The following is a 227,074-nucleotide window of genomic DNA, read 5'->3' on the forward strand; positions in this document are numbered from 1 at the left end:
TCTACGAGTATTTCACCGAGGACTGGGCGCTGGATCCTGTCACAGGCCGCATCCTCGAACCGGGGCATTTCGAGGAATGGGCCTGGCTGCTGAGCCAGGCCAAGGTCGCTGGACTGGATACGGCGGAGGCGGCCGAAGGGCTACACCGCCGCGCCGTCGCGCAGGGCCTCAAGGACGGTTTCATGATCCGCGAGATGGACGCTTCGGGCGCGCCGATCGACGCAGGGCGGCGTCTGTGGTGCCAGACCGAGGCGATCCGTTCGGCCCTGTTGTTCGGCGATGCGGGCGCCGTCGATCTTATCGACGCGACGTTCGACACCCATCTGGCGACTGCCGTTCCTGGTCTGTGGGTGGACAGCTACGATGCGGAGGGTCGCTCGCACGACCAGGCTGTGCCGGCGTCCAGCCTGTATCATCTGATGACGGCCTTCATCGAACTGCTGGCGCGCAAGGCATGACGGGCGTTCCTGCAGCCTTTCTGGACCGGGACGGAGTGCTGATCGAGGACAGCGGCTATCCGCATCGGCCTGAGGATTTGAAGCTGATCCCCGGCGCGGGGGCAGCCGTGCGGCGAATGAACCAGGGCGGTTATCGCACCGTCATCGTCACCAATCAGTCGGGCGTGGCGCGGGGTCTGTTCAGCGAAGCGCAGATGGAGGCCTTCAACGCCCTGCTGGTCGAGAGACTGGGCGAAGATGGAGCGATCATCGATGCCGTCTATGCCGCCCCCTTTCACCCCGAGGCGGTCGAGGCGCGTTATCGCCATCCCGATCATCCTGATCGCAAGCCCAACCCCGGCATGTTGCTGCGGGCGATCGCCGAGCACGATCTCGATCCGGCGCGCTCCTTCATCATCGGCGACCAGAAGCGCGATCTGCAGGCCGGCGAGCGGGCGGGCGTGGCGGGGTTTCTGTTCGAGGGCGGCGACCTGGACGCCTTTGTGCGCGACGTGGTCGGTCTCTGAAACCAGGTCGTCGCATTTCCTCGCTTGGTGAATTACTCTGGTGGAAAATCGGAGGAGATCGCCAATGAGCGCGCACTATCCATTCGTCGAACGCCGCTGGACCTCGCCGGACGGTCTCAATCTGTTCGCGCGTGATTATGCGCCAGGTCCCGGCATCGCGCGTCCGCCGGTCATCGCCATCCACGGCCTGACCCGCAACAGCGCCGATTTCGAAGCCATCGCGCCCTTGCTGGCCCAGAGCGGGCGGCGGGTGCTGGCGGTGGATGTGCGCGGGCGTGGGATGTCGGATCGGGCGTCCGATCCCATGACCTATGTGCCCGCTGTCTATGCGCGCGACGTTTTGGCCCTGATCGACCAGGCGGGGATCGACCGCGCCGTCTTTCTCGGCACCTCGATGGGCGGGCTGATCACCATGGCGCTGACGGCGATGAAGCCCAAGGCGGTGGTCGCGGCGATCCTGAACGACATCGGGCCGGAGGTGGCGCCCGAGGGGCTGGCGCGCATCGCAGCCTATAGCGGGCAGCCGGTCGAAATCGGCTCTTGGGCCGATGCGGCGGCCTATGCCCGGCGGATCAACGCCGTCGCCTTTCCCCATTATTCGGATGCCGATTGGGGCGCCTTCGCGCGGCGCATCTTCCGTCAGCAGCCGGACGGGGAGATCGGGCTGGACTATGACCCGGGCATCGCCGTCCCAATCCGGGCGGCGGGAGCCAAGGCGCTGGTTCCGAACCTGTGGCCCTTCTTCCGGCGACTGGCGCGGAAGAAGCCGACCCTGCTGGTGCGCGGCGCGAACTCGGACCTGCTGAACGCCGACATCGCCGGGCGGATGAAGAAGGCCGCACCCGCCATGGCCTATGTCGAGGTTCCCGGCATCGGCCACGCCCCCATGCTGGACGAACCGGAGGCCAAGGCGGCGATCTTCGAGTTCCTGTCCGAGGTCGATTAGTCCTTGGTCGGATCGACACGCGACGCATCCCCGTAGGTCAGGGCCAGGAAGACGTCTTCCAGGTCGGGGTCTTCGGTGGTGATGTCGGCGATGGTGACGCCGGCGGCGCGGACGGCGTTGATGACCTGTTCCACCGACGACTGCCCCTTCTTGTAGGTCACGGCGAAGGCGCCGCCCGGACGGGGCGTGACCTGGAAACCGTCAAGGACAGGCGGCGTCGCTTGCGGCGTTTCCGGCGTCACCACCACATTGCGGCTGTCCAGACGACGCAGAAGCTGCGGCGTCGGTTCGCATGCCACGACCTCGCCCCGGTTGACGATGGCGATGGTGTCGCAGAGCTCCTGCGCCTCTTCGAGGTAATGGGTGGTCAGGACGATGGTCACGCCCTCTTCGTTGATGCGTCGCACATAGGCCCACAGCTGGCGGCGCAGTTCGACGTCCACGCCGGCGGTCGGTTCGTCCAGGATCAGGATCGGCGGATTGTGGACCAGGGCCTTGGCCACCATCAGGCGGCGTTTCATGCCGCCGGACAGGGCGCGGACATAGGCGTTGGCCTTGTCGGACAGACCGAGCGCCGCCAGCAGTTCGTCGGACCGGCGCTCATTCTTGGGCACGCCATAAAAACCGGCCTGGACCTCCAGCGATTCGCGCGGGGTGAAGAAGACGTCGGCGACGATCTCCTGCGGCACGACGCCCAGGGCGGCTGCGGCGTCGCGCGGCTCCTTGTCGATGTCGCGGCCCCAGATTTTCACCGAGCCTTCGGACTTCTTCACCACCCCGGCCAGGATGTTGATCAGGGTCGACTTGCCGGCGCCGTTCGGTCCCAGAAGTCCGAACACCGAACCGCGGGGAATGACCAGATCGACACCGCGCAGGGCCGTTTTGGGTGCGGCTTTCTTGGATCCGGCATAGGTCTTCTTCAGCCCGTGCACCTCGATGGCGTTGTCGGGCAGGGCGGGGGTCTCTGACATGATCGGCTATTCACTCGGGCGGGACGGCGAGCGGCATAGGTAGGGCGCGGGGCCGCATTCGCCAACCTGTCCAACATAGAAGTTGCGACAAGTGTGCCTGTCCTTGTGTCAATGGTGCTTGACTAATGTGATTCTTGTGTCTAGCTTGCTTGTCATAAAGACAACCCAGCTTGATGGAGATCGCCGTGACCACCGTTCAGAAATCCAAGACGCCCCTGACCCGCACCCGCCTGATTGGCTTCGTCGCCATGGGCGTCTGCGCCATCGGCTATATCGGTGGTGGGCTGGCGTTATTGGCGGGCAAGACCGATCAGATCGAAATGACGCATGCGGCCATCGCGGGCGCTGCCTTGCTGCTCATCGGCGAAATCGGCCTGTGGGTCGGCGCCGCCTGTCTGGGTCTGACACTGTTCAAGAAGCGCAAGGCGATGCTGAACCGTCTTCTGGGCCGTCGTCCGGCGGCGCCCACCGAGGTTTGACCTTCGGGGCAGGTCCGCCTAGGAAGCGCGCAAGCCTTTCAGACGGACCGGACCATGCCCCCCCGCCATTCCGACGCCATCATCCCGCCGCCCGAAGAGGTCGTCGTCTCCACCAAGCGCGTGGCCTGCGACGGCGGCGGCGGCGCGCTCGGTCACCCGCTGGTCTATATGGACATGGGCGAGGACGACTTCATCGAGTGCGGCTATTGCGACCGGCGTTTCGTCCTGTCGGCCCATCCGCACGACGAGAACGAATACCTGAGCCCGGCGGCCCGCGCGCCCGAGGCCCACTGAGCCCGAGTCCCACTGAGTTCGTAACCTCAGTTCAGTCGCGGTGTCACGGCGCCTGGGTCTATACACCGCTGACACCCCGTTCGGACGGAGACGAGCCTTGCGCTACCTGCACACCATGGTCCGGGTAAAGGACATCGACGCCTCGCTGCATTTCTACTGCGACCTTCTGGGTTTGCAGGAGGTACGGCGCACCGAGAACGAGGCTGGGCGTTTCACCCTGGTCTTCCTTGCGGCCCCCAAGAACCTGGCGCAGTCGGCGGCGGAACGCTGTCCCGAGGTGGAGCTGACCTTCAACTGGGACCCGGAAGAGTATCAGGGCGGCCGCAACTTCGGCCATCTGGCCTACAAGGTCGATGACATCTACGCCGCCTGCCAGACGCTGATGGACGGCGGGGTGATGATCAATCGTCCGCCGCGCGACGGCAACATGGCCTTCGTGCGCTCGCCCGACGGCATCTCCATCGAACTGCTGCAGGAAGGCGCACCTCTGGCGCCGGCCGAGCCCTGGGCCTCGATGCCCAATACCGGAGCATGGTGATGCGTGCGGGGCAGGGGCTGTCGCTGGCCTTGGCGGCGCTGGCCCTGACCCTGTCGGCCTGTGCCTCGACCACCGAGAGCAATACAGGCCGCACGGCGACGGAGCAGCTTCTTCTGGCGCGGGCGTCGGACAAGGCGATCGAGGGCATGGTCCTGCCCCTGCCGCTGGGCGCCTCGGTCTTCGTCGACGACGCCTATTTCCAGGGTGAAGGCACGCGTTACGCCGTCAGCGCCATTCGCGGCGCGATCTCGGACGCCGGCTTCAGCCTGGCCCGCAGCAAGGACGAGGCGAACGCGGTGTTCGAGATCCGCGCCGGCGCCCTGTCGCTGGAACAGATGCGGCGCGTCTTCGGCATTCCCGAGATGCGCATCCCGATCAACGAGACCTTCAACGTCGTCTCCCTGCCGGAACTGTCGGTCTACAGCCACCGCGACCGCGTCGGCGTCGCTGAGTTTTCGGGCTTCCTCTACGAGGCCAAGACCGGCGCGCCGCTGGGCGCCGTCGTGCCGATGATCGGCACCTATCGCATTCGCAGCCACAAGGCCTTCATGGTGGTGTCCTGGGGCCAACAGCAGGCCCAGCCGGGCCGGCGCGACCCCGGATCGAGCTGGACCGAATTCTGACGCTGACGCGGGGGCTTCCGACCCCTATGTTCCGGCCATGACCGAGACGACCGCGCCCGAAACGCCAGATACCCAACGTCCCCTGACGCAGGACGGCCCCGCGCTGCGGCTGTGGATGATCGACGCGTCGGCCTACATCTTCCGCGCCTATCACGCCCTGCCGCCGCTGACGCGCAAGTCGGACGGCCTGCCGGTCGGGGCGGTTCAGGGCTACTGCAACATGTTGTGGAAGCTGTTGCAGGACATGAAGGGGGCGGATGGCCCGACCCACCTGGTTGCGATCTTCGACCATTCGGAGAAGACGTTCCGCAACACCCTGTACGACCAGTACAAGGCCCACCGCCCGCCGCCGCCCGAGGATCTGATCCCGCAGTTCCCGCTGGTGCGCGAGGCGACGGCGGCGTTCGGCGTCCATTGCGTGGAACTGCCTGGCTATGAGGCCGACGACCTGATCGCCACATACGCCTGCAAGGCGCGCGACGCGGGCGGAGAGGCGGTGATCGTCTCCTCCGACAAGGACCTGATGCAGCTGATCGGCGGCGGCGTCGTGATGTGGGATCCGATGAAGGACCGGCGTCTGGCCGAGGCCGAGGTGTTCGAGAAGTTCGGGGTAGGTCCCGAGAAGATGGTCGATCTGCAGGCCCTGATCGGCGACAGCGTCGACAATGTGCCCGGCGCCCCTGGCATCGGGCCGAAGACGGCGGCCCAGCTGCTGGACGAATACGGCGATCTGGACACGCTGCTGGCCCGTGCGGGCGAGATCAAACAGCCCAAGCGGCGCGAGACCCTGATCGCCTTCGCCGATCAGATCCGGTTGTCGCGTGAGCTGGTGCGCCTGACCTGCGATGCGCCGGCGCCCGAGGCGATCGACGACTTCGCCGTGCGCGATCCCGATCCCGCGACCCTGTCGGCCTTCCTGGAGACGATGGAGTTTCGCTCGCTTCAGCGCCGTGTCGGCGACGGCAAGGCCGGCCCCAGCGACGTCTCGGCCTTTGCGCCCAAGCGTGCGCCGAACCTGAACGCCCCCGTCGCCACGCCGCGTTACGGACAAGTCGTTGAAGGCCCGGCCGAGGTCCAGACCTTCGATCACGCCGTCTATGAATGCGTCCAGACCGAAGAAGCGCTGGACCGTTGGATCGCGCGCGCGACCGAGGTCGGCGTCGTCGGCTTCGACACCGAGACCGACGCCCTGTCGGCGACCCATGCGGGCCTGTGCGGCGTGTCGCTGGCTGTGGGGCCGAACGAGGCCTGCTACATCCCCCTGACGCACGAGCACGAGCCGCAGGCGAACGACGGCGGCCTGTTCGGCGAGCCGGGCGAGGCGCGCGAACCGATCCATCAGCTGGACAAGCCCACGACACTGACCAAGCTGAAGACGCTGCTGGAAAACCCGTCGGTCCTGAAGGTGTTGCAGAACGCCAAATACGACATCGCCGTCATGGCGCGCCGCGGCATTCGCGTCGCGCCTTATGACGACACCATGCTGATCTCGTACGTTTTGGAGGGCGGACTGCACGGGCATGGCATGGACGAGCTGTCGCGCCTGCACCTGGGCCACGAGCCGATCCCGTTCAAGCGGGTGGCGGGGACCGGCAAGAGCCAGAAATCCTTCAAGCATGTCGCCCTGAAACCGGCGGCGGAGTATGCGGCCGAGGATGCGGACGTGACGCTGCGGCTCTGGCGTATCCTCAAGCCCCGACTGGCGCGCGAGGGGATGTCCACCGTCTATGAGACGCTGGAACGCGGCATGCCGACGGTGCTGGCGGACATGGAGCTGAACGGCGTCCGTATCGATCCCGACCGCCTCAAACGCCTGTCCAGCGAGTTCGGCCTGCGCATGGCCGAGCTGGAGGCCCAGGCCCACGAGATCGCCGGCCGCCCCTTCAACATCGGCTCGCCGCGCCAGATCGGCGAGATCCTGTTCGGCGAACTGAACCTGCCGGGCGGCAAGAAGACCGCCTCGGGCCAATGGGGCACCGACGCCAGCGTGCTGGAGGAACTGGCGCTCAGCCACGACCTGCCGCGCGTCCTGCTGGACTGGCGCCAGCTGTCCAAGTTGAAGGGCACCTATACCGACGCCCTGACCGCCGCCGCCGACTCCAAGACCGACCGCGTCCACACCAGCTACCAACTGGCGGCCGCCACCACCGGCCGTCTGGCGTCCAGCGATCCCAATCTTCAAAACATCCCAATCCGCACTGAGACCGGCCGCGAGATCCGCCAGGCCTTCATCGCCGCGCCCGGTAATGTCCTGATCAGCGCCGACTACAGCCAGATCGAGCTGCGCCTGCTGGCCCATATCGGCGACATTCCCGAGCTGAAGCGCGCCTTCAAGGCCGGGCTGGACATTCACGCCGCCACGGCCAGCGAAATGTTCGGCGTCCCTGTCGAGGGCATGCCGTCCGAGACGCGGCGCCGCGCCAAGGCGATCAACTTCGGTATCGTCTACGGCATCTCGGCCTTCGGCCTGGCCAACCAGCTGGGCATCGATCAGGGCGAGGCCGGGGCCTATATCAAGACCTACTTCGAACGCTTCCCCGGCATCCGCGCCTATATGGACAAGACCAAGGCCGAGGTGCGTCAGACGGGCTTCGTCTCGACGGTCTTCGGCCGCCGTATCCACATCCCCGCTATCCATTCCAAGTCCGGCGCCGAACGCCAGTTCGGCGAGCGCGCCGCCATCAACGCCCCGATCCAGGGCGCCGCCGCCGACATCATCCGCCGCGCCATGATCCGCATGCCCGCCGCCCTGACCGAGGCCGGCCTGAGCACTCGCATGCTGCTCCAGGTCCACGACGAACTGGTCTTCGAAGCCCCCGAGGCCGAAGCCGACCGCGCCATCGCCGTCATCAAGCAGGTGATGGAAAACGCGTCGGACCCGGCCGTGGCCCTGACCGTGCCGTTGGTGGTCGATGCGCGCGCGGCGTCGAACTGGGACGCGGCGCACTGACAATCGCAGTTGCTCATAAGCGCATCGACACTGCGTAAGAGTTGTGCTGGATTCCCCGGCGATTTTCGGGGATTTTCGTCTTGTTCGCTTCAACCCTTCTGCTTCTCTCCGCCATAATGTTGGACCCGGGCACGTCACGCCTGTGGGAGCGGCCAGGCACCGACATCAGTTGGGCAGCCACTCCAGATCCCGAGGTGACCGTTGAACTGATGCCAGGATTTGCAGCGCGGCTGGGCGTCAACGGCTGGGCGCGCATTCGCTGTTACCAGCGGGAAGACGGACACCCCTACAACTGTCGCGTCGTGGATGAACGTCCTTACGGGCTGGGTTTTGGCGCTGCAGCGCGCGTTATCGTGGCCAGCGGCGAACTGAAGCTGGGTCGCGATGGAGGCGTTCCGGTGCCCGGCGAGATGCAGACAACCGTTCGCTTTTCCGTTCAGGATGCGCCCGTCTGGAAGGGGCGTGAACCGACGAAAACGCAGTTGCAACTGGCGCGTCAACTTGTCGAGCGCGCCTTGGAGCGTGAAGAGCCAGAGGAAGATGACGTTCTGGACGGGCTCGATTACGACCGCAGACTTGTCGTTCAGCCATGGGTTGACGAACTGTTCGTCGAAGTCCGCGCGCAACGCCCAGAGATGATGGCGATCCAGTTGGCAAGGGTCGCCAGTGAGGACGACTTACGCCGCCTTCTCACAGGCCAATACGTTGTCCTGCCTGACGAAGATCTTTTCGAATCAGCAGCGCCAGTATCGGAAGCGATAGAAGACGCATTCGAAGAGCTGAAGCGTCGCTATTGTACGCAATACAGCTGTGACAGCAGCGAAGGTGCGAACCAGACGCGCTGATCCGCAGGATAGCTTAAGCCGCGATCATGCCGATGTCGTCGGGGACTTCGCCGCGGCCCAGAAGGCCAGTTTCGAAGTCCATGAAGATGTCCATCAGTTCTTCGACGTTCACCGGCGCGGCGCCGGGGCCGAAGCGGAAGCGCCAGTAGCTGACGATGTGCTGGACGGCGCCCAGCTGGTCGCCCAGCTTGGCGAACATCGAGGGGGCGTCCAGCAGGAAGTCGCGGAAGGCGGTGGGGCGGCCCTCCTGCGTCAGCTTGGCGTAGGCGTCGTCATAGATGCGAAGCGTGCGGCTGACTTCGTCGCAGGTCTTGATGATACGACTGCGCAGGACGTCGCGGCTGCGGGCCAGATACTCCTTTGCGGCGCGGTCGATCTTGCCGACGGGCTTGATGGTGCGGACCGCCTCGGCGACGCCGGCGACCTCGCCCAGCAGGGCGGCCAGCGTCCACTTGTAATAGAGGAAGCCCTTCCAGCAGAAGACGCCCTCCTGATACTGCTCCGGCGCCAAACGCAGGGTCAGGCGCAGGGCGTCCAGTTGGTCACCTGGCGTGTTGGACAGGATCTTGGACGCCATCCGCCCGGCCGAATCGGAGTTCACAGCGACCGTGTCAGGGCCCAGGCTGAGCGTCACCAACGGCTCTATCTCGCTGCGGACGAAAGCCAGCATGCGCTGAAGATCACTGTCGCTGATCGAGAAATAGCAGGGCGAGGGGTCCAGGCCGCCGCGTCGCAATTGCTCACGCAGCAGGAAGGGGTCCAGCGACGGAAGCTTGTCGATCAGACGCAGGGTCTCGATGTCGGGATGGGTCGCGGCGATGCCGAACGCCTCCATCATCATCCGCTCGAAGCCGATCTGATTGACGAAGACATAGCGGCCGCCGGTTTTCAGATCCTCGTCGTCGATCGGGATGACGACCTTGGTGGCGACCTGGCGGCGGCCGGTGAACAGGTCGGTCTCGTTGCGACGCAGTCGATGCTTGATGATCAGGGCGCGGTTCAGGGCCGAGGTGCGAAAGATCGGACGCGCGGCCCAGTCGGGATTGCGCACGGCGCCGTCGGCGGAGCTGTCGCCGTTTTCCTCCCACACGCGCAGCAGGTTCAGCACACGGGCGGTGGAGGCCGAGCTCTTGAGATGTTCGAGATTGCGGACGGCGCGATCAGTCATGTCGCGCAGATTGCACCGGCAATCGTGACCAAATGGCTTAGCTCGGCGCAAAAAGAACGAGGGTCGCCGAAGCGACCCCCGCCTGATGGTTTTCTGCCCGAAGGATCAGAAGGCGGCCGTCACCGAGATCCAGAGGCGGCGCGGTTCCTGATTGTTGGCGAACTCGGGCGCATAGACGACCGGACTGCCGTAGGGCAGCAGGCTGACGAAGTCCTTGTCGAACAGATTATAGACGACCGCATTGACCGTCAGATTGTCGTCGATGCGATAGGCGCCGCCGAGGTGGAACAGGCTGTAGGCGTCATAGTCGCCCAGCGCCGTCTGGGCGTCGCCGGTCCCGCGATAGCGCGCCGAACGGTATTCGCCACGCAGCCACAGGTTCATCCGGTTGGTGGCGTTCCAGCGCAGATTGGCGTTGACCATATGCTCGGGCGTGTCGGTCAGGGGCTGGCCCGCGCTGGCGCCCGACTTCTGCTCGCTGTCGGTGAAGGTGTAGTTGCCCTGAAGCGTCCAGGCGTCGTTGAAGCGGTAGCGCGCCGTCGCCTCGACGCCCTGGGTGGTCGCCTCGTCGATGTTGATGCTTTGGCCGAAGGTGGCGAAGGTTGGCCAGAAGCCGACGTCTGCGCAGCCCGTCTTGTTGTATGTGCCGGCGGCGAACTGAGCCTGGGTCAGGCCAAAGGTGCAGTTGGCGATGGGCACGCCGGTGGCGATCTTGTCGTCGAACTGATTGTGGAAGACGGTGATGCCGGCGCGCAGGCGCTCATGATCGTCATAGAGGACGGCGAATTCGGTCGAGGTGGAGGTCTCCGGCATCAGGGTCGGCGTGCCGAGCAGCGGCAGACGGCCCTGCTGGCCGAAGCCGTTGATGCCTGAGGCCAGCTGTTCCAGGCGCGGGGTCTTGAAGCCCTGGCTGACGCCGCCCTTGACCGTCCAGACATCGGTCGGGTTCCAGACCAGATAGGCGCGGGGGCTGAATTGCGAGCCGAAGACCGAATGATTGTCGTGGCGCGCCCCGACCGTCAGGGCCAGGTTGTCTGTAAAGCGCCATTCGTCCTCGGCGAAGACGGCCCACTGAGTGTGTTCGAAGCGGGTCGGGGCCACGCCGTCGACCATCTCGGCTTCCCAATACTGGCCGCCGACGGTGAAGGTGTGGTTGCGCCACTGCGAGAACAGTTTGGTGTCGAAGATGCGGTTCTCGCTCTCCAGATCGCGCGGGCCGCCGGCGCCGGCGACGCCGTTGGGGATGATCCGGCCCTTGGTCTCGGTCCTGGCGATCGAATAGTTGGATTCCAGCGTCCCGAAAGGCAGGCGCCAGTTGTGGGCGATGGCGACCTGGTCGCGGTTGAACTCCAGGAACTTGTCGTAGCCGCCGGCGGTGGTGGCGGTCCCCATCTGGCCCTTGGAGTTGTCGTACCACTGGCGACCGACGTCGGCGTCGATCCACAGGTCGTGGTCGGCATGCAGGTTTAAGGCCAGACGGGCGCCGGCCGACCAGATTTCGTTGGCGGTGGAACTGCGGCCGAAGCCGGTGACAGGGGTTTCCGCGCCGGCGACGTTTTCGAACGTCAGGCGCGACTGTTCGCGTTCCGACCGCGAGCCGCGGATCGACAGACCGACGCGGTCCTTGATCAATGGGCCGGCCAGATAGACGTCGCCGCCGCGGATCGGGCCGAACTCGTCATCGCCCTGGATCGTGTAATGGGCGCTGGCCGAGCCGTGCCATTCGTCGCCGATCTTGCGGGTGATGATGTTGACCACGCCGCCCATGGCGTCGGAGCCGTACAGGGTGGAGACGGGACCGCGTACGACCTCGACCCGCTCGATGGCCGAGACGGGCGGCAGGAAGCTGTTCGAGGTTTCGCCAAAGCCGTTCGGCGTCACGCTGCCGGCCGTGTTCTGGCGACGGCCGTCGATCAGGATCAGGGTGTAGTCCGAGCCCATGCCCCGGATATTGATGGTCTGGCCGCCCGTCTTGCCGACGGCGGCGCCAGTGTCGACGCCTTCGACATTGTTCAAAATCTCGGCGAGGGAGACGGCGCGGACTTCCTCGATCTCGGCGCGGGGAATGACGCTGATCGAGGCGGGCGCCTGGTTGATCCGCTGTTCGAAGCCCGAGGCGGTGACGACGATCTCGCCCAGCTCGGCCGTCTGCGTCGCCTGTCCGGCCATGACCGGTTGAACGGTCTCCGCCAGGGCGGCGCCCGAGGTCAGGCCGAAAGCACAGGAAGCGCCGGCCAACAGGCGAGCGCGGGTCGAGAAGGTCATGATCGAAATAGCCCCTGATATTTGCGAGCGCCTCTCAACAGCATTCGCAACCTTACTCCAAGGGGGGTGCGCCCATCGGTCGCAAGCGGCGCCGCATCGTAACGGGCGTCAGGCGAGCGCCGCTGGCGTGTTGCGGCGATCCGGGTCTAGAACGACGGCATGCAGATCTTCGACATCCTGATCATCGTCGCCATCGCCGCCGTGACGATCACTTTGGGCTTTGGCCTCTATTCCCTGTTTCGGGGCGGGGACTATGCGCGGACCAACTCCAACAAGCTGATGCGGCTGAGGGTCGGGCTTCAGGCGCTGGCCGTCATCCTGCTGGTCGTCGGCATGATGTGGAAGGCGGCGAAGGGGGCCTGATCATGGTGACGCTGAACAAGATTTACACCCGCACCGGTGACGAGGGCCGCACGCGGTTAGCGTCGGGCGCGCCGGTGTCCAAGACAAACATCCGCGTCGAGGCTTATGGCGCCGTCGATGAATTGAACGCTGTGATCGGCGTCGCGCGGCTGAACAGCGGCCAGAATGACCGCATCGACGCCATGCTGGGCCGCATCCAAAACGAGCTGTTCGATCTGGGCGCCGATCTGGCCACGCCGCTGGATCCGCCGCCGGCTTGGGAGGCCTTGAGGATCATCGAGACGCAGGTGGCCCGGCTGGAGCAGGAAATCGACTGGATGAACGAGAGCCTCAAGGCTCTCGACAGCTTTATCCTGCCGGGCGGCGCCCCGCTGTCGGCGCATCTGCATGTGGCGCGCACCGTCTGTCGCCGGGCGGAACGTGAGGCCGTGCGCCTGGTCGAAAGCGGCGAGGCGGTGAATGTCGAGGCGGTCAAATATCTGAACCGCCTGTCGGACCATCTGTTCGTCGCGGCGCGCCGCGCCAATGCCAACGGCGCCAGCGATGTGAAATGGAAGCCGGGCGCGACCCGCTAGCCGTTACGCGGCGGGTCGTGCCGCAGCCAGCGCCGCCTTCTGGCGTTGGACTTCGGCGGCGCGGGCGCGGTCCTCGGCGGCGAGTTGCTGTTCGATGCGGACCAGTTCGCGGTTCTTTTCGGCCGAGGCTTCAGCGCGCGACACGCCGATCGGGCGCTTGGTGATCTCAGCGATGGAGATGGGCTGGGCGCAATAACGAGTTTCCATGTCGTACCATTTGCCGGCCGCTTCGCATCGTTTGCCCGGCGCGACCCAGTAATCCTGCAGGATGAAAATCCCGACGATGGCGATGCCGAACAGGCCGAAGAAAATCATCGCCAGGCGGGGAAAGGTCAGGAAACGCTTCATCTCGTAGTCCGTTGGGTGAGGGTCGCAGCCACAGCTTGACCCCGCGTTACGTTGACAGGCCTTCGCGACCGCTCCATGTCCTGCCCACACATTCAGGCGATTTCACGGATAGACCCATGAAGGTACTCGTCCCCGTCAAACGGGTGATCGACTATAACGTCAAGGCCCGCGTGAAAGCGGACCAGTCAGGCGTCGATCTGGCCAACGTCAAGATGAGCATGAATCCCTTCGACGAGATCGCCGTCGAAGAGGCTGTTCGTCTGAAAGAAGGCAAGGAGCATCATGCCGCCGGCACCGTGACCGAGATCGTCGTGGTCTCCATCGGCGTGACCCAAGCGCAGGAAACCATCCGCACCGCCCTGGCCATGGGTGCGGATAGGGGGCTGCTGATCCAGTCGGATATGGACCTGGAGCCGCTGGCGGTCGCCAAGCTGCTGAAGGCGGTGGTCGAGGAAGAAAAGCCCGATCTGGTCCTGATGGGCAAACAGTCCATCGACGGCGACAACAACGCGGTGGGCCAGATGCTTGCCGCCCTGCTGGACTGGCCCCAGGCGACTTTCGCCGGCAAACTGGTCATCGAGGGCGGCAAGGCCACGGTCACGCGCGAGGTCGATGGCGGCCTGCAGACCGTGGCGGCCGAACTGCCGGCGGTGGTGACGGTGGACCTGCGTCTGAATACGCCGCGCTATGCGTCGCTGCCCAACATCATGAAGGCCAAGAAGAAGGAGATCGCCGTCAAGGCGGTCGCCGACTACGGCGTCGATGTCGCCGACCGTCTGAAGGTCATCAAGGTCACCGAGCCGCCCAAGCGGTCGGCCGGCGTCAAGGTCGCCGATGCGGCCGAACTGGTTTCCAAGCTCAAGTCTGCGGGAGCGCTGTAATATGGCTGTCCTCGTCATTGCCGATCACGACGGTTCGACCGTTCGCGACACCACCAACAAGACCGTGACCGCTGCGCTGGGCCTGTCGCCCGACGTGGACGTTCTGGTCGTCGGGCAGGGCTCGCAAGCGGCCGCCGACGCCGCGTCCAGGATCGCCGGCGTCCGCAAGGTGCTGCTGGCCGAAAGCGCCGGTCTGGGCCACGGCCTGGCCGAAGCGGTCGAGGCGACCGTGGTGCCGCTGGCCGCCGGCTACGACGCCATCCTGACGCCCGCATCGACGGACGGGAAGAACTTCGCCCCCCGTATCGCCGCCAAGCTGGATGTCGCCCCGATCTCCGACATCGTCGAAGTGGTTTCGGCCGACACCTTCGTGCGCCCGATCTACGCCGGCAACGCGTTGGAGACGGTCCAGTCGTCCGACGCCAAGAAGGTCATCACCGTGCGTCCGACGGCCTTCGCCGCTGCTGCTGAGGGTGGATCCGCCCTGGTCGAGAGCGTCGCCGGCGCCGATGCGCCCAAGACGACCTTCGTATCGGAAGAAATGGTCAAGTCGGACCGCCCGGAACTTGGCGCCGCCAAGATCATCGTCTCGGGCGGTCGCGCTCTGGGCTCGGCGGACGAGTTCCACGCGGTGATGGAGCCGCTGGCCGACAAGCTGGGCGCCGCCATCGGCGCCTCGCGTGCAGCGGTCGATGCCGGCTATGCGCCCAACGACTACCAGGTCGGCCAGACCGGCAAGGTGGTGGCGCCGGCGCTCTATATCGCCATCGGCATCTCGGGCGCGATCCAGCACCTGGCGGGGATGAAGGACTCCAAGACCATCGTCGCCATCAACAAGGACCCGGACGCCCCGATCTTCCAGGTCGCGGACTATGGTCTGGTCGGCGACTACAAGACCATCGTGCCGGAACTGATGACGGCCCTGGGCTAAGTCTGGGCTAGACCAATCTGCAGAGGGCGCGGCTTCGAAAGGAGCCGTGCCCTTTTTCTTGCTCGCAGAGGACGCATGGCGAACCTGCCCATAAGGCTGCAGCCCGGCGCGGCTGTGGATCGCATTGATGGCTGGGAAGCGGACGCAGAGGGACGGCGCGTGCTCAAGGTGCGTGTGCGCGCCCGTCCCATAGACGGAGAGGCCAATGACGCCCTGATCCGTCTGTTGGCGAAGAGCCTTGGCGTGTCGAAGTCTTCAGTGACCGTGACGCGCGGCGGCCAGTCGCGGTCGAAGATGATTCTCGTCGACGGCCTGGATGACGAAATGCTGAGCGCGCGAATAGCTGAAATCCTGTGCGGCGACTGAGAGCGACCCGTTTCGGCGATTGGCGCGTTCTCCATCCAAGCCGGAGAACAGACCCATGACCACGGACACCCGTATCCTTCACGCCCGCAGCGGCGTCGTTCTCGAACAGAGGGGCGAAGACTACGCCGTCTCAAGCCTGCGTCTGTCGGAGCCGTTGCTTTTCACGGATATGTCCGAGGCGCATCTGGCGTTCGACAGCGAGGTAACGGCTTGCGAGCAGGATCCGGAGCTGATGTCCCGCTTGGGCGGGGCCTGAGACAGCCCAGCCGTCCCGAATCTTCGTACATACATCGCGAGCTAACGCGGGTTCTTTCGCTCGTCGATCATGAGTCTTTGAGAAACTTTCCCCTTGGCGTCAGAATCCGCTTGCTGACAAATCGGGGTCTACGTATAGAGCCGCCTCGCTCGGAAACGGGCCGGCCGACGGGGCTGCGGGGGTTCAAATCTCCAACGTCCCACGGAAGGAGAGGTTGAAAAACTTCTTGCTTTCATCGGTTGGTTTCACTAGGTTCCGCGCTCCGATCGAATCGCCGACGTGTTTTAAGAGGTAAGCCTCGCTTTCCTCCGGTGGTTTCTTGCGGTCTGAAGGGTTCGCTCTTCTCTCCGAAAGATCTCTGAAAAGAGCGGTTGACACGAGGTTCGGCGGTCTCTAAATCCCCGCCTCCGCCGACGACAACGGCGCTAAACAAGTCGGGCCGCCGAGGCGGTTTTGGTCTTTGACATTGTTGATTTGGAAAGAGAAACGCAGGCGGCGGTGTTCTTGCGATGACCCTAGAAGGTCATCATACGACACTGACTATCTGCGGTCTTTTTGAAAAGATACCATGCGTCGGTCTTCGGATCGATGAATGGGAACTCGTCAATAAAATACGTAGAACTAATGCCAAGACGTCCTTCGGGATGTTCTTAAGCTTAGGTCAGAAGTCAACTCAACCTGAGAGTTTGATCCTGGCTCAGAGCGAACGCTGGCGGCAGGCCTAACACATGCAAGTCGAACGAACTCTTCGGAGTTAGTGGCGGACGGGTGAGTAACACGTGGGAACGTGCCTTTTGGTTCGGAATAACTCAGGGAAACTTGTGCTAATACCGAATGTGCCCTTCGGGGGAAAGATTTATCGCCATTAGAGCGGCCCGCGTCTGATTAGCTAGTTGGTGAGGTAAAGGCTCACCAAGGCGACGATCAGTAGCTGGTCTGAGAGGATGATCAGCCACATTGGGACTGAGACACGGCCCAAACTCCTACGGGAGGCAGCAGTGGGGAATCTTGCGCAATGGGCGAAAGCCTGACGCAGCCATGCCGCGTGAATGATGAAGGTCTTAGGATTGTAAAATTCTTTCACCGGGGACGATAATGACGGTACCCGGAGAAGAAGCCCCGGCTAACTTCGTGCCAGCAGCCGCGGTAATACGAAGGGGGCTAGCGTTGCTCGGAATTACTGGGCGTAAAGGGAGCGTAGGCGGACATTTAAGTCAGGGGTGAAATCCCGGGGCTCAACCTCGGAATTGCCTTTGATACTGGGTGTCTTGAGTATGAGAGAGGTATGTGGAACTCCGAGTGTAGAGGTGAAATTCGTAGATATTCGGAAGAACACCAGTGGCGAAGGCGACATACTGGCTCATTACTGACGCTGAGGCTCGAAAGCGTGGGGAGCAAACAGGATTAGATACCCTGGTAGTCCACGCCGTAAACGATGATTGCTAGTTGTCGGGATGCATGCATTTCGGTGACGCAGCTAACGCATTAAGCAATCCGCCTGGGGAGTACGGTCGCAAGATTAAAACTCAAAGGAATTGACGGGGGCCCGCACAAGCGGTGGAGCATGTGGTTTAATTCGAAGCAACGCGCAGAACCTTACCACCTTTTGACATGCCTGGACCGCCAGAGAGATCTGGCTTTCTCTTCGGAGACTAGGACACAGGTGCTGCATGGCTGTCGTCAGCTCGTGTCGTGAGATGTTGGGTTAAGTCCCGCAACGAGCGCAACCCTCGCCATTAGTTGCCATCATTTAGTTGGGAACTCTAATGGGACTGCCGGTGCTAAGCCGGAGGAAGGTGGGGATGACGTCAAGTCCTCATGGCCCTTACAGGGTGGGCTACACACGTGCTACAATGGCGACTACAGAGGGTTAATCCTTAAAAGTCGTCTCAGTTCGGATTGTCCTCTGCAACTCGAGGGCATGAAGTTGGAATCGCTAGTAATCGCGGATCAGCATGCCGCGGTGAATACGTTCCCGGGCCTTGTACACACCGCCCGTCACACCATGGGAGTTGGTTCTACCCGAAGGCGCTGCGCTGACCGCAAGGGGGCAGGCGACCACGGTAGGGTCAGCGACTGGGGTGAAGTCGTAACAAGGTAGCCGTAGGGGAACCTGCGGCTGGATCACCTCCTTTCTAAGGATGCTTCTCCAGGCCGTCTCTCACGAGGCTGTCTATTGAGGCTCCAATAGCGAAGCGCTTCACAGCGCCGAGCACAAACGGCGGAACGCCGCCGTCTCCGTTTCTCTTTCCACTTTCGTCATCGACGCATCGGCCATTCGGGTCGTTGTATTGGTGACGCGATCGCGAGCCTGGGTCTTATGCCCGGCTGTCGCTGCCATAGGCCCGTAGCTCAGGTGGTTAGAGCGTACGCCTGATAAGCGTAAGGTCGGCAGTTCGAGTCTGCCCGGGCCTACCAGGACTTCTGGTTCGCTGGGGGTTCTCAGCCTCAAGACGGCATCGCCGACAGCTCTCCTGGGCTTCGCACTATTCCTGTTGGAATGGGGCCATAGCTCAGTTGGTAGAGCGCCTGCTTTGCAAGCAGGATGTCGTCGGTTCGACTCCGTCTGGCTCCACCAGGATCTTGTGATCGCATTCAAGTTTGCCGTCGACCTCAGGGTTGGCGTGCATTGAAATCGTAAAGGAAGAACGTGACCGGCTCCCCTGAGCTTGTAGGTCTAGTTCGAGAAGAAGACATTGTCTGACAAATATCAGGCTTGGTCCCCCGGCAACTTTCCAGTCGGGCGGAATAAACCAAGCATGAGTTTTGCTGAGAAACGATCAAACGTTGAAGGGCTTCTGACGGATGCCTTGGCGTAGAGAGGCGATGAAGGACGTGGCAAGCTGCGATAAGAACCGGGGAGGCGCTAGCACCCTTTGATCCGGTTATTTCCGAATGGGGAAACCCACCTTTACAGTCTTCCAACTTCGTTCTGGTTTCGGCCAGGACGGCGATTGGCGGATTGTTGAAAGGTATAATGAACTGAATACATAGGTTCATTAAGCGAACCCGGGGAACTGAAACATCTCAGTACCCGGAGGAAAGGACATCAACCGAGACTCCCGTAGTAGTGGCGAGCGAACCGGGACCAGGCCAGTGCTCTTGTGAAATAAAGACGAACGATCTGGAAAGGTCGGCCATAGTGGGTGAAAGCCCCGTAGTCATCAAATAGCAAGAGACTCGAGTAGGGCGGGACACGTGAAATCCTGTCTGAACATGGGGGGACCACCCTCCAAGCCTAAGTACTCCTCTACGACCGATAGTGAACAAGTACCGTGAGGGAAAGGTGAAAAGCACCCCGACAAGGGGAGTGAAACAGATCCTGAAATCGGAAGCCTACAAGCAGTCGGAGCCCCCAAGCGGGGTGACGGCGTACCTTTTGTATAATGGGTCAGCGACTTCATGTGTCGAGCAAGCTTAAGCCGTTAGGTGTAGGCGCAGCGAAAGCGAGTCTGAATAGGGCGCTAAGTTCGACGTATGACGACCCGAAACCAGGTGATCTATCCATGAGCAGGTTGAAGGTTGGGTAACACCAACTGGAGGACCGAACCCGTGAATGTTGAAAAATTCTGGGATGACTTGTGGATAGGGGTGAAAGGCCAATCAAACCTGGACATAGCTGGTTCTCCGCGAAATCTATTTAGGTAGAGCGTCCGACGAATTCCTTGGGGGGTAGAGCACTGGATGGTTGCGGGCTGCGCGAGCGGTACCAATACTAACCAAACTCCGAATACCCAAGAGAACTATCGGGCAGACACACGGCGGGTGCTAACGTCCGTCGTGAAAAGGGAAACAACCCTAACCATCATCTAAGGCCCCCAAGTCACGGCTAAGTGGGAAACGATGTGGGATTGCTTTGACAATCAGGAGGTTGGCTTAGAAGCAGCCATCCTTTAAAGAAAGCGTAACAGCTCACTGATCAAGCGATCCTGCGCGGAAAATGTAACGGGGCTCAAGCCGTGCGCCGAAGATATGGGTTTGCAGTTTACTGCAAGCGGTAGCGGAGCGTTCCGTAGGCCGGTGAAGGTCAGGCGTGAGCCTGGCTGGAGGTATCGGAAGTGAGAATGCTGACATGAGTAACGATAGGAGTGTGAGAGACACTCCCGCCGAAAGACCAAGGGTTCCTGCGTAAAGCTAATCTGCGCAGGGTTAGTCGGCCCCTAAGGCGAGGCTGAAAAGCGTAGTCGATGGGAAGCAGGTAAATATTCCTGCACCAGCTGGAAGTGACGGATGGCTTAACTCGTACCCACTTATTGGATTGTGTGTGCGGGGGCGTTGTCCCAGGAAATAACTCCAGCAGAGACCGTACCCGAAACCGACACAGGTGGTCAGGTAGAGCATACCAAGGCGTTTGAGAGAACTATGCTGAAGGAACTCGGCAAATTGCACGCGTAACTTCGGAATAAGCGTGACTCACCCTGCGCAAGCAGGACTGAGTGGCACAAGCCAGGGGGTAGCGACTGTTTAGCAAAAACACAGGGCTCTGCGAAGCAGCAATGCGACGTATAGGGTCTGACGCCTGCCCGGTGCCTGAAGGTTAAAGGGAGTTGTGAAAGCGACGAACTGAAGCCCAGGTAAACGGCGGCCGTAACTATAACGGTCCTAAGGTAGCGAAATTCCTTGTCGGGTAAGTTCCGACCTGCACGAATGGCGTAACGACTTCCCCACTGTCTCCAGCATAGGCTCAGTGAAATTGAATTCCCCGTGAAGATGCGGGGTTCCCGCGGTCAGACGGAAAGACCCTATGAACCTTTACTATAGCTTCGCCTTGGCGTTAGCGACCGTATGTGTAGGATAGGTGGGAGACTATGAAACCGGGGCGCCAGCTCTGGTGGAGTCGTCCTTGAAATACCACCCTTACTGTCGTTGACGTCTAACCGAGGGCCGTTATCCGGTCCCGGGACATGGCGTGGTGGGTAGTTTGACTGGGGCGGTCGCCTCCTAAAGTGTAACGGAGGCGCGCGATGGTGGGCTCAGACCGGTCGGAAATCGGTCGTCGAGTGCAATGGCATAAGCCCGCCTGACTGCGAGACTGACAAGTCGAGCAGAGACGAAAGTCGGCCATAGTGATCCGGTGGTCCCGAGTGGAAGGGCCATCGCTCAACGGATAAAAGGTACTCTAGGGATAACAGGCTGATTTTGCCCAAGAGTCCATATCGACGGCAAAGTTTGGCACCTCGATGTCGGCTCATCACATCCTGGGGCTGGAGCAGGTCCCAAGGGTATGGCTGTTCGCCATTTAAAGTGGTACGTGAGCTGGGTTCAGAACGTCGTGAGACAGTTTGGTCCCTATCTGCCGTGGGTGTTCGAAGCTTGAGAGGATCTGTCCCTAGTACGAGAGGACCGGGATGGACATACCTCTGGTGTACCTGTCATGGCGCCAGCTGTGCAGCAGGGTAGCTAAGTATGGAATAGATAACCGCTGAAAGCATCTAAGCGGGAAACTAACCTCAAAACAAGGCTTCGCTGAGGATCGTGGAAGACTACCACGTTGATAGGCCAGGTGTGGAAGTGGGGCGACCCATGAAGCTTACTGGTACTAATAATCCGATCGGTTTGATCGTTTCTCAGCAAAACTCATTCGATGATTGCTCCTTGACCGAAGCAATCTCAGACAATGTCTTCTTCTCATCCTTGTTCAAGATAGCGCGCTAGCGCGACTTGAGCTTGGATGTCTTCTTGCTCGCTCTATCGGCCTTCGGCCTATTTGAGAGCGGTCGGCCTCATGTCGCGCGCAAGCGCGATAGGCCCAGCAAGACGTTCATGTGTGTTTGGTTGACCTGGTGACTATGTCGGAGGTTCCCCACCCGATCCCATTCCGAACTCGGTCGTTAAGCCCTCCAGAGCCAATGGTACTTCGTCTCAAGGCGCGGGAGAGTAGGTCGTCGCCGGGTCTACCAAGCACACATGATTTACGCGCTAACGGCCTTCGGCCTATTTGAGCGCGCTTCTCGAACCGTTCTTCCTTCACGACACTACCGTTTGCCGCGGGATGGAGCAGCCCGGTAGCTCGTCAGGCTCATAACCTGAAGGTCGTAGGTTCAAATCCTACTCCCGCACCCAAACTTCAACAAAGCCCCACAGTCCCCGACTGTGGGGCTTTGTGTGTTCTGAAACTCGCTGATGACCCACAAAGGCACGGCCGGCTGCCGTGGACCTGATGGTCGAACCTGCCGAGCCCTCCAGCGAATAGAATTCGACGTGGGCGATCCGCTTGCATCCAAAGCAGTTGCGGCCCCGCCAACGCAGGCGGTTATGCAGGCAAATAAGGCCTCGATCCGATCTCCAAGGCGCCTTCAATATACATCAGCTGAGCGCGTTCGATCTAGCGTTGGATGGAGGCCAGCTCCTTCTCAACCCGGCCCCGCACCGCCAGCGTCGTTTGCCGGCCGGCTGCGTTGGCTTGGCGCAGCATCTCAACGGCGTCGGCCATGGCCTGCGGCGTGAGCAGCTTGGCGCGAATCCCAGACAAGACGCGCACTTCGATGATCTTGGCGGCAGACGTTCACGCTTGCGACTGTAAAACGAGGTTGATCCGCAAACGACGATTGCCTGGCCTGGTGCCATTTGCGGCCCATCTTACTCGCCGGAAAGGCGGGGTGCGACGGGCGGCGTGGTCACGTCAGGCGTGCTGTGCGGCATTGCAGAGCGCCCTCGTTTCGAACCAGCAGGTCGTCTACGCCCTGCGGCCGGAGGCGCGTAGCCGGATCAACACCCTGTTCATGGGCTCAGTGCTGCTGGGCGGCGCGGCGGGTTCGGCGCTCGCCACGGTCGCCTGGTCGCGGTTCGGCTGGGCGCCGTTGCGGCGACGATGGCTGTCGCGCTTCAGGTCCGTAGCCTGAGGTCGAGGCGTTGAGCCGTCGATCCGACTTGGCCCTTGGTCGAGAGCCCGCTGGATTGATCTGACGGCCCAGCTTCCGTAGTCAGGAATAGGAATCATCCGGGAGGGGCGATTGACCGGAACTGAACTGGACGCGCCAGACACCCGCCTCAAATTCAATCGCAGCTTCGCTACACGATATGACAAGCTGGCACCGAACTACCTTTCTGACGTGCTCATCGCCACGATCGCCTGCCACTGGGTCGAATGAGTCCGGACCCTACGCCTCAGCAGTCGCAGGCGCATAAGAAGTCGGCGATCCAGAGGGCATCGACGATTCCGACATGCAGGCTTTTATCGACGACCGAAGTGGTATCCAGCCGCATTCGGTGGGTCCCGACCGGATGACACATTGGGCCCGGCTGTCGCCCTCGGTCACCCAACAGAGAGCGTCTTTTGGCAAAGCGTTGCGAAGACGGCCCAAATGAAACTGGTGAGGCCGTACCTCAGCTTCTACAATCGTATTAGGATCTATGTGGGGAGGCGAGTTTGCGGGGTGAGGTTCTGACGTTCGACGAGGCGACCGGACTGGGGTTCATCCTCGGCGACGACGGCGCGCGGTATTCGTTCACGAAGGAGGACGTTCAGCCGCCTTCGGTTCTGGAACGCAGCCAGAGGGTCGATTTCATCGCCGAGAAAGACTGGCGCGCCCAGCAGATCATCGCCATGCGGCCCCCGCTGATCACGAGCGCGATGTCCGGCGGCGGGCAAGGCGCCGGCGTGTTCGACCTGGGCCGCGTGATCCAGCGGACGTTCGCCGCAATCAAGCAGAACGCGGCGATCTTCTTCGGCGCGGCCGCGATCCTGGTGGGCTTGCCCAATGTCCTCGCCGCCTTCGGTCAGAGCTCCATGCTGACCGGCGGCAGCGAGATGTCCGGCCTGGCCCTGATCATGATCGGCGCTGTTCTGAACCTGATCGGCCTGTACCTTTTGCAGGGCATGGTGGTGAAGGCGGCGGTGAACGGCTTCAACGGCAAGAAGACCACCTTCGCCGACGCCTTTAGTGTGGGGATCAATAAATTCCTGCCGCTGCTGGGCACGGCCATCATCGCCACCCTTGGAATGACGCTGGGCTTCGTCCTGTTGGTCGTGCCGGGCATAATCTTGACGGTGATGTGGTCGGTCTGTTCGCCGGCCATCGTGGTCGAGAAGCGTGGCGTGTTCGCCAGCCTGCAGCGCAGCCGCGAACTGACCAAGGGTTATCGCTGGCACGTGTTCGGCCTGCTGGTGATCTATGTGATCCTGTCGTGGATCATCGGCGCCGCGATCGGGGGGCTCAGCCTGGCGACCGGCGGAACCCTGACCGGCGGCACGCCGAACCTGATGGTCAGTCTGATCACCGAACCCCTGGTCAGCATCCTGTCCGGCGTCGTCGCCTCGGCGGGCGTGGCGTCGCTGTATTACGAATTGCGCTCGGCCAAGGAAGGCGTCGGATCCGAGGAACTGGCCTCGATCTTCGACTGATCGTATGCGCCGTCAGACGTCGTGCTTGTCGCGACGCCTGACGCCAATCAGCAGCTTCTGCTCCAACCTGCCGCGCAGGGCGGCGTAATAGGCGCTGAGGAAGTCGCGGTCCGCCTCCTGGGGGCTGCGCGTCCAGCCGATCTTCTTGGCGATCCGGTCGGCGACGTCGCGCTGGGTCTTTCGATCGCCCTGACGCAGCAGCGTCTCCAGCACGTGCAGTTCCTTGGCGCCATAGGCGTCCACCTGGGCCGGCGTGAAGTCGTAGGCCGCCATCCGTCCCGCGCCGTCGTCGGCCATGTCGCGGATCAGCTTGCGACGCGGCGTACGCACCACCCAAGTCCCCCCGATAAGGTCGCCGACGCGCAGCCGATCCTTGTTGAACAGGGGGAAGAAAACGAAGATCGCCGCCCAGACGAAGGCCAGCAGATACATCCAGCCCTCGACCCCGCCCTCCTGACTGCGGGCGACCAGGATGGACAGGGGCAGGAAGACCTCCAGCTCGCGCATGGCGTTGCGGGCGAAGACGGCTTCGGCCTTCAGCCGTCCGCCGTCGCGCGACGCGACCCGCAGGCCCATGACCCGCTTGCCCGGCGTCGCCGCCGCAGCCGACAGCTCGAAAGCGGTGAAATAGAAGTTCCGCAGCAGAAAGAAGACGATCAGCCAGATGACGGCGATCATCTCGGCGCCGGTCGGGCCGCCGACCATGGATGCCCCTGCGCCGAAGGCGAAGGCCGAGACGATGGTGAAGACGATCAGCACGCCGATGATTATGGCGGCGTCCAGCAGGAAGGCGCCCGCCCTCTGACCCGCATCGCCGATGTTCAGGCGCAGGTCCACGCCCTCCGGCGTGACGAAGGCGCGTTCGGTGCGGGGCGCGACGGGTTCAGCGGACATGGGCGACCCCCGGTCTCGGCGCGTAGAAATAGAGGCCCCAGATCACGGCGGTCGCCGCCGCCACGCCGTAGCGCAGGCCGGTATCGACGATCAGTTGACGGCCGAAACCCTCCAGCAGGCCGGCGAACATCAGCATCACCACCACCCCGCCCATGGCGATGGCTGCGGTGCGTCCCGCCTCGACTGCGGCGTCCATCCGTCGTCTCTGACCGGGGAAGGCGACGGCCCAGCCGATCCGCAATCCCGCCGCCCCCGCCAGAACGACGGCGAATAGTTCAGTCACGCCGTGGATCAGCAGCCAGCCGCCCAGCTCGAACCCCAGCCCCCGGCTGGCGAAAAGGGCGAAGAAGGCTCCCAGGGTCGCGCCGTTGTAGAGGATCAAAAGGCCCGTCGGCAGGCACAGGGCGAAACCCAGGGCGAAGGCCAGCAAGGCGACCTGGGCGTTGTGGGTAAAGAGATAGGCCGCAAAGGCCGACAGGCCCTGGGCGTCGTCCGCGCCGTCCAGCGTGGCGCGCAGGGTCTCGGTCGAGGCGGCGGGATCGCGTCCGCCGCTGAGATCGGCGGGGACGAAGGCGTAGAACCACTCCGGCTCGTGCATAACCAGCCAGGCGCCGACCAAGGCGCCCAGCAGCATCAGGGCGGCCGAGATCAGGGTCTCGCGCCACAGGCCGCGCACCGCAGCGGGCCAGTCGGTGCGGAAGAAGGCGATCAGACGATCCTGGATCGTCGCCCGCGAGCCATAGACGAAGAAATAGGCCCGCGCCGACAGGGTCTCCAGATAGTCGATCAGTCCCTGATCCAGCGAGGTCTCGCGCGCCACCGACAGGGCCGACAGGGTCGAACGGTACAGCACCGGCACGGCCAGGATCTCTGCGTCGGTCAGTCTGGATGCCGAGCCTTTCTCGGCCTTGTCCATCAGACGTTCCAGACGACGCCATTCGTCCTCGCGCGCCTGGCGAAAACGCTGGCTCTTGAGCAGGCCGGAGGGGCGCACGTCGGTCACAGCAGGTCCCTCCGCTTCAGGTCCAGATAGGCGTTGACGACCTCGGTCCCGACGCGCTCGGCGGAGGCGTCGACGATGTGCGCCCCCATGCGCCGCAGCCGTCCGATCACCGTCTCGCGCTCGCGCAGCAGGGTTCCGGCGACGACGGCGCGCGAGACATCCTCGGGCGTCCGGGGATCGGCGGCGGTCAGCCCCTCCAGCTCGTCGTCTCGCAGAACGACGAACAGGACAAGGTGGCGGCGCAGCAGCCGGCCCAGCGACTCGATCATCAGCTCGGCAGCTGTGGAATCGGTGAAGTCGGTGAAGACCACGATCAGCGAGCGGCGCTGAAGCTGGCCCGACAGGGTCGCCAGGGCCAGGGTGTAGTTGGTCTCGTGCGTCGAATAGTCGATGCGGCCCACCACGGTCTGAAGGGTGCGAAAGGCGTCCAGCCCCCCCACGGCGCCGGTGGTCACGCGTGGCTGGGAATCGAAGGCGAAGATGCCCGTCCGGTCGCCCGACCGCAGGCAGGCGTAGGACAAAAGCAGCGCGGCATGGATGAAGCGGTCGATGCGCGGCATGCCGCCGACCGGCTCGCTGGCCGCTCGACCGCAGTCCAGCGCCATGATGACATTGTGGTTTCGCTCGGTGCGGAACTCCTTGGCCAGCAGGGTGGCGTGGCGGGCCGACTGTTTCCAGTCGATGGAGCGGCGGTCCATCCCGGCCTGAAAGTCGCGCAGGGCCTGAAACTCTGACCCTTCGCCGATCTCCAGCTGGGTCTTGGCGCCGAACAGGGCGTCGCGGGCGAACAGACGCACCGCCTGATCGCGCACCCATTTCAGGTCGGTCAGGACCGGGGCGGCGATGTCCAGGGCGAAGGTCTTCTGCTTCCACACCAGTCCCATCGGCCCGCGCCAACGCACCCACAGAGCGTCCAGACTGGCGGCGCCCCGGCGGTTGGGGGTGAAGGGAAAGGCCAGGGCCGCACCGCGATCCGACACCGTCGCCTGGCGCGTCGCATCGTCGAGCCCCAGCCGGGCCTCGCCCGACAGCGCGGCCTCTACGGTCTTGGGAACAGGGCCTTTCGCGCCGAACCGCACCGTCAGCCCGGCCATGTCCGACCGACCGACCGCCGCGCGCATGGGCCTGGGCTCGTCAAGCTCAAGCCCGCGTCTGGATCCGCCCGACAGAGCATCAACGGCGACGAGCAGCAGCAGGCCCGCGATCCAGACCGGGCCTGCGACCCAGCCCAAAGGCGTCAGGACGCCGGCCAGCAGGGCCACGGGAACGCCCGCCGCCATCGCCGTCACCGCGCGTCGGGTGGGATAGATCACCGGGGCGCCGCCACCTGATCCACCAGGCCGGCAAGCACCTGTTCGACGCGCCGTCCCTCGATCTCGGCCGCCGGCGACAGGACCAGGCGGTGACGCAGGGCCGGGATGGCCAGGGCCTTCACGTCGTCGGGAATGACATAGTCGCGACCGTCCAGCGCCGCCCGCGCCCGCGCCGCCACGGCCAGCATGGCCCCGGCGCGAGGAGATGCGCCGGTCTCGACGTCGGCCGAGGTTCGGGTGGCCCGCACAAGGCCGGTGATATAGCCGATCACCTCGTCTGTCAGGCGCACGTCCGCGACGGTGTTCACCGCCGTATCGATGACGGCGGCGTCGGCGACGACCTCGACCCCCAGGGCGATGGGATCCATCAGGCCGGTGCGCGAACCGTGGGCGGCGACGATGGCGCGCTCCTGCTCCAGGCTGGGATACTCCAACACCTGTTTGAACAGGAAACGATCCAGCTGGGCCTCGGGCAGAGGATAGGTGCCCTGCTGCTCGATGGGGTTCTGGGTGGCGACGACGGTGAAGCGCGCACTGAGGGCGTGGGCCTCGCCGTCAATGGTGATCTGGCGTTCCTGCATGGCCTCAAGCAGGGCGGCCTGGGTCTTGGGCGGGGTGCGGTTGATCTCGTCCGCCAGCAGCAGTTCGCAGAAGATCGGCCCGCGCGTCAGGGTGAAACTGGACGTCTGAAAGTTGAACAGGTTCGACCCGATGATGTCGCCGGGCATCAGGTCGGGCGTGAACTGGATGCGGCCGTAGTCGAGGCCCACCGTGCGGGCGAAGGTCTGGGCCAGCAAGGTCTTGGCCGTGCCGGGCGGGCCTTCCAGCAGGACGTGGCCGCCGGCGAACAGGGCCGTCAACAGCATGTCGACGGCCTCCTCTTGGCCGACCACGGCCTTGGCGATCTCGGCGCGGATGCGCTCGGCGATCGTCTTCACCTCATTGACGTCCACGGGTCAGCTCCTGGTTCCAGCGATGAAGGGCGCCGGCGACCCGCATCAGATCGGCTGGCGACTTGGTGGCCCGGGCCTGTTCGGCCAGGGCGGTGTAGGTTTCGGTCGCGCCGCCGGTGCGGCCGACCCGGTCGAGGAAGGCGTCCAGCGCCGCCTCGTCCAGATTGCGCGGCGCCCCGATGGCGCGGGCCACGGCGGCGCGCACCAGCAGGGCATAGGGGACGGCCATGCGATGCTCGCGCCGCGCCAGGCGAACCAGGCCGGCCGTATTGTCCGCCAGCCCCCGCTTGCCCAGGGCGATGACACGGCCCTTTTCGCGCGCCGGGCCGAAACGGACGGCGGCCTGGAAGCCGGCGAAGGCGGCCAGGGCGACCAGCACCAGGGTCATGCCGACCAGTGGCGGCTCAAGCATCAGACGCAGCATGTTGCGCGTCCGCTGGAAGCCATGCAGCGTCAGGTCGAACACCACCGGTGCATCGTCGGCGCGCACCAGATCGATAAGGCCGACGGCGGTGGTCGCGCCGTTCAGGGTCTTGAGCGCAGCCGTGCTGACCAGGTCGGGATCGGCCAGGACATAGGTCCGCAGTTCGCGATGCATCGCCAGGACCGCACGGCCCTGATCGTCGACCACGACGGGGATCCAGGCCGGCCCTTCGAGCGTGCGCAGCTCTTCGACCTGAATCGGCTTGCCGAACGGCGCGCCGCTGGGACGGCGAAGGCTGATGGTCGCACGCCCCTTGCGCGCGCTCAGCGTCAGATCCTTGCGTAGATCGTCCGGCAGCGCGGCCAGGGCCATCGGCGGCGGCTGGACGCCCAGGGTGCGCACCCAGCCGGGGCGATCCGCGTCGGGCACGGATGTCCATTTCGGCAGGACGACCAGCGTGGCGCCATAGTGTTCGATGTCGTCGATCTGTTCGGGCTTCGTATGGGCCGAAGGCGTCAGGATCAGCAGGCTCTCGTCCGACGCCTCGGTCAGCGCGCCCCGGTTCAGAACCACCGGCACGCCCACGCCGCGCAACAGCGAAGGCAGACCGCCGAAGCCTGTGGACGACCGCGACAAGGCATGGCCGCCGCCGTCGTTGCCGGACCTCAGCTCCGGCGCATAGGCGGACAGAACCCCCAGCCCCGCCAGCGCCACCACCCCGACCAGCAGGACGACAATCATGGTGACGGGCGAGAAGCTGCCGTCGCCGGCCTTGCTCGATCGGCTCATGCGCGCCAGCCCTCGGGCAGGGCGAAAGCCTCATAGGCCTGGCGACAGTCGGCGAAGTCCTGGGCGCCGACGGGCGCGCCGCCGAACAGGCTGCGTTCCACCATCCGGCCGATCAGGTCGAAGGCCGGCCGCGCGGCGTCGGGCACGGCCTTAAGCCGGGCGATCTCGCGCGTGGTCAAGGAGACTCTCACGGCGCGTGGCTGACGCTGTTCGATGTCCTGAACGCTGCGCAACAGCAGCAGGTGCGCAGCATCGGCGTAAAGGCCTCGCGCCGCCAGGGCGTCGGCTTCGGCCAGCAGATCGCGAGCCGCGCGCGCATCGGGCCGCCATTGCGCCTCGGCGACGATCTTCGGCTTCGTCGGCTTGGCGGGCGGCGCGCGCATCCGCAGGATTTCGCGGCCGATAGCATAGAGGATCAGAGCCGCGACCATGGCCAGGCCGATCCAGAACACCCACTGCAGCACCGGCGCAATGAACTGAAGAACATCGCCGATCCAGTGCAACCAGCCGGGCGTCTTGATATCCGGGCGATCAAAGCCGATGCGGTCGAACTGAAGGGAATCGTCCTTCAGGAGGCGGGCGTGCGCCCTGGCCAGGGCTTCATCTGTGGGCGAAGCCCTATCCTGCATCTTGAGCACGCACCCTTACCGAACAGCCAAGCCATACCGTTCGGAGAAACGGAGTCAACCACAGGCGCCTACGTCAGTCCTCCCTGTCGTGCGCTTTGCGTGATTTCCACTTTTGGTTCTCACCTCAGAACTGACCCTTCCGAGGTTAGAGAGGGTGGTTGGCGGACGTCGCTCGATCAGATGATCGCTCTTGCAAGCGGCCAGCGCAGCCAGAGCGGGGTGCGAGCTTCCGCACCCAAATTTCCACAAAGCCCCGCAGCACCGAGCCGTAGGGCACTCTGCGTTCCATATCTCGAAAAGGCGCAGACGGGCGTCAGGATCGTCGTCGATTACCTGTCCCAATACCGTCTTCGCTGTCCTTTCGGACGATGACGGTGAACACGGTATTGGGCAGGCTGGCAGTGGCGCCCTCAGCAGTCTTGGGCGTCAGGCTTGCAGGTGATTCCGTAAAACCCAAATCATCCGTTGCTGAGAGCGTTTCGGCATGCAAGCTGTACAGTGTCTGATCATAAGGTCACGCCGCGACGAGACGAGCACGAAGAAGGTCATAGACCGCGTCCCCGATCAGGATGACGATCAGGCTGAGCCCGGCCAGCGGAAAGACGACGGCGAGCGCGATCGTCAGCAAGGCGACGGTGCGCAGCTTCAGCGGATGAAGTTCGCGCGGGGCGCCGATCTTGCCCTTGGGGCGACGCTTCCACCACATCACGGGTCCGGTGATCGACAGGACGATGACGCCCAGACAGGCGATCAGCATGAGGATCTGGTTGGCCCATCCGAAATAGTTGCCCATGTGGATCTGGACGCCCAGTTCGACGGCCTTGGCCGCGACCCCATAGTCCGAGAAGCGGACATCGCCGAGGACACGACCCGAATACTGGTCGATGTGCAGGGTGCGTTGGCCCTCGGGTCGGCCGGGGTAGGTGTAGGCGGTATAGACGCCGTCCGCCCCCTTGGGCAGGGTCAGGCGATAGGCGGTGGTCATGCCTTCGCGCGCCAGGGCCGCGACCGCGCCATCGACGCCGATGCCCGTTTCGGCGTGCGCCATCGTCATCCCCATGCCGCCGCCGTGGTGATCGACGTGGGGGTCGGAAACCGGCATGGGCGCGTTCTCGACGGTCCAGGGCGCTTCGCCGATGGCTTGTTGTACGGTCTGAACCGGCGGCGCCGTCGCCGTCGTTGCGGCGGGCGTCGCGCCGTGCAGGCGGTGGTTGGTCGGATAGCCGATGCCCAGCGCGTCCGTCCCCTGTTTGAGCAGACCGCCCCAGACCGTGGCCCAGGGCAGGCCGGTCAGGATCAGGAAGGCGATCAGGACGGCGGTCCAGACGCCGGTGACGGCGTGAACCTCGCGCCACAAGAGGCGGCCTTGGCTCTTCAGTCTGGGCGTCAGGGCGGCGGCGAGCCCGCGCCCGCCACGCGGCCACCACAGATAGAGGCCGGTGATGACGAGGATCAGGCCCCAGCAGGCCATCAGCTCGACCACGGCATCGCCCCGGTCGCCCAGCATCAGCGAGCCGTGGAAGGTGTCGGCGAAACCCACCAGGGTGCGGGTATAGACATAGGAGCCCAGCACCTGCGCCGTGCCGGGATCGACGAAGACCCGCCGCGGTTCGCCGTCGGCCGGAGTGACGAAGACCTGGGCGCTGCGGCCGGCCTCGACCGGCATGTCGATCCGCGTGGCCGAACCGCCGGGATAGTCGGCAAGCGCCGCCGCGATCAGGCGACTGGCGGGCATGGCCGGCGCTTCGGCGACAAAGCGCTGATGCGGATAGACGGCGTCGTTGATCTCGTCGTTGAACAGATAGATCGCGCCGGTCACCGCCAGGATCAGCATGAAGGGCGCGACGATCAGGCCGGCGTAGAAATGCCAGCGCCAGATCGTGCGATAGAGCCCCGTCAGGCCTTTGTTCGGGGTGGTTCCGGGCGCGATCGTCATGGTCAGAAGTTCCGGCTCAGGGTCACATCGACGCTGCGCGGCGCGCCGAGATAGAGCTGCGCAGCGCCATAGCCGGACCAGTCCGCATAGAGTTCGTCGAACAGGTTGCGGCCGCGAACCGTCACCCGTCCGAACGGCGCACGCCAGCTGGCCTGGGCGTCCACCACCGTGCGCGCCTTGACCCGATAGGTGTTGGCGTTGGAGGTGTAGAAGTCGCCGTCGTAACGCACCGTCGCGCCCAAGGTCACGGGCAGCCACGGCAGGCTGTAGTAGGCGCTGACGTCGAACATCTGCTCCGGCACGTTGGGCGGTCGATTGCCGGAGCGGTCTACCCCGCCGGCCTCGACCAGGGTCTTGAACTCGCTGTTCAGGATCGCCCCGCTGGCGTCGATGCGCAGCCGCTCGGTCACGGCGGCCGACAGCGAGACCTCGACCCCGGACGATTGCTGTTCGCCGCCCTGGATGGTCAGGGCCGGATTGGCGGGATCGCGCGTCAGGATGTCGTCCTGGGTGATCTGATAGACGGCGGCGGTGACATCGGCCCGGTCGCCCCACAAGCTGGTCTTGATCCCGGCCTCGATCGCGTCGCCTGCGCTGAGGTCGAAGCGTGCATTGGTGCTGTTGAGGAACAGGAAGCTGGAAACGGGCGTCACGGCATGGCTGACCTGAGCATAGAGCTGCGTCTTGGGGTGCAGGTCATAGACCGTGCCGATCCGCCACGAGACGGGGTCGTAATCCTGGCCATAGGCGGCGCGGACGCCGGTGTTCAGATCGAAAGTCTCTCGCTCCAGCTCGACCTTGTCGTAGCGAAGCCCGCCGACCAGCAACCACTTCGGCGTCACGTTGAAGGCGTTCTCCAGGAAGATCGCCGCCGTGGTGCTGTCGCTGACCCAGTCGACCCGTGACCCGGCGCCGGGGAAGTTGGCCTGGGTCGTGTCGGGGAAGACGCCCCGCACAGGTGCGAAGCGATCGACGGCCGTCGTCGTGCCGAACCGGCGTGTCGTCTCGAAATGGGTTTCGCTGTATTCCGCGCCCAGGGTGAAGCGGTTGCGGCGGCCGCCGATCAGGCCGTCGAAGGCGGCCCAGGCGCGGTCGGTCCAGTACTGTTGATCATGGGCGATCAGGGTGGTGTTGCGGTTCAGCAGGTTGGCGGCGCTGTTGAACGAGACATCCTCGACATTGCGCCAGACGCGGTCGGCGGTGTAGCCCGCCAGCTCGTTGGTCAGGGTCCAGTGGTCGTTCAGACGATAGTCGGCGCGGGTCCGAACCTGGAAGGATTCCGACTTCATCACCCCGTCTTCGACGTTGTAGTTGGTGCGGATCGTGGCCCGGTCCAGCACCAGGCCCTGGCTGTTCTCGACCAGGCCCGACGGATCGCGCGCCACGGATGCGGGGACCAGGGTCGAGCCGAAGTAGGGCGACGACTTGTCGTAGAAATAGTCGGCGAACAGGTTGAGCGTCAGCCGGTCCGAGGCCTTGATCAACAGCGAGGTCGTCAGGGCGCGGGTCTGGGCATCGGTGTCGTCGGCCCAGCCGTTCGTGTCGCTGAAGCTGGCGTCGGCCCGCAGCGCCATGTGATCGTTGATCGGCAGGTTGCCGCCCAGGCCGGCGCGAACCGTCCCGAACGAGCCGACGCTGACCAGACCCTCGCCGCTGCTTTCTCCGATATAGGCGCGCTTGGGTACGAGGTTGATCGCGCCGGCCAGGGCGCCCTCGCCGTAGAGGACCGAGGCCGGCCCCTTGAGCACCTCGACGCGCTCGAAGTTGAAGGTGTCGAAGTTGCGGATGGCGCTGTTGGAGCCGGTCACCCGCACGCCGTCGAACAGATAGGCGATGGCCGTGGAGGTGAAGCCGCGCATCGAGGTGACGCCGACCGAGCCGGGAAGCGTGCCGCCGTTGACGCCTGGGGCGGCGTTGAAGGCCTCCACCGACGTCCGCAGGCCCTCGGTCTGCATCCGCTGTTGCGTCAGCACGTCCAGCGTCGCGGGCGTCTCGCGGTGGGTCAGGCCCAGCCGATTGGCGGCGGGGGCGGGGCGGTCCAGCGCCATGGCCGTCGGCCTGGCGGTGACGATGACTTCGTCGATTGTGGTCGCCTGATCGGCATAGGCGGACTGGGCATGGGCGGACTGGGCGAAGGCGGGCGTCGCGAACGCCGCGATAAGCAGCGCGCAGGGCGCCGCCGTGGTCTTGAGAGACATGTTTGGATTGTCCTGAACAGGGAAGGGCGCGCGCCGACGGGGTCGTCAGCGCGCAGGCGTCGATCTGTTCAGGCGAGAGGCGGGGCCGTCGATGGCGGGCGCAGACCGGTGCGGAAGTCGTCGAAGGGCAGGCTGGTCCACAGCGCGGTCGGCTGCACCGCGACGATGCGCGGGGGCGCTACGGGATGGATCGGTGGCGGTGAAGGCAGGGCCGTGAAACCGGCCAGCACGCAGGAGGCGCACTTCAGACTGTCTATCGGCGACGGCTTTTCAGGCCGTGGCGCGCCGTCGGCGTCGTAGGAGACCAGGATCCGGTCGCCCGAGCACAGCATGATCGGAGCGCCCGTCGCGGCCGACGCCGCGACCGCAGAGGGCAGCAGGGCCGCGAACACGATCGCGAACGTCGCGGCGAGGAACGCCAGCGATCGGTTCAGCGACCAATGATCTGAGGATGACGAGGGCACCCCGTTGCCATACTCGGGCCGCCGCCTGAAAGGAAGACCCATGCCAAGTGGCGGATTGTCAGGCGTAGCTTCTTAGGAGCGAGTTCTGCGGATCCTCAATGGGAGGTTTTGGGGCACATCTCTAGGATCACTCGCGGCACGTCTGCCTTTTGAAAAGTGCTCGGGGAAGGCTGTGTTGGTCGTGGCAGGTGGCCATGAGCCAGTCCCATCTGTGACTTGTTCCACGCAAACCTTGGAACGCTGGGCGAATGATCAGAGCCAAGGCGCCGCTCAAACCAAGTTGACTGATCCGGTAGCATCTAAATTTGGCCGGATCGTTCCGAACCCGAAATCCAGCGATGTGCAACATCGTTTTCAAGCCAAACTGGAGGTTTGGATCAAATGAAGCCGGGTTCGGCGATGTCGTCCACCACGAATTTATTTGGCAGCGATCAACATCTAATCGCAGCTCTCGATCTGTCAGGCGCAGAAGGGTTCGATCCAGTCGGCTCCATTGCAGCGATCTTGACTGGCCTCGGGTCTGGCTTGTCGATTTTGGCGCGCAAAGCGTTGATTTCTGCCCGCTAGGCCTAAATGTGAGGCTTCTATGTTAGCGACCGAGCCTGAAGACGCCGATACAGGATCCGCGTCTCCAGAAGATTGGCGATCCGAAGCGCAACCTCGACAACGTCGAACGGCTTGCTGACAAAGTCCTTCGCCCCCAAAGACAACGCTCGACGCCGCGCAGAAGCCGTCGAGTCGGCGGTCAGAACCAGCACGGGGCGAAAGTCGCCCGGAGCCGTCTGCCGGCCGAAGCCCTCCAGCAACTGATAGCCATCGACCGCCGGCATCATCAGGTCGAGCAGGACCAGGTCCGGCGACCTGCCCACGAAGGTGGCGAGCGCAGTCTTGGGATCGGTCAGGCCGATGACGTCGCCATAGCCTTCCCGCTCCAGAAGCGTGCGCAGCAGAACGACGTTGGTCTCCTCGTCATCCACGATCAGGATGCGGCAAGCGTTCAGGTCCGCCTGGGTCACGGGGCGGGCGTCGGACGGATCGGACATCATCTGTTCTCTTCAGGCTGTGATGCGCGGATCTGGACGGGCAGCTCGAACCAGAACCGGGCCCCGCGTTCCGGCGGCTTTCGGTTTTCGAAGCCGATGCGACCACCCATGGCTTCGGCCAGCCGTTTCGACAGGGCGAGTCCCAGGCCTGTGCCTTCTATGTCGGACGTGCGCTCGCGTCCCAATCGGTCGAAGGGTGTGAACAGGCGCGGCGCAGTGGCGTCTGCGATGCCTGAGCCTTCGTCCGAAACCTCGGCTCTCGCCCACCCGTCGACGACGGTGAGCGTCAAGCGCGCGACGCCGCCGGCTGTGTTGTATTTGATCGCGTTCGACAGCAGATTCAGCGCGATCTGAACCACACGACGCCGGTCGGCCGAGGCAAAAACCGGGGTTGGCGACAGGTCATGATCCAGACGGATGCCTGCCGCCGCCGCGATGGGCGAGGACAGGTCCAATGCCTCCGACAATGCGTCGCGGAGGTCGAGGACTTCGAACGCGAGGTCCATGCGCCCCGCTTCGATGCTGGATATGTCCAGCACCTCGTTGATCAACGCCAGGAGATGGCGGCCGGCTTTCAGGATGTGCTGAACGGCGGTGACCTGAGGCCGCTTCAGGTCCGCCTCGTCCAGTTCGAGCAACTGGGCGAAGCCGAGGATGGCGCTGAGCGGCGTGCGCAGTTCGTGGCTGGTGCGCGAAAGGAAGTCGCTCTTGGCCAGGCTTGCTGCGACGGCCGTCTCGCGGGCCTCGGAGAGCGCCTTTTCCGCGTCCTTGCGATCGGTCATGTCGCGCGTGACCTTGGAGAAGCCTTTCAACTTGCCGGTTTCGTCGCGCAACGCGGTGACGATTACATTGGCCCAGAACCGGGAGCCGTCGCGGCGGACGCGCCATCCTTCGTCTTCCGCTCGACCCTCGGCCGTGGCGCGCGAAAGCATGATGGAAGGCACGGCATCTCGTGTCTCGTCGGGATAGAAGATGGAGAAGTGGCGCCCGATGATCTCGTCCGCATCCCAGCCCTTGATGCGCTTGGCGCCCTCGTTCCAACTGACCACGAGGCCCTGTGGATCCAGGGCGAAGATGCCGTAGTCCTTGACCCCGTCCACCACCAGGCGAAACCGTTCCTCGCTGTCGCGAAGGGCGCGTTCGCGTGATCGCAACAGAAGGCTGGCCTGTTCGAGTTTCACCCCGAGCCGACCGATTTCGTCGGCTTCGAGCGGCAGCGACAGAAGCGGTTCGCCGCGCTCCAGCCGCCCGGCATTGTCTTCCAGAAGATGGACGCGGCGCACGATGCCCGTCGAGAACAGATAGACCGCCATCAGACTGCCGAGCAGACCCAATGCCCCGATGATCGTCGTCAGTCCCAGGTTCCGCGCCCTCACGGCGTCCGCCCGCGCGCGGCGGATGTCCAGCAGTGCGCTTTCACGCGCCTGCATCGCCTCGATCTCGGATCTTAGCGCATCGAGGACCGCCTTGTTGGCGACGAGGGCCGACAGGACCTCGGGTCGTTCCAGCGCGGCGGGGGAGCCGGCGTTTGGCCCCAGGCGCAAGGCCGCCAGCCCATCGCGCTTGCGCTGCGCCAGCGCCCTGACGCGCTCGAAGCGCTGGCGAACCTCGTGGTCGCGGATCTCTCCATCCAGACGCGCGAAGGTGGCGGGCAGCTCGGCCTCGGCCTTGATGTAGGGCTCCAGGAACCGGGTCTGACCCGTCAGAAGATAGCCGCGCACGCCGCTGGCTGCTTCCGCCAGCAGGGCGTGGACCTCGTGGATGTCGCTCTGGATCGCGAAGGCGGCGCGCACGTCCGCCTCGGCGCGGGCCTCGGCGCGGCTGGCGAGGTAGAGGGAAAAGAGTGCCCCCAACAGGATCGCGAGCGGAAGAGCAACCACCACGAGCCCCTTCACGGCGACCGGCTGGTTCGCCCATAGCCGTCCCGGACGTGAGAACAGGCCTTGTCTCGACATCGTCATGGTGCGGGCGGACGCGTTCGCGTGGCCAGCACGGCGGCCTGGGTGCGATCGGCGACGCCGAGCTTGGCGATCACCCGCTCCACATGCGCCTTGACGGTTCCTGGACTGATGTCGAGTTGGCGCGCGATCGCCTTGTTGGTCAGGCCGTCCGCCACCTGATCCAGCACCTGTCGCTCACGCGGGGTCAGCCGGTCGAGGCGGCTGATGTCGTCTTCGATACGGCGCGACGCCGGCGTCATGGCCAAGGCCTGGTTCAGCAGGGCCAGGGGCAGAGCCGTGCGACCTTCCAGAACTTGCCGCACCGCCGCGACGAGTTCATCGGCGCTGGCGTCCTTGAGCACATATCCCGTCGCGCCGGCGGCCAGGGCGGCCCGAACATATTCCGGCGCGTCGTGAAGGGTGAGCATGAGGATGCGAGACGCCGGAACCTCGGTGCGGATCGCGGCGGCTGCGGCCAGGCCGTCCATCCCTGCGCCAAGCCGGATGTCCATCAGGACGATGTCCGGCGTGAGAGCGACGGCCAAGGACACGGCCTCCTCGCCACTGCTCGCCTCGCCCACCACCTCCAGGCCGTCGGCGCGGCTGAGCATGGCGCGCAGACCCTCGCGGGCCAGTGGATGATCGTCGACGATCACGACGCGACCCCTCACAGACGCTGCACCAGGGCCGCCGACACCTCGACTCCGCCGCCGTCAGCCGGTTCCGAGACGTCGAGTCGCCCGCCCAGCACGGTCATCCGTTCGCGCATGACGGCCAGGCCGATACGCTCGCCGAGCATGCTTGATGAACCCGGAACCATGCCCGCTCCCCAATCCCTGACCACGAGACTCCACCGTCCCTGCTCCGGTTCGCCGTCGATCTCGATGCGCACGCGGCATTCGCCGCCCGCGTGTTTTCGGATGTTGGTGATGGCTTCCTGAGCCACGCGATAGAAGGCGGTCTCCAGGACGGGCGGCCAACGCGTCGGCCCTGTCGTGGCGAGATCGACCTGAAAGCCCTCCTGGGACAGAGCGTCGGCCAATGACGCCACGGCGGCGGCGAGGCCGAGATCGTCCAGAAGGGTCGGGCGCAGGTTGCCGATCGCGGCCCGCAACTCGCGCACCAGACCCTGGGCCATGATGACCAGCCTGGCTGTCGTTTGCGGCGATGTGCCGGATTTCTCCGCTTCAAGCTGTCGAAACAGGGCTCCGGCGGTCTGGGCCACGCCGTCATGCAGATCGCGCGAGACGCGGCCGCGCTCTTCCTCCTGAGCGGAAAAGAGTCGGGCGACGACCGCCTCCAGCCGCCGTTCCCGTTCCTGCAACAGGCCCAGCAGTCGGTCGCGTTCCGCCTCGCGCTGGACCCGATCGATCGCGGTCGCCATCAGCTGGCGCAGCATGGCCAGAGCGTCGGCGTCGTCATCGTCGAGCGGGCCGCGATCACCCGCAGGCGACGCCAGCATCAAGGCGCCGACCTTGCGTTCGTTTCGCCCCGGCGCGACGAGCGCCAGTCCTTGCGCATCGTCTCCGATGACGACCATCCCGTCGGCATGGCCGGCGAATAGGGCGGCATTGCGTGCCGCGGCCGCCAAGGTCGCTTCCAGCGTCTCGGCGTCCGCAGCCCCGAGATCTCGCCCGGCTTCGATCAGAAGCCGCAGACGCGCGGCGCGCGCCTCCGCCGAGCGGTAAAGAGCCCTGAGTTCTCCGACGGTGTCGGGACCGTTCAGGGGGCTGGTGCGACTATCCATGGGCCGCGACCATAGCAAGACTGGCTCGGTGCGGCCTAGGCCATTCGGCATAGGCCGCAGGGCATAGCCAGGCGGCCGATGTGCAAGCCTGGGCGGGGGCTCAGCTTATGCCGCATGAAAGATCAGTTTCATTTCGATGGGTTCCCGACGGCGGTCGTCCAGAAACGCACGGCGGCGGCCCAGGATCAGGTCTGGTCATCCGTCACAGCCAGCGGTCCGGTCGCGGCCGACAGCCGCTGGCTGGTGTGGTTCGACGGCCATGCGCGGTTTCGAGAGGGCGGCGAGACGCTCGATACGACCATTCTTCGTCCGGGCGTCGGCTATCGCGTCAATGACCGCCTGGACGTGTGGGTCGGTTATGCGAACGTCACCAACCGCCGGCCTGGCCTGGATGTGGAAGAGCACAGGCTCTGGCAACAGGCGACCTATCCCATCGCGCAGGTGGCGGGAGGCAGTCTTACCGGACGCACTCGGCTTGAGCAGCGGTTTCGCGACGGCGGCGACGATACGGGTCTGAGACTGCGCCAGTTCGTCCGGTGGAGCCGCGCGCTCGGTGGCGGACCGTTGTCGGCGGTCGTCACCAACGAGACCTTCTTCGCCCTGAACGACGCCGACTGGGGTCAGCGGGGCGGCTTCGATCAGAACCGCGCCTTCGTCGGTCTGGCCTGGGCGGTGTCGCCCAAGGTCAGGATCGAGGGGGGCTATCTGAACCAGCAGATCGACGGCGGACCTGCGCCCGACACAAGCAACGACAATCTCTCGCTCGCAGCGTTCGCGAGCTTCTGAAACCAACGGCTCATGCCGATCAAGAAAGGTGTTTTCCCATGTGCAAGCCTCAACTGTCTCGCCGTAATCTGGTCGCCGGACTCGCGACCGGGGGCGCTGGTGTCGCGTTCGCCGGCGCAGCGGCGGCCTCTGGCCTTCCGCAAGCCTTGCCGTCTCAATTCTATGAACCCAATCCGATCCCGATCGTGGACGGCAAGGCGGCCCTGACCCCGGATCAGGCTCTGGAGATGCTGCGACAAGGCAACGCCGCCTTCCTGGAAGGCCGGACGCGCCAACTCGACCTCGGCGCGGCAAGCCGCCTGCAACTGGCTCAAGGTCAGGCGCCCTTCGTGGCCTATGTCTCCTGCTCCGACAGCCGCGTTCCGCCGGAACTGCTGTTCGGACGCGGCCTGGGCGAGCTGTTTATCATCCGTAACGCCGGCAACACCGTGGATACCGTCGCCATGGGGTCCATCGAATACGCCGTCGCCGTCCTGGGCGTGCCGCTGGTGGTCGTCATGGGCCACGAGGCCTGCGGCGCCGTGAAGGCGGCCATGGATGTCGTGAAGTCCAACGCCCGCTTCCCGGGCGCGATCGGGGACATGATCGAACCGATCATCCCAGCGGTTCTGGCCGCCCGCAACGCCACGGGCGACAAGACCGAAGCTGCGGTGAAGGCCAATGTCAGCCGCACCGTCGAACGTCTGCGCGTGGCGGCCGACCCCATCATGCTCGAACCGCAAGCCGCCGGGAAATTGAAGGTCGTCGGCGCCTACTATTCGCTGTCCAAGGGTGACGTGGAGTTCTTCGACGTATGACGGTCAGGCGGCGGGAGTAGGGGAGACAATGCGTCTCTGACCTTCCCGCCGCGAAAACGCCGGACGATCGACCTGATCCGCTTGGTGCTCATCCCGCGCCCTACGACAAGGCGGAAAGAAGCGGTCGCTGCTCGTTATTCTCAAGCGGAACCTGCCATAGGGACGACCCGTCAACTATCCAAGAAGCGCTGCGGTTGCGGCATGTTTCACACCAAGGCTCGTCGCGTCCTCGAACGTCAGGTCCGTCGTTGCGAAATACTCCCGCTGGTTGGTGGCGCACCAGTCGGTGGTGACGATGCGGACCGGATCGGACTTCGGCGCAGCGGCCGAGGCATAGAGGAAGTCGCCGCTGCGGTCGGCCAGGGGCATTGGACGGTCCTGGTTGGCGCGGGCCATGAAACGGTCGAACTGCGCCCGCGAGACGGTGGCGGCCATCAGCTTGCCGTCGAAGCGGACGATGGAATCGAAGACGTAGCGGCTGACCGGCCCGGCGGGGACGCCCGTGCCCAGGGTGGTGTGGCCGATGAAGCCGGCGTCGGCGCCGGCCGCCTGGGCCAGACCGGCTGCGACACGGCGTCCGGTGTCGCCCAGCGACAGGGCGCGAGGACTGGTTCCCAGGATGGTCCGCTCCTCCTCGGTCAGGTCGGTCGCCAAGGTTGCGGCGATCAGGTCCGCTAACGCGGGGGAGGCGGGGGTGCCCAGCGCGACCGAGCGGGATTGGGCCGTGACCGAGCCGTCCGACAGGAACGCGGCCACCGTATAGGCGGCGGTCCAGGAGCCGGTGTGGACATAGGCGCTGCGGTCCTGGCGATGCTGGAACAGCAGGTGGTTATGACCGCCGATCATCAGGCTGCCGTCCGGTAGCAGCGGCAGGATATTCCGGTCGGCGGCCACCCCCGCGTGGCTCATGACCATGACCAGATCGGCCCCGGCCAAGTTGTCGGCGAGATTGGCCGTCGCCCAGTCGCCTGCGGCCGGGATCGACAGCTGTTCGCGCGAGGCCTTGGGGTAGGTGGTCAGCGAGTTCGTCGCCATGCCCACGACCCGCAGCGAACGGCGGCCGAACGGCAGGGTCGCGGACGGCGCGGCATATCCGGCGCCCGTGCGCGTATCGCCGATGGTGCTGACGACCTGAATGCCCAGGCCCTTCAGGCGAGCGACGACTTCGGCCAGATCGGTCGTCAGGTCGTTGTCGTGATTGCCGAGGTTGAACACCGTCGGCGCGATCGCCGGCAGGGCCGCCAGGAAGGCCCAGTCCACCGCACCGCCCGACCGCACGGCGACGACATTGCCGTGCTCGAAGATGTCGCCGTCGATGGCGATGACGTGCGGGACGGGGTTGGAGCGGACTTCGGTCTCGAAGGCGGCCAGCAGCTGGGCGGTCCGCTCATAGGCGGAATGCATGTCGGATATGGCCAGCACACGGCCGATCACATCCGCTCGTTTCATGCCGATCAGCCCTGACGCGAAAGCCGTCGACCCGGCGAATTGCAGGAGCCGGCGACGGGAGGGCATGACGAGAGGCATACGCAATCCAAACAATGTCTGGGAGGGCGTGCGGAGCGGGCTCACGCACCCTTTCAGCATCGCATTTAGCCCCTCTCGACACAATGCCGGCCGGCCCTGTGCAGGCCGCCTAAGGACAGATTGTCACGCCCCTGTGGCCGCGTCTTCAAAGGTTCAAGAAACCGGCGCGCTCTGCGCTGGCGGCCGTCGCCGCGAAGCTCTACGGCGTCGCGCGACAACGCCCCCTCCCCACCGTCGCCAAGGAAATCTCGCCCATGCTTCGCCAAGCCCTTCTGGCCGCCACCGTCAGCGGCATCGCCCTGCTGAGCGCCGGCTCGGTTCTCGCCCAGACGACGGACACCGCCGCCGAACCCGCCGGCGTCGATGACATCGTCGTCACCGCCCAGCGCCGTAGCGAGAACATCCGCGAGGTGCCGTTCGCCGTCACCGCCCTGAACACCCAGACCCTGCAGGACATCTCGGCCGGCGGCGCCGACATCCTGTCGCTGTCGGCGCGCGTGCCCAGCCTTCAGGTCGAGAGCTCGAACGGCCGCTACGCCCCGCGCTTCTACATCCGCGGCCTGGGCAATGTGGACTTCGACTTCACCGCCTCGCAGCCGGTTTCGGTGGTGCTGGACAATGTCGTGCTGGAGAGCGTCTATCTAAAGGGCTACCCTCTGTTCGACGTGCAGCAGCTGGAAGTCCTGCGTGGTCCGCAAGGCACGCTGTTCGGCCGCAATACGCCGGCGGGCGTGGTCAAGATCGACACCGTCAAGCCGTCCGACGACTTCACCGGCTTCGGCTCGCTGACCTACGGCAACCTGGGTTCGACACGGGCCGAGGCCGCCGTCACCCTGCCGGCGTCGGACACGCTTCAGGTGCGGGGCGCCATTCTGTGGAACCACCGCGACGACTGGGTGAACAACGCCTTCAACCCGTCCTTCGCCAATGCGGACAAGGACGATCTGGGCGGTTTCAATGACCTGGCCGCGCGCGTCCACGTCGCCTGGACCCCGACCGATCGTCTATCGACCCTGCTGACCCTTCAGGCCCGCGACTATGACGGCACGGGCACTATGAACCGCGCCAACACCCTGACCAAGGGTTCGAACGAGCTGAATGGAAACTTCGACCGCGACACCGTCTATTATGACGGCGGCCGCAACAACTTCCAGAAGCAGAAGACGACGTCGCAGTCGCTTCAGGTCGCCTACGACTTCGGTCCCGCCACCCTGACCGGCATCGTCGGCTCGTACCAGGGCTGGTCCCAGGGTGACGGCGACATCGACGGCGGCGTGGCCTCGGCCCCGGCGACCGCCCCTTACAAGACGCCGTTCAACTCCGAGACCGGGACCCTCTCCAGCGACCTGTTGCAGAACACCTATGAGCTGCGCCTGGCCTCGAACGGCGACGGTCGCATCGGCTGGCAGGTCGGCGCCTTCTATTGGGACGAGCGGATCAATCTGGTCTCCGGCACCTTCAACGGCACGGGCAATCCCGCGCCGACGCGGGTGACCGACATCGTTCAGAAGTCGGACTCATGGTCGGTGTTTGGTCAGGGCAGCTACAAGCTGACGGAGGCTCTGAAGGTGACGGCGGGCGTCCGCTACACCGACGACAACCGCGACTACAACGGGCGCATCGTGTTGGGCACGGGCGCCGGCGGCACGGGCGCGGTCTCCGTCGGCGACGAACAGGTCAGCTGGGACGTCAGCGCCCTGTATGAGGTCAACGACAGCCTCAACCTGTTCGCCCGCGCGGCCAAGGGTTACCGCGGTCCGTCGATCCAGGGCCGCAATCTGCCTGTCCTGACCACAGCCGACTCCGAGACTGTCATGTCCTACGAGACCGGCCTTAAGGCCCGTCTGCTGGACGGCCGCGCCCGTTTCAACGCGACGGCCTATGTCTATGAGGTCAGCGATATGCAGTTCACCGCCGTCGGCGGCGCTGACAACGTCAACCGTCTTCTGAATGCTGACAAGGGCGAGGGCTACGGTCTGGAACTGGACGGTGACATCTATCTGGGCGCGGGCTTCAGCCTGTCGGCCGGCGCCGCCTGGAACCACACCGAGATCAAGGACAGCGACCTGCTGGTTGCGATCTGCCGCGTCCCTGCGGGAGCGGCTTCAATCTGTACTGTTACCGATCCCGTAGTGACGGTCGGGGGGCAAGTTCGCGCCAACATCGACGGCAACCCCTTCCCGCAGGCGCCGGAATACACCGCCAATCTGACGCTGAACTATGTCCGGTCGCTGGGCAACGACACCGAGCTGTTCGCCTCGACCGACTGGGTCATGCAGAAGGACTTCAACCTGTTTCTCTATGAATCGGTCGAGTTCATGCAGGACACGGCATTCGAAGGCGGCCTGCGTGCGGGCTGGCGCGACCTGAACCGCGGCATTGAGGCGGCCGCCTATGTGCGCAACATCACCGACGAAGAGAACGTGATCGGCGGCATCGACTTCAACAACCTGACCGCCTTCGTCAACGAACCGCGCACCTACGGCGTGCAGCTGACCAAGCGATTTTAAAGTCCGACCGTCCGGTGAAGCGCCCTGGCTTCACCGGACGGCCATGCAGGCGAGGCGGTCACTGCCCCAGCCCACCAAAGACCTGTTCAGCCTTCGATGAACCTTGGCTCATGCAGCGCAAGCAGGGCGAAGCTGGCCAGCCAGTGCTCGCCCATATAGTCGCCGGTGACGTGGGGCAGGGCGGCGTCGAGGTGGCGCTGGGCGGCGGCCGTGGCGACGGCTTTCAGCGGTTCGGATGCGGGGAGAGCTGCCGCGATGGCGCGCCAGCACCAGCCCCGACTCAGGTTCAGGCCGTCCAGATGGGCGATCTTGCCGTCGGTGCGGTCGCTGACGCGCGCGGGCGACAGCAGGGTGGCGGGTTCGCCCTCGGCGAGGCGGGGCAGGAAGGCGTCGAACCAGATGCGATAATTAGCGGCGGGCAGGACGCGCCGCATCAGTTCAGCCTCCATCAGGGCCGGGGACAGGAACTCGTCCTGCGACGGTTCCCAGGCCTGACAGTCCCGGTCGTTCGCGTGCCAGCGCAGGGCGGCGTCGCGACAGGCGGCGGCCAGATCGGCGTCGTGGACGTCGGCGTAGTCCAGCGTCAGGCGCAGGGCGAAGGCGGTGTTGTAATGGGTTCCGACCCGCACCGGATAGTCGGCCAGAGGCAGGAAGGCCTTGAACCGGTCGGCGAAGAGCTGGGCGAGCGGTTGAAGGGTTTCGAACCAGCGGCGGCCTTCGTCGGTGTCGTGGCGGGCCAGTTCTGCGGTCAGCATCAGCAGCCAGGCCCAGCCGTAGGGGCGCTCGAACCCGCGCGCCTCGGGACGGGCGAGATAGGCCGCTTCGCCGGCGACGTTCTGGGTCGTGAACAGGGCGTCGGCGGTAGCGCGGACGGCCTCGGCCTCGGCCATCTCGGGATGCAGGCGATAGAGGGTGAACAGGGTCCACCAGCCGTGGACGCACGAATGCCAGTCGAAGCTGCCGAAGAAGATCGGATGCATGTCGCGCGGGGTGCGGGCGTCCTGCGGTCCGGTCAGCACATGCATGATGTGGTTGGGATACTCCCGCATGACGTGCCCCAGGACGGCAGCGGCGAACCGGGTGGCGAGGGCTGCGTCGAGGCTTTGCGTCATGATCAGAACCGGAAGGCGAGGAAATACATCAGCAGCATATTGGCCACGAGCATGATCGCCGCCGTGGGCAGCTGGGCGCGGATGACCCCGTTCAGGGGCGAGTTGCGGTCGGGCAGCTCCAGCAGGTTGGCGGGCACGACGTTGAAGTTGGCGGCCATCGGCGTCATCAGAGTTCCGCAGAAAACGGCCAGCATGCCGATGGCGCAGACGATGGAGGGATCGCCGCCGAACTGATGCACCACGATGGGCAGGCCGATGGCGGCCGTCATCACGGGGAAGGCGGCGAAGGCGTTGCCCATGATGATGGTGAACAAAGCCATGCCCGCGCAATAGGCGAAGACGGCGAGGAAGGCCGAGGTCATGGGAATGATCTGGGCCACCAGATCGCCCACCACCTGGCCCACGTCAGCCGCGAGGAAAACCGCGCCGAGCGAAGCCAGCATCTGCGGCAGCAGAGCGGCCCAGCCGATGGAGTCCATCAGGCGACGCCCCTCCTGAACCGGGGCCATGACCGGCGGTCGGAACCAGATCATGGCGACGACCAGCGCCACGACGCAGCCCAGGCCCAGCGAGATCAGGGTCGTCTGCACGGGCGAGATCAGCCAGGCGCCGGCCGGGGTGTATTTGGCCAGCAGCGTGCCGCCGACCGCGACCAGGGGCACCATCAGCGCAGGCACGAACAGGGCGTTGCGCCAGCGTGAGGCGCCGGCCTGACGCTGCTCGCCGGTCGTCGTGACGGGCTTGCCGACGCCCAGCTTGCCCACCGCGCCGATCACGACCAGGGCGATGACCAGCAGGCCATTGCCGAAACCGCCCAGCGACGAGCCGAACAGCAGGGAGACAGCGATCAGGCCCCAGAACAGGGCGCTGCGGAACCGGGTCGGGTTCAGCGGATCGCGCAGGCTGAGGATCGAGAAGGCCGCGAACATCAGGCCCGTCGCCACATAGGCGTGTTCCAGCGTGATCATCGACCGGCCTCCGCGTCCTCGACGACGTCGGGCACGGCCATGTCTCGCCTGACCTGACGGTCGAACATCAGCAGGCGCGCGCCGTGCACCAGCAAGGCGACGACGGCGGTGGGGATAGCCCACAGCGAGACGTGCAGGGCCTCGACCCGCACCCCGGCCTGTTCCAGGAAGCCGACGATCAGGACGATGGAGCCGATGGCGATGAAGATGTCCTCGCCGAAGAACAGGCCGATATTGTCGGTTCCGGCCGCCATGCCGCGAATGCGGAACCGGGCCTTGTTCGTCAGGGGGCCATGTTCGGTCTCGGCCGCACCCTCGGCCATCGGCGCGATCAGGGGACGCACCATCTGTGGATGACCGCCCAGCGAGGTGAGCCCCAGAGCCGAGGTCGCCTGGCGCACGATCAGATAGATCAGCATCAGACGACCAGCCGTTGCGGCCTTGACCTGGGTCACCAGATCTCGCGCCCGCTCCTGAAGGCCGGCGTGTTCCAGAAGGCCGATGACCGGCAGAACCAGCCAGGTGATGTGGAAATAGCGGTTGTCGTTGAAGGCCTGGCCGAACCGGCTGATGGTGTCGATCCCCGCCGTCAGCAGGGTGCTTGCATCGACGCCGGGTCCGACCGCCGCCAGCACCCCGGTCGTGATCGCCGCGACCAGTATGACCACCAACGGATTGATCCGGGCGACGAAGCCCACGACCACGACCGCGATCCCGATAAGCACCAGCATGGTTCATCCCCCTCGATACGAAGGATCGCGCGGTTCGACCGACTGCGGAAGCCTCATTCGCCGAAGCCCCCGCCGCCGGGCGTCTCGATGACGAAGACATCGCCGGGCGTCATCGCCACCTCCGCTGTCGAGTCCAAGGGTTCGACTGTTCCGTCCGCCCGTTCGATACGGTTCACGCCCGTCGCGCCCGTCTCGCCGCCCTCGGCGCCGAACGGCGGGACACGGCGGCGGTTGGACAGTATGGCGGCGGTCATCGGCTCCAGGAACCGCACCCGTCGCACGGCGCCGTCGCCGCCTGTCCAGCGACCCGCGCCGCCGGAGCCTCGGCGGATCGAGAATTCTTCCAGCAGGACGGGGAAGCGGGTTTCCAGCACCTCGGGATCCGTCAGACGGCTGTTGGTCATATGGGTCTGGACCGCACTGGTCCCGTCGAAGCCCGGCCCGGCGCCGGATCCGCCGGCGATGGTCTCGTAATACTGACGCGCGTCGTCGCCGAAGGTGAAGTTGTTCATCGTCCCCTGGCTTGCAGCCAGCACGCCCAGGGCGCCGTACAGGGTGTCCACGACGGCCTGGCTGGTCTCGACATTGCCGGCGACCACTGCGGCCGGGTAGCGGGGGTTCAGCATCGATCCCTCCGGCACGATCAGTTCGATCGGTTTCAGGCATCCCTCGTTCAGCGGAATAGCGTCGTCGACCAGGGTGCGGAAGACATAGAGGGTCGCGGCCCGCGTGATCGACAGCGGCGCATTGAAGTTGGTGGGTCGCTGTTCGCTGGTGCCGGTGAAGTCGACGACGGCGCTGCGCCCCTCAGTGTCCACGTCGATGCGGACGCGAATGACGGCGCCGTCGTCCATTTCGTAAGCGAAGACGCCGGGTTTCAGGGCGGCGATGGCGCGTCGGACGGCCTCTTCGGCATTGTCCTGGATGTGGCCCATGTAGGCGGTGACCACGGGGCGGCCGAACTCGGCGGTCATGTGGACCAGTTCGTCGGCGCCGCGCGTGCAGGAGGCGATCTGGGCCTTCAGGTCGGCCATGTTCTGATCGACGTTGCGCGACGGATGACGGCCCGAGGCGAACAGGGCGCGGGTCTCGGCGTCGCGTAGACGGCCGGCGTCCACCAGCAGGAAGTCGTCGATCAGCACGCCCTCGTCATCCACCGTGCGCGACGAGGCGGGCATTGAGCCCGGCGTCGTTCCGCCCACGTCGGCATGGTGGCCGCGCGCGGCGACGAAGAAGGACGGCGCGTCGTCCGTCTCCAGGAACACCGGCATTATGACGGTGATGTCGGGCAGGTGGGTGCCCCCGTTATAGGGCGCGTTCAGCATATAGACGTCGCCACGGTTCATGCCGCCGCCGCCGCGTGATGCGATCACCGTGCGGATGCTTTCGCCCATCGATCCCAGGTGGACCGGGATATGCGGGGCGTTGGCGATCAGGGCGCCGGTCACGTCGAAGACGGCGCAGGAGAAGTCCAGCCGCTCCTTGATATTCACCGAATAGGCGGTGGCGCGCAGGGCCTCGCCCATCTGTTCGGCGCAGGCCATGAAGCGACTGTTGAACACCTCCAGCATGATCGGATCGACATCCGTGCCGATGGCCGTGCGGGCGGGCAGGGCGACGACCCGCTCCAGCAGCAGATTGGCTTGGGCGTCGACCGTCGCGCGCCAGCCGGGCTCGACGACGGTGGTGCCGGTGTCTTCCAGCAGGATGGCCGGACCGTCGATGGCCAAGCCGGGCGCCAGGGCGTCACGGCGATGGACGGGGGTCTGGTGGTCCTGCCCGGCCATGCGGACAGTCGGTTCGGCGATGGTCTCCAGCGATCCGGTCACGCTGGTCGGGGTCGGCGTTGACGGCGCCTGGTCCGAATGGCCGACGGCTTCGACCTCCAGCGTCTCGACGACAAGCGCCTTGTCTTCGGCGAAGAAGCCGAAGCGGCGGCGGTGCATCTCTTCAAACGCCTCGGCCATCGCATCGGCGGGGCCGAAAGGGACGACCAGAGGTGTGTCGGAGCCAGCGAATTTGATTTCGGCCCGCGCGACTGTGGAGACGGCGTCGGCCGCGAAACCCTGGACTTCAAGATCGGCTCGCGCGGCAGTCGAAAGCGCGGCGATCCTGTCGGCCAAGGCCTTGTCGCGTGTGGCGGCCAGCGGTGTCGCCTCGGTCGCCTGGCGGATGGCCCGCACCTCGGCGAGCCCCATGCCATAGGCCGACAAAACACCCGCGAACGGATGCAGCAACACCTTGGTCATGCCCAGGGCGTCGGCGACCAGACAGGCGTGCTGCCCGCCCGCGCCGCCGAAACAGTTCAGCACGTAGCGGGTTACGTCATAACCGCGCTGGATCGAGATCGAACGGATCGCCTCGGCCATGTTCTGGACGGCGATGGTGACGAAGCCTTCGGCCAGTTCGCCCGGCGTTGTCGCGCGTCCAGTCGCGTCTTCGACCTCGGTCGCCAAAGCCTCGAACCGGTCGCGCACGGCCTCGGCGTCCAGCGATTGGTCGGCATCGGGACCGAAGACGGCCGGAAAGAAGTCGGGGCTCAGCTTGCCCAGCATCACGTTGCAATCGGTCACCGTCAGGGGTCCGCCGCGCCGATAGGCGGCAGGACCCGGCACCGCGCCGGCCGATTCAGGCCCGACCCTCAGGCGACCGCCCTCGAACCGGCAGATCGAGCCGCCTCCTGCGGCCACCGTGTGGATGCTCAGCATCGGCGCCCGCAACCGCACGCCTGCGACCACGGCGTCAGACGTCCGCTCATAGTCGCCGGCGAAATGGGACACGTCGGTCGATGTGCCGCCCATGTCGAAGCCGATGGCCCGGTCGAACCCGGCGGCTTTCGCCGTCTGGGCCATCGCCACCACGCCCCCCGCCGGTCCCGACAGGATGGCGTCCTTGCCGCGGAATGCGTCGGCCGCCGTCAGCCCGCCCGAAGACTGCATGAACTGAAGCGGCGTCGCCTCGCCCAGGTCGGCGCCGACCCGCTCCACATAGGCGCGCAGGATCGGCGACAGATAGGCGTCGGCCACGGTGGTGTCGCCGCGCCCGATCAGCTTGATCAGCGCCCCGACCTCGTGACTGACCGAAACCTGTTCGAACCCGACCTCGCGTGCGATCTCCGCCAAGCGTGTCTCATGACCGGTGAAGCGCCAGCCGTGAACCAGGACGATGGCCACGGCCCGGAGCCCAGATGCATGGGCGGCCGCCAGATCGGCGCGGGCCCTGTCCTCATCCAGCGGCCGATCGACGGCGCCGTCCGCCATCACGCGCTCATCGATCTCGACCACGCGATCATAAAGCTGATCGTTCAACACGATGTTGCGTACGAACAGTTCGGGCCGCGCCTGCCACCCGATGCGCAGCGCGTCGCCAAATCCCGCCGTGATCGCCAGCAACGTCGGCTCGCCCTTGCGCTCCAGCAGGGCGTTCGTCGCTACCGTCGTGCCCATGCGCACGTCCTCGACCAGGCCCGCCATGAGCGGTCCAGACCGGGCGCCCAGGATGCGGCGGATACCTTCCACCGCCGCGTCGGCATACTGCTCAGGATTGACCGACAGCAGCTTGCGGGTCTGCAACATGCCGTCCGGCGCACGGGCGATCACGTCGGTGAAGGTGCCGCCCCGATCGATCCAGAATCTCCAATCCGCCATTTCCGCCTCCATCCGTGCAGCCTTCTTAGCGTGATTTGGTCACCGGGCTCAGGATGTTGCCCGCGCCCGCCGAAATCCCCTCCGGGCCAATCCATTGCGAAATTTCTAGCCTGCCGGTCCTGTCCTGCGATGATGCAGGGGAGCCAGGAAGTCCGGCTCACGACCAGATTGCCAATCCGGCATGGATCGGTGCGTCGCTCGCATCGATCCCATTCGACGGGGTGATATGGCCGATCCAGACAAAAGCCGCATCGGTCGATAGCGGCTTTGGCTTAGACCCGGCGCGGACTGCTGGATACCGTTCGATCAAGGCGAGCAGACAAAACGCCGCAGGGGCGGCTTTGCGCCGTGAGACCACAGGAATTCCCATGTCCAGAATGACTCCGACCGAGATGGCCGGCACGATCGGCGGCGGCCTGCTGTCGTTCCCGGTCACCCATTTCGATTCCGAAGGCCGCTTCAACGAGGCCGGCTATCGCGAACATTGCGGCTGGATGCTGCAGCATGATCTGGCCGGCCTGTTCGCCGCCGGCGGAACGGGCGAGTTCTTCTCGCTGACGCCGGGCGAGGTCGAGGCCGTGGTCAAGGCTGCGGTGGCCGAGACGGCCGGGAAGACCCCGGTGATCGCGGGCGCAGGCTATGGCACCGCCATCGCCGTCGAGATGGCGAAGTCGGCCGAGGCGGCGGGCGCAGACGGCATCCTGCTTTTGCCGCCCTATCTGATGTTCCCCGGCCAGGAAGGTCTGGCTGCGCACGTCGAGGCGGTGTGCAAGGCCACCAGCCTGGGCGTCATCGTCTACAACCGAGACAACGCCGTGCTGAAGGCCGAGACGCTTGAGACGCTGTGCGAGCGCAATCCGAATCTGGTCGGGTTCAAGGACGGCGTCGGCGACATCGAACTGATGATGCAGGTCTATGCCCGGATGGGCGATCGCCTGACCTATGTCGGCGGCCTGCCGACGGCCGAGACCTTTGCACCCGCCTATCTGGAGATGGGCGTCACCACCTATTCGTCGGCCGTGTTCAACTTCGTGCCGGACTTCGCGCTCAGCTTCTACAAGGCGGTGCGAGAGCGCGATCACGAGACCATCATGGCGGGCCTGCGCGACTTCGTGCTTCCCTACGTCGCCCTGCGCAACAAGGGCAAGGGCTATGCCGTCTCCATCGTCAAGGCGGGCATGACCGCCATCGGCCGCAGCGCCGGGCCGGTTCGCACGCCGCTGACCGACCTGAACGACGCCGAGTTCGAGGAGCTGAAGGCCCTGATCGCCCGGGTGCAGCCCGCGGCGGTCAAGCTGGCGGCGAACGGCTGAACCGTGACCTGTCCCCCTCGGATCGAAGCGACTAAAGCGAAATCGGCTGAGTTGGACGCAGTCCAACTCAGCTCAGATTTCGCTCCAGAATGACCTGGAGCCTGATTCACGGCATCAGCGGAATCGCGAAGCGATTCCACTTCAGCCGATCAGGCTCTAGGCTGGTCGGTTCGAGGGAGGCGTGACCATGTTCGAACTGAGCCAGCTCCGGTGCTTCGTCGCTGTGGCCGAGGAACTGCATTTCGGCCGGGCGGCGACGCGCCTGAACATGACCCAGCCGCCGTTGAGCCGGCAGGTGCAACTGCTGGAGCGGATACTGGGCGTGGTCCTGCTGGATCGCACCAGCCGCTCGGTGCGGCTGACGCCCGCCGGTCGGGGCTTCCTTATCGAGGCGCGGCGGATCCTGCGTCTGGCCGAGACGGCGGCCCTGGCGACGCGGCGGATCGCCAGCGGCGATGCGGGGCGGGTGGCGATCGGCTTCACGGCGGCGTCGGGTTACAGCTTCCTGCCCAAGCTGGTGGAGCTGGGCCGGACCAAACTGCCCAATGTCGATCTGGCCTTGCGCGAGATGGTGACCGGCGAACAGATCGAGGCCCTGCTGACCGGGCGGATCGATCTGGGCCTGATCCGACCGCCGTTGAACCGGCCCGAGTTCGACAAGTTGCGGGTCATGACCGAGCCCTTGCTGGCGGCCCTGCCGACCGGCGATCCGCGCCTGGCCAAGGCGGTGATCGACCTGTCGGATTTCGACGGCCTGCCCATGGTCATGTATGCCCCCGAGGGGGCCGGTTATTTCTACGGCATGTTGAGCGGCCTGTTCGACGAGGCGGGGGTGTCGCCGCAGTTCGTGCAGCATATGAGCCAGATCCATTCGATCCTGGCTCTGGTCCATGCGCGGATCGGGGCGGCCGTGGTGCCGGAAGCGGCGACGCGGCTGCATTTCGACGGGGTCGAGTTCCGCCCCCTGAACATCACCCCGGCCCAGCCGGTGGAGCTGTTTGTGGCCTGGCGCCGAGACAACGACAATCCCAGCCTGAAGCCCTTCCTGGCCCTGATTGAGGCTCAGGTGGAGGGCGCTGCCTCCTAAGGAGACGCCCATGGTCGAGCATACGCGACGGACGGTCTGCGCCCTGGGCGGCGGGGTCGCGCTGGCGGCAATGGCCGGAGGGGTGAATTCCGAGAGTGCGGCGCCGGTGGCGATGACGCGTCACGGTCGGGTGCGCGGTTCTCTGGATCGGGACATCAAGGTCTTCAAGGGCGTCCGCTATGGGGCGGATACGTCGGCGCGACGGTTCCAGCCGCCGGTCGCGCCCCAGGCCTGGCGCGGGATCGCCGAGGCGACGACCTATGGCAACGCCTCGCCCCAGAAGAGCGATGAGGCGGACCAGGACGAGGACTGCCTGTTCCTGAATGTCTGGACGCCGGGCCTGGCGGACGGGGCGGCCCGGCCGGTCATGGTCTATGTCCACGGCGGGGCCCACGCCAATGGTTCGGGGTCCAGTCCGCTGTATGACGGCGCAGCCCTGTGCCGACGCGGCGACGTGGTGGTGGTGACGCTCAATCACCGGCTGAACGTGTTCGGCTACAACGGCCTGGGCCAGTTGTTGGGCGGGGCCTACGCGGCCTCGGGCAGCGTCGGAAACCTGGACCTGATCCTGGCGCTGGAGTGGGTGCGGGACAATATCGCGAACTTCGGCGGCGATCCGGCGAACGTGACGGTCTTCGGCCAGTCGGGCGGCGGGGCCAAGCTGGTGACGCTGATGGCCATGCCGCGTGCGGCCGGTCTTTATCACCGCGTCATCACCATGAGCGGTCAGCATGTGACGGCTATGGGTCCGCAGCACGCGGAACTGCGGATGCGCGCCTTTCTGGATCATCTGGGCCTGACGCCGGAACGGGCGGGCGAGCTGGCGAACCTGCCGGCGGCGCGACTGGTCGAGGCGTTGCGGATGGCCGATCCGATCGAGAAGGGCGGAATCTATTTCCACTCGGTGATGGATCACGCGGCCTTGCCGCGTCATCCGTTCGTGCCCGACGCGCCGCGCGAGAGCGGCCATATCCCGATGATCGTCGGCAACACCCATGACGAGGCGCGGGCCTTCACGGCGGGGGACGAGCGCAACTTCCACCTGACCTGGGATACGGTGGCGGCCAAGCTGGCGCCCGAGTTCGTGGTCGATCTGAACGCGCAATATGTGGTCGACTGGTATCGTCAGCGGTTCCCGCAAATGTCGCCCAGCGACGTCTTCTTCGCGGCCGCGACCTGTGGCCGGTCGCGGCCGGGTCATCTGATCCAGGCCGAGGAACGGGCCAAGCTGAATGGGCCGACGTGGATGTATCAGCTGGACTTCGGCTCGCCGGTCGAGCCGCGACTGGGCGCCTTCCACAGCTTCGACATCGCCCTGGCCTTCGACAACTGCGACAAACCGGGCTCGAAGACGGGGACGGGCGCGCAGTCGCTGAAGGTGGCTGCGGCGATGAGCGAGACCTTCATCGCCTTCGCCCGGACGGGCGATCCGAACAACGCGGCCATCCCAGCCTGGGGGCGTTATACTCTGCCGGAGCGGGCGACGATGATCTTCGATGTGGACAGCCGGATCGAGAACGACCCTCGCGCCGATGAGCGCCGCCTTTTCCAGACCGCGTCCTTCTTGAAACAGGGAACCTAGTCGCAGGCGTCCAGCGGAACGGCGTCGGCCATGGCCTGATAGCCGGCGTCGGACGGATGGAGCCAGTCGCCGCTGTGATAGGCGGGCAGCAGTTTCGACAGCGACGAGGGATCGCGCAGGACGGCGTCGAAGTCGACGACGCGGTCGATCTCGCTGCTATTGCGAAGCCAGGCGTTGACGGCCTGACGGATCGTCTCGCCCTCCGGCGTGAAATAGTTGGCGCTTTCGAACGGGGGGATGGTCGCCAGCACGACTGTGAAGCCGGCGGCGTGGGCGCGGGCGATGACCTGGCGATAGCCGGCAATCAGGTCGTCGGCCGTGATCGCCTGATGGGCGTAGGCCGGACGGGCGGGACGGCCGATGTCGTTGATGCCTTCCAGCAGGATGAGGCAACGACCGCCCGAGGCGATCAGGGCATCCGCGTCCAGCCGTTCAAGGCCGGACGGGCCGGAGCCCTGGTTCAGCAGGCGATTGCCGCCGATGCCGGCGTTGATTACGGCCCAGGGTCGGCCCGCCGCGAGCAATCGCGCCGCCAGGCGTTCGGGCCAGCCGCCGGGGCCGGAGGGCAGACTGCCCGTGCCCTCGGTGATCGAGTCTCCGAAGGCGACGATGACGCCGGCCGGGGCGGTGGTCTCGACCTCTATGCCGGATAGAAGAGCGCCGAGGCGAAGGGGCGCGCTCTCGATTCCATCGGCGGTGCGCACCGTTTGGCGGACCCGGTGGGTCGGCAGTGTCGTCGCCTGGGGATAGGCGATGGCGACGGCGATCTCGTCGAGGGCCGAGACAGGCAGGGCGACGGGATCGGACAGCCAGGCCGCGCCGGGCGGCAGGGTGACGCCGGTCGCGCCGCCGAAGGTCACGGCGACCGTGTGTCCGTCATGGCCGGCGGTCACGCTGCCGACCACGACGGGCTGGTCGCCATGGGTGTTGGAGAGGCGCAACCGGATGCGGTCGCCGGTGGCGGTGACGAGCGCGGTCTGGGTCAGGGTGACGGCTTCGACCTGTGACGGTCCCAATGGACCGCGCGGATCGTTGGGATTGGGCGCGGACGCAGGGCCGCGTGGTCCGGCGTCGTTCGACGGCGCATAGGCATAGGCTGCGACCCAGCGCGGCGTGTCGGGCGTCTGGGCGAGGCCCGGCGTCGCCAGCAGGGACAGGGCGAAAACGGCTGCGGCCTTCATGGAAATCACAACGCCGCTCATCGCTGCGACCCCTACCGATCCCAGGGGAATTTCAGCGTCGGCGTGTTGACGTAACGATCCATCGTCAGCACCAGCCGCGCGCCAGAGCCCGGCGCAAGGCGCAGTGTGAAGGTCGCGTCGTTCACCTCGCGCCGTGTGTCGCCGACGGCGACCGAGCGAATGCGGTGCTCTCCATATCCGCCGCCCTGGACCACGACTGTGCGCGACTGGGTCGGGCTGAGGTTGACCAGGGTGACGGCGGTCTCGGTCGCGGTCATCCGATCGATCAGGGCAGCTGTGTCCTGGGGCAGGCCGGCGCGGCGGGCGTCGGCGTCGAAATAGCGGAGCCGCGCGTACAGGGGCGAACCGCCGGCGTTGGCGCTGGTCGGGGACCAGGTCGGGCGGGCGATGTGGAGCGCGCCCATGGTCTGCTGCATAAGGGCGGTGACGGCGGCCGGGTTCTGGTCCAGCACGGCGTCGGCCAGACGCGTGTCGGGCGTGGTGGTGTCCTCCCGCTGAGCCTTGGCCCGTTCGGCGACCTTGGCCATGTCGGCGGCCAGGGCCTTTTCCGGCCAGGCGGCGTCTCGGCCTTCCAGCCAGGCGATCCATGGATGGTCGGGCGCGCGACGGCGGTCGGCTTCCTTCATCGAGAACCACCAGATGTCGTGGACATTGGCCTGGTGCAGCCCGTCCTTCCAGCCGTACCAGCCGTCCGCGCCATACATTGTCGGGGTCTGGACCTTGCCATCAACCGTGCGTTTCTGGGCGTTGATACGGTCGGCCTGGGCGCGCCATGTCTGCAGATATTTGTCGTCGCCGGTCAGCAGATAGGCGTTGAAGAAGCCGATGGCGGTACGCGGCACGCGGTTCCGGTTCTCGCGCTCGCCGTTGACCGGATTGACCGGGCTGAAGCCCCATCCATAGGTCCCGCCCCACCATTTGCCATCGGCGGCCGACCCGATCACCCCATCCAGCCCGACGTTGGACGGCAGGATGTCGTCGTTGGCCCTGGCCCGTTCCGCCCAGGCGTCGACATAGGTCAGCAGCCAGTCGCGATACTTGGTCTCGTGCCCCAGCATGAAGGCGTTCAGGGCCAGGGTGGTCGAGAAGAGGTTCAGCGGATGGTCGCCGACGACGTCGGTGTATTCCTCGTAGTGCTGGAGGGTTTCCTCGTAGGTGTCCTCGCCGTGCTCCATGTGGAAGCCGGTGGTGTCGAACGGGTCACCGGCCCAGTCCAGGGCCGTGGCCTTGCGCAGCATCGGACCGCGCGAGCCGTTCATCAGGCTGCGGATCACCTTGTGTTCGGGGTCGTAGTTCGGGGCGCTGGGATCCTCGCCCATATAGAGGCCGGCGAAGCGGCGGGTGCGGGCGTTCAAGCGCGGATCGTTCGGATCGGACAGGCCCTGGACGTTGAACATCGTCATCTCTTCGGCATGGTGCTGCCAGTCGAGTTGGACGTTGAACTCCTTGTAGAACATGCCGCCGCGCGCGATTTCGACATCGGTGGTCTTCGCCTGGGTGAACTGGCGCAGGTGCCCTTCCCAAGCCTGGGTGTACATCGTCTTGACGATGTCCGGTCCGCCGAGCGCGTGCAGCAGGGGCCAGTCGTTGACGTTCTCGATCGTGTCATCGGGACCGTCGTTGGCGCCCCAGCGCTCGAAATGCAGGAAGTAGCCCCGCGCGTCGAAATAGCGGGCGTAGAAGACCTCGCACGCCTCGGCCTGGGTTCGGATCAACTCGCGCTGCATCAAGGCCCAGGTCGGGGCCGCCATCGGAGAGGCGATCTCGACCGGCGCGGCGAAAGCGGAGGCCGGCTTCAGCGCCAGCCCCAGGGCCGCTAGGGACGCGCCGGCGAGGATGGTCCTGCGGGTCGCTCGCATCAGGCCTTGGCCTCGTCGGCCTTCAGGGTCAGGCGTTCGATCTTGCCGGTGATCAGGAAGTAGGCGGCGATGACCAGCACGCAGTGCAGACCGACGAACCACAATGCGCCGTCGAACGAGCCAGTGGCGGCGACGATATAGCCGATGACGATGGGGGTCACGATGCCGGCCGTATTGCCGAAGGTGTTGAAGATGCCGCCGGTGACGCCGACGAACTCGCGCGGCGAGGTGTCGGACACCACGGCCCAGCCCAGCGAGGCGATGCCCTTGCCGAAGAAGGCCACGGCCATGACGACGACGATCAGGGCCGAGTTGTCGATATAGGCGCAGGCGATGATCAGGGCCGACAGGACCATGCCGATCAGCAGCGGCGTCTTGCGCGCGATGGTCAGGGAGCCGGTCTTCTTCAGCAGGGCGTCGGAAATCACGCCGCCCAGAACCCCGCCGACGAAGCCGAACAGGGCCGGGGCGGCGGCGGCGAAGCCGGCCTCCATGATGTTCAGGCCGCGCTCCTTGACCAGATAAATCGGGAACCAGGTCACGAAGAAGTAGGTCAGGACGTTGATGCCGTACTGGCCGATGAAAACCCCGATCAACATCCGGCTGCCCAGCACCTGTTTGACGTTGTTCCAGGTAAAGCCGGCCGACTTGGTCAGGGTCTTGTTCTCCATGTTGATCAGGCCGCCGCCGGCCGCGATGTAGTCCAGCTCGGCCTGATTGACGCCGGGATGCCGGTCCGGGCTGTGGACCAGCTTCCAGAAGACGAAGGCCGCGACGATGCCCAGGCCGCCCATGACAAAGAAGACCGAGTGCCAGTCGAAGCTGTGCACCAGCCAGCCCATGAAGGGGGCGAAGACCACCAGAGAGAAATACTGGGCCGAGTTGAAGATAGCCGAGGCGGTGCCGCGCTCGTTGCCGGGGAACCAGGCGGCGACCAGCCGGGCGTTGCCTGGGAAGGAAGGGCTCTCGGCCAGGCCTACCATGAAGCGCATGGCGAACAGGCCGATGAAGATCATGCCGCCCGCCAGGAAACCGGAGAAGCCCTGGAACAGGGTGAACAGCGACCACAGGGCGATGGCCAGGGTGTAGATCAGCTTGGTGCCGAACCGGTCCAGCAGGGCGCCGCCGGGGATCTGCCCCAGCACATAGGCCCAGGCGAAGGCGGACAGGATGTAGCCCATCTGGATCGCATCCAGCCCCAAGTCCTTGGAGGCGGCGTCGCCGGCGATGGAGAAGGTCGAACGGTCCGCATAGTTGATCGTCGTCAGCAGGAAGATCAGCAGCAGGATCATGAACCGGACACGGGTCCGGCGGCCTGTCGGCGCGGCGGCATCGCCGGTATGGGGGGCTTCCTGGGCGGTCATTCGACGCGTTTCCTCGATCTGTGGAGACCAGACCGGGGTCGCATTCGCCGCGGGCCGCCTCATCCCTATGGTCACGCTTCTTTTGAGCGCATTGAATCCGACGATAGGTAGGATGACGCTGGGCGTCTAAGCCAAAAGCCCTATGGATCGATCCATAAGCGGTATCGATCCGGTTTTGTGCATCGGTTCAGTTTTTGCATCGGTCCATGCCTTCTTCGGATTGGCCTGTATCGATCGACCGATCCAATGTCGGCTTGAAGCGGACCGGCGAAGGTCGGCCGTCGGCGGATCGGGCGACCGAGACGCCACCCAACGAGAGACCCACGAAACGTGGGCAAGGGGAGGAGACCATATGATGCGCTCGACGCATGGATTCCAATTTGCGCTCAAGGTCGGCGTCTCGGCGCTGGCGATGTCGGTGACGCTCGGCGCCGGCGGTGCATTGGCGCAGGACGCCTCGACGCCGGCCTCGGGTCAGTCCGATGCAACAGACGTCGATGAGATCGTCGTCACCGGCTTCAGGGCCTCGCTGGTCAGCGCCCTGAATATCAAGAAGAACGAGAGCGGCGTCGTGGACGCCATCTCCGCCGAAGACATCGCGGACTTCCCGGACCTGAACCTGGCCGAGTCGCTGCAGCGGATCCCCGGCGTGTCCATCACCCGCCGATCGGGCGAAGGGCGTCAGATCTCGGTCCGCGGCCTGGGCTCGGATTACACCCGGGTGCGGGTCAACGGCATGGAGGCCATCGCCACCTCGTCGGGCACGTCCAATTCGGGCGGCACCAATCGCGGACGCGGTTTCGATTTCAACATCTTCTCGTCCGACCTGTTCTCGAACCTGATCGTGCGCAAGACGGCCTCGGCAGAAGTGGACGAGGGTTCGCTGGGCGCCACGGTCGATCTGAACGCTTCCAAGCCGTTCGACAGCCCCGGACGTCGCGTCGTCCTTTCGGCTCAGGGCAGCTATAACGAACTGGCCGGCGATGTTACGCCGGGCGTCTCGTTCCTGGCCAGCGACCGTTTCCTGGACGGCAAGCTGGGCGTCCTGGTCTCGGCCTCCTACGACGAGCGCCACCTGATCGAGGAAGGCGCCAATATCACGCGTTGGACATACGGCGGTTTCAACGGCGGCTGGAACCCAGCCTCGACCGTAGCCGGCAAGACGATCCAGCAGATCAACTACAATGTCGGCGCGACGCCGGGATCCAACGGCTACACCGATGCCGCGAACGGCCTGTATCACCCGCGGATTCCGTCCTATGCCAGCTATGACACCTCGTCGCAGCGGCTGGGTCTGTCGGGCGCTGTCCAGTTCCGTCCGTCGGACGCCACCCTGCTGACGGTTGAGGCTCTCTATTCCAAGTTCGAAGGCGAGCGTTACGAATCGCAGTTGCAGGCCCTCGGCCTCAGCCGTGGCGGCACGGGCAAGCCGGAATCCATCATCCGTTCGGGCGTTGTCGAGGGCAACAGCCTGGTCCAGGCCAATATCGACCGCGTCGATCTGCGCACCCAGACCAGCCTCAATGCCCTGAACACCGAGTTCAAGCAGATCACGGCCGTGCTCGATCACGACTTCAATGATCGCTTCCGCGTCAAGGCGACTGTGGGCCGTTCGGAATCGACCTACGAAGATCCCATCGCCACGACCGTCACTTTCGAGCGGCTGAACTCCAACAACTTCTCCTACGATTTCCGTTCGCGGATGATGGAGATGAGCCTGGGCTTCGACGCGACGGACCCCAACGCCTGGGTCATGGCGCCCGGCACGTCGGAAGTGCGCCTGACGCCGGAGTGGGTGGATAACGCCTTCACCACCTACAAGCTGGCCAGCGAATACGACGTCTCGGAAAACCTCACCCTGAAGGTCGGCGTCGATTACAAGCGGTTCGACTATTCGACCGGCGCCCAGCAACGTGCGACTACGACCAATGTGCCGGCGATCGCGTCCGGCGCAGCCATCGCCGCCTTGTCGCGCACCTTCAACTTCGACCAAGGTTTGGGCCTGCCCGGCACGGCGCTGAAGAGCTGGCTGGCGCCGGATCTCGACAAGTTCATCGCCCAGTACGACATCTACAGCAACACCGGAATCTGGGCCTTGCGCGAGAACACCGGCACGACCGCCGCCATCAAGGAAGAGACGACCGGGGCCTATGCCCAGTTGGACTACAACTTCACCGCCTTCGGCCTGCCGTGGCGCGGCGACATCGGCTATCGCTGGTTCCAGACCGATCTGGCCTCAAGCGGCAACAACGCCGTCGGCGGGGCGATCTCCTATGTCACGGTCGACAACAGCTATGACATGTGGTTGCCGTCCGCCAACCTGGCGGTCGATCTGCGCGACGATCTGATCGTCCGTGTCAGCGCCGCCGAGACCATCGCGCGCGCCGGCATCGGCAGCCTGTCGCCTGGCGGCACGGTCAACGTCCAGGGCACCAACCGCAACTACTCTGCGGGCAACCCCTTCCTGGAGCCGATCAAGTCCAAGAACCTGGACCTGTCGCTGGAGTGGTATCCGCAAACGGGCGCCATCATGGCGGTGGGCGTCTTCTACAAGGACATCGACACGTTCGTGCAGACCTTGCGTCGGCGCGCGCCTTACAACACCCTGGGTCTGCCGGATTCCTTCCTGCCGCCGAACGTCCAGAACACCGAAGACTTCGACATCAGTCAGCCGCTCAATACTCCAGGCGGCGAACTGAAGGGCTTCGAGGTCAATCTGCAGCTGCCCTTCACCGATCTGCTGCCTGGCTTCTGGTCCGGCTTCGGCATCCTGGCCAACTACACCTATGTCGACTCGCAGATCGACTATGTCACCTCGACGACGGTGGGGGCGCCGATGATCAACGCCACTCTGACCGGCCTGTCGAAGAACGCCTGGAACGGCACCCTCTATTACGAGAACGAAAATTTCAGCGCCCGAGTCTCGGTCGCCTACCGTGACCAGTATCTGACGGGCGTGCCCAGCACGGACTTCAACAATGTGGCGGGCACGAACGAGACGACCAACGTCGATGCCCAGGTCAGCTACAATCTGACCGAGCAACTGCGTTTGAGCCTTGAGGGCCTGAACCTGACCGACGAATACGCCGATCTGTATGTGGACGATTCCAACCGTCTGAACGCCTACACCCACACGGGCCGGCAGTTCGTCGTCGGACTTCGCTACACCTTCTAAGCGGGCCTCCCTCCCTGATCCCGCTCTTGACGCCGCCCCACTCGTGGGGCGGCGTTCTTTTTTGTGAGATCGGCTCAATCGGGAATTTGGACTGTCGTTGGAGGCTGCTAGATTCCGCCGTTGCGCGCCACGACCATCGCGATGAGCCCCAGGCAGACCACGGCGGCGGCCGCGATCGCCAGAGCGATCAGGCGAAACGCGCTCCGTGTCGGCTTGTCCAGCCCGTCTTCATAGCCGATGGGAGTCTTGCGGGGTTCTTTGTCGGTCATGACGCCCTAACGCGCGAACCGTTCGGAATGTCCGTCGGTTCGCGAATATATAAAGCGGGTGGATATCCCGTCGGCAGGCCTGCGCGATCAGGCCGATAGGTGGTCGGGACGGATCATATCCGAGGTTGGTCGAAGCGATGTTCTGCGGCATCGTCGCGATCCGTCTGGGTCGGCTTTCAGTGGGGCGCACCCATGTCGTTCGAAACCCTCGTCGCCCACCTCGGCCTCCCCATCCTTTTTGTTGGCGCCGGGACAGAGGGTGAGGCCGTGGCTGTCGCCGGCGGTGCGCTGGCGCATCGTGGAATGTTGCCGCTGTGGGAGGTCGGGCTGGCCGTGCTGGGCGGCTCGCTGGCGCAGGGCCAGATTCTGTTTCTGGTCGGTCGCTATCTGCGGGGCATGGCGTGGGTGCAGCGCGCGAGCGGCGGCCCGGCATATGCCCGCGTGATCCGAGGGCTTGAGCGCTACCCGGTCGGGCTGGTGCTCGGTTTCAGGTTTCTGTTCGGATTGCGCTCATTGACGCCGTTGGTGATGGGGACGTCGAACGTATCGGCGATGCGCTTCGCACTGTTCAACGTGATCGGCGCGATGATCTGGGCGGTGACCTTCGTCGGTCTGGGGTTCGCGTTCGGGACGGGGATCGAGCGTGTCTTCGGACATCTGCCCGTCCACATTCACCTGACGGCGGTCGTCGCCGTTGCGGTTGTGCTGCTGGTCGGTATCTGGCTCTGGCGAAAGGTTCGGCGCGGCCGGATCGTTGAAGTCGTCTAGGCTCCAGAAGTCCGGTGGACCGGAGAGCCGCCCACCGGAGCCTTGCCTTGCGATCAGAAGCGGTAGGCCACGCCGACACGCAGGTTGCGGCCGGGAAGTGGGGCGATGTCCTTGAGGAAGGACACGTGTTCGCGCGCTTCTTCGTCGGTCAGGTTCCGCGCCTCGGCGAACAGGGTGACGTTCTGCTGGCTGAAAGGCCGCACCGCCACGGAGGCGTTGACCAGGGTGTAGTCGTTGGTCGGCAGCTCGAAGGCGTTGGCGACGCGGTCCTGTTCGCCGACGTGACGAACTTCGCCGCTGACGTCGAAGCGGGTCGAGGTCCAGGCCAGGCGGCCAGTGACGGAATAGGGCGGGATCCGCGCGGCGGGGCCCAAGTCCGTCTGCGCGTGGACGTAATCGGCCGAGCCCTCCAGCGACAGTTTGCGGTCGCCGTCCTGCCACAGGGCATAGGCGCCCTCGAGTTCGAAGCCATAGAATTTCGCGTCCGTCTGGACGAAGCGATAGATGGGGAAGTTCTCGTTCCCCTCCTCGAAGAAGAACTGCTCGCCCGTCGGCCGCTCGTCGATGAAGCCGTCGTACCAGGAATGATAGACGTGCAGGTCGCCGGTGAAACGGCCGCGATTGTAGTGGGCGGTGCCTTCGACAGTCGTGACCTTTTCCGAATTCAGGTTCAGGTCGCCGGTTTCATAGGCGGCGGTCGCGATGTGTACGCCGTCCGCGAACAGTTCGACCTCGCTGGGAGCCCGTTCGTTGTGGGCCAGGCTGAGACCCAGGAACAGGCCGGTCGCCGGGCGGATGAAGGCGGCGGCCGAGGCGGACCAGTTGTCGAACTCGCGGTTCACTTCGCTGGCGCCGCCGATGGGTGTGGCGCTCAGTTCGCGCCGGTCATAGCGCAGGCCGCCCTCGAAACCGTGGTTGCCCCGGTCCAGCCGCTGGACGGTATAGAGGCCCAGCTCGTCGATCTTGACACTGGGCACGAAGGCTTCCTCGCCGATGGCCTCGAAGTTGCGTGACAGGGCCTGAACCCCGACAGCGCCGTTCCAGCCGTTGCGTTCGCGCTGAACCAGGTCCGCCCGGCCTTCCCAGCCGTCCGAGTTGAAGATGGTGCCCGGTTCGCCCACCGCCTCGAACTCTGTATGGGTGTATTCGGCGTGGCCGTAGGAGCCGCGCAGGGCCGAGAAGGGACCGCTGTCGAAGCGGTATTCGCCGCGTGCGTCCCAGCGCTTTTGGTTCAGCTTTATGACGACGGACTCTTCCGAGACCGTGCCGTATTCGCTGTCGGTGTTCTTGTAGGAGACGCCGGCGAAGCCCTTGTCGCCGATGTAGCTGCCGCCGACGCCCCAGGCCTCCAGATCGCTATAGCTGTTGGGCTGGGTGCCGCCGTCGCCGCGCGCAATGCCTTCGGCGTCGGCGCGACGCTGGGAAATGGCCGGGGCCGGAATGTCGTAGTCGTCGCTCTTGCGCTTCACGCCGTCGACGTTGAAGGCGAAACGGCCGCTGCCGACCGTGACGCGGCCGAAGGCGCTGCGGCCGTCATCGACGCTGGAGGCCTGGGTCGAGACGACGCCGGAGATGCCACCCTCGGGGATCTCGGTCGGGATGCGATTGTCCAGCACATTGACCACGCCGCCGATGGCCGATCCGCCATAGACCAGGGTGGCGGGGCCGCGGATGATCTCGATGCGGTTGGCTTCGGCGGGGTCGGTGGCTACGGCGTGGTCGGGCGACACCGAACTGGCGTCGATCAGGCCGATGCCGTTGGTCAGCACCTGGACGCGCGGTCCGCTCAGCCCGCGAATGACCGGGCGGCTGGCGCCCGGCGCGAAGTCGGTCGAGCGGATGCCTGGGCGGCCGCTGAGCAGATCGCCCAGCGGCGCGGCCGGCGCGATGGCCAGGGCCTGCTCGTCCATGATGTCGGTGGCGATGACCGAGGCGCGCTGGCTGATGCCGTAGGGCGCGCCGGTGACGATGATGTCGTCGAGTTCTGTCGGGGGATTGGGTGTCGATTGTGCGGCCGCCGCGCCAGCCAGGACGGTGGAACCTACGGCGGCCAGAAGCAGCGATCGCAAGACGGAGAAGGAACGCATGAAAGAACTTTCAACTCAAGGAGGCAGCGTTTGTTACAAAATAACATAACATTATTTCAGCCCGGTCAAGCGGGCTTTGCGTCTCCCTTCGCCAAATCTTGGCAAGGTGGCCGAAATCGCCGAACTGTTCGAGGTTACGCCGCAGGCGATCACTCGGCACATTCGGGCTATCTACGACGAAGCCGAGGGAGGTCGAGACGGAATATGAGATATGGCGCGGGCGACAAGTAGATCAGCCCAGCGTGGCTGAACGACACTTCATCGAAGCGACGCAGGAGGCGAAGCGGATCCCGACAAGTCGTCCGAAGCCAAACTCGAAAAAGCATAGCTTTGACGTCAAGGCGATTTGGAAGGAGATGGCGCACCCGACAGGATTCGAACCTGTGACCCCTGCCTTCGGAGGGCAGTACTCTATCCAGCTGAGCTACGGGTGCGCATGCGGCGTGACGCCGGAAAGGGCCGCTTACAGCATGGCGCGAACGGTCTCAATCCCGAATAAGCGACGAGGTCGGGATGATCGGCTTAAGGCGGCGCCAAGCACGGCGTCTCAAGGTAAGCCTGCGGCCTCAAGCAGCGCGAAGCGCGGTAGGCCCAAAAGAAAGCAGCAGGGCGCGCGCGCCCCTACTGCGCCGTCATGCCGCCGTCGATCTTGAACTCCGAGCCCGTGACGAACTTCGACTCGTCCGACGCCAGATAGAGGACGCACCAGGCGACGTCGTCGGGCTCGCCGATGCGCTTCAGCGGGATGCCGCGCGCCAAACGCTCGTGGGCCTTGTCCTCGTCGCCGCCGGCCATGGCGATGAAGGGGTCCAGGATCGGGGTCTTGATGAAGACGGGGTGGACCGAGTTGCAGCGTACGTTCCAGTGGGCTTTGGCCGCCTCCAGCGCCAGGGTCTTGGTGTACATCCAGACGGCGGCCTTGGTGGCGTTGTAGGCGCCCATGCCGGGGGCCGCGACCATGCCGGCGATCGAGGATATGTTGACGATCGAGGCCGGAGCGGCGGCGCGCAGATGCGGCATGGCGTGTTTGCAGCCCAGCATGATCGAGCGGAGATTGATCTCGTACTGCCGCTGCCAGTTCTCGACCGTGTCCTGTTCGACGAAGGCCAGGGGGCCGCCGACGCCGGCGTTGTTGACCAGCACCGATAGGCCGCCCAGATCGGCGACGGCGGCGGCGACCACTTTCTCCCATTCGGCCTCGCTGGCGACATCGTGAGCATAGGCGAAGGCGGCGCCGGGCCGTTCGGCGTTGATACGGGCGGCCAGCGCATCTGCACGTTCGCCGTCGATGTCGGTGACGGCGACTCGGGCGCCCTCGCGCGCCAGCATGAAGGCCATGGCCTCGCCCAGACCGCCGGCGGCGCCGGTGATCAGGACGGTCTTGCCGGCGACGCGGCCGGAGTGGGCGGCGCTCACGACTTGACGCCCATGTCAGCGGCGGCCGTATCGATGAAACGGGCAAGGGCGACATCCTTGTCCGTCACGCCGTCGGCGTCGTGGGTGGTCAGCAGGACTTCGACCCGGTCGTAGACGTTGGACCATTCCGGGTGATGATCAATCTTGTCGGCCATGATGGCGACGCGGGTCATGAAGCCGAAGGCGGCGTTGAAGTCCGCGAATTTCAGCGACCGCACGATGGCCGGGCGGTCGCCGTCGAAGGCGCGCCACGAGGGAAGAGTCTTCAGCGTTTCCACTACGTCAAGGCGGGAGTCGGTCATCTGGGTTTCCTCTTTTCTTTCGGCGTAACGCGCCCTGTTGGTCCCGGCAAGCCGGCGCGACACAGCTGGACCGGCGTTACGGAACGCATGGTCAAGCTTCCGCGTTCTAGATTTCGTGACGGCCTCCCGCGCGTCGTCCGATCGTCAGTGGGGCTTAAGATGGACAATCTCTGGATCGCCGCCCTGGACGCGGCCGACCGCAAGCGCATCGAACCGCACCTGAAACAGAGCGAGATCACGCGCGGACAGATGCTGTACGACGCCGGCGAGGCGGTCGATCAGGTCTGGTTCCCGATCAGGGGGGTTGTCTCGCTGATGACCATCCTGCCCGACGACAAGATGGTCGAGACTGCCGCCATCGGCCGCGAAGGCTTGATCGGCGTCACTTGCGGCCCGTTCAACGCGCGGGCCGCCAGCCGGGCCATTTCCCAGCGCGACGGCCTTGCCGCCTATTGTTCTGCGGACGTGTTCGGCGAGGCGCTGGATGCGAGCGAGAGCCTGCGTCTGGCCCTGTCGCGCTTCACCGAGGGATTGATGGCCCAGGTTCAGCAGGCCGCCGCCTGCAACGCCCAGCACCGGCTGGACGAGCGGCTGGCGCGCTGGCTGCTGATGCTGCACGACCGGGCCGAGGACGACCGCATCGACCTGACCCAGGCCGACATCGCCGGCATGCTGGGGGTGCGTCGCGCCACCGTGTCCGAGGTCGGGACGGTGCTGGAAGGCAAGGACTTGATCCAGCGTGGACGCGGTTGGGTCAAGGTGCTGGACCGGGACGGCCTGGAGAAGGCGTCGTGCGGTTGCTACGGTCTGATGCGTGACGTGATGAAGGATCTGAAGCTGCCGCAGCCGCAAGCCGCCTGACTTCGGGTGACGGCGGCGCGGCGACGCGCTAGACGCTTTGACATGACCGACGCCTCCTCCCACGGCCCGCATTCGCAGGGCGACCGTTCCTCCTTCGGCTTCCGCGACGTGGACGCGGGAGAGAAGGTCAAGATGGTGCGCGGGGTCTTCGATTCCGTCGCCTCCAGCTACGACGTCATGAACGACCTTATGAGCGTCGGAGTCCACCGCATATGGAAGGACATGGCGGCCGCCAAGCTGAACCCGCGTCCGGGCGAGACCATCCTGGACGTGGCGGGCGGCACCGGGGACATGGCCCGCCGCTATTCGAAGATGGCGCGCGCTGCGCAGGAGCGACGCGGGGGCGAGGACGCCAGCGTGATCGTGCTGGATTACAACGCCGAGATGATCCTGGCGGGCGTGCACAAGGGCGGCGAGCCGGAGATGCAGTGGAGCGTCGGCGACGCGATGAACCTGCCGCTGCCCGATGCCTCGGTCGACGCCTATTCGATCAGCTTCGGCATCCGAAACGTGGCCCATATCGAAAAAGCTCTGTCCGAAGCGCGGCGCGTACTGAAGCCGGGCGGGCGTTTTTTGTGCCTGGAGTTCTCGCGTCCGACCACCGGTCCGGTGCGCAAGATCTATGACGCCTGGTCCTTTCACGCCATTCCGCGTATCGGCGGCTGGGTCGCCAAGGATCGCGAGAGCTATCAGTATCTGGTCGAAAGCATCCGCCGCTTCCCCGACCAGGCGACCTTCAAGGGGTTGATCGAGGACGCCGGTTTCCGCCGCGTGTCCGTGACCAACCTGTCGGGCGGGATCGCCGCCATCCACCACGGGTGGGCGATCTGACCAGCCGGATCTATCGCACGGCCCCGCCGCCGCCCGCGACCGTGGCGGTCCAGAACCCGGTGGCGTCCTTCCTGCGCCTCTTGGGCTGGCTGTGGGTTCTGGTGCGCCATGACGCCCTGGTGCCGCGTGAGGTCACGCCCCTGCTGCCCGCCTGGACCCGACCTTTCGCCCGGTTCGTTCAGATGCTGTCCGGCAAGGCGGGCCGTCAGGGCCGGCCGGGTCAGAGGCTGGGCAAGGCGTTCGAACATCTGGGGCCGGTGGCGATCAAGCTGGGCCAGGTGCTGGCCACGCGGGCCGACATCTTCGGCCTGGAGTTCGCACGCGACCTGGGCCGGTTGAAGGACGCCCTGCCGCCCTTCTCGCAGGAAGAGGCGCGGCGCGAGATCGAGAAATCGCTGGGTAGGCCGGTCGAGAGCTTGTTCATCGATTTGAGCGAACCCGTCGCCGCCGCCTCCCTGGCCCAGGCGCACCGCGCGACGCTGGCCGACGGTCGGGCTGTGGCGGTCAAGGTGTTGCGGCCGGGCGTCGAGCGGCGGGTCTTCAACGGCCTGGACTCGATGCGTCTGGCGGCGCGGCTGGTGTGGCGGCTTGTGCCGATGGCGCGCCGGCTGGAGCCCTCGGCCTTCGTGGAGACCATCGCCAACTCGCTGGATCTGGAACTGGACATGCGGCTGGAGGCCGCCGCCGCCAGCGAGATGGCCGATGTCCTGGCCAAGGACGGATACATGTCCGCGCCCGCCGTGATCTGGGACGGGGTGGGCAAGCGTGTGCTGACGCTGGAATGGGCGCAGGGCGTGCCCATGACCGATCCAGCCCTGGCCGACCTGCCGGGTCTGGACACCGACCTGTTGGCCGACAATGTGGTGCGCGCCTTTCTGGTTCAGGCTCTGGACCACGGGGTGTTTCACGCCGACCTGCACGAGGGCAATCTGTTCGCCAGCGCGCCGGCCCATCTGACCGCCATAGATTTCGGCATCGTCGGGCGGCTGGGACCGGCCGAGCGACGCTATCTGGCCGAGATCCTGTGGGGCTTCATCAGCCGCGATTACGACCGGATCGCGCGGGTCCATTTCGAGGCCGGCTATGTGCCCGCCCACCATTCGGTCGAGACCTTCGCCCAGGCTCTGCGCGCCGTGGGCGAGCCGGTGATCGGCCGCGCCGCCAGCCAGGTGTCGATGGGGCGGCTGCTGGGTCAGCTGTTCGAGATCACCGCCCTGTTCGACATGCGGCTGAGGCCCGAACTGATCCTGCTGCAGAAGACCATGGTCTCGGTCGAGGGCGTGGCGCGTCGCCTGCAACCCGACCACGACCTGTGGAAAGCCGCCCAGCCGGTGGTCGAACGCTGGATCCGCCGCGAGCTGGGGCCCCAGGCCCAGGCTCGGGACGCCGTGAACGAGATGATCGCGGCGGCGCGCGCCATTTCGCGCCTGGTGCAGGAGCCGCCGCGTCCGGCGGCGGTGGTCATCGAAAAGTCGGGAACTCCGGCTTGGCTGGTGGCTTCAGTCACGGTCGCGGTTCTCGCGGCTCTGACGGCCCTGGGCCTTTCGCTCTGGCCCTATCTGACCTGACCGGAGCTTTCGCTATGAAGCCGACCCTGATGAAGACCGCCCAAATACACGCAATCTTGGCCGCCGCCCTGCTTCTGGCGCCCGTTCCCGCCTTCGCCCAGGCCGCCGCCGGCGCCGTACCGAACGCCTTCGACAGGCCCGCTCAGTCGGGCGCCTCCCAGGCCCGCCCTGCGCCCGCGCCGACCGGCGCGGCCCAGGCGCCCGACATCGCTCGTTCGGAAGAGGCTCTGCGCGCCGTGATCGCAGCGGCCCAAGGCGCGGGCTTCGACTATTCGGACTTTACGACCGGTCTTGGAACCCAGATCCGCCAGCAGGAGGCCCAGGTCATTCCGCTGATCAAGGGCTTTGGCGCGATCAAAACGGTCCAGTACGTCAAGCAGGAAGGCGAGGCCCAGATGTTCAAGGTCACCTTCGACAACCAGGTCACCGAATGGATGATCGGCTTCGACGCCGAAGACAAGATCGCCGCCCTGCTGTTCCGTCCGGCCGAAAGCTGATTCCTCAGGTCTCCGTCGCGGGCGGCGCATCGTCGTCCGGGATGGGGCCGGTCTGGTGGTACAGACGCGCCGCCGCGTAGCAGGGCGCCACCGTGCAGGTCTTCATCACCAGGCGCACGCTGTAGGCGCCGTTCGCCGAGGGCTGGATGTTTATCACCGGCGCCGAATCCGGCAGCGTGTCGCGCTCGACGATCTTGCCCGCCGGATCGAGCAGCTCCATGTCGAGGTCGGAGCATTCGTTGTCGCATTCACCAAGGATGCGATAATTCTTGCCGTTCTCAAGGTTCAGTTTCCAGGCGTGAACTTCCGTCGGCTGCATCGCGACCACCACATCTTCGACGCCTGCGACGGGCGAAAAGCCCTTGGCCAGTTCCTTGGCGGCTTCGTCAAGATAGCCGCGCGCCACGTCGCGAATTTCGGCCCGATCCCGAGCGGACATGGAAACCTGCGGCGTGGCGGCGATGACAGCCTTGTCCTGTTCGGACTGGGCCGGCGCCTGGGGTCCAGGATCGGCGCTTTCCTTCTTTCGAACTTCGTACTGGCCGCAGGCGGCGAGGCCGCCCGTCGCCAGCATCAACCCGATCGTCATCGCCCGAAATCGCCGCATGCGCGCCTCACTCAACCGTTGCTGTGCAAGCTGAACGATATCGAACAAAAGACGTTCCTGCGTCTCAGTCGTCCTGACGGGGTTTTCCTCTGCCGGACTTGATCGTGGACCGTGTGGTCTTGGCCTTCAGCCGTCGCTCTTTCGACGCCTTGGTTGGGCGGGTCGGCACGCGATAGACGGGTCGGATCGAGGCCTCGTCCACCATCACCTGAAGCCGTTCGATGGCGTCGGCGCGGTTGCGCTCCTGGGTGCGGTGGCGCACGGCGGTGATCAGGATCACCCCTTCCAGCGTCAGCCGACTGCCGGCCAGCTTCATTAGTCGCGCCTTGACCGGATCTGTCAGGGAGGGCGAGTTCTTGACGTCGAACCGCATCTGGACGGCTGTCGAGACCTTGTTGACGTTCTGGCCGCCCGGTCCTCCGGCGCGGTAGAAGTGGAACTCCAGCTCGTCCTCGGGAATGACGGTGGTCATGAGGCCGCCTTGCGCGCCTTGACCACGGCCTGATCCAGCGCCTGTAGAAAGCGCGACCGGTCAGCGGCCGAAAAGGGCGGCGGGCCTGAGGTGGCCACGCCCATGGACCGCAGATGCTCGCCCACCATCCGCCCGGCCAGGGCCGAGCCGATGGAATCCGGGGTAAAAGGCTGGCCGTTCGACTTCAGCGCCTGCGCCCCCGACTTCAGGCAGCGGTCGGCCAGAGGGATGTCGGCGGTGATGACCACGTCGCCCACGCCCGCCCGCTCGGCGATCCAGTCGTCGGCGATGTCGGAACCTGCGTCCACCACCACCTGTTCGATCAGGGCCTCACGCGTGACCTGCATCCAGGTGTTGGAGACCACATAGGTCTTCAGCCCATAGCGCCGCGCCACGCGATAGACCTCTTCCTTCACCGGGCAGGCGTCGGCATCAATGTAAAGAACCGTAGGCATAGGCGTGACCTAGCGCGGACGACGCAATTGAAAAAGGGCGGGACCGTGCGGCCCCGCCCTTTCCGTTCAAACCGAAGCGGTCGTCAGTTCCGATAGGCCGGTGGCATCGGCGTCTGCTGGCGGTAACGATCGCGCAGCATCAGCGGGCGGCTGGTCAGGGGCTGTTCGACGCCGTCGACGAAGATGGCCGACGGCTGGCTGAGCGGCTCCAGCGGATCGCCGGACCAGACCACCACGTCGCCTGCTGCGCCCGGCGCGATCTGGCCGAACTGGCCGGCCATGCCGAAGATCTTGGCCGGATTGACCGTCAGAGCGGCGATGGCGGCGCCGTAAGGCAGGCCGTGCGAGACGGCGTTGCCGGCGTTGTAACGGGCCTCGCGGGCGCGGTGGGTCGAACCCTCGTTGCCCTTGATGGCGATCACGACGCCCGCCGCATTCAGCGCCGCCGCATTCTCCGCCCGCGCCGCCCGCATCTCGAAATCGCTGGGCAGGTTGGAGATGGGGTTCAGCAGCACCGGCACGCCGGCTGCGGCGATGTCGCCGGCGACCAGCCAGCCTTCCTCGGCGCCGTCCAGGATCAGTTTGATCCCTTCCTCGCGCGCCAGGCGCAGCACCTGCTGAATGTCCGAGGCGCGGTGAACGCTGACGATCAGGGGCATGGTTCCGTTGGCGACCGGGATCAGCGCCTCCAGGTCCGCCCGCGACAGGCTGAGATCGCGCAGGCCCGCCCGCTCATAGGCCGACTTGTTGCGGGCATAGAGGCGGACCTCTGACAGCGTCTCCTTGAACAGGACGAACTGCGCCCCGCGTGCGCCGCCGGCGATGCCCGCCCCGGCCTCGCCGAAAGGGGCGACCATGGCCACGCGCGGCTTGACCAGGATGTTCGATCCCTGACCCAGATTGATGATGGCCGCCTGGCCCGCGAACAGGCCCGGCGTCTGATAGCCGCCGGCGCCTGCGCCTGCCGTCTCGTCCTCATGGACATGGCCGCCGGACGAGCCGGGGTGCTGGGGCACGACGATGGCGCGGGTAATGCCGCCAAGGCGCGCGACCGGCAGGGTGAAGGACCAGGGGTCCAGACCATACGAGATGTCGAAGGCCGCGCTGAGGGTGTTGGCGCTGTTGCGCAGTTCATTGGTGCCGCTGACCGAGCCGACCTCTGTCCCGGCCAGACCGGAATCGACGGCGACGAAGCCGGGGGCGACCGTCTTGCCCGCCGCGTCGATGATGCGAGCGCCGGAGGGGGCGCTGCCTGAGCCGACCGAGACGATCTTGCCGTCGCGAATGACGACCGTGCCGTTCTCGATCACGGAGGTTCCGGTCAGGATGCGGCCGCCGACAATAGCCACCGTGTCCTGAGCCAATGCAGGGACAGCGAGCGAAAGCGCCGCGACGGCGCCCGCGAGAATGTGAGACAGGCGCATCAGCGGGCTCCTTCCGTGACGTTGGCGGCGGTCAGGCCATAGCCCGGCTGACCCAGCTCGAAGTCGCTGGTCGGCTGATAGGCGGGGTTGGCGCGGTCGAAGGTCAGGGCGCCGTCGATGAAGACCTGATCGGCGCGGGCGTAGATCGAGAAGGGATCGGCGCTCCAGATCACCACGTCGGCGCGCTTGCCGGCCTCCAGCGAGCCGGTCTGATCGGCAATGCCGATGGCCTTGGCGGCATTGGAGGTGATCCAGCCGATGGCGTGTTCTTCTGAAATGTTCAGACCAGCGCGACGACCGGCCGACAGGGCGGCGGCGGCTTCCTGGTTGAGGCGTTGCGTCAGTTCGGCGTCGTCGGAGTGGATGACGGCGCACGATCCGGCTTGCGCGTCCACCAGGGCGGCGTTCTCCTCGATGGCGTCCAAGGCCTCCATCTTGAAGCCCCACCAGCCGGTCCACATGGCCGCGCAGATGCCGTTGGCGGCCAGTTGCGGCGCCAGCTTGTAGGCTTCGGTGGCGTGGTGGAAGGTGGTGATGCGGTAGCCGAACTCCTTGGCCATATCCATCATCAGCGCCATCTCGTCGGCGCGGTAGCAGTGGTTCTGGATCAGGATCGAGCCGTCCAGCACCCCGACCAGGGTCTCGTTCTGAAGGTTGCGGGTCGGGGCGGCACCTTCCCCGTCCTCGCGCCACTTGTCCCATTTGGCCTTGTAGTCGCGTGCGGCGATGAAGGCGGCGCGATAGCCGGCCATATTGCCCATGCCGGTCGCCGGGCTCTGGTTGCGGCCGCCATAGACGCGCGACGGATTCTCGCCGCAGGCCATCTTGACCGTATAGGGGGCGGCCGGGAACTTCAGGCCTTGCATGGTGATCGAGGGCACGTTGCGGATCGTCACGCCGCGTCCGCCGAACAGGTTGGCCGAGCCTGGCAGGATGTGCAGCGTGGTCACGCCCCCGGCGCGGGCGGTGTTGAAGCCAGGGTCCTGGGGCCACAGCGAATGTTCGGCCCAGACCTGGGCGGTGTTCGGGCTGGTCGCCTCGTTGCCGTCGCTCATGCCGCTGACGCCGGGCGACGGATAGACGCCCAGGTGACTGTGCACGTCGATGACGCCGGGGGTGACATAGCGGCCGCGCGCCTCGACGACGCGATAGCCGGCAGGGACGGGGGTGGAGGCGTCGCCGACGGCGGCGATCTTGCCGTCCGTGACCACGACCACGCCATTCTCGATCTTGCGATCCGTGCCGGTCAGGACCGTGGCCCCAACCACGGCGAAGTTCTCGCGCGGCAGGGGCTGATAGGTGGAAGGGTAGGGATCCAGCGTGGTCGCGGGATCCAGACCGGCGGCCAGGGTCTGATCCTTCGACGGTTTCGCGGCGGTTTCGTCAGGAGTCTGGCCGGTGGTGGCGCAGGCCGACAGGCCCAGCACGGCGCATGTGATGGCCGCGAGGCTGACGCCCCGCAGATGATGTCCGATCATCGAAATCCTCTCCCCGCGAATGCGTCAGCCCCGACGCCGCTTGCAGCCGTCATAGAAAGGCGTTCGGTCGCGACCGTCAAAAGGTTTCGACGTTCGCCGGTGGACGCCTCGCCCCGCGACAGCTAACGGCAGGCGCATGAGCTCCGATGACCGTCCCGAGGACGAAAACCCCCATCTCGACCGCCCGTTGCGGTCGTTCGGCCGCATCAAGGCCCGTCCGATCAAGCCCCGCCAGGCGGCGTTGATGGAGACGCTGCTGCCGCAGATCGCCGTGCCCGATCCCAAGGCCGGGCCGCTGGATCCCAAGACCCTGATGCCCGAGGCGACCGAGGTCTGGCTGGAGATCGGTTTCGGCGGCGGCGAGCATATGGCGGCCCAGGCGGCGACGCGGCCCGACGCCCTGGTGATCGGCTGCGAACCCTTCCTGAACGGCGTCGCTTCGGCCCTGCGTCACGTCGAGGAGGGCGGGCTGAAGAACGTCCGCATCCATGACGACGACGCGCGCGATCTGGTCGACGCCCTGCCCGACGCCTCAGTCGACCGGGTGTTGATCCTCTTCCCTGACCCCTGGCACAAGGCGCGCCACAACAAGCGCCGCCTGTTGCAGGACGAGACGGCCCAGGCCTTCGCCCGCATCCTGAAGCCGGGCGGCACGCTGCGCTTCGTCACCGACTGGCTGGACTATGCCGAATGGGCGCTGGAACGGTTGAACCGTACGCCGGGGCTGGAGCAGATCGGCGCCGCCGATCAGGACTGGTTCGTCCCGCCCGCCGACCACGTCGTCACCCGCTATGAAGAAAAGAAGCTGGGCGACACCGCGCCCGTCTTCCTGGAATTCTTTCGAGCTTGATCCGCCTGTGGCTCTGGATTGTATTACCGGCGACCTGCGGTTTATGATCGCCGTAAACTCGACAAGCCAATGAAAAATATCTGATTTCAGGCGTCCGTCAGACGGCGTTATATAGGCGTTGTTAACCTCAACAGCCGGATCGTCACTGCGCGTATTTGTCGCATCGACGACAGCGTGGCTGTGACGAGCGCGTCCCAGCCGTAAGGATGAGGGGCGACGTTTGATGGACAAGTGGCTTGGCGACCTGAAGATTTCGAAGAAGATCATCGCCTGTCTGATGCTTCTGGCTGCGGTCGGTCTGGCGGGGGTGGGCTACGCCTGCTGGGAACTGAAGCAGACCGACGCGACGTACAAGAATTTGGCCGACAGCCGAACGGCGGCGCTGATCAACATGATCCGGGTCAATCGGGGTCTGCAGCAGATCGGTTACAAGACCTACAAGGTCATGGCCTATGACGCCCGATCCAAGGAGGCCAGGGAAGCCGCTGAATCCGTGACGGCCACCGGCGATCAGGTTCTGAACGTGATCAATGAGGCCGAAGGCCAGGCGGCCATCTATGCGGGGGAACTGGATCCGTTCAAGGCGCCGTTGCAGGCTGTCGTCGCAACCAGCCGTCGTTCGGTCGCCATGCGTATGCAGAATGACGAGGCGGGCGCTCGTCAGGCGAACATTGAACTGGACGAACAGATCGCGCAGCTTTCCAGTCGGATCGTCGCCTTCAACGACGCCAAGACGGCTGAAAATGAAGCCATCGCCGCCAAGGTTTCGCGTGATGTCGGAACCACGACCCTGATCAGCCTGATTTCTCTCATTCTGGCGACGGCGTTGAGCGTCGGTGCGGCGATGCTGATGGTTTCCCGCGGGATCACCGGGCCGTTGAACCGCCTGGGCGACACCATGGGCAAGCTGGCGGCCGGCGACTTTTCGCCGGAGGTCGCCGGTCAGACCCGCAAGGATGAGGTGGGCCAGATGTCGCGCGCCGTTCAGGTGTTCAAGGAAAACGGTTTGCGCGCACGGCAGTTGGAACAGGAAGCCCTGGCCCAGCGCTCGATGAGCGAGCAGGAGCGCGCCGCCAACGAGGCGGACAAGGCCCGTGTGGCGGCCGAGGACAAGGTCGCGCTGGACGCCCTGGCGGGCGGCCTGTCGGCCATGGCCAACGGCGATCTGACGCACCGGTTCACGGTGGAAGTGGCGCCGCGCTCTGAATCGCTGAAGTCCGACTTCAACGCCGCCATCGCCCAGTTGCAGCAGGCCGTCGCGGTCGTGGTCGCCAACATCTCGGGCATCCGTTCGGGCGCCGGCGAGATTTCGCAAGCCGCCGACGACCTGTCGCGCCGCACGGAGCAGCAGGCGGCTTCGCTTGAGGAAACCGCCGCCGCCCTGGACGAGATCACCGCCACGGTGAACAAGACCGCCTCGGGCGCGCGTCAGGCTTCGGATGTCGTGCGCGCCGCCAAGGGCGACGCGGAAACCTCGGGCGTCATCGTGCGCGACGCCGTCCAGGCCATGCTGGCGATCGAAGGGTCTTCCAGCCAGATCAACCAGATCATCGGCGTCATCGACGAGATCGCCTTCCAGACCAATCTCCTGGCCCTGAACGCGGGTGTCGAAGCCGCCCGTGCGGGCGAGGCCGGTCGCGGCTTTGCGGTGGTGGCTTCCGAAGTGCGTGCCCTGGCCCAACGCTCGGCCGAAGCGGCCAAGGAGATCAAGACCCTGATCTCGACCTCGACCACCCAGGTGGGTTCGGGCGTCAAACTGGTGGGTCAGACCGGCGAGGCCTTGCAACGGATCGTGGACCGGGTCGCCGAAATCGACAGCCTGGTCACCGAAATCGCCGCTTCGGCCCAGGAACAGGCCGTCGGCCTGGCCCAGGTCAACACGGCGGTGAACCAGATGGACCAGGTCACCCAGCAGAATGCGGCCATGGTCGAGGAATCCACCGCCGCCAGCCACTCGTTGGCCCAGGAGGCGGAAAGCCTGCAGGCCTCGGTCGCGCAGTTCCGCGTGGGATCGACCCACCAGGCCGCCTCGCCTGCGCCGGTTCGCACGCACTCGGCGCCGCCTGCGCCCAAGCCCGCCAACCGCATGGTCGCCGCGCTGAAGACCATCGGACGCGGCGGCGCGGCGCGCAAGGTCGAGCCGCAATCCGACGGCTGGGAGGAGTTCTGAAGGCGCGACATGCCGCCGCTACGGGCTTCTACCTAGCGGCGGTGTTCGGCCAAAGTTAACCTGATTGGTGGAAATGTGACGCTTCGAACTCATTATCGGAACGTCACATGAAAACCTTGTCGATCGGCGGCCGGATCAACCTTCTGACGCTCGTGACCATCGCCGGTCTGTTGATCGTCACGGGACTGGGCCTGTTTCAGGTCAATGCGGTGATGCGCGAAGACATCGCCGACCGGACCAAGAAGACCGTCGAGATCGCCTACAGCGTCGTCGCCCACTATCAGGCCGAGGAGCAGGCGGGCCGTTTGACCCGCGATCAGGCTCAGGACGCCGCCAAGGCGGCGGTGGGCGCCATGCGCTATGGCCAGGACGACTATTTCTGGATCAACGACATGCATCCCAACATGGTGATGCACCCGATGAAGCCGGCCCTGAACGGCACGGACCTGAGCGCCAAGACCGACGCCGACGGCGTGCTGATGTTCAAGGAGTTCGTCGCCGTCGTGCAAAAGGACGGCGAGGGCTTCGTCGATTATCAGTGGGACAAGCCGGGTCAGGAACAGCCTGCGCCCAAGATCTCCTATGTGAAGGGCTTCGCGCCCTGGGGCTGGGTGATCGGTTCCGGCGTCTATACGGACCAGATCGCGGCGGCCGTCGGCAAGGCGGCGCTGACGCTGGGCGGTCTGGCGCTGTTGGTGGCCTTCGCCGCCGTGGCCGCCGGCTGGTTCATCGGGCGTTCGGTGTCGGCGCCTGTGGTGGCCCTGGGCCGGCGCATGCGCGGCCTGGCCGATGGCGACAAGACCACGGAAATTCCCGGCGTGGCGCGGGGTGACGAGATCGGTCAGATGGCCGCTGCTCTCGCCATCTTCCGCGACGCCGCCATCGAAAAGGATCGTCTGGAGGTCGAGGCCCTGTCGCAACGCTCGATGAGCGAACAGGAACGCGCCGCCCGCGAGGCCGAAAAGGCGCGCGAGACCGAGGCGGACCGCGTCACCATCACCGCCCTGGGCCAGGGTCTGTCGGCCATGGCCGATGGCGACCTGACCTATCGGATCGAGGCCGAGTTCGCGCCCAAGGCGGCGCAGCTGAAGACCGACTTCAACGCCGCCATCGCCCAATTGCAGCAGGCCGTGTCGGTGGTGGTCGCCAACATCTCGGGTATCCGTTCCGGCGCCGGCGAGATCAGCCAGGCCGCCGACGACCTGTCGCGCCGCACCGAACAGCAGGCCGCCGGTCTGGAAGAAACCGCCGCCGCCCTGGACGAGATCACCGCCACGGTGAACAAGACCGCCTCTGGCGCGCGTCAGGCCTCCGATGTGGTTCGCGCCGCCAAGGGCGATGCCGAAACCTCGGGCGTCATCGTGCGCGATGCGGTCCAGGCCATGCAGGCCATCGAAGGATCGTCGTCGCAGATCAACCAGATCATCGGCGTGATTGACGAAATCGCCTTCCAGACCAATCTCTTGGCCTTGAACGCGGGCGTCGAAGCGGCCCGTGCGGGCGAGGCCGGTCGCGGCTTTGCGGTCGTGGCATCGGAAGTCCGAGCCCTGGCCCAGCGCTCTGCCGAAGCGGCCAAAGAGATCAAGACGCTGATTTCGACCTCGACCACCCAGGTCGGATCGGGCGTGAAACTTGTCGGTCAGACCGGCGAGGCCCTGCAACGTATCGTGGACCGGGTCGCCGAGATCGACGGCCTCGTGTCCGAAATCGCCGCCTCGGCCCAGGAACAGGCCGTGGGTCTGGCCCAGGTCAACACGGCGGTGAACCAGATGGACCAGGTCACCCAGCAAAACGCCGCCATGGTCGAGCAATCCACCGCCGCCAGCCATTCGCTGGCACAGGAAGCCGAAAGCCTACAGGCCTCGGTCGCCCAATTCCGCGTCGGCTCGGCCGTTGCATCGGCGCCCGCCCCCGCTCCACGCAGAGCGTCTTCAACCGCCGCTCCACCCACGCGTTCGCCCCATCTCGCCGCTGCGTTGAAGACGGTCGGCCGAGGCGGCGCCGCGCCCAGGGTCGCCGCGATGGCGGCCGAGGATGGCTGGGAAGAGTTTTGACTTAAGGGATCGGGAGGGCTGGCGTTTGGACGGCGCACCGCCCAGCTATGGCGCCAACCGGAGCCACGGAATGACCTTCTCGATCTACGACGCCGCCTCGCCGATTTTCGTGCGCGGTCTGACCAATCTGTCCGGCTGGCTGGACAAGGCGTCGGCGGAGGGGTTCGACGAAGCCGCCCTGATTCAAGCCCGTCTCCATGACGACATGCGGCCGCTGGCCTCGCAGGTTCAACTGGCGTCAGACTCGGCCAAGGGCGCCGTCGCTCGACTGGCGGGCGTGGACAATCCGGCCATGGCTGACATCGAGATGACCTTCGCCGAGCTGAAGGATCGCATCGCTCGCACGATCGCCTTCATCGAGAGTGTGGAGCCCGCCGCCTTCGCCGGCGCCGAGACCCGGCAGATCGTGGTCAAGACGCCGAACCGCGAGCTGCACTTCGACGGCGCCGGCTATCTGACCAGCTTCGTCCTGCCCAACCTCCACTTCCACCTCACGACCGCCTACGCCATCCTGCGCAAGGAAGGCGTGCCGTTGGGCAAGATGGATTATCTGGGTCAGCTGGCGCTGATTTGACCCCCGACTTCGCCCGAAGCTGACGAAGAGGGCTGACAAGCGATCGTGAACAGCCTATATGGCCCCTCACATCGTTAGACCGGCGTCCAACGGCGTCGTTCCAAGCGGCGGCCCGGACGGACCGCCGCTTTTGTTTTGGATATTCGTCGCTTGCGCGCAAGAACCGCCCAGGACCGCCAACTGCTGGAGCTGATCGACCCCATCGCGGAGTCGCTCGGCCTTGAAGTGGTGCGTCTTCGCTTGATGACCGGCTCCAAGCGCCAGCGTCTGCAAATCATGGCCGAACGCCCGTCCGACCACGACATCTCTGTCGAACAGTGCGCCAAGCTGAGCCGCGCCGTATCTGAGGTTTTCGACGCCGCCGACCCCATCGCCGGCGAATATATGCTGGAAGTCTCGTCGCCCGGCATCGACCGGCCCTTGACCCGTCCGCTCGACTTCGACCTGTTCGAGGGCGAGGAGGCGCGTCTGGAGACCGACCGGATGATCGAGGGCCGCAAACGCTTCAAGGGCGTGCTGGCCGGCTATGAGGACGGCAACGTCCTGATCGACCTGGACGGCGAGGAAGACACCGCCCTGATCCCGTTCGACTGGCTGAGCGACGCCAAGCTGGTCCTGACCGACGCCCTAATGAAGCGGGGCGCCGCCATTCGCGCCGCGCGCGGCGAACCCGAAGACGACGGCCTGCCCGAAGGGGAAGCCGAAGACGCAACAACCGACACCACGACCCCTTCTGAGGACAACGCCTGATGGCCGTCACCGGTATTTCCGCCAACCGCCTCGAACTGCTGCAGATCGCCAATGCGGTCGCGCAAGAGAAGAACATCGAGCGCGAAGTCGTCATCGAAGCCATCGAGGAAGCGATCCAGAAGGGCGCCAAGTCGCGTTACGGCGCGCATCACGACATCCGCGCCAAGATCGACCACAAGACCGGCGAACTGTCCCTGACCCGTCACGTCACCATCGTCGAGGACGACTGGATGCCGGAAGACGAGCTGGAAGAGTTCAACGACAGCGCCATGGTGCGCCTGACAGACGCCTCCAAGCGCGATCCCGAGGCCGAGGTCGGCAAGGAATATGTCGAGACCCTGCCACCGTTCGAGTTCGGCCGCGTCCAGACGCAGATGGCCCGTCAGGTCGTGACCGGTAAGGTCCGCGAGGCCGAGCGCGCCAACCAGTACGAAGAGTTCAAGGATCGCGTCGGCGAGATCGTCAACGGTACGGTCAAGCGCGTCGAATACGGCAACACCATCGTCGACCTGGGCCGGGGCGAAGGCGTCATGCGCCGCGACCAGTCCATCCCGCGCGAAGTTTTCAACATCGGCGACCGGATCCGCACCTACATCTATGACGTCCGGCCAGAGGCCAAGGGCCCGCAGGTCATGCTGTCGCGCGCCCATCCCGGCTTCATGGCCAAGCTGTTCGCTCAGGAAGTGCCGGAAGTCTATGACGGCGTGATCGAGATCCGCGCCGCCGCCCGCGATAGCGGCTCGCGCGCCAAGATGGCCGTCCTCTCGAACGACAGCTCCATCGACCCCGTCGGCGCCTGCGTCGGCATGCGCGGCTCGCGCGTTCAGGCGGTCGTCGCCGAACTGCAGGGCGAGAAGATCGACATCATCCAGTGGAACCCGGACGAGCCGACCTTCATCGTCAACGCCCTGGCCCCTGCCGAAGTCTCCAAGGTCGTGCTCGACGAAGAAGCCGGCCGCGTGGAAGTGGTCGTGCCGGACGAGCAGCTGTCGCTGGCCATCGGCCGTCGCGGCCAGAACGTCCGTCTGGCCTCGCAACTGACCGGCTGGCAGATCGACATCATCACCGAGGCTCAGGATTCTGAGCGTCGCCAGCGCGAGTTCAGCGAGCGCACCGGCCTGTTCCAGGAAGCCCTGGACGTGGACGAGGTCATCGCCCAGCTGCTGGTCACCGAAGGCTTCGCCACGGTCGAAGACCTGGCCTATGCCGACCCCTACGAAGTCTCCGAGATCGAAGGCTTCGACGAGGAAACGGCCGAGGAACTGCAGGCCCGCGCTCGCGAATTCCTGGACAAGAAGGCCGCCGAGCTGGACGCCAAGCGCGTCGAACTGGGCGTCGAAGACGGCGTGCTTCAGGTGCCGGGCGTGACCCTGCCCATCGCCGTCGCCCTGGGCGAAGGCGGCGTGAAGACGGTCGAGGACCTGGCCGACCTGGCGACCGACGAAATCCGCGGCGGCTACGAAGTGAAGAACGGCGAACGGGTCAAGGTCCCGGGCGTGCTGGAAAGCTTCAACCTGGCCCAGGAAGACGCCGAACTGCTGATCCTGCAGGCCCGTGTCGCCGCCGGCTGGATCGACGCTTCGGAACTGCCGCAGCCCGAGCCGGAAGAGTTTGAGGAAGGCGAGTTCGCCGAGGGCGAATATGACCCGGACCAGGTGTTCGGCGATGCGCCTGCCGAGACCGAAACCGACGACGCTACAGACGATGCGGGGGTCCTCGCCGAGGACGGCTCCGAACCGTCGAACGCGTGATGGGAGACCTGGCCACATATGAGCTTGCGCGACGCAACGATCGATAGAGAACGCCGGGACCTCGTCTCTCACGAGGTCATGGACGAATCTCGCCTGATCCGTTTCGTCGCCGGGCCCGATGGCCAGGTGGTTCCCGACCTGGGCAGGAAACTGCCCGGACGTGGCCTTTGGGTCGAAGCCAGCCGCGCCTCGATCGAGACGGCGGTCAAGAAGAACGGCTTCACCCGCGCCGCGAAGACCAAGCTGACCGCCCCGGCTGACCTGGCCGATGTCGTCGAACGGCTGCTGTTCCGGCGCTGTCTCGACCAACTGGGCCTTGCCCGACGCGAAGGCGTGCTTATCTCAGGCTTCGAAAAGTCCGCCGCCAATCTGCGGGCAGGCAAGGTCGCCTGGGTGGTGGAGGCCGCCGACGGCTCGGCCGACGGACGCGGAAAGATCCTCGCCTTGGCCCGCCATCAGACCGCGAAAGTCTGCGGCGCGTTCTCTGTGGACGATTTGAGTTTGGCCCTTGGGCTGGAAAATGCGATACACGCCGTCCTGCTTGCGGGCGGACGCGCCGATCGGTGGACCATAGAGGTCGAACGACTGGCTGGATTTCGGCCGCTTCGCCCCCCTCACTGGGATGTTCCCGGTGTCGAGGACGGACCGGCGGGAGCAACCCCGACTGACCTTGATCAAGGTGAGGCGAGCTGAGGATTTTGGCGGCCGAGGGCCTGTCTCCAAGGGCGGAGACGGGCTCACGGTCGTTCATGGGTATTAGATGAGGACGGCGGGCCTTTCCGCCCCGAGTAAAGCGACCGGATGAGCGACGAAAACGACAAGACCAACGAAGGCCAGGGCAACGCGGGCGGCACGCCGTCCCAGACGGGGCCGCGTGCTCCGCTGAGCCTGAAGCCGCGCGTTGTGGGATCGGTCCCGACCGGGACCGTGAAGCAGAGCTTCAGCCATGGCCGATCCAAGACGGTGGTGGTCGAGACCAAGCGCCGTGCAGGCGCCGGCGGACCGCAACGTCCGCAGGGCTTCGATGTCGCACGTCCGCAGCAGGCCTCTCAGGCGCCACGTCCGCAAGGTCAGCGTCCGTCGCAACCCGCCGGCGGCGCCCTGTCGCCCGAGGAGCAGGAAGCACGCCGTCGCGCAATCGCTCTGGCGACCCAGGCCAACGCCGCCAAGGCTGACGCCGCCGCCGCCGCCAAGGCTGCAGCGGACGCCGCCGCTCGCGACCAGGCCGCCGCCACCGAACGCGCCGCCCAGGCCGCTCGCGACGAAGCCGCCGCCGCCCAAGCCGCTGCCGAAGCCGCTCGCGCCGAGGCCGCCAAGCTGACCGCCGCCGCGCCTCAACCGGCCAAGCCTGCGCCCAAGCCGGCGGCTCCCGCCGCCGCCGCCCCGGCGCCTGCGCCCGTTGCGCCGACGCCGGCTCCGGCCGCCCCCGTCGCGGCAGCGCCTGCCGCCCCGGCCCGTCCGGCGGCTCCGGCTCGTCCGGTCGTCAACTTCGGCCAGCGCGTGCCCAAGCCCGGCAATCCCCAACGCGCCGCGCCCGAGCGTCCCGCCTTCGGCGGCCGTTCGGCCCGTGAGCAGGCGATGGGTGGTGGAGATCGCGCCTATTCGGACCGTCCGCAGACCGACCGCCCGCAAGGTGATCGTCCGCAGGGCGCCCGTCCCGGTCCTGGCGGTCAGCGTCCGCAAGGCGCCAAGCCGGCTGAGCCCGTCCGCTATTCTGCCCTGAACCCGCGTCCGGCCCCCGGCGCCGCCCGTCCCGGCGGCGCGCGCACCGGCCCTGGCGGCCGTCCGACCCCGAACGCCCCCCCGGCCGAGGCCAATGTTCTGCGTCCGGCCCGTGCGCCCGGCGCCGGCTTCGGACGTCCGGTCGGTCGCGATGACGATCGTGAAAAGCGCTTCTCCGACGCTGGCAAGGCGGTCAGCCGCACGCGCGGCGAGCCGAAGCGCCGCGAAGGCCGCATGACCATCCAGTCCGTGGTCGGCGACGGCGACGCCGCCGAGCGCATGCGCTCGCTGGCCTCGGTCCGCCGCGCCCGCGAACGCGAGAAGGAAAAGCGTAAAGGCGGCTCGACCGACGCGCCGAACCGTCCGCGCGAAGTGGTCATCCCCGACGTCATCACCGTTCAGGAGCTGTCCAACCGGATGGCCGTGCGCGGCGTCGACATCATCAAGTTCCTGATGAAGCAGGGCCTGATGATGAAGATCAACGACGTGATCGATTCCGACACCGCCGAACTGGTGGCCGAAGAGTTCGGCATGGCCGTCAAGCGCGTCTCGGAATCCGACATCGAGTTCGGCTTCCTGGGCGATGCGGACGACGCAGAAGCGGCCGATGTCCGGGCGCCCGTCGTGGCCATCATGGGCCACGTCGACCACGGCAAGACCTCGCTGCTGGACGCCCTGCGCACCACCGACGTCGCCGGCGGCGAAGCCGGCGGCATCACCCAGCACATCGGCGCCTATCAGGTACGTCTGGAAGACGGCCAGAAGGTCACCTTCCTGGACACCCCGGGCCACGCCGCCTTCTCGGCCATGCGTGCGCGCGGCGCTAACGTCACGGACATCGTGGTCCTGGTCGTGGCCGCCGACGACGGCGTCATGCCCCAGACGATCGAAGCCATCCAGCACGCCAAGGCGGCCAACGCCCCCCTGATCGTCGCTGTGAACAAGATGGACAAGCCGGGCGCGACTTCTCAGAAAGTCGTCAACGAGCTGCTGCAGTACGAAGTCATCGCCGAAAGCCTGGGCGGCGACGCCCAGATCATCGAGGTGTCGGCCAAGGAGCGGATGAACCTCAACGGACTGCTGGATGCCATCCTGATCCAGGCCGAGCTGATGGACCTGCGCGCCAGCGCCGATCGTTCGGCCGAGGGCGTGGTCATCGAGGCCAAGCTGGACAAGGGACGCGGCCCCGTCGGCACCGTCCTGGTCAAGCGCGGCACGCTGAAGCGCGGCGACATCGTCGTCGCCGGCGGCTCGTGGGGCAAGGTTCGCGCCCTGCTGAACGAGCGCAACGAGCAACTGACCGACGCCGGTCCCTCCGTCCCCGTCGAGATCCTCGGCCTGGACGAGGCCCCGTCTCCGGGCGACGTCTTCGCCGTGGTGGAATCCGAAGCCCGCGCCCGCGAGCTGACCGAATACCGTCAGCGGGTGAAGCGCGAGAAGGCCCAGGTCTCGGGCGGTTCCGTGTCGCTGGTCGACATGATGTCCCGCCTCCAGTCCAAGAAGGTCTCGGAACTGCCGGTCGTCATCAAGGCGGACGTTCAGGGCTCGGCCGAAGCCATCGTGGGTTCGCTGGACAAGATGAGCACCGACGAAGTGCGCGCCCGCACGGTCTATTCCGGCGCCGGCGGCATCACCGAGAGCGACGTCAACCTGGCCAAGTCGGCCGGCGCACCGATCCTCGGCTTCAACGTCCGTGCCTCGAAACAGGCGCGCGATCTGGCCGACCGCGAGGGCGTCGAGATCCGCTACTATTCGATCATCTACGACCTGCTGGACGACATTAAGGGCGTGCTGTCCGGCATGCTGGCGCCGCTGCAACGGGAAACCTTCCTGGGCAACGCCGCCGTCCTGCAGGTCTTCGATATCTCCAAGATCGGCAAGATCGCCGGTTGCCGTGTGTCGGAAGGCGTGGTCCGCAAGGGCGCCCGCGTCCGTATCGTCCGCGACGACGTGGTGGTTCTGGAGCTGGGCGTGCTCAACACGCTCAAACGCTTCAAGGACGAGGTCAACGAAGTCACGGCGGGCCAGGAGTGCGGCATGCAGTTCCAGGGCTTCCAGGACATCAAGGAAGGCGACTACATCGAGTGCTTCACGGTCGAAGAGATCAAGCGCACGCTGGACTAGTCCGCGTCGCGAGCACCAAGAGACAAAGGCCCGGAACCCAGGTTTCGGGCCTTTTCTTTTGCCGAATCCCGCGCATGATGTTCAGTATCGCGCGCGGGGCGCCGCGCGGGGATCGTCATTCATGAGCAAGCCCCATCTGCCGTCGGGCGATTTCTTCGGCACCGCCTCGCGGACGGTCGAGGCCGGCGGTTTCCGCGTCGGCCTGTGGGTCGCCAGCCGGCCGCCGGAGGGCGTCGAGCTTCACGCCCATGACGACGCCCATTTCGTCCTTGCTCTGGACGGCGGCTACCGCAGCCTGGCCCATGATCCCCTGACGCCCAAGAACGCCGCCTTCGGCCCCGGCGCCCTGGTGTGGAATCCGCCAGGTGTCGAGCACCGGGACTGTTTCGATGTCGCCGGCGGTCGCTTCCTGTCGATCAGTTTCGATCCGCCCAAGCGCGCCGGGCGCGGCGACCCGATGCGGTTGCGTAGCGCCCTGGCCGAAGGCGCGGCGCGTCGACTGGTCGGGGTGGCCGGGCGGTTCGCGGCGGGGGACGCGGTCATGATGGAGGGGCTGACTCTGGACATGGCGGCGGCGGTCCTGTCGCCAGGAGAGCTGGACGAGGACCCGGCGCCGCAATGGCTGTTGCGCGCCCATGATGTCCTGCACGATCTGGCTGACCAGCCGGGACTGGAGGTGGCGACCATCGCCCGTCTGGTCGGGGTTCATCCCGTCTCCCTGGCCCGCCGCTATCGTCGTCATTTCGGCTGTTCAACCGCCGCCGCCATCCGTCGCGCGCGGGCGGACCGGGCGGCAGGACAGATCGCGCGCGGCCGGGATTTGGCCGAACTGGCTCTGGGCGCGGGTTATGCCGACCAGAGTCATATGACGCGCGAGTTCGGCGCCCTCTACGGCTTGACGCCTGCCCGCTACCGCGCCCTGTTCGCCTGATCGGTTGCGTCTGTTCAAGACGGACGGCCCGCCGTGTGGGATGTCCGGCCGTTACTTCCCCAATCCAGGACCGTCATGCGTCATCTGCTTCTCGCGACCCTCGGGCTCGCGCTCGTCTCCGCACCGGTGATGGCCGAGCCGAACTGGCCGGTCGCCGCACCCGAAACCCAAGGCGTTTCGGCCGAGGGTCTGGCGGCCATGGACGCGGCCGTTCGCGCCGGGACCTTCCACAAGATCACCAGCGTCCTGATCGCCCGCCACGGCAGACTGGTGCACGAGGTCTATTTCGACGAGGCAGGCCGTGAGAGCCGCCGTAACACGCGCTCGGTCACCAAGACCGTCACCGCCATGTTGGTGGGCGCCGCCGTCGCACGCGGCGACATCGCGAGTGTCGATGCCCCGGTCCTGCCCTTCGTCGCGGACCACGGCCCGTTCTACAATCCCGACCCGCGCAAGGCGGCGATCACGGTCGAGGACCTGCTGACCATGAGCTCGCTGCTGGAATGCGACGATGACAATTCGTTCTCGCGCGGCAATGAGGAGCGGATGTATCTGATCGAGGACTGGGTGAAGTTCGCCCTGGACCTGCCGGTGCGCGGCTTTCCCGACTGGATCCCAAAGCCGGCGGATCAGCCCTACGGCCGAGCCTTCAGCTATTGCACGGCGGGCGTGACCACTCTCGGCGCCGTCGTCCAGAAGGCGACGGGCGAGCCTCTAAAGGATTTCGCACGCGAGGCCCTGTTTGGTCCGTTGGGGATCGAGGGCGAGCGCTGGCAGATGTCGCCGATGGGCTTGGCCCAGGGCGGGGGCGGACTGGGGTTGCGCAGCCGTGATCTGCTCACCCTCGGTCAATTGCTGCTGAACCACGGCCGCTGGGACGGACGCCAGGTGCTGCCCGAGGCCTGGATCCGCGCCATGACGGCCCCACACGCCAGCGTCGATCCGCAGAAGGGCGACTACGGCTATCTGATCTGGCTGCCGACCTATCAGGTCGCCGGCGCGCCGCATCCTGCCTGGACCATGTCGGGCACCGGCGGCAACAAGGTCGCGATCATCCCGGACCTAGATGCGGTCGTGGTGGTGACGACCGAGAACTTCGACGTCCGCAATCCGCACGGGCTGGCCGATACCTTGATCGCGGACCATGCGCTGGCGGCGATGAAGTAGGGCGTTCGTTCGCGCTTCGCCAATGAACGGGGGTGGTCGTTGGCGAATGGCGGCCGTGCGTCGCCGCAAGTGAGGTGGCGGCGGGCAGGAGGCGGCGGCAGTGTCTGGTCATCAAGGGCCGGTCGTCGGCCCCTCCCTGCAACAGGACGCACCGTCATGAAGACCTTCGCCGCCATCATCCCCGTTCTCGCTCTTGTCGCCGCCGCCGTCGTTTCGGCTCCGGCCTTCGCCGCCGACCTGACCATCGACTTTCCGACCGCTACGCCCCAGGGCCAGATCATGGTCGCCGTGTTCGGCAGCGAGGCAAACTACGGCGGCGAGGGCCAGCCGGTGCGTTACGCCATGGTCGATGCGGCGGGCGGTCAGAAGAGCGCGACGTTCGAGGGGCTGCCCGACGGCGACTATGCGGTGCGCGCCTTTCATGACCTGAACGGCGACGGCAAGATGAACACCAACCCCTTCGGCATGCCGACCGAACCCTACGCCTTTTCCAACAATGCGGTCGGCAACATGGGGCCGGCGTCGTGGGACCGCGCCAAGTTTGCTGCGGCCGGCGTCGCCGTCCAGTCGATCGACCTGAAGTAAGCGACCGAGCCGGAGCCTGACATGACCCCCTCCCGCCGTTCCTTCCTGATGGGCGCCGCCGCGCTTTCCGCCGCCGTCGCCACGCCCGAGATGGTCCGCGCCGCCGCCGCTCTGGACGCCGTCGCCGCGACGAAAGCCGACTGGGCGTTGGCGACCCGGGATATCGAAGGCGATATCGCGCGCCGGACCATGCGCCTGATCCACGGCCGCGCGCCGGCGGGCCTGCAAGGCGCCCTTTATCGCAACGGCCCGGCCAGGTTCCGGCGGCCAGGCGGTTCGGCGACCCACTGGTTCGACGGCGACGGCATGATGCGCGCCTTCCGCATTCAGGACGGCCAGGCCACGCTGGAGGCGCGGTTCGCCGATACGCCCAAGCGCCGCACCGAGACCGAACTGGGCGCGGTCGTGACCCCTGGCTTCGGAACCAAGGGCGATGCGCGCGCCCGCATCGGCTCCAACGACGACGCCAACGCCGCCAACACGGCCGTCATGGTCGCCGGCGATCAGGTCTGGGCGCTGTGGGAGGCGGGATCGCCCCTGGCCATGTCGGTCTCGGACCTGTCGACCACGGGTTTCGTCACCCTGCGCGACGACCTGAAGGGCATGCCGTTCCAGGCCCATCCGCGATACGCCCCCGATGGTTCGATCTGGAACGTCGGTTCGGCCGGAAACCGCGCCGTCATCTGGCGCCTGAATCCCGACCGCAGCCTGAACGACGCCCAGATCGTGGCCCTGCCGCGCGCCAGCTATATGCACGACTTCACCGCCACCGACCGGCACGTGATCCTGGTGCTCCAGCCCTGGGTGTTCGAGACCCACGCCATGCCGGTGATCTCGGGCCTGGCCTGGCGACCGGAAATGGGGACGCAAGTTCTGGTGCTGGACAAGGACGATCTGTCCGAGCGCCGCCTCTATGACCTGCCTGGCTTCTTCCACTTCCACCTGGGCGACGCCTGGGTCGAGCGGGACGGCACGATCCGTTTCGACGTCGCCGCCAGCGGCGATCCGCGCTTTGCGGTCGATGGCGCGCGGGTTCTGGTGGATGGGCACGGGGTCGTGCCGGGCGATCCGGCGAAACTGGCCCTGATCACCCTGCGGCCCGATGGTCGGGCCGACATGACCTATAGCGACGTGGTGGGCGAGTTCCCGAAAGCCGATCCGCGCCGGGCGGGGCTGAAACGCAGTCTGACGGCACATACGGCGGGCGAGACGCGCGGGCGTCCTCTGCCAACGGGCTTGGCCGTGCACGATTGGGACAGCGGACGCTCGAACGCTTTCGAGTTCGGGGTGCATCAGGTGGTCGAGGAGGCGGTCTTCGTGCCCAAGCCCGGCGCGACGGCGGAACGCGACGCCTGGCTGGTCGGGCCGTCGGTCAATCTGAAGGATGGCCGTACCGAACTGCATGTCTTCGACGTGGCGCGGATCGAGGATGGTCCCGTGGCGACCTGGCAGGCGGACGTAGCCCTGCCAGCCGGCTTCCACGGCGTGTGGGCCGGCTAGACGCAAAGGCACAACTTTTGCGGGCGTTCACGGTTCGAAAAGGCTGACGTGCCAAGGTGAGACCATGACCCCCATTCAGACTCAAGCCCAGACTCACGCCAAGACTCCGGCCGATCTTCGCCCCATCACCGCCCTGCGTTTCGGCGCCGCAATGTGGGTGGCGGTCTATAGCTTCTGGGAAAACCTGGCCGGGGCGGGCCAGTCCGGCCTGGTGGGCAAGGGCTATCTGGGGGTCGAGCTGTTCTTCGTCCTATCCGGCTTCATCCTCAGCCACGTCTATCTGCAGGCGGCGGGCGAAAAGTCGTTCTCGTACAAAAGCTTCCTGTGGGCGCGGATCGCGCGGGTCTATCCGCTGCATGTCGCGACCCTGATCGGGGTCGGGCTGCTGGCCGCCGCCGCCCTGTTCGCGGGCATAAGCGTGGACGCCAATGTGCTCAGTTGGGCGTCGCTGCCCGCCAATATCTTCATGGTCCACGCCTGGGGCCTCGCGCCGGTGGCGGGCTGGAACCATCCGTCCTGGTCGATTTCGGCGGAGTGGTTCGCCTATCTCTGCTTCCCTCTGTTCGCCTTCGTCTTCTGGCGCGCGCGGCATCGTCCGATCGCAGCCGTCGTCGGCGCAGCGGCCTTCCTGGCCATCCTCTATTTCGTGTTCGAACAGTGGGCCGGCTTTTCCCTGACCGAGGCGACCATTCGTTGGGGCGCGCTGCGGATCGTGCCGTGCTTCGCCTTGGGGTGCGCCCTCTACCTCGCCTACCGCCGCGCGCCGTTGAAGGCGCCTTGGCTGTGCGCCGCCGTCTCGTTCGGTCTGATGGTCCTCAGCGCGGCGCTCGGCCTATGGGACGGGGTCACGGTCCTGCTGGCCGGCGCCCTGATCCTGTCGCTGGCGTCGCTGCCCAATGAGCGCGCCGGATGGCTGGCGTCCAAGCCCGCCGTCTACCTCGGCGAGATCAGCTATTCGGTCTATATGGTCTGCGTGCCGTGGAAGCTTCTGGCCGTCGGCCTGGCTGCCAAGCTGTTCGACGCCCCCGACAAGCAGCTTCAAATTTTCGTGTGGTTGGCGATTTTGGCCCTATTGCCGGTCGTGGCCGCCGTCTCGTATCATCTGGTGGAACACCCGGCCCGCAAGGCTTTGCGCGGCATGAGCAAGCGGGGCGATAAGATTTCGGCAAACAGTCTGAAGTCCAGCGCTACGCCGAAACAACTTGCTACCGAGCGTGAACCCATGGCCTAAATGGCGTCCCAACGGCGGGTCGGGATACCCCTAAGCATGACGAAACGGCTCAAAGCCGCCGCAGTTGCGGCGACCCTCGGTTTTTTTGCGTTGGGCGCCGTTCCCACCAGCGCAAAGGCTGACGAGCCGTATTGGCAGTGCGTGACCTTCGCGCGCATGTTCTCGGGCATCAATATCTTCGGCGACGCCTGGACCTGGTGGCGTCAGGCCTCCGCCGGCTTCCGCACCGGCAAGGCGCCGGAAACCGGCTCGGTTCTGGTCTTCCGTCCCGAGGGCCGCATGAGCCGGGGCCACGTCGCCGTCGTCTCCGACATCCTGACCGATCGCGTGGTCCGCGTGACCCACGCCAACTGGGGCGGCAGCCGCGGCAAGGTCGAGGAGAACGTCACCGTCGTCGACGTCTCGCCCTCCAACGACTGGTCGCAGGTCAAGGTCTGGTACAATCCGATCAACGACCTGGGCACGACAGTCTATCCGACCTACGGCTTCATCTACAAAGGCGCGCGCGACGCTTTCGACGCGGGCCGTCAGATCGCCGCCAACGCCTCGGCCCAAGGTCAGCATTAAGGGCCAGCACTAAGCTTGCGCCGCTCGCCATCGCGGGCGATAGGCGGGCATGACCCAATCCAGCGACATCACCTACGCCGGCTATCTGGCGTTGGACGACCTGCTCTCGACCCAGCATCCGCTGTCGGACCAGCACGACGAAATGCTGTTCGTCGTCATCCACCAGACCAAGGAACTGTGGCTCAAGCAGATCCTGCACGAGACGGCCCTGGCCCAGCGCCTGGTGCGCGCCGGCGATCTGGTGCCCGCCTACAAGAGCCTGGCGCGGGTCTCGCGCATCCAGGCGGTGATGACCCATAGCTGGGACATCCTGTCGACCATGACGCCGGCCGACTATCTGCGGTTCCGGGGCTCCCTGGGATCGTCCTCTGGCTTCCAAAGCGACCAGTTCCGCCGGTTCGAGGCCATGCTGGGCCTGAAAGACGCCAGCTTCCTGAAGTTCCACGAGGATCGCCCCGAGGCGTTAGCCGCGCTCCAGGCCGCCATCGCCGCCCCCAGCCTGTACGACGACGCCCTGGCCCAGATGGCCAAGGCCGGTCTGCCGGTGCCCGCCGAGGTGCTGAACCGCGACGTGACCCAGCCTTACGAGCCTTCGGAGGCCGTCGAGGCGGCCTGGCTGGAGGTCTATCGCGACACCGAGCGTTGGTGGGTCCTGTATCAACTGGCCGAGAAGCTGGTCGATCTGGACGACGCCCTGCTGACCTGGCGCCACAAGCATGTGGTCACGGTAGAGCGCATCATCGGCCGGCGTCGCGGCACGGGCGGCACGGAGGGGGCGGCCTATCTGGCCTCGACCCTGACCAAGCGCTGCTTCCCCGAGCTGTGGTCCCTTCGCACCAAACTTTGATGTCGCAGGGCGGCAACCTTCGCCGCGCCCGGCCATTTCGCCGTTCGACCGCAACAGCGGAAGGATAGACGAGATGACCAACCCCAACGCCCACGACATCAAGGTTCTGAACGGCCTGATCGAAACGACGCTGGATAGCGCGGACGGCTATCGCGAGGCCGCAGACCAGACGCAGGATCCCCATTACCGCACCCTGTTCGAGCGCCGTGGCGCCGAACGCCAGCAGGTGTCGGACGACTTGTCCGACGCCGTGCGCGGCCTGGGCGGCGATCCCGAGCCGCACGGTTCGATCCTGGCCAAGGCGCACCGCGCCTTCCTGGACGTGAAACACGCCCTGCTTCGCAACGACGATTCCGTCGTCGGCTCGATCAACAGCGGCGAAGGCTTCATCGCCGGCAAATACGAAAAGGCGCTGGAGGACACCGGTATTTCCGCCACCACCCGAGAGACGATCCGGCGGGCCTATGCCGCGGTGAAGACCGAGCATGAGCAGATGGAAGCGCTGAAACACAGCCTGGAGGGCCAGCGCGACGCGGCCAATCCACTCTATCCGCAATAGCCGCTGACGGCGGAATAGAAAAAGGCCCCGGCGTTCCCGCCGGGGCTTTCGTCATTTCAGCACGATCCGCGCTCAAGCAGCGCGAAGCGCGTTAGCGCATAAAAGTGGATTAAGCTTCGTCGCTCTTGGCGGCTGAACCGGTTTCCGGAACCACGGCGCCCTTGACCGGACGGACCGTCTGGCGCTCGGCGATACGGGCCGACTTGCCGCGACGATCGCGCAGGTAATAGAGCTTGGCGCGACGCACGACGCCGCGGCGCTTCACTTCGATCGACTCGATGTTCGGCGACAGAATGGGGAATTTACGTTCGACGCCTTCGCCGAACGAGATTTTGCGGACCGTGAAGGTTTCGCTGATGCCGCCGCCGTCACGGGCGATGCAGACGCCTTCGAAGGCCTGGACGCGCTCGCGCTCGCCTTCCTTGATCTTCACGTTGACGCGCAGGGTGTCGCCGGGTTGGAAGACCGGGATCTTGCGTTCGCCCAGGACGCGGGCTTTTTCTTCGGCGTTCAGCTGTTGAACGATGTTCATGTCATTTCTCCTCGGGCTTCGCGCCCTTTAGCTGTGATTTGGCGAGATGCGCTTCCCAGAGGTCTGGTCGCCGCTCCCGCGTGGTCTCTTCCCGCTGCGCCTCGCGCCATTGCGCGACCTTCTTGTGGTCGCCCGACACCAGAACCTCGGGTATCTCAAGTCCCTCGAACGTCCGCGGTCGCGTGTACTGCGGGTGTTCCAGAAGTCCATCCTCGAAGCTTTCGGACGACAGGCTGTCTGCCGCGCCAAGCACACCGGGGATCAGTCTTACGCACGCCTCGATCGCGACCATCGCCGCCGCCTCGCCGCCGGCGAGAACCGCGTCTCCGACCGAGACCTCCTCGAACCCGCGTGCGTCGAGCACCCGCTGATCCACCCCCTCGAAACGACCGCAAAGCACGACGATGCCGTCGGCCTTGGCCCATTCCTTGACGCGCGCCTGGGTCAGGGGCCGACCCCTGGCGCTCATGTACAAAAGCGGCCGCTTTGGTCCCGGAAGGCTATCCACCGCCCGAGCCACCACGTCCGCCTTAAGCACAGCTCCCGGACCGCCACCCGCAGGGGTGTCGTCCAGGAAGCCGCGCGTATCTGTGGAAAAGGCGCGAATGTCAACCGTTTCCAGGCTCCACAAGCCCTTCTCGCGCCACGCCGTGCCGATCAGAGACACGCCGAGCGGGCCGGGAAAGGCCTCGGGAAACATGGTCAGGACGGTTGCGGTGAAGGGCATGGCGGCGGCTCATACAACAAACCCGCAGGAAATGCGCGTCAGCGGATCACCTGCGCCATGCCGATGGATTTCGGCGTGGTCGGCTCGAAGCCGTATTGCGCATACAGCCGGTTTGCCTCTCCGTCCGCGATCAGGCTGACGTAGGCGCCCTGCGCATCGCTGCGCAGCCGGTCCATGAGGGCCGTCATGATCGCCTTCCCCATACCGCGCCCCTGATGCGCAGGCTCGATGGCCATATCGACGATCTGGAAGAACAGACCGCCGTCGCCAATGATCCGGCCCATACCGACGGCCCGACCGTCCCGGCGCACCACGACGGCGAACCAGGTGTTGGGCAGGCCCGCGACCGCGTTCGCCTGAGCCTTCGGGCTCAGCCCGGCGTTGATCCTCAGCCGCAGATAGTCGTCTATCGACGGGGTCTCCGCCGTCAGATGATAGTCCTCGATCATGCCGTCGGCGCCCCGCCGCCCGCCGCGATCCAGCCGTCCACCTGGTCTTCCAGCACGTCCAGCGGCACCGAGCCGGAACCCAGGACCACGGCGTGGAAGTCCTTGATGTCGAACCTGTCGCCCAGCGCCGCCTTGGCCCGGTCGCGCAGTTCCTCGATCTTCAGCTCGCCGATCTTGTAGCTGGTCGCCTGGCCGGGGTTGGTGATGTAGCGCTCGACTTCCTTTTCGATGTCGCGCTCGGACAGCAGGGAGTTCTGGCGGAAATAGCCCATCGCCTGTTCGCGGCTCCAGCGCTTGGCGTGCAGGCCCGTGTCGGTCACCAGACGAACCGCGCGCCACAGCTCGGTCGAGAGCCGACCGAAGTCGGAATAGGGATCCTGATAGAAGCCCATCTCCTTGCCCAGTTGCTCAGCATACAGGCCCCAGCCCTCGGCATAGGCGCCGTAACCGCCGAACCGGCGGAAACGCGGCAGGCCTTCGATCTCCTGCGCATAGGCGATCTGGAAATGGTGGCCCGGCGCGCCTTCGTGATAGCTGATGCCCTCGATCTGGGGCTTCAGCACCTGGGTCATGTCCGACAGGTTGACGTAATAGATGCCCGGCCGCGACCCGTCCGGCGCCGGCGAGTTGTAGAAGGCGATCGAGGCCGTCGCCTCGCGGAACGGCTCCACCGCCCGCACTTCCAAGGCCGCCTTGGGCAGGGTCGAGAACCACTGCGGGGCCGCCGCCATCACCTGGGCGATGAAACCGCGCGCGTCGGTCAGATACTGTTCCTTGCCTCCGGCCGTGTTCGGATACTGGAAGCGCGGATCGGTCTTCAGGAAGGCGAAGAACTCCTGCAGCGTGCCGGTGAACCCGACCTGGGCCTTGATGACTTCCATCTCGGCCTGGATGCGGGCGACCTCGTCCAAACCGATCTGGTGGATCTGGTCGGCGGTCAGGTCGGTGGTGGTCGAGAGCTGGAGCCGGGCGTTATAATAGGCCTCGCCCTGCGGCAGGCGCCATACGCCCGCGTCGCTGTCGGCCTTGGGCTGCACCTCGGCCAGGGCCGTCAGCACGGTCTCGAACCCGGCCTTATATGGGCCGGTCAGGGCGGCCCGGCCTTCGGAAAGCAACCGGTCCTTGGTCGCCGGGTCGGTCTCCAGCGCCGCGACCTTCTTGTTGAAGTCGACCCAGACCGGATTGTCCGCGCCATCGTCGAAGGGGGCGCCGGTGATGACGTTGCGGGTATTGGCGATGGACGGGGCGAAGACGAAGCGGGGCGAGACGACGCCCGCCGCCGCGCGCTGACGCAGTTCGTCGGCCACCTGATCCATCTGCACCTCGGCGGCGCGCAGACGGCCGACATAGGCCTCCGCATCGGCGACGCTGGAAACACGGTGGTTGTTGATCAGGAAGACGGGCAGGCTGGTGGTCGGATTGCCGTTGGCCGCGAACTGGAAGCCCCAGTCGCGCCATTGGTTCGACAGCCGCGCCTGATCGACGCCATATTCGAACATCCGCCACGACACACGCGCCTGCGGACCCAGCTTCTGCGGGTCGAACCCAGCCTTCATCTGCGCCAGCTGGGCCTCCTGCAGGACTAAAGCCCGATCGGCGGCGGCATCTGACACATCGTCCAGCTTATCGTAATCGGTCTTGATCCCCAGCGAGGTCATCTGCTGCGGGCTGAGCGCGATCCGCGCCTGGAAAGCCTGTTCGAAGAAGGCGTTCAGCCGCGCGTCCTCACTTTGCGCTTCGGCCGCCGGTGTCCCCGTCCCGACAGTCGCCGGCGTTTGGGCCATGGTGGGCGCGGCGGACAGCACCGCCATCATGGCGGCGGACGAGATCAGAAGACGACGCATGGACAACCCCTCGTAAAACAGGGTGGCACCTTCGGGGCGGCCGCCGACTGACGCAAGCGGTTCAGGAGATCCAGGTGTTGCGGCACTCCGACACGGTCCAGCCGGCGACGCCCGCGCGCAACCGGCACACCATGCCGATGCCGGCCCGCGGACCCTGCACGATGCCGGCCTCTATCAGTGCGCCCTGACCGTCATAGCGCGGGCGCTTGAACTCGACCCACTGGATGCGCGGACGGCCCACGTCCTGAGGCCGGTCAGCTGCGGCGCCGTAAATTTCAGGGAAGCTGACGCCATAGCGGCTCCAGTCGCAGTCCGGCTTCCAGTCGGTGTCCTCATCCAGCTTCAACGGCGGCGCGACGTTGCCGGGACCGAACTGATAATGCTCGCGCGCCACCGCCGCGATCACGGCGCAGTCGTCGTCATTCGTCGCCTGGCTCGACCCTTCGCCTTCAGCACGGGAAGGCGTCGCGCAGCCTGACAGGACGGCGGCGACCATCACAGAGAACAGTCTTGTCGTGGGGTTTCTCACGTTCTCATCTCCTGAAGGGACTTGAACAACGCCTCAGGACGCATCTCGCCCATCGCCATGCAACCCAAGGCCAGGATCGGCGTTTGGACGGAGCTTGACCATACCAACAAGGGGTTCACACCATGCGCAAGATCATCACTCTGACCATCGTCGCCGCCGCCCTGGCCGTGTCGGCCTGCAACACCATCGCCGGCGCCGGCCGCGATGTCTCGGCTGCCGGTTCGGCCGTCACCACCGGCGCCAACGACGCCAAGAACTAAGGCTTCGGCGAAAGTCGATGCTGGAAAGGCCCGCCGGACTGCCGGCGGGCCTTTCTCGTATCCGTCGCACGACGGTGTTATGGTGCGCCATCAGGCAGGAGATGGACGATGGGCTTTCTGGACAATGTGGTGAAGGGTCTGGGCGACGACGCCGCAGGCGGACTGGGCGACCTGCTCAAGGGTCAGGGCGGCGTCGGCGGACTGGCGGAGAAGTTCGGTCAGGCGGGCCTGGGCGACGTGGTCGGCTCCTGGGTCGGCACGGGTCCGAACGCCAACATTTCGCCCGAACAGATCGCCGCCGTCATCGGCTCCGGCCCCATCGCCGACATCGCCGCCAAGATGGGCGTCTCGCCCCAGCAGGCCGGCGAGACCTTGGCGGGCCTGCTGCCAGAGGCCATCGACCGCCTGACCCCCGGCGGTCAGATCGACGGCGCCGACGACCTGCTGGGCAAGCTGCCGGGCGGTTTGGGCGACATGATCGGCGGCTTCCTCAAGCGCTGAGGCGTCAGGACGGCTGACCCTCGGTCGCGGCGACGATGACGGCTATGGCGTCGCCGAAGTCTCCGCCTGCGGTCGCTGTCGGCGCAAAAGGACCCAGCACAGCAAGACTGCAGGCACACCGACCGCAGCCGTCGCGGCGAAGAACAGAGCGTAGGCTTCCATGAGAGGGCGTCCTTGCTCCAGCCCTTCAACGGCGACGCCCGACAAACCCTTCAGGAATTTGCCGAGCAGGGCGTAGAACGAGCTTAACAGGGCATATTGCGTCGCCGTGTAGCCGATGCTGGTCAGGCTGGCCATGTAGGCGACAAGGGCCGCGCCGGCGAAACCTTCGGAGAAGTTTTCCACGAACAGGACGCCGCCGAAGACCGGGGTCGATAGGCCGACGACCGCCATGACCGTATAGCCAAGGTTCGACATCGGTCCGATCAGGGCGCCCAGCAGCAGGGTTTTGCCGAAGCCAAACCGTACTGAGAACAGGCCCCCTGCAGCGATGCCGAGCAACGACGCGACAAGCCCGACGCTCAGGCGCATGGCCCCGACGGTTTCCTTGGCCAACCCCAGGTCGGTGTAGAAGGGGCCAATCATCGGCCCCATGACAAAGTCCGGCAGGCGGTAAAGGCTGATCGCCGCCAGCATCAGGATCGCCGCCCCGCCATGAGTTTTCAGGAAAGTGATGAACGGGCCGACGATGGCGTCGAAAAGGCCACGCGGTGAAAGCAGCGACACCTGTCCCGTTACCTGTTCCAAAGTCCGACGATCCACCGGCTCTTTTGCGAACAAGGTTGCAATAACGGCGATCCCCATCGCCGCGCCATACAGGCCGTAGGCGCCATTCCAGCCGATACCGGAGGCGACGAAGAGGATCAGCGCGTTGCCCGCCAGTATCGCCGCGCGATAACCGAGCTGGAACGCTGAGGTCAGCAGACCCTGATCCTCGTCGCTCTCGGCGCTCTCGATCCGCCAAGCATCGGCGACAATATCCTGTGTCGCGGCCGAGAAGGCTGTCGCCAAGGCCGCCGCGCCCAAAAGGGTCAAGCCGCCTTCTGGTCCGATCAGGGCCATGGCGATCAACGAAAGACCGACGGCGACCTGGGACAACAACAGCCAGCCCCGACGCCGTCCCAGCCGGCCCAGCAATGGCACATCGACTCTATCGATCACCGGCGCCCACAGGAATTTCAGCGAATACGCCAGGCCTACCCAGGAGATGAAGCCGATCGCCGCCAACTCCGTCCCGCCCTCGCGCAGCCACATGCCGAGGGTATTGCCAACCAGCATGAAGGGTAGGCCAGAGCCCAGCCCGATCAGCAGGGTGATGAGCACGCGTCCGCGCCCCAGCGCCTTCAGGACATCAGTTGCTCCGGCCGCCTTTTTGGGGGTGGTCTCTGCGGGGGTGGCTTGGTCGGTCATGCACGGCTCCGGCGCGGCGGCCGGAAACGCGGGCGCCTGTAACTCAGCCGACCTTGGCGCGGATGTCGCGCTTCGTCCAGCGGGCCAGGGCGGCGCGCAGGCCGTCGGCGTCCAACGGCTTGACGATATGGTCGTCCATGCCGGCCTCCAGACAGGCGCGGCGGTCCTCGGCGAAGGCGTTGGCGGTCAGGGCCAGGATGGGCGTCGTATCGCCCCCGGCGCGGATGGCGCGGGCGGCGGCGGGGCCGTCCATGCCGGGCATCCGCATGTCCATGAAGACCACGTCGTAGCGCGCGCGCTTCAGGGCCGCGACGGCTTCCTCGCCGGTGGCGGCGGTCTCGACGGTGCAGCCCTCGCGGCGCAGCAGGGTCCGGGCCAGAAGCGCGCCCACGGGATTGTCTTCGGCCAACAGCACGCGGATGCCGGCGAACTGAACGGGCGAGACGCGGTCGTCTTCAATATGGGCCGCAGCAGGGGCGGCGCTTCGGTCGCCGGCCTCGGCGCCGACCGCCGCCAGCACCCTTTCGGCCAGGGAGGCGCGACGCAGGGGCTTGATCAGATAGCCGTGAAAGCCGGCGGACCGATAGCGCGCGATCAGATCGCGCTCGGATGGTTTCAGCAGGACGATGCCGCGGCCGGCGGCGGGCAGGGCGGCCAGGGCGCCGGCGGCGACGCCCGCATGATCGACGAGCGTGACAGGCGCCGTGTCCGACACTGCACCGCCTGAGGCCTGGATCTGGGCGCTGGCGGCGGACAGGACGAACGGGTCGGGCGAGCGCACGGCGACCGAATGGTTCCGCAGCGGCTTGTCCCGCGCCACGGCGACGGCGGCGAAGGCGGCCTCGAAGCGGAAGCGGGCGCCCCTGCCGGATGTAGCGCCGTCGGGCCGGTCCTCGACCCGCACCGAGCCCTCCATGGCGGCGGCCAGTTTCCGCACGACGGCCAGCCCCAGGCCGGCGCCGTCATGCCGCACGGCGTCGGAGGAATCGGCGTGACCGAACTCCTCGAAGATACGCGAACGGGCCTCGGGCGCGACGCCCGGCCCCGTGTCGTCGACCAGGAAGGCCAGGCGCGGGCGGCCCGCGCTGCCGCCGGCGCGCTCGACCGTGATCCGCACGCCGCCAGTCTCGGTGAACTTCACGGCATTGCCGGCGAGGTTGAACAGCACCTGACGCAGACGGCCTTCATCAGCCAGCACATCGGGCGCGTCGGCGGCGACCGACCAGACGATCTCCAGCCCCTTGTCGTGCGCTCGCGGACTGAGCAGTTCGGCGACGCCGCGTACCAGCCCTTCCAGATCGACCGGCGCCAGGTCGAACTCCAGCGCTCCGGCCTCCAGCCGCGCGAAGTCCAACAGGTCGTTGACCAGACCCAACAGGTGTTCGGCCGATTGGCGGGCGTTCTCGGCATAGGCGCGCTGGGCGCCGTCCAGCCGGGTCCGCTGCAGCAGGTTGATCATGCCGATCACGCCGTTCAGCGGCGTGCGCATCTCGTGGCTCATCAGCCTCAGGAACTGCTGGGCGGGATCGGCAGCCTGAACCGCCTCGTCCTCGATCCGCTTCGTCGCCGTGCGTCGCGCCATGGTCGCTTCCCCGTTCGCGCCGACCCTAACGGCGGCGGGTTAAGGATCCCTCCATCCCGCAGCCGTTACGAATGAAGGAAGGGCGCCTGCTCTGCGTCGTCCTCGCGCATCCCGAAGGCCGTATCGCGCGCCGCCACGCGCCGGTCGAAATCGGCCTCGGCCCCGACGGTGTTGCGGCGATAGATCAGGGCCTCGGCGATGTGGCGGCGCAGCACGCCGGTGCAGCCGTCCAGATCGGCGATGGTGCGGGCCAGGCGCAGGGTGCGGGTCCAGCCGCGCGCCGTCAGGCCCCCGGCCTCGCCCGCTCGCATCAACAGCATCCGACCCGCCTCGTCCGGGGTTGCGAACCGGTCCAGCGTGTCGCCGGATGCGCGGGCGTTCAGGCCCTGGGCCGAATCAAGTCCTGCCTCGCGCACCCGGTCCTCCTGCATGGCGCGGGCGGTGGCCACGCGCGCCCGTGCCTCGGCCGTGCCCTCGGCGGGCGGCGGCAGGGCCATGTCGGCGGCGGTGACGGGCGGCGTCTCCACCGTCAGGTCGATCCGGTCGAACATCGGACCCGATACCCGGTTCTGGTAGTCGCGCTGACAACGCGGGGCCTTGCCGCACGCCCCGCGTCCGGCCCCGCCCATGCCGCAGCGACAGGGGTTCATCGCCGCCACCAGCTGGAACCGCGCCGGATAGCGGACATGGGCGTTGGCGCGGGCCACCACGATCTCGCCCGTCTCTAGCGGCGCGCGCAGCGAATCCAGGGCCTGGGCGCTGTATTCCGGCAGTTCATCCAGGAACAGCACGCCGTTGTGGGCCAGGGACGCCTCGCCCGGCTTGGCGCGATGGCCTCCTCCCGTCAGCGCCGCCATCGAGGCCGAGTGGTGCGGGCTGCGGAACGGTCGATCACGGGTCAGGGCGCCGCGCTCGATCAGGCCCGCGACAGACCAGACCATCGAGGTCTCCAGCAGCTCCTGCGAGGTCAGGGGCGGCAAGAGGCCCGGCAGGCGTTGCGCCATCATCGACTTGCCCGATCCCGGTGGGCCGATGAACAGCAGGTTGTGGCCGCCCGCCGCCGCGATCTCCAGCGCGCGCTTGGCGCTTTCCTGACCCTTGACCTCGCGCAGGTCGGGCACGGCCTTGCCGCTGGCCAGCGGACCGGGCTCAGGCGCGCGCAGCACCTGGGTCCCCTTGAAATGATTGACCAAGGCGATCAGCGAGCGCGGGGCCAGGATGCGCGCGCCGCCCGCCCAGGCCGCCTCCGGCCCCGTCGCCTCGGGACAGATCAAACCCAGGCCCATGGCGTCGGCGGCGACAGCGGCCGGCAGGGCGCCGCCGACCCGCGCGATCTGCCCGTCCAGCCCCAATTCGCCGATGGCGGCCCAGCCGTCCAGTGCGTCAGGCGCGATCACCCCCATGGCCGCCATAAGGGCCAGGGCGAGGGGCAGGTCGAAATGACTGCCCTCCTTGGGCAGGTCGGCGGGGGCCAGGTTGGCGATGATCCGCGCCGCCGGCAGGGCCAGGCCGATGCCGGAAAAGGCCCCGCGCACCCGCTCCCGGCTTTCGGCCACCGCCTTGTCCGGCAGGCCGACGATGGTGAAGACCGTCTCGCGGTTCTGACCGACCAGCTGGACCTCGACGTCCACGCGCCGGGCCTCCACCCCATCGAAGGCGACCGTGACAACCCGAGCGACCATGACGTTCTCCCGCTTCCTAAGAGAGAACGAACCATGAACTGAAATCTAATTCAAGTGGCGGTCACGCAACCTGTGCGGCGCAGCGGGCTTCGATGGCGTCCCACATCAGGGCCGTGGCGTCGATGCCGGTGAAGGTCTTCAACTGCTGGGCGCCGGTAGGGGAGGTGACGTTGATCTCGGTCAGATAGTCGCCGATCACGTCGATGCCGACGAAGATCAGACCGCGTTCCTTCAGCGTCGGACCTATGGCCTTGCAGATTTCAAGGTCGCGCGGCGTCAGTTCGACCGGCATGGCGGTGCCGCCGACGTGCAGGTTGGAGCGCACGGCGCCCGCAGCCGGCACGCGGTTGATGGCGCCAACCGGCTCGCCGTCGATCAGGATGATCCGCTTGTCGCCCTTGGACACGGCGGGGATGAATTTCTGGATCACCAGCGGGTCGCGGCTGGCGCCGGCGTGGATCTCGATCAGGGCGTCCAGATTGGGATCGTCGGCGCGCAGCTTGATCACGCCCGAGCCGCCGTTGCCGTGCAGCGGCTTCAGCACGACCTCGCCGTGCTTCTTGTGGAAGGCGGTCAGGGCGACGGGGTCGGCCGAGATCAGGGTCGGCGGCTGCAGGCCGGGGAAGGCGGTGACCATAAGCTTCTCGGGCGCCGAACGCACCTGGGCCGGGTCGTTGACCACCAGGGTCTTCGGATGGACCGTCTCCAGCAGATAGGTGGCGGTGACATAGGCCATGTCGAACGGCGGATCCTGACGCATCAGGATGACGTCCACGTCCTCGGCCAGGTCCAGTCGAACCCAGTCGCCGAAGTCGACGTGGTTTCCGACCTCGCGCCGCACGGTGATGGCGCGGGCGCGGCAGTAGAGGCGGCCTTCTTCCAGCGCCAGGGTGCGGAAGTCATAGACCCACTGTTTGTGCCCGCGCGCCTGGGCGGTCTCGGCCATCAGGAAGGTGGTGTCCCCGGCGATGTCGACGGCCTCGATCGGGTCCATCTGGATGGCGATTTTGAGAGTCATGCTTGGGCCTATCGCGCTTCGCGCTACTTGAGGACTTGTTCACTGGCCTATCGCGCTTCGCGCTGCTTGAGGCCGATCAGTCGATCTGACGCGCTTCCTCGGCCAGCATGATCGGCACGCCCTCGCGGATCGGGTAGGCCAGTTTGGCGCTCGCCGAGATCAGTTCGTTGGCGTCGCGGTCATAGGTCAGCTTGCCGCGTGTGACCGGGCAGACCAGCACTTCGAGCAGGCGCGGATCGACCGAAACAGGGGTGTTGAAGGCGTCACTCATGGCGGTTTCCTGAAAGCGTGGCCGCTTATTGCATGGACGGCGCGGCGTCGTCACCGGCGTCGGCGGCGTCGATGCGGAGCAGGGCGGTCAGGGCCTCGGCGCGGGGCATCAGGCCCATGGCCTCCAGCAGCGCCTGTTTCTCGGCCGGTTCGAACGGCAGGGCCATCGACAGGCTGTTGACCAGGGCCTCCATCGGCGCGCTCTCGGCCGTCTCCCAGTCGATGTCCAGCAGGCGGTGGGCCATATAGGCGCGCAGGGCGTCCAGGAAGGCCTCGCGGTCGAAATCCGGCTCTTCGGGCGGAGACGCCAGATCGGATTCATAAGCCTCGAAGGCGGCGCGGATCTGGCGATAGGGCGCCTTGGACGGCATCTCGGCGGCGATGCGGAACCGAGACACCCCGGTCAGGGTGATCAGATACCGGCCATCCGAGGTCTCGGCGAAGCTGGTGATCCGGCCCGCGCAGCCGATCGGCGAAAGGCTGGGCAGGGCAGGGGTTCCGCCATTGGGCTGGACAAGGCCGATGATCCGGTCCCCGGCCATGGCGTCGTCCACCATGTTCAGATAGCGCGGCTCGAAGATGTTCAGCGGCAATTGCCCGCGCGGCAGCAGGATGGTCCCGCCCAGCGGGAACACCGGGATCACCTGCGGCAGATCGAGTGCGCGAACATAACCCTGGGGCATTATTTCTCCTTGGGCCTATCGCGCTTCGCGCTACTTGAGGCCCGCCTAATGAGCCTACGAAAACAGGATCGACGACAGGCGGCGCCGCCCGTCCTTGGCCACGTCGGAACTGACGCCCGCCGCTTCGAAGATGACCAGCAGCTGTTTGCGCGCCGCCTGTTCGTTCCACTCGCGGTCGGCCTTGATGATGGACAGCAGATTGTCGACCGCGCCCTGGAAATCGCCGGCCGCGCTCTGGGCCTCCGCGAGATCGAACCGGGCCTGGTGATCGTTCGGATCGGCCGCGACCTTGGCTTCCAGTTCGGACGAAGCGCCTGACGGGGCTTTCGCCGCCAGGGCCAATTGGGCGCGCACGCTCTGGACCGTCGGCTCCTTGGAGTCCTGCGGCGCCATGGCGATGGTTTGCAGCGCCTGTTCGTGGTCGCCGCCGCCCAGATAGACCCGCGCCATGCCGGCGATGGCCTTTTCGTTCTCGGGCTCTATCGACAGGACGTGGGCGAAAGCCTGGGCCGCGCCGCCGAAGTCGTTCAGGCCCAGCGATTCCTCGCCCAGTTCCAGCAGTTGCGCCGTCTCGGTCGAGCCGCCCTGACCGCCCGTCAGCTTGTCGATGAAGGCCTTGATCTGACTGTCGGGGATCGCGCCCTGGAAACCATCGACCGGCTGTCCGTCGACGAAGGCGTAGACCGTCGGGATCGACTGCACCCGCAGCTGGCCCGCATAGGCCGGATTGGCGTCCACATCGATCTTGACCATCTTCACCGCCCCCTTGGCGGCGCGCACGCCCTTCTCCAGCGCCGGCCCCAGGGTCCGGCACGGCCCGCACCAGGTGGCCCAGAAGTCCACGATCACGGGCTGATGCTTCGACGCCTCGATCACGTCGGTCATGAAGGAGGCGTCGGTGCCTTCCTTGATCAGGTCGTCGCCGGAGCGGCCGGGGGAGAGGGTCGGGTCGATCAGGGTCATGGCTAAGTCCGTGCAGGCTCGAAGGTCGTAACGGACCAGATGGCGTCGGGATGCCTCGGCATCAAGCGGCGATTTGGTCGCGCCGCGACGGAGCGGGCGTGAGGGACGAAATAGACGGAATCCACTCGAAAAAAATGGAGTCTATTTTCGTCCATTCTTCGCGGGGAGGCGCGGGGGCCGGGATTCAGTTTTCAAAGACCGTGCGGGGAGTGTCGCATGGTTTCGAGGCGTGGCGGGTTCGCGGGCGGATCAAAGGGTCAGGCCCTTGAAAAGGTGACGCTTCAGCGAGAAAATTAGGATGGGATGGGCCAGACGCGAAGGTGAAGCCACACCTCTCGCCCTTCTCTTTCGTCATTCCGGCGAAGGGCCGCTTTGGCCCGAAGACCCGGAACCCCGCGGCGCGCGAGAAGCGCCAACCTGTCGCGGACTCGCTGGTCCAGCATTGTGCGGAGGATGGATTTCGCCTGACGGCGCCGCTCGGTTCTGGGTCTCCGCTGCGCTGCGCCCGGAATGACGAAAGAAGGGCGGCTCAACTAGCGACGCCGGAAGGACAAGACGAGATTGGCGTCCTGAGGAATGGTCGAGGTTGCCGTCCACGTGCCGCCGTCACGCGGTTCACTGATTTCGAGGACGAGGCCCTGGAACCGGATAACCTGTTTCCCAGCTGAGCGGTCCGGCACGATGGGGCAGGGGACGGAGTTCACCAGCCATTCGTCGTCGTTCAGGGGCACCGTGATGGCGAAGCCGTGCTGTCCTGTAAAAGTGCGGCAAAGCACTAGGCTAAAGCGGGTCGTCGGACGCTCCTCCGGGGTAGCCTCGCGATAAGGAGCTTGGTGAGCAAGATCACGGTCATCACCGATCACAGTTACTCCGAAGGTGAAGTAGCCGGGCGCCGTTATGCCTCGGAGGCTCTGGTCAAGTTGCCCGTCGCCGTCACTGTCCTGGAAACACGCAGCGTCACCGGAACTCCAACGTCCCATCGGGCGAACATCACACCAGACCCGCTCGACTGGGAACACGGATGAGCTAACCTGCGCCAGCGGCGTGCCGGCCGGAATAGTACGCCGACCCACGGTCAGCGGCGCCTCGATCACAATAGCGCTGGAGGCGCGTACGACATGTTCGGCGAACCGCGCCCAACTCAGCACGCCCTGTTCACCCTCGCGTGGACCTGAAACCACCGCAACTGGGATGTGGACCATGCCCTGGGCCAATGCGCTGCTGGGGAAGACTAGTCCAATCAGGACAGCGAGCACGGTGAATAGGCGCATATTAAGTTCTCATTTCGCTCTCCATTCGTCACATGGGATTGGCGACAATCGCAAGCAGGGTTTAGACGCCCTTACCGGACAGGTTTACCCGGGCCTTCGGTCTGAAATCACGTCGCGCTGCGCGGATCAGCCAATAGGAGGGAGCCGCCTATTCGCCCCGTCTCACCCCAACGCCCGAAATCCAGCACCACCGGCTCTCGCCCCATCAACTCCAGCACCCTCCGAAATGCCGTCTGCTCCAGCGCTGTGGTCGCCGTATTGGTCAGGGGGTGGAAGTTGACGATGTCGGCGTCCCACAGACGGCGGTCCAGGACGAGGGTCACGCGGCGGTCAATGTCATTGATCAGCCCTAGCGCCGTGACCGAGCCGGGGCGGACGCCGAGGGTTTCCCACATCAGATGCGCGTTCCCGAACGACAACCGGCCCGACCCCATGGCGGCGGCCGCGCATTTCAGGTCGATGACCGTGTCCTGGCGGGCCGAGATCAGCCAGAGACGGCCTTTGTGATCCTTCAGGAACAGGTTCTTGGTGTGGGCGCCGGGCAGGTCGGCCTTGACGTCCAGCCCCTCCTCGACGCGGAAGACGGCCGGGTGGTCGTGGGTGACGTGATCCACGCCGTTCGCGGTCAGCCAGACGGTCAAGGTCTCGCGGTCGAACGCCGGTGTGGGGGCAGGTTCGTCAGTCATGGTTGAGCCGTCGGGTTTCGGGCGTTAGGAAATGATCATGGTCGATACCGTGCAGACGCGCCCGCTGGAACTGGAATGCTATCCGATGACGGCGCGGCCGCCGGACCTCGTGCCCGGCCGCCAGTCGCGCAACTGGATGGACGCCTTCATCAGCCGCCACCCTTATCGCTGCTTGCCGCTGAACATGGCCAACACCACGGGGTGGGAGATCCTGTGCCCGTTCGGCTTCTCGGCCGAGTGGAACGGCGGCCCGCGTCAGGAAGACATCGTCATCACGCCGGACCGGCCCCAGCACGACCTGGACCATTTCGTCACCTCGCACTTCTCGCGCGGCGTCCTGACCCTGCATCCGCAGTATCTGTTCCGCACGCCGCCGGGCTGGGGGATGATGTGCTCTGGGTCGCCCAACCATGTGAAGGACGGGATTCAGCCTCTCGTCGGCCTGATCGAGACCGACTGGCTGCCCTTCCCCTTCACGATGAACTGGATCTTCACCCGTCCGGGCCGGATCACCTTCGAAAAGGGCGAGCCCTTCTGCTTCATCAATCTGATCGAGCACAAGAAGGTCGAGCAGTTCCAGCCGATCATTCGGACGCTGGAATCCAACCCGGTGATGAAGGGCCAGTTCGAGGCCTGGAACCGCGCCCGCACCGACTTCAACCAGCGTCTGGCCGGCGGCGATCCCGATGCGGCCAAGGAGGCGTGGCAGCGCTACTACTTCAAGGGCGAGGTGCCCGAGGCCCTGGGCACCGCGCCGGCCACCCACTCGAACAAGCGCCGGCTGAAGTCGCCGCGCGTGGGGTAAGAAAAAACCCTCTCCCATTGGGAGAGGGCTTGAGCGTCCGAGAGCGCAGCGATCGGTGCTTACGCGAAAGGGTGAGGGTCGGGTCCATGCGACTTGGCCCATCAGCCGACCCTCATCCGACCCTTCGGGCCACCTTCTCCCAATGGGAGAAGGGCTGTGTTCTTCTTAAGCTGCCGGTCGCGTGACCTGCGAGCCCAGGTTCTGGACCACGTCGCGGGCGTCGAAGGCGTTAGGGTCGTTGGCGGGCTTGGGTCCACGGCCCATCACGATCTCGGCGTTGGCTTCGAAACGCTCGACCTGGCGAACATCGAAGTTGTTGACGCCCCACGGGCCGTAACGGTCCCACGGGCTCCAGAAGCCGCCGCGATGGTAGCGCCATGACGGACCCCAGTGGGGGCTGTAGAAGCTGTTGTAGCCCGAATAGAACGGATCGGGCGTGCCGACGAAGCGGGTGTCGCGGTCGGTCGCGCGATTGACGGTGGCGAACCAGTCGAAGCCGCTTTCGACCGTCAGTTCGGCCGAGCGCAGCAGCAGCGATTGCTCGACCTGTTCGCGAGAGGTCAGCGAGTTGCCGGAGAAGGTGACCCGGAAACGGTTGTTTTCCAGGCGCTGTTCGGCATAGCCGCCGCGCTGGCCGTTGAAGCCTGCGGGGGCATAGGGGGTGGCGGTGGCGCAGGCGGCCAGCGCAAGACCGGCGACCATTGTCATGGCCAGGGTCTTCAGGGGGAGGGCTTTCATGACATCAAACTCCTTGATCGCCCATTCGGGCGCGCTGACGGCTGAACGGAGCATGAACGGCGGCGTTCCCGATCAATCTAGGACGAAGCGTCGCGGCGTCTAGAGCCTAATCACGATCAGCACGGCTGCGGTCATCAGAAGCAGGCCGACGAAGACGCCGAATCCACGCCGGAACCGGGGCTGCTGCATCCGCTGCGACAGGGCGGCGCCGGACAGGGCGTAGGTGCTCATGGACAGCGTATCCATGCCGATGGCTGCGACGGCGAACATCGCCATCTGCGGCGCGACCGGCCGGTTCACGTCCACGAAGGGCGGCAGGACGGCGGTGAAGAACAGGATGGCCTTGGGGTTGGCGATCTGGACCGCGAACCCGTCGATCAGGGCGCTGCGGCCCTTGCGAACGACGATGTGATCGGGATCTGCCGCCGTGGCGAAAGCGCCGCGCAGGGCCTTGATCCCCAGCCAGGCGACATAGAGGGCGCCCAGGACGGCGATCACCTTGAAGGCGGCGGGAAAGGCCTTGACCAGGGCGCCCAGACCCAGGGCCGCCGCGCCGAACCACACCAGGGTCGCCGCATTCATGCCCACCACGCCGACCAGGGCCGAGGCGCGCCCCTTTTCGACGCCGGTGGCGACGGCGAACAGATTGGCCGGGCCAGGCGTGATCGCCATCACCGCCATCACGCCGAGGAAGGTCGAATAGAGGTGCGGATCGACGGGCAGGGCGGACATGCGGCGCGATGTCGCTGCTCAGGTGGATCGGGTCAAGGGCGACCTGTGGTCTCCTCCCCATTTCATGGGGAGGTGGCGCGGCGCGCCTTCGCGCCGTGACGGAGGGGTTCTTTGACGCATCACCGCCGCCCGTGGGACTTCAAGAGCCCCTCCACCACGCTTCGCGCGGTCCCCCTCTCCGCTTCGCAGGGAGGAGACGGTGCTAAGCCGTCGGACGTTCCGGGGCTTCGGGCGCTTGCGGCGGCTCGGGCGCTTCGGGCGCTTCGACGCCGACGTCAACGACGTCTGCGGCGGCCTGGTCCAGAGCGTATTGGGCGACCAGGCTGTAGGTTTCCATCTGCTCGGGGGTCGGATTGGTCCAGGCGCTGTTCTGGGCGATGCCGTTCGCGGTGACGACGCCCTTGTGCATGCCGTCCTCGATCGCTTGTTTAACCTCGGGGTCGTTCATGGCGTCGGCGACCAGGGCGTCGACATTGATGTCCTTCAGGGCTTCGGCCGCCATTTCCGTGGCGTGTTTCGTCGTCTCGGCGGTGAAGGCGGCGACGTCGGGGGCATATTCGGACCAAAGGGCGGCGATGCGCTGGCCGCGCACGGCCTCGCTCAGGCTCCGGTCTTCGGAAATGGCCTCGGCGCGTTTGCCGAACGCCTCCATCCGGGCCTCGAAGGCGTTCGAGGCGATTTCCAGCCGGGCTTCGGCGGATTCAGGGGCAGGCGCCCTGTCCTGCGCGAGCGCCGAGGACAGGGGAGCGAGAGCCAGGGCGGCGGTCAGGCTGAGCAGGCGGATCATGGGAGGGCTCCCGTTGAATGACCCGTGCAAACTCGACCCTGCGCCGCCCCGTCTCAAGTGAAATCGCGGTAAGGCGCGGCTTACTGCGGTTGAGCGGGTGTGGCGGCGGCCGGCGCGGCGGCGGCCTGTTCTATCTGAGTGCGCGCCTGCATCGGGATGCCTTTGATCTGTTGTGCGACGGCGGCCATCTGTTCAGCTGGCGCACCTTGGCTGACAGCAAAGGTCTGGAACTCATCGGCAAAGGTATCGACTTCAGGCTGATAACGGGTCTGGAGGGCGTCGAGATCAGTCTTGGCCTTAGACTTGTCCGTCTGGGCGGCTGCGGCCCGCATTTCGGTGGCCATGTTCTCCATCTTTTCACTGAAAGCGTCACTCTTGGCTTCGAATGCTGCTTCTTCGGGGCTGTCGGCTTCTTCAGCGGGAGCAGGTGCGGGGGCGGCTTGAGGCGCGGGGGTCTGGCCGGCGGCGAAAGCCGGGGTGATCAGGGCCAGGGCGGCGGCGGCCGCGACGGAAGACAAAAGACGCATTGGAAACTCCGAAACAGGCCGCAGCGCGACCAGAGAAAAGGCTTTGTATCCGCCCTGGACGGCACACTCTTACACCCGGATCAGATTTCAAAGATCCGATACGGCTTGTCGCCCAAGGTCTTCAGCACGGGCAGGGCGACGTTATAGACCGGCACCCCCTTGTTGGTGCGGCCCTCAGGCCCGCCGCGATGGGCGTGGCCATGCACGACCAGGCTGACGTTGTCGTAGCGGTCGATGGTCTCTGCTAAACGCGACGACCCAAGGAAGGCGTGGATTTCGGGCGGCTCGCCCATCACCGTCTCGACCACGGGCGCATAGTGCAGCAGCACGACCGAGCGTTCGGTGCGCAACATGCGGATGGAGTTCTCGATCTGATTGGCGTCCTCGACCGCCTCCTGCACGAACCGCTTGACCGAGGCCTCGCCGAACGAGCTGAGCATGTAGCGGCCGAAACCGCCGACGAATCCCTTGCCGCCGGCGAATCCGACGCCGTCGATCTCATAGGCCTCGCCGGTCAGCATCCTGACCCCCGCGTCCGTCAGCATCTTCGTCACGTGCTCGGGCTGACCGCATTCGTGCTCGTGATTGCCCAGCACCCCGACCATCGGAATGGTGCAGAGCTTGAGGTCCTCCAGCAGCCGCTCGACCTCGGGCGTCTTGCCGTAGTTGGTCAGGTCGCCGCACAGGCACAGCACGTCCGCATCGTCCGACACCCGTTCGAACAGATCGCGATAGCTGTGCTCGGTCGCTTCGCCCACATGCAGGTCGCCGACGGCGGCGACGCGCATCTTCTTGGCGGGGCCGGGCTCAAGGCCGGGCTGGGTGGTCTGCGGGTCGGGGGTGGAATCGGTCATGGCGGCCGGTCCTCTCAGTGGCCCAGGTTGACGGGGTCGTGGCGCTCCTCCAGCCCCTTGCCGACCACATCGCCAAAGCCCCATTCGGCGACGTCGGCGACATAGTCCCGCGGGCTGAACAGGCGGCCGCGACAGACCCTCACGCGCGGCGCCGGCAGGTCGATCTGGGCCGTCAGACGCTCGACCAACTCCTCCATCAGCCAGCGCGGGATGCGGTCGCGCTCGGTCGGATAGGCAAAGCGGAAGTTCAGCAGGTGCGCCGCCAGCACTTCCCAATAGAGGTCCATCTGATCCAGCAAGCTCTTCCAGTCGATGGCGTCGGACTGTTTCAGGATGACGTGGTTCACGTCGGCGCCGTCATAGCGATAGCGGTCCTGGATGAAGACCTTGGACAGGATCAGGGCCGTGGGCGGGGTGATCTGGACCTGATGGCCATAGACGGTGATCCGGTCCTCGCTGAACCAGCTGTCGGACACAGCGATGGTGCCGTTGGACATGGCGAAGATGACGTCGAAGAAGTGTTTCTCGTCCTTCCAGACCTTGGCGATCCAACGCTCGTCTTCGACGTCGGTGCGGTAGCCGTGCTTCTGGAAGAAGGCCAGGATGCGGGGGTAGTCGCCGGGCTTGCAGAAGACGTCCAGGTCCTTGGTCGGACGGCGGATGCCCGTATAGGCCGTGACCGCATAGGTGCCGGACAGCAGGAAGGGGATGCCGCTCTCCTTCAGCAGGCGCAGGCTCTCTTCATAGAAGGCCAAGGCGTCGGCGGGCGGTTCGAACGTCGGTTCGGCGATCACGTCTGACATCGGCTGGGCCCTTACCTATCGAGGGCAATCAAACGGCGACGCTGAACGGCGGTTCCGCATTACTACCTAGTCCTGCCGCTACGGGATCCTTAACTCCTGCATGTCACTGTTCCGTCATGGGATTGAAGTGCGTAAACGCAGAAGGCGGGCGCTGGCGGTTCTTCCGCCATGAAGCCGGCAGGGCGGCAGGACCGCCCCCTTACGCCTATGTCGCGCTGTTCGTCCTGTGCCTGGCGGTGGGTCAGTGGAGCATGAACACCTTCGGCGCCACCGTCCTGTGGCCCGCAAACGCCGTGCTTCTGGCCGCCGTCCTGCAACTTCATCGCCGCCCGGCTGTCGCAGTCATGGCCGCCTGCGCCGCCATCAATCTGATCGGCAACGTCGTGCGGGGCGGCCCCGTCGTGATGATGTTCACCAATGTCGCCCTGAACATGACCCAGGTGGTCGTCGCCGTCCTTTTGGCGCGTCGCTTCTGCGGCGCCGCGCTGGATATGCGCAGGCCCTGGCGCCTGTTCCGCTTCGCCGTCTGCGCCGCCGCGCCTGCGGTCCTGCTCAGCACTCTGCTGGCGGGCGGGGTCGCCATCCTGATGAGCTGGAAGGTGCCGGGCACGCTGGGTTTCCGCATGCACCACCTGTTCGACATGGAGATGCTGGCGATGATGATCGTCACGCCGTCCCTGTTGCTGCTGGCCCGCAACCACCGTTTCCGCGACGACGCCCAGGCGACGTTGCCCGAGGCCGCCGCCCTGCTGGCCCTGGTGGGCGGCGTCAGCCTGTGGGTCTTCTCCCAGACCTCGGCGCCGATCATGTTTGCGATCTTCCCGCCCCTTATTCTGCTGGCCTTCCGTCTGTGTCCCCCGACGACGGCGGGTGCGGTGGTGATGGTCGCCGTGATCGGCGGCGCCGCGACACTGGGCGGTCATGGGCCGATCGTCCTGACCCGTCTGACGCCGGACCCCGTTCTTGACGCGCTGCCTGCCGTCATGCGCCAGATGAACGTCTTTCATCTGTTCCTGCTGTGCGTGGTCGGCACGGTTCTGCCCGTCACCACCCTGTCGACCGAACGTCGGCGGTTGACGGCGCGCCTGCGGGCGCGCACGGCCGCAGCGCTCGAAGCTCTCGCCCGTGCCGAGGCGGCCCGCGCCGCCAAGAAGCGGTTTCTGGCGATGATGAGCCACGAGATGCGCACCCCCCTGACCGGCGTCACCGGCTATGCGGACCTGCTGTCGCGCCGACCATGCCTGGACGAAGAGGGGCTGCGTCAGGTGGACGCCATCCGCCACTGCGGCGAGACTATGCTGCGTCTGGTCGAAGATCTGCTGGAAGTCTCGCGCGGCGGGGCCGAAGTGACGCTGAAGGCCAGCGACGTGCGTCAGATGGTCGAAGAGGCGGTCGCGCCCTCGCGCGAATGGGCGTCCATCAAGGGACTGGAGTTCGTCCTTTCCCTGACGCCGCAAGCCGAAGGCCAGTCGATGGTGGATGCGCGACGCCTGCGCCAGACCCTGCATCATCTGGTCAACAACGCTGTCAAATTCACCAACCGGGGCGAGGTCAGCGTCGTGGTCGATCGGCGCGACGACCAACTGATCTTCGTCGTCGCCGACACCGGCTGCGGCATGGATGAACAGACGCGGTGCGGTGTCTTCCATCTGTTCGAACAGGGCGACGCCACGACCAGCCGCGCACACGAAGGCGCCGGCGTCGGCCTGGCCTTGGCCAAGAACCACATCGACTGCCTGGGCGGGGTGGTCGAGATCGAAAGCACGCAGGGGCAGGGCTCGACCTTCACCCTGACCGTACCGGCTGCGGTGGTGGAGGCGGTCGAGAGCGACGGCGGCGTTCCGCTACACAGCCGCCGCACGCGCGTTCTGATCGTCGATGACCATCCGGCGAACCGCAATCTGCTGCGGATCATGCTTCAGGCCGCCGATTGCGAGACCGCAGAAGCGGCGGACGGCGAACAGGCGCTGGCTGTGCTGGCGGTCCAGCCCTTCGATCTGGTGCTGATGGATGTGCGGATGCCGGTGATGGACGGCATCGCCGCCACCCGCGCCATTCGCGCCCTGGACGCCCCCCTGCGCGACGTCCCGGTTCTCGCCGTCACCGCCGAGGCCATGCCCGAGGACGCCGCCCGCTGCATCGCCGCCGGCATGGACGGCCATCTGGCCAAGCCGGTCACCCAGGCCAAACTCTATGCCGCCATCGAGGCCGTGTTCGACGGGGTCGCCGAGCGCCAGGCTGACGCCCAGGCCGCCTGAGGCGCAAGCGTGGCCGGAGGATGCAAATTCGTCCCCAGCTCCCTCCCCAGAATCCTGAGACAAATCTACCAGATATAGCGTCCGTCAGAAAATGTGACGCAACATAGACCAAATTCGACTTGGCGCCGGGGTTCGAGAGTCGCATGGTGAACGCCTCTCCGGAATCGCTTCAGGTCAGTTCGATGAACGCCATCACCCCGATCATCCTTCCCGAACGCGCCGGTCTGCTGACCCCGTCCGCCGCCTACAAGCCGTTCCGCTATCCGTGGGCGTTCGACATGTGGAAGAAGCAGCAGCAGGTCCACTGGATGCCCGAAGAGGTGCCGCTGGGCGAGGACATCAAGGACTGGGCGTCCACGCTGAACGACGGCGAACGCAACCTGCTGACCCAGATCTTCCGCTTCTTCACCCAGGCGGACATCGAGGTTCAGGACAACTACATGGAGCGCTACGGCCGGGTCTTCAAACCGACCGAGGTGAAGATGATGCTGGCCGCCTTCGGCAATATGGAGACCATCCATATCGCGGCCTACGCCCTGCTGCTTGAAACCATCGGCATGCCCGAGAGCGAGTTCGGGTCCTTCATGGAATACGAGGCCATGCGCGACAAGCATGACTTCATGGGTCAATTCGGGGTCGATTCTGACGCCGACATCTGCCGGACCCTGGCCATGTTCGGCGGCTTCTCGGAAGGCGTTCAGCTGTTCGCGTCGTTCGCCATGCTGATGAACTTCCCCCGCCAGAACAAGATGAAGGGCATGGGCCAGATCGTGTCCTGGTCGGTGCGCGACGAGAGCCTGCACTGCGAAGGCATCATCAAGCTGTATCACGCCTTCAACAAGGAGACGGGGGCTGTCACCAAGTCGGTCGCCGACGACATCGTCGACTGCTGCAAGACGGTGGTGAACATGGAGGACAAGTTCATCGATCTGGCCTTCGAGATGGGCTCGGTCCAGGGCATGACCCCCGAGGACATCAAACAGTACATCCGCTTCATCGCTGACTGGCGCCTGCGTCAGCTCAAGCTGCCGGAAGTGTTCGGCGTGACGGAAAATCCGCTGCCGTGGCTGCAATCGCTACTGTCGGGCGTCGAACACGCCAACTTCTTCGAGGCCCGCGCCACCGAATATTCCAAGGCCGCGACGCAAGGCGACTGGCACGGCGTCGAGGGCGTCTGGACCGAGTTCGACCGCATGATGGCCCGTCGCGACATGAGTTTGGTCGCGGGCTGACACAAAAATCGCCGCGCTTCTTGACGTTCATCTGAGGGATGTCTAACTTTCCATCGTCCAATGGTGACGGTTCAATGCGCGGCGATAACGAAATTTGAGGCGATTAGACCGGCTGCTTTTTGTGCTGGCAGTTGTTGCCGGAGCAGCTGGCGTATGGCTCTTCGTTCTGGGCTTGGCGGATGCCGATAACATTGGGCGCGTTAAGGGCTCTAATCAGGCCACGTCTCTAGCAGCCGCTTATTTCACGGCCGCCTCGCTTTTTGCAGCGACTGGCGGTTGGCTCGTTTCCAACGCCGTTTCTTTGCTTTCTAGAACACGCGACAAGGCCTCCGAGTTTATTAAGGTGGCGCAAGGCGACGCCGAATTTCCCGATGCATTGGCCTACATAGCCGCCGTCTCAAATGATCCAAAAAATCAGCCCCTGCTTGCGGACCCAAAAGGGCGCCATGGATTCTATCTGTCTTCAGATGGACTGAAATTTCGCAGAAGCATGAGAGATGCTCTAAATACGTTTGACGAGATGGCAATATTTATCCGTCGCGGTGCAGCTGACGAAGCAATTCTAAGGGATTTCTACGTCGGAATGTTAGTCCGATTTTACGAGATATATTGCGGATATTTGCCTTATATCACTAATATTCCTCAAATTGTTACTGCTCGCGACCAAAGGCCTGAGATCCCTGCCAATGTTGATTGGCTGTATAAAAGATGGTCGGCTTACTACAGTCGAAAGTTCTTTTATCTTAGACATCGATCTCGCATTACTCGATCGGCTGCCTTTAAGCGTTCCTGCCAAATATCTCTAGTTCGATGCGCAGGCCGAGCGCACGCCTGACCGGCACAGCCGCACCTGTTCCTGCCAGGCGGCGTAGTCGCGGTCGTGCTGATCCTGGGCCGCACGGGTGGCCAGGGCGGCGGTTCGGGCCTGTTCCTCGATCTGGCGCACCTCGATCTGATGGCGGGCCAAGGCGGCGTCATAGTCCAGACGCGCGGCCTCGTCGGCCTTGTCGGCCAGGGCGTTCTGGGCCGCGATCTCGTCATTCAGGGCGCGGGTGGTGCGCAACTCCTCTTCGGTTTGCTGATCGTCGCTCGCGCGGTGGTAGGCCTCGCCCCGTGCCTTAAGCAGGGCGTCTCGGCTGCTGGGGTCCGCCGGATCGGGCAGGGTGCGCTGATCGCGATAGGGATCGGGCGCCGCATAGGGGGCGGCCGGGGTCGTCTGCGCCTGAACCGCGCCGGTCAGCGCCACAGTCGTCAGCATGATGATGGAAAGGGAAAGGCGAACGATCATGGGCTGGTCTCCTGAGGGCTTGAGCTTGGCCGTAAGTCGCCATGCAGCACAACGCCGCAGCCACGAAAAGGTGGCGCAAGACCCAGCTTCACGGCATGGTCGGATTCTCCCAAACCGTTTCCGCACGCGAGAAGACTTGATGATCCTCAGCACCTCGTCCGGTGACTTCCCCATCCCCGCCGATGTCGCGCGCCAGTTGCCGAACGTGCCGGCCCTGCCCGACACCGCCGCCTCGGACGCCCGATTGCAGATCGAGGACTTCCGCCACTGGCTGGACGCCTCGCCGGAACACGCCATCGACTACGAACGGCTGCGACGCTGGCATCTGGTCCAGGACGAACTGGCCGCCCAGGCCAAGGCCGAGAACCGGCCGTTCGTGGTTTCGGACGACGGACTGGAATAGGTCGGCGTTGAAGACCGTCTGATCGCCAGCAGGCATGAAAAAGGGCTCCGGCGCGAACGCCGGAGCCCTTTGACGTTCTGGCGTATGCTTAGAACTTGAACGCCACCGTGGCGCGGTAGGACTGATAGTCGATGTCCTGACGCTCGATCATCGAGGAGGCCTCCAGCGAGACGGTGGTGCGCTCGTCGCCGATGGTCACGCCGCCGGAGATTTCGCCCCAGGTCGTGTCGCGGCTGGCGCCCAGGAAGGTGGCGGGCGTGCCGCCGGCCGCCGCGAAGACCGCGCGCACGTCGTCGCGGCTGTTGGTGAAGTCGGTCACGGCGCGCACACTCAACGCCGGCTTGACGGAGAAACCGCCGACCTTGGTCGCGCCCGAGACCCGCAGGCCCAGGAAGCCCTGGACCGAGCTGCTGGTCTGTTCGTCCACGCGCAGGGCGGCGGCCGAGCCGGTTTCGGCATAGCCGTCGATCTTCACGCGATAGGCGTTGACGCCGAAGCTGGGCGTCACGGTCACGCCACGCGTATCGACGCGGTCGCCGATCTCGACGCCGCCGAAGAAGACATCGCCTTCGGTGTCGCCGTCGGCGCGCAGACCGCCCCCGACCGCCGTATTGCGGCGCGTCTCGATATCCAGCCAGCCATAGCCGAGGTGACCGCCCAGGAAGCCGCGGTCGGCGATGTCCAGCGACGCATAGGCGCTGGCCTGAATCTGTTTGGTGTCGGCGCGCGACAGGGCGCCGGCGTATTCCGCCTTGCCCTGCGAATAGCCCAGAGCGCCGCCCAGGGTCAGGTCGTCGACCGTGCGTTCGACGCCGCCCGCGAAATACCAGCTGTCCTGCCGGTCTTCCCCCGAGCCGATCACGGAACCGCGCAGGTTCCGCGCCCTGCCGTCGGTGGCGCCGGCGGTCAGGAAGGCTGAGACGCCCTCTTTCCAGCCGTTTGACCAACGGTTGCGGGCCGAACCTTCGGCCTGCGCCGCCGCCATGGCCGCCGCTGCGATCGGCGCCATGTCGTCGGCCAGGGCCGCCACTTCGACGCCACGGCCGATCAGGGCCAGGCCACCCGTCTCGCCCGGGCGACGCAAGGCGATGCGGCCGCCGATGGCCGATTGGAGGGTTTCGGTCTGCACCGCGCCGAGTTTGACGGCCGAGCGCGAGCTATAGGGCGCCAGGCTTTCCAGCGCCGCGCCCAGAACCGGTCCCTCCAGAACATCGACGGTGCCATAGACGCTGCTCAGCGCGGCATAGCTGCCGGGGCGAGCGCGATCCAGCAGGGCGCCGACCGCCTGTTGAGACGGCGAGTTGGCGTCGATCACGGTGGAGAAGGACGCCGCATCGATGGTCAGCAGCACGCTGTTGGCGGTGTAACCCAGCGTCGGGAACAGCACGCCCGGCAGGTCGGTCGCCGAGGTGAAGCGGCCCGAGATGCCGCCTTCCGCCGTCAGCACCGTATAGGCCTGGCCGAACTGAACCGGACCCAGGGGATTTACGCCCAGGAAGCCGCCGATCGACGCCTGGCCGCGCGTGCCCTGGGCCGCATCGGCGCGGACGATCAGCCGGTCGGCCTGCGCCCCGTTCACATCGACGATCAGGCGCGAACCCGAGGTCAGGACCAGGTCGCCCAGAATGGTCAGGTCGCCCACGGCGTTCTGACCGCCCGGCGCGATGGTGCCCAGAATGGAGGTCAGCACGGTCGGATCGATCACGCCCTTGCCGCTGAGCATGCCGCCCATAAGCAGCATCTCGAAGGTGTTCAGCCGGCCATCGACGTTCAGTTGTCCGGCGGTGACCGTGGTGTCGATCAGATTGGTCAACGTGCCGGTCGAGGTCACGTCCAGAATGGCGCCGCTGGTCCCGATGGTCAGGCGATCCACGGTCGCGGCACGGTTCAGGGTGGTGCGACCAGCGGTCGTCAGGCTGACGTCGTAATAGGCCGGACGGGTTCCGCCCGGAACGCCGGCGACGTTGTTGGGCACGAAGTTGGTCGAGCCGGGGCCGCCGGCGACGAACTCGAACGGCGCCGTCGCGCCAGGCGCCTGCACCAGGGCGGCGGGCGCGGCCAAATCGCCGTCGGCGGTCCCCGCTGTACCGGTGGTCAAGTCGGCGGTCAGGTCGTCGCGAGTGACATGGCCGACATTGCTTTCGCTGGAGGAGCCGCCCGCGGCCGTCTCGGTCCCGCCGCGGCTGTTGTTGTAGTCGGCCAGGTTCTTGGCGCTCTCGCAGTCGGCGTTGAAGCAGACGGCGCCGAACTCGCCGCCCTTTCCGCCCACGCCGGCGGCCGGCGTGCCGGGAAGGCCGGTGGTCAGTTGTCCGCCCGACACGACCTTGTAGTTGGGGTCCATCATCTGGATCCAGCGCGTGGCGTCGAACCAGTCGCCGTCTCCAGCCTTGGCCTGCACATATTTGTACGGGTTGTTGGCGACGATATAGTCCCAGAAGAGATAGAGCGGCTGATAGCCGGCCGTCGTGCCGTAGCTGGCCTGAGGCTGGGCGCCGAAATAGCGGGTGCCCAGCGATAGCACGCCCGCGATCACCGGCTGCGAGAAGGCGCGATCCAGGATCAGGGCGCCGCCGGAATCGCCCTGGGCCGTGATGCCCTCGCCCGGCAGGGCCACATCGTTGCCGAAGATATTGAAGTCGAACTGGCTGGCGCGCGCCGGATCGTCGAAGTCCACCAGATAGAGGTTCTGGCCAAGGCCGCGCTGGCTGCCGTCGCCGAACAGGAACAGGTTGACGTCGTCGATCGAGGCCAGGGCGCCGATCATGTTCTCGCCCGCGCGCCGGCGGAAATCGACGCCCGCCGATTGACCGGTCGTGCCGGTGCCCGAACGGCCATAGCCGCCGATGGTGACGTGCAGGTTCTCGGTTCCCGTCAGCGGGCTGAACAGCATGGCCCAGGTCGGCACGTCCCGCGCAGCGGTGTCCAGCACGCCCATGGCGACGTCGGCTTCGTAGAAGTTGCCCGCCGGCTCCAGCAGGGAGCGTTGATCGTAGAAGACGTGGCTGAGGTTGTAGGTCTGGTCGGCGACGCTGCTGCGTCCGGTGCCCAGCCAGTTGATCAGGCCCGCGCGGGCATCGCCCTTGAAGCCGACGGCGATAGGCGTGCCGCCCGAGGCGCGGCCGTAGGTCGCCTGTCCCTGAGTGTTCACGCAGTGGGCGGCGAAGATGATGGTGCGCGGATTGATCAGGGTGCCGGTGCAGACGCCGCCGCCCAGCGCACCGAAATCGCTGTAGATGATGCCGATGCCGTTGACCGCGTTCGGGGCGGCCAGGGTCGGCGCCGTGTTGCGGTTCAGATTGTTGTTGGGCACCTCGGCCAAGGCCGCGCCGGCGACCAGGCCTGCAGCTACGCCCAATGCGGAACTTGTGGAAAGCCAACGGCTCTTGCGAGCGGACGAACGCGTCATTTTTTTATGTTTCCCCTACGGACAGTCCCACAAGGTGACACGAGCGACGGAGAGAAAGAAGCCAAAGAATGCGCGCTTTTTTGACACATTCCGACAAGATGCCAGAGTGTGACCTGAAAGCCCCGAGTTGAGCGTTCTTATGGTCAAGGTTGTTCGGGCCGTCCTAGCCGGGAAGACGTAGCTCGAACACGGCGCCGCCCGCGCCGTCGGATTCGACCAAGCGAAGATCGCCGCCGTTCAGGGCGGCCAGTTCGCGCGAGATGGTCAGGCCCAGGCCGGTGCCTTCGGAGCTCTTGGAGCTGACGAAGGGTTCGAACAGGCGTTCGGCCAGGCGCGGTGGAATGCCGGGGCCGTCGTCGGCGATGCGGACGACGCAGAAGCCGTCCTGGCCGAAGGCGCTGACGGTGATCGCGCCCTTGCCGCGCCGCTCGGCCGGCCGGCCGGGATCGGCCTCAATGGCCTGACGGGCGTTGCGCATCAGATTGACCAGGATCCGGTACAGCTGGTCGGCGTCGGCCTCGACGGCGAAACGTGGCGGCAGTTGCTTGACCAGTGCCACGCCCTCCGGCTCCAGCCCCGCATCCTCGGCTGCCAGGGTCAGGGCCTTCGTCAGGACCACGCGCGTCTTCTGGGCGGCGGGCTCTTCGCTGCGGCCGTATTCCAGCACATTGCGCGACAGGTTGGCGGCGCGGCTGAGTGCGCGCTCCAGCCGGGGCAGGGCCTTGGCGACCTGGGGGTCGGCCGAGGTCGCCAGCCGTTCCGACGCCATCTGGGCCGAGGTCAGCATGTTGCGCAGGTCGTGATTGATCTTGGCCACCGCTTCGCCCAGCGCCACCAGCCGGGCGCGCGAGCGCAGCGAATGGCGCACCTCTTCCTGCATCCGGCTCAGCTCGCGCTCGACGCGGCCGATCTCGTCGTGACGATCCGACGGCGCTTCGGCCTCGCTTTCGGGATCGGCGGCGAACCGTTCCATCGACCGCGTGACGCGCCGCAGCGGGCGCAGGACCAGCAGGGCCAGACCGCCATAAAGAAGCGCGCCCGCCGTCACCGATACCAGCAGGGACACGATCAGGCTGTTCAGCAGGAAGGTCTTCAGCTCCAGTTTCAGCGGCTGGGCCGGGGTGACGATCTCGATGAAGTCGCCCGAACGATAGCGCGGCTTGGCCTGGACCCGCAGCGAGCGGTCGGGGTGGCCGAACAGGGTGCGCCAGGGGTCGGTCAGCCGCCCCCAGCTGTCCTGCTGCCTCAGGTCGATCAGCTCGGGCGCGCGGGGCAGGTTGGGGGCCTGGAGCAGCAGGCGGCGCACCCCCTGTTCGGTCAGGGCCACGGCCTGGACTCCGCCGATCCGCATCAGTTCGGCGGCGGTGTCGTCCTCGACCGCGCTATAGGGCAGGGCCTCGACCCCGACCGAGGCCAGTTCGGCCGCTTGCAATCGGTCGCGGAGCCAGCGTTCGTGGAAGGCCGCCAGGTTCGGCCCCATGATCAGGGCCTCGACCGCCAGGGTGAAGGCGACGGTCAGCAACAGCAGTCGCGCCGAAAGGCCGTCGGGCGCGCGCGGCGTCAGCCGTTCGCGCCACAGGGTCGCCTGTTCCGGCGAAAGGTTCAGTCGCGTGGCGATACGGTCGAACAGGGCGCTCATGCGGGCGCCTTGGATGCGTGTCGCGCGCGGATCATCTGGAACAGCTTGATGCCGATGGGCAGCAGCAGCGACAGGAAGACCACCCCCATCAGCGGCCAGAAGAATTGGTGCAGCAGCATGGGCAGGTCAGGCCGCACGCCGGCGCGCAGCAGGTCGCCCAGCTGCGACCCGATCCAGGTGTAGATGAAGGTGGAGGGCAATAGACCGATGAAGGTGGCGATCACATAGGGCCGCAGCGGCACCGCCATCATCCCCGCCGTGGCGTTGACCAGGACGAAGGGCACGCTGGGGATCACGCGCAGGGTGAACAGGGTGGTGAAGGCGTTGCGGTCGATCCCCTTGGCCAGCCGATCCATGAAACCGGCGTCGGCCTCGAACTTGGCCCGCAGCCATGAACCGATCGAGGTGCGATAGACATAATAGATGACGACAGAGCCGATGGTGGCGGCCGTCGACTGGGCCAGGGCGCCGACGTAAGGCCCGAACATCATGCCTCCCAGCAGGGTCAGGAAGACCGGCCCGGGAATGGTCGAGGCGGTCGCCAGGGCATAGACGGCGATGAAGGCGGCCAGCGCCACCCACCAGTGCGCGTGCGCATAGGCCTGAAGGTTCAGTCCATGCTCGCGGATCAGGTCCATCGACAGATAGCGGTTCCAGCCCAGGGCGAAGAAGGCGACCACCAGGCCGGCGATGGCCACGAGCGGCAGCAGCCGCAGGCCCCATTCCTTCGCCGTTCGTTTCGCCATCCGTTTCATCGTCCCGAAATGCCGTCCGAGCGTTGACTCACGCGGACATGCGACTTATACGCCCGCCCTTCCTGCGACGGACGCCTCTTGCCCCGCCGCCCAACCTTTAACGTCAGGAGCCGACCGTGAAGCGGACCTATCAGCCGTCGCGACTCGTGCGCAAGCGCCGTCACGGCTTCCGCAGCCGGATGGCCACCAAGAACGGCCAGAAGATTGTTGCGCGCCGTCGCGCCAAGGGCCGCAAGCGCCTGACGGCGTAAGCGGCTTAAGCGTCCGGACCTTTTGGACGCATGAGCGACCTTTTACAGATCAAACGTCTGTTGCGGCGGCCCCAGTTTCTGGCGGCCGCCAAAGGCGTTTCCGAGGCGCGCGGCGCTGTGGTGATCCAGAGACTGGAGCGCGGCGACGGTTCGACGCACATCGGCCTGGGCTTCACCGCCACGAAAAAGGTCGGCGGCGCGGTGGTTCGCAACCGCGCCAAACGCCGTCTGCGCGAGGCTGCGCGGGCCATGTTGGCCCAGCACGGCGTGCCCGGCAGCGACTATGTCTTCATCGCCCGCATGGGCACGACCGAGCGTGCGTGGGACCGTCTGCTTGACGACGTGAAATCGACGCTTACAAGGCTGGCGACACCGCGACATGATCGGGGGGCAGCCAAGCCCTCACCCGCCCGCGCCCCATCCGGCCAGGACCGCCAGAATCCATGAAAAACGAGAACACGCGCAACACGATCATCTTCATCGTGTGCTCGGCCCTGATCATGGGGATCTATTATTTCGCCGTGCTGCGTCCGCAGGCCGAGCGTCGTGCGGTGCAGCAGCAGGCCCAGGCTGAGCAGTCGCAGACCGCCGACAACGCTGCGCGCACCGCGCTCAGCCCCCAGGGGCCGACCTTCGTCACCGACCGCAGCCAGGCGCTGAGCACCGCCGCGCGGGTGCCGATCCAATCCGGCACGCTGAAGGGTTCGCTGTCGCTTCAGGGCGGCCGCATCGACGACCTGTTCCTGACCGACTACCGCGAGGTCCAGGACAAGCCCCAGCCGGTGGAGCTGTTTCGCCCGCAGGGGATGCAGAACGCCTATTTCGCCCAGTTCGGCTGGACCGGCCCCAACGTCGCCGGCGGCGTGCCCGGACCCAACACCGTCTGGCGTTTGACCAATGGGTCGACCCTGACGCCGACCACGCCGATCACCCTGACCTGGGACAACGGCCAAGGCTTGCGCTTCACCCGCGTGATGTCGGTCGATGAAAGATATGTCTTCTCGGTTCAGGACACGGTCCAGAACCTGGGCACGCAGGCCATCACCATCGCCCCCTACGGCAGCGTCCAGCGCCAGGGCGTCCCGCCCGCAGCCGGCTCGTCGCAAATCGTCCACGAGGGCGCGATCGGCACCTTCGGCAAGCCCGGCGGCTATCGCACCGAGCAGAAGAAGTACAAGGACTGGCTGAAGGAGCCCCGTATCGAGAACGCCTCGACCGGCGGCTGGCTGGGCATCACCGACAAATACTGGCTGGCGGCCCTGCTGCCCCAGCAGGACGAGGCGGTCGAAACCGAATTCCGCGTGCGCGAGATCAACGGCGGCCAGCAGCTGGAAGCCAATGTGCTGGGCACGACCCGCACCGTCCAGCCGGGCGCGACCGCGACCGAAACCCAGCGCCTGTTCGCCGGGGTCAAGCGCGCCGAGGTGCTGAAGTCCTATGAGGAAAGCCTGGGCCTGCCGCGCTTCGTCTATGCGATCGACTGGGGCATGTTCTGGTTCCTGACGCGCCCGATCTTCTGGATCCTGGAAAACGTCTATGGCCTGGTCGGCAGCTTCGGCGTCGCCATTCTGGCCCTGACCGTCATCGTCAAGCTGGTCATGTTCCCGCTGGCCAACAACGCCTACGCCAGCATGTCCAAGATGCGGAACCTCCAGCCCAAGATGGAGGAGATCAAGAAGAAGTTCAAAGACGACCCGCAGAAGCAGCAGCAGGAGACGATGGCCCTGTACCAGAAGGAAAAGATCAATCCGGTCGCCGGGTGTCTTCCTCTTGTGCTCCAGATCCCCGTCTTCTACGCCCTGTACAAGGTGCTGACGGTCACCATCGAAATGCGCCACCAGCCGTTCCTGGGCTTCGTGCATGACCTGTCGGCGCGCGACCCGTCGTCGATCTGGAACCTGTTCGGCCTGATCCCGTGGGATCCGTCCATGGCGCCGCTGATCGGCGGCCTGCTGGCCGGCCCGCTGCACCTGGGCCTGCTGGCCATCGCCTACGGCCTGACCATGTGGTTGCAGACGGCGATGAACCCGCCGGCGACCGATCCGATCCAGCGTCAGATCTTCCAGTTCATGCCGCTGCTGTTCACCTTCATCATGGCGCCGTTCGCGGCCGGCCTGCTGATTTACTGGGCTTGGTCCAACGTCCTGACCATCCTGCAGCAGTACGTCATCATGCACCGCTACAAGGCCGAGAACCCGATCGATACGTTCTTCGCCCGGTTCAAGAAGTCACCGGCGTGATCGACGAAACCGAGTTCACGCCCGAGGAAATCGAGGCCGCGCGCGTCCTGTTCGCGCGGCCTGCGACCTTCATCATGGGCGCGGCCAAGATCGAGCAGCTGCCCGAGCCGAACCTGCCCGAGATCGCCTTCGCCGGCCGCTCCAACGTCGGCAAGTCCAGCCTGATCAACGGTCTGGTCGGCATGCACAAGCTGGCCCGCGCCTCCAACGAGCCCGGCCGGACGCGCGAGGTCAACTTCTTCGACCTGGACGGCCGGATGCGCCTGGTCGACCTGCCCGGCTATGGCTGGGCCAAGGCGTCCAAGACCACGGTCAGGAAGTTCCAGGACCTGGGCCGCGACTATCTGCGCGGCCGGGTGACGCTCAAGCGGGTCTATCTGCTGATCGACAGCCGCCACGGTCTGAAGAGCGTGGACAAGGAGGCGCTGGACGCCTTGGACCTGGCCGCCGTCAGCTATCAGATCGTTCTGACCAAGGCCGACAAGCTGAAGAAGGGCGAGGGCGAGGTTGTGCAGGAAGCCACGCTGAAGGCCATCTCCAAACGCCCCGCCGCCTTCCCGGTGGTGCTGCTGACGTCGTCGGAAAAGGGCCTGGGCCTGCCCGAACTGCGCGCCGAGATCATGCGCACGACCGGCGCGACGCTGGACTAATCGAACCCGCCCGTCACCCTCGGGCTCGACCCGAGGGCCGGATGTTCCGCCGCATTGCGATAGGGGAGACGCACAATCTCGCCCTGCGTCAGATCCTCGGGTCAAGCCCGAGGATGACGATAAAGAAAAAGGCCCGGAGATCGCTCTCCGGGCCTTCGTCGTTCTAAGCTGTCGTCGCCCTACTGGGCGGCGCCGGCCGCCGAGCGGACCTCGACGGGGATGCCCAGGGCGTCCAGTTGCGGCTTGACCACCGAGGCGTCGCCGACAACCACCCAGACGAACCTGGACGGGTCGATCGCGGCCTTGGCTGCGGCGTCCAGTTGGGCCGCCGTCAGGGCGTTGGTGCGGGCGGCGATGGTTTCCGGATAGTCGTCCGGGCGACCCAGCAGGTCGTTGGAGCGCAAGGCGCCCAGGACGGCCGCCGAGGTTTCGTAGCTGCCGGCCAGACGGCGGGTGTTGCCGTTGATGGTCCGCTCCAGCTCGGCCGGCGTGACGCCCTTGCCGCCCGACAGGAAGTCGTTGAACTGAAGGTTCAGGGCTTCGATGGCGGGGCCGGTCTTGTCGGCCTGGACCGGGGCGGTGACCAGATAGGGCGCGCGTCCGGCGAAGCCGGCGACCGAGGCGTTGACGCCGTAGGACCAGCTCTTGGTCTCGCGCAGGTCGGAGTTGATGCGCGACAGGAAGTCGTTGCCCAGCACATTGTTCGCCGCGTTCAGCACCAGCAGATCATCGCTGCCCGAAGCCGCCAGAACCTCGCCGCCCATGATGTAGGACTGGGGCGACTGCGGACGGTCGATAAGGACGATCTTGGGCGTCGCAGCCGGGATCGGGGCCGAGAAGTCCTTGACCGCCTTGGCCGATGCGGGCGGGACCCACTGACCGAAGGCGGCGTTCAGGATCGGCGTGATCTCGCTCAGCGGCCGGTCCGAGACGACGAAGATCTTGGCGTTGTCGGGCCGGATCCACTTGGCGTAGTCGGTGCGGATATCGGCTTCGGTGATGGCCTTGACGCTGGTCTCGTCGCCATTGCCGCTGAACGGACGGCCATAGGGGCTGGCCGCGCCGTAGATCAGTTCCGGCAGGGCGCGGCTGGCCAGGGCGGCCGGCTGGGTGCGTTCGGCGGCGATGCGCGACAGGCGGGTGGCGCGCAGACGCTCCAGCTCCGCCGGGGCGAAGGCCGGGCTCTTGACCACGTCCGCCAGCAGGTCGACCGACGGCTGAAGGTTCGGCGTGACGGCGGACAGCTGCACGACCGAGCGATCCATGGTCGCGCCGGTGGTGATGCTGGCGCCCAGCGCTTCTTGCGCCTCGGCCAGTTGCGTGGCGTTCAGAGTGCGGGTGCCCTCGTCCATCAGGTCCAGCATCAGGGTCTGAAGGCCCAGTTTCGCCCGATCGTCGGCGGCGAGGCCGGCATCGAAGTCGATTGCGATCTTGGTGGCGGGTACGGCGTCGCGCTGGGCGTAGATCACCTCCATGCCGTTCGACAGGCGGGCGCGTTCGACGGCCGGGAAGTCGACGTTGGCGACCTGGCCGATCTCGGGCTTGGCCATGCGGGCGACGCGCTGGATTTCCGGCGCCGGCGTATGGTTGGCGCCCGACGGGGCCTCGGCGGCCTCGGCATAGGCTTCACGCTCGCCCACCAGCGTCGTCAGCGTATAGGCCGGGCGGGTCAGCCACTTCTGCATCGCCGCCTGGACCTGAGCCGGCGTCACCGCCGCATAGGCGGCCAGCTCTTTCTTGTAGTGTTCCGGATCGCCGGCATAGAGCTGGCCTTCCGCCAGGGCCGTGGCCTTGCCGCCGAAGCCCCCGACCTGTTCCAGGCCCTGGATGCGACGCGAGGCGTATTGGGTCACGACGCGGTTGATCTCGTCCTGTGTCGGGCCGTTGGCGATCAGGCCGTTCAGGATTTCGCGCGTGCGGGCCTCGACGGCGGCCGGGTCCTCGCCGGGCTTCACGGTCGCGGAGATCTCGAAGATGCCGACGCGGTGATAGGCGCCGTTCGAGGCGCTGACCGACACGGCGCTTTGGTCGCCGCGCACCAGTTCGTTGTCCAGGCGCGACGACGCCAGGCCGCCGAGCACCGAGGCGCCGACGCTGAGCGGCACCGAGTCCGCGTCCAGCATGCCGGGCACGACCCAGCTGATCTCGACCTGGGCGTTGGAGACGCGGTCGTGCGTCGTCTCGTTGACGGGCGCCGACAGGGTCGGGACCGGCGCCTGGGCGGGGTTGTTGACCGGGCCGCGCGCGATGGGGCCGAAATATTTGTCGGTCAGTTCACGCGCCTTGGCGGGCGTGATGTCTCCGGCCAGCACCAGCACCGAGTTATTGGGACCGTAGTTGGAGGTGAACCAGTCGCGCACCGTCTGCATCGACGCCGCGTCCAGATCGGCCATCGAGCCGATGGTCGAGTGGCGATAGGGGTGCCCCTCGGGGAACAGGGCTTCCAGCTGCTTGTACTGGTTCAGGCCATAGGGCTGGTTGTCGCCCTGGCGCTTCTCGTTCTGGACCACGCCGCGCTGCAGATCGAGCGTCTCCTGGCTGATGGCGCCCAGCATGTAGCCCATGCGGTCGCTTTCCATGAACAGGGCCTGTTCCAGCGCGGGCGTCGGGACCGTCTCGAAATAGTTGGTGCGGTCGAACCAGGTCGTGCCGTTCATGTCCGTCGCGCCCATGTTGCGCATCGGCGTGAAATAGCTGCCCGGCGCATTCTCGGACCCGCCGAACATCAGGTGTTCGAACAGGTGCGCGAAGCCGGTTTTGCCGGCCGGCTCGTCCTTGGAGCCGACATTGTACCAGACGGACACGGCCACGACCGGGGCCTTGTGGTCCTCGTGGACCAGGACCGTCAGGCCGTTGTCCAGAACGAACTTGGTGTAGGGAATGTCGACTTCGGCGACCAGATCGGCGACCGGCGCGGCCTGGGCGGCGGGTGCAGCCGCCTGAGCGGCCGGGGCGGGCGCGACAGAGGCCCAGACAGGAGTTGAAACCGCCAGAAGGGCGGCGGCGGCGACGAGAGAGCCGGTGCGGCGCATGCGAGATCCTCAGGATTGCAGTTGGTTCGGACCATAACGCTGGTCTGTCGTGTGGCAACGCGACGGAATGAAACATGACCAAAGGTTCATGTTCGCCGTCCTCTCTTCGTCGGGAGACCCCGGAAAAGGTTGCATCGCCGGACCCCCGGTCTTATGCGCGCGTCAACTCCCCGACGACTGCCGCCCAAGCCTGTAGAAAGAGCCGCCATGTCCGCCCCCGCCGACAAGCCCATCAAGAAAGTCGTCCTCGCCTATTCCGGCGGGCTGGACACCTCGATCATCCTGAAGTGGCTGCAGACCGAATATAACGCCGAGGTGGTGACCTTCACCGCCGACCTGGGCCAGGGCGAGGAGTTGGGCCCGGCGCGCGAGAAGGCGCTGAAGCTGGGCATCAAGCCCGAGAACATCTTCATCGACGACCTGCGCGAGGAGTTCGTGCGCGACTTCGTCTTCCCGATGTTCCGCGCCAATGCGCAGTACGAAGGTGACTATCTGCTGGGCACCTCCATCGCCCGGCCGCTGATTTCCAAGCGCCAGATCGAGATCGCCCGTCAGGTCGGCGCCGACGCCGTCTGTCACGGCGCGACCGGCAAGGGCAACGACCAGGTCCGGTTCGAGCTGGGCTATTACGCGCTTGAGCCCGACATTCGCGTCATCGCCCCCTGGCGCGAGTGGGAGTTCCGCAGCCGCGAAGCCCTGCTGGACTTCGCCGAGAAGAACCAGATCCCGATCTCCAAGGACAAGCGCGGCGAGGCGCCCTTCAGCGTCGACGCCAATCTTCTGCACTCGTCCTCCGAGGGCAAGGTGCTGGAAGACCCTGCGGTCGAGGCCCCCGAGTTCGTCCACCAGCGCACCATTTCCCCGGAAGACGCGCCGGACGTGGCGACCGTCATCGAGATCGGCTTTGAAAAGGGCGACGCCGTCTCGATCAACGGCGAGGCCATGAGCCCGGCCACCCTCCTGACCGCCCTGAACCAGTACGGCCAAGACAATGGGATCGGTCGTCTGGACCTGGTCGAGAACCGCTTCGTCGGCATGAAGTCGCGCGGCGTCTACGAGACCCCCGGCGGCACGATCCTGATCGCGGCGCACCGCGGCATCGAAAGCATCACCCTGGACGGCGGCTCCATGCACCTGAAGGACCAGCTGATGCCGAAATACGCCGAGCTGATCTATAACGGCTTCTGGTTCTCGCCCGAGCGCGAGATGCTTCAGGCGGCCATCGACCTCAGCCAGGAGAAGGTCTCCGGCACGGTCAAGGTCAAGCTCTACAAAGGCAATGTCAGCGTCATCGGCCGCGAAAGCCCCCACAGCCTGTACGACCAGGATCTGGTGACGTTCGAAGAGGGCGTCCAGGCCTATGACCACAAGGACGCGGCCGGCTTCATCAAGCTGAACGCGCTGCGCCTGCGCGTCCTGGCCAAGCGCGATAAGCGGTAGAGGCGTAGGCCTGAAGACATGACCGTCAAAGATCGTGTGCGGGTCCGCGAGACCCGTCTGCTTTCGGACAATTGGTATGTCCTGAAGACGACCACGTTCGACTGGAAGCGCACGGACGGCTCCTGGCAGACGCAAAGCCGGGAGCATTACGACCGTGGCAACGGGGCGGTGCTGCTGCCTTACAATCCGGCCGCAGGGACGGTGCTGTTGGTCCGGCAGTTCCGCTACCCCGCATTCGTGAGCGGATACGACGATCTGCTGATCGAGGCCGCTGCAGGCCTGCTGGACGATGCCGACCCGGAAACGCGTATCCGCGCCGAGGTCGAGGAAGAGCTGGGTTACAGGCTGGGGGCGGTTCAGAAAGTCTTCGAAGCCTTCATGAGCCCCGGATCGGTGACGGAAATCCTGCACTTCTTCGTCGCCGAATACGATGCGTCGATGAAGATCGGCGACGGCGGCGGGCATCCTGACGAAGGCGAGGACATCGAGGTCATCGAACCGACGCTTGTCGAGGCCCTGGCCATGATCGCCGACGGCCGCATTCGCGACGCCAAGACCATCATGCTGCTGCAACATCTGGCCTTGACGCTTCGGACGTAAGGGCGCCGATCCGGCCTAGTCGGCGATCTCCGATCGGGCGATCCTGAGGATCGTCCGGTTCCGGTCGTCCGTGACCCAGATCGATCCGTCGGCGGCGACCGCCAGGACCACCGGGGCGCCGCGTGGTTGACGGCCTGCGACGGTGTCCCAGCCGGGCGTCAGCACCTTGCCGCGTATGCTGGGGGCGCCGGCCGGATAGGTCAGCGACCCGCGCGGATAGATGGCGTAGCGCCCGCCCCGGTCCGTCAGGGGGCGGCCTTGCGCGTCCGTTTCGGCCGCCACGATCCGGCCGCCTGCGCGACGATAGCCGTGCCAGCTCATCAGCAGCCGGCCACGCAGTTCGGGGAACATCGTCCCCTCGTAATAGATCAGGTCCAGCGGCGCGGCGTGCGGCGGCAGCAGGGCTAGCGGGCGGTCGCGCTCGCCGCACCGCGCCTGGGCCGCGCTCCAGCCGGGCAGGGGCGTCGCCAGATCTACGCAATAGGGCCAGCCGTAATGGCCGCCCTGACGCAGCACATTGATCTCGTCATAAGGATGGTCGGGCGTGGTCAGGTCGATCGAATTCTCGCCTTGCAGGATCGTGCCCGACGGGTGCCGCACAAGGGCGATGGAGTTCCTCAAGCCCGAGGCGAAGACCGTGCTGTCCTCGGCCCACCGGCCGGCGCCCAGATAGGCATGGCGGCGCACCTGGGCCGTCGCGGCGCTGTCGGCGCAGGCGCCCGAGGGATCGGTGCGCGCCCGGCCTCTGGCGTCCACGCAGCGATCGCTGGGGGCGCCGACATTGACCAGCAGATCCCCGTTCGCATCGAAGACGAAGCTGGATAGGGGGTGGCGATTGGCGTGCAGCCGGTTGTCCGGCAGGTCGCCGATCACCGTGCGCACCCTCGCCGCCGGATCGGCCGCGTCGGGATCCAGGGTCAGGATCCGGTTCATCTCAGACACATAGAGGCGCCCGTCCGGGCCGCGCGCCGCCGTGTGTGGCATGTTGAGGCCCTGGGCCAGCCGCCGCCAGCGCGGCGCGCCGTCCGCCCCAAACGACAACCGCCAGATCGCGCCGTTGCCCGGATACCAGTTGCCCAGGTCCGTCACCAACCAGTCGCCGCCGGAGAGCGCCAACAGGCCGCGCGGCATCCGGGGGCCATCCGCGCCCGATCCCTGCCACACCAGCCCCAGGCAATAGCCGGGCGCCATCCGCACCGTGGTCATCGGCCGGCCGCCACAGTCCCCTTGTGTCGCATAGGCGCCCTGCGCCGCGCTGGCGCTGATGGGCGTGGCGACGAGAAGGGCGAGCAGGGTCAGCAGGCGGACGGTCTTCATGGGCGTAGAAGTCCCGACGGGCGGCTGAAGATCAAGCCGTCACGTCAGATCAGGCCCTGCTCACGCGCGGCCGCCGTCAGCCCGTCGCGAAACTCGGGCGCGGCCAGGGCGATCAGGGCGTGGGCGCGTTCGCTGGACGACTGGCCCTTCAGATTGGTCCAGCCGTGTTCGGTGGCGATGATGTGCGTGTCGTTGCGCGGCGTGGTGACCGGCCCGTCCAGCCGCGCGACGATGCGCGAAGCCGTCCCTTTCGCCGCCGTGGAATGACAGGCGATGATCGACTTGCCGCCTTCGGAGCCGTAAGCGCCGCGCACGAAGTCCAGCTGGCCGCCGGCGGCCGTGAACTGACGACCGTTCAGGAACTCCGAACAGCAGGCGCCGGTCAGATCGACCTGAAGCGTGGCGTTGACCGAGATCATCCTCGCATTGCGCGCGATCACGGCGGGGTCGTTCACATAGGAGACTGGATGGGCCTCCATGCCGCGATTGCCGTCCAGGAATTCATAGGTGTTGAGGTCGCCCATGGAGAAGGCGAACACCCCCACGCCGGGATGCAGGGTCTTGCGCCCCTGATTGGCGACCCCGGCCTGCATCAGCTCGACCAGGCCGGGCGTCAGCATCTCTGTATGGACGCCTAGGTCGCGGTGGTCCTTCAGGGCGTCGCAGACGGCGTTGGGCAGGGCGCCGATCCCCATCTGCAGCGTGGCGCCGTCCTCGACCAGGCCGGCGATGATCCGGCCGATAGTCCGGTCCGCCGGCTGAGGCTCGGCGCGCGGCACGACCAGCAGGGGGGCTGAGTGTTCGACGATGCCGGCGACCTTCGACACATGGACGGTGCAGTCGCCGAACACGCGCGGCATGTGCGGATTGACCTCGACGATCACGGTCCGCGCCGTCTGCGACACGGGCTTGGAATAGTCGGTGTTGGTCCCGAAGGAGAAGAAGCCGTCCGCATCCATCGGCGACACGGTGCAGACCAGCGTGTCCACCCCGACCTCGTCGCACAGCAGGCGCGGCGACTGCTGGAAGCCGGTGGGGATGAACTGGACGGGATTGGGCCGGCCGTCCTCGTGGGCCCGCTGTTCCAGCCGCCGCTCGATGGCGCTGTGGAACAGGCTCCACGGCCGAATCCGGTCCATCAGCTCGTAGCGCAGCACCGTGTCGCCCGCGATGGCGGTTGAGAGCAGATAATAGAGATTCACATCCTCGACCTCGCCCCGTTCCGCCCGTTCGGCCAGAGCCTTCAGCAGGGCCGGCGGCTGGGACACGCCCAGGCCCATGGCGACCTTGGCGCCCGATCGGATCAGGGCGGCGGCCTGATCGGGGGTCTTCAGGCGTTCTGCGTATTGGGTAGCGTGGTCCATGGCTCATCTCTCGCGGCGTCCAGCCAGACTAGCGTGTCGCGGACAGGACCGAGGGCCTAGACTTTGGTCGGGTCGATGGTCGTCTCGACCTCGATCGGCGACGGCTCGTCCTGCAACGGCGCCCGGCGAAGCTTCTGCCAGCGCGCCACGCCATAGGCGACCAGCCACAGGGCCATGGCCCAGGCCGCGCCGACGGCCCAGCCGGCGAAGACGTCGGTGGCCCAGTGGGCGCCCAGATAGATGCGGGTCAGGCCGACCAGCAGGGCCATCAGGATTCCCACCCCCAGGACGAAGATCTTGAACCGCTCGCGCGGGAAGGCGCGCGTCAGCATGACGGCGACGCTGAGGTAGAAGACGGTGGACAACAGGGCGTGGCCCGAAGGGAAGCTGGCGTTGATCGTCTCGACCGCCTGCATGGCGGCGGGCGGTCGGGCGCGCTCAAAGACAGCCTTCAGGCCTTCGCTGAGGGCGACGCCACCGGCCAGGCCGACGACCAGCAGCAGCGACGACAGCCATTTCCTCTGGCTCAGCAGGAAGACGATCACGATCAGGGCGAACAGGCCCAGCACCGATATGCCTCCCAGGGAGGTAATGTCGGCCGCCGCCTCCTTCAGCCACCACGGCCCCCACGGTCGGCCGGGATCATCGGCATAGGGCCGCATCAACGCCAGAATGTGATGGTCGAAAGCGATGCCGTCGGCCTCGGTCATGTCGTCGGCCAGTTCGACGAAGGTCAGGACGCCGGCTGCGACGACGAAGAGGGCGGCAAGCGCCGCGATCTCCGTGCGGGCGACCGTCAGGACGCGTATCAAAAAGGAACGGATATCTGACAGGGTCATGGACGGGCCAAACGGCCAAGCTCGCCCTATGTTCCGATCACGCGTTCGTGATCTCGCGGTTGCGAAGGCTGCGCGAGGCTGCGCTGGCTTGCGCACTGGCTTTTCCCCAGGCCTGCGCGACTTGTCCAAGCGATTCGCCCACAAAGCGGCCGTCAAGCCCGTTGACGGGTCATTAGGCATATGCGCCCTATATGTGGGCTCGGGGAGCGCGGAGGCCACTAGATGATGTGGTTACGGCGCAGGTGGCTCTAGGCTTTTTCTGTTCAGGACGCGGATGACCATGGCTGGCGGCGAGGCATTGAAGACGACGGAATTCCAAGGTGTTGCGGGAACGCAGACGCCTGAACGCCCCCATCTGACGGTGGTGAAATCGGTCCAGGTGGACCGGTCGCGCGACGACCTGCTGACCGATTTCGGCAAGAAGACCCTGGAAGACCGCTACCTGCTGGCGGGCGAAAGCTATCAGGACATGTTCGCCCGCGTCTCGACCGCCTTCTCGGACGATCCCGAACACGCTCAGCGCCTTTATGACTACATGAGCCGCCTGTGGTTCATGCCGGCGACGCCGGTCCTGTCGAACGGCGGCGCGGATCGCGGCCTGCCTATCTCCTGCTTCCTGAACGCCGTCAGCGACAGCCTTGAGGGCATCCAGAACGTCTGGAACGAGAACGTCTCGCTGGCCTCGAACGGCGGCGGCATCGGCACCTACTGGGGCGGCGTCCGCTCCATCGGCGAAAAGGTGAAGGGCGCGGGCAAGACCTCGGGCATCATCCCCTTCATCCGCGTGATGGACAGCCTGACCCTGGCGATTTCGCAAGGCTCGCTGCGTCGCGGATCGGCGGCCGTCTATCTGGACATCCACCACCCCGAGATCGAGGAGTTCCTCGAAATCCGCAAACCCTCGGGCGACTTCAACCGCAAGTCCCTGAACCTGCACCACGGCATCAACATCACCGACGAATTCATGGAGGCGGTGAAGGCCGGCGACACGTTCGATCTGAAGTCGCCCAAGAACGGCGAGGTCATGAAGACCGTCGACGCCCGTTCGCTGTGGACCAAGCTGCTCGACATCCGGATGCAGACCGGTGAGCCCTACATGATCTTCTCGGACACGGTGAACCGCCAGATGGCGCCGCACCAGCGCGACCTGGGCCTGAAGGTCAAACAGTCCAACCTGTGCGCCGAGATCATGCTGCACACCGGCCGCGACCACCTGGGCGTGGACCGGACCGCTGTCTGCTGCCTGTCGTCGGTCAATGCCGAGACCTTCCTGGAATGGCGCGAGGAGCCCAAGTTCGTCGAGGACATCATGCGCTTCCTGGACAACGTCCTGGAGGACTTCATCCGCCGCGCCCCGCCCGCCATGGCCGCCGCCGTCTATTCGGCCAAGCGCGAGCGTTCGGTGGGCCTGGGCCTGATGGGCTTCCACTCCTTCCTGCAGGGCCAGGGCGTCGCCTTCGAAAGCGCCATGGCCAAGTCGTGGAACATGCGCCTGTTCAAGCATCTGCGTCGCGAGGCCGACAAGGCCAGCCGCCTGCTGGCCGAAGAAAAGGGCCCGTGCCTGGACGCGGAAGAACGCGGCGTCATGGAGCGGTTCAGCCACAAGCTGGCCATCGCCCCGACCGCCTCGATCTCGATCATCTGCGGCGGCACCTCGGCCGGCATCGAGCCGATCCCGGCCAACATCTACACCCACAAGACCCTGTCGGGCTCGTTCGCGGTCAAGAACCCCTATCTGGAGCGCCTGCTCGACGAGAAGGGCATCAACACCGAGGCCGTCTGGAGTTCGATCCTGGAACAGGAAGGCTCGGTTCAGCACATCGACGCCCTGAACGAGGACGAGAAGGGCATCTTCAAGACCGCCTTCGAGCTGGACCAGCGTTGGGTGGTCGAGCTGGCCGCCGACCGTGCGCCGGAAATCTGCCAGGCCCAGTCGCTGAACCTGTTCATCCCTGGCGACGTCAACAAGTGGGACCTGCACATGCTGCACTGGTCCGCCTGGGAACGCGGCGTGAAGTCGCTGTATTATCTGCGCTCCAAGTCGGTGCAGCGGGCCGCCTTCGCCGGGGCCGAGGACAAGGCCGAGGTGGTGATCGACCCGAACCAGCCCGACCTCTTCTCCATGCCCAAGACCGACTACGACGAGTGCCTGGCCTGCCAGTAAGGCCTCAGCACTGAAGACCTCGAAGGGCTCCGCGACAGCGGGGCCCTTTTTGCATTTGGGAACCCACACCGATCGTCCTCGTTGAAAAGCGACGAAACCATGTCGAAAACCTGTTGGACTCCGGCGCCGGGCGGTTGCAGTGTGAGTTCAGCGGATCGGTGGGGAGACCGAATGCGTTTGAAGGCCTGCATGATTGGAGCGACCGGCGTACTGGCGACAGCATGCGCCAACGCCGCCTGTGCGCAGACCTGGGCCCCCAACGCCTTCGACGTCGCGCCTGAGTCTTCTACCACGGCGCGCCTGACCGATCAGACCAGCTTCCGGGTCGCGCCGGACGTCCGGTTCGGTTCGCAGATCGAGATCCCGACCGCCTTCCACCCCGAAGACGGCTCCGGCCTGTCGGCCAGCACCCGCCGCGACGTCTGGATCGACCGCACAGATTTCACCGACCGCGTGACGCTGGAAACCGCCGGGCGGCTGCGTCGCGCCGACGGCTCGCCCCTGCCGGTCACGCCCATCGACCGGGCCGAACTGGATCCCGACGCCTATGATCTGCGCTATGTGCGCGGCTTCCGCAGCGCGCGCGGCCACACCGCCTCGGGCCTGGAAGTCAGCCTGACCCCCCACGCCGGTCTCGGCGTCGGCAGCGAGGGCCGCTCGGCCGAGGCCGGCGTCACGCTAAAGATCGGCGAGGGGCTGGAACGCCTGGCCCCCAACGGCCGTGAGCGGTTCGGCGAACGGCCGCGCTGGTATCTCTACGCCGCCGGTTCGGGTCGCGCCGTGGGGTACAACTTCGCCCGCACCCGCGACGGCGATTACGCCCGCTCGGGCTACACCCAGGATCGCGGCAGATTCCTCGGCGACGCCTCCATCGGCCTGGCCTATCGCAAGGGCGACATGCAGACTTCCATCGGCGTCGTCTATCGCGAGATCGACGCCGGCAAGGGCCTGCGCGGCATGAACGGCCTGGATACGGACGTGAGGGAGGGCCTGCTCGCCTTCCAGCTGTCGATCCGCCCCGGCCGCTGAGCCCTTAGCGGACCTCCGACACCGCTACCCCTTCACGACGCGGATCCGCGCCCGCATCCCACCGACCATCGCGCCAGATCGCGCCATGCAGACCCGAGGTCTCGGTGGCGTTGGGCTGAAGCCGCATGCCCGCCGCGCCCAGAGCGTCTCGGATGTCCGGCGCGATCATGTCGGTATCGGCGCCGACCATATCGCCCCGCACCACCAGATTGGGCAGGGCGATGGCCTCCTGCATCGACAGGCCCCAATCCAGCGTCCCGACCAGCGCCTTGGCTACATAGGCCAGGATGCTGGACCCGCCCGGCGAGCCGATGGCCCCGATCAGACGACCCTGCCGATCCAGGATCAGCACCGGCGTCATCGACGACCGCGGCCGTTTGCCCGCCGCCACCGCATTGGCGGCCGGGTGGTCGTCCTCTCGCGGCGTGAAGGAAAAGTCCGTCAGCTGATTGTTCAGGAAGAAGCCGCCGACCATCCGACCGTTGCCGAAGATGCTCTCCACCGTCGTGGTCATGCTGACCGCATTTCCCCAAGCGTCGACCACGACCATGTGCGAGGTGCCGCCCGGCTCGGCCGTCCGGTCCGTTCCGCGCGGCGGCGATCCCGTCGGCGCGCCCGCCTCTACCGGCCCGTCAACCTGAGCCGCCAGTGCGGCGCGCGAGGCGACATAGTCGGGATCCAGCAGGCCGGCGATGGGCACGCCGACGAAGTCGTTGTCGCCCACATAACGGTCTCTGTCGGCATACATCAGCCGCTGCAACCGCCCGAACGCGACCCAGGCCTCGGGGCTCGCCGCGCCCTTGTCCAGATCCGGCGTCGCCTCGGCCATGGCCAGGAACTGCAGCAGGGCCACGCCGCTGGACGGCGGCGGCGGCACGCAGATCACATAGGCCTGATACGGCCGGCAAATAGCGTCACGGCGAAGCGGCCGATACCCGGCGATGTCCGCCTCGGTCAGGCCGCCGGGACGCGGCCCCTCGCGCACTGCGTCGGCGATCTCGCGCCCGATCGGGCCGCCATAGACGACGCCCGGCCCCTCCTGCGCCAACCGCGCGACCGTGTCGGCGTAGGCGGGGTTCTTCAGCGTGTCGCCCGCCTGATACCGTGTCCCGTCCGGCTTGGTGAAATAGGCGGTCGCCCAGCGGGTCCGCGACTGAGGAAAACGCCCGTTGATCATGCCCGCCAGACGCGGGCTGACCGTGAACCCGTCGCGCGCCAGCCGCTCGGCGTCCCCAAACAGGTCGCGCCACGCCAGCTTGCCGTGATCCTTCTGCGCCATCGCCAGCATGGCCACCGCCCCCGGCGCGCCGGTCGACCGCCCCGACAGAACCGCGTCCACGAACGACAGCGGCTTGCCGTCCTCATAGAACAGCTCGGGCGTCGCCGAAGCCGGCGCCGTCTCGCGCCCGTCATAGGCCGTCACCGTCCCGGTCTCGGCGTCATAGCTCATCAAGAAGGCGCCGCCGCCCAGGCCCGACGACTGCGGCTCCACCAGCCCCAGCACCGCCTGGATCGCCACCGCCGCATCCACCGCCGACCCGCCGCGCCGTAACACGGTCATCCCCGCCTCGACCGCCAGCGGATTGGCCGCCGTCACGAACGGACCCCTCGCCGGGGGCGATGCCTGCGACGAAGCCGGGGCGCCCGCCACGGTCTGCGGCGTCGCTGCCGCATCCATCCCCGCCGTCGTTTGACACCCCGCCAGGACGACGGGCACGAGCAGGGCGGCGATCTGACGACGAAACGAGCGCATGGACTATCCGGGGCGGCGAGAACGTCCCAAAGGCCTAATCCGTCCCGCGCGCCGCGCCAACCGCTCTATCTGCGCAAAACTGCATTCCCCCGCTTGCGTCCGCCCAATCCGCAAGCTAAAGACCCGCCCTCGCCGCAAGGCAGCCGCACCCGTAGCTCAGCTGGATAGAGCACCAGACTACGAATCTGGGGGTCGGGCGTTCGAATCGCTCCGGGTGCGCCATTTTCCCAATCAGTTAGACAGATGTTTCTTCTGCGGCTCTAGCCGGTAGGTGCCGTCTGCAAAAAATCTTGAAGCGACGGTATCCAACTCTCTGATTATCCATCGCCGCTCGGCGCGATGGTGTCTGGGGTTTTGGGCGCGGCTCACGGCTAGGCGTCATGCGTGAGCATCTGACCCGAGGGGAGGCTTATACCTTCCTGGCTCCTCGATCCGCCCTCTTTGTCTGACCTCCAAGGCGCTCTCTGAATCAACGCCACCGTCAGTTTCGATCGGGCTTCAAGACTTGCAAACCGGTCTCAATCGCGACACAGGGTGCGGCTCGTTCAGTCCGTCTCCACGTCGAGTAGTCCATGTCCCGCAAGGTTCTTCTGTCGTCCGCCCTGGCGCCGTTCGGGGCCGCCGCCGTCCTCCTCGCTCCTGTCGCAGCCCTGGCGCAGACGGCGACAGGCCCCACGCCCTCGGCCGATACCGACCTGGGCGAGATCGTGGTGACGGCGCGACGCTCGCCCCAGGGGCTGGTCGCCCCTAGCCATCCGATCACCCGACTGGATCGCGAGACGGTCCAGGCCGGGCGTGCGGTGTCGGACACCCTGTCGGGGGTTCTGGCCAAGGCCGTTCCGGGGTTGGCGGATTCCAGCCGCACGATCACGGACTTTGGCCAGACGCTGCGCGGACGCGGCGCGCTCGTGCTGGTGGATGGCGTACCGTACAACACGAACCGGGACAGTGCGCGCAACCTGATCAGCGTCGATCCGGCCAACATCCAGCAGATCGAGGTCCTGCGCGGCGGCAGCGCCCTTTACGGCAGCGGCGCCACGGGGGGCATCATCTCGATCAACACCCGCCCAGCCGGCGGCCCCTTGCGGGCCGAGACCATGGTCACCGGCATCACGTCGCTGTCCCATCCTTCGTCAGATGGATTAAGCGGCCGGGTGCAGCAGTTTGTGTCCGGCGCCGCCAGCGGCTTCGACTTCGCGGCGAACGCGGGCTGGCAGCACATCGGCGCCGGGTTCGACGCCAACGGCGACCGCCGGGCGCCCGAGCCGAGCCAGGGCGACCTGTTCGACAGCACGGTCTGGAGCCTGGGCGGCAAGGTCGGTCGCCGTGTGGGGGACGACGGTTATCTGCTGGGGTCTTTGAGCTGGTATCAGGCGCATCAGGACACGGACTATGCGGCGGATCCCGCCCCCGGCCGGCTGCCGGCGGGCACGGCCATCGCCCGCCCGCTGAAGGGGCTGAGGCTGGCCGAACAGAACCAGGTGGAAAGCAAGGTCGCCACCCTGGCCTACCGCGACCGCGATGTATTCGGCAGCGACGTCAGCCTGCTGGGTTACTACCGCGACCTGTTCACCCGTTTCACGCCGTTCGATGCGCGCGGCGTCGCGACGCGGGGCCGCAACGTCGATCAGGTGTTCCAGAACAGCGAGGTGGCAGGCGCGCGGCTGACGATCGAGACGCCTTTGGGTGAGCGCACCGCCCTGACATGGGGCGGCGACCTGAACCGCGAGGTCAGCGACATGCCGCTGGATGTGTTCGATCCGGCCGCCTACGACGCCAGCGGCGGGTTGGTGTTCAACCGCTTGCGCACCCTGACCTACATGCCGGAATTGACCACCCGGACCGAGGGCGTCTTCGCACAGGTTCAGCACCGGCTGACGGACCGGATCGGCGTCGAGGCCGGTGTCCGCTATGACCGGGCCAAGGCGTCGTTCGACAGCTTCACCCCCCTGTCGCAGTCACAGTCGGCGACGCCCTTCGTGGTCCAGGGCGGCACGATCGACTTCGACGCCTGGACCTTCAACGCCGGCGCAACGTGGGAGCCGGTGGACGGCCACGAACTGTACGCCAGTTTCTCGCAGGGCTTCCAACTGCCCGACATCGGCCTGCAACTGCGCAACGCCGGCGCCGGGTTCAGCATCGACAACTCCGATCTCGAACCCGTGAAGATCGACAGCTACGAGGCGGGTTGGCGCGGTCGGTTCGACCAACTGTCCGCGTCGTTCGCCGCCTTCCGCACCACGTCAGATTTCGGCGACGTGCAGAGCTTCAACAATGGTCTGATCCTGCTGCGGACCGCCGAGCGCATCAACGGCGTCGAGGCGACCGTGGATTACGGGACGTCGCAGGATGTCTGGCGCTTTGGGGGCACGGCGACCTATCTGAGCGGTCACGAGAAGGCGGCGACCGCCGTCCGGTCCCAGGACATGACCGGCTATCGCATTCCGCCGCTGAAGCTGACGGCCTATGTCGCCTATGCGCCGAACGCGGTCTGGGACGTGCGCCTCCAGGGGCTGCACTCTGCGGGTCACGACTATCGTCTGAACGGCGTCGCCACCTTCGGGCGGCGCGAGGTCAAGGACTACACCGTCTTTGACCTGATCGGCCGCTACCGCCTGTCTGATCGAGACCAGGTGACGGTCGGCGTCGAGAACCTGCTGAACACCCAGTATCTGCCGGTCTACAGCCAGCTTCTGCGTGGCAACACCAACACCAGCCGCGTGCCCGCCAATGGCGCGACGCTGAGCGTGTCGCTGAAGCGCGTCTGGTGAGCAGGGCGAAGGGTCGCTCAGGCTGGGCGAGGCGTTTCGATGTCATGACCCTGCTGGACGGCCTGCATCGGTGGACCGGCGGGCTGATCGGCCTGCTGCTGGTGGTGATCGGCCTCAGCGGACTGGTGCTGGTCCACAAGGACGCCTGGCTACGCGCGACCCTTCCCCATGCCGCCGATGTTCAGATGCAAGACACGGGTCGCATCGGCTCCGCCATGACGGCGATCTTCTCGGACCCGCGCGCGACCAGCGTCACCTTGGCCAGCCGGACCCTGGGCGTACACCGGGTCACCTATGGCGACCGCGATCACGGCGCCTATGCCGACCAGACGGGTCAGACGGTGACGCGCTGGAACAGCAAATGGGCGCGACCCGAGGTCTGGCTGTTCGACCTGCATCACTATCTGCTGGTCGGAGATACCGGCAAGACCGTCACGGGGATCGCCGGGCTGGCGGGTCTCGGCTTCGTCATCACGGGCGTGATCCTTTGGTGGCGGACACGGCGTTCGTTCGAATGGCGTCTTTGGCCGCGCGTCTGGAACCGGTTCGGCATCTTGCGTCACCACCGCGATCTCGGCGTGCTGGCCGCGCCATTGTTGATCGTGACCTTCGCGACAGGGGTCATGATGACGCTCAAACCGGTCGAGGTCGCGGTCCTGTCGTTGCTTTCGTCCAAGGCGGACATGGCCGCAGCCGTTCGTGTTCCAGCCCTTCAAGGAGGAGCTTATGTTTCCTCCACGATCGACTGGCCAGGCATGTTGAGGATTGCGCAACAGCGCTTTCCCGGTGCAGAATTTCGGGTGGTCAATGCGCCCTCCAAGCCGGGCGGATTGATCGCGGTGCGCATCCGTCAAGTCGGGGAACCAACCCCCAACGGCCGGACCTTTCTGTGGTTCGACCCGGCCAACGGCGCACTGGTTGGCGTGCGTAACGCGCTGGCGCTGCCGGCGGGCGCCCGCGTGGCGGCGTACGAATATCCGATCCATTCTGGCAAGATCGGAGGCTGGATCTGGAGCGGCGCCGTCACCCTGTCCGGCCTGGCGCTCGTCGTGCTGGGCGGCTTTGGTCTCTACAGCTTCTGGCTCAATCGATTGCTTCCCAGGAAGCCCGGCAGAAGGCGAACTTAACTCGCTTTATCTGTTGTTTGCACGACCAGACGACGCCACCCTGGACCTTCTCCCTATGATCAACCGCGACGCCTTCGGTTAGTCCGCCGATCTCCGATCGTCCGTGTTCAGAACGTCTTGCGAACGCGCAGCGAGTAGAAGGTCCGTGGGTCGATGGTGCGGGTTTCGACATAGGCGATCGGCCGGGTGGTGCGGTCGGCGTAGGCGATGCGGGTCTGCTGATAGTCGTCCCACAGGTTGATCTGGGCGCGGATCGCCAACGTCGCGGTCGGCTTGTATTCGATCCAGCTCTCGAAGAAGTCGCGTCCTCGCCAGGAGAACTGCACGTCGGGGTCGTAGCTGGTGCGGCCCAACAGCGGGACCCAGGCGGCGCTCCACTGCAGTTTCCAGGACTGGATGTCCTGGGCGAGGATGATGACCGCGTGGGATTTGGGGACGTTGGAAATCGGGCGCGTCTTGCCCGTCGTGGGGTCCTCGACCTCGGTGTGGTTCCAGGTGTTGCGCGCGCTGATCCGCCCGCCGCTGAATCCGAACCGGTCAAGGGGCGCCTGGATGTTGACCGCCAGCCGGTCTAGCGACCCGTCGCCGATATTGCCGACGGCGGACAGGCCGTCCTCCAGCGGGATGACGTCTATGGCGTTGCCGATCTCGTCGTGGCGCAGGGTGATGTTGACGACGCCGTCGCCCCAGAACCGGCGTTCATAGGCCAGTTCGCTGATCCAGCGCTGTTCGGGCTCCAGGTCGATATTGCCGCCGAGGACATTCTCGTTCTGCAGTTCCGCCGAGGCGGCGAAGTCGGTGAAGTTCAGCTGCCCGACCTCGCGCTCGAAACGCAGGCGAAACTGATTTCCAGGCCTGGGGGTCCAGGTGGCCAACAGGCGCGGCTTGACGAAGGAGAAGGTCTTCTCCTCGTCCGCATCGCCCGACTGGCTGATGGTTGAAGTCTCCAGCCGCAGGCCGCTTTCGACGGAAAGGTCGTCGCCCACCCGCCAGGTGCTCTTGCCGAAGAGCTCGCCCCGCGTCTCCTCGACGGTCACCGAGGCCGACGGCAGGGGGACCGGCGCGCCGCCGATGCTGAAGGCCTGGTCGGTCTCCAGCATGTTGTAGGCCCCTTCGCCGCCGAACTCCCACGTCAGTCTGGGCGAATGTTCGAGGCGGACCAGGCTGCGCAGGATGGTCTCCGACGCCCTGCTGTCGGACGCGAAACGCTGCTCGGGGCTTTCGGCGCCCGACAGGGTAGTGCGATTGGTCGAGGCGCCGGTGGTGTCGCTGAACTCGTGGATGAGGCGCGTTTCGGAGGTCAGGCGGCTGTCGAGCGCGCGGGTGAAGACCGCCCCGATCTCGCCGTTCTCGCCGTCCTCCTGATATCGGGACTCGCGGCGCACGGCGGACGAGGTCTGAAGGTTCAGGTTTTCGAAATCGTTGACCCCATAGAGGGCGGTCAGGTCGATCTGGCCGCCCAGGAAGGGGCTGGCGTAGTTCAGCCGCAGGGCGTTGCCGCCACTTTTCTGGTCGCTGAAGAAGTCTTCGCTTCGCAGCAGATCGCCCGCGCCGCTGCGGCGGACGACGGGGCCTACGCCGTTGGAATCATTGACCACGAAACCGTCGGAGAGGGTGAAGCCCCAGGTGCGTTCGCCGTTCTGGGCGGTGTACTGCCATGTGCCGCCATAGGTGTCGTTCCCACCCTCATACAACACGGCGTTGCCGGTGAAGATCATCTGGCTGCTGGACTGATCGCGCGTGATGACGTTGGCGACGACGGAAAAGCCCTGCATGTCGATCCCCGCCGCGCCGCCGCTGATCAGTTCGATGCGCTCGACCTGGGCGACCAGGGTGCGAGACAGCACGCCGGAGCCCGTGTCGGTCTTCGACGCTGGCCGTGCGCCATTGATCAGGATGTTGCCGACCGAGCCCTGGAAGCCGCGACCACCGTCGCCGTCGACGACGCTGAATCCCGGAACCCGACTGACCATGTCCAGAGCCGTGACCGGCCTCTGATTGGCGAAAAAGTCCGGCGTGAAGACCAGCACGCCCTGTTGGTCGGCTTCGCTCTGTGGCGCGGACTGGACCGCCTGGGGCTCAGGCGACGGCGGGGTCTGCGCCAGCGCCGGGGCGGCGAGCGCCAGGGACAGGGGAGTCAGCAGGATCAGGCGGGCGTCGAAAGAGCGCATGGCGGGTTCCATCAGGGTTGCGGGCAGGGTTACGGCCAAGGTGGCTGGTAATGTCCGCGGCGATAGAAGAGACTGGCGTTCTGGGAGCGAGGGCGGGGGCCCGATCTTGAGCCGATGATTTTCCGATGAACGACCTGTCAGCTCTGCTTCTCAGGCCGATCGAACTGGTGTCAGAGCCGTCGTTCGCGCTTGGGACGGGCATGGTCCACCCGGCCTCTCTGGAGGTCATCTGGCCCGATGCAGGCTGCAAGCTGGAACCCCGCGTCATGCAGGTTCTGGTGGCGCTGAACCGCAGGCGGGGCGATCCGATCAGTCGCGAAGAACTGTCGCGGCTGTGCTGGGACGGGCGCGTCGTCGGCGACGACGCCCTGGTCAGATGCATCGTCAAGCTGAGGAAGATCTTCCAGCGCGATCCGACCATCGAGATCGGCAGCATCCCCAAGATCGGATACCGCCTGCGCCTTGTCGCCATCGCACCGGCGACGGCCAAGGCCCCGGCTTCGCCGCCTCGTCCCGCCCGGCGATGGCCGCGTCTGATGCTGGCCGGCGGCGTCGCCTCGATCGCGGCCCTGGGCCTCGGCGCCTTTGTCCTGATGCAGCCCCCCGGCGCGCTGGCGACCGAGGCTGTACGTCCCCTGACCTCGGATCCCGGCGTAGAGACCCATCCGGCGCTTTCGCCGGACGGCCGCATGGTCGCCTATGCCGGCGGCGCCGGGTTCGGCGCCCAGAGAGACATCTTCCTGCGGGGCGTCGGGGACGGCACACCGATCCGTTTGACGGATACGCCAGAGGACGAAATGGCGCCGGCCTGGTCGCCCGATGGGCGTCACCTGGCCTTCGTGCGTCGTATTTCCGGCGCCCCGTGCCAGATTTTGGTCGCGCCCGCGCCCCAGGGCGAGCCGCGCGTGGTCGGCCATTGCTCGGTGGAATCGATGACGCGTCTGGCCTGGACGCGCGACGGCGAAATCCTGTTGTCCGACCGCCCCACGCGCGAGGCCGTGCGTCGCATCCGGGCCCTGAACCCCGATACCGGACGACTGCGCGAGGTGACCTCGCCGCCCGCCACCAGCCTGGGCGACCTCGATCCGGTCGTCACCCACCGGGGCGATCAGCTGGTCTTCAGACGCGCCTTCTCCTACGGCGTGGCGGATCTCTATGCCGTTCAGGTGTCCGGCGCCGGACAGCGGCGGCTGACCAGCGATGGCTGGAAGGCCGTCGGCTACGCCTTCGCCGCGGATGATCGAACCGTCGTCTTCTCCAGCAATCGCGGCGGTGACTACGGCCTGTGGTCGGTGGACTTCAAACGGCCGGGGGCGCCCGTTCGCCTGAGCCTGGGCCTGCTGCAGTTCGGCCGCCTGTCCACTGATCGCAGCGGCCTGCTGGCGGTCGAGGCCGGCGACTATCGTTCCAACCTGTTCGCCTGGCGCGCCGGCGCCGCGCCCGTGGCCCTGACGGACGGCAACGCCAGCGACTGGGATCCCGATCTTTCCGCGACAGGGCATCTGACCTTCGTCTCGGACCAGAACGGCGGGTCCGAAGTCTGGGTCAAACGCAGCAGCGGCGCCGAGCCGACGCGCCTGACCGACCTGAAGGCCAGCAATGTCTTCTCGCCCCGGTGGTCGCCTGACGGTCGCAGCATCGCCTTCGTCGCGGCGCGCGACAGTCGCACGGACGTCTATCTGATCAATGCGGACGGCTCCGGCCTGAGGGCGGTCACGTCGGACGGCGCGGCGCGTGACGAGTTGGCGTGGGACCACAACGGCGACCTTGTCGTTCCCACGCTCAGGACGGGCGGCTGGCGGATCGAAAGGATCGATGCCCAAGGGCGGGTTACGGTCGTTCCGAACACCGCCGATGTCCTGACGGTCAAGAGCGCCGGCGCCGGCGGGCTTTATGCGGTCAAGAAGGACGACGGCCGGCTGTGGCGTCTGGAGGCCACGGGTGCGGTTCTGTCCTCTCCCCTGATCCGCATCGACCCGGAGACGGCCTGGACCCCTACGGCCGCCGGCGTCTACCACCTGTCGGGAAACCGTGGCGGAGAGGCTATCCTGCGCCTGACCTCATGGACCGGCGCAAGTCGCGACGTGCAGTCTCTGGGCGCGTTCGGCCTGCAGCACAGTCTGGCGGTTTCCCAAACGCAGGACATCGTCGCCGCCAGGATGGTCCGCGACGAAGCGGACCTGTTGGCTATCCGTCTGGTGCGCCGATAGGGCGAGCGGCGTGACGCGCTCTGGGCATTCATCGCTGGTCGCAACTGCCGGACCGGCTCATAGAGCAGTCCAGCGCACTATGGATGATCGCGAACCTTCAGGGATGCCCTCGACTTGATCGAAAACTATGGATGGTCGGCGTCTCTGGCGGGGGTGTTCGAACCCCACGCGCGCGCAGGTCATGCGCCGGGACGCGTCATTCTCCAGCAGCGGGACGGCTATCTGGTCGCCACCGACGACGGCGAGCTGCGCGCCAAGGTTTCAGGTCGCCTGCGTCACGAGGCCAGGGAGATCGGCCTTCCCGCCGTCGGGGACTGGGTCGCCCTGTCGGTGAGCCCGTCGGACCGCAAGGCCGTCATCCACGCCATCCTTCCGCGCCGCACGGCCTTCGTCCGCAGGGCGGCGGACAGCATGCAGCGGCTGCAGATCCTCGCCGCAAACGTCGATGTCGCCTTCGTCGTCACATCGATGAACGCCGATCTCAATCTTCGCCGGATCCAGCGTTATCTGGCCGCCGCCTGGGAAAGCGGGGCGCGGCCCGTCGTGGTGCTGACCAAATCGGATCTGTGCGACGATCCGCAAGAGCAGGCCGCCCAGATCGCGGCGCTGGGGACGGACTGTCCCATTCTGATGGTCTCGGCGCGCCAGGGTGTGGGCCTCGACGCCATGCTCGACCAGATGAAACCCGGCGAGACCGGCGTGCTGATCGGCTCGTCGGGGGTCGGCAAGTCCACGTTGGTCAACGCCTTTCTGAACGAGGACCGCATGGCGACCCAGGCCATCCGCGAGTCCGACGATCAGGGGCGCCACACCACCAGCCACCGCCAGCTCGTTCTGCTGCCAGGCGGCGGTTTGCTGCTGGACACGCCGGGCATTCGCGAAGTCGGCCTCATCGACGCCGAAGCGGGCGTGAGCGCGGTGTTCGAAGACATCGAGCGCCTGCCCCAGGACTGCCGCTTCACCGACTGCACCCATACCAACGAACCCGGCTGCGCCGTGCAGGCCGCGCTGAAGAGCGGCGCTCTGGATCCCGACCGGTGGGCGCATTTCCAGCAGCTGACGCTCGAACTGGCGGAGGCGGAAGACAAGCAGGCGCGGGCCGCCAAGGCCGCCGAACGCCGTCGCCTCGGCGTGCTTCAGAAGGTTTATCGCGCGACGAAGCGGAACGACCGGGGCGGCGCCGACTGATCGGACATCGCAGGATGCCTTTGTGCAGAATTTTGGCCTGCCCTGCGCGCAAACAGGCTAGTTGGTGACTTCAAATCCGAGAGAGTTCACCATGCCTGCATTCACAATCGTCACCACCAGCGCGACCCAAGGCAGCGATTCCGCCGAGGTCAACACCCTCACCGACGACTTCTCCAACGAGAGTGAAGCGATCGGCTATGCGCGTCGCATGGCGGACGAGATGATCGACATGGCCTCTCAACTGCTGCTGGACTTCGATTACAGCAATGTCGGCGTCTTCGACGGCGATCTGATCGACGAGGACATCACCCCCGACCACGCGGCGCTGATCGGCGTCTGGGTGCTGGATGACGAAGGCTCCGCCTTCGTGCCGGCCGACGAATTCCGCGAGGGTTCAGTCGAGGTCGAACCCGCCTGATTTTTTGGGCGTCTTGCGGCGTCCGTCAGCGCCGCAGGAAGAACTCGACCGGCGTGACCAGTTCCAGCGTCGCGCCCGGCACCTCGTCGGGCGGTGCAGGCAGGGGCTGGGCGCGCTGGAGCATGGCCAGGGCCTCGCGGTCCAGCAGGGCGCGGCCCGAGCCGTGTTCGATGCGCGAGGTCAGCACCCGACCCGACCGATCCATCGTGAAGCGGATCAGGACGATGCCCTCCTGGCGCAGACGCTGGGCGGCGGTCGGATAGCGTTTCCTGCTGTCCAGATGCGCCAGGACGCGGGTCTTCCAGTCCTGGGGCGCGGTCGAGGCGCTGGGCGCGGGCGGGGCCTGCCGCGAGACCGGGGCTGTGGTGGCGGGCGCCGGCGTCTGGCGTTCGGCGGCGCGCGGGCCCGGCGGCGAGACGGGGATGTTCACGGCCTCGGGCGCCTCGGCCTGGACCCGCATCTGGACCGGCGGACGCGGGATGGGGCGGCTGGCGACGGCCTGGACCTGTTTGGGACCGTCGATCTGTTCGGACGGCGGTCGGGGCGGGGCGGCGTTGCTGCGCACCAGTTCCACGACGATGGCGGGCGGTTCCTGGATCGGAACGGGCGCCGGCACGACGAGATTGATCAGCAGCAGCAGGGGCGCGGCATGAAGGGCCAAGGCGGCGCCCAAGGCGAGCGCCCGACGCGCACGCACCCTGGGACGCCGGGGCGCGATGGCCCCGACGTCGTTCAGGATCGTGGCGCGCGGCACGGCCGTCATGCGGCGTCGGCGGTTCCGTGCCGGAAGCCGGCGTCCACCAGGCCGCGCACACGGGTGAAGGCGGCCGAGGCGCCGTCCATGACGCGGGCCTCTTCTTCATCCGTCATGTCCGGGGCGTCGAGCACGGCGGTGAAGCTGCGCCAGTGATTGGCGCGCCCCTCGGGCGAGGCGGACAGGTGACGGGCGCCGAACTCGGCCGACAGACCCAGGGCCGCCGCCGCCTTGATCAGGAAGGCGGCGCCCAGGTTCGAACCTTCGGCTACATAGAGCCAGCCCAGGGCCGTCGGCAGGTCCAGCGCCTGACCCGCGACGAAGCGCGGGGCGCCGGTCTCATCAGCCGGGGCGGCGCCCAGGTCGGCGAGATCGGCCTTGACCTGTTCGTAGCGGCGGCGCTCCGTCAGATCAGGGAACAGGGCCGCCAGTTCCGGCGCGTCGTAGAGCGCGGCGATGTCGCGGTGGAACATCTGCTGGATCCGCAGAAACTCCGCATAGGCCTCGCGGCTGCTAAACGGTCTGGCGGCCATGATGGCGTTGTCCAGCCCTTCGTGGACGCCGTGGCTGGCGGCCTTCAGTCGCTTGGCGCGGCTTGTTTCGACTTGGGTCATGGCGGGCCTCAGTAGCGGTAGGTCAGGGCGAGACGAACGGTGCGACCGGGGGCGGGCATGATGCCCAGCGCCAGCGGGTCGAGGTAGTATTCGTCCATTACATTGTCGATGTTGAGGTCCAGCGCCGTCTGGTCCGTGACCTTCAGGCTGGCGAAGGCGTCATAGACGGTGGTCTCCAGATACAGCTGCTGGATCGCCGACAGGCCGACGTTCCAGGCCTTGTCCAGCTTGCTGATCGGGCCCGAGTTGTGGACTGCGCGGCCGCCGATGGTCAGGCGATCGTCGAACAGGTGCGCACCCAGCGTCAGGTTCAGATTGAAGCGCGGCGGGTTCTGGGTGTTGGTGTAGGCCCCGACGAAGCCGCCGTCGACGCAGTCGGGTGTGGCCATCAGTTCGGCGTTGTTGCGGCCGGCGCCATAGGCGCGGCGTTCGGCGGCGATGTCCGGGGCGCAGGTCTTGGCCTCGAAATAATAGTGGGCCGACAGGTCGCCGAAGACGACGCCGTTGTCATAGGTGGACTGGAACTCGACGCCCGACACCTTGAATTCGTCGATGTTGCGGATCAGGCCCGCCGACAGGGTGCGATAGTCGCGGGTGATCAGGTCGTCGATCACGGTGTTGAAATAGGCCAGCTTGAAGGCGGCGCGGTCGCCGCCCGTGATCAGGTCGCGACGGATGGTGCTGGCGCCGACTTCCCAGGTGCGGGCGCGCTCGGGCTTCATCTCGGCCGTCGGCCGGGCGGCGGTGAACAGGCCCAGGGTCGATTCGAACAGGCTCGGCAGTTTCACGCCCTCGGCGTATTTCACATAGACGAGGGTGTCCTCGTCGAAGCGGTAGGTGGCGCTGCCGGTCGGCATGAAGGCGTCGTCGGTGCGGCGGATCGGCTGGGACCAGGTCCAGGAGACGGGCACCCTGAGGTTTTGCGGTGCGCCGGCGCTGAAGAAGTTCCAGCCGCCGATGTCGCCCACCGTTCCCCGCTCATAGGGCGAGGCCAGCAGCGAGGCCTGGGTGAACTGGCCATTGGCGTCGGGATACCAGTTCAGCAGCGCGATCCGTTTCGCCAGATAGGACGGCCGGCCGGGGTCGCCGTTCAGCAGCTCGGTGTAGCGATACTGGCCGATGACCTCGTAGGTCGCAGGCGTGGCCAGGCGATTGCGGTCCTGGACCTCGACACGGTTGAAACGCCCGCCCGCCATCAGCTCCCAGTGCGCGTCCGGCTCCCATTTGACCGAGGCGACGGCGCTGTATTCCTGGCGCTCCGCATTGCGCAGGAAGCGGTTGTTGACCAGGTCGTTCATCATGATCGGCGAGTTCGGGCCGGGACCGATATCTTCGTCGCTGAAGGACAGGCCGTAGTTCAGCGTGAACTTGCCGGCGCCGGTGAGCAGGATTGAGGTGTTGGTGATGTCGCCGCCGAACCGCTCCTGGCTCAGTTCGTTGCGATAGGCGTCCTTGTAACCGGGATCTGTGTTGAACGTCGGGCCGTCATACCATTCGGTGCGGCGGTCGAAATACCAGGGCGTGATGCCCGTCAGGCCGTTGTACATCAGGCTGTCGGCGTGGGTGTACCAGGCGTTGATCTTCAGATCGATCAGGTCGCCCAAGTCGCCCTGGGGCTTGAAGCGATAGCGCAGATTATAGGCATCCATGTCGACGGTCCCCAAGTCCCATTGTGGAACCTGGTCGCGGTCCACGCGGATGATCTGCGAGGCCATGATCTCGCCCTGCTCACCCTCGTAGCGGCGATAGCCGGCCTCCAGCGTCTGCGCGTCGGTGATGCGCCACGTGCCCTTCAGCAGCAGGGATTGCGACTGGGACGAGGTGTTGAAGACCTCGGCATTGGTGGGGTTCAGGCTGGCCAGGACGCGGCGGCCTTGTGGGAAGTCGTTGTAGTTTCGGTGGCCCGAGAAATAGTTGCCGGTGTCGCGCCACGCATAGGCGGCGACCAGGTCGAACCGGTCCCAGCGGCCCGCACCGGCGATGTTGAAGAACTGACCGCCCGGACGGGTCAGGTCGCCCCGGTCCGTGCGCGACCGGTCGCCATAGGCCGGCAGGCTGCGGGCGCTGGCGTCGGACACGCCGGTGCGGACGCGCAGGCCCAGGTCGTGGCCCTTGGTCAGGACATCGTCAACCTTCAGCGTCTCCATCACCACCACGCCGCCGATGCCGCCGGACGCGTTGGCCTCCAGGCTCGGGCCCTTGTTGATCGTCACGCTGGAGATCAGGTCGGGGTCAAGATAGGTGCGCTGCGACTGGCCGGCGTAGCCGCGATAGGTGTCCATGGTGGACTGGCCGCCGTCGATGATGACCGGCACGCGGCTCTGGCCCTGGATGCCGCGGATGTTGACGTCCAGGGCGTTGGCCACGCGCGGGTCGCCGGCGGTCACCCCCGCCACGCCCTTGACGATGTCGGCGGTCGAGGCGCCGCGAAACCGCTCGATGGTGTCGCGCGCGATATAGGCGCTGGAGCCCGAGGCGCGGTACGGCGCCTCGACCGGATCGCCGGCCTCGCCCGATCCGTCGGCGCTGAGACGCCCGGCCGCGCCGTCCGTCGCCCCCTGCACCCGCACGGGACCCAGGGCGATGGTTCCGTCGGCCATGACCGGCGCAGGCGACAGGGTCACGGTGCGACCCGACAGGCGATACGTCACGCCCGAGCCAGCCAGCAGCCGCGACAGGCCGTCGGACACGCTGTGGCGACCCTGCAGGCCGCGCGTGGCGGCGCCCCGCGTCAGGGCGGCGTCATAGGCCAGTTCGACATCGGCCTGTTGCGCGAAACGGACCAGGGCGGGCGACAGGGGACCGGCGGGAATGTCGAAACTGGGCGCCGCGGTCTGCGCCTGGGCGGCGGGCGCCAGGATCGCGGCCGGCACGACCGCCGTGGTCGCCATCAGGAGCAGGCGCATGGCCCCCAGATCGTGTCTTGCCTTGGTCAACTTCGCCTCACATGGCGCGCCCCGCGCCGTCCTGTATGGTCCGCATTCATGCGAATGAGAATGGTTCTCTTTTAATAGACGCCTTGGGCGCACGAACCGGGACTGTCAGGATCGAAAAAAGTTCGGACCCACAGGTCAGTCGTGGATCAGCACCACGCCGCCGATCAGACGCGTGGTGCGCACGCCCAGCGTCTGTTCCAGCCGCGCCACGGTCAGGTCGGGCTGATCGATGCGGAAGGCGCCGCTGACGCGACGGGCGCGCACCGACCGGCCGACCACGTTGATCGGCGAAGACGAGTATCGCGCGATTTCCTCGACCACCTGCGATAGGGGCTGATCCTCGAACACCAGCCAGCCGTCGGTCCAGGCATCGACGCCGACGGGCGACGGCGTCGGGGCGGTCGGGGCCTGATGCGGGCCATAGGTCGAGGTCTGGTTTTCGCCCACCACGACCGACCCCGGCCGCGACGCCGCCCGCACCGCGTGTTCGGTGACCGAGACCCGGGTCATGGGGCCGCGCCGCCTCACGACGAACCGGGTGCCCAGCGCCGTGGTCGATCCGCCCCCGGCCTCGACCGCGAAGGGACGTTCCGCGTTCGGGGCGACGGTGAAGGCGGCCTCGCCGCGCAGCAGTCTCACGGTGCGGCGACCGGGTTCGTAGGCGACCGCGACGGCGCTGTCGGTGTTCAACTGGATGATCGAGCCGTCGTCCAGCGTCAGGGTGCGCTGCTCGCCCGGCCGGGTGATGGCGTCGGCCTGGATTCGGGTCGGGATGTCCAGCCCCATGAAGGCCAGGACCAGGGCGGCGGCCATGCCGGTCGCGGCCATGGGCGCCCAGCGCCGCGTCCTGCCGGCATCCCTGGCGTAGTCGCGCCTGTGTCGCCGCGGCGGCACGGCCGGCGCAGCGTAAGATGGGGCGGAATGGCGGACCGCCTCGCCCATGTCGTGCCAAAGGGCCTGGGCGCGCGCAAAGGCCTGGGCGTTGGAAGGATTCTTCAGCCACGCCTCAAGCTGCGCCTCGCCGGCGGCGTCCAACGCGCCCCCTTCCTGATCGGCGACCCAGCGTGCGGCCTCGCGATCCGCGCGGGAGACCGGCGGGGTCTTGGATCGGGAATGAGTGAACGTCATTACGTCGCCTCTCCCTCAGCCAGCCGCGTTTGGCAATGGCTGATGGCGTGACGGACATGTTTGGCCACGGTGTTCGGCGCGATCCCGAGCCGATCCGCCACCTGGGCCGGCGTCAGACCTTCGACGCGGCGCAGGATGAAGACCTCGCGGCAGCGCGGCGGCAGTTCGTCGATGGCGGCGGCCAGCATGTCCAGCCGCTGGCGATGGATGATCAGCGTCTCGGTCGTGGGCGCAGCATCGGCCATGCGCGCATCGTCCGCCGGACCGTCGAACAGCACGGCGCCGCGCTTGCGGCTACGCACCTGATCCGAGGTCAGGTTCAGCACCAGACGATACAGATAGGCCCGCTTGTCCTTGATCGCAGCCGGGTCGGAGATGCGCTGAATCCGCAGCCAAAGGGTCTGGGTGATGTCTTCGGCCAGACCGGCGTCGCCCAGAATACGGCGCGCAAGCCTCAGCAGCGAGGGCCGTTCGATCACCAGCAATTGCGAAAACGTCGGCGTCGGCTGTGTATCTGACTGGGCCATGTAACCGGCGTGATACAGGCGTTGAGAACTATTCGCAACGAACTGTTCGTGGGTCGCTCTGACTTGAACCGAGCCCCCGCATCTGCACGCGCATGTTGGAGATCGAATGCGCAGCGTCAACGAGCCAGCCCAACTCGGCATTTTAAGGAACGGTCAAGTCATCGTGCAAACAGCAGTAGATCAGGCGCGCAGGATCGAGCCTCTTGCATGAAGGAAGGGGTTCGCGACGATGCCAAAACTATGGCTGACGGCCGATTATGGTTTAATGCGTGTTAGGCGTGTTCGCTCGCGCGGCCTTAACAGGGGCCGCTCTAATGTTCCTCTGCAATGTGCAGATCGGAACGGTCCATGACCCAAGGTATCCTTCGCGTTCTCGCCGCCGCCACGCTCGGCCTCGGCCTGGTCGCTACGGCCGTGCCAGCCCTGGCCGGTCCCACGGCTGGCGGCACCTATCGCCTGCGCGCCACCGTGCCGGTGGCCTGCTGGGTCAAGCCGACCTCGACGGTCATGGCGGAAAGTGGTCGCTCGGGCGAGGTGGTCGAGGCTTGCAATAGTCCCGGCGGCTTCACCGTCTCGGCCCAGTATCGTCCGCTGTCGCCGACAGAAAAGGCGACGATGTTCTACGGCGACCGTATGTTCGACCTAGACAAGTCTGGCGGTCAGATCCTGCGGCGTTCCAGTATCGCCACGATCCGTTCGGTGTCCTATCGCTTCAACGAGGTCGAGCTGGAACAGCCGCTCATCCTGGCGCTGACGATCCAGCCGATCTGATCCACGGCGACATTATTGGAATTCTTCGAGGCGGGGGACGCATGGCGTCCCCCGCCTCGATCCGTTTGCGGCGACCTCAGAGGGCGGCGACGGTGAAGGTCAGGATGTCGGAATAGTCCCCGGCCCGTTTTCCGACCGTGCTGCCGACATTGATCGTCAGCGGGTAGTCGTCCAGACGCGCGCGTCGCGACACCACGTCCACCCGCCCGCCGCGCGACAGATCCATGTCGCGATCGCCCAGCGCCAGGCCATAGGGCACATACCATTCGCTGGTTCCCTGACGCAGTCGCCCGCGGTTCTGCGACGCCACGGACACGCTGTATCCGGCCGTGCTCAGCACATACAGGGTGGTGCGCAGTTGGCGCACGCCCCGGGTCAGTTCGCCCAGGTCGATCGTGGGCATGCCGCCGCTACGACGAAACTCGCCTTTCAGACCCATGACGGCGGCCGATGGCACCTGCAGGCTCAGCGTGACAGGTTTTTCGGCCAGCGGCTGGCCGTCGGTGGTTTCGAGATTGATGAAGGCGCTCTGAGAATACAGGCCCGCCGACAGGGCTTCTGATGGCGCTGCGGTGAAGGAGAACCGCATCAGCCCGCGCTCCCCAGGCGCCAGATTCAGAGGCCGCACGCCGACACGACGCGCGCTCTGGCCCGCGCGAGGCGTCACATCCGCGCCGCCGCGCTCGTCGACAAGGGCGTAGGGCATCCGCTGGGCGCCGGCCTCGTTGGTCAGCCCGAACGGCTCGCCCCGCAACTCGACCCGGCTGACGGCGGCGCAAGGGCCATCGCCCTGGTTCACGACGGCGACATCGAATTCCTGAAGCGCGACGTCCTGATCGAACGGCTCGTAGCGCATCATCCATTGGTCGGCGCCGGATTCGATTACTAGGCGGCAACCGCTGGTCTGAGCCTGGCTGGGCGCAGCCGCTATCAGCGTCGCGGTCGCAGCGGCGGCGGCCGCCAAGAGCAGAGCGGGTGTACGATTATGGGACATTTCAGCCTCCTCGGCTTCAATCTCTGGGGCTTCAGGCTTCTGGAATATCGAGCGGCACGGTGATGATCTGCAAGTCGAGCAGACCCTCGTTGTCTTCAGGTACGGTGAACTCGAAGCCCAGTGCGGGCGAGGAGAACAGTTCAACGCGATAGCGCTTGCCCGGCTCCAGATTCTGGATGGCGAACCGTCCGACCGAGTTGGTGAAGAACAGTTCGGGCTCGGCGTTCGGATCATCCACCGGACGGACGCGACCGGAGATCAGGGCGACGGGACGGTTGGCGTTTCCGATCAGGCGACCCAGGGCGCTGACGAACTTGGCGCTGCCGACCTGAATGGCGTATCCGCTCTTGTAGGTCGGGCGGACGCGCGCGATGCCGTCGCCGATGTTGTAGCCCAGCGGCGCATCCAGAACGTCATAACGCACCGACTGATTGACGTAGGCGCTCAGGTTGTTGGCGACGGCCCCGCCCAGCAGACCGCTGCGGCCGGTATAGTGACCGCCCTCGAAGCTGTCGCCGACGATGACCGGATGGTCGTCGATGCTCTTGTGCGGATAGACGATGGCGAAGCTGTCGTAGATGTTGCGACCCACGGCGACCTTGCCGCCGGTGGTCGAAATCGAAGAGCCGAACCTCAGGTTCGTGACCTGCTCCTGGGTGATGTTGGAGAAGTCCTGGCCAAAGGCGGTATGACTCAGGCTGGCGTCGAAGCGATTGCCGACATAGTCGACCTGGCCCGAAAGAGTCGCCGGTCCGTCGTCATAGGTCGAGGCCAGCGAATAGCCGTAGGATCCCACGCGGTTTTCGCTCGACTGCTGCGCTCGCACGCTGCCGCTGTTGCGGGCCGAGTTGTAGCGCCCTTCGACACGACGGTCGTAACGAGGCTGCCAGATCAGGGCGAAGGTCGCGCCGAATCCGCCGGACTGGAAGCCGCCGAAGCTGGCTCCGAAGTCGGAATATTCCACTCCGACCTGTGCGCTCCATTCCGGGGCGAAACGATAGGTGGTGGTGGCGTTGACCGAATAGGAATCGTCGATCAGATCGCTACGGCTCATCCGATAGGAGGCGCTGACGTTGGCTAGCCAGTACTGCGAAAACTGATGGGAATAGCCGCCGGAGAAGACCCATGACGTGGGGTTCTGGCCAGTCGGATTGCCGATGGAGGCGAAGTCTTCCGAGGTGAAGTCCGCGACCACGGTCCAGCTGTCGAAGGTCTCGCCCAAGTCGACGACGTGGTCATAGCCCAGTGCGAAGGCGTAACCGGCGCCGGGATCGCCGTTGCTGGCGGCGGCGTCCAGACGCACCCGCGCGCCGTTGCGCAGGATGATCTGGCTCTGGCCAGACAGTGTCTGGGCGTCTTGCGACGCCTGGAAGCCGATACCGACGGCCGGGCGGTTTTCGAACGCCTTGCGCCAGAAGCCGGTGAAGGCCAAACGCCCTTCGGAATAGTCAGGCGAGCCGAAGACGCCGTCATTGATCGCGCCGAAATAGGCCCCGTATTCGTAGTCGCCCGGTTCCAGTTCGATGGCGTCCAGATAGGCGCTGTAGGCGACCGTCTCGGCGCGCCCGGAATCGTTCTGAATCTCAAGCTGGATATCGTTCGAACCCGTTTCCAGCGGCAGGTTGGTCAGGTCGTACTGGCCCGGATCGAGACGGAACTCGCGCACGAAGACACCATTCCTCAGCACGCGGATCGTCGAGGATTCCTGCAACACCAGCTGACGACCACCCGCCAGGACATTGTTGCGGAAAGAGTCGAAGCGCATGCGCTGGCGCGCCACGCCGACGCCGCCCAGCTGCGAGAAGCCCTGACGGCCGCGAATTTCGGGCTCCAGATCACCCAGATACCAGCGGCGGAAATCTTCCGGCTGGTCGAAGACGAAGCGAGCATAGCGCCGCTGGACATTATAATCGCCGGTGAACAGATCCTCCCGACCCTGGACGTCGGCTTCGAACACCAGCCTCTTGTATCGCACCGCGCCGTTTAGGAAGACGCTGGGCGCACTGATGTCGCCCGTCGATTCACGGCGCTGGATCGAGAGGTTGCTGTTCAGATAGGCGCTGAACGCTTCAGGCGCCTGGCCCGGCTGCTCAGGCTTGCCGCCGCGAAACAGCGATTCCACCGTGCGCTTTGTCGGATCGATCCGCAGCACCAGCACGGCCAGTTGTTCTGGATCGTAGTCGAGCTGAATTCCGGTATCGTTGATCTCTTCCGGCGCGAACGAGGTGATGCCTTGCAGCCGCGCCGCAAGTTCCGCCTGGGCCTCAGGCGTCAGCAGCGGATCGATCAGGGTCTTGAAGCCCGCCGTATCCACGATGAAACGGTCATCGCGCGTCAGAACGACCGGCAGTTCGCCCAGCACGCGGCTGTTGAAGTTCAGCGGCACCGTCATGGGGATGTCGCGGTCGTAGGGATTGATGTCACGGCGCTCGCGCGGCGCGGGCGGCGTCACGACAGGTGTGGCCGATTGCGTGGGCGCGCCGGGCTCCGGCGTCGGAGCCGGCGTTTGGACCGCTTCCTGCGCCGCCTGCATGGCCGACACGGCGGCCTCGACAGCCATCAAGCTTGCCTGGTTGAGCGCCGCCGTCGTGGCTTGAGCGCTCTCGGCAGCCTGGACATAGGCCGCGTTTGCGGCGCGTGCGGCGGCCGCTGCCGTCGATTCCGGTACGCAGGCCAGCCCCCAGGCCAATGCGAAAACCGAGACGCCCCCCAGCGCTCTCATCGTCCGAACCGCAACGTCACGGGTTTGGCGGGATCCAGGGCAGTGCCAGTCGGAAGTTTGAACGTCCGCTTGCCGCCGCCGGGCGCCAGATAGCCAACGCCGACAGTCTTGGAGATTTCGCCGCCTTCATATTCACGACGGAAGGGCTGGCCGGCGGTGTCGGTGCCCTCAACGATCCAGGTGGCGCCGCTCATCAGGGCGTAGCGTTTGCCGGTATTGGAGACGACGACCTCGATGCCTGGCTCCGCAGGAGGCGGAGCGATGGTCTGGCCATTCGCCAGGCTGGGATCGATTTCGGGCGCCGGCGGGCTGACCATGGCGGGCGTGACCGAGACGACCTCGATCTTGGGCTCGGCGCCGGGAGGCGCGACCACGATCAACGCCTTCATGGTATAAAGGACCTGGACAGAGACTGCGCCGCCGCTTTCGGGCGTGGCGGTCGGATCGGTGGCGATGGGAAGCTGGCGAACCCACAGATAGTAGGCGTGCGAGGTATCGATCTTCGGATCGCCGATCCACTGAACCCGCACCACCTGACGACCGTTGACCGGCACCAGGCCTTGCGGCGGGAAGACCAGGAAGTCGTCGTCCGCGTCTGTCTCGGTCACATTGCCGTCGGCGTCGATGTCCATCCGCGTGATGCGGGTCTCGAACGGCAGCGCCACGGCGCCGACGTTGCCGACCTCGATCCGGGCGGCCGAACCGGCGCCCGTCGTGGTCAGTTCGGACACCATGGGCGACACCCGCATGGCCCATGCCGCCCCAGCGACAGCCATGAGAAGGACCACAGCGACCAGCGTAAAGATCGCCATGGCGATCGGCCGGCCCTTGCGGACGCTGAGCGATGAAAACATGCTTGTACTTCCCCCGAAAACCGATCTGGCGTCGGCTTGAGAATCCCGTCGCGAGCCGTCGCGCCAAGGTTGCTGCAAGCGCCGCGCCAGATTTCCCTAAGCATGGCGTAACAATGGTGACTGAAACGCAAACAGGGGGGCGCGAAGACCCCCCCTGTCGCATTTCTCAAGTCGTTCTGAAGATCAGAAGGCTTGGATGTTGACGCTCAGTTGGCCTTCGTAGGCGCCGGCGAGCAGCGACTTCGACGGAACGGGGATGTTCACGTTCAGGGCCATGGCCGACTTCCAGGCGCCGTGGCTGGCGCTGGTGGAGTTGGCGTTGGCGGCCAGGTTGATCCAGTTGCCGTTGGTCGCGGCGGCCGTGGAGCCGACGGCGCCGGCGGTGTACGAACCGGTGACCGAGTAAGGCAGGCTGGCCTGGAAGACGTTGGAGTCGTAGCCGGCGCCCGAGTTGTTCACCAGGCCACGGATGTCGTTCTTGGACACGGTGACGGTGTTCGAGGTGTTGCAGCCGGCCAGGTTGGTGTCGATCGTGACGTTGGCGGGCGCGGTCATGTCGAAGGCGTTGGCCGGGCCGGTGTCGTCCGAGGCGTAGATGCCGATGGTGCCGAAGTCGATCGTGGTCGAGGCGTTGCCGGTGTAGTAGGCGCAGTCCGTCGACACAGCGCCCTTCAGGGTGAAGGTCGCGCCGTCAGCGTTCGAAGCCGTGCCGTTGTTGTCGAACGAGCGACCGACAACGTGCCACGACGACGTCGCAGAGTTTCCGTTCTGGGCATTGGCCAGATTTTGAGCCGGCGTGAACTGAGCGGTCGGAACGGTATAGGTCGTACCGCCGATCGTCTGTTGACCCTTGTTGATGGTGCCCGCTTGAGCAGCCGAGGCCAGAGCCAGAGCGGCGACGCCGGCGAGAAGAGCTTGAAGCTTCACAGTAGTGTTCCTTGGAAGGAGAAGCGGGCGCCGGCGATATGCCGACGCCCTTTGGTCTCAAGTCGTTCTGAGGATCAGAAGGCTTGGATGTTGACGCTCAGTTGGCCTTCGTAGGCGCCGGCGAGCAGCGACTTCGACGGAACGGGGATGTTCACGTTCAGGGCCATGGCCGACTTCCAGGCGCCGTGGCTGGCGCTGGTGGAGTTGGCGTTGGCGGCCAGGTTGATCCAGTTGCCGTTGGTCGCGGCGGCCGTGGAGCCGACGGCGCCGGCGGTGTAGGTGCCGGTGACCGAGTAAGGCAGGCTGGCCTGGAAGACGTTGGAGTCGTAACCGGCGCCCGAGTTGTTCACCAGGCCACGGATGTCGTTCTTGGACACGGTGACGGTGTTCGAGGTGTTGCAGCCGGCCAGGTTGGTGTCGATCGTGACGTTGGCGGGCGCGGTCATGTCGAAGGCGTTGGCCGGGCCGGTGTCGTCCGAGGCGTAGATGCCGATGGTGCCGAAGTCGATCGTGGTCGAGGCGTTGCCGGTGTAGTAGGCGCAGTCCGTCGACACAGCGCCCTTCAGGGTGAAGGTCGCGCCGTCAGCGTTCGAAGCCGTGCCGTTGTTCGCGGCCGAGCTGCCCGAGATGGTGATCAGCGAAGTGCTGCTGTTCAGGCCGGGGTTCAGCAGGTCAGCGACCAGAACGGCAGCCGTGTTGTTTGTGGTGTTCTGAAGGTTCACCGGGCCGATGAACGGGATGTTGACCGTCGTGTTGGTGGTCACCGAACCTTGATAGACGGTGTCGGCCATGGCGGGGGCGGCGATCAGAGCCAGCGCAGCAGCGCCAGCCATCAGGGAAGCGAACTTCTTCATTTCAGTCTCTCCAAGCGAATGATTTCGCGAAAAATAGTCGATCGAGGCGGCAGTCCCTCCCCGTCCGATCGGGATGGACTTAACGCTTCCTTAACAAGTCCGTCAACAGTAAAAAACGTTGTTAGCTATGATTACGCAACTATTCGCCTCTAAGGCGATAACACTACTTTTACTCAACTCAAGCAAAAGCCTATTCGCGCTCATTGAAGTAAACCAACAATTCTTCAGTGAAGGAACGAATGCTGTACGAAATCCTTCAGACGCGTGGCGTTACTGTCACCGTCAGGGTTTCCGTGTACTGCCCAGCCAAAAGACCCGCGCCCGCGGGTTGACGGGTCCGAAACTCGATCTTGCCGCCACCCGCGGCGATGCCGTCGCCGCTGCTCAGCATCCCGGTGTGGTCGGTGCTGCTGAAACTGGCCTGCACCATCCGCGGCGCGGGGCGCAGGGTCGGCACGGTCAAGGTTACGTCGTAGGGCAGGACGCCCGAAAACGGCCCCTCGCCTTGCGGCTTGGTGACATGGGCCAGGCCGCCGCGCGCCGAGGTGACGCCTAGGTCGAACGGAACATTGCAGTTGAATCCGAACAGGGCCGTGGCGCGCTCGCCGCCCGTCAGTTCGCCGAAATCGATGTCGCCGCCGCCCTGGATCTCACAGCGCGGAACGATCTGGCCGGTGACGGTGACGTTCAGGGTCTTGCCCACGTCGAGGTTGTCGACGGCCGGCTTCGCCGAAGCCGAGGATGCGGCGACCATCAGCGCGGTCGCTCCCAGCACGAAGCAGGCGCGTCGATACGCGCGGAGTCGCAATGTTCTACCGTTCATTTCCCCAACCCCATTTCCGCCCAGAGGACGGTCCGCCAGCCCCGACGGATCGCCTCACCCCCTCCAAGAGTCATGCCATCCCGAATCGATACGTTCGGCGGCAAGCAAGCCTTGGTTAACAAATCGTTAACAGCGCCGCTCTACGCCTAAGATCGGCTTTACGCAACGAATTCTGCGACTCGCACCGTCAAGCCCTTGCTGTGTCGGCATTCAACCATAGGGCGCGGGTCGTTCAGCCTTCTCCAGAACCTCGCGACTCCGCCTCCATGCATCTCATCATGAGGGCGCCCCCGGCGTGTCCTAAGGGCAAGGCCGCGATAGAGATCTGCCCTACGTGTGCCAATATGATACAGTTGAGAACCGCTAGCGATCACGTTGACGGATGATGCTGTTGTCTGCCTTGACGCTTGGAGACGAGAAATGCGCTTCGGTTGGCGCCAATCGGCCCAGCTACTTCGGCCACACGAACCTTTAACCGCACCGCGGATACAACCTGAGCGAGTTTATCGAGGTCGTCATGGGCAGGCACGGCTCCATCTCTCAGGCTAGGTCCCGGCGCGAAGGCGCGGCGGCGGTGGAGTTTGCGTTGGTGGGGCCGATCCTGGTGCTGCTGCTGATCGCCATCGTCGTCTATGGCGGCTGGTTCCTGATGGCCCAGTCGGTTCAGGCCCTGGCGTCGGAAGGCGCGCGGGCGGCGGTGGGCGGGCTGGATGCGGTCGAGCGCGACGGGCTGGCGCGGCGCGAGGTGACGGCGGCCGTGCGGGGCGTGGCGCTGGATCCCGATAGGATGACGATCGAGGTGGCGGAGGAGGCCGGGCGGCTGCGGGTCGTGGTGGTCTATGATTCCGGCGACAGCCTGGTCATGGCGCTGGGGGGCATGCTGCCGCGTCCGCCGGTCGTCATCCGGCGCTCGGCGGTGATCCATGTGGGGGACTACTCGTGAGCGCCTGGCGTAAACGCTTCGGCGCGGATCGGCGCGGGGCGGTCGCCGTGATCGCGGCCGTCGCGGGGGGCGTGCTGTGCATCGTCACGGCCGTGACCATCGATCTGGGCGTGCTGGTGCTGCACACACGACGGGTCCAGGGGGCGGCGGATCTGGCGGCCCTGTCGGCGGTTCAGAACCTGTCGCGGGGCGAGGCTGTCGTGCGCCAGGCGTCCTCTGCGACGGTCGAGGCCAATGTCGCGCCCGACGTGTCCGTGACGGTGGCGACCACGCTCGGCGTCTATGCGCCGGACCCGGCCAAGGCGCGCGACGCGCGGTTCACGGCGGGCGGCGAGACGCCCAACGCCGTGCGGGTTCAGGTGACCAGCCGCGCGCCCCTGTTCTTCAGTCGCCTTCTGCTGGGCCGGGATCAGGTGCGTGTGACGCGGCGCGCGACGGCCTCGGCCTCGACCGGCGCCCCGCCCAAGGCGATGTTCTCCATCGGCTCTCGCCTGGCGCGGCTGGACGGCGGGGTGGCGAACCAGGTGCTGAGCGGCCTGACCGGCTCAAAGGTCTCGCTCAGCCTCATGGACTATCGTCGGCTGGCGGACCTGGACGTCAATCTGCTGGGTTTCACCGACGCCCTGGCGACGGATCTGGACATCGAGATCGGGGACTACGACCGGCTGCTGGCGACCGATGTCGATGCCGGCCGGGCGCTGAAGGTGCTGGAACGCCTCGCGGGCGGAGACGACGGCGGCGTCCTGGGCCGGCTGGCCTCGGCCTCGGTCGGAACGAAGGTGAAGCTGGGCGATCTGATCGGCGTAGAGGCCCAGTCGCCGCAAGGGATCCGCGAGGGGCTGGATGCGTCCGTCTCGGCCATGGACCTGGCCATGGCGATGCTGGAGGTCGGGGGCGGGGACCGCCAGATCGCGCTGAACCTGGGCGTGCCCGCCGGCCTGGCCGATCTGAAGACCAGCCTGGCCATCGGCGAACGGCCCAACCGTTCGCCCTGGCTGACGGTGACGGCGAACGGCCAGCCGATCATCCGCACGGCCCAGGCGCGGCTCTATGTCCGTGCACGGACGGCCCAGGCCCTGTCGGGTCTGGCGAAGGTCGAGCTGCCGATCCTGGTCGAGCTGGCGGCGTCCGAGGCGCGGCTGAAATCCCTGTCCTGCGATCCCGCGCGGTCGGTCGAGGTCGAGGTGCGGCCGGGCCTGGCGCGCGCTTCGATCGGCGTCGTGGACGAGACGAAGCTGGACGATTTCAAGACGGGCCTGTCGCCGCGCCCCGCCACCCTGCTGTCGGCCCTGGGTCTGGTCGGCATCACCGGCAAGGCCGACATGGAGGCGGCCGATCCAGGCTTCAAACCCCTGAGGTTCGACGCCGCCGACATCGAGGCGCAGCGGATCAAGACCGTGGCCTCGCGCAGCTTCGCCAGCGGCCTGGTGTCCAGCCTGTTGGGGCGGCTGAACGTGGATGTGAACGTGGTCGGACTGGGGCTTGGCCTCGGCGATCTGACCAAGGCTCTGGGCCGGCTGCTTGAACCGCTGGGCCCGGTGCTGGACGGCGTTCTGAACCCGGTGCTGGACGTGCTGGGGCTCAGGCTGGGCGAGGCCGACGTGGCGGTTCACGGCCTGTCATGCCCGAGCGAAGGCCGGTCGACGCCCCGTCTGGTCGGCTGAAGAAATCAGCCGTGCGCGGGGCGCAGGCCCTCGGCCGAGGCCTGCTGCACCGCCGGGCGCTTCTGACCGCCCGAGGCGATGATGCGGTCGATGCGGGCCTTTTCGGCGCGGAAGGCGGTCAGGTCGGCGCCGGCCAGTTCGGTGCCTTCCTGGGTGCGCACGCCGGCGGGATTGATCCGCTGGCCGCCGCGCCACAGTTCATAGTGCAGGTGCGGGCCGGTCGAGGCGCCGGTCGAACCGACATAGGCGACGATCTGGCCCTGGCTGACCCGCTGGCCGGCGCGGATGCTCGACCCATAGCGCGACAGGTGGCCGTAGCCGCTTTCGAGGCCGTTGTTGTGCCGGATGCGCAGCCAGTTGCCATAGCCGCCCCAGCGGCGGGCCTCGACCACCACGCCGTCGGCGGGGGAGACGATCGGCGTGCCGGTTCCGGCGGCGAAGTCGATGCCCTGGTGCATCTTCTTGTAGCCCGAGATCGGGTGGGTGCGGAAGCCGAAGCCCGAGGACACCCGGCGGAAGTTCTGCAGCGGCGTGCGCATCATGGCAGAGCGCAGGTTCTTGCCGTTGGCGTCGAAAAACTGGGCGTCTTTCGCGCCGGCCGGCTTGAAGCGATAGAAGGTGACGCCGCGCAGTTCGGCGTACATCAGGTCGCCCACGTCCACGGTGCGGCCGGCCTCGGTCACTTCACGGTCGAAGACCATGGTAAACTCGTCCGACGAGCGGATGTCGCGCTGCATGTCGAACTTGGTGGCGAACAGGCGGCTGGCGGAACGCACGATGGTGGCGGTGGCGCCCAGTTCGCGGGCGCTGGCGGAGAGGGACCGCTCGACGTCGCCCTTCAGCACCACGGTCTCGTGGGTGACTTTTTCTTCCAGCGAACGCAGGCGAAGGGCGCCGTCAAAGCTGCGCGACACGGTCAGCTGGGACGCCGGGCCGGTGCGCATGGTCAGGCCGATCAGACGGGCGTCGCCCCGGCCGTCACGCGGCTTGGCGATGGCGGTCTCGAACTTCAGGCCGGCGCGCAGGTCGGCTAAATCGAAGGCGTTGGCGACGGTGGCGGCGACGGCGCTGGCTTCTTCCGGCGCGACGCCGGTGCGGGCGACGGCCTGCTCGAAGGTTTCGCCGCGGCGAATCTGGACGTTGACGGCCTCGGGCGCGGTCATGCCGGCGGGCGCGTTGGCGGAGGCGAAGGCCTGGGCTTCCATGGCGGCCATCTGGGCCGAGGTCAGCGCGGGAACTTCTTCGGCCTGAGCGGGTTGATAGGCTCTACCGGCGAGCATCGCCACCGAGATTGCCGCGACTGCAGTAAGCATGTGCGGCGCGAGCCGCATCGGCTGGCGGCGTGGGTCGAACTGAGCCATCGGTCCCCGTCGTATTGCGACGCCTGCGGCGCCAAAGCGTTACTCGTTCTCGAAGATCGCGCCGATCGCCCATGGCGCGAGGGCGGTCCTATACCTGTTCTGTCTCAGTTTGGGAAGACAGACTGTTACAAACGGTTAACATGCGCATCACAAACCGCAACGCGCAGCCAGGCTTCGACTCGCACGATGCCCCTTTATCGCCCAGCTTCACCGCCAAGGAACGCCCGCCGAACGCCGGCGGTCACGCTTTGATCTTGTGCTTGGGGTCAGGATGACGAAGGTGGTCGGCGACCTGTTTCAATCCCGCGATCGATCCGCTTGACCGACACCCCCGCCCAGACCTCCGCCCCAACGCCCAAGGGCCAGTCACCCACGGCAAAGCCGCGTCGCCGCGTCCTGCGCGCTGTTGCTGTTGGGGTGCTGATCCTGGCGCTGCTGCTCGGCGTGGCGGCAGCCGTCCTCTATCTCAACCGGCGCGCAGTGGCGCGTGACGTTCTGGTCGGCTGGCTGGACCAGCGCGGCATCCAGGCCGATGTCGAGGTCGAGCGGGTCGAGATCGACGGCTTCGTCGGCCGCATCCGCATCGGCGATCCCAAGAATCCCGATGTCGTGGTCGAGCGGGCCGAGGTCGATTACGCGCTCGCCCTTCCGTGGTCCAGGACCGGCCTGGGCGTCACGCCCAGCCGCATTCGTCTGGTCCGGCCGGTGGTGCGCGCCAGCTGGAAGGGCGGAAAGCTGTCGCTGGGTTCGCTGGACCCGCTGGTCAAGGAGTTCACCGGCGGCCCGCCGCGCCCGGATTCGCGCAGTCCTCTGGTCATAATCGAGGGCGGTCGCGGGCGGCTGGACACCGAATATGGGCCGGTCGAGATCCTGGCCGACGCCCGGATCGACGACGGCAAGCTGATGCGGCTGGCGGCGCGCCTGCCCACGGCGGCGCTGAAGAGCGGCGAGGTCGAGGCGCGGGGTCTGTCCGCGACGCTGGACCTGACCACCACGGGCGATCGGGTGGCGCTGCGCCTGCTGGCGGCGGCCGACGCCTTCACCACGCCCGCCGCGCGAGGGCAGGGGCCCAATCTGACCCTGACCGGCGACCTTCCCTATCCCGATCTGAAGACCCGGCGCGGCGACGGCCGGGTGGTTCTGGACGCCCGCCTGACCGGCGCGAGCCTGGGGACCGAAACCGTCGGCGCGCGTAACGCCGACGTGACGGCCCAGTTCGACGGCGTCGTCTCCGGCTGGATCGAGACCTTCCGGCTGGAGGGCGCCACGACGACCGCATTGAAGGCGGCGGCGGTCCAGGGCGCGGACCTGCGCATCGCCGATGTCGCGGCGACGGCGCAGAACGCCAAACTGACCGTCTCGCGCGACGACGCCCTGCGCTGGAGCGTTGAGGCGCCCCTGTCCCTGACGGCCGCCTCGGGCCGGATGGGTCAGACGAATGTCAGCCGCCTGTCGCTGACCTCGCGCGCCCTGACCTTCGGCGGCAAGGATGCGGCCTTCGAGGCGACCGGCCCGGTGAGCGCGACCTTCGACCGCTTCGGCTTCGGCGACTTCGCCTTGAAGCGCGGCCGCGCCGACCTGGATCTGGATGTCGTCAGCGACGGCGTGATCCAGATCGGCGCCGATGGATCCCTGCGCGCCGCCGACGGCGCCTGGCCCCTGTTCGGCCCGGTCGGTCCCGACGACATCGCCGAGCTGGCCGAGATGAAGCGGGCGTTGGGAAGCTTCGCCCTGAACGCCCCGGCGATCCGTTTCGCGACCGGCACGGCCGGAACCACGGTCGCCCTGGCGCGCCCCGTGACCCTGACCCCCGCCAACGGCGGCGTCCTGACGGTGGCCCAGGCAGGCGAGGGCGCCTATCAGGCCGAGCCGGGACGACCGGGCGGCGGCGCGCTGAACGTCACCGCGACGCGCGGCAAGGGCCTGCCGGAGATGACCGTCGCCGTGCCGAACTGGCGCCTGACCGAGACCGGCTTCGAGGCCACGCTGGACGGCCGGGCCCGTCTGGATTTCGACCTGGCGCGCGGCATCGACGCCCGGACGCGCGGCGTCCTGGCCATGGCCGACGGCCGGCTGACCTATGCGACCCCGGACTGCGTGGATCTGACGGTCGAGCGGCTGGAGCTGGACGAGAACGACGTGCATCAGGTCGCCGGGAAACTGTGCCCCGCCGGCGGTCCGTTGCTGACATCCAAGGACGGCGTCTGGCGCGTCGTCGGCGCCTTTGACCAGGTCTCTGCCCAGGCGCCCTTCCTGGGCATGCGGTTCGCCGACGCCTCGGGCCGGGTCACGGTCGATGGAACCAAGGCCGGCGTCGGCCTGACGGCGAACGTCACGACCGCCCGCGCCATAGACGCCCTGACCCCCACGCGGTTCGAACCCCTGGCCGCCACCGGCCAGGCGACCCTGGCCAAAGAACGCTGGAGCGGCGCCTTTGATCTGAAGGGCACGGGCGAGGCGGCGGCGCATACGCTAGGCCGCCTGACCCTGGCGCACGATGGCCGCACGGGTTCGGGCGGCATCGTCATCACCGCCCCCAATGTGACCTTCGCCGAACACGGCCTTCAGCCGGCGATGCTCAGCCCCCTGGCCGCTGACTTCCTCGCGTCGCCGGTGAATGGCTCCGTCAGCTTCGACGGCCGGTTCGACTGGACCAAGGAGGCCGAGCCGACCTCCAGCGGGCGGCTGGTCACGCCGGGCCTGGACTTCGTCAGCCCGGCCGGCGCGGTCAAGGGCCTGCGCGGCGACGTGGTCTTCAGCAGCCTGACCCCCCTGATCACCGCCCCGAACCAGAAGTTGACGGCTGACAGTCTGGCGGTCGGCACGGCGGTCACGGCCCTGGACGTGACCTTCTCCGTCAACGAAGCGGGCGTGCTGATCGACGGCGCTCAGGTCGTCGCCGGCGGCGGGACGGTCTCGGTCGAGCCCTTCACGGTCCCGCTGGACGCGACCCAGCCCTACAGCGGCGTCATCGTGCTGGACCGGGTGCAGCTGGGCGACATCGTCGCCGACACCGGCTTCGACGACAAGGTCAAGCTGGACGCCGTGGTCTCGGGTCGTCTGCCCTTCATCATGGACCCCAAGACAGGCCTGCGGATCACCGCCGGGACACTGGGCGCGGTCCAGCCGGGCCGGCTGTCGATCAAGCGCGAGGTCCTGACCGACGTCAATGCGGGCGGCGGCGGCGAGGAACTGCCCTCCGGCATGGTCGAGGATCTGGCCTATCAGGCGATGGAGGACCTGTCCTTCGACGTGCTCAGCGCCGATGTGAACAGTATGGACGGCGGCCGGGTCTCGGTGCTGTTCCACATTCGTGGCCGCCACGATCCGCCCCAGCGCCAGGAGCTTCGCCTGACGATCGCCGAGCTGATCAGCCGCCAGTTCCTCAACCGCAAACTGCCCCTGCCGTCGAACACCCAGATCGACCTGACGCTGGACACGACCCTGAACGCCAACCAGCTGATCTCGGATCTGCTGGCGGTCAATCGCGCCCGGCAAGGCCAGCAAGAGCCGGACCCGACGCCGGCTCCTGCCGATTGAACTTCACCATTCAGCGCGCGTTCACTTGGCGACGTGCTATTAGACCCATCATTCTCGGCCGTACCGGAGTCCACGTCATGATCCACAAGCGCCAACTGGCCGGCCTCGGCTTCGGAGCGGTCGTCGTCGCTCTCGCGGCCTGCGCCCCGACCATCCGTCTTGAGGTCGCGCCGATCCAGATCTATGCCAAGCTGGATGCCGACGTGCGCGTCCGCCTGGATCAGGAGCTGCAGACGCTGCTCCAGCAAAACCCCAACCTCTTCTGATTTCCCGCTTCTCTTCTGAAAGGGACAGGCTGACATGACCTTCCGCAAACTCTTCGTCATCGGCGCCGCTGTGGCCGCCATGGGTATCGCCGGGGCCGCCATCGCCCAGACCGGCGCCCAAAAGGCCCAGATCGACCAGGCCAAGGCCGCCGGCACGGTCGGCGAACAGGCCGACGGCTTCTTGGGCTTCCGCACCCCGACCTCGGACGCCGGCCTGCGCGCCGCCGTCGACGCCACCAACGCCGGCCGCCGCGCCGCCTACGCCCGCAGCGCGACCGACGCCGGCACCTCGGCCGATGTCGCCGGCGCCCGGATGTTCGAATCCCAGCTCCTGCCCCGCATCTCCTCGGGCCAGTGGTACCGCAACGCCCAGGGCCAGTGGGTCCAGCGCTAGGTTAGCCCCCTAATCCGCTCATCCCGGCGAAAGCCGGGACCCAGTGCTTTCGCATCGCCGGTGCGTGGGATGACCACCGACCTTCGATCTTAGGCGCCTTTCGCCCAAAGGTCTGGGTCCCGGCTTTCGCCGGGATGAGCGGGAGGAGAGCGAGAATGGAGCCTCGTAGCCGCCGAAGCCTCTAGCCATCCTATTTGACGAAAGAGACAGCCGCTTTTTCAGCCTGTTGGATCGCCGGATCGTCATCTTCCTTAGCGCCACGTCGGACCGGGTTATGATGCATGCCCGGTCTTTGACATCGCCATCCCCACGACTTGGACTCTTGGACTCGTTAGACTGTTTTTTCGGAGTCCAACTTCGTCGTGCAAATTGCACCTTGTTGCACCAGTGCAATTCGAGGCCGAACTTTACTTAAACGAAAACAACGCGCTGACGTGAATTTGCACGACTTGCACTGTTTTTCCGTTGGAGTGCAATTCCGCCCTAACCGCCTCGCCGGATCAGGCCGCCGCGCGTCTATCCAGCAGCGCAGGCAGTAAGAGCCCCTCGGCCAGCGCCCTGACCACCGGCACGGCGACGGCGTCGCCCATCAGCTTCAGCGCCGCGCTTTCGCTGGACGGCAGGCGATAGTCCTCGCCCACCCCCATCAGCCGCGCCGCCTCGCGCCCGGTCAGGCGCCGCACCCGCGCCCGGCCCTGATCGCACACCACCACATATTGCCGCGACGACCCGCCGGCCGGCGTCCTCAGACATCCGGCCAGGCCGTCGAACCGAACCTCCAGCCGCTGGACCTTCTCGCCGTCCTCGGTCCGCACACGCCGATAGGCGGTTCCGACGCAGCGCCGGCCCGAGGCCACGGCCGCTGCGATCCGGGCGCGGTGCAGCGGCCCGGCCAGGGCCAGGATGGCGTCCGCATCCTCCAGCCATTTCACGTTCTCGTCCGGCTCCAGCACCGCCGCCAGATCCAGATTGCGTTGCGACGGCGCGGGCAGGGACCACCAGGCCCAGGCCGCCTTCACCGCCTCGGGCAGGCGGTCATGGGCGGCGATCAGGCGCGGCGAATGAAAGGGCGACACCGGCCCAGCCGCACGCGGCGCCTCGCCCCTCACGGCGACCACGAACAGCCTCGGCCGCGACTGGGGCAACCAATGGGCGGCGTCCATCTCCAGCGCCCCGACCGTGTAGCCCGCCTCGGTCATGGCAGCGCACACGGCTGCGAAATCCCGACCCTGACCTGAGGTCAGCAGGCCGATGACGTTCTCCAGCACGATCACACGCGGGCCGCGCCCTTCGGCCGCCAGACCCTGCATCAACCGCCAGAAGCCCCAGAAGGCGCCGGATCGTCCGGCCTCCAGCCCGCCCCGCGCGCCCGCCAGGCTGACGTCCTGACAGGGCGACGAGGCCCACGCCATGTCCGGCCGCCCCGGCAAATCCTCGACCGTCAGGCCCCAGACATCCCCTTGGCGAAACGGCGTGTGCGGATGATTGGCGACGAAGGCCCGCGCCTTGGCCGCATCCATGTCGTTGGCGAAGACCGTGTCTATGCCTGCGGCCGACAGGCCCAGACCCGCCAGGCCGCCCCCGGCGAAGAACTCGTAGGCGCTGGGGCGAATCGACATCCCGCCAGCATAACCCAGGCTCCGCCCTTGACCGAGGCCGCACGCAACCACACCTGCGCAAGGACGAAAGGGAGGCCGTCCATGCGTTTCATATTGCCCGTTTTGCTGGCCGGCGCCGCCCTGGCCGGCTGTTACGACCGCGAGGCCAACGCACCCAAGGCCGCATCTGCGCCCGAGACGGCCGCGACCCTGGGCGGCGTCGATCTGGGCAAGCCGGTGCGCGCGCTCGGCGCCGAACCCTTCTGGGGGGTGGAGATCACGCCCGACGCCCTGATCTACACCCGCGTCGATCAGCCGACCCAGCGTGCGCCCAATCGTGGCGCGACGGTTCAGGGGACGGTCGCCACCTTCGCCAGCTCCACCGACCTGAACCAGGCCTTGAACGTCGTCCTCATCGCCACCGAATGCTCGGACGGCATGAGCGACCGCACCTATCCGCTGACGGCCAAGGTCGAGATCGGCGACGACACCCTGACCGGCTGCGCCGCCCCGGCGTCGATGCTGACGGCGCAACCCGCCCCCTGATCCTTCACCACCATTCGGCGTCGCGCAGCATCCGGGCGTAGCGGCGGCTGACCGGCGCCGACAGGCCGCCGTCCAGCGTCAGGGTCGCCCGGCCGTCGCCGCGCTCGACCCCGCGCACAGCCTCGCGCGCCACCCACCAGCTGCGGTGCGTCTGGGCGCCCTCCAGCCCTTCCAGCTCCTCGACCGCATCCGACAACCGCATCAGGATCAGGTCCGATCCCCGGTCGGTGTGGATGCGCAGATAATGGTCCTCGGCCTGGACCGCGCGGATCTCAGCGCCCTTCAGCTTCATCGGCAGGCGTTCGAGAAACCGCACGGGCCGGGCCGCCGTCTGTGGCGGCGACGCATGGGTCTGAACCGGCCGGGCGCGCCCCAGGAAAACGTTCAGCGTCGTGACCGCCGCCGTCACCACCACGACCGGCACGACCACCTGAGGCAGCACCGCCAACGGGTACAGGCGCTGGGCGAAGAACAGGCCCGTCGCGGCCCAGACGAGGACGCACGCCGGCCCGGTGATCATCACCACCATGACCGCGATGGTCAGCCACGGCCGCTCGTCCACGTCCAGATACCGGCCGACCCATGCGGCGCACAGATGGCCCCACAGCCCGCCCAGCACCATGACCACGACCCAATAGGCCAGCCGTGGCCCGAACGCCGCGCCCGCCGTCCCGAACGCCCCGGTCATCGCCAGGAAGACGCCGCCCAGAACGGCGACGATCAGGCCGCGCAGGAACGTGCGGCGGCGGTCGGCGGCAAGGGGTGTCATGGCGGCTTTCGGCATCGGAAGATCGCGCCTTGAGACCACGATTTCCCGCCCGTTGAAAGGAGGGGGCGAAAGACAGGTGGGCGTTGGCGCAGCACAGATGGGCGTTGGCGAAGCGCGGGATGTGCGGCCGGACGCGGCAAGTCAGGACGGTGCAAACGGAGATTTCCCATGCCTCGCCTGTCCCGTCTCGCGCCGTCCGTCCTGGCCCTCGCTCTGCTGATAGTCCCACTCGTCGCCTATCTGGCGGTCGATGACGGGCGGCTGGCGCGGATGGGATTCACACCGCACGTCCCCGACTGGCGCCTGCTGCTGACCTCGCCGCCGGCGATCCAGATCCACGTCGCCGCCGCCCTGACGGCCCTGGCGATCGGCATCGTCCTGCTGATCGGGGTCAAGGGAAATCGACTGCACCGGACCCTGGGCTGGATCTGGGTGCTGGCCATGGCGACGACGGCGGTCAGCTCCTTCTTCATCCACCGGCTCAATCCGGGCGGTCCGGGCGGCCTGTCCCTGATCCACCTGCTCAGCGGCTGGACCGTGATCGCCCTGCCGATGGCCGTCCATGCCGCGCGTCGTCACCGCATCGCCGACCACCGGCGCGCCATGACGGGAATGTTCGTCGGCGGCCTGATCGTCGCCGGCGCCTTCACCTTCCTGCCCGGCCGGCTGATGTGGGCGATCTTCTTCGGTTAAGGCCGGCGCGGCGACATCCCGACCACGGCGCGGAAGCCGGCGGCGGCGAACCGGACCATATAGTCGCCCGCCGTCTCCAGATCGCCAGATCGCGCCCGGCCGTTCGACAGCCGGTCCAGCCGCCCCGTCTCGCCCAGCGTCAGGGTCAGGGCGCCCGACAGATTGTGATAGCCCCAGTACAGATCGACTTCGCTGGCGTCCGGCAAGACCACGGCGATCAGTTCGATCAGCCGGTGGATGGCCGGGTCGAAATATCGGGCCATCGTCTCGCCGCCGAAACTGGGGTTGGCGTTGGTCTGGGCCACCAGGGCGGAATAATGTTTCCAGCCCGGCCCGCCCTTCAGCGACCATTCGAACGGCGGTCGTAGGAAGGCTTCGAGCAAGCCCTCCAGCGTCATGTCCGCCCCTGCCGTCTCGGCATAGCGGTCGATGGCTGAGACCCGGTCGGCGTTCCACACCTCTGCCCGTCGCAGGAAGACGGCGTCGAACAACTCGCGCTTGGCTCCGAAATAGTAGTGCACAAGTGCGGTATCCACGCCCGCCTCGCGCGCCACCTCGCGGATGGTGACGCCATAGAAGCCGTGCTTGGAGAACAGATCCTCGGCCGCGTCCAGGATCAGGTCGCGGGTCTCGCCCGCCGCCTTGGCCTGGGCCTTGGGCGGACGACCCCGACGGGCCGGCGCAGCGCCCGCCGCCTTGCGACGCACGGCGGCGGCGGGGCGGGGTGTCGGGATTGCGGCGTCCGGCTTGCTCATGCGGCAAGGCTTAGGCGCGACCTAACCCCGGTGCAACGGCGCCACGCTCGACAGCTCAAGTGACCTTGCGTCAGCACAGCGTTTGACAGCCGGGCGAAACCCGGTAGGTTCCGTGAAAATCATTGAACGCTGAATAAAAGCGTCAATCGGGCTGGAAACGACAACAAGGGGTCTAGGATCATGAACCGTCATGTGAAGTGCGCGCTGCTGGCCGGCGCGGCGTGGGGCGTGCTTGCGGGGGCCTCGGTCGCCCAGGACGCAGAGGCGACCGCTCAAGCGGCCAACAATCAGGATGCCGCCACAGTCGACGACATCGTCGTCACCGCGCGCCGTCGTGCCGAAAGCCTGCAGGACGTGCCGGTCGCCGTCACCGCCGTCAGCGGCGAACAGCTGGAGGCGCGCGGCGCCCTGGACATCACCGAACTGGCGCGCTCGACGCCCAGCCTGACGCTGAATGCCGCGCGCGGCTCGAACTCGACCCTGATCTCCTTCATTCGCGGCGTGGGCCAGCAGGATCCGCTGTGGGGCTTCGATCCCGGCGTGGGACTGTATATCGACGACGTCTATGTGGCCCGCCCGCAGGCCGCCGTTCTGGACATCTTCGACGTGGAGCGGGTCGAGGTTCTGCGCGGCCCGCAAGGCACCCTTTACGGCCGCAACACCATCGGCGGCGCGATCAAATACGTCACCCGCCGCATCGACGCCGATGAGCCCGAAGGTCGCCTGCGCGCCTCCTACGGCAGCTATAACCAGCGCGACGTGATCGCCAGCGCCCAGCTGCCTTTCAGCGACGAGTTCAAGGTCTCGGCCGCCCTGGCCCGCTATCTGCGCGACGGCTACGGCAAGAACCTGAACACCGGCAACGAACACTACAACAAGGATGTCACCGCCTTCCGCGCCAGTGCGGAATGGACCCCGACCGACAGCCTGTTCTTCCGACTGGCCGGCGACCTGGTGAACGACGATTCCAATGCCCGCCACGGTCACCGCGAGGCCGCGCCGTCGCCGTCGGACCCCTATGACACCAACGCCGGAGCCGGCGACAAGAACCGCGTCCAGACGCGCGGCGTGTCGCTGACCGGCGAATGGGAGATGAGCGACCTGCTGACCTTCAAGTCGATCACCGCCTATCGCGACGGCTTCACGCGCGGAAACATAGACTTCGACAACCTGCCGGGGCCGATCCTCGACATCCCCGCCGCCTATGACGACGACCAGTTCAGCCAGGAGTTCCAGGTGGTGGTCAGCGCGGGCCGTCTGAACGGCGTCGCCGGCGTCTTCTACATGGACGCCAACGCCTCGGGCGCCTTCGACACCGTCGTGGGCCTGGCCAATCTGACCACCCTGACCTCGGGTTCGGTGGCCACCAAGAGCTACGCCGCCTTCGCGGACTTCAGCTATGACGTGACCGACGCCCTGTCGGTCTCGGTCGGCGGTCGCTTCACCAAGGACGAGAAGGAAGGCACGGTCTTCCGCCAGCAGTATCTGGGCATCCGCAGCCCCTATTTCGGCAACAACGCCGCCGTGCCGCTGGGCGCGCCGCGCACCAACTACACCCGCACCCGCGAGTTCGAGAAGTTCACCCCGCGCGTCTCGGTCAACTACAAGTTCGGCCCGGATCTGACGGCCTATGCCTCTTGGGGCGAGGGCTTCAAGTCCGGCGGCTTCGACATGCGCGGCGATGCGGTCCTTTATCCCGCCACCGTCAACGGCTATGCGCCCGAGACCGTCGAGACCTACGAAATCGGGCTGAAGGGCTCGCTGCTGGATCGTCGGCTGACCTTCGCCACGGCGATCTTCGATTCCAGCTATGAAGACCAGCAGATCACGACCCAGTATCCGGCAGGCGCGACCATCGCCTCGGTGGTGGACAACGTCGGCTCGTCGTCGATCCGAGGCTGGGAGTTCGAAGGTCGTCTGCGCGCGACCAGCGCCCTGACGATCAACGCCTCGCTCAGCTATATCGATGCCAAGTTCGACCAGTTCCTGGCCTATATCCCAACCGGCCCGCTGAACGCGACCTGCCCCACGGCGGTCGGGTGCTTCGTGGATGTGTCGTCGCAACGCGATTTCCAGAATACCCCGGAATGGACCGGCTCGATCGGCGCGACCTACAACTGGTTCATGGAGAACGGTTCGTCGATCGCCTTCATCCCGTCGGTCGCCTATCGCGGCGCCTACCAGCAGTTCGAGACGGCGGCGCCGCTGCTCGATCAGGACGCCTACTGGATGTATGACGCCAGCATCGTCTGGACCTCGTCCGACGACCGCCTGACCTTCGGCGTCCACGGCAAGAACCTGGGCGACGAACGCTACCGCGTCGGCGGCTACAACTTCCCCGGCGCTTTGACCGGCAACTCGATCATCGGCTTCTACGGCCCGCCGCGCACGGTCACGGCCACACTGGGCCTGAAGTTCTGATCCCTATCCAAAACGCCTGACGACGAGGGGCGGCGGTCTCCGGGCCGCCGCCCTTTTGTTTGCAGTGAGCAGAGTTGCGGCTAGGCTCGTCTCAACGAACAAGAAGATGCCGAGGGAAACGCCGATGACGACGGATACGCTGACGGCCCGCGACAAGGCGGTCGAGGACAAGGTGCGGCCCGAACGGCCCGGCTATCGCTACTATGTGCTGGCGGTCCTGATTCTGATCTACATGCTGAACTTCCTGGATCGCCAGATCATCGGCATCCTGGCCGCGCCGCTGAAGGAAGAGTTCGGCATGTCCGACAGCCAGTTCGGCCTGTTGGGCGGCATCGCCTTCGCCTCGGTCTATTCGACATTGGCCATTCCCCTGGCCTGGATGGCGGACCGGTTCAGCCGGGTCTGGATCATGACCGGCGCCCTGGCCGTCTGGTCGGGCTTTACGGCCCTGTGCGGCATGGCGGGCTCGTTCGGCCAGCTGTTCCTTTGCCGGATGGGCGTGGGCATCGGCGAGGCGGGCGGGGTGGCCCCGGCCTATTCCCTGATCGCCGACTATTTCCCGCCGCATCAGCGGGCGCGCGCCATGGCCGCCTTCGCCTTCGGCATTCCGCTGGGTATGGCGGCGGGCACCCTGGTCGGCGGCCTCTTGGCCGCGACCTACGGCTGGCGCACTGCCTTCATCGTCGTCGGTCTGCTGGGCGTGCTGGTCGCGCCGCTGTTGCGGCTGACGGTGAAGGATCCCAAGCGGGGAGGGACCGATGCGGTCAAGACCGAGGCTCAGGTCGCAGCCTTGGCCGCCGCCCCCGTCGGCACGGACAGGGCCGGCAAGATCGCCGCCCAGATCATGCTGGGTCTCGGCACCGGCCTGCTGATCCTCGGGGCCTTGAGCTGGTTGATGGGCACGTCGTTGGGCAATCCGCTGGTGCTGGCGTTCGGCGGCCTCTTGGCGGTGGTGATCGGCATATCCCTGATGATCGCGCGGCGCACCGCCTCGGTGGTGATCCGTAAGCCCAGCTTCTGGCTGCTGGGCCTGGGTGCGGCCTCGTCGTCGGTGTGTGGCTACGGCGTCGCCGGCTGGTTGCCCCTGTTCTTCATGCGCAGCTTCGACCTGACCCTGAAACAGACCAGCATCTACTATTCGGGCATCGCGCTGATCGGCGGCATCCTGGGCATCTGGCTGGGCGGCATGATCGCCGACAAACTGTCGAAGAAGGGCAAGGGCGCCTATCCGCTGACGCCGGCCATCGCCTTCCTGATCTCGGCGCCGTGCTTCATCCTGGCGATGAATTCGCCCTGGCTGATCGGCCTGGTCCTGCCCGGCGGCGGCAGCCATGCGCAGCAGCTGACCCTGGCCTTCCTGATCTTCTTGTTGCCTACGGGTCTGAACCTCGCCTGGCTGGGTCCGATCACGGCGGCGGTCCAGCATCTGGCGCCGGCGGCCATGCGCTCGACGGCCTCGGCCCTGTTCCTGTTGCTGAACAATCTGCTCGGGATCGCGGTCGGCTTCTACTATTTCGGCTGGATGAGCGACCTGCTGGCGCCGCGCTTCGGCGACGAGAGCCTGCGCTGGGCCATCTACACCGGCATGGGCTTCTATGTGCTGGCGGCGATCCTGCTGATCGGGGCGTCGCGCACCCTCAAGAAGGACTGGGTCGACTAAAGGGGGGCTGTGGACGCTCGCACCTGCGAAGGGCTGCGCTAAAGTAGGCCGAAGGTCGGTAGCGCAATGCAAAAGAGAGTCCTATAAGCCCCGCAACTCTCCCAGCAGCGGTTGCGACGGTCCCTCATGAACATCCACGAATATCAGGCCAAGCAGGTCCTCAAAGGCTTCGGCGCCCCCGTCGCCGAAGGCGTCGCAGTGACGTCGGTCGATCAGGTCGAGGCGGCCGCCAGATCCCTGCCCGGCCCGCTCTATGTCGTGAAGTCGCAGATCCACGCCGGCGGACGCGGCAAGGGCAAGTTCAAGGAACTGCCGGCCGACGCCAAGGGCGGCGTTCGCCTGGCCTTCTCGGTCGAAGAGGCCGTCGCCCACGCCAGGGAAATGCTGGGCAACACCCTGGTCACCGCCCAGACGGGCGACGCAGGCAAGCAGGTCAACCGCCTCTATATCGAGGACGGCGCCGACATCGATCGTGAGCTGTACTGCTCGCTGCTGGTCGACCGCGCCTATGGCCGCATCGCCTTCGTCGTCTCGACCGAAGGCGGCATGGACATCGAAACCGTCGCCCACGACACGCCCGAGAAGATCCAGAACATCGTCATCGACCCGAGCGCGGGCGTGACCGACGCCGACGTCGCCGCCATCAGCGCCGCCTACGGACTGACCGGCGCCGCGGCCGAGGACGCCAAGTCCCTGTTCCCGGCGCTGTACAAGGCCTTCGTCGAGAAGGACATGGACATGCTGGAGGTGAACCCCCTGATCGTCATGAAGGATGGCCATCTGCGCGTCCTGGACGCCAAGGTCAGCTTCGACGGCAACGCCCTGTTCCGCCACGACGACATGAAGGCCCTGCGCGACGAAACCGAGGAAGACGCCAAGGAGATCGAGGCGTCCAAGTGGGACCTCGCCTACGTCTCGCTGGACGGCAACATCGGCTGCATGGTCAACGGCGCCGGCCTGGCCATGGCGACGATGGACATCATCAAACTGTACGGCAAGGAGCCGGCCAACTTCTGCGACGTCGGCGGCGGCGCCGGCAAGGAGAAGGTGGCTGCGGCCTTCAAGATCATCACCGCAGACCCGAACGTCCAGGGCATCCTGGTCAACATCTTCGGCGGCATCATGAAGTGCGACGTCATCGCCGAAGGCGTCGTCGCGGCCGTCAAGGAAGTGGGCCTGAAGGTGCCGCTGGTCGTGCGTCTGGAAGGCACCAACGCGGAACTGGGCAAGAAAATCCTGAACGAGTCGGGCCTGACCATCCAGGCCGCCGACGACCTGGACGACGCCGCCCAGAAGATTGTGGCCGCCGTCGGCTGATCCCGAACGCCGTCGGCGCCAGTGGAGCAAGCGATGACACGGTTCGAGGTCGTCGCCATGGCCCTGGCGCCGGATCGGCACATCGCCGTCTTCGTCGATCACTATCGACGAAAAGGCGCCGCGCGGGTTCGCGTCTATTTCGACGGAGCCGCCGAGGCCGCGCCCCGGCCTGCGGACGTCGGACTGGGCGATGAGGCGTTGATCGTCTGCGACGATGCCTTCTGGGCGCGTCGCGGCGGTCGCCCGACTTCCGTCGAAGCGCGACAACGACGGGTCTACAAGGATGCTTACGACAAGATTGTCGCGGACTGGCTGGTGGTCGTCGATATCGATGAACTGATCCATTGCGACGCGAGCCTTGACGCCGTGCTGAGTGCGGCGCCCGCGTCTCGGGATCTGGTGATTTTTCCAACCGTTGAGGCGGTCTGGCGCGTCGGAGACGATCTTGACCGCGAGTATGGAGCCCGTTTTGCCCGCAAGGCTTACAGCGGCCTGTTCTGGTCCGAGCTCAGCTACTGCCTCTATCCGGGCGCAGGCGCGTTTTTCGTTCGTGGGCTGCTGGGCCACCACATGGGCAAATACGCCGTGAGGCGCGGCAAGGTCGGCGTCACGGCCTGCATCCATGAAGCCAAACAGGACGGTGCGCCGCTGAAGGCCGTAAGCGCTCGCGATCCTCTAAACGGCCGGCCGGTTTGGCTGCTCCACTATGACGCCATCTCACTGGACGCCTGGCGCGCCAAGTGGGACAGACGTCTGGAGACAGGCGACACGATCGAGATCGGTCGCCGGCGTCGTCGTCAGCAAATGGTGTACGCCAAGGCTCGTGAAACGGGTCACGAGCGCGCCCTGTTCGCCCGCCTCTACAGTCTGACGAACCTCCAAATCTGGGTGTTGAGGCGGCTGGGTCTGTTGCTCGACATCAAGGTTGGCGACCGAGCGACCCGGAACTGACTTGTCCGGCCGATCCGCACGGCCTATGTGTTCCACATAACCCGTGTAGATTCATGACCCGTAACCTGACCCTCGCCATCGACGACGCCCTGCTCGACAAGGTGCGGGTGCTGGCCGCCATGAAGCGGACCAGCGTCAACGAGATGGTGCGCGGCTTCCTGACAAGCATGGTGCAGCAGGAAGCCTCCAAGGACGAGGCGCGCGAGGCGCTGCTGAAGCTGATCGACGAATCCAAGGGTCGCATGGGCGACTGGCGACCCGGCAAACGAGACGAGATCTACAGCGGAGATCGTCGGTTTGATCGCTAACTCAGAGGTCTTCCTCGACACCAATATTCTGCTTTACGCCGCACTGGGACAGGAACACGCAGGCTATCGCTGGGAACGGGCGCGAGAGATCGCCTTGACCCAGGATTATTGCACCTCAGGCCAGGTGCTGGCCGAGTTCTACAATGTCTCTACCCGCAAAGGCGCGCCGCCGCTGACATCAGATGAGGCCAGAGAATGGATTCGTGTGATCGCCATGAAGCCCTGCCAGCCGGTGACGCCTGGGGTGGTGCTGGCCGGCATCGACCACGCCCGCCGCTACCAGCTGTCCTATTGGGATGGCGCCATCATCGCCGCCGCCGAAAAGATCGGCGCCAAGGTCCTCTATTCCGAGGATCTCAATCACGGTCAGACCTACGGGTCGGTCCAAGTCGAAAACCCCTTCCTGAACCTCTGACGTCCCCAAGAACGGAATCCCCATGTCCATCCTCGTCAACAAAGACACCAAGATCATCGTCCAAGGCCTGACCGGCAAGACCGGCGGCTTCCACACCGAACAGGCGCTGGCCTATCACGGCACCCAGATGGTCGCCGGCGTTCACCCGACCAAGGGCGGCGCCAGCTGGACGGGTTCGCACGGAGAAACCCTGCCGATCTACGCCTCGGTCGCCGAAGCCCGCGACGCCACGGGCGCCGACGCCTCGGTGATCTACGTCCCGCCGTCGGGCGCGGCCGCCGCCATCATCGAAGCCATCGACGCCGAGATCCCCTTCATCACCTGCATCACCGAAGGCATCCCGGTGCTGGATATGGTCAACGTCAAGCGCCGCCTGGAAGGCTCCAAGTCGCGCCTGCTGGGTCCGAACTGCCCCGGCATCCTGACGCCGGACGAGTGCAAGATCGGCATCATGCCGGGCAACATCTTCAAGAAGGGCTCGGTCGGCATCGTGTCGCGTTCGGGCACCCTGACCTATGAAGCCGTGTTCCAGACCACCAACGAAGGCCTGGGCCAGACCACGGCCGTCGGCATCGGCGGCGATCCGGTCAAGGGCGCCGAGTTCATCGACGTGCTGGAGCTGTTCCTGGCCGATGAGGAAACAACCTCGATCATCATGATCGGCGAAATCGGCGGCGGCGCGGAAGAAGACGCCGCCCAGTTCCTGATCGACGAAGCCAAGAAGGGCCGCAAGAAGCCGATGGCCGGCTTCATCGCCGGACGCACCGCGCCCAAGGGCCGCACCATGGGCCACGCCGGCGCCGTCGTCTCGGGCGGCAAGGGCGATGCGGAATCCAAGATCGCCGCCATGGAAGCCGCCGGCATCCGCATGTCGGAATCGCCGGCTCGCCTGGGCAAGACCCTGGTTGAAGTGCTGAAGGGTTAAGGCTTTCCAGTGCGCGCCGCGCGGCGAGCGCTATCGCTCGCCGCGCGGCGCCTCGCTGCTTGAGCGCCTTTTTGGCATCAAAAATGCCGTGTGACGCATCGATGAACGCCCTCGGCTTCGGTCGGGGGCGTTTTTTCTTGGGCCTGCGACCAATTTCTCACCCAAATGCCCCGTTTCGGTCATGACCCATAAGGAAACGACGCCTATATGACGGGCGCGCCCCTCACGGAGATGTGTCCGTCGGGGCCCAGGGATTGCGAAACGATGGCGGACGATGCCGGTCGGCTGAACCAGGTCTTTGCCGAGACCTCATTCCTCTACGGGTCCAATGCGGCCTATGTGGAGGAGCTGCAGGAGAAGTGGGCCAAGGACCCCGGCTCCGTCTCGGCGGAATGGAAAGCCTTCTTCGACCAGTTGCGCGACAACGCCGCGCTGGTGACCGCTTCGGCCGAGGCCGGCGGCTGGGGCCGTGGCGTGGCGACCGAACCCACCGAGGAGACCGGCGTCTTCGACGGCCGCTGGCCGGCGCCCAAGCCTGATCCCAAGAAGCCCGGCGCTGCGCCTGCCGCTCCCGCCGCCAAGGCTGCGCCCGCCGATGTCTCGGCTGACGTGATCCGCGCCGCCGCCCATGATTCCATCCGCGCCCTGATGCTGATCCGCAGCTATCGCGTGCGTGGACACCTGCAAGCCAAGCTGGACCCGCTGGGCATCGAACAGCCGGTGGAGAACCCCGAGCTGACGCCGGAATTCTATGGCTTCACCGGCGCCGATCTGGACCGCCCGATCTTCCTGGACGGCGTCCTGGGCCTTCAGACCGGCACGATCCGCGAAGTGCTGGACATCCTCAAGCGCACCTACTGCGGTACGGTCGGCATCCAGTTCATGCACATCGCCGAGCCGGAAGAGAAATCCTGGCTGCAACAGCGGTTCGAGGGCGCCGACAAGTTCGAGCAGAACGCCTTCTCCAAGGAAGGCAAGCTGGCCATCCTGTCCAAGCTGGTCGAGGCCGAAGGGTTCGAACGCTTCCTGCACAAGCGTTTCCCCGGCACCAAGCGGTTCGGCCTGGACGGCGGCGAGGCCATGGTCCCGGCGCTGGAGCAGGTCATCAAGCGCGGCGGTTCGCTGGGCGTCGACGAGGTCGTGCTGGGCATGGCCCACCGCGGCCGCCTGAACGTGCTCGCCGCCGTGATGGGCAAGCCCTACAAGGTCATCTTCCACGAGTTCCAGGGTGGTTCGGCCGTGCCGAGCGACATCGAGGGCTCGGGCGACGTCAAATATCATATGGGCGCCTCGTCGAACCGCGAGTTCGACGGCAACCACGTCCACCTGTCGCTGACCGCCAACCCGTCCCACCTGGAAATCGTCAACCCGGTCGTCCTTGGCAAGGCGCGCGCCAAACAGGCGTTCGACATCCGCGAGGCCAACGAGGGCGTGCCCGAGGGCCAGTGGGCGCTGGACCGTTCCAAGGTCGTGCCGCTGCTGATCCACGGCGACGCCGCCTTCGCGGGTCAGGGCGTGGTCGCCGAATGTTTCGCCCTGATGGGGCTGAAGGGGTACCGCACCGGCGGCACGCTTCACTTCGTCATCAACAACCAGATCGGCTTCACCACCAGCCCGCGCAACTCGCGCAGCTCGCCCTATCCGTCGGACGTGGCCCTGATGGTCCAGGCGCCGATCTTCCACGTCAACGGCGACGACCCCGAAGCGGTCGTCTTCGCCTCCAAGGTGGCCACCGAATACCGCCAGAAGTTCCACAAGGACGTGGTGGTGGACATGTTCTGCTACCGCCGCTTTGGCCACAACGAAGGCGACGATCCCACCTTCACCCAGCCGCTGATGTATTCGAAGATCCGCGCCCAGCCCTCGACCCGCGAACTCTATTCGCAGCGTCTGGTGGGCGAAGGCGTGATCACCCAGGAACAGGTGGACGCCGAGCTTGAGCGCTTCGAAAAGTTCCTCGACGAACAGTTCGAGGCCGGCAAGACCTGGTCCGCCGAGAAGGCCGACTGGCTGGACGGACAATGGCAGGGCTTTGCGGCGCCCAAGGACGAGCTGCGCGGAGACACCGCCGTGCCGCTGGCCAAGCTGACCGACCTGGGTCACCGTCTGACCACCATTCCCAACAGCGTCGACATGCACAAGACGCTGAAGCGCGTCATCGACGGTCGCCGCGAAGCCATCACCTCGGGCCAGGGTCTGGACTGGGCCACCGCCGAGAGCCTGGCCTTCGCCACCCTGGTCGACGAAGGCTTCCCGATCCGCCTGTCGGGTCAGGATTCGGTGCGCGGCACCTTCTCGCAGCGTCACTCGGGCATCATCGATCAGACGACCGAAGAGCGCTACATCCCGCTGAACAACCTGCGCGAAGGCCAGGCCAATTTCGAGGTCATCGACTCGGCCCTGTCGGAAGAGGCGGTGCTGGGCTTCGAGTACGGCTATTCGCTGGCCGACCCCAATACGCTGGTGATGTGGGAAGCCCAGTTCGGCGACTTCGTGAACGGCGCCCAGGTGGTGATCGACCAGTTCATCAGCTCGGGCGAACGCAAGTGGCTGCGCATGAGCGGCCTGACCATGCTGCTGCCCCACGGCTATGAGGGCCAGGGCCCGGAACACTCCTCGGCCCGCCTGGAGCGCTTCCTGCAACAGTGCGCCGAAGACAATATGCAGGTCGCCAACTGCACGACCCCAGCCAACTACTACCATATCCTGCGTCGCCAGATGCACCGGCCGTTCCGCAAGCCGCTGATCCTGATGACGCCCAAGTCCTTGTTGCGTCACAAGAAGGCGGTCTCGTCCATGGCGGACCTGGCCGAGGGTTCGGCCTTCCACCGCCTGCTGCACGACGACGCCCAGACGCGTCCCGAGATCGCCGGGATCACGATCAAGGCGGACAAGGACATCCGCCGGGTGATCCTGTGCTCGGGCAAGGTCTATTACGACCTGCTGGACGCGCGCGAGAAGAAGGCCAAGGACGGTCAGGCCGTGGACGATGTCTACATCCTGCGTCTGGAGCAGTTCTATCCGTGGCCGATCCAGTCCCTGCGCAAGGAACTGGCCCGCTTCCCCAACGCCGAAGTGGTCTGGTGCCAGGAAGAGCCCAAGAATATGGGCGGCTGGACCTTCGTCGATCCGTGGCTGGAACTGACGCTCGACAAGCTGGACGTCGCCTCCAAGCGCGCCCGCTACGTCGGACGGCCGGGCTCCGCCTCGACCGCCGCCGGTTTGATGAGCCGGCACCTGAAGGAACTCGACACCTTCACGACCGAAGCCTTCGCCTGATACACGTATAAAAGACCGACCTAGAGACGAGCTGGACCTGACATGGCCGACATCCTGACCCCCGCCCTCGGTGAATCCGTCACCGAAGCCACCATCGCGAAGTGGACCAAGAAGGTCGGCGATCCGGTCAAGAAGGACGAACTGCTGGTCGAGCTGGAAACCGACAAGGTCTCGCTGGAAGTCGTCTCGCCCGCCGACGGCGTGCTGGGCGACATCAAGGCGGCCGAGGGCGACAACGTCGTTCCCGGCACGATCCTGGGTTCGGTGACCGAGGGTGCGTCCGCCGCCGCTCCTGCCCCCGCTCAGGCCGCCAAGGCCGCCCCGGCTGCGAAGGCTGAAACCAAGTCGGCTCCCGCCGCTGCTGCACCTGCTGAGGCTCCGGCCGCCCCCGCCGCTGAAACGGCGATCGACATCATGGTGCCGGTCATGGGCGAGAGCGTCGCCGAAGGCTCGGTCGGCAAGTGGCTCAAGAAGAACGGCGATGCGGTCAAGAAGGACGAGCTGCTGGTCGAGATCGAGACCGACAAGGTCGCAGTCGAGGTTTCGGCCCCGGCTGACGGCGTCCTGACCATCGCCGCCGACGAAGGCGCAACCGTCACCCCGAACCAGAAGATCGGCTCAATCTCGGGTTCCGGTTCGGCAACCGCCGCTCCGGCTGCCGCGCCGGCCCCTGCCGCCACCGCTCCGGCCAACACCGGCTCGGCTCAGGTTTCGGGCGCCAAGAACGAAACCCTGTCGCCCGCCGTCGCGCGCGTTGTCGGCGAGAACAATCTGGATCCGAAGGCCATCGCCGCCACGGGTCCCAAGGGCAACATCACCAAGGCCGACGCCATCGCCGCCATCGGCCAGGCCGCTGTCTCGGCTCCTGCCGCCGCAGCCGCCCCTGCCGCTCCGCGCGCAGACCAGCCGCGCGAAGAGCGGGTGAAGATGACGCGCCTGCGTCAGACCATCGCCCGTCGCCTGAAGGAATCGCAGAACACGGCCGCCCAGCTGACCACCTTCAACGAGGTGGACATGACCAACGTCATGGCCCTGCGCGCCCAGTACAAGGATGTGTTCGAGAAGCGCCACGGCGTGAAGCTGGGCTTCATGTCCTTCTTCACCAAGGCCGTCGTCGCGGCCCTGCACGAGATCCCGGCCGTCAACGCCGAGATCGACGGCACGGACATCATCTACAAGAACCACTATGACATCGGCGTCGCTGTCGGCACCGACAAGGGTCTGGTGGTTCCGGTCCTGCGTGACGCCGACACCCTCAGCCTCGCCGGCATTGAAAAGGGCATCGGCGCCCTGGGCAAGGCCGCCCGTGACGGCGCCCTGACCATGGATCAGATGCAGGGCGGCACCTTCACCATCACCAACGGCGGCACCTATGGCTCGCTGATGTCCACACCGATCTTGAATGCGCCGCAGTCGGGCATCCTGGGCATGCACAACATCGTCCAGCGCCCAATGGCCATCAACGGCGAGGTCAAGATCCGCCCGATGATGTATCTGGCCCTCAGCTACGATCACCGGATCGTGGACGGCAAGGAAGCCGTGACCTTCCTGGTCCGGGTCAAGGAACTGCTGGAAGATCCGGCGCGGGCCCTGCTGGACCTGTAAAGACCCTGAAAGGCGGCGACGATCTCGCCGCCTTTTTCTTTGCTGCGAGGCGGACCATGCTGACCCTCCATACCGCTCCCGGCTCATGCAGCCGCGCCAGCCACATCGCGCTGGAGGAGTCCGGCCTGGACTTCGAGGTCCGGCTGCTCGACTTCTCGAAGTCCGAACAACGCGAGCCGGACTATCTGGCGATCAATCCCAAGGGGCGGGTACCCGCCCTGGCGACAGATCAGGGCGTGTTGACCGAAAGTCCGGCGATCCTGGCCTATATCGCCGCGCTCGCGCCTGCGGGCGCTTTGGCGCCGACCGACCCGTTCGCCTTTGCGCGGATGCAGGCCTTCAACCTGTATCTGGCCACGACCGTCCATGTGGCCCATGCCCACGGCCGCCGCGCCGCGCGCTGGAGCGATGATGCCGCCGCCCAAGCCTCCATGGCGGCCAAGGTGACGCAGAACATGCGCGATGGCTTCGCCTTGATCGAAAACGACCTGACCGGCGACTGGGTGATGGGCGACGCCTATACGGTCGCGGACCCCTATCTGTTCACCTTCGCGGCCTGGCTGGACAGCGACGGCGTCGACATCGCCGACTTCCCCAACGTCCAGGCCCATTTCGAGCGGATGCAAGCTAGGCCCGCGGTCATCCGGGCCCTGGCCGCCGGGGGATAGCGGGCGCGGTGGGATACCATCGGTTGTGTCTATTTTGCGCCGGTCGTTAAGGTTTCGAATCGCCCTGCATTTTCAGCGATTACAACGGCCGAAAATGGTGCCTTATTCCTGCCATGGAGTGGGCTGCACGCGCGATCGGGGTGTTCTACGTCTTGGGCGGACTGATGCTTATGTATCAGGCCTGGCTCAACTGGCGTCTGCAACGGGCGTTGTCGGGCCTGATCTCCGTTCCGACCAGCGACCAGCTTGCTGACGGGGTGATCGCCCTGGGCGGTGTGCTGGTCCTGGCGTCCGGCGCGGCGCTTGCGGCGCTCAGCGCCTGGGCGGTCGTCGCCTTCCTGGCCGGATGGGGGATTCAGGCGGCCTATCTTTTGTGGGCCAATCGTTCCGACCTGAACGATCCCGCCGCCGCCGGCCGTCGTCGCTCGGTCCACGCCTTCCTGGGCTATACCGCCGTCACCGGCCTGGTGCTGTGGCTGCCGGTCGCCGGCGTGCTGGGCTGATCAGCCGAACTCGGCTTCCAGATCGGCCAGACGCGCGGCCTGATCTTCGGCGATCAGGGCGTTCAGCAGCGGATCGATGTCGCCTTCCATGATTTGAGGCAGGCTGTGCAGGGTCAGGTTGATCCGGTGATCGCTGACCCGGCCCTGCGGATAGTTGTAGGTGCGAATCCGTTCCGACCGGTCGCCTGATCCGACCTGGGACTTGCGCGTATCGGAGCGGGCCAGGTCCTTGGCCTGGCGCTGCATGTCGTACAGGCGCACGCGCAGGTTCTTCATCGCCTTGTCGCGGTTGACGTGCTGGGACTTCTCCGACGACGTCACCATGATGCCGGTGGGCAGGTGGGTGATGCGCACGGCGGAATCGGTCGTGTTGACGTGCTGACCACCCGAGCCCGAGGCGCGGAAGGTGTCGATGCGGATGTCCTTGTCGTGGATTTCGATCTCGACGTCCTCGACCTCGGGCAGGACCGCGACCGTCGCCGCCGAGGTGTGGATGCGCCCCTGCGACTCGGTCGTCGGCACGCGCTGCACCCGGTGGACGCCGCTCTCGAACTTCAGCCGGCCGAACACGCCGTCGCCGGTGACGGTGGCGATGATCTCCTTGTAGCCCCCGGCGTCACCCTCGGTCGCCGAATCCAGCTCGATCCGCCAGCCGCGCGTGGAGGCGTAGCGCGAATACATGCGGAACAGGTCGCCGGCGAACAGGGCCGCCTCGTCGCCGCCGGTGCCGGCGCGCACTTCCAGCACGGCCGAGGCGTTCTCGTCGGCGTCGCGCGGCGCCAGCAGCAGGGCGACCTCGCGTTCCAGACCCGGCAGGGTTTCGCTCAGAATCTGCAGCTCGTCCTGCGCCATCGCCGCCATCTCGGGATCGGCCGTCATGGCTTCCAGGTCCGCCATCTCGGCGCGGGCGCGGGCCAGACCCTGAACCGCGTCGGCGACGGGCTTCAGCTCGGCATGTTCCTTGGACAGGCGCACGATCTCGGCGCCGTCGGTGACCGCGCCCATGCGCGCCTCCACCTCGTGGAAGCGGTCGAGCACCTGATCGAGACGGGCCTGGGGCAGTCGCAAGACGGAAATATCCTGAGGAAACGCAAGGGGCCGTCCTTACCCGCCGGGGGCGGTCGTGTCGATTGCAAGCCGTCTCACACGCCGGGCGCCGCGCTTGTGATCGGCGATAACGCCACGGTCACGATGGCGTCAGGCGCGGTTACGAAACCGGCTTCAACCGTTTAGCTGGCGCCCACAATCCTGAATAGGCAACCATGAGGAGGACGCATGTTCGACCGCCCGCCCCCATCTGGACTCCATAGGGCTCAAACCGAAACCGACCCTGTCCCCGACAGCGTCGAACGTCTTTGCCGCCTGTACGACACCCGCTTGGTCGAGACCGGCGGAGACCTCTCACCTGAAGACGCCCGGGAGCTGAACGCCATGGCCGCCATCTATGATCTGGACACCGACCGCCCCTCGACAGAGGTCTGGCGCGACCTGCGCGCCGTCGTCACGCGCCAGACGCCCCTCGACGCCGTCCCGCCGTCGGGTGTCGAGGCCCTGACCCTGCTGGTGGTCGAGGACGATCCCGACGCGGCCGCCTCCCTGACCGAACTGCTGACCGAGGCGGGCCATAGCGTCGTCGGTCCCTTCCACAGCGCGGCGGCGGCCGAGGCTGCGGCGGCCCTTCACAGCATCGACGCAGCCCTGCTGGACATCAACCTGTCGGGCGAGATGACCGGGGTCGAACTGGCCCAGGTCCTGACCGGGCGCTGGGACGTGCGGGTGATCTTCATCTCCGGCGATGTCGCCGCCGCCGCCCGAAACGCCGACATGGCCGAGGCCCTGGTGCTGAAACCCTACAACGGCGCCCAGATCCTTGATGCGGTGGCCCGACTGGGTCGCACGGCCTGAGATCGTCCGCACCGGCGAACGGCGTCTTGCGTCCAGGCTCCGGGCGGGCGATCACGGACCATGCTGTCGAACCGGTCCCGCTACGCCTTGCGCGCCATGGTCCATCTGGCCGGTCTTCCGGGCGGAGGACCGGCCACCATCGCCGAGATCGCGGATGCGGCGGCGGCCCCGCGCAAGTTTCTGGAGGCCATCCTGCTTGACCTGCGACGTCAGCATCTGCTGACATCGAAGCGGGGCAGGGCGGGCGGCTATGCCTTGGCCGCATCCGCCGACGCCATCAGCTTCGCCGATGTGATCCGGGCGCTGGAAGGCCCGCTGGCCCTGGCGCCCTGCGCCTCGCGCACCGCCTATGGGCCGTGCGAGACCTGCCCCGATGTCGAGACCTGTCCGCTTCAACCCGTGCTGCAAGATGGGCGCGACGCCATCGCGGCGGTGTTCGAGGGACGAACCCTTCTGCAAGCCGCCGCCAATTCTTCTCCTATTGACCGACTAGGGAAATAAACCGCACCGTTCGTCCGCGTTTCAGGGGCCGCCAATGCAAGACTTCCTTTTGTTCCTCCTCGTCGGTTTCCTGGCCCAGATCGTGGATGGGGCGCTGGGCATGGCCTATGGCGTCATCTCCTCCACCGTCCTGCTGTCGTTCGGCGTGCCGCCCGCGACGGCGTCGGCCAGCGTCCACGCGGCCGAGGTCTTCACCACGGCGGCCTCGGCCGGGTCGCACACGGTCAACAAGAACGTGAACTGGAAGCTGTTCGTGCCCCTGGCCCTCGGCGGGGTCGTGGGCGGAAGCATCGGGGCCTTCGTCCTGACCAGCATCGACGGCGATGTGATCCGGCCGTTCATCACCGCCTATCTGGCGATCATGGGTCTGGTGATCATCTGGCGCGCCACCCGCCAGACGCGCGAGCGGGTATTCCCGCGCAAGTTCGCCGGGCCTCTGGGCCTGGTCGGCGGTTTCTTCGATGCGGTGGGCGGCGGAGGCTGGGGCCCCACGGTCACCACCACCCTGGTCGGCACGGGTCAGGACCCACGCGCCTCGATCGGCACTACCAATACGGCGGAGTTCTTCGTCACCTCGGCCATTTCGGCGACGTTCCTGGTCGCCCTGCTGACGGGCCACTGGCAAGAGGCCGAAGGCTTCGCCACCCACGCCATGGCGGTCCTGGGCCTGATCGCTGGCGGCCTGATCGCCGCGCCCTTCGCCGGCGTCATCGCCCGCATCGCCCCGCGTCGCGTACTGACCTACGGCGTCGGCGCCGTGGTCCTGCTCTCCGCCGGTTATCAGGCCCTGCGGCTGTTCAAGGTGATCTGAAACGGAAAGCGGCGGCGGGTTCACACCCGCCGCCGCTTCTTTGTCATGAGCCGATTTCGGCCTACTGGTCGCCGGCGGCCGTCGTCGGGGCGGGCGTGCGAGCCGCAGCGGCCTCTTCGGCCGGCGTGCGCAGGGTCACGACCAAGGGGTTGGGCTTGAGGTCGTTCATGGCGCCGGAGGTGGCGTCGATCGCCCCGCCGATGATCCCGCCGATCAGGAGGTTGCCCGCCATGGCCGTGCCGCCCGCGCCAGAGACGCTGCTGGTCACTTCGTGGGTCTGGGCGACATAGCCTTCCTTGGCCACGGTGATACGGAAGGCGTCCTTGCGCGGCATGCGGAAGGTGCAGGGCGTCGCCTGGCATTCGAAGCCGTTCGACGTGCTGACCTGGGCGCCCGGAGGCGTGCTTTCAACCGTGAACTGCTGGCTGGAGCCACGCGTCACGGTGGCGCACGCAGGCAGGGACAACGCCACGCCGACAAGCGCGAGCATACGCACGCAAAGGCGTGCAGAAGTTTTGGAAATCATAGGCCCCTCAGTGGATTATGGGCCGGCCCCCCGGCCGAACCTGGCGCAGAGGTCGCACGACGAGCGAACGCCGTCAATCACGGGTTTGTGAAATGCGTCAGATTTGCACAACCCGCGAATGTCGGCCTATTCCGCCGCCTCAAGCTCCGCCGCCCGCGCCGCGTCCAGTTCGGCGGCCTTCTGTTCGACCAGGTCGACGATGTGGTCGATCATGCCGTCGTTGGCCTGTTTGTGGGCGATCTTGCCGTTCAGATAGATCATGCCCGCGCCCTTGCCGCCGCCGGTGAAACCGACGTCGGTATAGAGGGCTTCGCCGGGGCCGTTCACGACGCAGCCGATCACCGACAGGCTCATCGGCGTCGAGATGTGGGCCAGCTTCTCTTCCAGCACCGCCACGGTCTCGATGACGTTGAAGCCCTGACGCGCGCAGGACGGGCAGGCGATGATGTTGACGCCCCTGTGGCGCAGGCCCAGCGATTTCAGAATGTCGAACCCGACCTTGATCTCCTCGACCGGATCGGCGGCCAGCGATACGCGGATGGTGTCGCCGATCCCGGCCCACAGCATCGATCCCATACCGATGGCCGATTTGATCGTACCGGTGCGCAGGGGGCCGGCCTCGGTCACGCCCAGATGCAGGGGGCAGTCGATGGCCTCGGCCAGTTGCTGGTAGGCGGCGACGGTCAGGAAGGGGTCGGACGCCTTTACCGAGATCTTGAACTCGTGAAAGTCGTGGTCCTGCAGGATGCGGGCGTGGTTCAGGGCTGACTCGACCATGGCGTCGGGGCAGGGCTCGCCGTATTTCTCCAGCAGCTCCTTTTCCAGCGAGCCGGCGTTGACGCCGATCCGCATGGAGCAGCCGTGGTCCTTGGCGGCCTGGATCACGTCGCGCACCCGGTCGGCCGAGCCGATATTGCCCGGATTGATGCGCAGGCAGGCGGCGCCCGCCTCGGCCGCCTCGATGCCGCGCTTGTAGTGGAAATGGATGTCGGCGACCAAGGGGGCCTTGGCCTCGCGCGCGATGGTCTTGAAGGCCGCCGTCGATTCCACGTCGGGGCAGGAGACGCGCACGATGTCGGCCCCGGCCTCTTCCAGTTGACGGATCTGGTCGATGGTCGCCGCCGCGTCGGTTGTCGGCGTATTGGTCATCGACTGGACGCTGATCGGGGCGTCGCCGCCCACCAGGACGGAGCCTACGCGGATCTGTCGGCTCTTGCGACGCTCGATATGGCGCCAGGGTCGGACGTGCGTGTGATCGCTCATGGAAGCATCATATAGGCCGATGATGACGGCGGGACCACGGCCGACGATCAGTTCGGCGTCGTGGGCGTCGGAGATGAGGCGGCGGGAGTCGCGGAAGGCTGCGTCTGGGTCTGGGCCTGCGCCTGGGTTCGGGCCTGAGCCGCCTGGGCCTCGACCTGGGCGCGGGCCTGGGTCGCCGCCAGCTGTTTGGCGGCCTGATCCGCGCGGCTGTTCAACTGGGCCAGGGGCGTCAGCACCCCGGCCAGCGGCCCGCCGTATTCCCCGTTCAAATAGAGGTCGAAGGCGGCCGGGTCGGATACGTCCACCGTGGCGGACACGCCGATCGGCGCGCGCCAGGCCTCGCCCGGCGCCATCTGGCGCGCGAACAGGGCCTGACCGTCGCCCAGCCGCACGACCAGGGCGCCGGCCGTCTTGGCCTGGATCACCACCATGGAGGCGTTGGCCGGGGCGCCATAGACGGCGCCGCGCGGGTTGAAGGCCTTCTGCACCGGCTCGGGATTGGCGGCGGCGGCGATCACGGCGGGATCGGTCGGGTCGACCCCGGTCAGTTCGGCCTCCAGCCCGCGCGTGATGTAGAGCTGCGGCGTCGTCTGGTCGGGCGGCGCCGCCATCGGCGCGCTGAGAGCCACCTGCGGGTCGGGATCGTCGCCCTTTGCCCAGGTCTTGGGGACGGCGGCGATGTCGGAGGGGTGGGCGACCTGATGCAGGCTGGCGCGCTGGAACACGTTCCAGCCGATCACCGCCACCACCGCGGCGACGACGCCGGCGACGATGCGCGGCGAATGGCGTTTGACGTCCTCGAAGGCGATGCCGATGGGCGCCTTCAGCGGCACCGAGGTGTCGGGGCTTTCGCGTTTGAACCGCTCGACCGCCAGTTGCTCGTCAAGGAACAGGGCCGAGGCATAGGCGCGCACATAGCCCAGGGCGAAGACGCGCGAGGGCAGGGACGACCAGTCGCTCTGTTCCAGGGCGGTCAGGAAGCGGCGATGCACCTTGGTCTCGGCGGCCAGCTCGGCCAGGGACTTGCCTGACCGCTCGCGCGCATGACGCAGGCCCTCGCCCAGGGTCGCGGCGTCGGTGAAGGCGGCCATCGGATCCGGCCCGTCAGAAATCGCCTTGATCGCGTCGGGGGCGACCCCCGCATTCAGCGCCATTACGCCTGACCCCATGTTCGGGAGAATACTGCGCCCGAGCGCCGTCTATGTCGCCGCAGATAGACGATTGCGGCCCTGCCAGCAACGCCGCGCATGGGGGTCAGACGGCGACGTTCAGCTTGCGCGCCAGGGATTCGATCTCGTTGCGCACAGAGCCGGTGGACAGGTTCAGCAGGTTGGCCATGCCGCGCCGCGCCGCCGTCAGGTCCGCCGACAGGATCATCCGCTTGACCGGCCCGACCCCGCCCGCCGGCGCCGACAGGCGCGTGAAGCCCAGGGTGATCAGGGCGAAGGCCTCCAGCGGTCGTCCCGCCAGCTCGCCGCAGATCGACACCGGCGTGCCGGTGTCGGCGCAGGCCTTCTGAATGGTCTGGAGCGCGCGCAGGGTCGGCGGCGACAGGGGGTCGTAGCGATCCGAGACCAGCGGATTGGTCCGGTCGGCGGCGTACATATATTGGAACAGATCGTTGGTGCCGATCGAGACGAAGTCCGTCAGCGGCAGAAGCGCATCCAGATGCCACAGCAGGGACGGGCATTCGACCATGGCCCCGACCCGCAGCAGGGCCGGCAGGGCGCGCCCGCGACGCTTGGCCCAGGCGCATTCGATGTCGACCAGTTCGCGCGCGGCCCGGAACTCGTCCACCGTGGCGATCATCGGGAACATGACCCGCAGCTCGCGCCCCGCCCCCGCCGCCAGCAGCGCACGAAGCTGCATCCGCAACAGCGACGGCCGGTCCAGACCCAGGCGGATGGCGCGACGGCCCATGGCGGGGTTCTCCTCCCGCTCGGCCTCCAGATAGGGCAGGACCTTGTCGCCGCCGATGTCCAGGGTGCGGAAGGTGACGGGTTTGTCGCCGGCCGCGTCAAGCACCAGTTTGTACAGCGCCGTCTGGGCGTTCAACCGGGGCAGTTCGTCCGAGACCATGAACTGGAACTCGGTGCGGAACAGGCCGATGCCCTCGGCGCCCGTCTCGACCATATTCTCCAGATCGACGGCGAGACCCGCATTGGTCAGGACCGTGATCCTCTGGCCGTCCCGAGTGACGGCCGGCACGTCGCGCAGCTGGGCGAACTCGGCCTGGCGCTGTTCGCGCACGGCCATGCGCGATTGCACCGCCTCCAGCATGTCGGGGCGGGGGCGCAGATAGGTCTCGCCGGTCTCGCCGTCGGCGATGACCATGTCGCCTTCCGACAGCCGGTCGCGCAGGCCCATCAGACGGCCGACGCAGGGAATCTGCAGCGCGCGGGCGACGATGGCGGCGTGACTGGCGGCCGAGCCTTCTTCCAGCAACAGGCCTTTCAGCTTGTCGCGCGGATATTCCAGCAGGTCGGCGGGGCCCAGGTTCCGCGCCACCAGAATGGCGTCGTCGGGCAGTTCGCGCTCGCCCGGCTTGTCGCCCGCCAGCACCCGCAGCAGCCGGTTGGCCAGGTCCTCGAAGTCGTGCAGCCGTTCGCGGATATAGGGGTCGCGCGCCTGAGCGAAGCGGGCGCGGTGTTCGTTGCGCACCCGGTCCACCGCAGCCTCGGCCGTAAGGCCGTTCCTTACCGCCTCTTCCAGCGACCTGTTCCAGCCCCGGTCGTCGGCGAACATGCGATAGGTTTCCAGCACCTCGAACGAGGGACCGGCCAGGCCCTGGCCCTTGTCCAGCATGACGTCCAGCCCGGTCTTCAGCGTAGCCAACGCCAGCTTCAGCCGCGCCTCCTCCATCGCCGGGTCTTCGGACAGCAGCTTCTCGGGCGCCAGGGGCGCCTCGTGCAGCACCACATGGCCAAAGGCCAGGCCGTCCGAGAACTTCTGTCCCTTCAGCCGCTCTGGCCGGTGCGGCGCCAGTTCGACGTCGCGCAGCTCGTCCAGGGCCAGCAGTTCGCCGGACGAGACCGTCTCGGACAGGACCATGGCGATGGTCTGGATGTCCTCGACCTCCTCCTCGTCATAGCGCCGCTCGGTGCGGTTCTGGACGACCAGGACGCCGATGGCCCGGCCGCCGCGCAGCAGGGGCGCGCCCAGGAAGGCGTGATAGGGATCTTCGCCCGTTTCCGGCCGATAGGAGAAGGACGGATGCGACGGTGCGTCCGACAGGCTGATCGGTTGACCCAGGCGCGCCACCTCGCCCACCAGACCCTCGCCGGGCCGCAGGCGGGTGTTGTGGACGGCGTCGGGGTTCAGACCCTCGGTGGCGAACAGCTCAAGCTCGCCCGAGGCGCGACGCAGATAGATGGAGCAGACTTCGGCGACCATCGACCGGGCGATGATCCTGACGACCATGTTCAGACGATCCTGCGCCGGCGTCGCACCGGCGCCGGCCCCGCCCAGAGCCTCGCGGATCTGGCGCAGGAGGATCCGAGGTCCTCTGGTCATCGCGCCGCCTGCCGGCATCATGTCTCCCGCGCCCTTTTCGTGGATATAGGCGCCCTGTTCAGATCACCTATACCGCGTCCAGCCCATAGGCTGCGTGCAACGCCCGCACCGCCAGCTCGGCGTATGCGGCGTCGATCAGGACGCTGATCTTGATTTCCGAGGTCGAGATGGCCTGGAACTTGACCCCCTTGTCGGCCAGGGCCCGGAACATCAGCTGGGCGACGCCCGCATGGCTGCGCATGCCGACGCCGACGACCGAGACCTTGGCCACGTCCTCGTCGATGCGGATTTCCTCGAAGCCGAGTTGCGCCTGACCGGCCGTCATCAGCTCGGCGGCGCGCACGGCGTCGCGACGGCCGGTGGTGAAGGTCAGGTTGACCGCGCCGGCCGTGCGCGACTGGCTCTGCACGATCATGTCGACATTGACGTTGGCCTCGGCCAGACGCGTGAAGACATCGGCGGGGGCGTCCACGCGGTCGGACAGACCCAGCAGGGTGATGCGGGCCTCGTCACGGCTCATGGTCACACCGGACACGATACGTTTTTCCACGATCTCCTCCTCGTCGCAGATCAGGGTTCCACCCTTGTCGGGCATGACGCCATTCGCGTCGGGTTCGATAAAGCTTGAAAGGACGCGGACCGGCACCTGTTTGGCCATGGCCAGCTCGACCGAGCGGGTCTGCAGCACCTTGGCGCCCAGGGACGCCATTTCCAGCATCTCCTCGTAGGACACCTTGGCCAGGCGGCGGGCGCGGCTCTCGATGCGCGGGTCGGTCGTATAGACGCCGTCCACGTCGGTATAGATGTCGCAAGGCGCGCCCAGGGCCGCCGCCACGGCGACCGCCGAGGTGTCGGACCCGCCGCGGCCCAGGGTGGTGATCTTGCCGTCCGTCGTCACGCCCTGGAAGCCGGGGACGATGGCGATCTCGCCCGAATCGACGGCGGCGCCCAGCTTCTCGCCGGGGATGTCGATGATGCGGGCGCGGGCGTGGGCGTCGTCGGTGACGATCGGCACCTGCCAGCCCATCCACGAGCGGGCGTTGAAGCCCATGTTGCGCAGGGTCGCGGCCAGCAGGCCCGAGGTCACCTGCTCGCCCGAAGCGACCACCACGTCATATTCGTCGTCGCTGAGCGGCAGGCCGGCGCCGGCCGGACCTGCGCCGTCGGTCCAGGCGACCAGTTCGTTGGTCTTGCCCGCCATGGCGGAGACGACGACGGCGACCTTCTTGCCCGCAGACACCTCTGCCGCGACGATCCGCGCCGCACGGCGGATGCGTTCGAGGTCGCCCATCGAGGTGCCGCCGAACTTCATCACCAGTCGTGTCGTGTCGGATCGTGAAGAATCAGGCCGCGTCATCGTGGCGTTCCGCCCCCTGCTTGCGTGAAAGGGCGCGAAGGTTCATCCCTCGCGTCATGACCGCTTCTAACGGCGCCGCACCGTCTCGCCTACCCCGCGAAGGGCATGGTTTTTCGCAAAATTCGTCGCAAGGCGCGTTCGGCGCATCGATCGACCCCGCCGACGTGGCCCGCTTCTCGGCCCAGGCGGCCGAATGGTGGGATGCGCACGGGCCGTTCGCGCCGCTGCACCGGTTCAATCCGGCGCGTCTGGCCCTGATCCGCGACCAGCTTTGCACGCGCCTGGGCCGTGACCCCAGGGCGCGCAGCCCCTTCGAGGGCCTGACCCTGCTGGATGTCGGCTGCGGCGGCGGACTGATCGCCGAGCCGATGCGGCGGATGGGTTTCACCGTCACCGCCATCGACGCCTCGTCCGAGAATATCGGCACCGCGCGGGCGCACGCCGACATGGTCGGTCTCGACATCGCCTATCGCGCCGCCACGGTCGAACAGATCGAGGCCGAGGGCGCGGGGCCGTTCGACGTGGTCCTGACCATGGAGGTGATCGAACACGTCGCCGACCCCGAAGCCTTCGTGCGCGCCTGTTCACGGCTGGTCCGGCCGGGCGGGGTGATTATGGTCGCCACGCTGAATAGGACTTTGAAGTCCTTGGCCCTGGGCAAGGTGGCGGCGGAATACATCCTGCGCTGGGTGCCGGCCGGGACGCACGACTGGCGCCAGTTCCTGAAGCCCGACGAGATTCGGTCGATGCTGGCCGCCGAGCCGGTGACGGTCGAAGGCCCCTACGGCCTCAACTACGACCCGCTTCACGACCGCTGGAGCCAGACCGACGACGCGGGCATCAACTACATGATGGTCGCCACGCGGGCGGCTTAGCAGTTCTCCCTCCCCCTGCGGGGGAGGGGCGTCGCGCAGCGACGGGGTGGGGGCGGCCAGGCCCGGGCGCACCGATCTGAACCAGGTCAGGGCTGCGATGCGTCGCCTTGCCCTTCCCACCCGGCTTCGCCTTCGGCGGCATTGGGTAGCAAACACACCTAAGGCTGATTTTCGCGTTGAAGCCGAAATCTAGGGCCTTTATCGGCGTCAAATGGATGAAGATGCCAAGCTGGCCCTGCGCCTCACCAAGGTATACGCAAAGCTGTCGGGGGAACGCGAGCGGCTCGTGAAGCCACCGAAGTATATCACCCGCCTGATCCCGGAACGGCGAGCGTACGAAGCCGCACAGGCGGATCGAGACCAACGGGTCGTTGAGATCGACAACGCCTTGCCCCATCTCGCCTACGTCATCCAGATGCTCGATCCCCTTGTCGATCTTAACAAGGTGAAACCAATCCGGCCCAGGGCCCTGAATCGGGTGGAAATGCCCAACGGTATCTCAGGGACGGCTATGGACATTGTGCGGGAAGCTGACCGGCCACTCGCTCCGTCTGAGATCGTGGACATCATGGGTGAGCACTTCGGGCTGGACCTATCTTCAGTCCGAGAAAGGCAACGCTACTACGACGCTATCAATCAGGCTTTCGCCGGAACCTTCCGTGATGACCTGATCGAACACCCTAGCCACTTGCCGGACAATCCCGGCTGGCGCCGGCGCTGGTCCTGGAGGCACCGGCTTCCTCACGGCGAATCTTAGCGGCGACGACGCGGGACGCTGGGAGCGGCCACTTCGGGCCAGGCGCTGACCACCTGATCCCGGAAGCGGCGACGTCGGTCGTGTAGGCTCTTGGTGTAGGCGTTGACGTTGGACCTGGCCAAGTTCATCGGACTTGCGGTCGCGCTCAGGATGATGCGCTCCATGTCGCGCACATAGCCGCACGACTTGAAGCCGATGATGACGTTGTCGCGCATCCATTCGGTTAGACGCCCTTCAACCAGCGCCCGCTGTTCCTGGACCGGGGCGGCCTGGAGCAGACCCAGATCGAATTGGACAGCCAGCAGCGTTTCGCGAAGCGGTGACCCACGAATGCTTCCCGTCAGATGCTCCAGCAGGCGGCCTCGGATGCCGTAGGTCTCGCCGGTATAGATGTGGCTGGCCCCCTCGTGCAGCCAAAGGGGGAGTCCGGGCTGCTCAACGAACCCGCTGGCGGTCAGCAGCGCCGCCTCGCCGCGCGCGAACAGCGCATACACGCCCGGGCCGTTGGGCACAGCGTCCGGCTTTGTCAGGAAGGTGTCGGCGCTCAGGAAACTCCATTCTTCCTGCCACGTCTTATCGCGCGTTCGGCGGGGCTTGAACTCGATCGACGTGCCGTCCTTCTTGATGAAGTCTACCCGGCCCTTTCGAGGAGCCGGCTTCCATTGGGCCAAAGTGCGATCGGGCTGGCAAACCGGCAGGAAGCGTTTGCGGCCTTGGAAGTAGCCGGCCAAAGGAGAGCGCCGGGGCTTGCTCATCCAATCCATAAGTTCGGTAAAGGCCTGCCCCTCAGCCTTCTTACTCTTTAAGAGGGTCCAGGCCGCCTCTGCGGCGTAGAGATCGAGGTAATTCTGTGCGATGTGGCGGTGCGTGCGGCCCATCACCCGCATGAGCGCCCAGAGGGTTTCGATCCCGTTGGTGCAGGCCTCAGGGGTGTAAAAGGCCTCATCGTGGTTGATCTGGAAAACTTGGAAGCGGCCGCGCATCGGCCCGAAGCCAGACGCTTTATCGGCGAAAACTTTCGACCCCGGTTCGATCGCCTCACAAATGAACGGCCGGGCATGCGCTTCCTGCTTCGCGACCCATGTTCGAATAGAGCCGTCGCGTTGCCGCGCCCCGACCACAGCGAACGCTCGATCATTGGCTCGGTAGGGAACCTTCCGGTGGTCTTTACGCGTCTTCTGCGTGTTCTTCGGGCGGATGTATCCTCCGTGATAGGAGCCGTCGATTTCGACCTCGCCCCCAAGGGTCTGCAAACTGGCATGGTGTGCGACGACTTCCCGCAGCTTGTGCACCCACAGCAACACCGTTTTGTAGCTGAGGCGCAACTGACGTGCGAGGGCGCGCGCGGTCACCGCCTGAAGATTGTCCGCGAACACCGAGATGATGATCATCAGCTTGCGGAAGCCAAGCTTCCGATAGGCCCAAGGCGTGCCGCTCGTGGCGGAAAACTGCCGGTCACATCGCTTGCACTTGTAGATGTGCCGACGCTTGTAGGTGTTAACCGCGTCCGACCGGCAGTGTGGACAGGTTGGACGGCCGTCGTGCTCGGCCCATCGAAACTTCACAAACTGGACGCGCGCCTCCTCCTCCGTCCATTCGGCGACGTCAAAAGGCACCAGGGCGGTGGCCCGGCCGATATGATCGACGTTTGCGACCAATAGCCAAAATCGTTACTTTTGTATCGATTTTGGCTATATGTGCCGCCAAAAGAGGCGTCAAGATAAAAGTATCATTTTTGGATACGTACGTGTCATATGTGACGACATGCTTTTCTGTCAGTCACCGCTTCTCTAGTATGCGAATCGTGTGGAACGCGGGCATTGCCCCCCTGTTGGAACCTCTGCCTGCATGACGGAAGCCGAACCTGAGATGGGTAAGCGCGACTGGTCGGAAGTCGCCAAAGCCATGATCAAAGCGGAACTGAAGGGGCGGAATATGAACTATTCCCACCTCGTCGAGGCGTTGGCGGCAGTAGGCATCAAGGAGACCGAAGCGAACTTGAGGAACAAGATCAGCCGTGGGAATTTTTCGGCGGCGTTCTTCCTTCAGGCATTGGATGCGATCGGTTGCACCTTGGTGCCAGCTCTGCCGGCTGGAATGACTGCGATCCGAGGGCGTGCTCGCTCGGGTGGTTCCAGTCTTTATCGGCAGCGGGTCGAGGAATTAGCCGTTCGTCATCAAGAAACGCCTGAAGACGCCGACTAGGCCGTTGATTGTCCGAGACTACCGCCGCCGAGGGGCAAGTGCTCTTCCGAACCAAGCAGCGTTCAGTGTTCGCCTCGGGCGCGCAAAACCTCGTAAAGCTGGCCCGGCCCCAGCAGCACATCCTTAATGTCGTCGCGGACCTGCTGTGAGTCCAGCGCCTGCTTGCTCATCGCCTGGTGGGCCGCCAATGCGTCCATGATGGCGTTCATCATCTCGTCGCGCAGGGTGGGCGAATTGGCGAACTGGGCCTTGGTGTTGTTGCGGGCCTGGGTTGCCAGTTCCTCGGACTCCAGCAGCTTCCCCTTGATGACGTCGTTTACGTAAACCAGCTTGTCGTCATCGGTCAGGTCACCTTCGAAAAGGTCGTTCACCTTGGCGATGATCTCGTCGAGAAGCGCCTTTTCCCTTTCGTAGATGCCGCCTGAGCCCAGTTCGGCCACGCCGCTAAGTTTGGGAGCGTCACCGGTCGGATAGACCAGGTCGCGTTGCCCTTCGTCCTTAAGGGAGTGGTGGGTCATGCGGACCCCAGTTAGATCAACGCCGTCGCGCTCACGCCCGAACGCGAGAAGCGGCAGCAGGCGGCGATAGAAGATCGCCAGCTTCTCTAGATCGGTGCTGCCGTAGTCGACGATCTGGGACAAGAAGCTGTAGAGACGGATGAATCCGGCCATGTCGCCCTTGAACATGTCCAAGGCGGACATGTGGTCCAGGGCCTCGGCAACGCCGCGTTCATCGCCCTGGGACTGTGCCGTCTGATACGCCTGCTTGGCGGCGGCGAACACCTTGAGCAGCCGATCCGCCACGGGCTCAATGGCGGCGATCAGTTCCGACTGTTTGGCGTTGGGATCGAGTTCTACCCGCACCACCCGCTCGACCTCGTAGTCATCGTAGTGACCGGCGGCGTCCAGCTTGGCCCTGATGTCGAAGATCAGGTTGGGATCGGTCGCCGCCTCCAGCTCTGCGGTCTCGTGGTAGGTCTGGAAGGCTTGCAGCACCTCCTCGGAACTGTTCACGAAGTCGAGGATGTAGGTGGTGTCCTTGCCGGGATGCGCGCGGTTCAAGCGCGACAGGGTCTGAACCGCTTGGATGCCCGCCAGCCGTCGATCGACATACATCCCGCATAGCAGGGGCTGGTCGAAGCCGGTCTGGTATTTGTTGGCGACCAGAAGCAGGTTGTAGTCGGGACCGGCAAAGGCGTCGCGTATGTCGCGGCCCTTCAGACTGGGATTCAACTCCTTGCTGGTCTCGGTGAACGGCTCGGAGCCGGCATCTTTGTCGTTCACCTCGCCCGAGAAGGCTACCAAGGTGCCGAGCCGGTAACCCCTGTCGGCGATGTAGCCGTTTATCGCCAACTGCCAGCGCACGGCCTCCTGCCGACTGGCCAGCACGACCATCGCCTTGGCCTTGCCGTCAAGCAGCGGCTGCACGTTCTCGCGGTAGTGCTCGACGACGATCTGGACCTTCTGGCTGATATTGTAGGGGTGCAGCCGCACCCAGCGCATGATCGCCTTGCCGGCGGCGTCGCGTTCGACCTCCTTGTCGTCCCAGTCACGCCCGTTGTGGGCCAACCGGAACGCCAGTCGGTAGGGCGTGTAGTTCTTCAGAACGTCGAGGATGAAGCCTTCCTCGATCGCCTGCCGCATCGAGTAGACGTGGAAGGGGGCGGGAAGCCCATCGGGGCCGGGCCGTCCGAACAATTCGATGGTCTTGGCCTTGGGCGTCGCGGTGAAGGCGACGTAGGTGATGCCCTTGTCGCTGGCGCGCCCGGCGATCTTCGCGGCCAGGATGTCTTCGTTGGACACCTCGCCACCGTCGGCCAAGGCCGCAGCTTCCTCGGCCGACAGCATCTCCTTCAACTTGGCCGCCGCTTCGCCGGTCTGGCTGGAGTGGGCCTCGTCGGCAATCACGGCGAAAGCCTTGCCTTCGGTCGCGGCTAGTTCCCGCACAGCCTCAATCGCGAAGGGGAAGGTCTGGATGGTGCAGACGATGACCTTCTTGCCCGCCGCCAGGGCCTTGGCCAACTGACCACTCTTGGACCCGCTCTCGCTCTTGATGGTCTCGACCACGCCCTGGACGCGCTGGAAGTCGAAAAGGGCCTCCTGAAGCTGGCTGTCGATGACATTGCGATCCGAGACGACGATCACGCTGCTGAACAATTTGTTGTCGTCGGCGTCATGCAGTTCGGACAGCAGGTGAGCCGACCACGCGATCGAGTTCGTCTTGCCCGATCCGGCCGAGTGCTGGATCAGGAACCGTCCGCCGGGGCCTTCCTTGACCACCTCGGCCGCCAGCTTCCGGGTGCCATCGAGTTGGTGGTAGCGAGGGAAGATGACGCTGGTGATCAGCTTCTTGGGGTCCCGCCGGGTCACCATGTAGCGGCCCAGAATTTCGAGCCAGCTATCGCGATGCCAGATATTTTCCCACAGGTAGGCTGTGGGATGTCCTGCGCCGTCCGACGGGTTGCCCTTGCCCCCGTGATCGCCGCGATTGAACGGGAGAAACCGTGTTGCCGGCCCTTCCAGCCGCGTTGTCATTTCGACCTCGCGGTTGCTGACCGCGAAGTGGACCATCGCGCCGCCGGGGAAGCCGAGGAGAGGCTCGACCGGGCCGCCCTTGGTCCGAGGCAGGCGGTCGAACCGATACTGGTCGATGGCGTCTCGAACGGACTGGGTGAAGTCCGTCTTCAACTCGGCCGTCGCGACGGGCACGCCGTTCAGATACAGTACCAGATCGATGCAATTCTCATTGGCGGTGGAGTAGCGGACCTGACGTACGACACGCAGGCGATTGGCTTGATAGCGCCGGGTCGTCTCGGGATTCATGCCCATGGCTGGCTTGAACTGCGCCATGGCAAGCCGGACCCTGGCACCGACAATGTCTAGCCCGTTACGCAGAACGTCCAGCACGCCGCGCTCGTCCAGCGACTTGCGCAGGCGGTCAGCGAGGACATCGACGGCGGCGGCGCCGTGCGTCTTGGACAGGGCGGCCCAGGCGTCGGGTTGGGTCTCTTCCACCCATGCCATCAGATCGAGGGTGAAAAGGGCGCGCTTGCGATCGTGGTGGGCGTTGTCGCCGACCGCGTAGAGCCAGCCGTGGGCGGCCAGGTGATCGCAGACTTCATCCTCGAAGCTGATCTCCTTGTGCAGGCTCATCGAGAAGCCTTGAGGCCAAGCTGGGCGAAACCCGCGACTGCGTCCGGCTTCATCGTGAACCTGTTCGTGGCTTCCTCGGCGTCGGCCAGCAACCCGCTCCAGAACGGCCCTTCGCGCGTGATGGCGGGCGGTGGCGGCCCGAGGGAGTCCGTCCGGTCCTTGCACATGTTTCCGAAGTGCATCTGCCAGACCATATTTTCGCCGAGCCCGGACAGTCGGTTTAACTCGGTGGTGGTGCTGCTAGGATGATCCAGCAGCGCCTGAATCAGCTTGCGTTCGTGATCGGACCACGGGCGACGTCGGAAGGCTTCGACCACCCGATCGGTCAGCGGCGTCCGCTCGAACGCCTCCGCCGCTGCCGACTCGTGGGCGTCCAGCGCGGCTATCAGCCGAGCCGCCGCATCCCGCTTGGCCGGGTCCTCCGAGGCGAGCCATCCCTCGGCATTGGTTCGAACCCTAGCGCGATCGGCGGGCGACTGATCCGGGATGGCGGCGATGTGACGGTCGATGTTCATTCGGGAACCTCGTAGCCCAGCTTCAGGGACTTCAGGTGGGGCTGGAGCGCCCGATGGAGTCTGTTCATGGCGTCGGCCTGTTCGGCTTGGATCGTTTCCCAAGCCTCGTCCGGTGAGCGATAGCCACCGCTGCTCACCCGCGCCCGGATGCGGCTCGCGCGGCCTTCCTCAAGCCGCTCCCAACTCAGCGCCCCACCGAACGCCGCATCGATCTGGTCCCGGCGGGCAAGCAGTTGGTCGAAGATCGACTTGTTCTCGGGACCCGTGTCCTTGCCCCGGTCGATATACAGTTCGGCCCCGCAATCATGCTGGGTCACGGTATAGTTGAGCCCCAGCCCTCGGACCCCCGAACTGACCCCGATCCAAGAATAACGCCCAGGGGTGACGTGGCTGTGCATCCGCGCCTCGGGTCGGGCGATCAGTTGCGCCCACCAGCGATGCCGGGCGTCGTACCGTTCGGCGAACTCCTTCTTGGAGCGTGACACGGCCTCGGCCTCGGCGGACGGACCGACGATCAGTGTCAGAAGGGGCGCGGGCGGCGAAAGCCCGATGCGCACGGCCTCGACCTTCACCAGATAGAAGTCCGCGCTGCTCGACTCGTTCAACCAAGCGATCACCGACACATGCTCGGGTCGGGGCTCGGCGACGATCCAGACGGCGGCCCGCGCCTCCATGGCGACCATGTAGGTCAGGACCTTGCCCAAGTGGTCGTGGTTGGACTTCTCCAACTGGTTCTCGATGATGACCTTGGCCCCGCCTTCGTCCTCGGCCACGAGATCGATGCTGAATGTGCCGGCAGCCTGCTCGCGCTCGACGTTGACCAACGACAGGTCCAACGCTCCATTCAGGACGTCGATGTTGTCCTGAAGCCACCGTGTGAAATCGTAGGCCTCATGCCGCCACACTTCGCGCAGGGCGACGCGTTCCAGTTTTCCGATGCCGGGCGCGGCAGCCAGGTAGTCCATCCTCGTCCCCCTCAAATCCAACCGTAACCTACGGACCCGGCGTCTATCAGCACAACCCCAGAGACGTCCTTCAGAGAAGGGTGCCCGACTTCGTGCGCGGTCCGCGTCCAGAAGGCGTCAGATCGTGGCGGCGCATCCAGCCGAGATAGTTCACCAGATCGGCACGGGTGAACTTGTCCCGCTTCTCCGCGTGCCAATCGTTCAGGACCCCGTTGATCACCGCGTCGTCGGTCGGCGTCCGCCCATCGATCAGCATGTCGTTCCAGACAGCGTAGAGGGTCGCGACCGCCTCCACCCCCTTGGATTCCAGCGTCCCGAGATCGGCCAGCATCTTATCGAAGACGGCGCGCCGGTCGCCCAGCATGGCATCCAGTTCGGCGCGCAACGCACCCCGCGTTCCGGTCAGACTGTAGAGAACCTGGCTGCCAGAGCCCCCCGGCTGGCTCGTGGCGATATGCCCGACGCGCGCCAGTTCGGCCTCGATATCGCGCATCAAGGCGCTGTCGAACGGACCGGCGGCCTTTCGCTCGGGCTGGCCACGAAGTTCCCAGACGCCGGCGTGAACTTCGGCAAGATACATTCGCTTGGCGGAGGTCATGCGCCCCGAAGCCGTGTTGTTGGCGACGAGTTCGAGCACCGCGGCGCCGACCAGACGGCGCGCGGTGACTGGGTCGATAGCTAAGGGTGCCTCGGCATGTCCCCGCACATCGATCTTCCCGGTGACGGCGGCGGAGATGAGGGCGGCGCGCCGCTCCAGCAAGAGGGCGATAGCTGCCCCGGCTTGATCGAAAAGGGCAGTTATCTTTGCGATTTGGGCGCTCAGTCGAGCGACTATTTCGCGCTGCTCGGCTAATGGAGGAACCACGACAACTCTCTCCATCATTGAAGACAGAGCGATCCGGGAGCGCGTCGAACCTGTCGACATCTTCCCTGACGCGAATTCGGCTCCCGCATTAAGCTGATAGGCAATGAACTCAGCGTCCATGTCGGGGTTAAGCCGGAGCCGAAAGCAGTCCGCCTTCACCATGGCCGGCTCTATCCCGAGCGGGGCCACGCACGCCCGGCCCACCAGATTTCGCTCGTCACCCAAACCTGCGATCAGCACGTCGCCTACTCGGACGTCATGCCGTGACAAGGCCGTCTCGAAATAACCGGTGTCGATGAAGGCGGCGTCACTGCCGTCGAAACCCTGCTCTTTGATGTTCTGAAGGCGGATTACGCGCACGCCGTCATCGACGTAGTGCTCCGACTTCAGCCCCGATCCGAAGGGGCCGTCGCAGCAGGTTTCCGTCACTCTCTTGAGGGCTTTCACCTGCCAATGCGCAGGCACATCGCCAAGCCATTCGACGCCTGAGTCCTTCATCAAGGCGGCGGGATCGAGGCCCTTGGTGACGGCGTGGGAGATGGCGGTTTGGCGCTTCTCCTTCAGCAGGTCGATCAGCCGCCGCTGCGCCTCCACCAGCGCATCGATCTTGCCCGTCTCACGTCCGAGGAACTCGGCGATGGCGGTCTGCTCGTCTTTGGTGGGGACGGGCACGGGTAGGCCGACGAGTTCAGACGCGTTGATCGCAGGGTAGCTTACGCCAACTGATCGAGCGATCACCTGATTGATGAACCCGTCCATCTCCAGGGCGTAGGCTAGAAATTTCGGATTGACCGTCTGGGGCCTGATCACAGCGAAGCCCGTAGATACCACCATATTGTCTGGCGGATTTTCGACCGATGCGATGGCTCGAAGGTAGGTCCTCACGGTCGAGACGATGATATCGCCGTCCGTGACGCGGCGTCGGGCTCGTGATGGTGCCGCTTCGAACAAAAGGGCGGTTGAGCCAATTATGCCGCGCCCAGCCGCCACATCCGATATTTCGACATACTCGATTTCGGAACCCGGCGAGGTGGCCTCTGGTAACACCTCATCGTTCAAGGTCGATACCACCTTGATCGGTTTGACCGTCCAATGGGCGGGTAGGTCGCCGAGCCAGTCGACGCCACTGCCGGCATAGTCCGTGTAATGTGCGATGGTCATCGCAGCACGGCCGCCAGCACCTGTTTGGCCTGATCCAGGCCGGATAGCTTGAACCTGACGATGTCCACGTCCCGGAAGGCGTCGACATGGAACAGGTTGCTGTTTGGCCGGGCGCGGTCGTAGTCGGTCGCGAGGTAGACCTTGTGCGGTATATCCCCGATCCGCCCAAGATCGACGGCGTCCGCCTCGACATACAGATTTTGGTGCCGCTCGCCGCGCGTTTCCAGGCCGATGTTTAACCCCTTCGCCGTGCGATAACGCTCAATGTAGCCCGCATGGCCGGCGACGGAGGGACTAATGTCCGGGTGGGATTGCAGGAGCCGGCGGACGGCGTCGCGCAGAGGCGGAGACTGGGTCATGCCGCCAGCCCCTCGATCATCACCTTGATCCGGTCGGTGACTTCGAGCAGATCGGCGTCGATCTCGACGAGGTCGCGCGGCGGCTCGAATACGTAGAAGTGCCGGTTGAATGGGATTTCGTATCCGACCCTGGTCTTCGGCTCGTCGATCCAGGCATCCGGCGCGTGGGGCTTCACCTCCCGCTTAAAGTAGGCCTCAACCGCTTCGTTCAACGGCACGTTCTCGGTGTCGCGCAGGGCGGTGTCCGCGACAGGCTTGCCCTTGTTTTTGCCCTTCTGACTAACCATTGGCAGGCCTTGATCATCCAGCGCCGGTCGTTCGACGGTGATGGTGCGGTAGCCGAACTCGGTGTTGTCGAAGATCAGCGACAGCGGACGCAGCTTGATCTTGCCGCCATCGGGCGCCGTCGGGGGCGCGTTGCCATCGACTACGATCTCGCGCTCTACCTCCTTGCCGTCCGCGTCGAACAGGATCGCCTGTTGCGCAGCCTCAAAGGCGCCAAACAGCCGCGTGACCTCGTCAATGTGATTGTTCGACATTTTCCGTCGCTTGGAACCGAGTGACTTGGGCATCTTGTGCCAGAAGCCCGAAGCGTCGATCAGTTGCAGCTTGCCCTTGCGCGCCGCCGGCTTCCGGTTCGACACGATCCACACGTACGTGGCGATGCCGGTGTTGTAGAACATGTCGGTCGGCAGGGCGACGATCGCCTCGACTAGGTCGTTCTCCAGCAGATAGCGCCTGATCTCGCTCTCGCCCGAGCCCGCGCCGCCTGTGAAAAGGGGCGAGCCGTTCAGAACGATGCCGAACCGGCTTCCGCCCTCCTTGGCTGGCCGCATCTTGGATAGCAGGTGCATCAGGAACAGCAGCGAGCCGTCGGATACGCGCGGCAGGCCGGGGCCAAACCGCCCGTTGTGGCCGTGCTGTTCGTGCTCGGCACGGACGACCTTCTCGACCTTCTTCCACTCCACGCCGAAGGGCGGATTGGACAGCATGTAGTCGAACTTGCGGCCCGGATGCCCATCGTCAGACAGGGTGTTGCCGAAGGCAATGTTGCCGACGTCCTGGCCCTTGATCAGCATGTCCGCCTTGCAGATCGCGTAGGACTCCGGGTTCAACTCCTGACCGAATAGGCTGACCCGCGCGCCCGGACTGTGCTCGATCAGATATTCCTCGGCGACGGACAACATCCCTCCCGTGCCGACTGTCGGGTCGTATATGGAGCGCACCACCCCTGGCTTGGACAGGGCGTCGTCATCTTCGATGAACAGCAGACCGACCATCAGCCGGATGACCTCACGGGGCGTAAAGTGTTCCCCGGCGGTCTCGTTCGACAGTTCGGCGAAGCGGCGGATCAACTCCTCGAAGGCGAGGCCCATCTGGTGGTTGTCGACGGCTTTGGGGTGCAGGTCGATTCGCGCGAACCGCTCGGTCACCTGGTAGAGCAGCCCGGCCTTTGCCAGTTCATCGACCTGAGCGGTGAACTTGAACCGTTCGAAGATGTCGCGGACCTCGGCCGAGAAGCCCTGGATGTAGGCATACAGGTTGGCGGCAACGTTGTCGGCGTCGCCGACCAGTCGGTCCATGTCCATCGGCGAGGTGTTGTAGAACGTCTGGCCTGCCGCGCGCTTCAGGAAGGCGTCGGGGTTCAACCCTTCACCCTTGCGTTTGGCGTTCTCGCTCAGCACCGCCGCCTTGGTCGGCGCCAACACGCAGTCCAGCCGCCGCAGAACCGTAAACGGCAAAATGATCTTGCCATAGTCTGACTGCTTGAAGTCGCCTCGCAACAGGTCTGCGACTGACCAGATGAAGGCCGAAAGAGACTGGTGGTTCATGCGCTACTACCCCTCGGCGGCGACGGATAGCACAAGGAGAGGTAGCGACGGCAAGAAGCTGGATTACCATCCTACGACGTGATGTTTACGCCTCCCTCTGATCAGAGCTCCATCGGGGAGGCGTAGTCCTTGAGAAAATCCACAATGGCCTTGGCTTCAGCCATCGACCCCAGCGTCGCGAAGATGGCGACGCTCCATGTCAAGCCTCCGTCCGGCACTGCCCATTCGACTTGGACGGCTTCGGCTGGAACATCTTCCTGATTGGCATCTCGAAGGTGGGTGAGCAGAACGTCTTGAACGCAGGTGCCGAACCAAGCGGCCTGGTGCTCGCTCGTGCAGCCGTCGATCCGAAGAAAAGCGATGACCCAGCCATCATCGACCGGCTTCGTGCCGACGAACACCTCTTGCACGCCGATTGGAGCGGGACGGCTCTTTAGGTGGTCGGCCAGTCGCTGCTGCAATGGTGAGTAATTCATCTCCTTACCGCATCCAGACTGCGGACTTGATCATGGCGCGGGCCACGGCGGCCGGGTCAGTTGCAGTCGCGATGACGCGGCCGTCGCACAAACCGATGAAGCCCTGTCCGTCATAGGCATGGGCGACCTCATAGAACTTTCGGCCACGCGTGAACCGAATGGCTCCGGCGTTGAAACGTTGAATTTTCATAGATTAACTTCCCAGCGTTGAACCATGCCCTCCGTGGCGATGGGTTTCAGCACGCCTCGAACCCGCTGCGACCGCAGACAGGCGCGCACGCGCTTCAGCATGATGTTGAATAGGTCTCGATCATCGATCGGCAGCGCACGCCTCACCATCAGTTCTTCGGTAAGTTCGCGGGGCGTCAACGGATCAGGGCTGTCTCTGAGGGTATCGAGGATGATGCCGGTAACCTCGCCCTGAGCCGATGGCTCGCGGATCGGCACATGCTTGGCCTTGATCCGCCAGATGTCGATGGTCGGGTCGAAGATGCGGATGGCCGCTTCGATATGAGCCAGATCGGTTGTCAGCCGATGCACCTCCGCCTTGGCCCGACCGATCAGGCCGGCGACCTCGGCATACTTCCGTGTCAGCGCATGAAGCGCTTGTGCATTATCCGCACCGAGCGGAACGAGGCTTTCCTGTAAGGGCATGTCTCCTACCTGCTGAGGAACCGCCGTCTCTTCCACGACATCGGCGGTCCATTGCTACGAAGAGGATTCTACATAACCAACGGAAAATACAAAGAAACTCTAGGTGTGTTTGCTACCCAATGCCGGCCTTCGGCTCAGCCACCCTCCCCCGCAGGGGGAGGGAAAGGCGTCATCTGACGTCAGCCTCAGACCTTCTCGGCCTTCTTACGCGTCCAGCTGTAGAGGCCGAACACCGCCGCGGCGAAGACGACGATGCCGGCCAGCATGGCGGGCCAGGCCGAGCCTTCGGGGATCATGGCGAAGGGGGCGTCGCTGTTCGTGCCGACGATGACGCTGGCGTAGAAGACGCCAAACAGGCTCTCGCCCACGATCAGGCCGGACGCCAGCAGCACGCCCATGCGGCGCGCCACATCGGCGAACCGGGTCGTCTTGACCGCCTTGTCATAGAGCCAGCCGACCACGGCGCCGATGACCAGCATGGTCGTCACCGCCGCCGGCAGATAGAAGCCGATGCCCACGGCCAGCGGCGGCAGCTTGATCTTGCCCTTGGTCGATTTGGACACGACGGCGTCCAGCACGATGATGATCACGCCGATCACGGCACCCAGGCCGATCAGGTCCCAGCGCAGGTCGCCGCCGATGACGCCGCGCGCCAGGGCCGAGATCAGGGTCGCCTGGGGCGCCGCCAGCGGCTCGTTGGCGATGCCGGGAGGGCCGCCCTCGAACCCGAAGGCGCCGTTCAGCTTGTTCAGGATGAAGGGGATGACCAGGGCGCCGGCGATGACGCCGACGATCAGGGCGACCTGCTGGCGCCAGGGCGTGGCGTCGACCAACTGGCCGGTCTTCAGGTCCTGAAGGTTGTCGTTGGCGATGACGGCGACGGCGAACACCACCGCCGTCACGATCAGGGCGAAGGCGATGATCGAGCCGTCGGCCGGCACGCCCGCGACCTTCATCACGCCCAGCATCAGCAGCGAGGCCACGATGATGGCCAGGATGCCGACGCCGGACACCGGGCTGTTCGACGAGCCGATAAGCCCGGCCATATATCCGCAGATGGCGGCGACGGCGAAGCCGATCAGCACCACATAGACCAGGCCGCCGATGACCAGCAGGGGGGCGGAGGCCGCCAGCGTGGGCGAGGCCAGGGCGATCCAGGTCAACAGACAGCCGATGGCGATCAGGGCCGCCACCGAGACGGCGCCGACGATCTTGATCGGAATATCCTGTTCGGTGCGGTCCAGCACCTCGCCGTGCGAGCGTTTCGACTGGGCCGCCAGGGCCGAGGTCAGGCCGCCGAGCAGCGGGCCGGCCAGCTTGATCAGGGTCCAGATCGCCGCCACGCCGATGACGCCGGCGCCCATGAAGCGAACTTCACGGCTCCAGACCGTCATGGCCAGTTCCTCGGCGTGCGTTCCGGCCGGCAGGGTCGCGGCGATCGAGGGCAGGCCGTGCGAGGTCAGCCAGGCGATGGTGTCGGGGCTGGTCAGGATCGGCACGGCGATGACCCAGGCCAGGATCAGACCAAACAGCTGGGCCAGGCCGACCGTCAGGCCGATCAGGTGCCCGGCGCCCAGCAGGGCGAACTGCATGCCGAAGCCGACGCCCGTCGCGCCGCCGCCCAGGGCGGCCGGCAGTTTGAAGAACTTGGCCGCCTCGCCCGCAAAGACGCGGCCCGCGACCAGCAGGGCGTAACCGGACGACACCACGGCGCCGGCGACCACGACCCACAGGCCCGACTTGTTCTCGCGCACGGCGCTTTCGGTCTGTTCAGCGCCGCGTGAGCCGACCTTCAGCACCTCGGCGGCGGCGACGCCCTCGGGGTAGGGCAGGCCGCCGTTGGTCACGAGGGCGCGTCGCAGCGGGATCGAGAAGGTCACCCCAAGGATGCCGCCGAAGATGCAGATCAGGGTCGATTCCCAGAACGGAAACTCCAGCCACCAGCCGATCATCACCAGGCCGGGCAGGACGAAGATGATCGAACTCATGGCGCCGCCGACCGAGGCGACGGTCTGGACGGTCATATTCTCCCAGATGGTCGAGGTGCGGAAACCGCGCAGGATCGCCATCGAAATGACCGCCGCCGGAATGGCCGAGGCGAAGGTCAGGCCCACCTTCAGGCCCAGATAGGTGTTGGCGGCGGTGAAGACCACCGCCAGCAGCACGCCCAGCACAAGGGCGCGAAGGGTGAGTTCAAGCCGACCCTTGGGGGCGGCGGCGGCGTCTGTCATCGGCGAATTCCCACGTTCGCGGCGGACGTAAGCGCATTATGTCGCAGGCGGCAACGGGTCTCAGGCGGTCGCGATGTTCAGGACACGGAGCTTGCGCCGTCGAAGGGCCGCCGATGCGACCGTCAGGCCGCGATAAAGCAGGGCCAGCACCAGGGCCGTCACCGCCCATGACAGCAGAACGTCCGACAGGAAATGGCCGCCGAAGACGATGCGGTTGGCCGACAGGCTGACGGCATAGGCCAGGGCCAGTCCGCCCGCCACAGGCCGCCAGCGACGCGGCGCTAACACCAGAGCCGCCGCCACCATCCAGGCCGCGCCAGCCCCCTCGCCCGAGATGAAGGAACAGTTGGACTGACACGCCGTGCTGGGCAGCCAGGCGGCGGTGAAGGCCTCGTCGCCGCCGAACATCCGCACGTCGATCGGCCGCGCCCGACCCCAGACCTCCTTGAACAGGCTGTTGACCACCAGTCCCGGCCCCAGGGCCAGGCCCGCGATCACGAACAGCGCCCGTCGCCCCGCCAGATCGGCCTTTCGCCGCCGCAGCAACCGCCAGATCCACCGCCCGACCGCCGCCAGCAGCATCAACGACATCACCAGCGTCGAGCTCTTGCGCAAGGCGCGCAGCATCGGATCGTCGGCCAGGTAGAAACCGTCCTGTGAGCTGTGGAACAGTGCGCTGACCGCCAGATCCATGCCGGGGAACAGCAAAAAGGCGGCGCTCAATCCCACGATGGCGGCGGCGGCGAGGATGGCCGTCTCCTCGCTGGACAGACGCATCCGCCATCGAAAGGCGACAGGCTTTCGCAGGGTCGGCGGGACGGCGTCGGCGGTGAAGTCGGTCATGATCGTCCCCCCGGATCGTCGCCCGCCTTCCATGCCCTCAAGGCGTGTCGCCGTCGTGTCGGTCCTGCGACGACGGCGTGATGTGCGACCTGACTTGGCGGGGCCGCACGGGCGGGCTAGGACGCCCGCATGCCTGAACTTCCCGAGGTCGAAACCGTCCGACGCGGCCTGACGCCGGTGCTGGAGGGCGCGCGGCTGTCGCGAGTCAGGATCAACCGGCCCGACCTGAGGTTTCCCTTCCCCGAGCTGTTCGTCGAACGGCTGGAAGGGGCGACGGTCCTGCGGATCGACCGACGCGCCAAATATCTGCTCCTGCCCCTGTCGACCGGCGAGACCTGGATCACCCACCTGGGCATGACCGGCCGCTTCACCCTGGACGGGACCCTGCTGGGCGAGTTCGAGGAGGCGGCGCCCATCGCCGGCAAGCACGAGCATTTCAGCGGCTGCGCCATCCGCGACGGCGCGGCGACCCGCATAGGCTACGCCGACGCCCGTCGGTTCGGCTTCATGGGGCTGATCCCCACCGATCAGGTCGAGACCCATCCCTGGTTCGCCGGCCTGGGGCCCGAACCGCTGGGCAACGGCTTTTCCGGCGCCCATCTGGTCGAAGCCTTCGCGGGCAAGAAACAGAACATCAAGGTGTCCCTGCTGGATCAGCGGATCGTCGCCGGCCTGGGCAACATCTATGTCTGCGAGGCGCTTTATCGCGCCCGCATCTCGCCCCTGGTCGCGGCCGGCTCGGTGTCGAAGGCGCGGCTGGAGCGTCTGGCGACCGAGGTCCGCAACGTGCTGAACGACGCCATCGCGGCGGGCGGTTCGACCTTGAAGGATTTCGCCAACGCCGAGGGCGGCCAGGGCTATTTCCAACATCGGTTCGACGTCTATGGCCGCGAGGGCGAACCATGTCGGGGAGAGACATGCACCGGCGTCGTCGCCCGCATCGTCCAGGGCGGGCGCTCCACCTTCTACTGCCCCTCCTGCCAGAAGGCGTAAGGCCATGAGCGACCGCATCTGCCTGTTGCGCGGCGTCAACGTGGGCGGGGTCAAGGTTCCGATGGCCGAGCTGAAAGCCATCGCCGTCGAGGCCGGTTTCGGCGATCCGCGCACCCTCTTGGCCAGCGGCAATCTGGTGGTCGAAAGCGACGCCGAACCGGCCGATGTCGAGGCGCGGCTGGAGCAGGGGATCGCCGCCCATTTCGGCCGGCCCATCGACGTGATCGTGCGCACGCCCGCGCAATGGGCCGCGCTTATGGCCGCCAATCCGTTCGCAAACGAGGCCGGGATCGACGGCTCCAAACTGCTGCTCATGGTGATGAAGGCGGGGATCAGGGACGGGGCGGTCGAGGCGCTGCGCGGTTTTGCGGCGGGGGATGAGCGGGTCGAGCCCGCCGGCGGCGACCTGTTCTTCTGGCACCCCGATGGCCTGGGTCGCTCCAAGATGGCGGAAAAGGCTCAGCCGCGCCTGATCGGCGTCGGCACCGGCCGCAACTGGAACACGGTGCAGAAACTGGCCGCCATGGTCTGGCTGGAGGACTGAGCGATGCGCAAGATCCATCTGTGGATCAGTCTGGTGGTCGGCGTCCTGGTCTGGGGCGCCTATTTCGTCCACTTCGTTCAAGGGCTGCGCGCCGGCGATCTGGGCGGTCTGGTCTGGTGGTTCGTCGCCGCCCTGATCGTCGCCGCCGTCGCCGAGGCCGCCGCCACCGGCCTGATCGCGCGTCTCTTGCGCCGCCGCGCCCGCGTGCTGGATGAAGGACCGACGCTTCAGGCGGCGTTGAAGGCGGGTCATGTCGCCCTGATGCTGCTGGTCGGCCTGGTCCTGCTCTCGGCCCTGGTTCTGGCCCTGTCGTCCGTCTTCGGCTGGACCCTGGACCTGTCGGGCGCGCGGGGTCAGGTCATCGCCGCCAATCTGCTGCTGGGCATGGTGGTCGTCGCCGAACTGGTCCGCGCGGCCCTGACCTTGGCGCTGATGCCGCGCCGCTGATCTTTCGTTCTTTCTTTCGTCATTCCGGGCGAAGCGCAGCGCAGACCCGGAACCCAGCGGCGCCGAAGGCGAAATGGTCAGGCTTCACAGATGTCGTCCGCCTATGTCCGCGACAGGTTCGCGCTCACGCGCGCCGCTGGGTTCCGGGTCTTCGGGCCAAGCGGCCCTGCGCCCGGAATGACGAAAGGGGCGGTATCCGATATGACCGACCAAACGAAGGAGACCGACCATGGCCGACACCTATTCCAACCTGCTGATCGAACGTCACGCCGACGGCTATGCGGTGGTGACCCTGAACCGGCCCGAGGCGCTGAACGCCCTGAACTCGGCCCTGTTCAAGGACCTCGCCGACTTGCTCGACAGCGTCGAACATGACGACAGCGTGCGCTGCCTCATCCTGACGGGCTCGGGCGACAAGGCCTTCGCCGCCGGCGCCGACATCAAGGAGATGGCGGACCAGACCTACGCCCAGATGTACACGGGCAACTATTTCGCCCTCGGCCACGACCGCATCACACGTTTCAGAAAGCCGATCATCGCTGCGGTCAACGGTTTCGCCCTGGGCGGCGGCTGCGAACTGGCCATGCTGTGCGACTTCATCGTCGCCAGCGAGAAGGCGAAGTTCGGCCAGCCCGAGATCAATCTCGGCGTCGCCCCCGGCATCGGCGGCTCCCAGCGCCTAACGCGTCTGGTGGGCAAGTCCAAGGCCATGGACATGGTCCTGACTGCTCGGATGATGGACGCGGTGGAAGCCGAGCGCGCAGGCCTCGCTTCCCGCGTCTTCCCGCACGAGACCCTGCTGGAGGAAACCCGCAAGATCGCCGCCAGGATCGCCTCGCAAAGCCCGCTGGCGGTCATGGCCAACAAGGAGATGGTCAACGCCGCCCTTGAGACGACCCTGACGCAAGGCGTCCAGTTCGAACGCCGCCTGTTCCACTCCCTGTTCGCCTTCGAGGACCAGAAGGAGGGCATGTCCGCCTTCGTCGAAAAGCGCAAACCCGACTTCAAGGGGCGATAAGCCGCAACGCGCCGTCAACCGATCGCCGTGATCGGGCGTTAGGGGCGAATGATGATCCGTCTCTTCGTTTCGCTTGTCGCGACCCTGTTCGTCCTCGTCCCCGCCGCCGTTCAGGCCCAGGCTTCCGCTCAGGCGGTTCAGCCGCCCGCTTTCAGCTCCAGCCGGATCATCGTCGAGACGCGCGGGACCGGGCCGGACATCATCTTCATTCCGGGTCTGGGCTCGACCGGCGCGGCCTGGCGTTCGACGGCGGACCGGCTGGACGACCGTTACCGGGTGCATCTGGTCACGGTGCGCGGCTTCGGGGAAACCGCCATAGAAGACAATGTCAGCGGCGGTCTGGCCGGCCCGGCCGCCAGCGAAATCGAGCGCTATATCCGCGAGCAGCGGATCGACCGCCCGGCCCTGATCGGCCATTCGCTGGGCGGTCAGATCGCCCTGCGTGTCGCGGCCGATATGGGCGACCGGATCGGTCGGGTGATGGTGGTCGATTCCTCGCCCTTCTTCCCGTCGCTGGTGGACGCCCGCGCGACCTCGGCCCAGGTCGAGCCCCTGGCGCGGCTGGGCTATCAGGCCCTGCTGCTGTTCGGCGATCAGGCGCTAAAGTCTCAGGTCGCGGCCTTTGGCGTGGACATGGGTCTGGCCGGTGACATGGTGTTCCAGGGGCTGGGCCTGCAGGGCGGCGACCGGCGCGTCCTGGCCCAGGGTCTGTATGAAGCGCTGACAGTCGATTTGCGTCCGCGCCTGTCCCAGATCACCGCCCCGGTGACGGTTGTCTATGGCTGGACGCGCGACACCGAGGCCCCCCGCAATCGGCTGGAAGGCCTCTATCGTTACGGCTTCGAGGGCCTGCCGCGCACCGCCCGTTTCGAACGGATCGAAGGCGCCCAGCACCAGGTGATGATCGAACAGCCGCAGCGGTTCCTGGCGGCGGTTCAGCGGTTCCTGAGCTGATCCTTCAGTCCGTCAGCGCGTCGATCACGACGCCTTCGGTCAGCAGCTGCGGCAGGATTTCCGGCTCGGCCTGACCCGGTCGATACAGCAGATACAGCGGCACGCCCGACCGTCCATGCGCCTGAAGCTCCCGCGTGATGGCGTCGTCGCGACGGGTCCAGTCGCCGACCAGATAGGCGGCGTTGGCCTCGCTCATGGCCTTTGCGACACGGGGCGACGACAGGGCCGCGCGCTCGTTGATCTTGCAGGTCACGCACCAGTCGGCGGTCAGATTGACCAGCACCGGCCGCCCGGCCGCCGTCGCCTGCGCCACCGCCTCAACCGACCAGGGTTGGGCGGCGAGGGGGCCACTCTCGCCCTGCGGCGCGGCGTCCGAATCACGCGCGGCGCCGGCCGCGACGCCCGCCAGCCCGATGGCCATGACGCAGGCGACGGTCGCGCAGATGGTCGCCAGCACGGGTCGCTCGTCCCGCAGGCGCGCGGCCTGGGCCAGCCCCACCAGCCAGGCGGCGAAAGCCAGCAGCAGCGCCGCCGTCAGCAACAGGCCAAGCGCATCCACGCCGCCCTGGCGCGTGAACACCCACATCAGCCAAAGCGCCGCGCCATACATGGGGAAGGCCAGCAGGCCCTTGAGCCGCTCCATCCACACGCCCGGTCGCGGCAGGCGCGCCAGCAGGCCCGGCGACAGGCTGATCGCCAGATAGGGCAGGGCCAGACCCAGCCCCAGCATCAGAAACACAGCCAGCGCCATCGGCCAGGGCAGGACCAGCGCCGCGCCCAGGGCCGCCGCCATGAAGGGCGCGGTGCAGGGCGCCGCGACCACCACGGCCAGAACTCCGGTGAAGAAGGCGCCCGCCGCGCCGGGCAGGCGCGACAGGGGGCCGGACCCCGCGTTCTGCATCCCCGCCCCAACATGGAAGACGCCCGACAGGTTCAGCCCGACCAGCAGCATGACCAGGGCCAGGGCTGCGACCACGCCCGGCGACTGAAGCTGGAACCCCCAGCCGATCGCCTGACCCGCCGCTCTCAGCGCCAGCAGCGCGCCCGCCAGCACCAGGAAGCTGACCAGCACCCCGGCGGTGAAGGCCAGGCCGTCGCGTCGCGCCCGCGACGGATCGTGCGCCGCCGCCGACAGCGACGCCGCCTTCATCGCCAGGACGGGGAAGACGCAGGGCATCAGATTCAGCACCAGCCCGCCCAGCAGGGCCAGACCCAGAGCCTGGAGAAAGACCGGCACGCCGGTCTTCGCCGGCGCCGATGTCGCCTCGTCCAGCGGCGCCAAGGCGCTCTGCCCCTGGGCACCGGCCAGCGGTGGACCGGGCTGGGCCATGATTTCCCACGCCCCCTTGTCGGTCGCCAGGACGCCGCTCAGGGGCGAAGACGCCGCCTCTCGGCCGGGCGTCAGCGTCACGCTCACGCCGTCGGGGCCTCGGCCTCCCGGTTGGGCGGCGGCGTGGTCGATCCGTCCGCCGTCAAACGGGTAGAAATAGACCTGGCCGATGTCGGCGCCGGCCAGCGGTCCGCCGGTCGCGGTCAGGACCAGCTTGCCGGCTTCGGCCGTGACGCGCGCCTCGATCCCGGCCGGGCGCGGCGCGGTCTCGACCAGCCGTTCGATCTCGGCGCCCCAGGGCTTGGCCAGCGGTGCGGCGCCCTCGCGCACCGGCAGGGCCAGCGAGAGGGTCAGCGGCTCGGGCACGCACATCTGGTCGCTGCACACCAGGAACAGCACGTCCGTCGTCAGGGTCAGCACCTCGCCCGGCCGGGCGGATGCTGGCACATGGATCGGCACGGGCAGCATCACCTCGCCCGAATAGCCGTAGTTCATCAGGCTCATCAGCCGCTGGCGGCTGGGCAGGGGCCACAGGATCGGATCGGCCGTGACGCCGTCGGGCAGGGTCCAGACCAGGCTGGTGGCCCCGCCGCTGTCTCCCGGATTGCGCCAATAGGTGTGCCAGCCCGGCGCGATCTTCTGGCGCACGGCCACCACCGTGGTCGAACCGGGCGCGACCCATTGCGACATCGGGACCAGTTCGGCCTCAATCCGCACGGTCCGTTGCGGGCCGAAGGCGATGAGGCCGGAAGGCTGGCTCTGGACCGGCTGGGCCTTGACCGTCGAGAGCGACAGCAGGCACAGCAACAGTCCGGCGAGGAAGGCGAGGGGACGCAAAGGGCGATTTCCGACGTTGGGGGCGGCCGCAACCTAGTCCCTCGGTCGCCCCCGCGCCATCACCTCATCGCCGCAGATCGGCCGTCGCAGATCAGCGCGGCGAGGTCTCGATGAACACCTCGGCGCGTCGGCGCAGCAGTTCGTCCGCGCCCGAGGCGTTGACGGCGCCCGCATCGCCGGCGGCGTTCACCTCGAACGCCGGCGCGGGCATGCCGGCCTGGGTCAGGGCTTCGGCGACCGCACGGGCGCGCCGTTGCGACAGGCTCAGATTGGCCTCGACCGTGCCCGTTGCATCCGCCAGACCCAGCACCCGCACGTGCTTGACGTTGCATTCCTTGGCCTTTTCGGCGGCGGTCTGCAGCAACACCGTGGCGGCGTCGCTCAGTCGCGCCTGGTTCTCGACGAAATAGACGTCGAACCGGCCCGAGACGCAGGGCGATTCCCCGACCACCAGCGCCGTCCGCTTCGGCGTCGGCGCGCATGCCGCCAGCAGTCCCATCGCCAGCATCGCCAGCCCAGTCGATCGCTTCATCACAGCCCTCCTCCGGCTTGGCCGGCCCATTACGCAAAAGAGGCGGCCCGTCCTTCGACAAGCCGCCTCTTCAACCTAGCGCCGGTCGCTGAGTTGCGCGACCGGCAAGTTCTTAGCGATCAGTAACGACGCTGACCGTTGTCCCAATAGCACTCGTTCTGGCGGTTGTCGTAGCAGTAGTAGTAGCGACCCTGGTTGTCGCGGTAGCGCTGCTGGTTGTTGCGGTCCTGGTTCGAACCGCGGACTGCGCCGGCTGCGCCGCCCAAGGCGCCGCCGATCAGGGCGCCGGTCGCGGCGTTGCCGCCGCCGACGTTGTTGCCGATGATGGCGCCGGCGACGGCGCCCAGGCCGGCGCCCATCGCGCCCTGACGGACGGTCTGGTTCGGGCCGCCGTTGTTGTAGCCGTAAGGGTCGCTGGCGCAGGCCGAAGCCAGAAGGCCGGCGCCTGCAATC

197 protein-coding genes, 5 tRNA genes, 3 rRNA genes and 1 pseudogene (2 of these 206 cut by a window edge) are annotated in these 227,074 nt (G+C 66.2%); 104 read left to right on the top strand and 102 right to left on the bottom strand.

Annotated elements, in window-relative coordinates; genetic code table 11:
- From AC3ISA_RS06955 to AC3ISA_RS06965, 3 genes are all read left to right on the top strand, one after another.
- Positions 1-458, top strand: partial view of an AGE family epimerase/isomerase gene (locus AC3ISA_RS06955; RefSeq protein ID WP_489179878.1) — the final stretch only. Its footprint begins 631 nt before the window's first position; 458 of the gene's 1,089 nt are visible here — the last part of the coding sequence; its start codon lies beyond the left edge, outside the window; its stop codon occupies positions 456-458.
- On the top strand, positions 455-964 hold the full coding sequence (locus AC3ISA_RS06960) for a D-glycero-alpha-D-manno-heptose-1,7-bisphosphate 7-phosphatase (protein WP_489179879.1): 510 nt from the start codon (positions 455-457) through the stop codon (positions 962-964). The genes AC3ISA_RS06955 and AC3ISA_RS06960 overlap by 4 nt, the downstream gene beginning before the upstream one ends.
- 64 nt (positions 965-1,028) lie before the next feature.
- A complete protein-coding gene (locus tag AC3ISA_RS06965; protein WP_489179880.1) occupies positions 1,029-1,910 on the top strand; it encodes an alpha/beta fold hydrolase in 882 nt (293 codons plus the stop codon).
- On the opposite strand, the gene AC3ISA_RS06970 is transcribed toward AC3ISA_RS06965, so the two are convergent.
- Positions 1,907-2,881 (bottom strand): ABC transporter ATP-binding protein, encoded by a 975-nt coding sequence (locus AC3ISA_RS06970; RefSeq protein ID WP_489179881.1) that lies wholly within the window; start codon positions 2,879-2,881, stop codon positions 1,907-1,909. The two genes, AC3ISA_RS06965 and AC3ISA_RS06970, sit on opposite strands and share 4 nt — an antisense overlap.
- Before the next feature lie 185 nt (positions 2,882-3,066).
- Between AC3ISA_RS06970 and AC3ISA_RS06975 the strand changes: the two genes are divergently transcribed.
- From AC3ISA_RS06975 to AC3ISA_RS07000, 6 genes are all read left to right on the top strand, one after another.
- Entirely contained in the window at positions 3,067-3,360 is a 294-nt protein-coding gene (locus AC3ISA_RS06975) for a hypothetical protein (protein WP_201304382.1), read from the top strand.
- A 54-nt stretch (positions 3,361-3,414) separates the two neighbouring features.
- The gene (locus AC3ISA_RS06980) at positions 3,415-3,654 is read left to right on the top strand and encodes a zinc-finger domain-containing protein (RefSeq protein ID WP_463434923.1); all 240 of its coding nucleotides are present in this window, start codon (positions 3,415-3,417) and stop codon (positions 3,652-3,654) included.
- 97 nt (positions 3,655-3,751) lie between these two features.
- Positions 3,752-4,192 carry a VOC family protein gene (locus AC3ISA_RS06985; RefSeq protein WP_489179882.1) on the top strand — a complete coding sequence of 147 codons (441 nt, stop codon included), beginning with the start codon at positions 3,752-3,754 and terminating at the stop codon, positions 4,190-4,192.
- The gene (locus tag AC3ISA_RS06990; RefSeq protein ID WP_489179883.1) at positions 4,192-4,815 is read left to right on the top strand and encodes a DUF6655 family protein; all 624 of its coding nucleotides are present in this window, start codon (positions 4,192-4,194) and stop codon (positions 4,813-4,815) included. Before AC3ISA_RS06985 ends, AC3ISA_RS06990 begins: the two co-directional genes overlap by 1 nt.
- A gap of 37 nt (positions 4,816-4,852) precedes the next feature.
- A complete protein-coding gene (gene polA / locus AC3ISA_RS06995) occupies positions 4,853-7,765 on the top strand; it encodes a DNA polymerase I (RefSeq protein ID WP_489179884.1) in 2,913 nt (970 codons plus the stop codon).
- Positions 7,766-7,959: 194 nt separating this feature from the next.
- Complete coding sequence (locus AC3ISA_RS07000; RefSeq protein ID WP_489179885.1) at positions 7,960-8,610, top strand: energy transducer TonB; 651 nt, start codon at positions 7,960-7,962, stop codon at positions 8,608-8,610.
- 13 nt (positions 8,611-8,623) lie between these two features.
- Here AC3ISA_RS07000 and AC3ISA_RS07005 read toward each other — a convergent pair whose 3' ends face one another.
- Positions 8,624-9,778 (bottom strand): hypothetical protein, encoded by a 1,155-nt coding sequence (locus AC3ISA_RS07005; RefSeq protein WP_489179886.1) that lies wholly within the window; start codon positions 9,776-9,778, stop codon positions 8,624-8,626.
- Positions 9,779-9,883: 105 nt separating this feature from the next.
- Positions 9,884-12,043, bottom strand: coding sequence for a TonB-dependent receptor domain-containing protein (locus AC3ISA_RS07010; protein WP_489179887.1), 2,160 nt, complete (start codon positions 12,041-12,043; stop codon positions 9,884-9,886).
- Positions 12,044-12,202: 159 nt separating this feature from the next.
- Between AC3ISA_RS07010 and AC3ISA_RS07015 the strand changes: the two genes are divergently transcribed.
- Both AC3ISA_RS07015 and AC3ISA_RS07020 read left to right on the top strand, forming a co-directional pair.
- Positions 12,203-12,406, top strand: coding sequence for a twin transmembrane helix small protein (locus AC3ISA_RS07015; protein ID WP_159848945.1), 204 nt, complete (start codon positions 12,203-12,205; stop codon positions 12,404-12,406).
- A 2-nt stretch (positions 12,407-12,408) separates the two neighbouring features.
- A complete protein-coding gene (locus AC3ISA_RS07020) occupies positions 12,409-12,981 on the top strand; it encodes a cob(I)yrinic acid a,c-diamide adenosyltransferase (RefSeq protein WP_489179888.1) in 573 nt (190 codons plus the stop codon).
- 3 nt (positions 12,982-12,984) lie between these two features.
- Here AC3ISA_RS07020 and AC3ISA_RS07025 read toward each other — a convergent pair whose 3' ends face one another.
- The gene (locus AC3ISA_RS07025; protein WP_489179889.1) at positions 12,985-13,329 is read right to left on the bottom strand and encodes a hypothetical protein; all 345 of its coding nucleotides are present in this window, start codon (positions 13,327-13,329) and stop codon (positions 12,985-12,987) included.
- Positions 13,330-13,445: 116 nt separating this feature from the next.
- On the opposite strand from AC3ISA_RS07025, the gene AC3ISA_RS07030 reads away from it, so the two are divergent.
- The 10 genes from AC3ISA_RS07030 (at position 13,446) to AC3ISA_RS07075 (ending at position 21,826) form a co-directional block, all read left to right on the top strand.
- On the top strand, positions 13,446-14,210 hold the full coding sequence (locus AC3ISA_RS07030; RefSeq protein ID WP_489179890.1) for an electron transfer flavoprotein subunit beta/FixA family protein: 765 nt from the start codon (positions 13,446-13,448) through the stop codon (positions 14,208-14,210).
- Between the two features lies 1 nt (position 14,211).
- Positions 14,212-15,141 carry an electron transfer flavoprotein subunit alpha/FixB family protein gene (locus AC3ISA_RS07035; protein WP_489179891.1) on the top strand — a complete coding sequence of 310 codons (930 nt, stop codon included), beginning with the start codon at positions 14,212-14,214 and terminating at the stop codon, positions 15,139-15,141.
- A gap of 75 nt (positions 15,142-15,216) precedes the next feature.
- Positions 15,217-15,507 (top strand): DUF167 domain-containing protein, encoded by a 291-nt coding sequence (locus AC3ISA_RS07040; protein ID WP_489179892.1) that lies wholly within the window; start codon positions 15,217-15,219, stop codon positions 15,505-15,507.
- A 55-nt stretch (positions 15,508-15,562) separates the two neighbouring features.
- On the top strand, positions 15,563-15,763 hold the full coding sequence (locus tag AC3ISA_RS07045; RefSeq protein WP_489179893.1) for a hypothetical protein: 201 nt from the start codon (positions 15,563-15,565) through the stop codon (positions 15,761-15,763).
- Positions 15,764-16,437: 674 nt separating this feature from the next.
- Positions 16,438-17,898, top strand: a 16S ribosomal RNA gene (locus AC3ISA_RS07050).
- A 206-nt stretch (positions 17,899-18,104) separates the two neighbouring features.
- Positions 18,105-18,181: transfer RNA gene (locus AC3ISA_RS07055), tRNA-Ile, on the top strand.
- Positions 18,182-18,265: 84 nt separating this feature from the next.
- Positions 18,266-18,341: transfer RNA gene (locus AC3ISA_RS07060), tRNA-Ala, on the top strand.
- Between the two features lie 200 nt (positions 18,342-18,541).
- Positions 18,542-21,327: ribosomal RNA gene (locus AC3ISA_RS07065) — 23S ribosomal RNA — on the top strand.
- 215 nt (positions 21,328-21,542) lie between these two features.
- Positions 21,543-21,657, top strand: a 5S ribosomal RNA gene (gene rrf, locus AC3ISA_RS07070).
- Together the 16S, 23S and 5S rRNA genes with 3 tRNA genes alongside form the textbook arrangement of a ribosomal RNA operon.
- A gap of 92 nt (positions 21,658-21,749) precedes the next feature.
- Positions 21,750-21,826: transfer RNA gene (locus AC3ISA_RS07075), tRNA-Met, on the top strand.
- Positions 21,827-22,088: 262 nt separating this feature from the next.
- Here AC3ISA_RS07075 and AC3ISA_RS07080 read toward each other — a convergent pair.
- Positions 22,089-22,235, bottom strand: coding sequence for a hypothetical protein (locus tag AC3ISA_RS07080; protein ID WP_489179894.1), 147 nt, complete (start codon positions 22,233-22,235; stop codon positions 22,089-22,091).
- A gap of 169 nt (positions 22,236-22,404) precedes the next feature.
- On the opposite strand from AC3ISA_RS07080, the gene AC3ISA_RS07085 reads away from it, so the two are divergent.
- The 3 genes from AC3ISA_RS07085 (at position 22,405) to AC3ISA_RS07095 (ending at position 24,107) form a co-directional block, all read left to right on the top strand.
- Entirely contained in the window at positions 22,405-22,605 is a 201-nt protein-coding gene (locus tag AC3ISA_RS07085) for a hypothetical protein (RefSeq protein ID WP_489179895.1), read from the top strand.
- 111 nt (positions 22,606-22,716) lie between these two features.
- On the top strand, positions 22,717-22,854 hold the full coding sequence (locus AC3ISA_RS07090; RefSeq protein WP_489179896.1) for a hypothetical protein: 138 nt from the start codon (positions 22,717-22,719) through the stop codon (positions 22,852-22,854).
- 278 nt (positions 22,855-23,132) lie between these two features.
- Entirely contained in the window at positions 23,133-24,107 is a 975-nt protein-coding gene (locus AC3ISA_RS07095; RefSeq protein ID WP_489179897.1) for a DUF7847 domain-containing protein, read from the top strand.
- 12 nt (positions 24,108-24,119) lie between these two features.
- Here AC3ISA_RS07095 and AC3ISA_RS07100 read toward each other — a convergent pair whose 3' ends face one another.
- The 9 genes from AC3ISA_RS07100 to AC3ISA_RS07140 form a co-directional block, all read right to left on the bottom strand.
- On the bottom strand, positions 24,120-25,001 hold the full coding sequence (locus AC3ISA_RS07100) for an RDD family protein (protein WP_489179898.1): 882 nt from the start codon (positions 24,999-25,001) through the stop codon (positions 24,120-24,122).
- The gene (locus AC3ISA_RS07105) at positions 24,991-26,004 is read right to left on the bottom strand and encodes a stage II sporulation protein M (RefSeq protein WP_489179899.1); all 1,014 of its coding nucleotides are present in this window, start codon (positions 26,002-26,004) and stop codon (positions 24,991-24,993) included. The genes AC3ISA_RS07100 and AC3ISA_RS07105 overlap by 11 nt, the downstream gene beginning before the upstream one ends.
- Positions 26,001-27,317 (bottom strand): DUF58 domain-containing protein, encoded by a 1,317-nt coding sequence (locus AC3ISA_RS07110; RefSeq protein WP_489179900.1) that lies wholly within the window; start codon positions 27,315-27,317, stop codon positions 26,001-26,003. The genes AC3ISA_RS07105 and AC3ISA_RS07110 overlap by 4 nt, the downstream gene beginning before the upstream one ends.
- On the bottom strand, positions 27,314-28,270 hold the full coding sequence (locus AC3ISA_RS07115) for an AAA family ATPase (RefSeq protein WP_489179901.1): 957 nt from the start codon (positions 28,268-28,270) through the stop codon (positions 27,314-27,316). Before AC3ISA_RS07115 ends, AC3ISA_RS07110 begins: the two co-directional genes overlap by 4 nt.
- Positions 28,257-29,483, bottom strand: a complete 1,227-nt coding sequence (locus AC3ISA_RS07120) for a DUF4350 domain-containing protein (RefSeq protein ID WP_489179902.1) — start codon at positions 29,481-29,483, stop codon at positions 28,257-28,259. The genes AC3ISA_RS07115 and AC3ISA_RS07120 overlap by 14 nt, the downstream gene beginning before the upstream one ends.
- On the bottom strand, positions 29,480-30,112 hold the full coding sequence (locus tag AC3ISA_RS07125; RefSeq protein WP_489180080.1) for a DUF4129 domain-containing protein: 633 nt from the start codon (positions 30,110-30,112) through the stop codon (positions 29,480-29,482). The genes AC3ISA_RS07120 and AC3ISA_RS07125 overlap by 4 nt, the downstream gene beginning before the upstream one ends.
- A 514-nt stretch (positions 30,113-30,626) precedes the next feature.
- Entirely contained in the window at positions 30,627-32,048 is a 1,422-nt protein-coding gene (locus AC3ISA_RS07130) for a PepSY-associated TM helix domain-containing protein (RefSeq protein ID WP_489179903.1), read from the bottom strand.
- A gap of 2 nt (positions 32,049-32,050) precedes the next feature.
- Positions 32,051-34,246 (bottom strand): TonB-dependent receptor, encoded by a 2,196-nt coding sequence (locus AC3ISA_RS07135; protein ID WP_489179904.1) that lies wholly within the window; start codon positions 34,244-34,246, stop codon positions 32,051-32,053.
- Between the two features lie 68 nt (positions 34,247-34,314).
- Entirely contained in the window at positions 34,315-34,638 is a 324-nt protein-coding gene (locus AC3ISA_RS07140) for a hypothetical protein (RefSeq protein WP_489179905.1), read from the bottom strand.
- 453 nt (positions 34,639-35,091) lie between these two features.
- On the opposite strand from AC3ISA_RS07140, the gene AC3ISA_RS07145 reads away from it, so the two are divergent.
- Complete coding sequence (locus AC3ISA_RS07145; RefSeq protein WP_489179906.1) at positions 35,092-35,277, top strand: hypothetical protein; 186 nt, start codon at positions 35,092-35,094, stop codon at positions 35,275-35,277.
- A gap of 17 nt (positions 35,278-35,294) precedes the next feature.
- Here the strand turns inward: AC3ISA_RS07145 and AC3ISA_RS07150 are convergent, their stop codons facing one another.
- From AC3ISA_RS07150 to AC3ISA_RS07165, 4 genes are read right to left on the bottom strand one after another with little or no spacing between them, the layout of a single operon-like run.
- Positions 35,295-35,753 (bottom strand): response regulator, encoded by a 459-nt coding sequence (locus AC3ISA_RS07150; RefSeq protein ID WP_489179907.1) that lies wholly within the window; start codon positions 35,751-35,753, stop codon positions 35,295-35,297.
- A complete protein-coding gene (locus tag AC3ISA_RS07155) occupies positions 35,753-37,714 on the bottom strand; it encodes a sensor histidine kinase (RefSeq protein ID WP_489179908.1) in 1,962 nt (653 codons plus the stop codon). Before AC3ISA_RS07155 ends, AC3ISA_RS07150 begins: the two co-directional genes overlap by 1 nt.
- On the bottom strand, positions 37,711-38,349 hold the full coding sequence (locus AC3ISA_RS07160; RefSeq protein ID WP_489179909.1) for a response regulator: 639 nt from the start codon (positions 38,347-38,349) through the stop codon (positions 37,711-37,713). Before AC3ISA_RS07160 ends, AC3ISA_RS07155 begins: the two co-directional genes overlap by 4 nt.
- An 11-nt stretch (positions 38,350-38,360) precedes the next feature.
- Positions 38,361-39,440 (bottom strand): sensor histidine kinase, encoded by a 1,080-nt coding sequence (locus AC3ISA_RS07165; RefSeq protein ID WP_489179910.1) that lies wholly within the window; start codon positions 39,438-39,440, stop codon positions 38,361-38,363.
- A gap of 114 nt (positions 39,441-39,554) precedes the next feature.
- On the opposite strand from AC3ISA_RS07165, the gene AC3ISA_RS07170 reads away from it, so the two are divergent.
- Together AC3ISA_RS07170 and AC3ISA_RS07175 are read left to right on the top strand one after the other, a co-directional pair.
- Positions 39,555-40,226 carry a DUF2490 domain-containing protein gene (locus AC3ISA_RS07170; RefSeq protein WP_489179911.1) on the top strand — a complete coding sequence of 224 codons (672 nt, stop codon included), beginning with the start codon at positions 39,555-39,557 and terminating at the stop codon, positions 40,224-40,226.
- A 38-nt stretch (positions 40,227-40,264) separates the two neighbouring features.
- Positions 40,265-41,023, top strand: a complete 759-nt coding sequence (locus tag AC3ISA_RS07175) for a carbonic anhydrase (RefSeq protein ID WP_489179912.1) — start codon at positions 40,265-40,267, stop codon at positions 41,021-41,023.
- Between the two features lie 174 nt (positions 41,024-41,197).
- Here AC3ISA_RS07175 and AC3ISA_RS07180 read toward each other — a convergent pair whose 3' ends face one another.
- On the bottom strand, positions 41,198-42,472 hold the full coding sequence (locus AC3ISA_RS07180; protein ID WP_489179913.1) for a metallophosphoesterase: 1,275 nt from the start codon (positions 42,470-42,472) through the stop codon (positions 41,198-41,200).
- Positions 42,473-42,804: 332 nt separating this feature from the next.
- Between AC3ISA_RS07180 and AC3ISA_RS07185 the strand changes: the two genes are divergently transcribed.
- Complete coding sequence (locus AC3ISA_RS07185; protein ID WP_489179914.1) at positions 42,805-45,060, top strand: TonB-dependent receptor; 2,256 nt, start codon at positions 42,805-42,807, stop codon at positions 45,058-45,060.
- An 86-nt stretch (positions 45,061-45,146) separates the two neighbouring features.
- Here AC3ISA_RS07185 and AC3ISA_RS07190 read toward each other — a convergent pair whose 3' ends face one another.
- From AC3ISA_RS07190 to AC3ISA_RS07205, 4 genes are read right to left on the bottom strand one after another with little or no spacing between them, the layout of a single operon-like run.
- The gene (locus tag AC3ISA_RS07190; protein ID WP_489179915.1) at positions 45,147-46,172 is read right to left on the bottom strand and encodes a DUF2891 domain-containing protein; all 1,026 of its coding nucleotides are present in this window, start codon (positions 46,170-46,172) and stop codon (positions 45,147-45,149) included.
- Positions 46,173-46,174: 2 nt separating this feature from the next.
- The gene (locus tag AC3ISA_RS07195) at positions 46,175-47,140 is read right to left on the bottom strand and encodes a DUF979 domain-containing protein (RefSeq protein ID WP_489179916.1); all 966 of its coding nucleotides are present in this window, start codon (positions 47,138-47,140) and stop codon (positions 46,175-46,177) included.
- The gene (locus AC3ISA_RS07200; RefSeq protein WP_489179917.1) at positions 47,137-47,871 is read right to left on the bottom strand and encodes a DUF969 domain-containing protein; all 735 of its coding nucleotides are present in this window, start codon (positions 47,869-47,871) and stop codon (positions 47,137-47,139) included. The genes AC3ISA_RS07195 and AC3ISA_RS07200 overlap by 4 nt, the downstream gene beginning before the upstream one ends.
- Positions 47,872-47,924: 53 nt before the next feature.
- On the bottom strand, positions 47,925-51,518 hold the full coding sequence (locus AC3ISA_RS07205; protein WP_489179918.1) for a hydantoinase B/oxoprolinase family protein: 3,594 nt from the start codon (positions 51,516-51,518) through the stop codon (positions 47,925-47,927).
- 368 nt (positions 51,519-51,886) lie between these two features.
- On the opposite strand from AC3ISA_RS07205, the gene kdgD reads away from it, so the two are divergent.
- From kdgD to AC3ISA_RS07220, 3 genes are all read left to right on the top strand, one after another.
- Positions 51,887-52,831: a 5-dehydro-4-deoxyglucarate dehydratase gene (gene kdgD / locus AC3ISA_RS07210; RefSeq protein ID WP_489179919.1), complete on the top strand. Its 945-nt coding sequence runs from the start codon at positions 51,887-51,889 to the stop codon at positions 52,829-52,831.
- Between the two features lie 187 nt (positions 52,832-53,018).
- Complete coding sequence (locus AC3ISA_RS07215; protein ID WP_489179920.1) at positions 53,019-53,918, top strand: LysR substrate-binding domain-containing protein; 900 nt, start codon at positions 53,019-53,021, stop codon at positions 53,916-53,918.
- Positions 53,919-53,928: 10 nt separating this feature from the next.
- A complete protein-coding gene (locus AC3ISA_RS07220; RefSeq protein WP_489179921.1) occupies positions 53,929-55,500 on the top strand; it encodes a carboxylesterase/lipase family protein in 1,572 nt (523 codons plus the stop codon).
- Here the strand turns inward: AC3ISA_RS07220 and AC3ISA_RS07225 are convergent.
- From AC3ISA_RS07225 to AC3ISA_RS07235, 3 genes are read right to left on the bottom strand one after another with little or no spacing between them, the layout of a single operon-like run.
- Complete coding sequence (locus AC3ISA_RS07225) at positions 55,497-56,702, bottom strand: SGNH/GDSL hydrolase family protein (protein ID WP_489179922.1); 1,206 nt, start codon at positions 56,700-56,702, stop codon at positions 55,497-55,499. The two genes, AC3ISA_RS07220 and AC3ISA_RS07225, sit on opposite strands and share 4 nt — an antisense overlap.
- Positions 56,703-56,713: 11 nt before the next feature.
- Positions 56,714-58,561, bottom strand: coding sequence for a DUF8034 domain-containing protein (locus tag AC3ISA_RS07230; RefSeq protein ID WP_489179923.1), 1,848 nt, complete (start codon positions 58,559-58,561; stop codon positions 56,714-56,716).
- The gene (locus AC3ISA_RS07235; protein ID WP_489179924.1) at positions 58,561-59,925 is read right to left on the bottom strand and encodes an MFS transporter; all 1,365 of its coding nucleotides are present in this window, start codon (positions 59,923-59,925) and stop codon (positions 58,561-58,563) included. The genes AC3ISA_RS07230 and AC3ISA_RS07235 overlap by 1 nt, the downstream gene beginning before the upstream one ends.
- 352 nt (positions 59,926-60,277) lie before the next feature.
- Between AC3ISA_RS07235 and AC3ISA_RS07240 the strand changes: the two genes are divergently transcribed.
- The gene (locus tag AC3ISA_RS07240) at positions 60,278-63,100 is read left to right on the top strand and encodes a TonB-dependent receptor (protein WP_489179925.1); all 2,823 of its coding nucleotides are present in this window, start codon (positions 60,278-60,280) and stop codon (positions 63,098-63,100) included.
- A 107-nt stretch (positions 63,101-63,207) separates the two neighbouring features.
- Here AC3ISA_RS07240 and AC3ISA_RS07245 read toward each other — a convergent pair whose 3' ends face one another.
- Complete coding sequence (locus AC3ISA_RS07245; RefSeq protein ID WP_489179926.1) at positions 63,208-63,369, bottom strand: hypothetical protein; 162 nt, start codon at positions 63,367-63,369, stop codon at positions 63,208-63,210.
- Positions 63,370-63,561: 192 nt separating this feature from the next.
- Here AC3ISA_RS07245 and AC3ISA_RS07250 point away from each other — a divergent pair, with 192 nt between their 5' ends.
- Entirely contained in the window at positions 63,562-64,137 is a 576-nt protein-coding gene (locus AC3ISA_RS07250) for a DedA family protein (RefSeq protein WP_489179927.1), read from the top strand.
- A gap of 53 nt (positions 64,138-64,190) precedes the next feature.
- Here the strand turns inward: AC3ISA_RS07250 and AC3ISA_RS07255 are convergent, their stop codons facing one another.
- From AC3ISA_RS07255 to AC3ISA_RS07270, 4 genes are all read right to left on the bottom strand, one after another.
- Positions 64,191-66,224, bottom strand: a complete 2,034-nt coding sequence (locus AC3ISA_RS07255; protein ID WP_489179928.1) for a TonB-dependent receptor — start codon at positions 66,222-66,224, stop codon at positions 64,191-64,193.
- 357 nt (positions 66,225-66,581) lie between these two features.
- Positions 66,582-66,658, bottom strand: a tRNA-Arg gene (locus tag AC3ISA_RS07260).
- 187 nt (positions 66,659-66,845) lie between these two features.
- On the bottom strand, positions 66,846-67,640 hold the full coding sequence (locus AC3ISA_RS07265; RefSeq protein WP_489179929.1) for an SDR family oxidoreductase: 795 nt from the start codon (positions 67,638-67,640) through the stop codon (positions 66,846-66,848).
- On the bottom strand, positions 67,637-67,942 hold the full coding sequence (locus tag AC3ISA_RS07270) for a 4a-hydroxytetrahydrobiopterin dehydratase (protein WP_489179930.1): 306 nt from the start codon (positions 67,940-67,942) through the stop codon (positions 67,637-67,639). Before AC3ISA_RS07270 ends, AC3ISA_RS07265 begins: the two co-directional genes overlap by 4 nt.
- A gap of 159 nt (positions 67,943-68,101) precedes the next feature.
- On the opposite strand from AC3ISA_RS07270, the gene AC3ISA_RS07275 reads away from it, so the two are divergent.
- Genes AC3ISA_RS07275 through AC3ISA_RS07290 form a run of 4 tightly spaced genes read left to right on the top strand, consistent with a single transcriptional unit; the run spans position 68,102 to position 71,699 of the window.
- Entirely contained in the window at positions 68,102-68,803 is a 702-nt protein-coding gene (locus tag AC3ISA_RS07275) for a Crp/Fnr family transcriptional regulator (RefSeq protein ID WP_489179931.1), read from the top strand.
- A 42-nt stretch (positions 68,804-68,845) separates the two neighbouring features.
- Complete coding sequence (locus tag AC3ISA_RS07280; protein ID WP_489179932.1) at positions 68,846-69,634, top strand: class I SAM-dependent methyltransferase; 789 nt, start codon at positions 68,846-68,848, stop codon at positions 69,632-69,634.
- Positions 69,622-71,202, top strand: coding sequence for a 2-polyprenylphenol 6-hydroxylase (gene ubiB / locus AC3ISA_RS07285; RefSeq protein WP_489179933.1), 1,581 nt, complete (start codon positions 69,622-69,624; stop codon positions 71,200-71,202). Before AC3ISA_RS07280 ends, ubiB begins: the two co-directional genes overlap by 13 nt.
- Before the next feature lie 14 nt (positions 71,203-71,216).
- Positions 71,217-71,699, top strand: coding sequence for a hypothetical protein (locus tag AC3ISA_RS07290; protein WP_489179934.1), 483 nt, complete (start codon positions 71,217-71,219; stop codon positions 71,697-71,699).
- Positions 71,700-71,703: 4 nt separating this feature from the next.
- Here the strand turns inward: AC3ISA_RS07290 and AC3ISA_RS07295 are convergent, their stop codons facing one another.
- From AC3ISA_RS07295 to AC3ISA_RS07315, 5 genes are all read right to left on the bottom strand, one after another.
- Positions 71,704-72,288 (bottom strand): hypothetical protein, encoded by a 585-nt coding sequence (locus AC3ISA_RS07295; protein ID WP_489179935.1) that lies wholly within the window; start codon positions 72,286-72,288, stop codon positions 71,704-71,706.
- A gap of 82 nt (positions 72,289-72,370) precedes the next feature.
- The gene (arfB, locus tag AC3ISA_RS07300) at positions 72,371-72,778 is read right to left on the bottom strand and encodes an alternative ribosome rescue aminoacyl-tRNA hydrolase ArfB (RefSeq protein WP_489179936.1); all 408 of its coding nucleotides are present in this window, start codon (positions 72,776-72,778) and stop codon (positions 72,371-72,373) included.
- On the bottom strand, positions 72,775-73,233 hold the full coding sequence (locus AC3ISA_RS07305; protein ID WP_489179937.1) for a YaiI/YqxD family protein: 459 nt from the start codon (positions 73,231-73,233) through the stop codon (positions 72,775-72,777). The genes arfB and AC3ISA_RS07305 overlap by 4 nt, the downstream gene beginning before the upstream one ends.
- 83 nt (positions 73,234-73,316) lie before the next feature.
- Positions 73,317-74,657: an amidohydrolase family protein gene (locus tag AC3ISA_RS07310; RefSeq protein ID WP_489179938.1), complete on the bottom strand. Its 1,341-nt coding sequence runs from the start codon at positions 74,655-74,657 to the stop codon at positions 73,317-73,319.
- Positions 74,657-76,135 (bottom strand): amidohydrolase, encoded by a 1,479-nt coding sequence (locus AC3ISA_RS07315; protein ID WP_489179939.1) that lies wholly within the window; start codon positions 76,133-76,135, stop codon positions 74,657-74,659. The genes AC3ISA_RS07310 and AC3ISA_RS07315 overlap by 1 nt, the downstream gene beginning before the upstream one ends.
- Positions 76,136-76,271: 136 nt before the next feature.
- Here AC3ISA_RS07315 and trmB point away from each other — a divergent pair, with 136 nt between their 5' ends.
- The 16 genes from trmB (at position 76,272) to AC3ISA_RS07395 (ending at position 95,517) form a co-directional block, all read left to right on the top strand.
- Positions 76,272-76,985, top strand: a complete 714-nt coding sequence (trmB, locus tag AC3ISA_RS07320; protein ID WP_489179940.1) for a tRNA (guanosine(46)-N7)-methyltransferase TrmB — start codon at positions 76,272-76,274, stop codon at positions 76,983-76,985.
- Positions 76,986-77,208: 223 nt separating this feature from the next.
- Positions 77,209-79,155, top strand: a complete 1,947-nt coding sequence (locus tag AC3ISA_RS07325) for a methyl-accepting chemotaxis protein (protein ID WP_489179941.1) — start codon at positions 77,209-77,211, stop codon at positions 79,153-79,155.
- Positions 79,156-79,262: 107 nt separating this feature from the next.
- A complete protein-coding gene (locus tag AC3ISA_RS07330) occupies positions 79,263-81,209 on the top strand; it encodes a methyl-accepting chemotaxis protein (RefSeq protein ID WP_489179942.1) in 1,947 nt (648 codons plus the stop codon).
- Positions 81,210-81,279: 70 nt separating this feature from the next.
- Positions 81,280-81,783: a DUF1993 domain-containing protein gene (locus tag AC3ISA_RS07335; RefSeq protein WP_489179943.1), complete on the top strand. Its 504-nt coding sequence runs from the start codon at positions 81,280-81,282 to the stop codon at positions 81,781-81,783.
- A 150-nt stretch (positions 81,784-81,933) separates the two neighbouring features.
- Entirely contained in the window at positions 81,934-82,533 is a 600-nt protein-coding gene (gene rimP / locus AC3ISA_RS07340; RefSeq protein ID WP_489179944.1) for a ribosome maturation factor RimP, read from the top strand.
- Positions 82,533-84,284, top strand: coding sequence for a transcription termination factor NusA (gene nusA, locus AC3ISA_RS07345; RefSeq protein ID WP_489179945.1), 1,752 nt, complete (start codon positions 82,533-82,535; stop codon positions 84,282-84,284). The genes rimP and nusA overlap by 1 nt, the downstream gene beginning before the upstream one ends.
- A gap of 18 nt (positions 84,285-84,302) precedes the next feature.
- On the top strand, positions 84,303-84,977 hold the full coding sequence (locus AC3ISA_RS07350) for an RNA-binding protein (RefSeq protein WP_489179946.1): 675 nt from the start codon (positions 84,303-84,305) through the stop codon (positions 84,975-84,977).
- A 108-nt stretch (positions 84,978-85,085) separates the two neighbouring features.
- A complete protein-coding gene (gene infB / locus AC3ISA_RS07355; RefSeq protein ID WP_489179947.1) occupies positions 85,086-88,130 on the top strand; it encodes a translation initiation factor IF-2 in 3,045 nt (1,014 codons plus the stop codon).
- A 121-nt stretch (positions 88,131-88,251) separates the two neighbouring features.
- Complete coding sequence (locus AC3ISA_RS07360) at positions 88,252-89,061, top strand: helix-turn-helix domain-containing protein (RefSeq protein ID WP_489179948.1); 810 nt, start codon at positions 88,252-88,254, stop codon at positions 89,059-89,061.
- A gap of 75 nt (positions 89,062-89,136) precedes the next feature.
- Positions 89,137-90,228, top strand: coding sequence for a serine hydrolase domain-containing protein (locus AC3ISA_RS07365; RefSeq protein WP_489179949.1), 1,092 nt, complete (start codon positions 89,137-89,139; stop codon positions 90,226-90,228).
- A 156-nt stretch (positions 90,229-90,384) separates the two neighbouring features.
- Positions 90,385-90,813 carry a DUF2141 domain-containing protein gene (locus AC3ISA_RS07370; RefSeq protein ID WP_489179950.1) on the top strand — a complete coding sequence of 143 codons (429 nt, stop codon included), beginning with the start codon at positions 90,385-90,387 and terminating at the stop codon, positions 90,811-90,813.
- Between the two features lie 21 nt (positions 90,814-90,834).
- Positions 90,835-92,313, top strand: a complete 1,479-nt coding sequence (locus AC3ISA_RS07375; RefSeq protein ID WP_489179951.1) for a carotenoid oxygenase family protein — start codon at positions 90,835-90,837, stop codon at positions 92,311-92,313.
- 64 nt (positions 92,314-92,377) lie between these two features.
- On the top strand, positions 92,378-93,544 hold the full coding sequence (locus AC3ISA_RS07380) for an acyltransferase family protein (RefSeq protein ID WP_489179952.1): 1,167 nt from the start codon (positions 92,378-92,380) through the stop codon (positions 93,542-93,544).
- 36 nt (positions 93,545-93,580) lie between these two features.
- The gene (locus tag AC3ISA_RS07385; RefSeq protein ID WP_372693607.1) at positions 93,581-94,111 is read left to right on the top strand and encodes a CHAP domain-containing protein; all 531 of its coding nucleotides are present in this window, start codon (positions 93,581-93,583) and stop codon (positions 94,109-94,111) included.
- Between the two features lie 49 nt (positions 94,112-94,160).
- On the top strand, positions 94,161-94,958 hold the full coding sequence (locus AC3ISA_RS07390; RefSeq protein ID WP_135194388.1) for a tryptophan 2,3-dioxygenase: 798 nt from the start codon (positions 94,161-94,163) through the stop codon (positions 94,956-94,958).
- A gap of 73 nt (positions 94,959-95,031) precedes the next feature.
- The gene (locus AC3ISA_RS07395) at positions 95,032-95,517 is read left to right on the top strand and encodes a PA2169 family four-helix-bundle protein (protein WP_489179953.1); all 486 of its coding nucleotides are present in this window, start codon (positions 95,032-95,034) and stop codon (positions 95,515-95,517) included.
- 109 nt (positions 95,518-95,626) lie between these two features.
- Here AC3ISA_RS07395 and rplS read toward each other — a convergent pair whose 3' ends face one another.
- The 5 genes from rplS to AC3ISA_RS07420 form a co-directional block, all read right to left on the bottom strand.
- Positions 95,627-96,049, bottom strand: coding sequence for a 50S ribosomal protein L19 (gene rplS, locus AC3ISA_RS07400; protein WP_489179954.1), 423 nt, complete (start codon positions 96,047-96,049; stop codon positions 95,627-95,629).
- Between the two features lies 1 nt (position 96,050).
- Entirely contained in the window at positions 96,051-96,776 is a 726-nt protein-coding gene (gene trmD / locus AC3ISA_RS07405; protein WP_489179955.1) for a tRNA (guanosine(37)-N1)-methyltransferase TrmD, read from the bottom strand.
- A gap of 38 nt (positions 96,777-96,814) precedes the next feature.
- Positions 96,815-97,225 (bottom strand): GNAT family N-acetyltransferase, encoded by a 411-nt coding sequence (locus AC3ISA_RS07410; protein ID WP_372693611.1) that lies wholly within the window; start codon positions 97,223-97,225, stop codon positions 96,815-96,817.
- Positions 97,222-99,069 carry a DUF885 domain-containing protein gene (locus AC3ISA_RS07415; protein ID WP_489179956.1) on the bottom strand — a complete coding sequence of 616 codons (1,848 nt, stop codon included), beginning with the start codon at positions 99,067-99,069 and terminating at the stop codon, positions 97,222-97,224. The genes AC3ISA_RS07410 and AC3ISA_RS07415 overlap by 4 nt, the downstream gene beginning before the upstream one ends.
- 61 nt (positions 99,070-99,130) lie before the next feature.
- Positions 99,131-99,598, bottom strand: a complete 468-nt coding sequence (locus AC3ISA_RS07420; protein WP_489179957.1) for a hypothetical protein — start codon at positions 99,596-99,598, stop codon at positions 99,131-99,133.
- 122 nt (positions 99,599-99,720) lie between these two features.
- Between AC3ISA_RS07420 and AC3ISA_RS07425 the strand changes: the two genes are divergently transcribed.
- Positions 99,721-99,858, top strand: a complete 138-nt coding sequence (locus AC3ISA_RS07425) for an entericidin A/B family lipoprotein (RefSeq protein WP_055754663.1) — start codon at positions 99,721-99,723, stop codon at positions 99,856-99,858.
- 108 nt (positions 99,859-99,966) lie between these two features.
- The gene (locus tag AC3ISA_RS07430) at positions 99,967-100,359 is read left to right on the top strand and encodes a YidB family protein (protein WP_489179958.1); all 393 of its coding nucleotides are present in this window, start codon (positions 99,967-99,969) and stop codon (positions 100,357-100,359) included.
- Positions 100,360-100,401: 42 nt separating this feature from the next.
- Here the strand turns inward: AC3ISA_RS07430 and AC3ISA_RS07435 are convergent, their stop codons facing one another.
- The 9 genes from AC3ISA_RS07435 to AC3ISA_RS07475 form a co-directional block, all read right to left on the bottom strand.
- The gene (locus AC3ISA_RS07435; RefSeq protein WP_489179959.1) at positions 100,402-101,682 is read right to left on the bottom strand and encodes an AmpG family muropeptide MFS transporter; all 1,281 of its coding nucleotides are present in this window, start codon (positions 101,680-101,682) and stop codon (positions 100,402-100,404) included.
- A 130-nt stretch (positions 101,683-101,812) separates the two neighbouring features.
- The gene (locus tag AC3ISA_RS07440; RefSeq protein ID WP_489179960.1) at positions 101,813-103,351 is read right to left on the bottom strand and encodes a response regulator; all 1,539 of its coding nucleotides are present in this window, start codon (positions 103,349-103,351) and stop codon (positions 101,813-101,815) included.
- A gap of 65 nt (positions 103,352-103,416) precedes the next feature.
- On the bottom strand, positions 103,417-105,033 hold the full coding sequence (locus AC3ISA_RS07445; protein ID WP_489179961.1) for a YifB family Mg chelatase-like AAA ATPase: 1,617 nt from the start codon (positions 105,031-105,033) through the stop codon (positions 103,417-103,419).
- Between the two features lie 61 nt (positions 105,034-105,094).
- Positions 105,095-106,051, bottom strand: a complete 957-nt coding sequence (gshB, locus tag AC3ISA_RS07450) for a glutathione synthase (RefSeq protein ID WP_489179962.1) — start codon at positions 106,049-106,051, stop codon at positions 105,095-105,097.
- A 76-nt stretch (positions 106,052-106,127) separates the two neighbouring features.
- Positions 106,128-106,322: a Trm112 family protein gene (locus tag AC3ISA_RS07455; protein WP_489179963.1), complete on the bottom strand. Its 195-nt coding sequence runs from the start codon at positions 106,320-106,322 to the stop codon at positions 106,128-106,130.
- Between the two features lie 25 nt (positions 106,323-106,347).
- Positions 106,348-107,004, bottom strand: a complete 657-nt coding sequence (locus tag AC3ISA_RS07460; protein WP_159847730.1) for an LON peptidase substrate-binding domain-containing protein — start codon at positions 107,002-107,004, stop codon at positions 106,348-106,350.
- Positions 107,005-107,058: 54 nt separating this feature from the next.
- Positions 107,059-107,967, bottom strand: coding sequence for a tetratricopeptide repeat protein (locus AC3ISA_RS07465; protein WP_489179964.1), 909 nt, complete (start codon positions 107,965-107,967; stop codon positions 107,059-107,061).
- A gap of 533 nt (positions 107,968-108,500) precedes the next feature.
- On the bottom strand, positions 108,501-109,238 hold the full coding sequence (locus tag AC3ISA_RS07470; protein WP_489179965.1) for a hypothetical protein: 738 nt from the start codon (positions 109,236-109,238) through the stop codon (positions 108,501-108,503).
- A 107-nt stretch (positions 109,239-109,345) separates the two neighbouring features.
- The gene (locus tag AC3ISA_RS07475) at positions 109,346-109,924 is read right to left on the bottom strand and encodes a prolyl-tRNA synthetase associated domain-containing protein (protein WP_489179966.1); all 579 of its coding nucleotides are present in this window, start codon (positions 109,922-109,924) and stop codon (positions 109,346-109,348) included.
- 37 nt (positions 109,925-109,961) lie between these two features.
- Between AC3ISA_RS07475 and AC3ISA_RS07480 the strand changes: the two genes are divergently transcribed.
- A complete protein-coding gene (locus tag AC3ISA_RS07480; RefSeq protein WP_489179967.1) occupies positions 109,962-110,729 on the top strand; it encodes a DUF6065 family protein in 768 nt (255 codons plus the stop codon).
- Positions 110,730-110,894: 165 nt separating this feature from the next.
- On the opposite strand, the gene AC3ISA_RS07485 is transcribed toward AC3ISA_RS07480, so the two are convergent.
- The 6 genes from AC3ISA_RS07485 to AC3ISA_RS07510 all read right to left on the bottom strand — a co-directional run bounded on the left by AC3ISA_RS07485 (position 110,895) and on the right by AC3ISA_RS07510 (position 115,170).
- A complete protein-coding gene (locus AC3ISA_RS07485; protein WP_489179968.1) occupies positions 110,895-111,467 on the bottom strand; it encodes a CC0125/CC1285 family lipoprotein in 573 nt (190 codons plus the stop codon).
- Positions 111,468-111,566: 99 nt separating this feature from the next.
- The gene (locus AC3ISA_RS07490) at positions 111,567-112,199 is read right to left on the bottom strand and encodes a LysE family translocator (RefSeq protein ID WP_489179969.1); all 633 of its coding nucleotides are present in this window, start codon (positions 112,197-112,199) and stop codon (positions 111,567-111,569) included.
- 202 nt (positions 112,200-112,401) lie between these two features.
- Entirely contained in the window at positions 112,402-112,986 is a 585-nt protein-coding gene (locus tag AC3ISA_RS07495) for a hypothetical protein (protein WP_489179970.1), read from the bottom strand.
- Positions 112,987-113,066: 80 nt separating this feature from the next.
- Entirely contained in the window at positions 113,067-113,513 is a 447-nt protein-coding gene (locus AC3ISA_RS07500) for a translation initiation factor IF-2 (protein ID WP_489179971.1), read from the bottom strand.
- A gap of 80 nt (positions 113,514-113,593) precedes the next feature.
- Positions 113,594-114,367 carry a metallophosphoesterase family protein gene (locus AC3ISA_RS07505; RefSeq protein WP_489179972.1) on the bottom strand — a complete coding sequence of 258 codons (774 nt, stop codon included), beginning with the start codon at positions 114,365-114,367 and terminating at the stop codon, positions 113,594-113,596.
- A gap of 14 nt (positions 114,368-114,381) precedes the next feature.
- On the bottom strand, positions 114,382-115,170 hold the full coding sequence (locus tag AC3ISA_RS07510; protein WP_159847701.1) for a nucleotidyltransferase family protein: 789 nt from the start codon (positions 115,168-115,170) through the stop codon (positions 114,382-114,384).
- A 122-nt stretch (positions 115,171-115,292) separates the two neighbouring features.
- On the opposite strand from AC3ISA_RS07510, the gene AC3ISA_RS07515 reads away from it, so the two are divergent.
- From AC3ISA_RS07515 to AC3ISA_RS07525, 3 genes are all read left to right on the top strand, one after another.
- On the top strand, positions 115,293-117,428 hold the full coding sequence (locus tag AC3ISA_RS07515; protein WP_489179974.1) for a response regulator: 2,136 nt from the start codon (positions 115,293-115,295) through the stop codon (positions 117,426-117,428).
- A gap of 182 nt (positions 117,429-117,610) precedes the next feature.
- Entirely contained in the window at positions 117,611-118,660 is a 1,050-nt protein-coding gene (locus AC3ISA_RS07520; protein ID WP_489180081.1) for a ribonucleotide-diphosphate reductase subunit beta, read from the top strand.
- A gap of 94 nt (positions 118,661-118,754) precedes the next feature.
- Positions 118,755-119,495: a DUF4760 domain-containing protein gene (locus AC3ISA_RS07525; protein ID WP_489179975.1), complete on the top strand. Its 741-nt coding sequence runs from the start codon at positions 118,755-118,757 to the stop codon at positions 119,493-119,495.
- Here AC3ISA_RS07525 and AC3ISA_RS07530 read toward each other — a convergent pair.
- Positions 119,463-119,948: a hypothetical protein gene (locus tag AC3ISA_RS07530; RefSeq protein WP_489179976.1), complete on the bottom strand. Its 486-nt coding sequence runs from the start codon at positions 119,946-119,948 to the stop codon at positions 119,463-119,465. The two genes, AC3ISA_RS07525 and AC3ISA_RS07530, sit on opposite strands and share 33 nt — an antisense overlap.
- A 139-nt stretch (positions 119,949-120,087) precedes the next feature.
- Between AC3ISA_RS07530 and AC3ISA_RS07535 the strand changes: the two genes are divergently transcribed.
- Positions 120,088-120,351: a hypothetical protein gene (locus AC3ISA_RS07535; RefSeq protein ID WP_372693630.1), complete on the top strand. Its 264-nt coding sequence runs from the start codon at positions 120,088-120,090 to the stop codon at positions 120,349-120,351.
- Between the two features lie 88 nt (positions 120,352-120,439).
- On the opposite strand, the gene AC3ISA_RS07540 is transcribed toward AC3ISA_RS07535, so the two are convergent.
- The 3 genes from AC3ISA_RS07540 to AC3ISA_RS07550 all read right to left on the bottom strand — a co-directional run bounded on the left by AC3ISA_RS07540 (position 120,440) and on the right by AC3ISA_RS07550 (position 126,142).
- Positions 120,440-123,757 carry an autotransporter domain-containing protein gene (locus AC3ISA_RS07540; protein ID WP_489179977.1) on the bottom strand — a complete coding sequence of 1,106 codons (3,318 nt, stop codon included), beginning with the start codon at positions 123,755-123,757 and terminating at the stop codon, positions 120,440-120,442.
- A gap of 163 nt (positions 123,758-123,920) precedes the next feature.
- The gene (locus tag AC3ISA_RS07545) at positions 123,921-125,396 is read right to left on the bottom strand and encodes a sensor histidine kinase (RefSeq protein WP_489179978.1); all 1,476 of its coding nucleotides are present in this window, start codon (positions 125,394-125,396) and stop codon (positions 123,921-123,923) included.
- Positions 125,393-126,142, bottom strand: coding sequence for a TVP38/TMEM64 family protein (locus AC3ISA_RS07550; RefSeq protein WP_489179979.1), 750 nt, complete (start codon positions 126,140-126,142; stop codon positions 125,393-125,395). Before AC3ISA_RS07550 ends, AC3ISA_RS07545 begins: the two co-directional genes overlap by 4 nt.
- A 125-nt stretch (positions 126,143-126,267) precedes the next feature.
- On the opposite strand from AC3ISA_RS07550, the gene rpmH reads away from it, so the two are divergent.
- From rpmH to yihA, 4 genes are read left to right on the top strand one after another with little or no spacing between them, the layout of a single operon-like run.
- Positions 126,268-126,402: a 50S ribosomal protein L34 gene (rpmH, locus tag AC3ISA_RS07555; RefSeq protein ID WP_003164000.1), complete on the top strand. Its 135-nt coding sequence runs from the start codon at positions 126,268-126,270 to the stop codon at positions 126,400-126,402.
- 30 nt (positions 126,403-126,432) lie between these two features.
- Positions 126,433-126,849 (top strand): ribonuclease P protein component, encoded by a 417-nt coding sequence (gene rnpA, locus AC3ISA_RS07560; protein WP_489179980.1) that lies wholly within the window; start codon positions 126,433-126,435, stop codon positions 126,847-126,849.
- Entirely contained in the window at positions 126,846-128,642 is a 1,797-nt protein-coding gene (gene yidC, locus AC3ISA_RS07565) for a membrane protein insertase YidC (protein ID WP_489179981.1), read from the top strand. The genes rnpA and yidC overlap by 4 nt, the downstream gene beginning before the upstream one ends.
- Positions 128,639-129,292 (top strand): ribosome biogenesis GTP-binding protein YihA/YsxC, encoded by a 654-nt coding sequence (gene yihA / locus AC3ISA_RS07570; protein ID WP_489179982.1) that lies wholly within the window; start codon positions 128,639-128,641, stop codon positions 129,290-129,292. The genes yidC and yihA overlap by 4 nt, the downstream gene beginning before the upstream one ends.
- A gap of 179 nt (positions 129,293-129,471) precedes the next feature.
- Here the strand turns inward: yihA and AC3ISA_RS07575 are convergent, their stop codons facing one another.
- Positions 129,472-132,324 carry a M16 family metallopeptidase gene (locus AC3ISA_RS07575; RefSeq protein ID WP_489179983.1) on the bottom strand — a complete coding sequence of 951 codons (2,853 nt, stop codon included), beginning with the start codon at positions 132,322-132,324 and terminating at the stop codon, positions 129,472-129,474.
- Positions 132,325-132,531: 207 nt separating this feature from the next.
- On the opposite strand from AC3ISA_RS07575, the gene AC3ISA_RS07580 reads away from it, so the two are divergent.
- Together AC3ISA_RS07580 and AC3ISA_RS07585 are read left to right on the top strand one after the other, a co-directional pair.
- Positions 132,532-133,764 (top strand): argininosuccinate synthase, encoded by a 1,233-nt coding sequence (locus AC3ISA_RS07580; protein ID WP_489179984.1) that lies wholly within the window; start codon positions 132,532-132,534, stop codon positions 133,762-133,764.
- Between the two features lie 18 nt (positions 133,765-133,782).
- Positions 133,783-134,364 (top strand): GDP-mannose pyrophosphatase, encoded by a 582-nt coding sequence (locus tag AC3ISA_RS07585; protein WP_489179985.1) that lies wholly within the window; start codon positions 133,783-133,785, stop codon positions 134,362-134,364.
- Between the two features lie 15 nt (positions 134,365-134,379).
- On the opposite strand, the gene AC3ISA_RS07590 is transcribed toward AC3ISA_RS07585, so the two are convergent.
- Genes AC3ISA_RS07590 through AC3ISA_RS07600 form a run of 3 tightly spaced genes read right to left on the bottom strand, consistent with a single transcriptional unit; the run spans position 134,380 to position 137,884 of the window.
- Positions 134,380-135,681: a PQQ-dependent sugar dehydrogenase gene (locus AC3ISA_RS07590; RefSeq protein ID WP_489179986.1), complete on the bottom strand. Its 1,302-nt coding sequence runs from the start codon at positions 135,679-135,681 to the stop codon at positions 134,380-134,382.
- Between the two features lie 44 nt (positions 135,682-135,725).
- Positions 135,726-137,045 carry an acetyl-CoA hydrolase/transferase family protein gene (locus tag AC3ISA_RS07595; protein WP_489179987.1) on the bottom strand — a complete coding sequence of 440 codons (1,320 nt, stop codon included), beginning with the start codon at positions 137,043-137,045 and terminating at the stop codon, positions 135,726-135,728.
- Between the two features lie 56 nt (positions 137,046-137,101).
- Positions 137,102-137,884 carry a phosphatase PAP2 family protein gene (locus AC3ISA_RS07600; RefSeq protein ID WP_489179988.1) on the bottom strand — a complete coding sequence of 261 codons (783 nt, stop codon included), beginning with the start codon at positions 137,882-137,884 and terminating at the stop codon, positions 137,102-137,104.
- Between the two features lie 274 nt (positions 137,885-138,158).
- Here AC3ISA_RS07600 and AC3ISA_RS07605 point away from each other — a divergent pair, with 274 nt between their 5' ends.
- Together AC3ISA_RS07605 and AC3ISA_RS07610 are read left to right on the top strand one after the other, a co-directional pair.
- Positions 138,159-140,048, top strand: a complete 1,890-nt coding sequence (locus AC3ISA_RS07605) for a ribonucleoside-diphosphate reductase subunit alpha (protein ID WP_489179989.1) — start codon at positions 138,159-138,161, stop codon at positions 140,046-140,048.
- A 171-nt stretch (positions 140,049-140,219) separates the two neighbouring features.
- The gene (locus tag AC3ISA_RS07610) at positions 140,220-141,077 is read left to right on the top strand and encodes a lipid A-modifier LpxR family protein (RefSeq protein ID WP_489179990.1); all 858 of its coding nucleotides are present in this window, start codon (positions 140,220-140,222) and stop codon (positions 141,075-141,077) included.
- 4 nt (positions 141,078-141,081) lie between these two features.
- On the opposite strand, the gene AC3ISA_RS07615 is transcribed toward AC3ISA_RS07610, so the two are convergent.
- The gene (locus AC3ISA_RS07615) at positions 141,082-142,830 is read right to left on the bottom strand and encodes a gamma-glutamyltransferase family protein (protein WP_489179991.1); all 1,749 of its coding nucleotides are present in this window, start codon (positions 142,828-142,830) and stop codon (positions 141,082-141,084) included.
- Between the two features lie 145 nt (positions 142,831-142,975).
- On the opposite strand from AC3ISA_RS07615, the gene AC3ISA_RS07620 reads away from it, so the two are divergent.
- From AC3ISA_RS07620 to AC3ISA_RS07630, 3 genes are all read left to right on the top strand, one after another.
- Positions 142,976-143,052 (top strand) — tRNA-Arg (locus tag AC3ISA_RS07620).
- A gap of 350 nt (positions 143,053-143,402) precedes the next feature.
- Positions 143,403-145,601 (top strand): TonB-dependent receptor, encoded by a 2,199-nt coding sequence (locus AC3ISA_RS07625; protein ID WP_489179992.1) that lies wholly within the window; start codon positions 143,403-143,405, stop codon positions 145,599-145,601.
- A gap of 44 nt (positions 145,602-145,645) precedes the next feature.
- Entirely contained in the window at positions 145,646-146,728 is a 1,083-nt protein-coding gene (locus AC3ISA_RS07630; RefSeq protein WP_489179993.1) for a PepSY-associated TM helix domain-containing protein, read from the top strand.
- A gap of 107 nt (positions 146,729-146,835) precedes the next feature.
- Here AC3ISA_RS07630 and AC3ISA_RS07635 read toward each other — a convergent pair whose 3' ends face one another.
- Positions 146,836-148,899, bottom strand: a complete 2,064-nt coding sequence (locus AC3ISA_RS07635; protein ID WP_489179994.1) for a TonB-dependent receptor plug domain-containing protein — start codon at positions 148,897-148,899, stop codon at positions 146,836-146,838.
- A 125-nt stretch (positions 148,900-149,024) separates the two neighbouring features.
- On the opposite strand from AC3ISA_RS07635, the gene AC3ISA_RS07640 reads away from it, so the two are divergent.
- From AC3ISA_RS07640 to AC3ISA_RS07650, 3 genes are all read left to right on the top strand, one after another.
- Positions 149,025-151,109: a winged helix-turn-helix domain-containing protein gene (locus tag AC3ISA_RS07640; RefSeq protein ID WP_489179995.1), complete on the top strand. Its 2,085-nt coding sequence runs from the start codon at positions 149,025-149,027 to the stop codon at positions 151,107-151,109.
- Positions 151,110-151,223: 114 nt separating this feature from the next.
- Entirely contained in the window at positions 151,224-152,297 is a 1,074-nt protein-coding gene (gene rsgA, locus AC3ISA_RS07645; protein WP_489179996.1) for a ribosome small subunit-dependent GTPase A, read from the top strand.
- Positions 152,298-152,388: 91 nt separating this feature from the next.
- Positions 152,389-152,715, top strand: a complete 327-nt coding sequence (locus tag AC3ISA_RS07650; RefSeq protein ID WP_489179997.1) for a hypothetical protein — start codon at positions 152,389-152,391, stop codon at positions 152,713-152,715.
- 25 nt (positions 152,716-152,740) lie between these two features.
- On the opposite strand, the gene AC3ISA_RS07655 is transcribed toward AC3ISA_RS07650, so the two are convergent.
- The 5 genes from AC3ISA_RS07655 to AC3ISA_RS07675 form a co-directional block, all read right to left on the bottom strand.
- Positions 152,741-153,478, bottom strand: a complete 738-nt coding sequence (locus tag AC3ISA_RS07655; protein WP_489179998.1) for a TonB family protein — start codon at positions 153,476-153,478, stop codon at positions 152,741-152,743.
- Entirely contained in the window at positions 153,475-154,083 is a 609-nt protein-coding gene (locus tag AC3ISA_RS07660) for a biliverdin-producing heme oxygenase (RefSeq protein ID WP_489179999.1), read from the bottom strand. Before AC3ISA_RS07660 ends, AC3ISA_RS07655 begins: the two co-directional genes overlap by 4 nt.
- Before the next feature lie 8 nt (positions 154,084-154,091).
- A complete protein-coding gene (locus tag AC3ISA_RS07665; RefSeq protein WP_489180000.1) occupies positions 154,092-156,989 on the bottom strand; it encodes a TonB-dependent receptor in 2,898 nt (965 codons plus the stop codon).
- A 165-nt stretch (positions 156,990-157,154) separates the two neighbouring features.
- Positions 157,155-158,147, bottom strand: coding sequence for a FecR family protein (locus AC3ISA_RS07670; protein WP_489180001.1), 993 nt, complete (start codon positions 158,145-158,147; stop codon positions 157,155-157,157).
- A complete protein-coding gene (locus AC3ISA_RS07675; RefSeq protein WP_489180002.1) occupies positions 158,147-158,674 on the bottom strand; it encodes an RNA polymerase sigma factor in 528 nt (175 codons plus the stop codon). Before AC3ISA_RS07675 ends, AC3ISA_RS07670 begins: the two co-directional genes overlap by 1 nt.
- 348 nt (positions 158,675-159,022) lie before the next feature.
- On the opposite strand from AC3ISA_RS07675, the gene AC3ISA_RS07680 reads away from it, so the two are divergent.
- Positions 159,023-159,445, top strand: a complete 423-nt coding sequence (locus AC3ISA_RS07680) for a hypothetical protein (RefSeq protein ID WP_489180003.1) — start codon at positions 159,023-159,025, stop codon at positions 159,443-159,445.
- Positions 159,446-159,521: 76 nt separating this feature from the next.
- Here AC3ISA_RS07680 and AC3ISA_RS07685 read toward each other — a convergent pair whose 3' ends face one another.
- The 6 genes from AC3ISA_RS07685 to AC3ISA_RS07710 all read right to left on the bottom strand — a co-directional run bounded on the left by AC3ISA_RS07685 (position 159,522) and on the right by AC3ISA_RS07710 (position 166,550).
- Positions 159,522-160,439: a hypothetical protein gene (locus AC3ISA_RS07685; protein WP_489180004.1), complete on the bottom strand. Its 918-nt coding sequence runs from the start codon at positions 160,437-160,439 to the stop codon at positions 159,522-159,524.
- Positions 160,440-160,470: 31 nt separating this feature from the next.
- Positions 160,471-163,161 (bottom strand): fimbria/pilus outer membrane usher protein, encoded by a 2,691-nt coding sequence (locus AC3ISA_RS07690; protein WP_489180005.1) that lies wholly within the window; start codon positions 163,159-163,161, stop codon positions 160,471-160,473.
- Positions 163,158-164,015 carry a fimbrial biogenesis chaperone gene (locus AC3ISA_RS07695; RefSeq protein WP_489180006.1) on the bottom strand — a complete coding sequence of 286 codons (858 nt, stop codon included), beginning with the start codon at positions 164,013-164,015 and terminating at the stop codon, positions 163,158-163,160. Before AC3ISA_RS07695 ends, AC3ISA_RS07690 begins: the two co-directional genes overlap by 4 nt.
- A gap of 183 nt (positions 164,016-164,198) precedes the next feature.
- Entirely contained in the window at positions 164,199-164,942 is a 744-nt protein-coding gene (locus tag AC3ISA_RS07700) for a hypothetical protein (RefSeq protein ID WP_489180007.1), read from the bottom strand.
- A 74-nt stretch (positions 164,943-165,016) separates the two neighbouring features.
- On the bottom strand, positions 165,017-165,796 hold the full coding sequence (locus AC3ISA_RS07705) for a hypothetical protein (protein ID WP_489180008.1): 780 nt from the start codon (positions 165,794-165,796) through the stop codon (positions 165,017-165,019).
- Positions 165,797-166,052: 256 nt separating this feature from the next.
- Entirely contained in the window at positions 166,053-166,550 is a 498-nt protein-coding gene (locus tag AC3ISA_RS07710; protein WP_489180009.1) for a hypothetical protein, read from the bottom strand.
- Positions 166,551-167,193: 643 nt separating this feature from the next.
- Here AC3ISA_RS07710 and AC3ISA_RS07715 point away from each other — a divergent pair.
- On the top strand, positions 167,194-167,562 hold the full coding sequence (locus AC3ISA_RS07715) for a TadE/TadG family type IV pilus assembly protein (protein WP_489180010.1): 369 nt from the start codon (positions 167,194-167,196) through the stop codon (positions 167,560-167,562).
- Positions 167,559-169,226: a TadG family pilus assembly protein gene (locus tag AC3ISA_RS07720; RefSeq protein ID WP_489180011.1), complete on the top strand. Its 1,668-nt coding sequence runs from the start codon at positions 167,559-167,561 to the stop codon at positions 169,224-169,226. Before AC3ISA_RS07715 ends, AC3ISA_RS07720 begins: the two co-directional genes overlap by 4 nt.
- 5 nt (positions 169,227-169,231) lie before the next feature.
- Here the strand turns inward: AC3ISA_RS07720 and AC3ISA_RS07725 are convergent, their stop codons facing one another.
- On the bottom strand, positions 169,232-170,587 hold the full coding sequence (locus tag AC3ISA_RS07725; RefSeq protein ID WP_489180012.1) for a M23 family metallopeptidase: 1,356 nt from the start codon (positions 170,585-170,587) through the stop codon (positions 169,232-169,234).
- A 318-nt stretch (positions 170,588-170,905) separates the two neighbouring features.
- Between AC3ISA_RS07725 and AC3ISA_RS07730 the strand changes: the two genes are divergently transcribed.
- From AC3ISA_RS07730 to AC3ISA_RS07740, 3 genes are all read left to right on the top strand, one after another.
- Positions 170,906-174,127 carry an intermembrane phospholipid transport protein YdbH family protein gene (locus AC3ISA_RS07730; protein ID WP_489180013.1) on the top strand — a complete coding sequence of 1,074 codons (3,222 nt, stop codon included), beginning with the start codon at positions 170,906-170,908 and terminating at the stop codon, positions 174,125-174,127.
- A gap of 77 nt (positions 174,128-174,204) precedes the next feature.
- On the top strand, positions 174,205-174,393 hold the full coding sequence (locus AC3ISA_RS07735; RefSeq protein WP_159847615.1) for a YnbE family lipoprotein: 189 nt from the start codon (positions 174,205-174,207) through the stop codon (positions 174,391-174,393).
- 34 nt (positions 174,394-174,427) lie between these two features.
- Positions 174,428-174,787, top strand: a complete 360-nt coding sequence (locus AC3ISA_RS07740) for a YdbL family probable chaperone protein (protein WP_372694736.1) — start codon at positions 174,428-174,430, stop codon at positions 174,785-174,787.
- Positions 174,788-175,287: 500 nt separating this feature from the next.
- Here AC3ISA_RS07740 and AC3ISA_RS07745 read toward each other — a convergent pair whose 3' ends face one another.
- A complete protein-coding gene (locus tag AC3ISA_RS07745) occupies positions 175,288-176,406 on the bottom strand; it encodes a DNA cytosine methyltransferase (protein ID WP_489180014.1) in 1,119 nt (372 codons plus the stop codon).
- 81 nt (positions 176,407-176,487) lie between these two features.
- On the opposite strand from AC3ISA_RS07745, the gene AC3ISA_RS07750 reads away from it, so the two are divergent.
- Positions 176,488-176,931, top strand: a complete 444-nt coding sequence (locus tag AC3ISA_RS07750; protein WP_372694732.1) for a COG3650 family protein — start codon at positions 176,488-176,490, stop codon at positions 176,929-176,931.
- Positions 176,932-176,935: 4 nt separating this feature from the next.
- Here the strand turns inward: AC3ISA_RS07750 and AC3ISA_RS07755 are convergent, their stop codons facing one another.
- Positions 176,936-177,700, bottom strand: coding sequence for a LytTR family DNA-binding domain-containing protein (locus AC3ISA_RS07755; protein ID WP_489180015.1), 765 nt, complete (start codon positions 177,698-177,700; stop codon positions 176,936-176,938).
- 168 nt (positions 177,701-177,868) lie between these two features.
- Between AC3ISA_RS07755 and AC3ISA_RS07760 the strand changes: the two genes are divergently transcribed.
- Positions 177,869-178,393, top strand: a complete 525-nt coding sequence (locus AC3ISA_RS07760; protein ID WP_489180016.1) for a DUF2306 domain-containing protein — start codon at positions 177,869-177,871, stop codon at positions 178,391-178,393.
- Here AC3ISA_RS07760 and AC3ISA_RS07765 read toward each other — a convergent pair.
- Entirely contained in the window at positions 178,390-179,148 is a 759-nt protein-coding gene (locus AC3ISA_RS07765) for a TetR/AcrR family transcriptional regulator (protein WP_372694726.1), read from the bottom strand. The two genes, AC3ISA_RS07760 and AC3ISA_RS07765, sit on opposite strands and share 4 nt — an antisense overlap.
- Before the next feature lie 180 nt (positions 179,149-179,328).
- Between AC3ISA_RS07765 and AC3ISA_RS07770 the strand changes: the two genes are divergently transcribed.
- From AC3ISA_RS07770 to AC3ISA_RS07820, 11 genes are all read left to right on the top strand, one after another.
- Complete coding sequence (locus tag AC3ISA_RS07770; RefSeq protein ID WP_489180017.1) at positions 179,329-181,569, top strand: TonB-dependent receptor; 2,241 nt, start codon at positions 179,329-179,331, stop codon at positions 181,567-181,569.
- A gap of 124 nt (positions 181,570-181,693) precedes the next feature.
- Positions 181,694-183,229: a spinster family MFS transporter gene (locus tag AC3ISA_RS07775; protein ID WP_489180018.1), complete on the top strand. Its 1,536-nt coding sequence runs from the start codon at positions 181,694-181,696 to the stop codon at positions 183,227-183,229.
- 126 nt (positions 183,230-183,355) lie between these two features.
- A complete protein-coding gene (gene sucC / locus AC3ISA_RS07780) occupies positions 183,356-184,546 on the top strand; it encodes an ADP-forming succinate--CoA ligase subunit beta (RefSeq protein ID WP_489180019.1) in 1,191 nt (396 codons plus the stop codon).
- A 33-nt stretch (positions 184,547-184,579) separates the two neighbouring features.
- Positions 184,580-185,497 (top strand): glycosyltransferase family protein, encoded by a 918-nt coding sequence (locus AC3ISA_RS07785; RefSeq protein ID WP_372694718.1) that lies wholly within the window; start codon positions 184,580-184,582, stop codon positions 185,495-185,497.
- A 53-nt stretch (positions 185,498-185,550) separates the two neighbouring features.
- Positions 185,551-185,805, top strand: coding sequence for a hypothetical protein (locus AC3ISA_RS07790; protein WP_372694716.1), 255 nt, complete (start codon positions 185,551-185,553; stop codon positions 185,803-185,805).
- Positions 185,795-186,220, top strand: coding sequence for a PIN domain-containing protein (locus tag AC3ISA_RS07795; RefSeq protein ID WP_372694714.1), 426 nt, complete (start codon positions 185,795-185,797; stop codon positions 186,218-186,220). The genes AC3ISA_RS07790 and AC3ISA_RS07795 overlap by 11 nt, the downstream gene beginning before the upstream one ends.
- Positions 186,221-186,242: 22 nt before the next feature.
- Complete coding sequence (gene sucD / locus AC3ISA_RS07800) at positions 186,243-187,145, top strand: succinate--CoA ligase subunit alpha (protein ID WP_372694712.1); 903 nt, start codon at positions 186,243-186,245, stop codon at positions 187,143-187,145.
- A 264-nt stretch (positions 187,146-187,409) separates the two neighbouring features.
- A complete protein-coding gene (locus AC3ISA_RS07805) occupies positions 187,410-190,424 on the top strand; it encodes a 2-oxoglutarate dehydrogenase E1 component (protein WP_489180020.1) in 3,015 nt (1,004 codons plus the stop codon).
- 42 nt (positions 190,425-190,466) lie between these two features.
- Positions 190,467-192,029: a 2-oxoglutarate dehydrogenase complex dihydrolipoyllysine-residue succinyltransferase gene (odhB, locus tag AC3ISA_RS07810; RefSeq protein ID WP_489180021.1), complete on the top strand. Its 1,563-nt coding sequence runs from the start codon at positions 190,467-190,469 to the stop codon at positions 192,027-192,029.
- A 56-nt stretch (positions 192,030-192,085) separates the two neighbouring features.
- Positions 192,086-192,697 carry a glutathione S-transferase family protein gene (locus tag AC3ISA_RS07815; RefSeq protein WP_489180022.1) on the top strand — a complete coding sequence of 204 codons (612 nt, stop codon included), beginning with the start codon at positions 192,086-192,088 and terminating at the stop codon, positions 192,695-192,697.
- Between the two features lie 113 nt (positions 192,698-192,810).
- On the top strand, positions 192,811-193,200 hold the full coding sequence (locus tag AC3ISA_RS07820) for a hypothetical protein (protein WP_489180023.1): 390 nt from the start codon (positions 192,811-192,813) through the stop codon (positions 193,198-193,200).
- Here AC3ISA_RS07820 and prfA read toward each other — a convergent pair whose 3' ends face one another.
- On the bottom strand, positions 193,201-194,268 hold the full coding sequence (gene prfA / locus AC3ISA_RS07825) for a peptide chain release factor 1 (RefSeq protein WP_463435103.1): 1,068 nt from the start codon (positions 194,266-194,268) through the stop codon (positions 193,201-193,203). It lies immediately after the preceding gene.
- 207 nt (positions 194,269-194,475) lie between these two features.
- Here prfA and AC3ISA_RS07830 point away from each other — a divergent pair, with 207 nt between their 5' ends.
- From AC3ISA_RS07830 to AC3ISA_RS07840, 3 genes are read left to right on the top strand one after another with little or no spacing between them, the layout of a single operon-like run.
- The gene (locus AC3ISA_RS07830; RefSeq protein WP_489180024.1) at positions 194,476-195,105 is read left to right on the top strand and encodes a response regulator; all 630 of its coding nucleotides are present in this window, start codon (positions 194,476-194,478) and stop codon (positions 195,103-195,105) included.
- Positions 195,106-195,165: 60 nt separating this feature from the next.
- Positions 195,166-195,606: an RrF2 family transcriptional regulator gene (locus AC3ISA_RS07835; protein ID WP_489180025.1), complete on the top strand. Its 441-nt coding sequence runs from the start codon at positions 195,166-195,168 to the stop codon at positions 195,604-195,606.
- Positions 195,607-195,640: 34 nt separating this feature from the next.
- Complete coding sequence (locus AC3ISA_RS07840) at positions 195,641-196,417, top strand: sulfite exporter TauE/SafE family protein (RefSeq protein ID WP_489180026.1); 777 nt, start codon at positions 195,641-195,643, stop codon at positions 196,415-196,417.
- Positions 196,418-196,478: 61 nt separating this feature from the next.
- Here AC3ISA_RS07840 and AC3ISA_RS07845 read toward each other — a convergent pair whose 3' ends face one another.
- The 5 genes from AC3ISA_RS07845 to AC3ISA_RS07865 all read right to left on the bottom strand — a co-directional run bounded on the left by AC3ISA_RS07845 (position 196,479) and on the right by AC3ISA_RS07865 (position 203,076).
- Complete coding sequence (locus AC3ISA_RS07845; RefSeq protein WP_372694750.1) at positions 196,479-196,907, bottom strand: PEGA domain-containing protein; 429 nt, start codon at positions 196,905-196,907, stop codon at positions 196,479-196,481.
- Between the two features lie 162 nt (positions 196,908-197,069).
- Complete coding sequence (ispG, locus tag AC3ISA_RS07850; RefSeq protein WP_489180027.1) at positions 197,070-198,206, bottom strand: flavodoxin-dependent (E)-4-hydroxy-3-methylbut-2-enyl-diphosphate synthase; 1,137 nt, start codon at positions 198,204-198,206, stop codon at positions 197,070-197,072.
- A 47-nt stretch (positions 198,207-198,253) separates the two neighbouring features.
- Positions 198,254-199,375 (bottom strand): helix-turn-helix domain-containing protein, encoded by a 1,122-nt coding sequence (locus AC3ISA_RS07855; protein WP_489180028.1) that lies wholly within the window; start codon positions 199,373-199,375, stop codon positions 198,254-198,256.
- An 85-nt stretch (positions 199,376-199,460) separates the two neighbouring features.
- The gene (ptsP, locus tag AC3ISA_RS07860; RefSeq protein ID WP_489180029.1) at positions 199,461-201,719 is read right to left on the bottom strand and encodes a phosphoenolpyruvate--protein phosphotransferase; all 2,259 of its coding nucleotides are present in this window, start codon (positions 201,717-201,719) and stop codon (positions 199,461-199,463) included.
- 67 nt (positions 201,720-201,786) lie between these two features.
- On the bottom strand, positions 201,787-203,076 hold the full coding sequence (locus tag AC3ISA_RS07865) for an aspartate kinase (RefSeq protein ID WP_372694689.1): 1,290 nt from the start codon (positions 203,074-203,076) through the stop codon (positions 201,787-201,789).
- Between the two features lie 56 nt (positions 203,077-203,132).
- Here AC3ISA_RS07865 and ubiG point away from each other — a divergent pair, with 56 nt between their 5' ends.
- Both ubiG and AC3ISA_RS07875 read left to right on the top strand, forming a co-directional pair.
- Positions 203,133-203,951: a bifunctional 2-polyprenyl-6-hydroxyphenol methylase/3-demethylubiquinol 3-O-methyltransferase UbiG gene (ubiG, locus tag AC3ISA_RS07870; protein ID WP_489180030.1), complete on the top strand. Its 819-nt coding sequence runs from the start codon at positions 203,133-203,135 to the stop codon at positions 203,949-203,951.
- Between the two features lie 211 nt (positions 203,952-204,162).
- Complete coding sequence (locus AC3ISA_RS07875) at positions 204,163-204,708, top strand: hypothetical protein (protein ID WP_489180031.1); 546 nt, start codon at positions 204,163-204,165, stop codon at positions 204,706-204,708.
- On the opposite strand, the gene AC3ISA_RS07880 is transcribed toward AC3ISA_RS07875, so the two are convergent.
- Positions 204,705-206,366 (bottom strand): IS1595 family transposase, encoded by a 1,662-nt coding sequence (locus AC3ISA_RS07880; protein ID WP_489180032.1) that lies wholly within the window; start codon positions 206,364-206,366, stop codon positions 204,705-204,707. The genes AC3ISA_RS07875 and AC3ISA_RS07880 overlap by 4 nt on opposite strands.
- 190 nt (positions 206,367-206,556) lie before the next feature.
- On the opposite strand from AC3ISA_RS07880, the gene AC3ISA_RS07885 reads away from it, so the two are divergent.
- Complete coding sequence (locus AC3ISA_RS07885) at positions 206,557-206,913, top strand: DUF6471 domain-containing protein (RefSeq protein WP_489180033.1); 357 nt, start codon at positions 206,557-206,559, stop codon at positions 206,911-206,913.
- 332 nt (positions 206,914-207,245) lie between these two features.
- Here the strand turns inward: AC3ISA_RS07885 and AC3ISA_RS07890 are convergent.
- From AC3ISA_RS07890 to AC3ISA_RS07940, 11 genes and pseudogenes are all read right to left on the bottom strand, one after another.
- Positions 207,246-210,065: pseudogene (locus AC3ISA_RS07890) on the bottom strand (type I restriction endonuclease subunit R); the annotation flags it as partial.
- A complete protein-coding gene (locus AC3ISA_RS07895; protein ID WP_489180034.1) occupies positions 210,062-210,580 on the bottom strand; it encodes a hypothetical protein in 519 nt (172 codons plus the stop codon). The pseudogene AC3ISA_RS07890 and the gene AC3ISA_RS07895, both read right to left, overlap by 4 nt.
- Positions 210,577-211,545, bottom strand: coding sequence for a DUF4268 domain-containing protein (locus tag AC3ISA_RS07900; RefSeq protein ID WP_489180035.1), 969 nt, complete (start codon positions 211,543-211,545; stop codon positions 210,577-210,579). Before AC3ISA_RS07900 ends, AC3ISA_RS07895 begins: the two co-directional genes overlap by 4 nt.
- A gap of 70 nt (positions 211,546-211,615) precedes the next feature.
- A complete protein-coding gene (locus AC3ISA_RS07905; protein ID WP_489180036.1) occupies positions 211,616-213,571 on the bottom strand; it encodes a restriction endonuclease subunit S in 1,956 nt (651 codons plus the stop codon).
- Positions 213,568-213,930, bottom strand: a complete 363-nt coding sequence (locus AC3ISA_RS07910) for a hypothetical protein (protein ID WP_489180037.1) — start codon at positions 213,928-213,930, stop codon at positions 213,568-213,570. The genes AC3ISA_RS07905 and AC3ISA_RS07910 overlap by 4 nt, the downstream gene beginning before the upstream one ends.
- A complete protein-coding gene (locus AC3ISA_RS07915; RefSeq protein WP_489180038.1) occupies positions 213,927-215,762 on the bottom strand; it encodes a type I restriction-modification system subunit M in 1,836 nt (611 codons plus the stop codon). Before AC3ISA_RS07915 ends, AC3ISA_RS07910 begins: the two co-directional genes overlap by 4 nt.
- 101 nt (positions 215,763-215,863) lie before the next feature.
- Positions 215,864-216,223 (bottom strand): hypothetical protein, encoded by a 360-nt coding sequence (locus AC3ISA_RS07920; RefSeq protein ID WP_489180039.1) that lies wholly within the window; start codon positions 216,221-216,223, stop codon positions 215,864-215,866.
- 19 nt (positions 216,224-216,242) lie between these two features.
- Positions 216,243-216,428, bottom strand: coding sequence for a hypothetical protein (locus AC3ISA_RS07925; RefSeq protein ID WP_489180040.1), 186 nt, complete (start codon positions 216,426-216,428; stop codon positions 216,243-216,245).
- A complete protein-coding gene (locus AC3ISA_RS07930) occupies positions 216,425-216,892 on the bottom strand; it encodes a hypothetical protein (protein ID WP_489180041.1) in 468 nt (155 codons plus the stop codon). The genes AC3ISA_RS07925 and AC3ISA_RS07930 overlap by 4 nt, the downstream gene beginning before the upstream one ends.
- Before the next feature lie 185 nt (positions 216,893-217,077).
- Complete coding sequence (locus tag AC3ISA_RS07935; RefSeq protein WP_489180042.1) at positions 217,078-219,123, bottom strand: OPT family oligopeptide transporter; 2,046 nt, start codon at positions 219,121-219,123, stop codon at positions 217,078-217,080.
- 60 nt (positions 219,124-219,183) lie between these two features.
- On the bottom strand, positions 219,184-219,966 hold the full coding sequence (locus tag AC3ISA_RS07940; RefSeq protein ID WP_489180043.1) for a phosphatase PAP2 family protein: 783 nt from the start codon (positions 219,964-219,966) through the stop codon (positions 219,184-219,186).
- A gap of 129 nt (positions 219,967-220,095) precedes the next feature.
- Between AC3ISA_RS07940 and mutM the strand changes: the two genes are divergently transcribed.
- The 5 genes from mutM (at position 220,096) to AC3ISA_RS07965 (ending at position 223,922) form a co-directional block, all read left to right on the top strand.
- Entirely contained in the window at positions 220,096-220,959 is an 864-nt protein-coding gene (gene mutM / locus AC3ISA_RS07945; protein ID WP_489180044.1) for a bifunctional DNA-formamidopyrimidine glycosylase/DNA-(apurinic or apyrimidinic site) lyase, read from the top strand.
- Positions 220,960-220,963: 4 nt separating this feature from the next.
- A complete protein-coding gene (locus AC3ISA_RS07950; RefSeq protein ID WP_489180046.1) occupies positions 220,964-221,503 on the top strand; it encodes a DUF1697 domain-containing protein in 540 nt (179 codons plus the stop codon).
- A gap of 3 nt (positions 221,504-221,506) precedes the next feature.
- A complete protein-coding gene (locus AC3ISA_RS07955) occupies positions 221,507-221,950 on the top strand; it encodes a hypothetical protein (protein ID WP_489180048.1) in 444 nt (147 codons plus the stop codon).
- A 229-nt stretch (positions 221,951-222,179) separates the two neighbouring features.
- Positions 222,180-222,968, top strand: coding sequence for an enoyl-CoA hydratase-related protein (locus AC3ISA_RS07960; RefSeq protein WP_489180049.1), 789 nt, complete (start codon positions 222,180-222,182; stop codon positions 222,966-222,968).
- Positions 222,969-223,016: 48 nt separating this feature from the next.
- The gene (locus AC3ISA_RS07965; protein WP_489180050.1) at positions 223,017-223,922 is read left to right on the top strand and encodes an alpha/beta fold hydrolase; all 906 of its coding nucleotides are present in this window, start codon (positions 223,017-223,019) and stop codon (positions 223,920-223,922) included.
- 4 nt (positions 223,923-223,926) lie between these two features.
- On the opposite strand, the gene AC3ISA_RS07970 is transcribed toward AC3ISA_RS07965, so the two are convergent.
- The 3 genes from AC3ISA_RS07970 to AC3ISA_RS07980 form a co-directional block, all read right to left on the bottom strand.
- Positions 223,927-226,089 carry a protein-disulfide reductase DsbD family protein gene (locus AC3ISA_RS07970; RefSeq protein WP_489180051.1) on the bottom strand — a complete coding sequence of 721 codons (2,163 nt, stop codon included), beginning with the start codon at positions 226,087-226,089 and terminating at the stop codon, positions 223,927-223,929.
- Positions 226,090-226,180: 91 nt separating this feature from the next.
- On the bottom strand, positions 226,181-226,621 hold the full coding sequence (locus tag AC3ISA_RS07975; protein WP_489180052.1) for an OmpA family protein: 441 nt from the start codon (positions 226,619-226,621) through the stop codon (positions 226,181-226,183).
- A gap of 119 nt (positions 226,622-226,740) precedes the next feature.
- On the bottom strand, positions 226,741-227,074 hold the 3' portion of the coding sequence (locus AC3ISA_RS07980) for a YMGG-like glycine zipper-containing protein (RefSeq protein WP_372694667.1). It continues 20 nt past the right edge of the window; only the last 334 of its 354 coding nucleotides appear in the window; the start codon falls outside the window, past its right edge; the stop codon is at positions 226,741-226,743.

Source organism: Brevundimonas sp. KH_058, assembly GCF_057838505.1.

Bases quoted from the DNA above. Each gene is read 5' to 3' on its own strand.
- AC3ISA_RS06960 (WP_489179879.1), top strand. From the start codon at position 455: ATGACGGGCGTTCCTGCAGCCTTTCTGGACCGGGACGGAGTGCTGATC.
- AC3ISA_RS06965 (WP_489179880.1), top strand. From the start codon at position 1,029: ATGAGCGCGCACTATCCATTCGTCGAACGCCGCTGGACCTCGCCGGAC.
- AC3ISA_RS06970 (WP_489179881.1), bottom strand. From the start codon at position 2,881: ATGTCAGAGACCCCCGCCCTGCCCGACAACGCCATCGAGGTGCACGGG.
- AC3ISA_RS06980 (WP_463434923.1), top strand. From the start codon at position 3,415: ATGCCCCCCCGCCATTCCGACGCCATCATCCCGCCGCCCGAAGAGGTC.
- AC3ISA_RS06990 (WP_489179883.1), top strand. From the start codon at position 4,192: ATGCGTGCGGGGCAGGGGCTGTCGCTGGCCTTGGCGGCGCTGGCCCTG.
- polA (WP_489179884.1), top strand. From the start codon at position 4,853: ATGACCGAGACGACCGCGCCCGAAACGCCAGATACCCAACGTCCCCTG.
- AC3ISA_RS07005 (WP_489179886.1), bottom strand. From the start codon at position 9,778: ATGACTGATCGCGCCGTCCGCAATCTCGAACATCTCAAGAGCTCGGCC.
- AC3ISA_RS07010 (WP_489179887.1), bottom strand. From the start codon at position 12,043: ATGACCTTCTCGACCCGCGCTCGCCTGTTGGCCGGCGCTTCCTGTGCT.
- AC3ISA_RS07015 (WP_159848945.1), top strand. From the start codon at position 12,203: ATGCAGATCTTCGACATCCTGATCATCGTCGCCATCGCCGCCGTGACG.
- AC3ISA_RS07020 (WP_489179888.1), top strand. From the start codon at position 12,409: ATGGTGACGCTGAACAAGATTTACACCCGCACCGGTGACGAGGGCCGC.
- AC3ISA_RS07025 (WP_489179889.1), bottom strand. From the start codon at position 13,329: ATGAAGCGTTTCCTGACCTTTCCCCGCCTGGCGATGATTTTCTTCGGC.
- AC3ISA_RS07030 (WP_489179890.1), top strand. From the start codon at position 13,446: ATGAAGGTACTCGTCCCCGTCAAACGGGTGATCGACTATAACGTCAAG.
- AC3ISA_RS07035 (WP_489179891.1), top strand. From the start codon at position 14,212: ATGGCTGTCCTCGTCATTGCCGATCACGACGGTTCGACCGTTCGCGAC.
- AC3ISA_RS07040 (WP_489179892.1), top strand. From the start codon at position 15,217: ATGGCGAACCTGCCCATAAGGCTGCAGCCCGGCGCGGCTGTGGATCGC.
- AC3ISA_RS07045 (WP_489179893.1), top strand. From the start codon at position 15,563: ATGACCACGGACACCCGTATCCTTCACGCCCGCAGCGGCGTCGTTCTC.
- AC3ISA_RS07100 (WP_489179898.1), bottom strand. From the start codon at position 25,001: ATGTCCGCTGAACCCGTCGCGCCCCGCACCGAACGCGCCTTCGTCACG.
- AC3ISA_RS07120 (WP_489179902.1), bottom strand. From the start codon at position 29,483: ATGAGCCGATCGAGCAAGGCCGGCGACGGCAGCTTCTCGCCCGTCACC.
- AC3ISA_RS07125 (WP_489180080.1), bottom strand. From the start codon at position 30,112: ATGCAGGATAGGGCTTCGCCCACAGATGAAGCCCTGGCCAGGGCGCAC.
- AC3ISA_RS07130 (WP_489179903.1), bottom strand. From the start codon at position 32,048: ATGACGATCGCGCCCGGAACCACCCCGAACAAAGGCCTGACGGGGCTC.
- AC3ISA_RS07135 (WP_489179904.1), bottom strand. From the start codon at position 34,246: ATGTCTCTCAAGACCACGGCGGCGCCCTGCGCGCTGCTTATCGCGGCG.
- AC3ISA_RS07145 (WP_489179906.1), top strand. From the start codon at position 35,092: ATGAAGCCGGGTTCGGCGATGTCGTCCACCACGAATTTATTTGGCAGC.
- AC3ISA_RS07150 (WP_489179907.1), bottom strand. From the start codon at position 35,753: ATGTCCGATCCGTCCGACGCCCGCCCCGTGACCCAGGCGGACCTGAAC.
- AC3ISA_RS07155 (WP_489179908.1), bottom strand. From the start codon at position 37,714: ATGACGATGTCGAGACAAGGCCTGTTCTCACGTCCGGGACGGCTATGG.
- AC3ISA_RS07165 (WP_489179910.1), bottom strand. From the start codon at position 39,440: ATGGATAGTCGCACCAGCCCCCTGAACGGTCCCGACACCGTCGGAGAA.
- AC3ISA_RS07170 (WP_489179911.1), top strand. From the start codon at position 39,555: ATGAAAGATCAGTTTCATTTCGATGGGTTCCCGACGGCGGTCGTCCAG.
- AC3ISA_RS07175 (WP_489179912.1), top strand. From the start codon at position 40,265: ATGTGCAAGCCTCAACTGTCTCGCCGTAATCTGGTCGCCGGACTCGCG.
- AC3ISA_RS07180 (WP_489179913.1), bottom strand. From the start codon at position 42,472: ATGAAACGAGCGGATGTGATCGGCCGTGTGCTGGCCATATCCGACATG.
- AC3ISA_RS07185 (WP_489179914.1), top strand. From the start codon at position 42,805: ATGCTTCGCCAAGCCCTTCTGGCCGCCACCGTCAGCGGCATCGCCCTG.
- AC3ISA_RS07190 (WP_489179915.1), bottom strand. From the start codon at position 46,172: ATGACGCAAAGCCTCGACGCAGCCCTCGCCACCCGGTTCGCCGCTGCC.
- AC3ISA_RS07195 (WP_489179916.1), bottom strand. From the start codon at position 47,140: ATGATCACGCTGGAACACGCCTATGTGGCGACGGGCCTGATGTTCGCG.
- AC3ISA_RS07200 (WP_489179917.1), bottom strand. From the start codon at position 47,871: ATGCTGGTGCTTATCGGGATCGCGGTCGTGGTCGTGGGCTTCGTCGCC.
- AC3ISA_RS07205 (WP_489179918.1), bottom strand. From the start codon at position 51,518: ATGGCGGATTGGAGATTCTGGATCGATCGGGGCGGCACCTTCACCGAC.
- kdgD (WP_489179919.1), top strand. From the start codon at position 51,887: ATGTCCAGAATGACTCCGACCGAGATGGCCGGCACGATCGGCGGCGGC.
- AC3ISA_RS07215 (WP_489179920.1), top strand. From the start codon at position 53,019: ATGTTCGAACTGAGCCAGCTCCGGTGCTTCGTCGCTGTGGCCGAGGAA.
- AC3ISA_RS07220 (WP_489179921.1), top strand. From the start codon at position 53,929: ATGGTCGAGCATACGCGACGGACGGTCTGCGCCCTGGGCGGCGGGGTC.
- AC3ISA_RS07225 (WP_489179922.1), bottom strand. From the start codon at position 56,702: ATGAGCGGCGTTGTGATTTCCATGAAGGCCGCAGCCGTTTTCGCCCTG.
- AC3ISA_RS07230 (WP_489179923.1), bottom strand. From the start codon at position 58,561: ATGCGAGCGACCCGCAGGACCATCCTCGCCGGCGCGTCCCTAGCGGCC.
- AC3ISA_RS07235 (WP_489179924.1), bottom strand. From the start codon at position 59,925: ATGACCGCCCAGGAAGCCCCCCATACCGGCGATGCCGCCGCGCCGACA.
- AC3ISA_RS07240 (WP_489179925.1), top strand. From the start codon at position 60,278: ATGATGCGCTCGACGCATGGATTCCAATTTGCGCTCAAGGTCGGCGTC.
- AC3ISA_RS07245 (WP_489179926.1), bottom strand. From the start codon at position 63,369: ATGACCGACAAAGAACCCCGCAAGACTCCCATCGGCTATGAAGACGGG.
- AC3ISA_RS07250 (WP_489179927.1), top strand. From the start codon at position 63,562: ATGTCGTTCGAAACCCTCGTCGCCCACCTCGGCCTCCCCATCCTTTTT.
- AC3ISA_RS07255 (WP_489179928.1), bottom strand. From the start codon at position 66,224: ATGCGTTCCTTCTCCGTCTTGCGATCGCTGCTTCTGGCCGCCGTAGGT.
- AC3ISA_RS07270 (WP_489179930.1), bottom strand. From the start codon at position 67,942: ATGACCGACTCCCGCCTTGACGTAGTGGAAACGCTGAAGACTCTTCCC.
- AC3ISA_RS07275 (WP_489179931.1), top strand. From the start codon at position 68,102: ATGGACAATCTCTGGATCGCCGCCCTGGACGCGGCCGACCGCAAGCGC.
- AC3ISA_RS07280 (WP_489179932.1), top strand. From the start codon at position 68,846: ATGACCGACGCCTCCTCCCACGGCCCGCATTCGCAGGGCGACCGTTCC.
- AC3ISA_RS07290 (WP_489179934.1), top strand. From the start codon at position 71,217: ATGAAGCCGACCCTGATGAAGACCGCCCAAATACACGCAATCTTGGCC.
- AC3ISA_RS07295 (WP_489179935.1), bottom strand. From the start codon at position 72,288: ATGACGATCGGGTTGATGCTGGCGACGGGCGGCCTCGCCGCCTGCGGC.
- arfB (WP_489179936.1), bottom strand. From the start codon at position 72,778: ATGACCACCGTCATTCCCGAGGACGAGCTGGAGTTCCACTTCTACCGC.
- AC3ISA_RS07305 (WP_489179937.1), bottom strand. From the start codon at position 73,233: ATGCCTACGGTTCTTTACATTGATGCCGACGCCTGCCCGGTGAAGGAA.
- AC3ISA_RS07310 (WP_489179938.1), bottom strand. From the start codon at position 74,657: ATGCGCCTGTCTCACATTCTCGCGGGCGCCGTCGCGGCGCTTTCGCTC.
- AC3ISA_RS07315 (WP_489179939.1), bottom strand. From the start codon at position 76,135: ATGATCGGACATCATCTGCGGGGCGTCAGCCTCGCGGCCATCACATGC.
- trmB (WP_489179940.1), top strand. From the start codon at position 76,272: ATGAGCTCCGATGACCGTCCCGAGGACGAAAACCCCCATCTCGACCGC.
- AC3ISA_RS07325 (WP_489179941.1), top strand. From the start codon at position 77,209: ATGGACAAGTGGCTTGGCGACCTGAAGATTTCGAAGAAGATCATCGCC.
- AC3ISA_RS07330 (WP_489179942.1), top strand. From the start codon at position 79,263: ATGAAAACCTTGTCGATCGGCGGCCGGATCAACCTTCTGACGCTCGTG.
- AC3ISA_RS07335 (WP_489179943.1), top strand. From the start codon at position 81,280: ATGACCTTCTCGATCTACGACGCCGCCTCGCCGATTTTCGTGCGCGGT.
- nusA (WP_489179945.1), top strand. From the start codon at position 82,533: ATGGCCGTCACCGGTATTTCCGCCAACCGCCTCGAACTGCTGCAGATC.
- AC3ISA_RS07350 (WP_489179946.1), top strand. From the start codon at position 84,303: ATGAGCTTGCGCGACGCAACGATCGATAGAGAACGCCGGGACCTCGTC.
- infB (WP_489179947.1), top strand. From the start codon at position 85,086: ATGAGCGACGAAAACGACAAGACCAACGAAGGCCAGGGCAACGCGGGC.
- AC3ISA_RS07360 (WP_489179948.1), top strand. From the start codon at position 88,252: ATGAGCAAGCCCCATCTGCCGTCGGGCGATTTCTTCGGCACCGCCTCG.
- AC3ISA_RS07365 (WP_489179949.1), top strand. From the start codon at position 89,137: ATGCGTCATCTGCTTCTCGCGACCCTCGGGCTCGCGCTCGTCTCCGCA.
- AC3ISA_RS07370 (WP_489179950.1), top strand. From the start codon at position 90,385: ATGAAGACCTTCGCCGCCATCATCCCCGTTCTCGCTCTTGTCGCCGCC.
- AC3ISA_RS07375 (WP_489179951.1), top strand. From the start codon at position 90,835: ATGACCCCCTCCCGCCGTTCCTTCCTGATGGGCGCCGCCGCGCTTTCC.
- AC3ISA_RS07380 (WP_489179952.1), top strand. From the start codon at position 92,378: ATGACCCCCATTCAGACTCAAGCCCAGACTCACGCCAAGACTCCGGCC.
- AC3ISA_RS07385 (WP_372693607.1), top strand. From the start codon at position 93,581: ATGACGAAACGGCTCAAAGCCGCCGCAGTTGCGGCGACCCTCGGTTTT.
- AC3ISA_RS07390 (WP_135194388.1), top strand. From the start codon at position 94,161: ATGACCCAATCCAGCGACATCACCTACGCCGGCTATCTGGCGTTGGAC.
- AC3ISA_RS07395 (WP_489179953.1), top strand. From the start codon at position 95,032: ATGACCAACCCCAACGCCCACGACATCAAGGTTCTGAACGGCCTGATC.
- rplS (WP_489179954.1), bottom strand. From the start codon at position 96,049: ATGAACATCGTTCAACAGCTGAACGCCGAAGAAAAAGCCCGCGTCCTG.
- trmD (WP_489179955.1), bottom strand. From the start codon at position 96,776: ATGCCCTTCACCGCAACCGTCCTGACCATGTTTCCCGAGGCCTTTCCC.
- AC3ISA_RS07410 (WP_372693611.1), bottom strand. From the start codon at position 97,225: ATGATCGAGGACTATCATCTGACGGCGGAGACCCCGTCGATAGACGAC.
- AC3ISA_RS07415 (WP_489179956.1), bottom strand. From the start codon at position 99,069: ATGCGTCGTCTTCTGATCTCGTCCGCCGCCATGATGGCGGTGCTGTCC.
- AC3ISA_RS07425 (WP_055754663.1), top strand. From the start codon at position 99,721: ATGCGCAAGATCATCACTCTGACCATCGTCGCCGCCGCCCTGGCCGTG.
- AC3ISA_RS07430 (WP_489179958.1), top strand. From the start codon at position 99,967: ATGGGCTTTCTGGACAATGTGGTGAAGGGTCTGGGCGACGACGCCGCA.
- AC3ISA_RS07440 (WP_489179960.1), bottom strand. From the start codon at position 103,351: ATGGCGCGACGCACGGCGACGAAGCGGATCGAGGACGAGGCGGTTCAG.
- AC3ISA_RS07445 (WP_489179961.1), bottom strand. From the start codon at position 105,033: ATGGTCGCTCGGGTTGTCACGGTCGCCTTCGATGGGGTGGAGGCCCGG.
- gshB (WP_489179962.1), bottom strand. From the start codon at position 106,051: ATGACTCTCAAAATCGCCATCCAGATGGACCCGATCGAGGCCGTCGAC.
- AC3ISA_RS07455 (WP_489179963.1), bottom strand. From the start codon at position 106,322: ATGAGTGACGCCTTCAACACCCCTGTTTCGGTCGATCCGCGCCTGCTC.
- AC3ISA_RS07460 (WP_159847730.1), bottom strand. From the start codon at position 107,004: ATGCCCCAGGGTTATGTTCGCGCACTCGATCTGCCGCAGGTGATCCCG.
- AC3ISA_RS07465 (WP_489179964.1), bottom strand. From the start codon at position 107,967: ATGACCCTGATCGACCCGACCCTCTCCCCCGGCCGCTCCGGCGACGAC.
- AC3ISA_RS07470 (WP_489179965.1), bottom strand. From the start codon at position 109,238: ATGCGCCTATTCACCGTGCTCGCTGTCCTGATTGGACTAGTCTTCCCC.
- AC3ISA_RS07475 (WP_489179966.1), bottom strand. From the start codon at position 109,924: ATGACTGACGAACCTGCCCCCACACCGGCGTTCGACCGCGAGACCTTG.
- AC3ISA_RS07480 (WP_489179967.1), top strand. From the start codon at position 109,962: ATGGTCGATACCGTGCAGACGCGCCCGCTGGAACTGGAATGCTATCCG.
- AC3ISA_RS07485 (WP_489179968.1), bottom strand. From the start codon at position 111,467: ATGAAAGCCCTCCCCCTGAAGACCCTGGCCATGACAATGGTCGCCGGT.
- AC3ISA_RS07490 (WP_489179969.1), bottom strand. From the start codon at position 112,199: ATGTCCGCCCTGCCCGTCGATCCGCACCTCTATTCGACCTTCCTCGGC.
- AC3ISA_RS07495 (WP_489179970.1), bottom strand. From the start codon at position 112,986: ATGATCCGCCTGCTCAGCCTGACCGCCGCCCTGGCTCTCGCTCCCCTG.
- AC3ISA_RS07500 (WP_489179971.1), bottom strand. From the start codon at position 113,513: ATGCGTCTTTTGTCTTCCGTCGCGGCCGCCGCCGCCCTGGCCCTGATC.
- AC3ISA_RS07505 (WP_489179972.1), bottom strand. From the start codon at position 114,367: ATGACCGATTCCACCCCCGACCCGCAGACCACCCAGCCCGGCCTTGAG.
- AC3ISA_RS07510 (WP_159847701.1), bottom strand. From the start codon at position 115,170: ATGTCAGACGTGATCGCCGAACCGACGTTCGAACCGCCCGCCGACGCC.
- AC3ISA_RS07520 (WP_489180081.1), top strand. From the start codon at position 117,611: ATGAACGCCATCACCCCGATCATCCTTCCCGAACGCGCCGGTCTGCTG.
- AC3ISA_RS07530 (WP_489179976.1), bottom strand. From the start codon at position 119,948: ATGATCGTTCGCCTTTCCCTTTCCATCATCATGCTGACGACTGTGGCG.
- AC3ISA_RS07535 (WP_372693630.1), top strand. From the start codon at position 120,088: ATGATCCTCAGCACCTCGTCCGGTGACTTCCCCATCCCCGCCGATGTC.
- AC3ISA_RS07540 (WP_489179977.1), bottom strand. From the start codon at position 123,757: ATGACGCGTTCGTCCGCTCGCAAGAGCCGTTGGCTTTCCACAAGTTCC.
- AC3ISA_RS07545 (WP_489179978.1), bottom strand. From the start codon at position 125,396: ATGAGCGCCCTGTTCGACCGTATCGCCACGCGACTGAACCTTTCGCCG.
- AC3ISA_RS07550 (WP_489179979.1), bottom strand. From the start codon at position 126,142: ATGGCGAAACGAACGGCGAAGGAATGGGGCCTGCGGCTGCTGCCGCTC.
- rnpA (WP_489179980.1), top strand. From the start codon at position 126,433: ATGAGCGACCTTTTACAGATCAAACGTCTGTTGCGGCGGCCCCAGTTT.
- yidC (WP_489179981.1), top strand. From the start codon at position 126,846: ATGAAAAACGAGAACACGCGCAACACGATCATCTTCATCGTGTGCTCG.
- AC3ISA_RS07575 (WP_489179983.1), bottom strand. From the start codon at position 132,324: ATGCGCCGCACCGGCTCTCTCGTCGCCGCCGCCGCCCTTCTGGCGGTT.
- AC3ISA_RS07580 (WP_489179984.1), top strand. From the start codon at position 132,532: ATGTCCGCCCCCGCCGACAAGCCCATCAAGAAAGTCGTCCTCGCCTAT.
- AC3ISA_RS07585 (WP_489179985.1), top strand. From the start codon at position 133,783: ATGACCGTCAAAGATCGTGTGCGGGTCCGCGAGACCCGTCTGCTTTCG.
- AC3ISA_RS07590 (WP_489179986.1), bottom strand. From the start codon at position 135,681: ATGAAGACCGTCCGCCTGCTGACCCTGCTCGCCCTTCTCGTCGCCACG.
- AC3ISA_RS07595 (WP_489179987.1), bottom strand. From the start codon at position 137,045: ATGGACCACGCTACCCAATACGCAGAACGCCTGAAGACCCCCGATCAG.
- AC3ISA_RS07600 (WP_489179988.1), bottom strand. From the start codon at position 137,884: ATGACCCTGTCAGATATCCGTTCCTTTTTGATACGCGTCCTGACGGTC.
- AC3ISA_RS07605 (WP_489179989.1), top strand. From the start codon at position 138,159: ATGACCATGGCTGGCGGCGAGGCATTGAAGACGACGGAATTCCAAGGT.
- AC3ISA_RS07610 (WP_489179990.1), top strand. From the start codon at position 140,220: ATGCGTTTGAAGGCCTGCATGATTGGAGCGACCGGCGTACTGGCGACA.
- AC3ISA_RS07615 (WP_489179991.1), bottom strand. From the start codon at position 142,830: ATGCGCTCGTTTCGTCGTCAGATCGCCGCCCTGCTCGTGCCCGTCGTC.
- AC3ISA_RS07625 (WP_489179992.1), top strand. From the start codon at position 143,403: ATGTCCCGCAAGGTTCTTCTGTCGTCCGCCCTGGCGCCGTTCGGGGCC.
- AC3ISA_RS07630 (WP_489179993.1), top strand. From the start codon at position 145,646: ATGACCCTGCTGGACGGCCTGCATCGGTGGACCGGCGGGCTGATCGGC.
- AC3ISA_RS07635 (WP_489179994.1), bottom strand. From the start codon at position 148,899: ATGCGCTCTTTCGACGCCCGCCTGATCCTGCTGACTCCCCTGTCCCTG.
- AC3ISA_RS07640 (WP_489179995.1), top strand. From the start codon at position 149,025: ATGAACGACCTGTCAGCTCTGCTTCTCAGGCCGATCGAACTGGTGTCA.
- AC3ISA_RS07650 (WP_489179997.1), top strand. From the start codon at position 152,389: ATGCCTGCATTCACAATCGTCACCACCAGCGCGACCCAAGGCAGCGAT.
- AC3ISA_RS07655 (WP_489179998.1), bottom strand. From the start codon at position 153,478: ATGACGGCCGTGCCGCGCGCCACGATCCTGAACGACGTCGGGGCCATC.
- AC3ISA_RS07660 (WP_489179999.1), bottom strand. From the start codon at position 154,083: ATGACCCAAGTCGAAACAAGCCGCGCCAAGCGACTGAAGGCCGCCAGC.
- AC3ISA_RS07665 (WP_489180000.1), bottom strand. From the start codon at position 156,989: ATGCGCCTGCTCCTGATGGCGACCACGGCGGTCGTGCCGGCCGCGATC.
- AC3ISA_RS07670 (WP_489180001.1), bottom strand. From the start codon at position 158,147: ATGACGTTCACTCATTCCCGATCCAAGACCCCGCCGGTCTCCCGCGCG.
- AC3ISA_RS07675 (WP_489180002.1), bottom strand. From the start codon at position 158,674: ATGGCCCAGTCAGATACACAGCCGACGCCGACGTTTTCGCAATTGCTG.
- AC3ISA_RS07680 (WP_489180003.1), top strand. From the start codon at position 159,023: ATGACCCAAGGTATCCTTCGCGTTCTCGCCGCCGCCACGCTCGGCCTC.
- AC3ISA_RS07685 (WP_489180004.1), bottom strand. From the start codon at position 160,439: ATGTCCCATAATCGTACACCCGCTCTGCTCTTGGCGGCCGCCGCCGCT.
- AC3ISA_RS07690 (WP_489180005.1), bottom strand. From the start codon at position 163,161: ATGAGAGCGCTGGGGGGCGTCTCGGTTTTCGCATTGGCCTGGGGGCTG.
- AC3ISA_RS07695 (WP_489180006.1), bottom strand. From the start codon at position 164,015: ATGTTTTCATCGCTCAGCGTCCGCAAGGGCCGGCCGATCGCCATGGCG.
- AC3ISA_RS07705 (WP_489180008.1), bottom strand. From the start codon at position 165,796: ATGAAGAAGTTCGCTTCCCTGATGGCTGGCGCTGCTGCGCTGGCTCTG.
- AC3ISA_RS07710 (WP_489180009.1), bottom strand. From the start codon at position 166,550: ATGGTCGCCGCATCCTCGGCTTCGGCGAAGCCGGCCGTCGACAACCTC.
- AC3ISA_RS07725 (WP_489180012.1), bottom strand. From the start codon at position 170,587: ATGGCTCAGTTCGACCCACGCCGCCAGCCGATGCGGCTCGCGCCGCAC.
- AC3ISA_RS07735 (WP_159847615.1), top strand. From the start codon at position 174,205: ATGATCCACAAGCGCCAACTGGCCGGCCTCGGCTTCGGAGCGGTCGTC.
- AC3ISA_RS07740 (WP_372694736.1), top strand. From the start codon at position 174,428: ATGACCTTCCGCAAACTCTTCGTCATCGGCGCCGCTGTGGCCGCCATG.
- AC3ISA_RS07745 (WP_489180014.1), bottom strand. From the start codon at position 176,406: ATGTCGATTCGCCCCAGCGCCTACGAGTTCTTCGCCGGGGGCGGCCTG.
- AC3ISA_RS07750 (WP_372694732.1), top strand. From the start codon at position 176,488: ATGCGTTTCATATTGCCCGTTTTGCTGGCCGGCGCCGCCCTGGCCGGC.
- AC3ISA_RS07755 (WP_489180015.1), bottom strand. From the start codon at position 177,700: ATGACACCCCTTGCCGCCGACCGCCGCCGCACGTTCCTGCGCGGCCTG.
- AC3ISA_RS07760 (WP_489180016.1), top strand. From the start codon at position 177,869: ATGCCTCGCCTGTCCCGTCTCGCGCCGTCCGTCCTGGCCCTCGCTCTG.
- AC3ISA_RS07765 (WP_372694726.1), bottom strand. From the start codon at position 179,148: ATGAGCAAGCCGGACGCCGCAATCCCGACACCCCGCCCCGCCGCCGCC.
- AC3ISA_RS07770 (WP_489180017.1), top strand. From the start codon at position 179,329: ATGAACCGTCATGTGAAGTGCGCGCTGCTGGCCGGCGCGGCGTGGGGC.
- AC3ISA_RS07775 (WP_489180018.1), top strand. From the start codon at position 181,694: ATGACGACGGATACGCTGACGGCCCGCGACAAGGCGGTCGAGGACAAG.
- sucC (WP_489180019.1), top strand. From the start codon at position 183,356: ATGAACATCCACGAATATCAGGCCAAGCAGGTCCTCAAAGGCTTCGGC.
- AC3ISA_RS07785 (WP_372694718.1), top strand. From the start codon at position 184,580: ATGACACGGTTCGAGGTCGTCGCCATGGCCCTGGCGCCGGATCGGCAC.
- AC3ISA_RS07790 (WP_372694716.1), top strand. From the start codon at position 185,551: ATGACCCGTAACCTGACCCTCGCCATCGACGACGCCCTGCTCGACAAG.
- sucD (WP_372694712.1), top strand. From the start codon at position 186,243: ATGTCCATCCTCGTCAACAAAGACACCAAGATCATCGTCCAAGGCCTG.
- AC3ISA_RS07805 (WP_489180020.1), top strand. From the start codon at position 187,410: ATGGCGGACGATGCCGGTCGGCTGAACCAGGTCTTTGCCGAGACCTCA.
- odhB (WP_489180021.1), top strand. From the start codon at position 190,467: ATGGCCGACATCCTGACCCCCGCCCTCGGTGAATCCGTCACCGAAGCC.
- AC3ISA_RS07815 (WP_489180022.1), top strand. From the start codon at position 192,086: ATGCTGACCCTCCATACCGCTCCCGGCTCATGCAGCCGCGCCAGCCAC.
- AC3ISA_RS07820 (WP_489180023.1), top strand. From the start codon at position 192,811: ATGGAGTGGGCTGCACGCGCGATCGGGGTGTTCTACGTCTTGGGCGGA.
- AC3ISA_RS07830 (WP_489180024.1), top strand. From the start codon at position 194,476: ATGTTCGACCGCCCGCCCCCATCTGGACTCCATAGGGCTCAAACCGAA.
- AC3ISA_RS07835 (WP_489180025.1), top strand. From the start codon at position 195,166: ATGCTGTCGAACCGGTCCCGCTACGCCTTGCGCGCCATGGTCCATCTG.
- AC3ISA_RS07840 (WP_489180026.1), top strand. From the start codon at position 195,641: ATGCAAGACTTCCTTTTGTTCCTCCTCGTCGGTTTCCTGGCCCAGATC.
- AC3ISA_RS07845 (WP_372694750.1), bottom strand. From the start codon at position 196,907: ATGCTCGCGCTTGTCGGCGTGGCGTTGTCCCTGCCTGCGTGCGCCACC.
- ispG (WP_489180027.1), bottom strand. From the start codon at position 198,206: ATGAGCGATCACACGCACGTCCGACCCTGGCGCCATATCGAGCGTCGC.
- AC3ISA_RS07855 (WP_489180028.1), bottom strand. From the start codon at position 199,375: ATGGGGTCAGGCGTAATGGCGCTGAATGCGGGGGTCGCCCCCGACGCG.
- ptsP (WP_489180029.1), bottom strand. From the start codon at position 201,719: ATGACCAGAGGACCTCGGATCCTCCTGCGCCAGATCCGCGAGGCTCTG.
- AC3ISA_RS07865 (WP_372694689.1), bottom strand. From the start codon at position 203,076: ATGACGCGGCCTGATTCTTCACGATCCGACACGACACGACTGGTGATG.
- ubiG (WP_489180030.1), top strand. From the start codon at position 203,133: ATGACCGCTTCTAACGGCGCCGCACCGTCTCGCCTACCCCGCGAAGGG.
- AC3ISA_RS07875 (WP_489180031.1), top strand. From the start codon at position 204,163: ATGGATGAAGATGCCAAGCTGGCCCTGCGCCTCACCAAGGTATACGCA.
- AC3ISA_RS07885 (WP_489180033.1), top strand. From the start codon at position 206,557: ATGACGGAAGCCGAACCTGAGATGGGTAAGCGCGACTGGTCGGAAGTC.
- AC3ISA_RS07895 (WP_489180034.1), bottom strand. From the start codon at position 210,580: ATGAACATCGACCGTCACATCGCCGCCATCCCGGATCAGTCGCCCGCC.
- AC3ISA_RS07900 (WP_489180035.1), bottom strand. From the start codon at position 211,545: ATGGACTACCTGGCTGCCGCGCCCGGCATCGGAAAACTGGAACGCGTC.
- AC3ISA_RS07905 (WP_489180036.1), bottom strand. From the start codon at position 213,571: ATGACCATCGCACATTACACGGACTATGCCGGCAGTGGCGTCGACTGG.
- AC3ISA_RS07910 (WP_489180037.1), bottom strand. From the start codon at position 213,930: ATGACCCAGTCTCCGCCTCTGCGCGACGCCGTCCGCCGGCTCCTGCAA.
- AC3ISA_RS07915 (WP_489180038.1), bottom strand. From the start codon at position 215,762: ATGAACCACCAGTCTCTTTCGGCCTTCATCTGGTCAGTCGCAGACCTG.
- AC3ISA_RS07925 (WP_489180040.1), bottom strand. From the start codon at position 216,428: ATGAAAATTCAACGTTTCAACGCCGGAGCCATTCGGTTCACGCGTGGC.
- AC3ISA_RS07930 (WP_489180041.1), bottom strand. From the start codon at position 216,892: ATGCCCTTACAGGAAAGCCTCGTTCCGCTCGGTGCGGATAATGCACAA.
- AC3ISA_RS07935 (WP_489180042.1), bottom strand. From the start codon at position 219,123: ATGACAGACGCCGCCGCCGCCCCCAAGGGTCGGCTTGAACTCACCCTT.
- AC3ISA_RS07940 (WP_489180043.1), bottom strand. From the start codon at position 219,966: ATGACCGACTTCACCGCCGACGCCGTCCCGCCGACCCTGCGAAAGCCT.
- mutM (WP_489180044.1), top strand. From the start codon at position 220,096: ATGCCTGAACTTCCCGAGGTCGAAACCGTCCGACGCGGCCTGACGCCG.
- AC3ISA_RS07950 (WP_489180046.1), top strand. From the start codon at position 220,964: ATGAGCGACCGCATCTGCCTGTTGCGCGGCGTCAACGTGGGCGGGGTC.
- AC3ISA_RS07955 (WP_489180048.1), top strand. From the start codon at position 221,507: ATGCGCAAGATCCATCTGTGGATCAGTCTGGTGGTCGGCGTCCTGGTC.
- AC3ISA_RS07960 (WP_489180049.1), top strand. From the start codon at position 222,180: ATGGCCGACACCTATTCCAACCTGCTGATCGAACGTCACGCCGACGGC.
- AC3ISA_RS07965 (WP_489180050.1), top strand. From the start codon at position 223,017: ATGATGATCCGTCTCTTCGTTTCGCTTGTCGCGACCCTGTTCGTCCTC.
- AC3ISA_RS07975 (WP_489180052.1), bottom strand. From the start codon at position 226,621: ATGAAGCGATCGACTGGGCTGGCGATGCTGGCGATGGGACTGCTGGCG.